174 protein-coding genes, 1 tRNA gene, 1 other RNA gene and 2 pseudogenes are annotated in these 200,597 nt (G+C 32.6%); 110 read left to right on the forward strand and 68 right to left on the reverse strand.

The window, feature by feature from the left end:
• Positions 1-656 (reverse strand): annotated as a pseudogene (locus Q4512_RS12690) (hypothetical protein); the annotation flags it as partial.
• A gap of 175 nt (positions 657-831) precedes the next feature.
• Here Q4512_RS12690 and Q4512_RS12695 point away from each other — a divergent pair.
• Positions 832-904, forward strand: a tRNA-Gly gene (locus tag Q4512_RS12695).
• Between the two features lie 32 nt (positions 905-936).
• Here the strand turns inward: Q4512_RS12695 and pepE are convergent.
• Positions 937-1,644 (reverse strand): dipeptidase PepE, encoded by a 708-nt coding sequence (gene pepE, locus Q4512_RS12700; RefSeq protein WP_303425297.1) that lies wholly within the window; start codon positions 1,642-1,644, stop codon positions 937-939.
• Positions 1,645-1,783: 139 nt separating this feature from the next.
• Here pepE and Q4512_RS12705 point away from each other — a divergent pair, with 139 nt between their 5' ends.
• The 6 genes from Q4512_RS12705 to Q4512_RS12730 all read left to right on the forward strand — a co-directional run bounded on the left by Q4512_RS12705 (position 1,784) and on the right by Q4512_RS12730 (position 8,457).
• A complete protein-coding gene (locus Q4512_RS12705) occupies positions 1,784-2,584 on the forward strand; it encodes a carboxypeptidase-like regulatory domain-containing protein (protein ID WP_303425301.1) in 801 nt (266 codons plus the stop codon).
• On the forward strand, positions 2,571-3,353 hold the full coding sequence (locus Q4512_RS12710; protein WP_303425303.1) for a hypothetical protein: 783 nt from the start codon (positions 2,571-2,573) through the stop codon (positions 3,351-3,353). Before Q4512_RS12705 ends, Q4512_RS12710 begins: the two co-directional genes overlap by 14 nt.
• A 94-nt stretch (positions 3,354-3,447) precedes the next feature.
• Positions 3,448-3,951, forward strand: a complete 504-nt coding sequence (locus tag Q4512_RS12715) for a DUF6702 family protein (RefSeq protein WP_303425305.1) — start codon at positions 3,448-3,450, stop codon at positions 3,949-3,951.
• 64 nt (positions 3,952-4,015) lie between these two features.
• Positions 4,016-6,322 carry a M1 family metallopeptidase gene (locus tag Q4512_RS12720; RefSeq protein ID WP_303425306.1) on the forward strand — a complete coding sequence of 769 codons (2,307 nt, stop codon included), beginning with the start codon at positions 4,016-4,018 and terminating at the stop codon, positions 6,320-6,322.
• Between the two features lie 80 nt (positions 6,323-6,402).
• Entirely contained in the window at positions 6,403-6,690 is a 288-nt protein-coding gene (locus Q4512_RS12725) for a twin-arginine translocase TatA/TatE family subunit (RefSeq protein ID WP_303425308.1), read from the forward strand.
• Positions 6,691-6,942: 252 nt separating this feature from the next.
• Entirely contained in the window at positions 6,943-8,457 is a 1,515-nt protein-coding gene (locus Q4512_RS12730) for a S8 family serine peptidase (RefSeq protein WP_303425311.1), read from the forward strand.
• A 224-nt stretch (positions 8,458-8,681) separates the two neighbouring features.
• Here Q4512_RS12730 and Q4512_RS12735 read toward each other — a convergent pair whose 3' ends face one another.
• The 11 genes from Q4512_RS12735 to Q4512_RS12785 form a co-directional block, all read right to left on the reverse strand.
• Positions 8,682-9,251: a hypothetical protein gene (locus tag Q4512_RS12735; RefSeq protein ID WP_303425313.1), complete on the reverse strand. Its 570-nt coding sequence runs from the start codon at positions 9,249-9,251 to the stop codon at positions 8,682-8,684.
• Positions 9,252-9,308: 57 nt separating this feature from the next.
• Positions 9,309-9,950, reverse strand: coding sequence for an O-methyltransferase (locus tag Q4512_RS12740; protein ID WP_303425315.1), 642 nt, complete (start codon positions 9,948-9,950; stop codon positions 9,309-9,311).
• A gap of 78 nt (positions 9,951-10,028) precedes the next feature.
• Positions 10,029-11,111, reverse strand: a complete 1,083-nt coding sequence (locus tag Q4512_RS12745; protein ID WP_303425318.1) for an amidohydrolase family protein — start codon at positions 11,109-11,111, stop codon at positions 10,029-10,031.
• A gap of 42 nt (positions 11,112-11,153) precedes the next feature.
• Positions 11,154-11,690 carry a 3-hydroxyanthranilate 3,4-dioxygenase gene (locus Q4512_RS12750; RefSeq protein WP_303425321.1) on the reverse strand — a complete coding sequence of 179 codons (537 nt, stop codon included), beginning with the start codon at positions 11,688-11,690 and terminating at the stop codon, positions 11,154-11,156.
• A 177-nt stretch (positions 11,691-11,867) separates the two neighbouring features.
• Positions 11,868-12,650, reverse strand: a complete 783-nt coding sequence (locus Q4512_RS12755; RefSeq protein WP_303425324.1) for an SDR family oxidoreductase — start codon at positions 12,648-12,650, stop codon at positions 11,868-11,870.
• Positions 12,651-12,729: 79 nt separating this feature from the next.
• Positions 12,730-14,169 carry an aldehyde dehydrogenase gene (locus Q4512_RS12760; protein ID WP_303425327.1) on the reverse strand — a complete coding sequence of 480 codons (1,440 nt, stop codon included), beginning with the start codon at positions 14,167-14,169 and terminating at the stop codon, positions 12,730-12,732.
• Positions 14,170-14,205: 36 nt separating this feature from the next.
• Positions 14,206-16,521 (reverse strand): beta-glucosidase BglX, encoded by a 2,316-nt coding sequence (gene bglX / locus Q4512_RS12765; protein WP_303425330.1) that lies wholly within the window; start codon positions 16,519-16,521, stop codon positions 14,206-14,208.
• 18 nt (positions 16,522-16,539) lie between these two features.
• Positions 16,540-16,974: a RidA family protein gene (locus Q4512_RS12770; RefSeq protein WP_303425333.1), complete on the reverse strand. Its 435-nt coding sequence runs from the start codon at positions 16,972-16,974 to the stop codon at positions 16,540-16,542.
• 295 nt (positions 16,975-17,269) lie between these two features.
• Complete coding sequence (locus tag Q4512_RS12775; RefSeq protein ID WP_303425336.1) at positions 17,270-18,667, reverse strand: NAD(P)/FAD-dependent oxidoreductase; 1,398 nt, start codon at positions 18,665-18,667, stop codon at positions 17,270-17,272.
• Positions 18,660-19,931 (reverse strand): kynureninase, encoded by a 1,272-nt coding sequence (kynU, locus tag Q4512_RS12780; protein ID WP_303425339.1) that lies wholly within the window; start codon positions 19,929-19,931, stop codon positions 18,660-18,662. Before kynU ends, Q4512_RS12775 begins: the two co-directional genes overlap by 8 nt.
• Before the next feature lie 198 nt (positions 19,932-20,129).
• A complete protein-coding gene (locus tag Q4512_RS12785) occupies positions 20,130-20,789 on the reverse strand; it encodes a hypothetical protein (RefSeq protein WP_303425342.1) in 660 nt (219 codons plus the stop codon).
• A gap of 74 nt (positions 20,790-20,863) precedes the next feature.
• Between Q4512_RS12785 and Q4512_RS12790 the strand changes: the two genes are divergently transcribed.
• Positions 20,864-21,664: a bifunctional 2-polyprenyl-6-hydroxyphenol methylase/3-demethylubiquinol 3-O-methyltransferase UbiG gene (locus tag Q4512_RS12790; protein ID WP_303425344.1), complete on the forward strand. Its 801-nt coding sequence runs from the start codon at positions 20,864-20,866 to the stop codon at positions 21,662-21,664.
• A 40-nt stretch (positions 21,665-21,704) separates the two neighbouring features.
• Here the strand turns inward: Q4512_RS12790 and msrA are convergent, their stop codons facing one another.
• From msrA to Q4512_RS12805, 3 genes are all read right to left on the reverse strand, one after another.
• The gene (gene msrA, locus Q4512_RS12795) at positions 21,705-22,370 is read right to left on the reverse strand and encodes a peptide-methionine (S)-S-oxide reductase MsrA (protein WP_303425347.1); all 666 of its coding nucleotides are present in this window, start codon (positions 22,368-22,370) and stop codon (positions 21,705-21,707) included.
• A 108-nt stretch (positions 22,371-22,478) separates the two neighbouring features.
• Positions 22,479-23,258, reverse strand: coding sequence for a zinc ribbon domain-containing protein (locus Q4512_RS12800; protein WP_303425349.1), 780 nt, complete (start codon positions 23,256-23,258; stop codon positions 22,479-22,481).
• A gap of 3 nt (positions 23,259-23,261) precedes the next feature.
• Positions 23,262-24,356 carry a Nif3-like dinuclear metal center hexameric protein gene (locus Q4512_RS12805; protein WP_303425352.1) on the reverse strand — a complete coding sequence of 365 codons (1,095 nt, stop codon included), beginning with the start codon at positions 24,354-24,356 and terminating at the stop codon, positions 23,262-23,264.
• Between the two features lie 139 nt (positions 24,357-24,495).
• On the opposite strand from Q4512_RS12805, the gene lpxK reads away from it, so the two are divergent.
• Positions 24,496-25,500: a tetraacyldisaccharide 4'-kinase gene (gene lpxK / locus Q4512_RS12810; protein ID WP_303425355.1), complete on the forward strand. Its 1,005-nt coding sequence runs from the start codon at positions 24,496-24,498 to the stop codon at positions 25,498-25,500.
• Here lpxK and Q4512_RS12815 read toward each other — a convergent pair.
• From Q4512_RS12815 to Q4512_RS12865, 11 genes are all read right to left on the reverse strand, one after another.
• On the reverse strand, positions 25,493-27,727 hold the full coding sequence (locus tag Q4512_RS12815; protein ID WP_303425357.1) for an ATP-binding protein: 2,235 nt from the start codon (positions 27,725-27,727) through the stop codon (positions 25,493-25,495). The two genes, lpxK and Q4512_RS12815, sit on opposite strands and share 8 nt — an antisense overlap.
• 47 nt (positions 27,728-27,774) lie before the next feature.
• The gene (gap, locus tag Q4512_RS12820) at positions 27,775-28,773 is read right to left on the reverse strand and encodes a type I glyceraldehyde-3-phosphate dehydrogenase (protein WP_303425359.1); all 999 of its coding nucleotides are present in this window, start codon (positions 28,771-28,773) and stop codon (positions 27,775-27,777) included.
• Complete coding sequence (gene lipA, locus Q4512_RS12825) at positions 28,773-29,651, reverse strand: lipoyl synthase (RefSeq protein ID WP_303425361.1); 879 nt, start codon at positions 29,649-29,651, stop codon at positions 28,773-28,775. Before lipA ends, gap begins: the two co-directional genes overlap by 1 nt.
• A gap of 66 nt (positions 29,652-29,717) precedes the next feature.
• Complete coding sequence (locus tag Q4512_RS12830; protein WP_303425364.1) at positions 29,718-30,932, reverse strand: Nramp family divalent metal transporter; 1,215 nt, start codon at positions 30,930-30,932, stop codon at positions 29,718-29,720.
• Complete coding sequence (locus Q4512_RS12835; protein ID WP_303425367.1) at positions 30,932-31,480, reverse strand: RNA polymerase sigma factor; 549 nt, start codon at positions 31,478-31,480, stop codon at positions 30,932-30,934. Before Q4512_RS12835 ends, Q4512_RS12830 begins: the two co-directional genes overlap by 1 nt.
• Complete coding sequence (locus Q4512_RS12840) at positions 31,471-32,583, reverse strand: glycosyltransferase (protein ID WP_303425369.1); 1,113 nt, start codon at positions 32,581-32,583, stop codon at positions 31,471-31,473. Before Q4512_RS12840 ends, Q4512_RS12835 begins: the two co-directional genes overlap by 10 nt.
• Before the next feature lie 6 nt (positions 32,584-32,589).
• Entirely contained in the window at positions 32,590-32,793 is a 204-nt protein-coding gene (locus tag Q4512_RS12845) for a membrane or secreted protein (RefSeq protein WP_303425371.1), read from the reverse strand.
• Between the two features lie 113 nt (positions 32,794-32,906).
• Positions 32,907-33,698: an anti-sigma factor gene (locus Q4512_RS12850; RefSeq protein ID WP_303425374.1), complete on the reverse strand. Its 792-nt coding sequence runs from the start codon at positions 33,696-33,698 to the stop codon at positions 32,907-32,909.
• Positions 33,691-34,239, reverse strand: a complete 549-nt coding sequence (locus Q4512_RS12855; protein WP_303425376.1) for an RNA polymerase sigma factor — start codon at positions 34,237-34,239, stop codon at positions 33,691-33,693. The genes Q4512_RS12850 and Q4512_RS12855 overlap by 8 nt, the downstream gene beginning before the upstream one ends.
• A gap of 63 nt (positions 34,240-34,302) precedes the next feature.
• A complete protein-coding gene (gene murB, locus Q4512_RS12860) occupies positions 34,303-35,316 on the reverse strand; it encodes a UDP-N-acetylmuramate dehydrogenase (protein ID WP_303425378.1) in 1,014 nt (337 codons plus the stop codon).
• Positions 35,316-36,506, reverse strand: coding sequence for a pyridoxal phosphate-dependent aminotransferase (locus tag Q4512_RS12865; protein ID WP_303425381.1), 1,191 nt, complete (start codon positions 36,504-36,506; stop codon positions 35,316-35,318). The genes murB and Q4512_RS12865 overlap by 1 nt, the downstream gene beginning before the upstream one ends.
• Before the next feature lie 121 nt (positions 36,507-36,627).
• On the opposite strand from Q4512_RS12865, the gene Q4512_RS12870 reads away from it, so the two are divergent.
• Positions 36,628-37,968: a retropepsin-like aspartic protease gene (locus Q4512_RS12870; protein ID WP_303425383.1), complete on the forward strand. Its 1,341-nt coding sequence runs from the start codon at positions 36,628-36,630 to the stop codon at positions 37,966-37,968.
• 63 nt (positions 37,969-38,031) lie between these two features.
• Here the strand turns inward: Q4512_RS12870 and Q4512_RS12875 are convergent, their stop codons facing one another.
• Entirely contained in the window at positions 38,032-38,457 is a 426-nt protein-coding gene (locus Q4512_RS12875; RefSeq protein ID WP_303425386.1) for a DUF1573 domain-containing protein, read from the reverse strand.
• 250 nt (positions 38,458-38,707) lie between these two features.
• Between Q4512_RS12875 and Q4512_RS12880 the strand changes: the two genes are divergently transcribed.
• Both Q4512_RS12880 and Q4512_RS12885 read left to right on the forward strand, forming a co-directional pair.
• Complete coding sequence (locus Q4512_RS12880; protein ID WP_303425389.1) at positions 38,708-41,344, forward strand: valine--tRNA ligase; 2,637 nt, start codon at positions 38,708-38,710, stop codon at positions 41,342-41,344.
• 30 nt (positions 41,345-41,374) lie between these two features.
• On the forward strand, positions 41,375-42,178 hold the full coding sequence (locus Q4512_RS12885; RefSeq protein ID WP_303425392.1) for a DNA/RNA non-specific endonuclease: 804 nt from the start codon (positions 41,375-41,377) through the stop codon (positions 42,176-42,178).
• A gap of 27 nt (positions 42,179-42,205) precedes the next feature.
• Here Q4512_RS12885 and Q4512_RS12890 read toward each other — a convergent pair whose 3' ends face one another.
• The 4 genes from Q4512_RS12890 to gcvP form a co-directional block, all read right to left on the reverse strand.
• Complete coding sequence (locus Q4512_RS12890) at positions 42,206-43,054, reverse strand: glycosyltransferase family 2 protein (protein ID WP_303425395.1); 849 nt, start codon at positions 43,052-43,054, stop codon at positions 42,206-42,208.
• An 82-nt stretch (positions 43,055-43,136) separates the two neighbouring features.
• On the reverse strand, positions 43,137-43,658 hold the full coding sequence (locus Q4512_RS12895) for a methyltransferase (protein WP_303425397.1): 522 nt from the start codon (positions 43,656-43,658) through the stop codon (positions 43,137-43,139).
• Positions 43,659-44,152: 494 nt separating this feature from the next.
• Positions 44,153-45,211 carry a 3-oxoacyl-ACP synthase III family protein gene (locus Q4512_RS12900; protein ID WP_303425399.1) on the reverse strand — a complete coding sequence of 353 codons (1,059 nt, stop codon included), beginning with the start codon at positions 45,209-45,211 and terminating at the stop codon, positions 44,153-44,155.
• A 104-nt stretch (positions 45,212-45,315) separates the two neighbouring features.
• Positions 45,316-48,159, reverse strand: a complete 2,844-nt coding sequence (gene gcvP / locus Q4512_RS12905; protein WP_303425401.1) for an aminomethyl-transferring glycine dehydrogenase — start codon at positions 48,157-48,159, stop codon at positions 45,316-45,318.
• A gap of 119 nt (positions 48,160-48,278) precedes the next feature.
• On the opposite strand from gcvP, the gene Q4512_RS12910 reads away from it, so the two are divergent.
• Complete coding sequence (locus Q4512_RS12910) at positions 48,279-49,118, forward strand: hypothetical protein (RefSeq protein WP_303425403.1); 840 nt, start codon at positions 48,279-48,281, stop codon at positions 49,116-49,118.
• Here Q4512_RS12910 and Q4512_RS12915 read toward each other — a convergent pair.
• The 8 genes from Q4512_RS12915 to Q4512_RS12950 all read right to left on the reverse strand — a co-directional run bounded on the left by Q4512_RS12915 (position 49,086) and on the right by Q4512_RS12950 (position 55,792).
• The gene (locus Q4512_RS12915; RefSeq protein WP_303425404.1) at positions 49,086-49,349 is read right to left on the reverse strand and encodes a glycine dehydrogenase; all 264 of its coding nucleotides are present in this window, start codon (positions 49,347-49,349) and stop codon (positions 49,086-49,088) included. The two genes, Q4512_RS12910 and Q4512_RS12915, sit on opposite strands and share 33 nt — an antisense overlap.
• A gap of 1 nt (position 49,350) precedes the next feature.
• On the reverse strand, positions 49,351-49,905 hold the full coding sequence (locus Q4512_RS12920) for a sigma-70 family RNA polymerase sigma factor (RefSeq protein ID WP_303425406.1): 555 nt from the start codon (positions 49,903-49,905) through the stop codon (positions 49,351-49,353).
• Between the two features lie 46 nt (positions 49,906-49,951).
• A complete protein-coding gene (locus tag Q4512_RS12925) occupies positions 49,952-50,854 on the reverse strand; it encodes a TIGR01777 family oxidoreductase (protein WP_303425408.1) in 903 nt (300 codons plus the stop codon).
• A gap of 3 nt (positions 50,855-50,857) precedes the next feature.
• A complete protein-coding gene (locus Q4512_RS12930) occupies positions 50,858-51,289 on the reverse strand; it encodes a hypothetical protein (protein ID WP_303425409.1) in 432 nt (143 codons plus the stop codon).
• A gap of 3 nt (positions 51,290-51,292) precedes the next feature.
• On the reverse strand, positions 51,293-51,718 hold the full coding sequence (locus Q4512_RS12935; protein WP_303425419.1) for a hypothetical protein: 426 nt from the start codon (positions 51,716-51,718) through the stop codon (positions 51,293-51,295).
• Between the two features lie 7 nt (positions 51,719-51,725).
• On the reverse strand, positions 51,726-53,765 hold the full coding sequence (locus Q4512_RS12940) for a M3 family metallopeptidase (protein ID WP_303425420.1): 2,040 nt from the start codon (positions 53,763-53,765) through the stop codon (positions 51,726-51,728).
• A 349-nt stretch (positions 53,766-54,114) separates the two neighbouring features.
• Positions 54,115-54,594, reverse strand: a complete 480-nt coding sequence (purE, locus tag Q4512_RS12945; RefSeq protein WP_303425629.1) for a 5-(carboxyamino)imidazole ribonucleotide mutase — start codon at positions 54,592-54,594, stop codon at positions 54,115-54,117.
• A 43-nt stretch (positions 54,595-54,637) separates the two neighbouring features.
• The gene (locus Q4512_RS12950; protein WP_303425422.1) at positions 54,638-55,792 is read right to left on the reverse strand and encodes a 5-(carboxyamino)imidazole ribonucleotide synthase; all 1,155 of its coding nucleotides are present in this window, start codon (positions 55,790-55,792) and stop codon (positions 54,638-54,640) included.
• A 166-nt stretch (positions 55,793-55,958) separates the two neighbouring features.
• On the opposite strand from Q4512_RS12950, the gene Q4512_RS12955 reads away from it, so the two are divergent.
• From Q4512_RS12955 to Q4512_RS12970, 4 genes are all read left to right on the forward strand, one after another.
• Positions 55,959-57,068, forward strand: a complete 1,110-nt coding sequence (locus Q4512_RS12955) for an adenylate kinase (protein ID WP_303425424.1) — start codon at positions 55,959-55,961, stop codon at positions 57,066-57,068.
• A gap of 73 nt (positions 57,069-57,141) precedes the next feature.
• Positions 57,142-58,140 carry a GTPase ObgE gene (gene obgE, locus Q4512_RS12960; RefSeq protein ID WP_303425426.1) on the forward strand — a complete coding sequence of 333 codons (999 nt, stop codon included), beginning with the start codon at positions 57,142-57,144 and terminating at the stop codon, positions 58,138-58,140.
• An 8-nt stretch (positions 58,141-58,148) separates the two neighbouring features.
• The gene (locus tag Q4512_RS12965) at positions 58,149-58,859 is read left to right on the forward strand and encodes an ion transporter (RefSeq protein WP_303425428.1); all 711 of its coding nucleotides are present in this window, start codon (positions 58,149-58,151) and stop codon (positions 58,857-58,859) included.
• Positions 58,860-58,882: 23 nt separating this feature from the next.
• Positions 58,883-59,407: a DUF4136 domain-containing protein gene (locus Q4512_RS12970; protein ID WP_303425429.1), complete on the forward strand. Its 525-nt coding sequence runs from the start codon at positions 58,883-58,885 to the stop codon at positions 59,405-59,407.
• A gap of 15 nt (positions 59,408-59,422) precedes the next feature.
• Here Q4512_RS12970 and Q4512_RS12975 read toward each other — a convergent pair whose 3' ends face one another.
• Genes Q4512_RS12975 through Q4512_RS12985 form a run of 3 tightly spaced genes read right to left on the reverse strand, consistent with a single transcriptional unit; the run spans position 59,423 to position 67,404 of the window.
• Entirely contained in the window at positions 59,423-60,808 is a 1,386-nt protein-coding gene (locus Q4512_RS12975; RefSeq protein ID WP_303425431.1) for a M64 family metallopeptidase, read from the reverse strand.
• Positions 60,809-60,810: 2 nt separating this feature from the next.
• Positions 60,811-61,308: a hypothetical protein gene (locus Q4512_RS12980; protein WP_303425442.1), complete on the reverse strand. Its 498-nt coding sequence runs from the start codon at positions 61,306-61,308 to the stop codon at positions 60,811-60,813.
• A gap of 3 nt (positions 61,309-61,311) precedes the next feature.
• Positions 61,312-67,404, reverse strand: coding sequence for an alpha-2-macroglobulin (locus tag Q4512_RS12985; RefSeq protein WP_303425443.1), 6,093 nt, complete (start codon positions 67,402-67,404; stop codon positions 61,312-61,314).
• A gap of 250 nt (positions 67,405-67,654) precedes the next feature.
• Between Q4512_RS12985 and Q4512_RS12990 the strand changes: the two genes are divergently transcribed.
• From Q4512_RS12990 to murC, 6 genes are all read left to right on the forward strand, one after another.
• Entirely contained in the window at positions 67,655-68,608 is a 954-nt protein-coding gene (locus Q4512_RS12990; protein ID WP_303425444.1) for a lipopolysaccharide assembly protein LapB, read from the forward strand.
• Between the two features lie 105 nt (positions 68,609-68,713).
• Positions 68,714-69,385, forward strand: a complete 672-nt coding sequence (locus tag Q4512_RS12995; protein WP_303425445.1) for a TetR/AcrR family transcriptional regulator — start codon at positions 68,714-68,716, stop codon at positions 69,383-69,385.
• Between the two features lie 4 nt (positions 69,386-69,389).
• Complete coding sequence (locus tag Q4512_RS13000) at positions 69,390-71,045, forward strand: peptidase domain-containing ABC transporter (RefSeq protein ID WP_303425446.1); 1,656 nt, start codon at positions 69,390-69,392, stop codon at positions 71,043-71,045.
• An 11-nt stretch (positions 71,046-71,056) separates the two neighbouring features.
• Positions 71,057-72,406 carry an HlyD family secretion protein gene (locus Q4512_RS13005; RefSeq protein ID WP_303425448.1) on the forward strand — a complete coding sequence of 450 codons (1,350 nt, stop codon included), beginning with the start codon at positions 71,057-71,059 and terminating at the stop codon, positions 72,404-72,406.
• Positions 72,407-72,409: 3 nt separating this feature from the next.
• Positions 72,410-73,801: a TolC family protein gene (locus Q4512_RS13010; RefSeq protein WP_303425450.1), complete on the forward strand. Its 1,392-nt coding sequence runs from the start codon at positions 72,410-72,412 to the stop codon at positions 73,799-73,801.
• Between the two features lie 80 nt (positions 73,802-73,881).
• Entirely contained in the window at positions 73,882-75,237 is a 1,356-nt protein-coding gene (gene murC, locus Q4512_RS13015; RefSeq protein ID WP_303425451.1) for a UDP-N-acetylmuramate--L-alanine ligase, read from the forward strand.
• Positions 75,238-75,287: 50 nt separating this feature from the next.
• Here the strand turns inward: murC and Q4512_RS13020 are convergent, their stop codons facing one another.
• Complete coding sequence (locus Q4512_RS13020) at positions 75,288-75,827, reverse strand: hypothetical protein (RefSeq protein ID WP_303425454.1); 540 nt, start codon at positions 75,825-75,827, stop codon at positions 75,288-75,290.
• Positions 75,828-75,963: 136 nt separating this feature from the next.
• Positions 75,964-76,371: a nuclear transport factor 2 family protein gene (locus Q4512_RS13025; protein WP_303425456.1), complete on the reverse strand. Its 408-nt coding sequence runs from the start codon at positions 76,369-76,371 to the stop codon at positions 75,964-75,966.
• A 218-nt stretch (positions 76,372-76,589) separates the two neighbouring features.
• Here Q4512_RS13025 and Q4512_RS13030 point away from each other — a divergent pair, with 218 nt between their 5' ends.
• Positions 76,590-77,237, forward strand: coding sequence for a hypothetical protein (locus tag Q4512_RS13030; protein WP_303425458.1), 648 nt, complete (start codon positions 76,590-76,592; stop codon positions 77,235-77,237).
• Here the strand turns inward: Q4512_RS13030 and Q4512_RS13035 are convergent.
• Positions 77,230-77,829: an FMN-binding negative transcriptional regulator gene (locus Q4512_RS13035; protein WP_303425460.1), complete on the reverse strand. Its 600-nt coding sequence runs from the start codon at positions 77,827-77,829 to the stop codon at positions 77,230-77,232. The genes Q4512_RS13030 and Q4512_RS13035 overlap by 8 nt on opposite strands.
• Before the next feature lie 82 nt (positions 77,830-77,911).
• On the opposite strand from Q4512_RS13035, the gene radC reads away from it, so the two are divergent.
• From radC to Q4512_RS13065, 6 genes are all read left to right on the forward strand, one after another.
• Positions 77,912-78,610 carry a DNA repair protein RadC gene (radC, locus tag Q4512_RS13040; protein ID WP_303425463.1) on the forward strand — a complete coding sequence of 233 codons (699 nt, stop codon included), beginning with the start codon at positions 77,912-77,914 and terminating at the stop codon, positions 78,608-78,610.
• Between the two features lie 119 nt (positions 78,611-78,729).
• Positions 78,730-80,031 (forward strand): polysaccharide deacetylase family protein, encoded by a 1,302-nt coding sequence (locus Q4512_RS13045; RefSeq protein ID WP_303425466.1) that lies wholly within the window; start codon positions 78,730-78,732, stop codon positions 80,029-80,031.
• Entirely contained in the window at positions 80,024-80,710 is a 687-nt protein-coding gene (locus tag Q4512_RS13050; protein ID WP_303425468.1) for a YjjG family noncanonical pyrimidine nucleotidase, read from the forward strand. Before Q4512_RS13045 ends, Q4512_RS13050 begins: the two co-directional genes overlap by 8 nt.
• Before the next feature lie 49 nt (positions 80,711-80,759).
• A complete protein-coding gene (locus Q4512_RS13055) occupies positions 80,760-81,335 on the forward strand; it encodes a hypothetical protein (RefSeq protein ID WP_303425471.1) in 576 nt (191 codons plus the stop codon).
• Positions 81,332-82,750, forward strand: a complete 1,419-nt coding sequence (locus Q4512_RS13060; protein WP_303425474.1) for a DUF5723 family protein — start codon at positions 81,332-81,334, stop codon at positions 82,748-82,750. Before Q4512_RS13055 ends, Q4512_RS13060 begins: the two co-directional genes overlap by 4 nt.
• Entirely contained in the window at positions 82,740-83,633 is an 894-nt protein-coding gene (locus Q4512_RS13065) for a hypothetical protein (RefSeq protein ID WP_303425477.1), read from the forward strand. Before Q4512_RS13060 ends, Q4512_RS13065 begins: the two co-directional genes overlap by 11 nt.
• A gap of 12 nt (positions 83,634-83,645) precedes the next feature.
• Here the strand turns inward: Q4512_RS13065 and Q4512_RS13070 are convergent, their stop codons facing one another.
• On the reverse strand, positions 83,646-84,923 hold the full coding sequence (locus Q4512_RS13070; protein WP_303425480.1) for a replication-associated recombination protein A: 1,278 nt from the start codon (positions 84,921-84,923) through the stop codon (positions 83,646-83,648).
• Between the two features lie 119 nt (positions 84,924-85,042).
• Here Q4512_RS13070 and Q4512_RS13075 point away from each other — a divergent pair, with 119 nt between their 5' ends.
• A complete protein-coding gene (locus Q4512_RS13075; protein ID WP_303425483.1) occupies positions 85,043-85,798 on the forward strand; it encodes a rhomboid family intramembrane serine protease in 756 nt (251 codons plus the stop codon).
• Positions 85,799-85,808: 10 nt separating this feature from the next.
• Here the strand turns inward: Q4512_RS13075 and rlmB are convergent, their stop codons facing one another.
• The 6 genes from rlmB to Q4512_RS13105 all read right to left on the reverse strand — a co-directional run bounded on the left by rlmB (position 85,809) and on the right by Q4512_RS13105 (position 94,964).
• Complete coding sequence (gene rlmB, locus Q4512_RS13080) at positions 85,809-86,543, reverse strand: 23S rRNA (guanosine(2251)-2'-O)-methyltransferase RlmB (protein ID WP_303425631.1); 735 nt, start codon at positions 86,541-86,543, stop codon at positions 85,809-85,811.
• Positions 86,544-86,814: 271 nt separating this feature from the next.
• Positions 86,815-87,684 (reverse strand): hypothetical protein, encoded by an 870-nt coding sequence (locus Q4512_RS13085; RefSeq protein WP_303425485.1) that lies wholly within the window; start codon positions 87,682-87,684, stop codon positions 86,815-86,817.
• A 19-nt stretch (positions 87,685-87,703) separates the two neighbouring features.
• On the reverse strand, positions 87,704-88,570 hold the full coding sequence (locus Q4512_RS13090; RefSeq protein ID WP_303425487.1) for a hypothetical protein: 867 nt from the start codon (positions 88,568-88,570) through the stop codon (positions 87,704-87,706).
• Positions 88,571-88,587: 17 nt separating this feature from the next.
• The gene (locus tag Q4512_RS13095) at positions 88,588-90,000 is read right to left on the reverse strand and encodes a SusD/RagB family nutrient-binding outer membrane lipoprotein (protein WP_303425489.1); all 1,413 of its coding nucleotides are present in this window, start codon (positions 89,998-90,000) and stop codon (positions 88,588-88,590) included.
• 11 nt (positions 90,001-90,011) lie between these two features.
• Entirely contained in the window at positions 90,012-93,149 is a 3,138-nt protein-coding gene (locus Q4512_RS13100; RefSeq protein ID WP_303425491.1) for a SusC/RagA family TonB-linked outer membrane protein, read from the reverse strand.
• 120 nt (positions 93,150-93,269) lie between these two features.
• Positions 93,270-94,964 (reverse strand): POTRA domain-containing protein, encoded by a 1,695-nt coding sequence (locus tag Q4512_RS13105; protein ID WP_303425493.1) that lies wholly within the window; start codon positions 94,962-94,964, stop codon positions 93,270-93,272.
• A 181-nt stretch (positions 94,965-95,145) separates the two neighbouring features.
• Between Q4512_RS13105 and rpsL the strand changes: the two genes are divergently transcribed.
• The 39 genes from rpsL to ctlX all read left to right on the forward strand — a co-directional run bounded on the left by rpsL (position 95,146) and on the right by ctlX (position 121,889).
• Positions 95,146-95,520 carry a 30S ribosomal protein S12 gene (gene rpsL, locus Q4512_RS13110; protein WP_008269190.1) on the forward strand — a complete coding sequence of 125 codons (375 nt, stop codon included), beginning with the start codon at positions 95,146-95,148 and terminating at the stop codon, positions 95,518-95,520.
• A 21-nt stretch (positions 95,521-95,541) separates the two neighbouring features.
• Positions 95,542-96,018, forward strand: coding sequence for a 30S ribosomal protein S7 (gene rpsG / locus Q4512_RS13115; RefSeq protein WP_303425496.1), 477 nt, complete (start codon positions 95,542-95,544; stop codon positions 96,016-96,018).
• 6 nt (positions 96,019-96,024) lie between these two features.
• Positions 96,025-98,151: an elongation factor G gene (fusA, locus tag Q4512_RS13120; protein WP_303425499.1), complete on the forward strand. Its 2,127-nt coding sequence runs from the start codon at positions 96,025-96,027 to the stop codon at positions 98,149-98,151.
• A gap of 12 nt (positions 98,152-98,163) precedes the next feature.
• Positions 98,164-98,469, forward strand: coding sequence for a 30S ribosomal protein S10 (gene rpsJ, locus Q4512_RS13125; protein WP_010181931.1), 306 nt, complete (start codon positions 98,164-98,166; stop codon positions 98,467-98,469).
• 119 nt (positions 98,470-98,588) lie between these two features.
• On the forward strand, positions 98,589-99,206 hold the full coding sequence (rplC, locus tag Q4512_RS13130) for a 50S ribosomal protein L3 (protein ID WP_303425502.1): 618 nt from the start codon (positions 98,589-98,591) through the stop codon (positions 99,204-99,206).
• Positions 99,206-99,835, forward strand: a complete 630-nt coding sequence (gene rplD, locus Q4512_RS13135) for a 50S ribosomal protein L4 (protein WP_303425504.1) — start codon at positions 99,206-99,208, stop codon at positions 99,833-99,835. The genes rplC and rplD overlap by 1 nt, the downstream gene beginning before the upstream one ends.
• A gap of 7 nt (positions 99,836-99,842) precedes the next feature.
• Positions 99,843-100,133 (forward strand): 50S ribosomal protein L23, encoded by a 291-nt coding sequence (gene rplW, locus Q4512_RS13140; RefSeq protein WP_055442882.1) that lies wholly within the window; start codon positions 99,843-99,845, stop codon positions 100,131-100,133.
• Between the two features lie 10 nt (positions 100,134-100,143).
• Positions 100,144-100,968, forward strand: coding sequence for a 50S ribosomal protein L2 (gene rplB / locus Q4512_RS13145; RefSeq protein WP_303425508.1), 825 nt, complete (start codon positions 100,144-100,146; stop codon positions 100,966-100,968).
• Positions 100,969-100,971: 3 nt separating this feature from the next.
• The gene (gene rpsS / locus Q4512_RS13150) at positions 100,972-101,250 is read left to right on the forward strand and encodes a 30S ribosomal protein S19 (RefSeq protein ID WP_072349809.1); all 279 of its coding nucleotides are present in this window, start codon (positions 100,972-100,974) and stop codon (positions 101,248-101,250) included.
• Between the two features lie 4 nt (positions 101,251-101,254).
• The gene (rplV, locus tag Q4512_RS13155; protein WP_303425513.1) at positions 101,255-101,662 is read left to right on the forward strand and encodes a 50S ribosomal protein L22; all 408 of its coding nucleotides are present in this window, start codon (positions 101,255-101,257) and stop codon (positions 101,660-101,662) included.
• 7 nt (positions 101,663-101,669) lie between these two features.
• Positions 101,670-102,392, forward strand: a complete 723-nt coding sequence (rpsC, locus tag Q4512_RS13160; RefSeq protein ID WP_215966971.1) for a 30S ribosomal protein S3 — start codon at positions 101,670-101,672, stop codon at positions 102,390-102,392.
• A 20-nt stretch (positions 102,393-102,412) separates the two neighbouring features.
• Positions 102,413-102,832 (forward strand): 50S ribosomal protein L16, encoded by a 420-nt coding sequence (gene rplP, locus Q4512_RS13165; RefSeq protein WP_055442878.1) that lies wholly within the window; start codon positions 102,413-102,415, stop codon positions 102,830-102,832.
• Positions 102,833-102,844: 12 nt separating this feature from the next.
• Positions 102,845-103,036, forward strand: a complete 192-nt coding sequence (rpmC, locus tag Q4512_RS13170; protein WP_215967034.1) for a 50S ribosomal protein L29 — start codon at positions 102,845-102,847, stop codon at positions 103,034-103,036.
• A 13-nt stretch (positions 103,037-103,049) separates the two neighbouring features.
• Positions 103,050-103,307: a 30S ribosomal protein S17 gene (gene rpsQ / locus Q4512_RS13175; RefSeq protein WP_013869035.1), complete on the forward strand. Its 258-nt coding sequence runs from the start codon at positions 103,050-103,052 to the stop codon at positions 103,305-103,307.
• A gap of 2 nt (positions 103,308-103,309) precedes the next feature.
• Complete coding sequence (gene rplN / locus Q4512_RS13180; RefSeq protein WP_183486600.1) at positions 103,310-103,678, forward strand: 50S ribosomal protein L14; 369 nt, start codon at positions 103,310-103,312, stop codon at positions 103,676-103,678.
• A 13-nt stretch (positions 103,679-103,691) separates the two neighbouring features.
• Positions 103,692-104,003 (forward strand): 50S ribosomal protein L24, encoded by a 312-nt coding sequence (gene rplX, locus Q4512_RS13185; RefSeq protein WP_303425524.1) that lies wholly within the window; start codon positions 103,692-103,694, stop codon positions 104,001-104,003.
• Positions 104,004-104,005: 2 nt separating this feature from the next.
• A complete protein-coding gene (gene rplE, locus Q4512_RS13190; protein ID WP_303425527.1) occupies positions 104,006-104,557 on the forward strand; it encodes a 50S ribosomal protein L5 in 552 nt (183 codons plus the stop codon).
• Between the two features lie 3 nt (positions 104,558-104,560).
• Positions 104,561-104,830: a 30S ribosomal protein S14 gene (gene rpsN, locus Q4512_RS13195; RefSeq protein WP_034043320.1), complete on the forward strand. Its 270-nt coding sequence runs from the start codon at positions 104,561-104,563 to the stop codon at positions 104,828-104,830.
• Between the two features lie 68 nt (positions 104,831-104,898).
• A complete protein-coding gene (gene rpsH, locus Q4512_RS13200; protein ID WP_303425531.1) occupies positions 104,899-105,297 on the forward strand; it encodes a 30S ribosomal protein S8 in 399 nt (132 codons plus the stop codon).
• 17 nt (positions 105,298-105,314) lie between these two features.
• A complete protein-coding gene (rplF, locus tag Q4512_RS13205; protein WP_303425533.1) occupies positions 105,315-105,857 on the forward strand; it encodes a 50S ribosomal protein L6 in 543 nt (180 codons plus the stop codon).
• 10 nt (positions 105,858-105,867) lie between these two features.
• Positions 105,868-106,224 carry a 50S ribosomal protein L18 gene (rplR, locus tag Q4512_RS13210; RefSeq protein WP_303425534.1) on the forward strand — a complete coding sequence of 119 codons (357 nt, stop codon included), beginning with the start codon at positions 105,868-105,870 and terminating at the stop codon, positions 106,222-106,224.
• A gap of 6 nt (positions 106,225-106,230) precedes the next feature.
• Positions 106,231-106,755 carry a 30S ribosomal protein S5 gene (gene rpsE / locus Q4512_RS13215; RefSeq protein ID WP_303425535.1) on the forward strand — a complete coding sequence of 175 codons (525 nt, stop codon included), beginning with the start codon at positions 106,231-106,233 and terminating at the stop codon, positions 106,753-106,755.
• A gap of 12 nt (positions 106,756-106,767) precedes the next feature.
• The gene (gene rpmD, locus Q4512_RS13220; protein WP_215966978.1) at positions 106,768-106,950 is read left to right on the forward strand and encodes a 50S ribosomal protein L30; all 183 of its coding nucleotides are present in this window, start codon (positions 106,768-106,770) and stop codon (positions 106,948-106,950) included.
• A gap of 14 nt (positions 106,951-106,964) precedes the next feature.
• Entirely contained in the window at positions 106,965-107,417 is a 453-nt protein-coding gene (gene rplO / locus Q4512_RS13225; RefSeq protein ID WP_303425537.1) for a 50S ribosomal protein L15, read from the forward strand.
• Positions 107,418-107,430: 13 nt separating this feature from the next.
• Positions 107,431-108,777 carry a preprotein translocase subunit SecY gene (secY, locus tag Q4512_RS13230; protein WP_303425538.1) on the forward strand — a complete coding sequence of 449 codons (1,347 nt, stop codon included), beginning with the start codon at positions 107,431-107,433 and terminating at the stop codon, positions 108,775-108,777.
• 10 nt (positions 108,778-108,787) lie between these two features.
• Complete coding sequence (gene infA / locus Q4512_RS13235; protein ID WP_007094967.1) at positions 108,788-109,003, forward strand: translation initiation factor IF-1; 216 nt, start codon at positions 108,788-108,790, stop codon at positions 109,001-109,003.
• 10 nt (positions 109,004-109,013) lie between these two features.
• Positions 109,014-109,130: a type B 50S ribosomal protein L36 gene (ykgO, locus tag Q4512_RS13240; RefSeq protein WP_013305171.1), complete on the forward strand. Its 117-nt coding sequence runs from the start codon at positions 109,014-109,016 to the stop codon at positions 109,128-109,130.
• A gap of 2 nt (positions 109,131-109,132) precedes the next feature.
• Positions 109,133-109,507: a 30S ribosomal protein S13 gene (gene rpsM / locus Q4512_RS13245; RefSeq protein ID WP_303425539.1), complete on the forward strand. Its 375-nt coding sequence runs from the start codon at positions 109,133-109,135 to the stop codon at positions 109,505-109,507.
• Between the two features lie 101 nt (positions 109,508-109,608).
• The gene (rpsK, locus tag Q4512_RS13250) at positions 109,609-109,992 is read left to right on the forward strand and encodes a 30S ribosomal protein S11 (RefSeq protein ID WP_303425541.1); all 384 of its coding nucleotides are present in this window, start codon (positions 109,609-109,611) and stop codon (positions 109,990-109,992) included.
• Positions 109,993-110,161: 169 nt separating this feature from the next.
• Entirely contained in the window at positions 110,162-110,767 is a 606-nt protein-coding gene (rpsD, locus tag Q4512_RS13255; protein ID WP_303425543.1) for a 30S ribosomal protein S4, read from the forward strand.
• Positions 110,768-110,861: 94 nt separating this feature from the next.
• A complete protein-coding gene (locus tag Q4512_RS13260; RefSeq protein ID WP_303425544.1) occupies positions 110,862-111,854 on the forward strand; it encodes a DNA-directed RNA polymerase subunit alpha in 993 nt (330 codons plus the stop codon).
• A gap of 61 nt (positions 111,855-111,915) precedes the next feature.
• Positions 111,916-112,386 carry a 50S ribosomal protein L17 gene (gene rplQ / locus Q4512_RS13265; protein ID WP_303425546.1) on the forward strand — a complete coding sequence of 157 codons (471 nt, stop codon included), beginning with the start codon at positions 111,916-111,918 and terminating at the stop codon, positions 112,384-112,386.
• A 98-nt stretch (positions 112,387-112,484) separates the two neighbouring features.
• Positions 112,485-113,192: a hypothetical protein gene (locus Q4512_RS13270; protein WP_303425547.1), complete on the forward strand. Its 708-nt coding sequence runs from the start codon at positions 112,485-112,487 to the stop codon at positions 113,190-113,192.
• 102 nt (positions 113,193-113,294) lie between these two features.
• On the forward strand, positions 113,295-114,401 hold the full coding sequence (gene carA, locus Q4512_RS13275) for a glutamine-hydrolyzing carbamoyl-phosphate synthase small subunit (protein WP_303425548.1): 1,107 nt from the start codon (positions 113,295-113,297) through the stop codon (positions 114,399-114,401).
• A 142-nt stretch (positions 114,402-114,543) separates the two neighbouring features.
• Positions 114,544-115,836, forward strand: coding sequence for a phosphopyruvate hydratase (gene eno, locus Q4512_RS13280; RefSeq protein WP_303425549.1), 1,293 nt, complete (start codon positions 114,544-114,546; stop codon positions 115,834-115,836).
• Positions 115,837-115,974: 138 nt separating this feature from the next.
• Positions 115,975-118,488: a PQQ-dependent sugar dehydrogenase gene (locus tag Q4512_RS13285; protein ID WP_303425550.1), complete on the forward strand. Its 2,514-nt coding sequence runs from the start codon at positions 115,975-115,977 to the stop codon at positions 118,486-118,488.
• A gap of 173 nt (positions 118,489-118,661) precedes the next feature.
• Positions 118,662-119,948 carry a citrate synthase gene (locus Q4512_RS13290; RefSeq protein ID WP_303425552.1) on the forward strand — a complete coding sequence of 429 codons (1,287 nt, stop codon included), beginning with the start codon at positions 118,662-118,664 and terminating at the stop codon, positions 119,946-119,948.
• Positions 119,949-120,014: 66 nt separating this feature from the next.
• Complete coding sequence (locus Q4512_RS13295) at positions 120,015-120,929, forward strand: dimethylarginine dimethylaminohydrolase family protein (protein ID WP_303425553.1); 915 nt, start codon at positions 120,015-120,017, stop codon at positions 120,927-120,929.
• 24 nt (positions 120,930-120,953) lie between these two features.
• A complete protein-coding gene (gene ctlX, locus Q4512_RS13300) occupies positions 120,954-121,889 on the forward strand; it encodes a citrulline utilization hydrolase CtlX (RefSeq protein WP_303425555.1) in 936 nt (311 codons plus the stop codon).
• Here the strand turns inward: ctlX and Q4512_RS13305 are convergent.
• Complete coding sequence (locus Q4512_RS13305) at positions 121,886-123,976, reverse strand: tetratricopeptide repeat-containing sensor histidine kinase (protein ID WP_303425556.1); 2,091 nt, start codon at positions 123,974-123,976, stop codon at positions 121,886-121,888. The two genes, ctlX and Q4512_RS13305, sit on opposite strands and share 4 nt — an antisense overlap.
• A gap of 387 nt (positions 123,977-124,363) precedes the next feature.
• On the opposite strand from Q4512_RS13305, the gene argS reads away from it, so the two are divergent.
• Positions 124,364-126,148: an arginine--tRNA ligase gene (argS, locus tag Q4512_RS13310; protein ID WP_303425558.1), complete on the forward strand. Its 1,785-nt coding sequence runs from the start codon at positions 124,364-124,366 to the stop codon at positions 126,146-126,148.
• Positions 126,149-126,247: 99 nt separating this feature from the next.
• Here the strand turns inward: argS and Q4512_RS13315 are convergent, their stop codons facing one another.
• The 9 genes from Q4512_RS13315 to Q4512_RS13355 all read right to left on the reverse strand — a co-directional run bounded on the left by Q4512_RS13315 (position 126,248) and on the right by Q4512_RS13355 (position 133,812).
• On the reverse strand, positions 126,248-126,700 hold the full coding sequence (locus tag Q4512_RS13315; protein ID WP_303425559.1) for a tRNA (cytidine(34)-2'-O)-methyltransferase: 453 nt from the start codon (positions 126,698-126,700) through the stop codon (positions 126,248-126,250).
• A complete protein-coding gene (locus Q4512_RS13320; RefSeq protein ID WP_303425560.1) occupies positions 126,690-126,914 on the reverse strand; it encodes a hypothetical protein in 225 nt (74 codons plus the stop codon). Before Q4512_RS13320 ends, Q4512_RS13315 begins: the two co-directional genes overlap by 11 nt.
• Before the next feature lie 3 nt (positions 126,915-126,917).
• Complete coding sequence (trpA, locus tag Q4512_RS13325; RefSeq protein WP_303425562.1) at positions 126,918-127,682, reverse strand: tryptophan synthase subunit alpha; 765 nt, start codon at positions 127,680-127,682, stop codon at positions 126,918-126,920.
• A gap of 170 nt (positions 127,683-127,852) precedes the next feature.
• The gene (trpB, locus tag Q4512_RS13330; protein ID WP_303425564.1) at positions 127,853-129,034 is read right to left on the reverse strand and encodes a tryptophan synthase subunit beta; all 1,182 of its coding nucleotides are present in this window, start codon (positions 129,032-129,034) and stop codon (positions 127,853-127,855) included.
• 19 nt (positions 129,035-129,053) lie between these two features.
• Positions 129,054-129,689, reverse strand: a complete 636-nt coding sequence (locus Q4512_RS13335) for a phosphoribosylanthranilate isomerase (protein WP_303425565.1) — start codon at positions 129,687-129,689, stop codon at positions 129,054-129,056.
• A 94-nt stretch (positions 129,690-129,783) separates the two neighbouring features.
• Positions 129,784-130,569, reverse strand: a complete 786-nt coding sequence (gene trpC / locus Q4512_RS13340; protein WP_303425567.1) for an indole-3-glycerol phosphate synthase TrpC — start codon at positions 130,567-130,569, stop codon at positions 129,784-129,786.
• A gap of 77 nt (positions 130,570-130,646) precedes the next feature.
• Positions 130,647-131,639, reverse strand: coding sequence for an anthranilate phosphoribosyltransferase (gene trpD / locus Q4512_RS13345; RefSeq protein WP_303425568.1), 993 nt, complete (start codon positions 131,637-131,639; stop codon positions 130,647-130,649).
• A gap of 197 nt (positions 131,640-131,836) precedes the next feature.
• A complete protein-coding gene (locus Q4512_RS13350; protein WP_303425570.1) occupies positions 131,837-132,406 on the reverse strand; it encodes an aminodeoxychorismate/anthranilate synthase component II in 570 nt (189 codons plus the stop codon).
• Entirely contained in the window at positions 132,403-133,812 is a 1,410-nt protein-coding gene (locus Q4512_RS13355) for an anthranilate synthase component I family protein (RefSeq protein ID WP_303425572.1), read from the reverse strand. The genes Q4512_RS13350 and Q4512_RS13355 overlap by 4 nt, the downstream gene beginning before the upstream one ends.
• Before the next feature lie 416 nt (positions 133,813-134,228).
• Here Q4512_RS13355 and Q4512_RS13360 point away from each other — a divergent pair, with 416 nt between their 5' ends.
• From Q4512_RS13360 to Q4512_RS13375, 4 genes are all read left to right on the forward strand, one after another.
• Complete coding sequence (locus Q4512_RS13360; protein WP_303425573.1) at positions 134,229-134,762, forward strand: TlpA disulfide reductase family protein; 534 nt, start codon at positions 134,229-134,231, stop codon at positions 134,760-134,762.
• Positions 134,763-134,772: 10 nt separating this feature from the next.
• Positions 134,773-135,393 (forward strand): thioredoxin family protein, encoded by a 621-nt coding sequence (locus tag Q4512_RS13365; protein WP_303425574.1) that lies wholly within the window; start codon positions 134,773-134,775, stop codon positions 135,391-135,393.
• Positions 135,394-135,494: 101 nt separating this feature from the next.
• The gene (locus Q4512_RS13370; protein WP_303425575.1) at positions 135,495-135,806 is read left to right on the forward strand and encodes a rhodanese-like domain-containing protein; all 312 of its coding nucleotides are present in this window, start codon (positions 135,495-135,497) and stop codon (positions 135,804-135,806) included.
• An 11-nt stretch (positions 135,807-135,817) separates the two neighbouring features.
• Entirely contained in the window at positions 135,818-136,207 is a 390-nt protein-coding gene (locus Q4512_RS13375) for a rhodanese-like domain-containing protein (protein WP_303425576.1), read from the forward strand.
• Between the two features lie 63 nt (positions 136,208-136,270).
• Here Q4512_RS13375 and fbp read toward each other — a convergent pair whose 3' ends face one another.
• The 4 genes from fbp to rhaD form a co-directional block, all read right to left on the reverse strand.
• Positions 136,271-137,269 carry a class 1 fructose-bisphosphatase gene (gene fbp / locus Q4512_RS13380; protein WP_407941821.1) on the reverse strand — a complete coding sequence of 333 codons (999 nt, stop codon included), beginning with the start codon at positions 137,267-137,269 and terminating at the stop codon, positions 136,271-136,273.
• 17 nt (positions 137,270-137,286) lie between these two features.
• Positions 137,287-138,606 carry an FGGY family carbohydrate kinase gene (locus Q4512_RS13385; protein ID WP_303425578.1) on the reverse strand — a complete coding sequence of 440 codons (1,320 nt, stop codon included), beginning with the start codon at positions 138,604-138,606 and terminating at the stop codon, positions 137,287-137,289.
• Positions 138,607-138,840: 234 nt separating this feature from the next.
• Entirely contained in the window at positions 138,841-140,628 is a 1,788-nt protein-coding gene (locus Q4512_RS13390; protein WP_303425580.1) for an L-fucose isomerase, read from the reverse strand.
• Between the two features lie 41 nt (positions 140,629-140,669).
• Positions 140,670-141,464, reverse strand: a complete 795-nt coding sequence (gene rhaD / locus Q4512_RS13395; RefSeq protein WP_303425581.1) for a rhamnulose-1-phosphate aldolase — start codon at positions 141,462-141,464, stop codon at positions 140,670-140,672.
• Between the two features lie 105 nt (positions 141,465-141,569).
• Here rhaD and Q4512_RS13400 point away from each other — a divergent pair, with 105 nt between their 5' ends.
• From Q4512_RS13400 to Q4512_RS13560, 33 genes are all read left to right on the forward strand, one after another.
• On the forward strand, positions 141,570-142,475 hold the full coding sequence (locus Q4512_RS13400; protein WP_303425583.1) for an AraC family transcriptional regulator: 906 nt from the start codon (positions 141,570-141,572) through the stop codon (positions 142,473-142,475).
• Positions 142,476-142,691: 216 nt separating this feature from the next.
• Complete coding sequence (aldA, locus tag Q4512_RS13405) at positions 142,692-144,131, forward strand: aldehyde dehydrogenase (protein WP_303425585.1); 1,440 nt, start codon at positions 142,692-142,694, stop codon at positions 144,129-144,131.
• A gap of 120 nt (positions 144,132-144,251) precedes the next feature.
• Positions 144,252-145,553 (forward strand): L-fucose:H+ symporter permease, encoded by a 1,302-nt coding sequence (fucP, locus tag Q4512_RS13410; protein ID WP_303425586.1) that lies wholly within the window; start codon positions 144,252-144,254, stop codon positions 145,551-145,553.
• A gap of 25 nt (positions 145,554-145,578) precedes the next feature.
• A complete protein-coding gene (locus Q4512_RS13415; protein WP_303425588.1) occupies positions 145,579-145,746 on the forward strand; it encodes a hypothetical protein in 168 nt (55 codons plus the stop codon).
• Between the two features lie 37 nt (positions 145,747-145,783).
• Positions 145,784-146,950: an alpha-hydroxy acid oxidase gene (locus Q4512_RS13420; RefSeq protein ID WP_303425590.1), complete on the forward strand. Its 1,167-nt coding sequence runs from the start codon at positions 145,784-145,786 to the stop codon at positions 146,948-146,950.
• A 285-nt stretch (positions 146,951-147,235) separates the two neighbouring features.
• Positions 147,236-151,345, forward strand: a complete 4,110-nt coding sequence (locus Q4512_RS13425) for a hybrid sensor histidine kinase/response regulator transcription factor (RefSeq protein WP_303425591.1) — start codon at positions 147,236-147,238, stop codon at positions 151,343-151,345.
• Between the two features lie 160 nt (positions 151,346-151,505).
• A complete protein-coding gene (locus Q4512_RS13430) occupies positions 151,506-152,987 on the forward strand; it encodes an arylsulfatase (protein ID WP_303425592.1) in 1,482 nt (493 codons plus the stop codon).
• Between the two features lie 136 nt (positions 152,988-153,123).
• The gene (locus Q4512_RS13435) at positions 153,124-154,755 is read left to right on the forward strand and encodes an alpha-L-fucosidase (protein WP_303425633.1); all 1,632 of its coding nucleotides are present in this window, start codon (positions 153,124-153,126) and stop codon (positions 154,753-154,755) included.
• Positions 154,756-154,796: 41 nt separating this feature from the next.
• A complete protein-coding gene (locus Q4512_RS13440) occupies positions 154,797-156,638 on the forward strand; it encodes an alpha-L-fucosidase (protein WP_303425594.1) in 1,842 nt (613 codons plus the stop codon).
• Between the two features lie 16 nt (positions 156,639-156,654).
• Positions 156,655-159,024, forward strand: coding sequence for a PDZ domain-containing protein (locus tag Q4512_RS13445; RefSeq protein ID WP_303425596.1), 2,370 nt, complete (start codon positions 156,655-156,657; stop codon positions 159,022-159,024).
• A complete protein-coding gene (locus Q4512_RS13450; protein ID WP_303425598.1) occupies positions 159,021-160,661 on the forward strand; it encodes a family 43 glycosylhydrolase in 1,641 nt (546 codons plus the stop codon). Before Q4512_RS13445 ends, Q4512_RS13450 begins: the two co-directional genes overlap by 4 nt.
• A gap of 12 nt (positions 160,662-160,673) precedes the next feature.
• Positions 160,674-161,849 carry a putative glycoside hydrolase gene (locus tag Q4512_RS13455; protein WP_303425599.1) on the forward strand — a complete coding sequence of 392 codons (1,176 nt, stop codon included), beginning with the start codon at positions 160,674-160,676 and terminating at the stop codon, positions 161,847-161,849.
• Between the two features lie 224 nt (positions 161,850-162,073).
• Positions 162,074-164,026 (forward strand): right-handed parallel beta-helix repeat-containing protein, encoded by a 1,953-nt coding sequence (locus tag Q4512_RS13460; RefSeq protein WP_303425601.1) that lies wholly within the window; start codon positions 162,074-162,076, stop codon positions 164,024-164,026.
• Positions 164,027-164,544: 518 nt separating this feature from the next.
• Complete coding sequence (locus Q4512_RS13465) at positions 164,545-166,338, forward strand: alpha-L-fucosidase (RefSeq protein ID WP_303425603.1); 1,794 nt, start codon at positions 164,545-164,547, stop codon at positions 166,336-166,338.
• A 44-nt stretch (positions 166,339-166,382) separates the two neighbouring features.
• Positions 166,383-168,188 carry an arylsulfatase gene (locus Q4512_RS13470; RefSeq protein ID WP_303425604.1) on the forward strand — a complete coding sequence of 602 codons (1,806 nt, stop codon included), beginning with the start codon at positions 166,383-166,385 and terminating at the stop codon, positions 168,186-168,188.
• 13 nt (positions 168,189-168,201) lie between these two features.
• Complete coding sequence (locus Q4512_RS13475) at positions 168,202-168,552, forward strand: hypothetical protein (protein ID WP_303425605.1); 351 nt, start codon at positions 168,202-168,204, stop codon at positions 168,550-168,552.
• A gap of 46 nt (positions 168,553-168,598) precedes the next feature.
• A complete protein-coding gene (locus Q4512_RS13480; RefSeq protein WP_303425607.1) occupies positions 168,599-169,729 on the forward strand; it encodes an alpha/beta hydrolase fold domain-containing protein in 1,131 nt (376 codons plus the stop codon).
• 32 nt (positions 169,730-169,761) lie between these two features.
• Positions 169,762-170,703: a T9SS type A sorting domain-containing protein gene (locus tag Q4512_RS13485; RefSeq protein WP_303425608.1), complete on the forward strand. Its 942-nt coding sequence runs from the start codon at positions 169,762-169,764 to the stop codon at positions 170,701-170,703.
• Between the two features lie 57 nt (positions 170,704-170,760).
• Complete coding sequence (locus Q4512_RS13490; protein ID WP_303425609.1) at positions 170,761-173,199, forward strand: T9SS type A sorting domain-containing protein; 2,439 nt, start codon at positions 170,761-170,763, stop codon at positions 173,197-173,199.
• 12 nt (positions 173,200-173,211) lie between these two features.
• Positions 173,212-174,645, forward strand: coding sequence for a sulfatase (locus Q4512_RS13495; protein WP_303425610.1), 1,434 nt, complete (start codon positions 173,212-173,214; stop codon positions 174,643-174,645).
• A gap of 56 nt (positions 174,646-174,701) precedes the next feature.
• Positions 174,702-176,183, forward strand: a complete 1,482-nt coding sequence (locus tag Q4512_RS13500; protein ID WP_303425612.1) for an alpha-L-fucosidase — start codon at positions 174,702-174,704, stop codon at positions 176,181-176,183.
• Between the two features lie 4 nt (positions 176,184-176,187).
• Entirely contained in the window at positions 176,188-177,057 is an 870-nt protein-coding gene (locus Q4512_RS13505; RefSeq protein ID WP_303425613.1) for an SGNH/GDSL hydrolase family protein, read from the forward strand.
• Complete coding sequence (locus Q4512_RS13510) at positions 177,041-178,567, forward strand: sulfatase (RefSeq protein WP_303425614.1); 1,527 nt, start codon at positions 177,041-177,043, stop codon at positions 178,565-178,567. The genes Q4512_RS13505 and Q4512_RS13510 overlap by 17 nt, the downstream gene beginning before the upstream one ends.
• Positions 178,568-178,592: 25 nt before the next feature.
• Positions 178,593-181,781, forward strand: coding sequence for a TonB-dependent receptor (locus Q4512_RS13515; RefSeq protein ID WP_303425616.1), 3,189 nt, complete (start codon positions 178,593-178,595; stop codon positions 181,779-181,781).
• 23 nt (positions 181,782-181,804) lie between these two features.
• A complete protein-coding gene (locus Q4512_RS13520) occupies positions 181,805-183,466 on the forward strand; it encodes a RagB/SusD family nutrient uptake outer membrane protein (protein ID WP_303425617.1) in 1,662 nt (553 codons plus the stop codon).
• 117 nt (positions 183,467-183,583) lie between these two features.
• Positions 183,584-185,119, forward strand: coding sequence for an alpha-L-fucosidase (locus Q4512_RS13525; protein WP_303425619.1), 1,536 nt, complete (start codon positions 183,584-183,586; stop codon positions 185,117-185,119).
• A gap of 11 nt (positions 185,120-185,130) precedes the next feature.
• The gene (locus Q4512_RS13530) at positions 185,131-186,741 is read left to right on the forward strand and encodes an arylsulfatase (RefSeq protein ID WP_303425621.1); all 1,611 of its coding nucleotides are present in this window, start codon (positions 185,131-185,133) and stop codon (positions 186,739-186,741) included.
• A 30-nt stretch (positions 186,742-186,771) separates the two neighbouring features.
• Entirely contained in the window at positions 186,772-188,181 is a 1,410-nt protein-coding gene (locus Q4512_RS13535) for a family 43 glycosylhydrolase (RefSeq protein WP_303425623.1), read from the forward strand.
• A gap of 76 nt (positions 188,182-188,257) precedes the next feature.
• Positions 188,258-190,435: a right-handed parallel beta-helix repeat-containing protein gene (locus Q4512_RS13540; protein ID WP_303425624.1), complete on the forward strand. Its 2,178-nt coding sequence runs from the start codon at positions 188,258-188,260 to the stop codon at positions 190,433-190,435.
• A 213-nt stretch (positions 190,436-190,648) separates the two neighbouring features.
• Positions 190,649-191,767: a formylglycine-generating enzyme family protein gene (locus tag Q4512_RS13545; RefSeq protein WP_303425625.1), complete on the forward strand. Its 1,119-nt coding sequence runs from the start codon at positions 190,649-190,651 to the stop codon at positions 191,765-191,767.
• 23 nt (positions 191,768-191,790) lie between these two features.
• On the forward strand, positions 191,791-192,858 hold the full coding sequence (locus Q4512_RS13550) for a sulfatase-like hydrolase/transferase (RefSeq protein ID WP_303425634.1): 1,068 nt from the start codon (positions 191,791-191,793) through the stop codon (positions 192,856-192,858).
• 133 nt (positions 192,859-192,991) lie between these two features.
• On the forward strand, positions 192,992-195,307 hold the full coding sequence (locus Q4512_RS13555) for an alpha/beta hydrolase fold domain-containing protein (protein WP_303425626.1): 2,316 nt from the start codon (positions 192,992-192,994) through the stop codon (positions 195,305-195,307).
• 128 nt (positions 195,308-195,435) lie between these two features.
• The gene (locus Q4512_RS13560) at positions 195,436-196,641 is read left to right on the forward strand and encodes a DUF6786 family protein (RefSeq protein WP_303425627.1); all 1,206 of its coding nucleotides are present in this window, start codon (positions 195,436-195,438) and stop codon (positions 196,639-196,641) included.
• Between the two features lie 147 nt (positions 196,642-196,788).
• Here the strand turns inward: Q4512_RS13560 and ssrA are convergent.
• Positions 196,789-197,182: a transfer-messenger RNA gene (ssrA, locus tag Q4512_RS13565) on the reverse strand.
• Between the two features lie 227 nt (positions 197,183-197,409).
• Between ssrA and Q4512_RS13570 the strand changes: the two genes are divergently transcribed.
• Both Q4512_RS13570 and Q4512_RS13575 read left to right on the forward strand, forming a co-directional pair.
• Positions 197,410-198,615, forward strand: a complete 1,206-nt coding sequence (locus Q4512_RS13570; protein ID WP_303425628.1) for an NAD(P)-dependent oxidoreductase — start codon at positions 197,410-197,412, stop codon at positions 198,613-198,615.
• Between the two features lie 42 nt (positions 198,616-198,657).
• Positions 198,658-200,597 (forward strand): annotated as a pseudogene (locus tag Q4512_RS13575) (hypothetical protein); the annotation flags it as partial.

Here is a 200,597-nt window from a genome sequence, read left to right on the forward strand (position 1 = left end):
GTAGTTAGTGCTTCTAAGTTTGCAACAATAGCTGCAAAGTTTAGGTTGGTAATAACACCATCTTCATCGGTATAGTCGATACTTGCTTCATCTGCGTTAAGTGCGATAGTTGTTATAGTTTCAGCACTATTTGTATTTATAGTTGTAGTAGTACCATCTTCAGATGTGTAAGTAAAAGTGCCATCAGTATTATCTAAAAGTGTTGTTACGGTTTCTAAAGCTGAAACATCTATAGTTATAGGAGATCCATTTCCACTATCAAAAGTAAATGTTCCATCACCATTATCTATAAGAGCAGATTTAATAATAGTTGTGACAGTGCCTGTTTCGTTTGTATAACTAAAAGTACCATCATTATTATCTATTAAAGTCGTAACCGTTTCATTTGCCATGACATCAACACATAAACTAGACCATGCATTGCTGTTAAATTGAAACAAACAATCCTCATCCGTATTATAGATAATAGCTCCATTAAGAGGAGTTAAAGCATTCATTTCAGAATTTGATATCCTGGTAACTACTAAAACCTTTTCCGAGCTTTCTAATTCTAAAATAGAAGAACCATCTATTGTACTAGGGTTATTTCCAATTTTTACCTGAGAAAATAAACTTGAAGAAATTAGGAATACAAATACTATTAGGGCGTTTTTCATTTTTTTACTTTTAAATCGAGATACAAAAGTATTTGATAGGCACTTGTTTACAGTGTTTTACATATTGCATTAAGTGTTTATCGATGAAACGTTCAAAAAAACAGTTGAAATGCTTAATATTTTTAAAGAAAAAGCTTTGATTTATAATAATAATAATTATTTTTGCCATCCGAATGCGAGAGTAGCTCAGTTGGTAGAGCGTCAGCCTTCCAAGCTGAATGTCGCCAGTTCGAACCTGGTCTCTCGCTCAAAAGCCTTATCTTAATAGATGAGGCTTTTTTTATTTTAACTTACTAAGTTCTGTAAGTACCTTTACCTCATAAGGAGTTTGGTTGTGCTCAAAAATTCTTGCTTGGAGCTTCCCTTTAAGTGTTATAGTGCTATTATGAACTATTAACCAACTTCCTTCTCTTAAACCAATAACTGGTTGAGAATTATATGCATGAAATTCTTTAATTCTAGTTTGGCGTGTTTCTCCTTTATGTGTAGAATTTGGGTCTGGATCTAAGTAATGCGGATTTATATTAAAAGGTACCAAGCCTAAAGTTTTAAAACTTGGAGGTTTTACTATAGGCATATCGTTGGTAGTATGCATCGTTAGACCACAAATATTACTTCCTGCACTTGTTCCTAAGTATGGTTTTCCGTTTTCTACTTCTTCTTTAATTACTGTAAGTAGTTTGTTTTTGTATAATTGATTAACTAAAACAAATGTATTTCCACCACCAACAAAAATTGCTTCTGCTTTTTTAATAGCTTCCGTAGGGTTTTTAAATGTATGAATACCAGTAACCTGTTTGTTTATTTTTAAGAAAGCTATCTTTGTTTTTTTTGTGTAATCTTCATGCGAAATTCCGCCAGGTCTTGCATAAGGAATAAATAAGATAGTAGATGCGTTTTTAAAAAAAACGGACAATTCAGGTAAAAGATATTCTAAATAATCGCTTCCATGTATGGTAGAAGTACTAGCTATAATTATGTTTTTCATATTTGTTTTCTGTAAAAAGGATAACAGGTTAATTAAACTTTAGTAAAAATAAAGAATTGTTTTTAACAAAAGTTTATATAGTCTTTTCATTTTCTTTAAGATTTGAAATACGTTCTTTAAGCTATTAAAAACTAACAACTTGAAAACTACATATTTTTTATCGCTAATGATAAGTTTAATTTGTGTCCAAATATCTTGGTCACAAAACATTGAAATTCAGGGTAAAATAGTTTCGGAAGCTTCTGATATAGAAAATATTACCATTTATAATAGTAACTCTAAAAAAGGGACAATTACAAATATAAACGGAGCATTTACTATAGAAGTGAAATTAAAGGATGTCTTAGAAATTTCTGCGCTTACTTTAAAAAAAGTAACCGTAATTATTAACGAAGAAATAATTAAAAGTAGAGCTCTTACCATATTAGTAAATGAAGAAGTAAATACTTTAGATGAAGTTGTAATACTTACACATGATTTAACTGGCGAATTATTGGTAGATGTGGATAATGCAGAATATTTTAAACCAATTCCTATAGATGTCGGAACTATGGATAATTTGGAATTTGATGATATTAGAATGGATAAAGTAGATAATGTTATAATTAAAAAGGGAGAACTTTATAATGGCTTTAATCCTGTAGAAATGTTGAAATTATTTGGAGTCAAGTTTAAAAAGAAAAAGAAACTTAATTATCTGGAGCTTAAAGAAAGAGATGAAGAAACAAAACAAGTTTTGGATTTATCCGATATATATTCTCCAGGATTTATTCTTGAAAACTTTTATATACCTATAAGTGAAACCGAAGCTTTTTATGCTTTTGTTGAAGCAAGTCCATTAGATTATACATTGCTTAAAAAAGAGAATGAAGTAGTATTGTTAGAGTTTTTGCTTAAACAAAGTAAATTGTTTTTAAAAAGTAAAAATGGACAACATTAAGTTTATAATTACATTAATGGTTTGCTCGGTTTGTTTTCAAATGTCATGGTCGCAAACTATAGATTTACAAGGCAAGGTTACAAGTGTCGATGACATAGAAAATATACATATCATAAATAAAACCTCTCGTAAATTTACTATTACTAACAAAAAAGGAGAGTTTGTAATTCCTGCAAAACTAAACGATACTTTAATTGTTTCTTCAATTCAAAATAAATTAGAAACCATTCTTATAACTATGGATCATGTTTTGTCTAAAAAAATAGCAATATCCTTAGAGGAACATATCAATGAATTAGATGAAGTGATAGTAGGTAAATACCTGTCAGGAGATTTATTAAAGGATATGGCTTCCGTTGAAGGTAAACCAATAACTTCCTTAAGTCTTGGTATACCTAGTTATCAAGGGCCTTTAAAAACCCAAAATGAAAGAATACTATATGATGCAGATCATGGTGTTATGTATACTGGACTTTCTCTTAATGTTAATAAACTACTTAACACCATTTCTGGTAGAACAAAAAAGTTAAAAACCATAGTGAAGTTAGAAAAAAAGGAAGTGCTTATGTACAAAGTAAAAACTACTTTCTCTAAGGATTTATTTGAAGAAAACCCATTGCCACAAGATAATGTTATGGATTATTTTTATTTTGTTAGTGATGCTCAAAATTTTACCGAGTTTTGCAATACCAAAAGCGATTTAGAAATATTAGTTTTTTTAAAAGAAAAATTAAAGAAATATAAAACAATAATGCATATTAAAGAATAAATAGTTGCTTTGGAATGCTTTTTGAAACCAAACTCACGAAAATATAATTACTTTTACATTTAATAAAAAAGTTCTGTTTTTAAGGAAAATATATATGAAGAATCTAAAAATCGCATTACTCCTTATTGTTATACCAATGCTAGCATTTTCAGCAATACATAAATACTATGTTAGTGTTACAAAAATTGAATACGTAAAAGAAAAAGAAGCAATACAAATAATATCTAGAGTTTTTATTGACGATTTTGAAAGGCTACTTCGCGAACGTTATGATGAAAATATTACACTAGATGTAGAAGACGAATTATCTACAATAAATATGTATATCGAAAGATATCTAAATGAAAAAATTCAGATACATATCAATCAGAAGCCTACAGCTTTTAATTTTTTAGGAAAAGAATACGAAGATGAAATTTTAATTTTTTATCTAGAAATCGAAGGTATTAAAGAGATACAAAGTTTTCAAATTACCAATACCGTATTGATGGATTTGTTTGAGGAACAAGAAAATATCATTCGCACCAATATTAATGGTAAAAATAAAAGTATTCTATTAAGAAACGGAAATGCTAAAGGGGTGTTAAACTTTAATTAAAAAAAGGTTAATATTTTTAAAATTTCAGTAATTTGGTCATGATTTTCTAACAAAATTTTATCCAATGAATAAATTAAAGTACGTATTCCTTTCCGCTTTATTCCTTTCGGTTGGTGCATTCGCCCAAGATGAAGAAGCAACAGAAAGAGAGCAAGGTCACACAAACAATAACAAATTTAAGCAACTCTACGATGAGTTCTCTACACCAAATATGTATAGAACCGCGTCTGGAGCTCCTGGATCTGCGTATTACCAGCAGCAGGCAGATTACAAAATGGATCTAGTATTAGACGATGTTAATGCTAAATTATCGGGTTATGAAACCATAACATACACCAACAATTCTCCAGACGTATTAAAATATCTTTGGGTACAGTTAGATCAAAACATGAGAGCTAAAGACTCTAAAACTCCTTTAATTAGTGATGATGCTTCACAACCAGCAGAAACACTAGGTGGTTTTGCAAATAAATATTTAACAGATCCTTTTGATGGTGGTTTTAATATTCAAGAAGTAAAAGATGCAAATGGTCGTGCTTTACAACACATGATTAATCGCACCATGATGCGTGTAGAATTACCAACACCATTAGCAACAGGGCAAAAATTTTCCTTCTCTATAAAATGGTGGTATAATATTAATGACCACGTAAATGGAAGAGGAAGATCTGGATACGAATATTTTCCAGACAGCGATAATAGAAACTATGTAATTGCACAATTTTACCCAAGAATGGCAGTATATAGCGATGTCGAAGGATGGCAAAATTCACAATTTTGGGGAAGAGACGAATTTGCACTTCCTTTCGGGAACTTTGAAGTAAATATTACTGTTCCTGCAGATCATATTCTAGATGGTACAGGAAAGTTAACCAATAGAAAAGAAGTTTTTTCTAAAGAAATGATGAAACGTTATGAGCAAGCAAAAAAGTCTTACGACGAGCCTGTTTTAATTGTAACTCAAGCGGAAGCAGAAGCTGCCGAAAAAATAAAATCTACCAAAACAAAAACATGGAAACTATACGCAGAAAACGTGCGTGACTTTGGTTTTGCAACTTCAAGAAAGTACATTTGGGATATGATGGCTGTTAAAATTGGGAACAAAGATGTAATGGCTGTTTCTCTATATCCAAAAGAAGGAAACCCACTTTGGGAAGATTGGTCTACTAAAGCAGTTGCAAGTACTTTAAAGTCGTATTCTCGTATGACTTTCGATTATCCGTACCATAAAGCAATATCTGTTCATGCTAAACAACAAGGTATGGAATACCCTATGATTTGCTGGAACTATGGTCGCCCAGATGCAGAAGGAAACTATAGCGATAGAACAAAATTTGGTATGATGTCTGTAATTATTCATGAAGTTGGTCATAACTTCTTTCCAATGATTGTAAATAGTGATGAAAGACAATGGACATGGATGGACGAAGGTTTAAATACTTTCGTACAATACGTAGCAGAACAAGATTTTGGTAAATGGTATCCAGCAGCACTTTCAGAAGGGCAAACAGCATACCCTTCACGTCGTGGTCCAGCCGCTAAAATTGTAAACTATATGGGAGGAGATCAAGATTTTATTGCTCCAATCATGACTAAAGGATTAAATACATATCAATTTGGTAATAATGCTTATGGTAAGCCAGGAACCGCTCTTAATATTCTAAGAGAAACAGTAATGGGGCCAGAATTATTTGATTACGCATTTAGAGAATATTCAAGACGTTGGATGTTTAAACACCCAACACCAGAAGATTTCTTTAGAACTATGGAAGATGCATCAGCATTCGATTTAGATTGGTACTGGAGAGGATGGTTCTACACAACAGATTACGTAGATATAGGAGTTAAAGATGTGAAAAAATACTACGTATCTAACGAACCAAATGCCGAAATTAAGAAAATCGCAGAGCAAAGAGGAATGAAGTTAAGTGATTTACCTCCTTTAGTATTCTTTGTAGAAGAAGGAAGTGAAGATTTTAATGAAAACTTAAAAGGAAAATCTGCTCTAGAAAATTCTCCAACGTTAAATGAGTATGTAATGGATAATTTTACTCCTGCAGAAAGAGCAAATATTAAAGAACCAAAATTCTTTTATAAAGTAACCTTCGAAAAACCAGGAGGATTGGTAATGCCTATAATTGCAGAGTATACATATGCCGATGGTACTACAAAAACAATTACATATCCAGCGCAAATTTGGAGATTAAATGATAAAGAAGTTAGCAAAGCTATCGCTTCAGAAAAAGAAATTGTATCTATAAAAGTAGATCCAAATTTAGAAACTGCAGATGTAGATACTTCTAATAATGCTTGGCCAAAAGAAATTAGTCAAAGTAAATTCGACAAATTTAAAAACAAGGTAAAAAACTAGTTTTAAAATATTTTTAAAAAAGCCGACTTTTAACAGTCGGCTTTTTTTATTTCTAATAAACAACTCACTATATTTGTACTGTGATACTAAAAACAACATCTTTATTTATAAGTAGCCCAGAAATAGTACTAATTCTATTTGTGGTGATTATGGTATTTGGAGCAGACAAAATACCAGAAATAGCTCGTGGCTTAGGTAAAGGTATGCGTACTCTTAAAGATGCAACTAACGACATTAAGCACGAAATAACAAAAAGTGCAGAAAGTCATGGTATAGATTCCAGTATCACTAAAGATGTAGACGAAGAACTAAAAAAAGTAAAAGACGAACTAGAAGATTTTACAGGTTCTGTTAAAAGAAAAATGTAAATACTTTATTAGGGCGTTACCACAAGGGTCGCGTTATCCATTATATCTTTTTTTGCCATATATGGCAGCAAAAAAAGGATGTCATTTCTACCGCTAACGCAATACAATTATAACCACAAAAATTTTACTACAATAGAGCTGCAATGTTAATTCAGTATTAATAAAGTGTTTTGTTTGTCAATTTGTTATTTTTAGAGATACTTTTTTAAGAAAAATTTATATATTTAGGTGCTAACCATAAAATATATAAAAATGAAAAAACCATTACTTAAGCTATCCATCCTATTGGTAGCTTTTACTTTTTTTAATGCTTGTCAAAACGAAGATTATCTTAAAGAACAACAAGAAAATACAGTTGTAGAGGAACAACAGGAACTCTTAACAGTTTCAGAAATAAACGCTCTAATAGACGAAAGTTTAACAGCAACAGGTACTTTCGATTGGAAAGACGTAGATGCGCATACACTCTGGAGTGCAGTAGTTAGAGGAAATAATGTTTTAACCATTGGCTACGGACAAGAAGGGGAAAGTTTTGCAGAGATAAAAACAGATCGTTTAAAATCTACTTTAGCTAATATAATTCAAATTGTAGAAGCTAACGAAGGATATTCTAAAAGCAAAGAAACTCTTGTCGAACATGATATTATTAATGTAATCGATGTAAAGGTAGAAAATTTGGAAACCATAAAGGATTTACTAGCAAGTGAAGGAGTTCGATATTTAGAACCAAATGGATATAACCAATACGAAACCATAAATACTTCACGTTCCAGTTCTGGGTGCGATAAAGATGGAGCTTCAATTAATGCGGCACATTATTCTACAATAAGCCCTAATAATGCACAAGTTTCTTGGCACTTCGATCAACATAATATTCAACAAGCATGGAATTACAGTACAGGATCTGGAATTACCATTGGTTTGATTGATACTGGTGTTTCCGCTTCACAACCACTATTAAATTCCTCTGGTATTAACGATGGGTATTCTAACGGGCGTTTTGTACAAAAATATGGTACTTTTATAGATTCTAATTGGTGGTGGTCAAGTAATTATGATGGGCCACATGATAAATGTGGACACGGTACTGCAATGGCTTCTACCATGGCAGCACCTCGTAATGATAACGGAATGCCAGTTGGTGTAGCTTACAATGCAAATTTAGTCGCTTACAGAGCTACAGAAGATGTATTGTTAAACGATTATCATGAACGTAAAGGTGTATCTGCCGCACTAACACAACTAGGAAATAGAAATGATGTGAAAATAATATCTATGTCTATTGGTTATTTGTGGTCAATAGGTAATATTAAAGATGCAGTTAAATATGCAAATAGTAAAGGAAAATTAATTTTTGCAGCTGGAGGTACATCTACTAGTTTTACAAATGGATATGGTGTTATTTTTCCAGCTACTATGAGTGAAACTGTTGCCGTAACTGGTGTAGATGACGGTCCAAATTATGACAGATGTGAAGTTTGTCATAGTGGTAGTAAAATTGATTTTACTATTATCATGGAAGGTAATAATAATACAAGTAAAGCTCCTCCAGTTTTAGGGTTTTACAATGGAGATAGACGTTACACTGGTGGATCATCTGTTGCAACAGCAACTACAGCAGGTATAGCAGCTTTGGTTTGGGCAAAACACCAAACATGGTCTAAAACACAAGTGTTAAACAAGTTAAAACAATCTGCAGAGTTTTATCCTAATAAGAACAGTAGTTTCGGGTATGGCAATATAGATGCTTTGCAAGCAGTACAATAAATTTAACTATTTTAAATTATAAAAAAGTCCTCTTGTTTTAGAGGACTTTTTTTATGTTATCTATTAGTCATGGATCTCAATAATGCTGTGTAAATTACTAAAATTGAACGATTTATGTCGTGTAAAATTTTGTCATTAACTGCATTTTATTGTATTTGAAGATCCAAACCACCAAAAAATTGCCGAGAGTGTTTTGCAGTAATTTTATTGTGTTTGTATGTCGTTTAATAAATTGCTTTAGTTTTATACATTTCTATTGCTTGTAAAAATTTTATTCCTCCAGATTCTGTTTGGTCATATATAAAACCGTTTAGTTCTGGATGATTTTTATCAATCCAAGTTAAAAGGCGGTTTTTATTCCTTCCCCAAGTTGCTTCGTTAAAATTTACATATTCTGTCTCTACACGAATTATTTTAGTGTTGTTTATTTCAATAATTTCATTTGTAATAAATGGTTCTTCATGAAGAAAAGAGATTCTTTTATCCATCTTTGAAATCTTTGCTTTTACAAGACCGTTTTTTTGCTCAATTGCAAGTATTTTATAACTAGGTTCAAAAACAGAATCCCATTTTAAAAACTCTATATAATCGCTTTTTGAATATGCTTTTTTATGTTTCCCTTCAATGGTGGTTAAACTATCTGGAAACCAATTAGATACATTAGAGTAGTGTGAATCATCAAGCACTTTAAAATATTGTTTTGCAATTTCAATATTGTCAATTTGCTTTTTCGAGTTTTTACAGGATACAAATCCGATTATTAAAAACAATAATAGTATTATAGTTTTGTTCATGGATTTTTAATGGTTTTTATTTTTTATTCCTGGTTTTAAAATGATTTAATTTCAATATTATCGTTTTCTACTAATGGTTAATCCATCGCGAATAGGTAGTAATACCGTTTCAATTCTCTCGTCATTTTTTAAAAGCGTATTAAATTCTAAAACTGCTTTAGTAGAAATGTCTTTGTCATTTAAAGGTTCAATAACCTTTCCATGCCAAAGCACATTATCAGAAAGTATAATGCCACCAGGATTTAGCTTGTTAATAATTAAATGAAAGTAATTAACGTAGTTAGGCTTGTCTGCATCAATAAAAACCAAGTCGTAGGTTTTGTTTAAGGTAGGAAGAATATCGATAGCACTTCCTAAATGTTGATGTATTTGTTTTCCGTAACCAGATTTATTAAAATATTTACGCTGAAAATCTTCTAACTCTTCATTAATATCAATAGTGTCAATTTCACCTTCTTGATGTAACCCTTCGGCTAAACAAAGTGTTGCATAACCAGTAAAAGTCCCAAGTTCTAAAATAGATTTTGGCCTAATTAACTTAGAAATCATACTTAGTACACGACCTTGGTAAGGACCAGAAAGCATAATAGGTTGTAGTATTTTTTGATAGGTTTCTCTAGTAAGTTGTTGCAATAATTTAGGCTCATCTTGGCTATGTGCCACAACGTAGTCATCTAGTTTTTCAGGTAAAAAGTACATTAGTTTTTCTGGTCGAGCGCAGTCGAGACCTTTTTTATAATAATAAACCTCTCGACTGCGCTCGAGGAGACCTTGTTGTTATCCTAATATTCGTTTTATTAGCTTGTCTTTAGCAGTTTGGTCATTTCCACATAACCATTGGATTACGTTGTCTTCCCAAATAGCATCACGCTCTGTTTCTGTAATAATCTTTCTGTCTATAGCTAAGTCTAAAATTTTTCCAGGATAAGAGCTTTGCTTTTCACTTTCCATTTCCCCTAGTGGGTAAGGATCATCTAGCCCCATTAAAACCTGTTTAGAACCTTGGTTCTTTAATAATAAATCCAAACCACCAGTGTCATGAACTAAAGTGTCGAAAAAGATATTTTTATGTCCAACCGCTTTTCTTGGATGACTTTTACCTTCAAATAAGTCGGGTCTACCATCAAAACCTTGAATTCGTCTTCCTAAGTTTATTTGTGCTAATTGTCCACCATGCGCAAAACAAGTTCGCATATTAGGATACTTGTCTTGGTAGCCATTCAAGGTTAAAAAGTGGTAAGCATCAGCACACTGTGCAAGCATCCAAATTAAATGAAAGCGCCAAGAAGTATTTTCTAATTTTATAAATTTTTCACCATCATAAGGATGAATTTCTACAGCTAAATTATATTTATTAGCCAACTCAAAAATAGGCTCGTTTTCTTCGTCAAAAATACAACGCCATGTGCCAATAGTGTCCATGTAATGCGTTGGTAAACAAAGTAATTGTAATCCTAGTTCTTCTACACAACGTTCAATTTCCCAGCAAGCACCACGAACAAATCCGGGATGTACGACAAAGCCACATGTAAATTTACTAGGGTTTTCGCGTTGTACTTTGGCATTAAAATCGTTTTGAAATTTTAAGGCTTGCTTCATTTCTTCTACTCGCAAACCATTACCGTACAATTGCGATAAGTTTAAAACTACGGCATGATCAATTTTAAAACGTTCCATCCAAGCAAGTTTCTCATCTAAAAAGAAACTGGAGTCTGTAATAGGTCTGTTCCAATCTTTTTGAAGCATGAATTTTCGATCTTTATCTACCCAAAAAATTTCTTTGTCTTGCATAAACTGAGGGATTTCTTCAGGGTATGGAAGTAAATGGGAGTGACCGTTAATTCTAAGTTTACGTTTCATAATTAGGTCCTGAGAGGTCAGGAATCTTTAAAAGGTTGGTTTTTATTTGTCTAATTTTACTTTTGCTGGCGGTTGCATGATTTCCCCACAATTAGGGCAAGTGCGTTTATTTGTATCTCCATAATATTTATCAAATATTTTTGGCATATCTGTTTCAATATTTTTCACGGTAAAATCCTCTTCGTATAATTTGGTAGTACAGTTTTCGCAAAACCAAAGTAAGGCATCTTGTACACCTTTATCTCTTGGGTATTCAATTACTAAACCAACCGTATTTGCACCACGTTGTGGCGAATGCGGGACTTTTGGAGGTAGTAAAAATATTTCACCTTCTTTAATATGTATATCTTTAGGTGTGCCTTTATCGATAACTTTTAAAATAATATCGCCTTCAATTTGATGAAAAAACTCCGGAGTTTCATTATAGTGATAATCCTTTCTGTTATTTGGTCCACCAACAACCATTACGATAAAATCGCCATCTTTCCACACCACTTTATTACCAACAGGTGGTTTTAAAAGGTGTCTGTTTTCTTCAATCCAAGCTTTAAAATTTATAGGAGGAAATAATTTACTCATGGTTTTTTGTTTTGGGCGTTACTTTTGCGCATAGCTGCCAGGTTTTTAAAACCTTGCAGGATCACAAAAGTCAGGCTTTACGGCAGTCGCTCTCTGCGAGGAGCTTCAACAATGCCTCAATCCTTAACGCAGATTCATCAATGCAATAAAATTAGCAATAAAAAATGAAATAAAGAATTATAAAGACTTCGTTCTTCCTCCATCTACAGGAAGGTTAATTCCGTTAATATAACTAGCGCATTCACTAGCTAAAAAAGTAATTGCAGCTGCTAATTCTTCTGGTTTTGCAAAACGTTTTGCAGGTACGGCACTTTTCATAGCATTAGCAGATTCTTCTTCCGTGTTTCCTGTTTTAACCGATTTGTTTTTAATAATCTCTGCCAATCGATCGGTTCCTGTAGCTCCAGGTAATACGTTATTTACTGTAATACCAAATTGACCAAGCTCGTTAGCTAAGGTTTTACTCCAATTAGCAACCGCACCACGAATAGTGTTGCTAACACCTAAACCATCAAGAGGTTGTTTAACTGAAGTGGAAATTACATTTATAATTCTTCCAAACCCTTCACTTTTCATAAACGGAACAACTGCTTGCGCTAATACATGGTTACATTTTAAATGCTGTGTAAATGCACTTTCAAATTCTTCAATTTCTGCAGAAAAAACTGGTCCTCCTTTTGGTCCTCCAGTATTATTTACTAATACGTGAAAACCATGATTTTGATTTATGTAGACTGCTACTTTTTCTTTTAATTCCTTCGGGTTCGAAAAATCGGCAACAATATAATCGTGATTTCTATGCTGTGGTAATTGGGCTAATGTTGCTTTTAACTTGTCTTCATTTCTAGCAATAAGCGTTACTTGCACACCTTCTTCTGCTAAAGCAATTGCTGTAGCTTTTCCTATTCCTGCTGTGCTTCCGCAAACTAATGCGTATTTGTTGTTAAGTTGTAAATTCATATTTATCATTCCTGTGAATGCAGGAATCTTTTTAAAGTTAATCTTGTTTCAATTTATAAGATTCCCACTTTTATGGGAATTAGTATTTTATACAAACATTCTTTGCTTCCGTAAAAAAACGTAAAGCTTCAAATCCGCCTTCGCGTCCAACTCCAGAGGCTTTCATACCTCCAAAGGGTGTGCGTAAATCGCGTAACATCCAAGTGTTTATCCACACTATTCCAGTTTGTAATTGGTTACTCATTCGCATGGTTCGTTTTAAATTATTGGTCCATAAAGTAGCAGACAAACCATACTTTACTTTATTTGCCATTTGAAGGACTTCATCTTCTGTAAGAAAAGGCATAATAGTAACTACAGGTCCAAATATTTCTTCCTGATTCACTCTGCATTCATTTGTTGGTACTTCTATGACTGTTGGTTCTAAATAGTAACCGTTTTCAAAATCTTTAATGGTTACTTCATTTCCGCCACAAAGAATTGTTCCGTTTTCGGTTTTTGCTATTTCAATGAATTCTTTTACTTTTTTTAAATGAGATTTAGAGACCAATGCACCAATATTTGTGGATGCTTCCGCGGGATGACCAACTTTTAAAGCTTTAATTCTTTCGACAAAGTCGACTTTAAATTTCTCATAAATAGAAGCTTCTACAAAAATACGACTTCCACATAAACAAATTTGCCCTTGATTAGCAAAGGATGAACGAACTGTAGTGTCTAGCATATCTTCATAATCGCAATCTGCAAAAATAATATTGGGGTTTTTTCCGCCTAATTCTAACGATAGTTTTTTAAACATTGGTGCAGCCACTTTTGCTATATGTGCACCTGTTGCTGTTCCACCTGTAAAGCTAATGGCTTTTATATCTTCATGTTCAATTATTGCTTGTCCTGTGGTCGTACCTAAGCCATGAACAATATTTAAAACACCTTTTGGTAGTCCAGCTTCATTACAAATTTCACCTAATAAATAGGCCGTCATTGGTGTTACTTCACTTGGTTTGGCAACCACGCAGTTTCCTGCGGCAATTGCTGGAGCTATTTTCCATGTAAAAAGATAGAGGGGAAGATTCCAAGGAGAAATACAACCAACCACACCAATTGGTTGACGTAATGTATAGTTTACAGCTTGTAGACCTACGCTTTCGTGGCTTTCACTAGCGAATTGGGTTATCGCATTGCCAAAAAAACGAAAATTACTTGCAGCTCTTGGTATATCGACTGCTTTTGCTAGACTTATTGGTTTTCCATTGTCTTTGCTTTCTGCTGCTGCAAAACGATCTAAATTGGCTTCTAGTAGTTCCGAAATTTTAATTAATATTCTACTGCGCTCTTCTATACTTATTTGTGACCAGCTAGGAAAAGCAGATTTTGCAGCGATATAAGCGTTTTCTACATCTTCATTGGATGAGTTAGGTATTTGACCATAAACCTCTCCATTAGATGGGTTATAATTATCTAGCCAGTTCTCTTGAATTGGATTGTGGAAATTTCCGTTTATGTAGTTTTTAATGGTCATTGTTTTTAAGGATTTAAAAATTCTAATACACCGTTATTAATTAATTAGCTCTATTTCTTTTTCCATTGTATCTATAGTGCTTCCCCCAATAAAAACTTTGAAATTACCCGGCTCTGTGATAAATTCTCCATGATTATTATAAAACCCTAATAATTCTTTATTTAAAAGAAAATGTACTGTTTTTGTTTCTCCTTTTTTAATTTCAATTAATTCAAAACCTTTTAATTCTTTTACTGGTCTTGTAATGCTTCCAACTAAATCTCTTATGTATAGTTGAACAACTTCTTTTCCATCGTATTCCCCAGTATTTGTTATTTCTACAGATATTTTTATGGTGTCATTCATTTTAAATGTAGTGCCATTTATCTTGAAGTTACTATATTTAAAATTGGTATAACTTAATCCATATCCAAAAGGAAATAATGGGGTGTTTTTAGAATCACTATAATGTGACCAAAAGACATTCCCTTCTCCATTTAAGGGTCTGCCAGTGTTTTTGTAATTGTAATAAATAGGAACTTGACCAACATTTCGTGGAAAACTCATCGTTAGTTTTCCGCTAGGGTTATAATCTCCATACAATACCTGCGCTATTGCATTTCCAGATTGTGACCCTAATTGCCATGCTTCTACAATAGAAGGGATGTTTTTTGCAGCCCATTCTATAGCTAAAGGTCTTCCGTTATTTAGTACCAAAACAATGTTTTTATTTACTTTAAAAACTTCTTCTAATAAATCTTGTTGTAATCCAGGTAAGCCCAATTCTGTTCGACTTCTTCCTTCACCACTTTGAAAACCATGTTCCCCTAAAACCATTATAACAACATCCGATTTTTTAGCTAGGTTTAAAGCACTTGGGAATTCTGATTTATCTGAATAATTAATTGTTACTTCGTTAACAAAGTTTGTTTCTCCTATGCTTACATCTACTCCTTTTTGGTAAGTAAGTGAGTTTCCTGTGTATTTTTGTAGACCTTCTAAAACAGATACCGCAGTATGGTCATCTGAAGAAGTACGCCAACTTCCTAACGGGCTATTTTTATCGGAAGCTAAGGCTCCAATAAGTGCAATTTTTTGTCCTTCTTTTTTTAGAGGAAGTAGCTTGTTTTCATTTTTTAAAAGAACAATTGATTTTTTTGCAATATCTAAAACAGCTTCTTGATGTTTTGGATGATACAATGTGTTTTTTTCATTTTTAATGTCGCAATATCTGTATGGATCGTCAAATAGTCCAAGTTCAAATTTCACTCTTAAAATACGTCTAACAGCTTGGTTTACTATAGTCTCTTTAACCTCTCCGTTTTTTACTAGTTTTGCTAGTTCATTGACATAAACATATCCCTCCATATCCATATCAGAGCCCGCATTTGCAGCTATTTTAGCAGCTTGTTTGTCGTCTTTAGCGTGTCCCCAATTAATAAGTTCTTTAATAGAAGCCCAATCGGAAACTACAAATCCTTGAAAATCCCATTTGTTTTTTAAAACATCTCTTTGTAAATAAGAGTTGGCAGTTACAGGAACGCCATTAAGTTCATTAAATCCATTCATAAATGTTTTTACGTCGGCATCTACGGCAGCTTTAAAAGGAGGTAAAATGATGTTGTGTAGTGTTGATGTACCAATATCTACTGTGTTATATTCTTTACCAGCTTCAATAAATCCATAGGCTGCAAAATGTTTAGCACAAGCAGCAATAGTGTTTGGTGCTTTTAAATCCTCACCTTGAAAGCCTTTAACTCTTGCAGTTGCAATTTTACTAGCTAAAAAAGGGTCTTCTCCAGCGCCTTCCATAACTCGTCCCCATCTGGAGTCTCTTGTTATATCTACCATTGGAGCAAAAGTCCAGTTTATACCAGCAGAGGAAGCTTCTGTTGCAGCGACTCTTGCGGCTTTTTGAATAGCTACTAAATCCCAACTGGATGCTTCTGCAAGTGGAATTGGACTAAGTGTTTTGTAACCATGAATTACATCAAAACCAAATAACAAAGGGATTCCTAAACGAGTATCTTCTACAGCTATTTTTTGAAGGGCTTTAATTTGCTCGGCACCTTTTACATTCAGCATTGCTCCAATTAATCCTTGTTTTAAATGGTCGTATTTGTTTTCTGGAGTTCCATTTTTTGGTGCAGGACCAGTAGCATCCCAAAACCCATTATATTGATTCATTTGACCTACTTTTTCTTCAATAGTCATAATGTTTAATAATGAATCTATTTTATTTTCAATTGTCAATTTATTAGCTGTTAATGTGGTTGTTGAAATTTTATTATGTGAAGTAACTTTCTTTTTACAACTCCCTATAACAGTTAGAAGTAAAGTCAAAATAAAAATATTTTTAAATGAAAGTTTCATGTGTAATTATTTTAAAATCTATTTCGTTTTATAAGCCATAACTTTAATTTCTACTACCAAATCTGGATGGGGTAATTGGTGTACAGCAACTGTAGTTCTTGTTGGTCCTGTTTCTTTGTTAAAAAACTCTGCGTAGGCTTTGTTGTAATCTGCAAAGTCATTCATGTTTACTAAAAACGAAGTGACATCTACTACGTCTTTTAAACTTGCTCCAACTTTTTTTAAGTTAGTATCTATGTTTTTTAAAACTTCTTGTGTTTGTGAATAGGCATTTAATTTTTTTGTTCCCATCTCGTCTATAATGTCAACTCCAGCAATACTATTGTCTGCTCTACGAGAACTGGTTCCGGAAACGAAAATGAAATCGCCTACTTGTTTTACATGAGGATACGCTCCTCTTGGTGTTACTTTTGTTCCTACGGAAGCAGGAATCTCATTTTTTTTATTACTCATTTTTTCTTTTTTTACTTATGTTCATTTTGCCTTGATGCAAAACGAACCAAAAAATCACGATCAAGCCAAGGGATTTTCAGTTTTGCAAACAGAAACCGATTTGAAAACTCCGCGTCGTACAGCCTAAAAAGTCTGCACTCCTGTTTCGGAGCTTTTCTTCATCTATTCTTAGTCTTGATGTTTCAATTCTTACGAATTGATTTGGGGCTTTCACTTTTAATATAATCTTGTTTGTTCCAAGTTGTTTTCATTTTTGCTCACTGCTCACTGCTCACTGCTCACTGCTCACTGCTCACTATTTTAATCCAGCAATTTTATCGTCTTCCAAAATAGCTTCTGTTTCTTCTTGTACTTTTTTAAAGATACTATTTAAATCTTCGTTTGTTTTGATTTTTTTATCTGCTATTAGATTTAATATTGCTTTGTCTTGTGCTCTTCCTTTGGTCATTGCTTCATGATATGGAATGTCTTCGTTAAAAGTCACCATAGAATATTTTGAAAAATAATTGTTAGGAAACTCCTTTTCTAAAGCCATTTCAATAGCGCGTTTTTCTTTGAATATTGGATTTGCAACGTGATCTCGCATTTCGTAATAATTATCGATAGCTAAATCTGCAATGGCATCCGTATCTGCTTTTCTAGTTTTTTCGTAGACTTTAAAAATGGTTTCCCAATCTCCTTCATGTTTGTCTATAATAGCATCAAATACGGTTATATCTTCAAAAGATGCATTCATTCCTTGTCCGTAAAAAGGTACAATAGCATGTGCGGCATCTCCAAGAATTATATTCTTGTTTTTGTAATGCCAAGGGGAACATTTTACGGTTCCTAAGGCTCCTGTTGGATTGTTAAAAAACTCATCTGCAATATTTGGTATTAATGCTAAAGCATCAGGAAATTGTGTTGCAAAGAATTCTTTTATTGCTTTTTCAGTAGTTAGATTGTTGAAGTTGAATTTACCTTCTTCATAACTTAAAAAGAGGGTTACTGTAAAGCTACCGTCTAAATTTGGAAGCGCAATTAGCATGTAGTCTCCTCTTGGCCAAATGTGTAAATAATCTTTACTAATAAGATGCTTTCCATCCGCGGAAGCGGGAATTTCTAATTCTTTATAACCATGTGTTAAATAGTTTTGTGAATAGCTGAAAAGAAATTTACGCTCTAAATAATAACTTTTTCTAAGTGAGGAACCGGCTCCATCTGTGCCAAAAACGACATCTCCTTTAGCGGTGAATTCTTCTTTAGTTTGGTAATCGTAAAAAGTAGCAGTATTATTTTCAATGTCTACTCCAGTACATTTTTTGTTGAAATGTATGGTTAGGTTATCGTATAAATCGGCTTCGGTTAAAAGCAAACCGTTTAAATCTCCTCTAGAAATAGAGTTGATATATTCGTTATCTCTTCCAGAATAATTAGACGGAAAGGTGTTTTCTTCAGTATCATGAACCAATCTTCCATACATTGGAATGCAAAGCGGTTTTACTTTGTCTTCCACTCCAGCAAGACGCATGGCTTTTATACCTCTATCGGATAATGCTAAATTTATAGAACGACCAGCAGAAATATCTGTGGTGCGTAAATCTGGTCTGCTTTCGTAAACGTTTACAGTGTAACCGCGTTGTGCCAAACGTAAGGCTAGAAGTGAGCCACAAAGTCCTGCTCCTATGATTAGTATGTTGTCTTTTTTACTCATTTAAAATATCTTTTAACTTTTCCACCATTCTATATACATCTTTAAAGGTATTATATAATGGTACTGGAGCACAACGTATAACATCTGGTTCTCTCCAATCTGTAATAATGTGTGCTTCGGTTAATTTTTTATGTAAGCTTTTATCTGCTTTTTTTACTTGAATAGATAATTGACAACCACGTTCTTTAGGGTTCGATGGTGTGATTATTTTTATTTTGTCGTTTTTTAATTCGTTAATTAAAAACTCGAAATACCCTGTTAGTTTTTCCGATTTTTCTCGAAGCGCATCCATACCAACTTCATTAAACATATCTAAAGAAGCTTTAATGGCAGCCATAGATAATATCGGTGGGTTACTAAGTTGCCAACCTTCTGCTCCTGGAATTACATCTAGTGGTTGACGCATATTAAATCGAGTGGATTTATTGTGGCTCCACCAACCTGCAAAGCGTTTTAAATCTTTATTGTGTGCATGCTTTTCGTGTACAAAAAGGCCGCCTAAACTTCCTGGTCCAGCATTTAAATATTTGTAAGTACACCAAGCAGCAAAGTCTACTCCAGAATTATGCAAATCTGGTTTAATGTTTCCTACACCATGCGCTAAATCGATACCAACCATGCAGTTTTTCGCATGGCCTAAATCGGCTATTTTTTTTAAATCTAAATATTGCCCTGTGTAATAATTTACACCTCCAATGAGTAATAATGCAATTTCGTCTCCATGTTCTTCAAGAATGGTTTCAAGATCTTCAATGTTTAGAAGCTCTTCACCATCTCTTGGTTTCCATTCTATTACACCTTCTTTCGCATCAAAACCATGAAACTCTAATTGTGTTTGCACGGCATACCTGTCACTAGGAAAGGCATCACTTTCGATTACAATCTTGTACTTGGTTTTTGTTGGTTGATAAAAGCTCACCATTAACAAGTGTAAGTTGGTTGTTAAGGTGTTCATTATAACAACTTCAATTGGTTTTGCACCAACAATTTTTGCCATAGATTCGGTTAAAAACTCATGATATGGCATCCAGGGATTTTTGGCTTCAAAATGTCCTTCTACTCCAAAATTCGCCCAATCTTTTAACTCTTGATTAATATAGTCTTTTGTAGCTTTTGGTTGCAATCCTAGAGAGTTTCCTGTAAAGTATAACCAATCGTTTCCATCTTTGTCTTTTGGAATATGAAATTGCTCTCTGTATTTCGAAATTGTATCGTTTTGGTCTTGTTGTCTTGCGTAATCTAGACCTTGTTTGTAGTTGGACAATGTGAGTAGTTTTTCGGTTTCCAACAAAAATAAGAATTATTAATTTAGAAAAGAAGTTAGAAATAAAGAACAAAAAAAACGCCTTGCACAATTTGTTACAAGGCGTTTTTCAATTTATATAGACGCAATAAATATTGCGGAGGGTATATTATATACGTGCGAAAAGTTTGTTTTAGATGTTTTAGGGTAAAATTAATTTCATTCTATTTCAATATTAGTGAAATTAAGATTCCATTTGCCTTCTTTTTTTAAATGCTCTGTAGCTATTTTTAAGCCGTTAAAATCTTTAGTATTTTGAAAAGAAGTAATTAGAGAAGGAGCTTTACTGTTTCCTTTTCTGAAAATCCATTCTTGAATAATAAAAGCATCATCATAAAATATATCGTAAGCATCTCCAGGTGTATAGCCACCTTCGTTAGAATATGTAAGTGTAATTTTATTTAAAAGTGTTTCGCTAATTGGTGCTTTTTCTTTTGTAGCTTCTGAAAAAGTTGTACCGCTATCCCAAACTAATTGAAAAGGAATAAGTAGCCAAAATTTATCATTAATAAAACTTTGGTCTGCTTTAAGTGATATGCTATCTAGCGTTTTTCTGTTGTAATTAATTGTATCTTGATTACTAATTAAAGTAATAGCATTGGTTTTAGGTTTCCAAGTCCAAGATCTTTCAAAGTGGGAACTGTCTTTATCTACATTAAAAGTGAAAGCTATTTTTGAAACTTTATTCCAATTTTCAAATCCGTGTGCATTAGCAATTTTTTCAGCTATAGAGAATTCTTTTTCTATAGTTTTTTTTTCTTCCTTGTTACATGAAGTGAAGATGGTTAGTGTTAATAACCATAGAATTGTGTTTTTCATATTTTCTAATTTTGATCAAAGATATATAAGATTTATATAGAAGTTATATATTAGACTATTCAAAAAATAGAATTATGGATACGAATCAGGATTATTTTACAGCAAATAAGGCGACATGGAATGATAAGGTGCAAGTACATGCGAAAAGTGATATGTATGCTTTAGAAGCTTTTAAAAATGGAAAAAACTCATTAATGCCTTATGAGTTAGAAGCGCTTGGTGATGTTTCTGGTAAGTCACTTTTACATTTACAATGTCATTTTGGGCAAGATACTTTAAGTTGGAGTAGGTTAGGAGCAAAATGTGTTGGTGTAGATTTAAGTGATGCAGGAATTGCTTTGGCACAAAGTTTAAATGCGGAGTTAAAGTTAGATGCTGCATTTGTTTGTTGTAATGTTTTAGAGACTTCAGTACACGTAAAAGAAACTTTTGATATTGTTTTTACAAGTTATGGCGTGATTGGTTGGTTACCAGATTTAAAGCCTTGGGGGAAAATGATTGCCGAAAAATTAAAACCAGGAGGAACTTTTTTTATGGCAGAATTTCATCCAATTGTTTGGATGTTTGATTACTTAGAAGAGCAACCTATTATGAAGTATGGGTATATGCAAGACGAAGTAATTTATGAAGAATATGAAGGTACTTATGCTGATCAAGATTCTAAAATGATTACTAAAGAGTATGGTTGGAATCACGGTTTAAGTGAAGTAATAAATGCTTTAACCGAAGCTGGATTGCATATTGAATACTTAAAAGAATACGATGAAGCGCCTTATAATGTGTTGCCAAATTTAGAAGTAACAAAATCTGGCATGTTTGTTACAAAAGATAAATTATACCCATTGATATTTACCTTAAAAGCGACAAAAAAATAGAAGACCTGTCTTCTTTTTAATTTTAACAGGTCTCCTATAATTAATGTTTTTCTTTTAATACTTCTGGCATTTTTGCTTGAAACTTTCTCAATCTTGGTATAGAAACATTTTGTATATAACCATGATCTGGGTGTAATCTCTCAAAATTTTGATGATAATCTTCAGCAATCCAAAATTTTTGAAAGGGATAAACTTCTGCAGCAATAGGCTTTCCTAATTTTTTTGCTAGAGCTTCTTTTTTATTTAATATAACTTGTTTTTGAGCTTCGTTTTGATAAAAAATAATAGAGCGATATTGTGAGCCTTTATCTGGTCCTTGACCATTTATTTGTGTAGGATTTTGTGAAGCAAAATATACATCTACTAGCGTGTCAAAACTAACAGTTTCTGGATTGTAAATAATTTCTACTGCTTCGGCATGTCCTGTTCTGCCAGTGTTACTCGCTTCGTAGGTTGGGTTTTTAGTATGTCCGCCAGCATAACCTGATATGGATTCTTTAACACCCTTCACGCTTTCATAAACTGCTTCAACACACCAAAAGCAACCACTTGCAAAGTATGCTTTTGCGTTTCCGTTTTGCAAAGCAACTTCAATCGGTTCTGCGTTTATTATGGCTTGCTGTTGTTCTTTAACTTGCGCTATGTTTTTGCAACTAAATAAAGTAATTAGTATGAAGGATAATAAAAAATGTTTGTATAATTTCATAAAGCGTAAATTTTAGTATTAAGTCGTAAGCAAGTTCTATTCCTTAAAAAAAAGAATAAAAAAAGCCTTTACAAAAGTAAAGGCTTTAAAATATAATTTGAAAATGGATTATAGTTTTGCAAACATTTTTTCCATTTTTTCTTTTTGTTCTTCTGCTAAAGCAGCATCGACTAAGATACGACCAGAGTGTTCATCGGTAATAATTTTTTTGCGACTAGCAATTTCTACTTGTACTTGAGGTGGAATGGTAAAGTAAGAACCTCCAGCAGCACCTCTTTCAATTGGTACAACAGCCAAACCGTTTTTAACATTTACTCTAATTCTAGAGTACGCAGCAACTAAACGATCTTCAATAGATTCTTTATAGTCATCCGATTTTTTAATAAGTGCTTTTTCTTCTTTTTCTGTTTCCGCTAAAATGGCATTTAATTCACCTTGTTTGTGTTTTAAATGTGTTTGACGAGCTTTTAAACGGTCTTTCGTTTCAGAAATAACAACTTTCTTTTGATCAATTTGTGCTTTAAACTCTTTAATGTGTTTATCAGCTAATTGTATCTCTAATTCTTGAAATTCAACTTCTTTTGTTAAGGAGTTAAATTCTCTGTTATTTCTAACATTTTTTTGTTGCTCAGCATATTTTTTAATTAAAGATTTTGCTTCTTCAATTAAATTCTTTTTAGAGCCAATGTCATTATTGATAGATTCTAAGCTTAATTCAAGCTTTTCTAACCTTGTCTTTAAACCAGTAACCTCATCTTCTAAATCGCGAACTTCTAACGGAAGTTCTCCACGTACATTTCTAATTTCGTCAATACGAGAATCTATAAGTTGTAAATCATACAACGCTCTTAAACGATCTTCTACAGTTACTTCTTTCTTTTTTGCCATACTTTAAAAATATTGAACAGGATTGGTGTTTGTCTTTGATAAAACGACTGCAAAATTAGTAATTTTTTTTGTAAGATGTGCTACTAAACCGTTTTTTGTGTACTGTTCGCTTTCATAATGTCCAATATCGGCTAAAACAATACGGTTTTCGGCAGCAAAAAAGTCATGATATTTTAAATCGGAAGTCACTAAAACATCTGCACCTGAGTCTTTTGCGGCTGAAATGGCGAAACTTCCAGAGCCACCTAAAACAGCTACTTTTTTTATGGGTTTATCAATTAAATTAGAATGTCTAATACAGGAAGCTTGCATTTTTGTTTTTAAATACTTTAAAAAATCGGCTTCAGACATCGCATTTTCTAGTTCGCCAAGCATTCCCATTCCAATATGTTGGTTATTATTTTCAAGTATTACAATTTCATAAGCTACTTCTTCATATGGATGTGTTTTAAAAAGAGCATTTAAAACTTGTGCTTGTATGTGTTTTGCAAAAGTTACAGAAATTTGAATTTCTGCTTCTTGATGTATTTCTCCTTTTTTGCCAATTGTAGGGTTTGCATCTTCATTCCCTTTGTAAGTGCCAATACCTTCTGTGTTAAAGCTGCAATTACTGTAGTTGCCAATATTTCCTGCACCAGCTTTAAATAAAGCTTGACGCACATTTTCGGCTTGTTCTTTAGGCACAAAGGTGGTTAGTTTGTTTATGGTTTTTTTTTGCGGGATTAAAACACTTCTGTTGTTTAGTTGCAATTGATTGCAAATCATGTCATTAACGCCTTTCTGGGCATTGTCTAAGGCTGTATGCATAGAGAAAATAGCGATGTCATTTTTTATTGCTTTAATAACTACACGTTCTACATAGGATTTGCCTGTAATTTTTTTTAGACCTTTAAAAATTATTGGATGAAAGCTTACTATTAAATTACAGTTGTTTTGTATTGCCTCGTCTACAACTTCCTCTAAAGTATCTAGTGTTACTAAAATTCCGGTTAGTTTTTCGTTTTTGTTGCCAACGAGTAGACCTACATTATCAAAATCTTCAGCGTAAGCTAAAGGAGAAAACTCTTCTAAATGATGTATAACATCCTGTATAGTCATAAAAATAATCTTTAAGTTCAAATATAAATAATTACTTTCATGTGATAGATTATATTTTTTGTTAATTGTAACAAGTAACCACAATAAAAAAAAACCTTACTTTGTATTTTAATACTAAATATATTGCGGTTTTGCTATAATGAAGTTTTTACGATACATTTTATTTCCTATTATGCCAATCTACTATCTAGTAACTTGGTTGCGTAACGCGTTTTATGATATTGGTGTTTTTAAATCGAAATCGTATAATTTTCCTGTATTAGCTGTTGGGAATTTAACTGTTGGTGGTACAGGAAAAACGCCAATGATAGAGTATTTAATAGCTTTACTTAAAGATGAGAAACGGGTTGCTACATTGAGTAGAGGTTATAAACGTAGTAGTGAAGGTTTTTATTTGGCTGATGAAAAAGCAAATGCAAAAAATCTAGGTGATGAGCCATTTCAGTTTTACCGAAAATTTAATAATGCTATTCAAGTAGCAGTAGATGCAGATAGGCAAAATGGAATTGCAAATTTAATACAACAGCAAATTGCTCCAGAGGTTATTTTATTAGATGATGCATTTCAGCATAGAAAAGTAAAAGCTGGATTTTATATTTTATTAACTACGTATTATAATTTATATACTAATGATTGGGTTTTACCTACAGGAGATTTGCGAGAGCCTAGAGCAGGAGCTAAGCGAGCAAACTGTATTGTAGTTACTAAATGTCCTGATAATTTAAGTGCAATTGAGAAAGAAAAAATAATAAGCCAGATACAACCACAAGTAAATCAAAGTGTTTTTTTTAGTACTATTAACTATGCAGACGAAGTTTTATCTGAAGAAAAGAAAATACCTTTGAATGAGTTAAAAGATTTCACTCTGGTAACAGGAATAGCAAATGCAGCGCCTTTAGTACATTATTTGAAAACGGAAGGTCTACATTTTGAGCATTTAGATTATAAAGATCATCATGATTTTACGAAGCAGGATATGGAATTGTTTAAAAGTAAGTCTCTTATTGTTACTACGGAAAAAGATTATATGCGATTATTACAATTTGATGCGTTAAAAGAGAATGTGTTTTATTTGCCTATTGAAGTACAAATAGATAAGCATGAGGAATTTGATGCTAGAGTTTTAGATTTTATTACTATTTAAGTATTGCAATATCGTCTTGAATTAAAGCTTGGTATAGTTTCTTTTCGAAGTCTTCTTGTTTAAAAGGTTTAGAAATAATATCATCAAAACCAGCTTCTTCAAACTCATGCATTTTATCTTCTAGAGTTACTGCGGTTAGAGCGAAAATAGTAAGGTCTTTTTTAAACCCTCTAATTATTTTAGTTGCTTCTAGTCCGCTAATTCCTGGCATATGTATATCCATTAGAACCACATCATACTTTGTTTTTCTAACTTGCTCTACAGCGTCTTCACCATTATCAACAATATCACAATTAAGATTCATTTTATTAAGAATCTTTTTGGTAATCATTTGGTTGATTTTATTGTCTTCTACTACTAATATTTTTATTGTACTCAATTCTATTTCGCTTATGTTTTTAAAATAATTCTTTTGAGATTCTTCTTCTTCTATCACTTGGTCAGTGTGTTTTAATGGAATTTCAAAAATAAAGTTAGACCCTTTTCCTAATTCACTTTTTAGGTAAATTTTTCCTTTTAAAATATCTATTAGCCCTTTTACAATAGATAGTCCTAAACCGGTACCTCCATATTTTCTATTGATTTGTATGGATCCTTGTGAAAAGCTTTCAAACATATGTTCTTGCTTTTCTTTACTAATACCTATTCCGTTATCTTCTATTTCAAATCTTAAAGAATAAATTTCACCTGTTTTATTCAATTTGTATACTCTAACCCAAATATCTCCATCTTTTGTAAATTTAATAGAATTACCAATAAGGTTAATTAATATTTGAGATATTTTAAGTTGATCTGCATTATAATTTTCTGGTAAGTCTTTGTCGTATTCAAAATGTATTTTAATATTATTGTCTACGGCCGAATTGTTTAGTGCAGCAATAACATTTGCTACTTTCTTTTTTAGATTAAAGATTTCAGGTTCTACTTCTACTTTATTTGCTTCTATTTTATTTATTTGAAGAATATCGTTAATAAAAGTAAGAAGGTAATCTCCAGAAAATTTTAAAGATTTTAAATGCTGTACTTGTTCTGGTTTTGGGTTTTCGTCTAAAAGCATATTGCTTAAACCTGTAACGGCATATAAAGGTGTTCTTAATTCATGTGTTACAGTAGATAAAAAGTTGGCTTTTGTTTTAGATGCTAATTCTGCTTTTTCTTTAGCTAGAATAAGTTCGCCATTCTTTTTATGCAACATGTTGTTTGTTTTTAACCTTATTCTATTGTTTTTGTATAAGGATAAAGTTAATAAGGATAAAATAGTAATTAATGCTACACTTAAGATTGCTGTTAATTTACTGAGGTTTTTAGAGTCTTGTAGTTCTTCAAGATCTGCAGCTTGTTTTTTTTGATATTCGGTCTGGTTTTTTAATAAAAGTTCGAATCGTTTTTCTGGAGATAAGTTTTGTCTTTTAATATTTAAAAGCGAATCGGATAATTTAATATGCTTTTTTAAGTACGCATTAGCAAGTTTGAAGTTTTTATTTTCTTGATTCAAGTCACTTAAAACTAAATAGCCTTCGCTTAAAACAGTATCAAAATTATTGTTGATTGCCTCGGTTACACCAGTATTGGTGATTTCTATAGCTTCATTAATCTTATTCAGATTTGCATATACAATGCCTAGGTTTATTTGGGCGCTACTATGTATTTTTTTTAAATCATATCTATTGGCTAATGCAATCGCATTTTCAAATAGTAATTTAGCTTTTTGGTAATCTTTTAAGGCTAAGTAAGTTTGTCCTTTATTGAGGTCTACTTCGGCAACAAAATCATTTAAGCCTTCTTGTTCAAAAAGGTTTTTAGAAGATTTGTAATAGTCTAAAGCTGTGTTAAACTCCTTTTTTGCATAGTATACATTACCGAATATTTTATAAGATTCTGCTTGATTAATTTTGTCATTCGAGATGCGTTGTGTAGCAACAGCTTTTGTTAAATGCTTAATTGCTTCATCTGGTTCTTCAAAAATATATTCAATTTTTCCTAGTTTAGAGTGTATTAACCCAATGCTTTTTTGGTCTTTAATAGTTTTGGCAGAAAGAAGAGCGTTTTCAAGCGTTTTTTGCGCTTCAAAATAATTAGAGTTTTCCAGGTTTCTTTGCGCTAACCTTATTAGATTGTTTACATTTTGTTGTATAGTATCTCTCTCTTGAGTAGTGATTTCTTGTGAAAATACACTGCAACTCAACACCATGATAATAGCACATATATAGTAGTTGATTCGGAACATTTTTATAAATATGATAATAGCAAATATAAATATTTATTCGATAAAAGTCATCTTTTTATCGATAAATTGCTAATTAAGTCAATTAATCTACTAGAATAACCGGTTTCATTATCATACCAACCAATGATTTTTACCATGTTTCCAATGGTTGATGTCATTTGTGCATCAAAAATACAAGAATGAGTGTTGCCTACTATATCTATGGATACAATTGGGTCTTCTGTGTATTCTAAAATGCCTTTGTATGCTTCTAGAGAGGCTTTTTTAAATGCAGCATTAATTTGTTCGATAGTTACATTTTTTTCCACATTAAAAGTAATATCAGTTAATGAGCCATTAGCTACAGGAACTCTTATGCCACATCCACCAATTACATTCGCTAAATTAGGGAAAATCTTTGTAAGCGCTTTTGCGGCTCCTGTAGTTGTTGGTACAATAGATTGACCAGCAGCTCTTGCTCGACGTAAATCTCGATGTGGTTGGTCGTGTAAACTTTGATCTGTAGTATACGAATGAACAGTGGTAATATATGCCTGTTTAATGCCGCAAAGGTCTTGCATAACAGCAATCATTGGAGCAGCATTGTTTGTGGTGCAAGATGCATTTGAAATTATTTTTTCACTTCCATCCAGTGCATTATCATTAACACCTAAAACGACTGTTTTAATATTGTCTTCTAAAGGTGGAACACTTAAAATTACACGTTTTGCTCCATTTTTAATATGAATGTTAAGCGATTCTTTAGTTTTATATTTTCCAGTAGCTTCAATAACAAAATCTATATTAAAAGGGTGCCAATTAATATCTTCCAGTTTTTGTTTGTTTAGTAAAGGGATGTTTTTGTTGTTAACTATAATGTGTTCATCATTATAAGAAATTGTTTCTGGAAAAATACCATGGATACTATCATACTTTAGTAAGTGGCTAAGTGTTTTTGCATTTGCTAAATCATTTATGGCAACCACTTGAATGTTAGGATTGTTTTGAAGTAATCTAAAAACACGTCTTCCAATTCTTCCAAATCCATTTATTGCAACTAGAACCATTAGTTAATGTGTTTTTGAGCTTTGTAAGAAGATCGCACTAAGGCGCTACTTTCTACATGTCGAAAACCTAGACTTAAGCCAATTTCTTTATATTCTGCAAATTGATCTGGCGTGATAAACATTTTAACTGGTAAGTGTTTTTTGCTTGGTTGTAAATATTGGCCAATGGTAACTACATCTACGTCGTTAGCTCTTAAGTCGTGTAAAGTTTCTATTACTTCCTCTCTAGTTTCCCCTAGACCAAGCATGATACCCGATTTTGTACGTCTTTGTCCTTGTTGTTTTAGGTATTTTAAAACTCCTAAACTTCTGTCGTACTTTGCTTGAATACGTACTTCTCGTGTTAAACGTCTAACTGTTTCTATATTGTGCGAAACTACTTCTGGAGCTACATCAATAATTCTGTCTATGTGTTGTTCTAAGCCTTGAAAGTCTGGAATAAGTGTTTCTAGAGTCGTTTCTGGGTTCATTCTACGAACAGCTTTTACGGTTTCGCTCCACATGATACTTCCCATATCTTTTAAATCGTCACGATCTACACTAGTTAAAACGGCGTGTTTAATGTTCATTATTTTAATAGAACGTGCTACTTTTTCAGGTTCATCCCAATCTACGGTTTCTGGTCTTCCTGTTTTTACACCACAAAATCCACAAGAACGTGTGCAAACATTACCTAGAATCATGAAGGTAGCAGTACCTTCTCCCCAACATTCTCCCATATTTGGACAACTACCCGAAGCACAAATGGTATTTAGTTTGTATTTATCTACTAAACCACGAAGTTCTGTGTATTTTTTACCTGTAGGTAATTTAACACGAAGCCATTTAGGTTTTGCTACTCTTTCTGGTATTATATTTGAAGCGGTATCTGTATTCATTTAGTTTACAATTTCTAGTACAAAGATACAAAGTATTCTATTAAACTATCTGGCTTAAAAATACTTTTATAGAATGGTGAGATACCAAATACTAAAGCTCACTAAAAACAAAATTCCAAATACGCTTAATACGTGTAGAGCTTTTGAAGGGTGCCATTCTTTAGGGGTGTGCTTCCCGCTAATAAGCATGTAATTTATTATAGCGTAAAAAGGAGCTGTTAGAAAAGATAATATGGTAGCTATTTTTATGAGTAAAGCCATTTCTGAAGCAAAATAAAAAAAGATTAAAATACTCCCGCTTACTAATAAAATAATCCAAAATAAATAGCCTTTTTTGAAGCTTCTATTTGTGAGAAGCTCTGTTGTTTTATGCATTGCTCTTGGTGATGCATCTAAAGTGGTTAAAGAAGTGCTAAACATTGTGGTGAAAGCTGCAATGCTAATTAAAACATAAGACCAACTACCCAGGTTTTGTGTGTACATTTTAATTAGTTGGTTAGAGAAAACTGCAGCAGAAACACTAAATGTTTCGCCACTATTGTGCATTACTAAATAACCTAGTAATAGAAAGCTGATGCCTAAAAATATAGTGACAATATAGCCAATATTGAAATCTAACAAAGCAGATTTTGGTACATAACCTTTTTCGTCTTTTCTTTTTTCAATAGTCCATAAAGATTGCCAAACAGAAATATCTAAAGGAGCAGGCATCCAACCCATAAAAGCAATAAGAAAAGCTATTTCTATACTGTTTTTTGGAAGTATTTGTGTAAAGGATAAGCTGCTTTCTTGTTTCGAAAAAGCAAAAACAACAGCAATAAGTGTACTAATAGTAAGTGTAATAATAATGATTTTCATTAATCTATCTAGAAGCTTATATCTGCCAAGAAATAAAATGATTAAACAAAAGCATAAAATGATAACAGTCCACGTTTTTATGTTTATAAAGTCGCCAAAAAGTGTAGATGCCAAACCAGCAGTAACAATAGTTACTGCAGTTTGAATAGTAAACATTGTTGTAAACGTAAGGACGAAATATGTTATTAATACACCTTTGCCAAGTTTTTTGTAACCTTCTAAAAGGCTTTCTCCTGTTGCTGCAGCGTATCGAGGTCCAAATTGAAAAAATGGATATTTAAATAGATTAACTACCAATAAAGCCCAAAGTAAACCCAATCCAAAATTTGCTCCTGCTCTTGTAGATTGTACTAAATGTGAAACACCAATTGCAGCTCCAGCAAATAATAATCCAGGACCAAATTTTTTTAATATTTGTATCATTACTTTTTTTGAATAATCTCTGCTAATAACTTTTTAGCTCTTAATAGTTTCACCTTAACATTATTTATAGGTTCGTCTAATTGGGTAGATATTTCTTTGTAGCTTAATTCTTGAAAGTAGCGAAAATTAATAACCTCTTGATAATGTGGTTTGAGTTTTTTTATATCCCGAAGCAGTTTTGCTAAATTTTGTTCTGTAATAAGTTTGTCTTCTATAGAAGGAGTTTCGTCTAAAATTTGAAGTAGAGAATTTTCATCATCTGTAGATATTTGTGTTGAAATGGAGCGTTTTTCTTTTCTTAAAAGATCTATATGAATGTTTTTAGAAATGGTAATTAGCCACGTTTTAAATTTATAGTCAGTATTGTATGTTTCTATTTTGTCAAAAGCTCTAGAAAAGGTTTGAATGGTAACATCCTCGGCATCGTTTTCATTTTGAATTCGTTTTAATTGAAATCCATATACATCATCCCAAAAGGTATTTAGTAAAAAATTAAATGCTTTTTGCTCGTTTTTTTTTGCTTGTTGGATTGCTTCTTCTATTTCCAATATTTAGGTTTTGCTATAAAGTTGATTATAAATATAACTAATTGCATGCCAATTAAAAAAATCTCTAGAAAAGGAAGAAAAATAATAAGGTCTTTTTCTTCTAATTTTTTCGAAGTTTTACCAAATACGATATAAAAAACAATTAATCTTAATATAAATATAGGTAAAACAATTTGCCATGCGTAGGTTGTAATAAAAAGCGTAATTGCTAAAGTATAAAATAGAAATTGAGAGATGTAAAAAAGGGCAAGTAGTATTTTGTGTCCAGCCTTGTAATAATTTGCTGTAGAAACGTGCCTTCTTTTTTGTAAAATCCAATCTTTAAAAGTTGTTTTAGGGTTAGAGATAGTAAAACTCTCTTTTGTAAAACAAATACTAGTATTTTTAGTGTTGGCAACTTGGTTTATAAATAAATCATCGTCTCCAGATCGAATTTGCATGTGGTTTATAAAACCATTTGCATTAAAAAAAACTTCTTTTTTGTAGGCTAAATTTCTACCAACTCCCATAAACGGTATTCCAGATTTAGCATAAGAAAAATATTGTAAAGCAGTTAAAAGTGTTTCAAACCGAATTAATTTATTTAAAAAAGAATTTTTAATTTTTGCATAGGCGCCATAACCTAAAACAATACTTTTTGTATTGCTAAAATTTGTGCTTATTTCTTTTAGCCAATGATTAGAATTAGGTTTGCAATCTGCATCTGTAAATACTAGATATTCATTTTTTGCAGCTTTAATACCAAGTGTTAGTGCGTATTTTTTGTTTCCGTAAAAAGTTTCGGTAGGTATTACATTAACAATTTTAATATTACGATGCTTTGCAGCGAAGTCTTCCATGATATCTAATGTTTTATCATGGGAATTGTCGTTAATTAAAATAATTTCAAAATCTGGATATTCCTGATTTAATATGTGTGGAAGATAATTTTTTAAATTTTTGGCTTCATTTTTAGCACAAATAAGAATAGAAAGCGCTATGTTTTTTTGTGTTTTATGTTTCGGATTTAAAAAAGCAAATTTTGAAAATAAGAAAAGATAATATATAAGTTGAATACTTACTACAATTATAAATGTGTAGTAGGCAATATTCAGTAATACCATGAACTATTAAGAGTGTTGAGGTTCGCTACAATCTTTGTATTGTTCTGGTGTTTTTCCGCAAAAGCCGCAAGATTCTCCTTCTTGGTTTAACATAGGGTTTTGGCTGGCACAAGTGCCTGCAAATTTACCGTCTTTTTTTGCCCAAATTTTTATTGCTATTCCAGCTATTGCTAAACCTAAAAGTACTAATGTTATTGCTAGTAGTTTCATGTGTGTATTCGTCTTAAATTATTTTACAAAGATACTATTTTTTAGGAAATTGGTATACTAAAAAAGCCTCGCTTTTTAAAACGAGGCTTTTGGTTTTTATATTGAAAGTTGATTTACTTTTTCAAGCTGATTTCTGCAACAGATTTTTCAACAGAAGCATTTTCATTACCTCCTTTGGGTTCTATTGTAATACTTAATCCTAAGGCGTTTTCTGTATATGGCAACGGTATGAGTTGACTTTCAGATTCGTTTAAAATGCCAAGACTAACCATTTTATCTTGTACTTCTGCCCAAATTTGATAGCATTGTTCTTCTGGTAATTGGGGTAAAGAAACTACATCGATCATCGATGTTTTTTCAACAGGATTTATGTATGCAACCGTTTTTAAGTTTTTTGCTCTTTCGTTTCCCTTAATAATATATTTTTGTGTTTCGGGATTGTTAAGCTGTTTAAATTGCTGCATAATGTCGCTTAACATTTTATTATTTTGGTCTATATCGCTACGTAGATCAAAAATTTCTTCTGCAATAATTTCATTTTCGCGTAAAAGATCTTGATTGTTTAAGTAAAACATAAAGGTAGAACCTGCAAAAATTAAAGCAGTAATACTAGCAGCTATTCCAAACATGTACCAAGTTTTTTGTTTCGGAGCAGTTTGTAGTGCAATAACTGGTTTTTCGTCAATTGCAGAAAGTATATCGTTTAAAATATGTTCTGGTGCTTCAATGGCGTTACTTTTAGCTACAATCTCAAGATTTTGCTGTAAAGTATTATACGCATTCTTAACTTCAGGATATTTAGATATGTAGGTTTCTACCAATACAGTTTCTTCTGCATTGGTTATGCCTACTAGATATTTATCTACTAGATCTGAATTTAAAAATGTATTTATTTTATCATTCATGACTTTTTAATTCTGGATCGTAAATCTTTTTTAATTCACGCAATCCTATTTTTAATCTCGATTTAATGGTGCCAAGTGGTATGTTCAATTCGTCACTCGCTTCTTGTTGTGTCATACCTTCAAAAAAGAGCGCATTTATTACTGTTTGATATTTTACATCTATGGTTTTTAGATGGGTTTTAATATCAATCACATCTTGATTCAAACTATTACTTGTTAGTTTATATACGTTAGAACTTTCCATTTGGACTTCTTTACTCTGTTTATTTGATACAGATCGTATTTTGTCTATCGCTGTATTATAGGCAATTCTGTAAAGCCAAGTAAAAAGTTTAGCCTTCTTAGCATCGTAAGTTTGTGCTTTTTTCCAGACTTTAATAAATGTTTCTTGCAATGCGTCCTGTGCTAGGTCGGAATCTGTAATAACTTTTGATATTACACCAAGTAGTGTGTCGGAATAGTTTTGATACAACAATGTAATAGCTTTTTTGTCGCCTTGTTTTAGTAAACTAACTATTTGTTGTTCAATTGGTGTGCTCAAAAGATATTTTGTTTAGTGTTTTGCTAAGTTATAGAATATCAAAGTTATAGATTTATTTTAAATTTAAATAATATTTACTTCAGCTTCTATAGATATATTAAATATACGCATTATAGTTTCTTGAATTACTTGAGATAAATTTAAAATTTCTGACCCATTTGCATTATTATAATTTACAAGTACTAAAGCTTGTTTTTTATGCACACCATAATCCCCAAATCGTTTTCCTTTAAAACCTGCTTTTTCTATAAGCCAACCTGCTGGTATTTTTACAGATGTATTCGAAATTGGATAGCTTGGGATTTCAGGGAAATTTTGTTTTAAGTTTTCGAAATCTGTTATAGAAATAATTGGATTTTTAAAAAAACTTCCGCTATTTCCAATTTCTTTAGGGTTTGGAAGTTTGCTTTCACGAATTGCTATAACTGCTTTGGAAATATCTTGAATGGTAGGTTTTTCTATATGCATTATCTCTAGTTGCGAAGTAATTGCTCCATAGTTTTTGTGAAGGATATGGTTTTTTTTTGTGAGTTTAAAAATAACACTAGTAATAATATACTTGCCTTTTAAATGTTGTTTAAAAACAGAGTTTCTATAGTCGAAATTGCAATCTGAATTAGTGAAAGTCTTTGTTTTTTGATTTGCTATCTCAATAGCATCACAAGAAACAAATGTGTCTTTTAATTCTATGCCATAAGCACCAATATTTTGAATAGGAGCAGTACCAACATTACCTGGGATTAAGGATAAGTTTTCTAATCCACCAAAATCATTTTGTAAACACCAAAGTACAAAATCATGCCAATTCTCTCCTGCTTCAGCTTTTACAAAAACAAAAGAGTCGTCTTGCGAAACAATTGTAATTCCTTTTAAGTTTATATGCACTACTAATGCTTCCACATCTTTAGTAAGTAGCATGTTGCTTCCTCCGCCAAGAATTAATCTTTCAGGATATTCTGGTAGTCGAAGCACATCTAATAATTTTTGTTTCGAATTTATGGATACAAAATGTTTAGCTTTTGCATCAATACCAAAAGTATTGTGCTTTTTTAAAGATATGTTGTGTTGTATTTGCACTAGTCTTTATATACTTTAAGAGCTTCTTTAAGAATGTTTACTGCTTTAATAAGGCTCTCCTTTTTTAATACATATGCAATACGTATTTGATTCAAACCAACTCCAGGAGTAGAGTAAAAACCTCCAGCTGGAGCTACCATAACTGTTTCGCCATCTACATCAAAATCTTCTAAAAGCCATTGTGCAAAAGCGTCGCTGTTTTTTACTGGCAATTGTGCAATACAGTAAAATGCACCTTTTGGATTTGCTACTTGTACACCTTCTATTTTTTGTAGTTCGGTTATTAAGATGTTTCGTCTTTCCACATATTCTTCAATAACATCATCAAAATAACTTTGTGGAGTTTCTAAAGCTGCTTCGCTAGCAATCTGTGCGAATGTAGGTGGACTTAGTCTTGCTTGAGCAAATTTTAAAACTGTTTGTACTACTTCTTTGTTTTTTGAAACTAAACAGCCAATTCTGGCACCACACATGCTGTATCTTTTAGATACAGAATCAATCATTATCGCATTTTGCTCTAAACCTTCTTCTTGCATGATGGAGTAATGTGTGTTTCCATCATATGCAAACTCTCTATATACTTCGTCAGCAATTAAAAACAAATCATGTTTTTTTACTATTGCTGCAAGTTTTTTTATTTCTTCTTTAGAGTATAAGTAACCTGTAGGATTTCCTGGGTTACAAATAAGAATTGCTTTGGTTTTTGGAGTAATAAGTTTTTCAAACTCTTCTATAGGAGGTAAGGCAAAATTATTTTCAATTTTAGAAATAACTGGAACTACTTTTACTCCTGAAGCAGTAGAAAATCCATTGTAGTTTGCATAAAACGGTTCTGGAATAATAATTTCGTCATCTGTATCCATAATACTACCAAAAGCAAAGAGTAAAGCTTCGCTTCCTCCAGTGGTAACAATTATATCATCATGGTTTACATGTATGTCTTGTTTAAAATAGTAGCTGGCTATTTTTGTTCTGTAAGTTTCAGAACCTTCTGATCTAGAATATGCTAAAACTTCTAGGGCGTTATTTTTTACAGCGTCTAAAGCTATTTTAGGAGTCTTTATATCTGGCTGTCCAATGTTTAAATAATATATGGATTTTCCATTTTTTGCTGCTTTTTCAGCAAATGGAACCAATTTTCTAATAGGCGATTGTGGCATTAATTGCCCTTTTTTTGAAATTACTGGCATTTTATATGTGTTTGAGATACAAAGTTGCGAAAATTATATTAAAGTTTTTTTAAAAAGTAACACTAAATAAAGATTTAAGAAGAAAGATTTGTAAATTGATAGAGAAGTGTTTTTTGGGCTTATGAAAAATATAGTTTTTTCTTTTTTATTACTATTCAGTTTTTCCTTTTTTGGATTCTCTCAAGGCACTTTCGTAATTCAAAATAAAAGAAAAAGTGATAAAATACAGTTTAAATTAATTAATAATCTAATTATAATTCCAGTAAAAATTAACGGTGTTGAACTTTCTTTCATTTTAGATACAGGAGTAAGTAAGCCAATTTTGTTTAATATTTTTAATATCAATGAAACTTTAAAAATTAATAACGCCGAAAAAATTGTAATAAGAGGATTAGGAGAAGGGGAGGCAGTAGAAGCATTACGATCTAGAAATAATGCGATAGAAATTGGCGAAGCTTTAAACATTAACCAAGATTTGTTTGTGGTTTATAATTCGAAACTAAATTTTGCTCCAAGATTAGGGGTTCCTATTCATGGTATTATAGGTTATGATTTTTTTAAAGATTTAGTTGTAGAAATAAATTATTCTTCAAAAATTATTAAAATTCATGAAAATGAAACTTATACTTATAAAAAATGTAAAAATTGTGAGGCTTTACCTTTGTATTTTTATAATAAAAAGCCCTATATAAATGCCCATGTTACAATAGATAAAGAAGAAATTCCAGTTAAATTATTAATAGATTCTGGTGGAAGTGATTCTATTTGGTTATTTGAAGATATCTCTTTAGGTATACATACAAATGATAAATATTTTGAAGATTTTTTAGGGCATGGTTTAAGTGGAAGTGTTTATGGAAAGCGTTCTAAAGTAGATGCGTTTAGTATTAATGATTTTACCTTAAAAAATCCAAATGTTGCTTTTCCAGATGCTACTTCCATATCGTTTGCTAAAAATCATAAAGATAGAAATGGAAGTCTAGCTGGTAATATTTTAAAAAGATTTCGGGTTGTTTTTAATTATAAAAAATCTTTGATACAACTTAAAAAAAGTAAATATTTTAAGGATCCTTTTAGTTATAATAAAAGTGGAATTGAACTGGAACAAAACGGAATTAGGTTAGTGAGAGAGAAAGAAAATAAGATTAGAAGTTCTGGCATAGCAGAAGCTAGTAATAAAGATAATGGCGGTGTAAAAAGAATTGTTTTTGATGCCAATTACAAGCTTTCTGTAAAACCTGCTTTTACTATAATTGAATTACGGAAAGATTCTCCTGCTGAAAAAGCAGGGTTGCAATTTGGAGATATAATATTAAAAATAAATGGAAAAGAAACTTACGATCTCTCTTTACAGCAAATAACTCAATTTTTTTATGAAAAAAACGGTAAAAATATTAGGTTAAAAATTGATCGATCAGGACAAGTTTTGGATTTTCAGTTCGTGTTAGAAAGTTTATTCTAACAAAAAAAGGATTGTTTACTTATTTGTACACAATCCTTTCAATTTATATTTATAAAATGGAAATTAGTTTTCCATTACACTTTTTTCTCTTTTTTCAAGAACACTTGTTTTACTAGGATCAATAACTTCTCCTTTAATTTTTAGTGCTACCGTTGGTGTTTCAGCATTAGAAAGAACAGTTATTGTTTTTCTAATAGGCATCACACGTTTTGTATCATACTTTACTTGTATTTCTCCAGTTGCTCCAGGCATAATTGGTCCATCCGGTTTTTTTGGTACAGTACAACCACAACTAGAAGATACTTTCGATATTATAAGCGGAGCATCTCCAGTATTAGTAAACTCGAAAGTTCTAACACCATCTGCACCTTTTTCTATAGTACCATAATCTACTGTAGTTTCTTTAAAATCAATTTTTGCCATTTTTTCTTGAGCAGTCATTGAAAAACTAAATATTCCGATAAATAAAATTGTTAGTAATTGTTTCATCATTTTTTAATTTAAATTATTTTTTATTCTTAAAACACATTGTGTTGTATTTCAGTCGTTTGTGTTATTTGTGTTTTTAATTCTATTGTAAATTTACTTACTTTTCATTCATTCTACAAAAATAATGGATGTATAACATAAATCTTAACATAAACTTTATGCTTAAAGGTACATTAAACAGCATTAATATTTTTCAAAATGTAAATTATAAGTACTTTTGCATGATATTATTCAAAAACTATTCCAAAGTATGAACATTCCATCAAAATATGATGCAAATAGTGTAGAAAGTAAGTGGTACAGCTACTGGACAGAACATAATTATTTTCATTCTAAACCAGACGAAAGAGAAGCTTATACCATTGTAATCCCTCCGCCAAATGTAACAGGAGTCTTACATATGGGGCACATGCTTAATAACACGATACAAGATGTTTTAATACGTAGAGCACGTTTATTAGGTAAAAATGCTTGCTGGGTTCCTGGAACAGATCACGCATCTATTGCTACAGAAGCTAAAGTTGTTGCAAAATTAAAAGAACAAGGAATTGACAAAAACGACCTGACACGTGATGAGTTTTTGGCACACGCTTGGGAGTGGACAGAAGAATATGGAGGAGTTATTTTAGAGCAACTTAAAAAATTAGGATGTTCTTGTGATTGGGATAGAACGAAATTTACAATGGATGACGATATGTCTGAAGCTGTAATTAAAGTATTTGTTGATTTGCATGAAAAAGGACTGATATATAGAGGTTATCGAATGGTAAACTGGGATCCGGAAGCGAAAACGACGTTGTCTGATGAAGAAGTAATACACGAAGAACGCCAAGGAAGCTTATACTATATCAATTATAAAATAGAAGGAAGCGACGATACTTTAACAATTGCTACGACACGTCCCGAAACTATTTTTGGAGATACCGCAATTTGTATCAATCCAGAAGATGAACGTTTTGCACACTTACGTGGAAAAAAAGCCATTGTGCCAATTTGTAATCGCGTAATACCTATTATTGAAGACGACTATGTAGATGTGGAATTTGGTACTGGTTGTTTAAAAGTAACTCCAGCACATGATGAAAATGATAAGAACCTTGGCGATAAACATAAATTAGAAGTTATAGATATCTTTCATGAAGATGCGACTTTAAATAGCTTTGGATTGCAGTTTGAAGGGCAAGATCGTTTTGTAGCAAGAAAGAATGTAGCAAAAGAATTAGAAACAATAGGTGTTTTAATAAAAACCGAAACACATTTAAATAAAGTTGGAACGTCAGAACGTACTAAAGCTGTTATCGAACCAAGATTAAGTGACCAATGGTTCTTGAAAATGGAAGAGTTGGTTAAACCAGCTATTGAAGCTGTTTTAGGTGAAGATGCAGAAATTAAACTATTTCCAAAGAAATTCGAAAATACATATCGTCATTGGATGGAGAATATTCGCGATTGGAATATTTCTCGCCAGTTACTTTGGGGGCAACAAATTCCTGCTTATTTCTATGGAGAAGGAAAAGAAGATTTTGTAGTTGCCGAAACTATTGAATTGGCAGTAGAAAAAGCACAAAAAGTAACAGGTAAACCAGATTTAAAAGCAGAAGATTTAAAACAAGATACAGACGCTTTAGATACTTGGTTTAGTTCTTGGTTATGGCCAATGAGTGTTTTTGACGGTATTCGTAATCCAGAAAACGAAGAGATAAAATACTACTATCCAACAAACGATTTAGTTACTGGACCAGATATCTTATTCTTTTGGGTAGCACGAATGATTATTGCTGGATATGAGTATAAAGATGAAAAACCTTTTCAAAATGTATACTTAACCGGTCTTGTTCGCGATAAACAACGTCGTAAAATGAGTAAATCTTTAGGGAATTCACCAGACGCTTTAAAACTAATTGAGGAATATAGTGCAGATGGTGTGCGTGTTGGTTTGCTTTTAAGTAGTGCGGCAGGAAATGATTTAATGTTTGATGAAGCACTTTGTCAACAAGGAAAAGGTTTTGGAAATAAAATTTGGAATGCCTTTAATCTTACCAATATTTGGGAAGTTAACGATACGATTGCGCAACCAAACTCTAGTAAAATAGCATTAGATTGGTACGAAGCAAAGTTTCAAACGGCTTTAGTTGAAATTGAAGATCACTTTAGTAAATACAGATTAAGTGATGCTTTAATGGCTATTTATAAGTTGATTTATGACGATTTTTGTGGGTGGTTATTAGAAATAGTAAAACCAGCATACCAACAGCCAATTGATGCAAAAACATACAACAAAGTGATGTCTATTTTTGAAGATAATTTAAAAATATTACATCCTTTTATGCCGTTTTTAACCGAAGATATCTGGCAGTATATTACAGAACGTACTCCAGAACAAGCATTAATAATCGCAAAATGGCCAGAAGCAAAACCAATTAATAAGGAGCTTATATCTCAGTTTGAATTTGCATCAGAAGTGATTTCGGGAATACGAACAATTAGAAAAGAAAAGAATATTGCATTTAAAGACGCAATAGGTTTTTCAGTGATTAATAATGAAAATTCGAATACTACATTCGATGAAGTTATTGCAAAATTAGGAAATCTGGAAGCTATAGAATATGTTTTAGAGCCAGTTGATGGCGCTTTAACCTTTAGAGTAAAATCTAACGAGTATTTTATTCCAATGGATGGCGCGATAGATGTAGAAGCTGAAATTAAAAAGCTAACCGAAGAATTAAACTACACCGAAGGTTTTCTTAAGTCTGTGCAGAAAAAACTATCAAACGAACGTTTTGTTGCAGGAGCTCCAGAACAGGTTGTGGCTAGTGAGAAAAAGAAAGAGGCAGATGCTTTGGCAAAGATTGAAACTTTAAAAGCGAGTTTGGCTAGTTTGCAGTAAAACATAATCGATACGTTTTTTATATACTAAATGAAAAGAAAACTATACACTTTCCTTGCTATTGCAATTCTTGTGACGATTTATGGTTATGATGCCTATTTTGATAAACAAGTTGAAGTAGGAATAATAGACCAAGGTGCAACTGTAAAAACAAGTACCAACGAATATTTTTTACCAACAAGTACTACAGGGCAAATTGTACATCATGAAGGGTATAGTTTAAGTTATAGCGAAACGCATGAGCAAGCAGAATGGGTTGCTTACGAGTTAAAGAAATCGCATTTAAGTACTGCTAATTTTAAACGTCCTTATTTTGAAATAGACAAAGCCGTGAAAACCAAAGCAGCACATTGGCGTAATTATAAAAAATCTGGTTACGATCGCGGGCATCTTTGTCCTGCAGGAGATAGGAAATATAGCAAATCTGCACATGACGAGACCTTTTTAACGAGTAATATTTCTCCACAAGAACATGCTTTTAATGCAGGAATTTGGAATAGATTAGAACAGAAAACACGTTATTGGGCAAGTAAATATGATGGTGTTTTTGTGGTGTCTGGCGGGGTTTTGAAAGGAAACATGAAAACTATAGGAGAAGAAAAAGTTGCTGTGCCAAACCAGTTTTATAAAGTATTAATAGATAATAATTCTGGTAAAACAAAAGTGATAGCTTTTTTAATGCCTCATAAAGATTCAAACGAACCGTTATATAAGTTTGTAACTTCGGTAGATACCATTGAAAGTCTAACAGGTATCGATTTTTTTAGCGAATTGGAAGATGCTAAAGAAAACAAATTAGAAGCGTCTAGCGATTATAAAGGTTGGAGTTTTTGATGCTTCAAACATTATCCAATTAGAAGTTTATTTTAAGCTATTTAACATTCCTTTCCATCGAAGATTTCTAATAAAAGTACCTTGATCTTCTGTAACTAAATATTCTATATTATTCTTTTTTGCTTTAAAATAACCAAACATATAGTCTTTAAGTAGAGCTGTGCTTCGTTTTTTATACGCCATTTTTAATGCAGAAATGAGTGTAATTATAAACCCGTAACGCATTTTGTACATTGCTTCACCTTGCATGTATTTTGATGCTTTATTGTAGCTTATTCCAGTTGGTTTTAAATGTTTTACTAATAGGGTTTTATCTGTTGCAGTTTTCCAACCATAAAAACTTGCAAGAAGTGTGTCTACGGTATCCCATCCAATAGAATGTTTGAGTCCTTTAATATCCATAAAACATTGTTTTTTATATGCTTTAAATGGCCCTCTTACATGTGTTTTTTTTGCTATATTTTCATAAACCCAAGAATTATTTACTTTTATATATGCTAATCCTCCAGCTATTCCAATTTTTGAATCGCTTAAAAACAGGTTGTTAATTTTTTCTAGATAATTATTTGGTAAGATAATGTCTGCATCAAATTTACAGATTACATCATAATTTTTATCTACAGTTTCATAACCTTTGTAAAAAGCATTTATAACCTTACTTCCTGGTAAATGTTTCTCTGAACTTTTAATGTTTACTAATGAAATCCAATTATAATTTGTTGTATAATGCGAAGCAATTTTTTCTGTATTATCTGTAGAATTATCGTTTACAATTACAACTTGTTTTGGTTTAAGCGTTTGGTTTACCAAAGAGTTTAAAGTTTTTTCAATAAACTTTTCTTCGTTATGTGCAGGAATGATAATGGAGATATTCATAAAAACAAATAACAATATTTAAATGCCAAATTCCAAAACCAATCGACGAAGTTTTTGAGATTTATTTTTAGTTTTTTTTACTTTATACACGTACTGCATAAACGATGTAATATCTTGGAGTGAACCAACGAAAAATGGGTCTGATTCCAATTTTTTTTGTTGGATTAGTCCATTTTTGTCTGTCTATGATTTTCCATCCGGTTTTTTCTAAAAGCCAATCTAATTGCCAATCTTCAAACTCATGGTAATGCCTGTCCCATTTATCTGTTTTACTTCTGTAGGCCGAAGAAAACCACAAACGTAATGGTACGCTAATAACCAATTTATCTGCATGTATGCTTTGTAAAACAGTAAAAGGGGAGAGTAGGTGTTCGAAAATCTCGAAAGCAGTGACTACTGTTGCATTTGATTTTTTTATGGTTGAAGTATCTAAATCTAAATCTTCACCTTTTGTGTTTTCCACAAAAAAATGGCTATCCTTCATTCTTTGGGTAAACGGATTTTCTACACCTAAATCTAAAATAGTTTCAGTTTTAGAGATGTGTTTTTCTAAAAATTGTAAAGTGAGTCTATATCTTTTATGTGGAAATTTACCTTCGTACATTTTAATTTCTGAACCAGTTTTAACAAAAGTAATGACATTTATTTTAGTAAGAGTAGATTATTTTTTTTTATTTCATGTAAATCTTTTAGTCAAGATTTCTCGAAGGGTCTATATCTTTTTATTCCATTTTAATGGAGTTATTAATAATTCTAGTATTAATTACTAATGATGGAAATAATTTTTAAGCTATGTTTTGAGGGAATTGATTTCAAACCTCAAATTTTGCAACTCAATTTGATGGAGTAAGCGATTATTTCAATTCCATAAATATTTCAGAATTTAAACCTAATTTGCCAGTGTCATTTTCATTTTGGATTAAATATGAAGGTGAAGATTTGAAAAGTACTCAACTTCTTTTTTAGGAATACAAAAATATATTTTTTAAAAATTCTCAAATGTCTTCTGGTAATTATGCAGTCAAATATGAAGGTGTTTTATATAGATTTGTGCGTCTTGAACAGGAAGATTTTAAGTGAAAAATTTAGCTGTTAATTTTAATGTTTATAAACTATTGCATTAATATTCATGCCTGCGCCAACGCTAGCAAATATGATAAGATCCCCCTTATTAATTTCTTGGTTTTCGAGTTTTTTATTTAAAATTAAATCGTATAAAGTTGGTACTGTTGCTACACTGGAGTTGCCAAGTGTATTGATGCTCATTGGCATGATGCCTTCTGGCATTTCCATATTATGAAGCTTATAAAAACGATTTACAATGGCTTCATCCATTTTTTCATTAGCTTGGTGAATCAATATTTTTTTTACATCATTTATTGTGTATCCGCTTTTTTCTAAACAAGATTTTAATGCTAAAGGAACATTTGTTAAAGCAAATTCATAAATCTTTCTGCCATACATTTTAATATATCTACGTTTACTAGATATTTCTGAATTATTGGTTTCTCCAAAATATATAAAATGAGCTTCGTCTAATGCGAAAGTTGCAGATTCATGACTTATAATACCTCCTTCTTCCGAAGATTCTTCGACAATAACAGCTCCTGCGCCATCACTATAAATCATAGAATCTCTATCGTGTTTGTCTATAACTCTAGATAGCGTTTCTGTACCGATAACCAAACAGCGTTTTGCTAAACCAGATTTAATAAAAGCATTTGCTTGAATAACGCCTTCAATCCATCCAGGACAACCAAATAACAGATCGTAGCCCACACATCTTGGGTTTTTAATTTGTAATAAGTGTTTTACACGAGATGCAATACTTGGCACAGTATCACTTTGCTCTGAATTGTATTTTACATCTCCATAATTGTGAGCAACAATAATATAGTCTATTGTTTCTTTATCAATATTTGCGTCATTAATGGCCTTTTCTGCTGCATAAAAAGCAATATCTGAATTTAATAATTCTGGTTTTATATAACGTCTTTCTTGAATTCCTGTAATGGCTTTGAATTTTTTTACAATAACCTCATTGGTACTGTTAATTGAGGAGCCATCAGCATTTAAGAACTCGTGATTATAAAAATCTTCATTCTTTTCAATGCCTTTTGGAATGTAACTTCCAGTTCCAGTTATTTTAATATTCATGTAAATTATATTGCCTTTAGTTAGTTACTTTGCTAATATAAGCAGTAAAAACTAAAGGCAATTTTTATTAAATGATTTTTTACGATGTTCAGTTGTGTTAATATTTACATATATTCTTCAATAGGAGCACATGTACATATTAAATTTCTGTCACCGTAAGCATCATCAACTCGTCTTACACTTGGCCAGAATTTATTGTCATGTACATATTCTAAAGGATATGCAGCTGCTTCTCTTGTGTATGGAAAATGCCAGTCGTTTGCAGTTACCATAGCCAAAGTATGTGGTGCGTTTTTTAGCACATTATTGGCATCTTCTTTATTTGCATTATCAATTTCTTTTCGAATTGATATCATGGCATCACAAAAACGATCTATCTCTTGCTTGCTTTCACTTTCGGTAGGTTCAATCATTAATGTTCCAGCCACAGGAAAGGAAACTGTTGGCGCATGAAAACCATAATCCATTAAACGTTTTGCAATGTCTGTAACTTCAATGCCATTTGCTTTAAATGCACGACAATCTACAATCATTTCGTGTGCTGCACGACCACGTTCCCCAGAATATAAAGTATCAAATTGACCTTCTAATCTCGTTTTAATGTAGTTTGCATTTAATATTGCAATCTTGGTAGATTGTGTTAAGCCTTTTGCTCCTAACATTTTTATGTAACCATAAGAAATTAAACAAGCTAAAGCTGAACCAAAAGGAGCGGAAGAGATAGCAGTAATTGCATCTTTTCCTCCTGTTTTTACTATTGGATTTCCTGGTAAAAAAGGAGCCAGTTGTTTTGCAACGCAAATAGGTCCAACACCAGGACCTCCACCACCATGGGGAATTGCAAAGGTTTTATGTAAGTTTAAATGACAAACATCTGCACCAATATTTCCAGGATTAGTTAATCCTACTTGTGCATTCATATTTGCTCCATCCATATATACTTGTCCTCCATTATCATGAATAATTTTGGTGATTTCTTTTATGGAAGCTTCATATACACCATGTGTAGAAGGATAGGTTACCATTAAACAGGATAAATTATCTTTGTGTAAGATTGCTTTTTCGCGTAAGTCTTCTACATCTATATTTCCTTCGTCTGTAGATTTAGTAACAACTACTTTCATTCCTGCCATTACTGCACTTGCAGGATTTGTACCATGTGCAGAACTTGGAATTAAACAAATGTTTCTATGATGATCCTTACGAGATTCATGGTATGCTTTAATAACCATCAAGCCTGCAAATTCACCTTGAGCACCAGAGTTGGGTTGTAAGGAAGTAGCAGCAAAACCAGTGATTTCTGTTAGTTGATCTTCTAACTCTTTTAAAACCTGCGCATATCCTCTAGCTTGTTTTAGTGGCGCAAAAGGGTGAATGTTTCCCCATTTAAACCAGCTTAAAGGGAGCATTTCTGCTGCTGCATTTAATTTCATGGTACAAGAACCAAGTGAAATCATGGAGTGATTTAGCGATAAATCTTTACGTTCTAGTTTTTTAATATAACGCATTAACTCGGTTTCCGAATGGTGCGAATTAAAAACATCTAGTGTTAAAAAATCTGTTGTTCTTTGAAGTTGTTGGTCGATATTATTAGCTTCCGAAAACGAAGAAATAGTAAACGCTTTTTTATCTGCTACTTTAGCAAAAATGGAAAGGATATAATTTATATCTCTAATCGAAGTGGTTTCATTTAAAGCAATAATAACCGTTTCTTCGTCAGGATAGTAGAAGTTTACTTTCTTGTCTTTTGCTATTTTTTTTACTTTTTTAGCTTTGGTTTTAATCTGTAAGGTATCAAAAAAGGAAGTATTGGTTTGATTGAATCCTAATTTTTCAAGTGATTTTGCTAAAACTGAAGCTGCATTATGTACTTGGTTTGCTATAAATTGTAATCCTTTAGGACCATGATAAACGGCATACATTCCAGCCATAACAGCTAGTAATACTTGTGCTGTGCAAATATTAGATGTTGCTCTATCACGTTTTATATGTTGCTCTCTAGTTTGTAAAGCCATTCGTAAGGCTCTATTTCCATCAGAGTCTTTAGTAACACCAATAATACGACCAGGAATATCACGTTTATACACTTCTTTCGTAGCAAAATATGCAGCATGTGGTCCTCCATATCCCATTGGAATGCCAAAACGTTGCGTAGTACCAACCACTACATCTGCACCAAATTTACCAGGAGCCTCTAGTTTTACTAAGCTTAAAATATCTGCTGCAACTGCAACTTTTATTCGTGCTTCGTTTGCTTTAGCTATAAACGATTTGATGTCTGTGACTTGTCCGTTTTTTCCTGGGTATTGAAGAATAGTTCCAAAAAAATCTGAAGAAAAGTCGAAAGTGTTTTCATCTCCAATAACTAATTCTACTCCAATAGGGTTCGCTCTGGTTTGTAAAAGAGAAAGTGTTTGCGGTAAAATGTTTTCAGAAACAAAAAACTTATTTATACCAGCTTTTTTTTGGTCACGTTCTCTAACAGCAAATAGTAGACTCATGGCTTCTGCAGCTGCTGTACTTTCATCTAAAAGCGAGGCATTTGCAAGTTCCATTCCTGTTAGGTCTGTAACCATAGTTTGGTAGTTTAAAAGTGCTTCTAAACGACCTTGTGCTATTTCTGCTTGGTATGGAGTATAAGCTGTGTACCAACCTGGGTTTTCTAAAATGTTACGTTGTATTACTGCAGGTAAAATGGTTGGATGGTATCCTAAGCCTATGTATGTTTTGTAAACTTTATTTTTTTTGGCAACCTCATTTAGGTACACTAAATATTCTTGCTCACTCATGGCTTCTTCAAGATCTAAATCTTTTTTTAACCTAATATCATCTGGGATAGTTTCGTAGATAAGTTGGTCTAAACTATCTACGCCTATAGTTTTTAGCATTTGTTCTTGGTCTGTTTCTCTAGGACCAATATGGCGAAGTGCAAAAGCGTTTGTATTCATCTTTAAAAAGTTGTGTTTTGTGGCGCAAAAATACGGAATTATTAAAGTTTTTTTGTTTTGAAATATGAAAGTTTTTAACCAAATGAAACTGTTATTAACAGTTTGCTTATTTTTGTTTTATGCGAATAATAAAGCAATTTTTTGATTTTTATATAAATGCTAGTATTCATGTAGCTTTAAGTGTTTTTTCTTTAACTTGGATTACACTTTTAGAGTTTGGGATTTCTTACAATGAAACCGTTTTATTTTTTAATTTTTTTGCAACGATTACTGGTTACAATTTTGTGAAGTATTTTGGCTTAGCAAAGTTTCATCATAGAGGATTGGCTTATAAGTTGAAAGTAATTCAGATTTTTTCATTTCTCTGTTTTATAGCATTATGTTATTATGCATTTATGTTAGAGGTTAAAACGTGGTTGTATATTTTGTTGCTTGGGGGAATTACTTTTTTTTATGCTATCCCTTTTTTACCAAGAAATGTGTTTGTAGATAGTAACCAGAATTTACGAGAAATAAGCGGGTTAAAGATTTATGTAATTGGTTTGGTATGGTCTGCAGTAACTGTATTTTTGCCTGTTATAAATAATGAAATGAATATTTCAACCGATGTGATTTTAACTGTTTTACAGCGTTTTGTTTTTGTATTGGCACTTATGATCCCTTTTGAGATAAGAGATTTACAATATGATAGTTTAAAATTATCTACAATACCACAAAGAATAGGAGTAGGTAAAACAAAAATGATAGGATTTGTTTTATTAACGTTTTTTTTCTTTTTAGAATTTTTTAAAGATCAAACTAGTACTGAAAATGTTTTTGTTTTATTAACGATAACCCTAATAACCTTAGGTTTTGTGTTGTTTTCTATAAAAAATCAAACCAAGTATTATAGTTCTTTTTTTGTGGAAGGATTGCCAATTTTATGGCTAATTTTGTTGCTCTTTTATAGCTTTCTTTAAATTTTCTTTTAAAGCTTTCTTTTCTTCTCTATGCATACATTCTACATTTGCATCGTGCATTTTTTTGGTAAGCTTTTGGTTATTACTTGAATATTTTCTGCAAGCCTTACAAAAGATTAAGTGTATGTTAAGCTTGATTTTTTCTAAAAAAGTAGCCTCTTTGTATTGTGATTTATCACAAACATGATTTGCTTTTTCACAAGCTTTATTTATTTTTATTTGTGTATTCATATTAAAACCAGTTTTTCTCCATGCAAGAAGCCATTGCTGTTCTTGCTCTATGAATGATAACCCATAGGTTAGACGCTGTAATTTTTAATTCATTACAAATAGTTTCTGTGTCTATTCCTTCAATGGTTTTCATTTTAAAAATAGTTGCTTGCTTTTCAGGGAGTTTGCCTAAGCAACTGTATATAGCTTCTCCAAGTTCTTCATTTTCTATAGTATCTTCTGCTGTTTTATCGAAAGGATCTGCAACGCGTTCTTCTAGCCAATCTCCTTCAGTTTCAGAATCGCTATTGTAGCTCATTCGTACTTCTGCTTTCCCTTTATTAGAATTGATTTTACGATAATAATCAATAATTTTTCTTTTTAAAATTGAAATTAACCAAGTACGTTCACTTGCTTCTCCTTTAAAGTTTTTCATCGATTTTAAACCAGCAAAAAAAGTGTCTTGAACCAAATCTTTAGCCAAATCTCTATCATTAACACGAGAAATGGTGTAGTTGAATAGATAATCGGAATAGGAATCAATCCATTTGTTTGGATCTATTTGATGGTTTGGCATATTTTTTCAGCTAATTTTTATCAAAAGTAAGCAAAAGTATTTATATCTAATCGATTAAATTTTTTACAGCGGAAGTAATTGTTGAAAACTGAAAGATAAACCCACTTTCTAATAGCTTTTTAGGAATCACATTTCTGCTATTAAGAATAAGTTCTGGTTCTGTTTGCATAAACAGAGCTCCAATTTGTAGCATAAATTTTGGACTAGGAATTCCAATAGTAACATGCATTGCTTTTCTAAAATCTTGCATCATGGTTGCGTTGTCTGTTGGTTTTGGTACACAAAGGTTAAAAGGTCCAACAGCTTCTTTGTTTTGTATTAAAAAATCTACAGCTCTAGCAAAATCGGTTTCATGAATCCAGCTAACCATTTGTTTTCCGTTGCCTTGTTTGCCTCCTAAACCAAATTGAGTAAGTTTTTTTAATGGAACAAAAGCGCCATCAGAATTACCAAAAACAATAGAAGTTCGTAGTATAATTTTTCTTGTTTTAGGATTTACGGTTTTGTAAAATGCTTTTTCCCAAACGGTTGCTACCTCTGCTTCAAAATCGTTACCAAATGTTGTGCTATCTTCTGTTCGTTCTTCTGTAAAAGCTTCTTTATAAATGGAAGTGGTTGAAGAGTTCATCCAGAGTTTTGGTGGGTTTTGACATGTGTCAATTGCTTGACCTAAAAGTTCTGTAGCAATTATTCTAGATTCTTTAATGGCTTTTTTATTAGCGTCTGTAAATCTGCAATTAATAGTTTTTCCAGTAAGATTGATAAGTACATCTAGGTTTTCTAAGTGAGAAATCCAAGAGTTTTCTATGGTCTTTGCGTTCCAAAGAATTTCATTTTCTCGTTTAGGGTTTCTACTTAATATTTTAACAGTATACCCTTTTTTAGAAAAAAAATCTTCTAAAGTTTGACCAATAAACCCTGTTCCTCCAGCTATTAGTATTGTTTTCATTTTTTAGTGGTTTGTTAGATTTACAATTAATAAAAGGGAATAAACTATAGCAAAAAATACAAATAATGCATTCATGAAAAAACTACCTATTTTAAAATTTTTTTTCTGAGGGATATCATACATAGGATAATATGCAATTTGTGTAATCACTTTTCCAACCCAATAAGCAGCTATTAAACCGGTTATTGCAATTGCTAGATTTGTATGGTTTTTTAAATCGGAAGGCATTAAAATGGCTATCAGCCCAAAGGAAAAATTTAATCCTTGAATATATCTACCATAGGTTTTTGCAATTTCTTGATTTAATGGTTTTAGTTGTTTTACATCGTTATACCAATCAAAAACTTTATGTCTTATATAGGGGTAAATTAATGCAGTGAAAATTTGACCAATTCCACCAAGAATAATAATCCAATTTGGTATTTCTAGCTTCATCTTTTAATTTCTATCTATACTAACATTTATATTAATATCTTCTTTTTCTATATTCTCATCAAACTTTAAAATGAAGCGTTCAACTTTATCTGGATTTAATTTGCAGTTTTCTATGACTTTATTAGATAGCAATCTTCTTACTAGCATTTTACGTGTAAAAATAATAGACTTAGAAGTAAGAGAAAGTTTTTGGTCTAAGAAAGTTATTTTCATATAATTTTCACCACGTTTGGTGTCCAAATATTTCATGAAAATTATTTCTTCACCATTGGTATCGTAAAAAGAGATGTTTATTGGGTCTCCATCTGTAGATAAGCATGCAGTGCCATCAACAGAAATGATCCCTTTTTTTATTTTAATTTTTTGCGCTTGCATGATGCTTATGGAAAGCATTAAAAACAATATTGTAAGAGCGTGTTTTAATTTCATTATAAATTTATTTTTTAATTAAACCGGCCCTTTTTAATAAAGCTTCTGGTTTAGGTTCTTGTCCTCTAAAGCGTTTGTAGAGCGTCATCGGGTTTTCGGTTCCGCCTTGACTTAGTACGTTGTCTTTAAATTTAGTTGCTACCGTTTTATTGAATATGCCTTCTTCTTTAAAATATTCGAATGCGTCTGCATCTAAAACTTCGGCCCACTTGTAGCTGTAATATCCTGAAGAATATCCGCCTTGAAAGATATGTGAAAAAGCAGTGCTCATACAATTTTTAGCTACATCTGGATATAATTGTGTATCTCCAAATGCTTGTTTTTCATGTGCTTTTACGTTTTCAATTCCCGAGGGATCTACAGCGTGCCAAGACATGTCTAATAATCCAAAACTGATTTGACGCAGTGTTTGCATGCCTTCATGAAAAGTTGCAGATTCTTTTATTTTCTCCACCAAATCCATAGGGATTACTTCTCCTGTTTCATAATGTTTTGCAAAAATTTCAAGAGCTTCTTTTTCGTAACACCAGTTTTCTAAAACTTGGCTAGGTAATTCTACAAAATCCCAAAAAACGTTTGTTCCCGATAAACTAGGGTAGGTAGTGTTTGCTAACATGCCATGTAAAGCATGGCCAAACTCATGAAAAAGAGTAGTTACTTCATTAAAAGTTAAAAGTGAAGGTTTACTTTTTGTAGGTTTTGTGAAATTACAAACTATAGATACATGTGGTCTATCGTTAATACCATTTTTAATACTTTGCGATTTGTAGCTTGTCATCCAAGCGCCATTTCTTTTTCCTTTTCTTGGGAAGAAATCGGCATAGAAAATAGAAACCAATTCTCCATTTTCATCTTTTACTTTATACGTTAAAACATCTTCATGATATTTGTCAATAGTATCCATTTCTTCAAATTGTAAACCGAATAATTTGTTAGCAATGATAAAAGAACCTTCAATTACATTTTCTAGTTTGAAGTATGGTTTTAATTGTTCATCATCTAAATTGAAAAGCTTTTGTTTTAGTTTTTCAGAATAGTATCCAGAATCCCATTTTTGTAAAGTGTCTATGCCATCTAGATCTTTAGCAAAATTTTCTAGATTGGTATATTCTATTTTGGCCGCAGGTTTCGCTTTTTCTAATAACTCGTTTAAAAAGTTTTTTACTTTTTCTGGTGTTTTTGCCATACGTTCTTCTAGAACAAAATGCGCATGTGTTTTATAGCCTAAAAGGTTTGCTCTTTTATAGCGAAGCGTTGCAATTTTTAGTACAATATCTTGATTATCTAAAGCATCGTTTTTAAAAGCTTTACTTCCTGCTGCTAAGGATAATTCTTTTCGTAATTCTCTATTGTCAGCATAGGTCATAAAAGGAATGTAGCTAGGGTAGTCTAACGTGATTAGCCATCCTTTTTTTTGTTTAGATTCAGCTAATTGTTTTGCTGCTTCTTTTGCGCCATCTGGTAAACCTGCTAAGTCTTCTTCTTTTGTAATTAATAATTCGAATTTATTTGTTTCGGCTAAAACATTTTCACCAAATTGTAATTTTAATTTACTTAGTTGCTTGTCTATTTCTCTTAGTTCTTGTTTTTTGTCCTTAGGAAGATTAGCGCCATTTCGTGAGAAACTTTTATATTTTTTATCTAAAAGGGTTTCTTGTTCTGTAGTTAATTGTAGTTCTGCTTTATTATCGTAAACCGTTTTTACACGTTGAAACAGTTCTTGGTTAAGCGTAATGTCGTTACCAAATTCGGAAAGCATTGGAGATACCTCTTGTGCTATTTTTTGAATTTCTTCATTTGTTTCTGCAGCATTAAGATTAAAAAATATGCTGGATATTCTATCTAATTGTTCGCCTGAAAAATCTAAAGCTTCAATAGTGTTTTCAAAAGTAGGAGCTTTTGTATTATTAACAATAGTATCTATTTCAGCTTTTGCATTTTCTATTCCTAATTTAAATGCCGGAAGGAAATCGGAAGTAGCTATTTTAGAAAAAGGAGCAGTTTGAAATTCTGTTGTGAATTTATTTGTAAGTATATTCTGTGACATTTTGTAATTTTATGTTAAAAGCAGACTTTAATAATTGTGTATAGTAAATAGTTTATATCTTTGTAAAGATTTTTTCATATAGAGCTGGTTACTCGTTGATAAAATTATTGATTAATAGCTAAAAACCTTGATGTAAATCAAGGTTTTTTTTTTTGGTAAAAAACAAAAAAAACACTTAAACGGATTTATGTGCTTTTAATCGAAAAAAATAAATACACTCCTTTTTTTATTAAGAATAATGTGAAATAGTTGAACATTTGCATAAGTTTTTTCATGTGAGATATCATCTCATGTTTAAGAAATTGATTAATAGCGTTATAACCTCAAGAGCAATCTTGAGGTTATTTAGTTATAGACTTTTCGCTGATTCAATTACTTTAATTTTTAAACCTTCTTTGTAAGCAATTACTTTATCTAGTACGCTTTTATTAGAAGTAGCAATAATTTGTGCAGCAAGTATTCCTGCGTTTTTAGCTCCATTTAAAGCGACAGTTGCCACAGGAACTCCTCCAGGCATTTGAAGAATAGACAAGACAGAGTCCCACCCATCTATAGAATTACTGCTTTTTACAGGAACTCCAATAACGGGAAGAGGAGATAAAGAAGCAATCATTCCTGGTAAATGTGCAGCGCCACCAGCTCCAGCAATAATAACGGCAATGCCATTATTGTGTGCGTTTTTACCATAGTCGAACATTTTTTCTGGTGTTCGGTGTGCAGAAACAATATCCACTTCTACTTCTAAATCAAAGCCCTTTAAAATATCTATGGCTTCTTGCATTACTGGAAGGTCACTTTTACTTCCCATGATTACTCCTACTTTCATAATATGTATTAATGTTTTATATCAAAAATCTTAAATTAAAATGGATTTAATTACTTATCACTTTAATCGTATTCTTCACTTTTTCAGCAACTTTACGTGCTTCATTTATATCTGGATGAACAATAGTAACATGTCCCATTTTACGAAAAGGGCGTGTTTCTTTTTTACCATATATATGAGGTGTTACGCCTTCCATACTCATAATCTCTTCTATGTTTTGGTAAACGACATTACCTGTGTAGCCTTCTGCTCCAACAAGGTTTACTATAATTCCGCCAGCTTTATTTGCTGTACTTCCTAATGGGAGATTTAAAATTGCTCTTATATGTTGTTCAAATTGCGAAGTGTAATTAGCTTCAATAGTTTGATGTCCAGAATTGTGCGGTCTTGGAGCAACTTCGTTGATTAGAATTTTATTGTCTTGTGTTAAAAACATTTCGACTGCTAATACACCAACATGATTAAATGCTTCTGATGTTTTTAAAGCAACTTCTTCTGCCTTTTTTGCAATTTCCGGATCTATTCTAGCCGGACAAATTACATATTCTACTTGGTTTGCTTCAGGATGAAATTCCATTTCTACCACTGGAAAAGTTTTTACTTCACCTTTAGCATTTCTAGAAACTATGATTGCTAATTCGTTTTTAAACGGAATTAATTCTTCTGCAATACATTCTCCTTTTGGTAAATCTTTTAAGTCTTCCAGACTTCTCACCACTTTTACACCATTACCATCATAGCCAAATTGAGCCGCTTTCCATACAAAAGGAAAATGTAATCCTCCATTATCTACTGCGTCTTCAATTTCGGAAATGTAAGCGAAACGAGAAAAAGGAGCTGTTGGTAAATTATGATCTATATAAAACAATTTTTGTTTTGCTTTATTTTGGATAACTCGAAGCGTTTTAGATGCAGGATATACGGTAATTCCTTCTTTTTCTAATTTTTCAAGTGCATCTATATTTACGTTTTCAATTTCAATAGTTAGTACATCTACCTGTTTGCCAAAGCTGTAAACCGTGTCAAAATCCATTAGGCTTCCTAGATGAAATTCATTGCTTCCTATTTTGCAAGGAGCTTCTGTACTACCATCTAAAATACAAGTGTAAATATCTAATTTTCTAGTTTCGGTGAGTAGCATTTTTCCAAGCTGCCCTCCGCCAAGAATACCAAGTTTAAAATTTGAAGAAAAATAATTCATTTTATTGCCACGAAAGTGGTAAACTTTAAGTTATAAAAATCGTACTATTTTACAAAAATACACTTAAAATTAGAATGAGTTTTAAAAACTTCCAGTTTCTAGCTTCAGACTTCAAACTAAAAGAATTATCTTTGCTTAGAATTAATTAAAAACAAGTTAGTCTTACATGATTAAGCTAGACGATTTATATTTTAAACCATTTATTTCCGCAGAAAAAATTGATGCTGCTGTACAAAAAATGGCAGACGATATTGCTGCAGACCTAGGAGACGAAGTGCCCGTATTTGTTGGTATTTTAAATGGCTCTTTTATGTTGGTCAGTGATTTTGTGAAAAAATACCCGAAACCTTGCGAAGTTACTTTTATAAAATTAGCTTCTTATGAAGGTATAAAATCTTCAGACGACATACAAAGACTGATTGGCTTAACGCAAGATTTAACAGGACGTACTGTTGTGATTTTAGAAGATATTATAGATTCTGGAAAAACGCTAGCTGAGGTACATCGCATATTTAAAAATGAAAATGCGAAATCTTTGTTAATAGCTACTTTGTTTTTTAAGCCAGAAGCATATAAAAAAGACTTTAAACTACATTATGTAGGTATTGAAATTCCAGATAAATTTATAGTTGGTTATGGATTAGACTATAATAATTTAGGAAGAGATTTACCTGAAATATATCAATTAAAAACCACACAACACATGACAAACTTAGTGCTATTTGGACCTCCAGGAGCAGGAAAAGGAACGCAAGCTAATTTTTTAAAGGAAAAGTATAATTTAGTACACATCTCTACTGGAGATGTATTTCGTTTTAATATAAAAAATAAAACAGCTTTGGGTATGTTAGCGAAATCTTTTATGGATAAAGGAGAGTTGGTTCCAGACCAAGTGACTATAGACATGTTAGAAGCTGAAGTAGAAAAAAATGCTGACGCTAAAGGTTTTATTTTTGATGGTTTTCCTCGAACTAATGCACAAGCCGAAGCTTTAGATAATTTGATGAAATGTAAAGATTCGCAAATTAATGCAATGGTTGCACTAGAGGTCGATGATGAGGTCTTAGTACAACGTTTATTAGAACGTGGTAAAACTAGTGGAAGAGCAGATGATGCAGACGAGAATATAATTAGAAATAGAATTAAAGAATACTACAATAAAACAGCTATTCTTAAAAATTTCTATACAGCACAAGATAAATATTTTGGTGTGGATGGTGTTGGTAGTATCGAAGATATTACAAAGCGATTAAATAAAGTAATAGATAAACTATAAAACACATTTGTTTTAGTTAATAAGTAAGAGTGAAAACTTTTTAACTTTTAACTTTTTAACTTTTAACGGTATTATGACTGAGGGAAATTTTGTTGACTACGTGAAAATGCATGTTTCTTCTGGAAAAGGAGGACAAGGATCTACGCATTTACATCGTGAGAAATATTTAGAGAAAGGTGGCCCAGATGGAGGCGATGGTGGTCGTGGTGGTCATATCATTCTTAGAGGAAACTCTAATCTTTGGACACTTTTGCACTTAAAATTTAAAAGGCACATACGCGCTACTCATGGAGGTAACGGAAGTAGTGGAAGAAGTTCTGGGGCAGATGGAGAAGACCAGTATGTAGATGTGCCATTAGGAACGGTAGTTAGAGATACAGAAACCAACGAAGTATTATTTGAAATTACCGAAGAAGGAGAAGAAAGAATTGTAGCCGAGGGAGGAAAAGGTGGCCGTGGTAACTGGCACTTTAAAAGTTCTACCAATCAAACGCCTCGTTATGCACAACCTGGAATTCCGTTAGAAGAAAAAGACATTACATTAGAACTTAAATTACTCGCAGATGTTGGCTTAGTTGGTTTTCCAAATGCAGGAAAATCGACATTGCTTTCTGTAGTTACATCTGCAAAACCTAAAATTGCAGATTATGAATTTACAACGCTTAAACCAAATTTAGGTATTGTAAAACATAGAGAATTTCAAACTTTTGTAATGGCAGATATTCCTGGTATTATTGAAGGAGCTGCAGAAGGAAAAGGGCTCGGTTATTACTTTTTACGTCATATTGAACGTAATTCTATACTTTTGTTTTTAATTCCTGCAGATGCAGAAGATATTAAAAAACAATACGATATCCTTTTAGATGAACTAAGACGTTACAATCCAGAAATGTTAGACAAAGAACGTATGATTGCGATCTCTAAATGTGATATGTTAGACGATGAATTAAAGGCAGAATTAAAAGAAGAATTAGATAATAACTTACCAATTGATTATATGTTTATCTCCTCTGTTGCACAGCAAGGCTTAACAGAGCTTAATGATAAACTCTGGAAAATGTTAAATGACTAAGTAATACCATGAAAGCCTATATTAAAAGTATAGTTGAAATAAATGACAATAAATTAAGCAGGTATTTTGCTTTGTTTATACAAGCGTTAATTTTAGTTTCTATTGTTACTTTTTCTGTTGAAACCATTCCAGATCTTAAACCGCAAACGAGAAAGACTCTTCAGTATATTGAACTGTTTAGTGTACTTATTTTTTCTGTAGAATACTTTTTAAGAATTTATGTTGCCGATAATAAGACTAAATTTATATTTAGCTTTTATGGAATAATAGATCTTCTTGCTATTCTTCCTTTTTACTTGTCTTTTGGTTTAGACTTACGATCCTTAAGAGCTTTACGTTTTTTACGTTTATTTAGAGTGTTAAAATTAGTGCGTTATAATAGGGCAATGAACCACTTTACTAGAGCAATAAAATCTGCAAAAGAAGAAATATTACTCTTTATTCTTATAACACTTATTTTAATATATTTTTCTGCAGTAGGGATTTATTACTTTGAAAGCCAGGCGCAACCGGAACATTTTTCTTCTATTTTTGATAGCTTATGGTGGGCAATTATAACCTTAACCACAGTTGGTTATGGAGATGTTTACCCAATTACTGTAGGAGGTAAAGTGTTTACATTTATTATTTTAATGATTGGTTTAGGTATTGTAGCTATTCCAACAGGTATTATTTCCTCAGCTTTAACGAAATCTATAGATAAAAAGGATAAATTTTGATTAATTTTAAGGAAAAGAATTCCATGAAATGTATTAAAATAGTATTTTTTATTTTCTTAATTACTGCTTGTGCTCCAATTTATGTAGTAAGTGATTTTGAAAAAGATACCGACTTTTCTAAATATAAAACCTATAATTATTATTCCGATATAGATACTGGTTTAAGTGAGCTTGATTTTAAACGATTGTTAAATGTATTAGATAATCAATTACAAATTAAAGGGTTTAGACTTTCTGAAAACCCAGATTTCTATATAGATATTAATAGTAAAGAATACCCACAAGAACAGCGAAGTACAGTTGGAGTAGGAGTTGGTGGAACAAACAGAAATGTAGGAGGAGGCGTTTCTATTGGGATCCCTGTTGGGCAAACAAAAATTACAAGGCAAATTGTATTCGACTTTGTAGACGAAAAAGGAATTGGACTTTTTTGGCAAGCAGAAACCGAAAGTGCTTTCAATCCTAATGCAATACCAGAAAAGCGAGAATCTGTGCTTCAGGCTGTTGTAGAAAAAATGTTGGCGAAATATCCTCCCGAAACTAAATAAGGAAATTTACAATTTTTAATTCTTTACTAACTTTTTGCTAGCTATTAAAGTATTATTTTGATAAAAGTTAGTAATGTATAATCCTCGACTTAATGCGCTAATATCCATTTGTGATGTTTCCGAATTAGATAAATTAAGAGCCTTTATTTTTTTGCCATCTATGCTAATGATTTCTACTAAAACATCTTTTCCTAAAGTGTTTTCTATGTTGAAATTTACAAACGTATTGGATGGATTTGGATACATAGAAATATTAAAATCGTTAGCAATCACACCTTGAATACCTAAAGTATTATCTATAGTCCATGAAATTGTTGCTACGTGAATAGATTCGTGATTGTCTATATTTAATTGTGTCGTTGCATCGTGAACTACTACTGTTAAGTTGTTTGTTCCTGTGTCTAAATCGCTTTCAAGTACATTCACGGTTTCTACATTAGTTGCATAAGTACTACTGTTTAGTGTCCATGTGTTTTCTAGTGTAGTACTAGGTATTGTTTGAATGGTATTTATTAGAAATGGTATAGGGAAAGTTGGATTACTTATAGTAGCTTCAGTTGGAGAATAGGAATCTACAGGAGAAACTAAATCGTGAATTTTTTCAATAATACCTTCCTTACAAACAGCGCAAAAAGGAAATCCTAAATAGCGCATTTTGCATGTTTGATGTGGTCTATTCCAATCTGCAGCATTTCCGGAAGTTGCATAAGCGTATACACCAACATTGTCTACACCAATCCAGTTTTTCCAACGTACTAAAGTAGGATCTGTTTCTTGTGTCATATTAATAGCTTCAGCTGCAAGTGCATCTCCAGGATAATATTCATCTTTTAAATCCACAAAAGAATGCCCTAATTCATGAATAGCAATCTCTCCAGAATCCAGTCCTGTAGAAGCAATAGGAAATGGTCCACCACTTCCTCCGTAATATGGCGAATTCACCAGAATAAGTGCTTGGTCATAAGCAGGGAAATTTGTTGCTAAAACGGTAGAGATGCTTCCTTGGTTTTCTGTATAAAGTAATCTGTGTATATCATAACTATCATACATGGTACCAAAGTAATTATTTACTGTTTGTGTTGGTACACTATAGCTTGCTTCGTCTGAAGCAGTTCCTGGATGTGATGCACCACTTTCCATAGATATTACTTTTATAATATGTACATTAAAGTAATTTTCATAGCTAGCAAAAGGTTCTTCTGCAAATAAATCGTTCATAAAACTAGTTGCATCTGTTTCAAATTGGCTAAGCTCACTTGATGTATAACCATCCCCTAAAATAACTAGATTAATACGTTTGTTATCTGCACCAGAATCTTTAATTTTTACTACATCAAAAGTTTGCGAAAAGGCAACTTGTAAATTAAAAGCCAGAAGTATTAAAAGTAATAGTCTTTTCATGCTTATTCTATTTTAGTAGTAATATGTTGTATTGGTTTGGTATTTGTAAATTCTGATATAGCAATATGTTTTGCTTTGGCAGGTAATTGCAATCGTATATGAAATTGCACAGTATCTAAATCTAAAACTTTTTTTTCAAAATTACCAAAATCGTTAATAAACTCCACTGTTTTTTTTAATGGATTTTTTAAAACATGTTTTTCTAGTATATTTAATTCTGCGTCTAGAATGGCATATTCTAAATCGCCATATGTTGTGTTTTCGATCTCTACAGACTTTCCTTTTAACTTTCCCTTTGTATTAATTTGATTGATTAGTGTAATGCTTTTTTTCTCTTTTTCATTTTTTACTATTTGATAGTTTAAAAATAGAATTTTGTTTTGTACACTAGTGATAGTCTCTTTATTTATGGAATCAGTTTCAGGCATTATTTGTTTTTTTGAAGCACAAGAAAACACAACAATACTAGTAATTAAAAATAGGTATACTTTTTTTTTCATTTGTTATTCTACAGTGATTTTAACGCCTTCACTATGACTGCTAAATTCTGGTGCATACATACTTTGAATGGTTGTAATACCATTACTCATGTATCCTGAATTATTTACACGTAAATCATATTCGAAAACAAATACACCTTTTGGTAAATAGTCAAAAAAGAAATTTGTAGCGGCATCTTTTGTGCTTTCGTAATACCCCAATCCATCTTGCCATTTGTATTGACTAAGCACATTTATTGGTTCTAAACCTGCAGCTCGCATATCTTTCATATGTACAAACTCCATAGCACGATCACTTCGTAATTCTATTCGAACTCTTACCAAATCACCAACTTGTAATTTAGTATCTATAGAAACTTCTTGAAGTTCTTCTCCTGAGTCAGTATTCTTTTTTAGGAAGAGTTTTTTCTTCAATTGCAAAGGGGTTTCTGCCGAAGTAATTTTATCTAAATCCTCAAAATACTGCCAATACAAGCTTCCCCAAGCAATACCTTTTCCTTTTTTAGAAATCTGTACTTCTGCCATCTCAGGTTTAATTTCTGCACCTTTCCATGCCGTTTTAAAATATCCAGTTCCAGCTTCTATTTTTACGTCTTTCAGTTTTTTAGGATCTAACTCTTGATTACCAATTACAATATCTACCATATCTGTAATACTTAACCAATCGCTTCCTTGCAGTAATAAAGCATAAACGGCTTCGGTAGTTGCTTTGGTGGTTTTCCATCGATTTGTTTGTTTGTTTTTAAGCAGCCAGATTTTAAGATTGTCAATGGTTTCTATATCGTTTTCAATTTCAGAAAACGCTTCAATAAGCAAAGCTTGTGTTTCTATTGGAGCTTGATACCAATACCACGAATTGGTGTTTTCTTTCCAATACATTCCTAAAGCATCACTAGTAATGCTGTTTTCTTTTAAAGATTTAATAATCGCTTTTGCAGTTTTATTATCGTCTAATCTTTCTGCAATTAAAGCCATCATTCCTTTTGCATACAAGCTTCTAGATAACCAATATTTTTCTATTTGTGTTTTGTAGTACCTGGTAATGTCTTGTACTTCTTTGCTCTTTTTTATTTCAGGAAAAAAGCTACGCATGTATAAATAATGTAATTGCGTGTAGCTTAAATGATCTTTAGACATATCGACATCTTTGTTGAATTTTTGAATGTCTTTGTATTCTTGAATAAATGCAGCATCTAAATAACGTATAGCATTTTCAATCATTTTTGATGCTTCGGAAGCTTCTACTTTTAAATGTTTAAGATGTCCAAAACCAGTAATAATATGTTGCGTGATATAACGGTTTTCTCTTCCGCCAGCAAACCAAGACCAAGCACCATTTTGCATTTGGTTTTGTTCTAGTTTACGTTTTGCAGACTGTACCTCGTTATTCATTTTGTTTAAATCGAATAATAAGGCAATACGTTTTTTTTGTTCGGTTTCACTTTGTGCATCTCGTAACCAAGGAGTTTCTTGAATTAAAAGAGCTTTTAATTCTTGATTTTTTTCTAAGTTTGAAAGTAATGCGTCTGTGTTTTTCCACTGGTTAAAAACCTCCTGAATTCTAGGGTTACTATTTGCAATATGACTTGCCAATGCGTTTGCATAATATCTACTGAAGGTTTGTTCATTACAATCGTAAGGATATTCCATTAAATACGGTAGCGCTTGCACAGCATACCAAGCAGGATTGCTGGTCATTTCTAACGCTAGATTATGATTTTTAAGCGTTGTGGAATGGTTGTTTTTTAGTTTGTCTAAAGTGAAGGTTTTTGTCTCGTTGCTTTTAATCCACATAGGAAGCGTTTCGGTAACCAGCATTTTATTGGTTAACACCGGAAGCACGTTTTGTTCGCCATCGCTATAATCATTAGAATGTGCAATAATTTTATATTGCACAGCAGATATATCTTCTGGAATGTAAAGTAGCCAAGAGACTTGTGTGTTTCCTTTTGCATCTACCGTAAATTGTCTTGTTCCAAATGCGCCAGAATAATTCCCAGTATAATTAGGGCTTGATATTTCGGCTACTGTGAATAGTTTTTTATCAATACGTTCGCCAGTTGTAGCATCAAAAAGTTGTAAAACCGCTTCGCCAGAAATTTGCTTTTCGGTAAGATTTGCAATTTTAGAGCGGATAACAATTTCATCTCCTTCACGTAAAAAACGTGGTGCATTAGGAATTACCATCAACTCTTTTTGTGTAACAGTTTCTAAACGATTTACAGTACTTTCTAGTTTTTTGGTATGTGCTAATAGTTGGAGGTTCCATTTGGTTAATGCTTCTGGAGTAGTAAAACTAAAGCTAATATTTCCGTCTGAATCTGTTTGTAATTGCGGAAAGAAAAAAGCGGTTTCTTGTAGGTTTTTTCTAATGGAAACACCTTCGAAGTTGGATTCCTCTTTTGTTTCTGCTTCATTTACTTTAATTCCAGATATTTTTCCTCCTAATGTATCTTGAACTGAAATTTCTTCACTAACAGATATATCTGCCATATCCATTTCAGCAACAGGAGCTCCAGCAACTTGTGTTTTTTGTGAAGCACTTCGTTTTACTAGCATCCTGTTTTCTGTTTTATACATTAGTCTTCTGTATCCAAAATGCAAACCAAACCAATTAATCTGGTCATAATTTTGTTGCGAATATGATGCTGTGTAATTGTTTTGGTTGTGTATTCTAAAACCAATAGCGCCAAAACTTTGTCTTGCATTTGTTCTATTTCGAGTATAGTAATTTTGTTGTTTTATTGGATTAAAATTCCATGTATGCGGTTTAAATGGATCTAAAGAAGCATCATACATACTTGCTAGTAATTCGGCACTTACTTTTTCACCTTGCTGTCCTTTAATTTTAAAACTCCAAGTTTCGTCTGTTCCTGGTTGTAGTTTGTCTCTAAAGGTTTTGGTTTCTATTTCTAATTCTGTTTTAGGATACGGAACAACAATGTTTACACTAGAACCTTGATAACTGTTATAGGCTGAGAAACTATAATGCACCACAAAGCCACCAACATCTTCTTTGTTAACGGGAATGCTAATCGTTTTTTTGTTGTTATTTAAAGTAATGATTTCTTGTTGAATGATTTCCTGATTTTTTTCTACAGCTACGGTTACGTATACCTCTTTTGCTGCAGAAGCAAAGGTGACTTTTGCATTTTCACCTATTTTATAAGCGTCTTTGTTTGTAGTAACATTAAAAAGTTGATGGTCTGCTATGGTTTCATCGTTATTGCTAAACAGCGTTGTTCTTATTTCGTCTTTTACTTCTTGACCAAATGAATCTTTGCTTTCTAGTAGAATGACATAAGCGCCAGATTCCCATTTTTTTAGATTGCCTAAGGCTAATTCTTTCTTTTTTGAAGTATCGAATTTTTCATTAAGAACTAGCTTGCCTTTTTGCCAAGTTGTACTGTTGTGTTCTTCTTTAAACGCTTCATTTGGGAATTTGCTTTTAAATTCACTTTCCGATATGTCTTGATAATCTGGAGCATTCCAAACTCTTGGTCGTAATACCTGTTTTGGAGCTATTAGTTTATAGATTTTAATGCTTCCTTTTGCAGGAGCAAATTCGCCATTTAGGTTTTTAGTGTCTATTTTTAATATGTGCTCTTTATTGCCTTTGTCTAATTTGTCTGCAATAGAAAGGGTGGCCAGTAAAGCATGATAGCCAACATTTACAGTTGTGGTTGCAGTTCTGGTTTCGCCATTAAGATCTGTGATATCTGCAGTTACTACATAATGAAAAACAGGAAGGTTTTTTTGTTCTACACTTTGATCTGGAAGTGCATTGAATTTTATTTCGAATTCGCCACTATGATTCGTTTTACTTTCTCCATTTGTAATTTCTTGAGGTTCGCTAGAAAAAAAAGGACGATACCAATAATACCATCTAGGATATTGTACTTTTCGGTGTACACGATAGACGACTTTAGCGTCTGTAATGTTACTTCCAGCATAAGCGAGTGCATTTCCTTTTATGGTAATTTCATCATTTACTTTATAGGTTTCTGTTACAGGAAGAAATGTAGCTTCAAACTTTGGGCGTTTATATTCTTCGACTGAAATATTGGTGTTTCCGTTTATTTTTTCTTTTTCAGAAGAAATACTAATATTGAAATTACCTGTTAATCCTGTACTTGGTAGAATGAATTCGCCTTGAAAAGAACCAAATGTATTCGTTACAAATTCTAAAGTTTTCACTTCTTGGTAATTAGCGTCTTTTAGTGTTACTGTTATTTTTGTGTCTGGAAATACTTCCGAGACATCGGTATTGGTTTTAATAGCAATTCCTTTAAAGAAAACCGTTTGTCCTGGTCTGTAAATGCTTCTGTCTGTAAATAAAAAACCTTTATACGTTTCTTTATTTTCTATGTTGTTATTATAGTTTTTGTATATATAATAATCGCCAAAATATGCTTTTTCATCTTGATGTATTACTTCCATTTTTACACTACTATATCTTTCGGTGTTTTTATGAAGTACTGCTTCCCCTTTGGTGTTAGCTACTATTTTTTCTATAGTTCGCGTACGATTGTTGTTTTTTAAATAGCTAATTTTAAGTTTCGCATTAGGAATAGGTTTTCCGTTATTTCTGTTAATAACTTGAAAGGTTGTTTTGTCTTGTTTGGCCTTTTCTACAACCGCCAAATTAGTAACTTGAATATTGGCAAAGCCAAAAGTATTTGTATCCTTATTAGGCCTTGCAAAAACAATGTACCTTCCGTTGTTTAGTTTAGGTAAAATAACTTCTGTAGTATGTGTTTGGTAATCTTTTTCATTACGCAATGTGTTTTTCCAACGTGTAACGCTTTCTAGTTTGTTAATAAAAGCTAACTGTTCTTCCTTTCTGTAGGTTTTATTTAATTGTTCTAATTGGCTCTCTGAAATGGTATACACGATAAAAGATACATCGTTCAAGTTTTTATACCGAATTAAGAATCTAGCTTCTTTTTGGATTGGTATATGTGCTTCTGAAGTAATTTGAAGACTTTGTTGTTCGATTTGTTGTTTTAAAACTAGACATTTTTGAGCAGCAATACTTTTAGAGAATTGAGTAATTACGGTATTGCAAAGCGCAAGTGCTTCTTTGTTTTTCCAACGGTTTTCTTCTTTAGTTTCTGGTTGGTATTCTGCACCTTGTTGAAAATATGAGGTAGCTATTTCAAAATCGTATACACCAGAAACCGTATGGTTTTTAAATCGTTTACTTTCTGCTTGTAATGCTTCTAGGTAAATTGCATCTTTATTCGAAAAGGTCGCGTGCTGTCTTACAAATTTTAGTCTTTTAATATTTACATCTGCTAATGCTTCAGGCGATTTGTCTTTACTATGAAACTGAATTAGGTCTTGGTAAATTTTTAAAGCATGTAGCTGTAACGATGTACTATCATTTGATTTTATATTTAATGAAGAAAAAGCAGAAGCTTCACTTAAATAATCTGCTTTGTCTATTTCAAATTTATATGCAGGTTTTGTGATGCTGTTTTCGTCGGTTTCATAAAAACTTAGTGCATTATGATTTAGTAAATCAAAAAGCGTAGGTCTAAAGGTTTTAGAGTTTTTTTGTTCTTGTAAAAGTGCACTATAGTTTTCTAAATTCGTTTGCTGCAACAATAAGCCATTTTCTAAGGAGCTTTGGTAATAAGTATTAATTTCTTTGTATAGGGTTTGTAAATCCCAAGTTCTAAAATCTGTAGCATCAACTTTTTCTTCGGTTTTTGTTCTGTTATAAAACTTATATCTATTGTCTTGAAAATATTGCCAATATAAGTTCGCTAGTAAATTCTCTAATAGGTTTTTTGTGGGAGAAATACTTTGGCTTATTTCTTTCTTAAAATCATTTACAATTTTTAGTTGTGCATCTTCTTCTAAGGTAATTGCATATTTACTTTTGTATAAAAGCGTTTTTACAATTTGTGGTGTGTTTTTATCTGTTTTGGCTTTATTACTAATTGTTTCTACAGCTTTTAGTGCAGATTGTGTTAATCCCTTTTGTTCTAATTGTTCAATTTCTTTCCAAAGATTGCTGTAATCTTGGTTTTGTGCTTGCGTAAAATTTGCAAAAAGGACGATCATAAATATAGTGATGCTATTTTTCATGTGTTTATATCTATAGTTTTTCAAAGGTCACATGTAGTATTCATTTTAAACTGTATTCTTGTATATCAATTTTTTTATGAATGTTTCATATTCCAAGTTTTGTGTAAAACTAACTTCAAAATGTGTTCCAAAAAATAAATAATTAGTCAATACTGCTTTTGGATGAGTGAAGTTAACTTTTTTTTAAAGAATTGTAACTTTTTAGTATTCCTTTTTGAAAGTTTATATTTGTGCTATCGACTTAAAATATATGCGAAATTTTTTAGTTTTTTTGTTATTCCCTTTATTAAGCTTTAGTCAGCAAAGTCTGGATAAAGCTGAAGTATTACTTCAACAAAAAGAATATGAAAAAGCAGAACATTTATTGTCTGTTTATGTTTCAGAAAACCAAGAGGATAATAAAGCAATTGAATTATTTGGGGATGCTTATGGCTACCAAGAAAAATGGGAGGAGGCGATAATAGAATACCAAAAATTGGTGGATGCAAAACCATTAAATGCTAACTACCATTATAAGTATGGAGGCGCTTTAGGTATGAAAGCATTACAAGTAAATAAAATTCTTGCTTTAACTCTTATTGGTGATGTTAAAGAAGCCTTTTTAACCGCTGCTAAATTAGATGCGAAACACATAAATACACGTTGGGCTTTAGTAGAATTATATATGCAATTACCAGCAATTGTAGGAGGAAGTAAAAGTACCTCTATGCAATATGCAAATGAATTAGAAGCTTTATCTAAAGTAGATGGGTATTTAGCAAAAGGCTATATTTATGAATATGATGACGAACCAGAATTAGCCGAGAAATATTATAAACTTGCAATAACTGAAGGAGGATCATTAACTTGTTATGAAAAACTTTCTAGTTTTTATGAAAATACAAATACACCAGAAAAAGCAATAGCAACAATTGAAGCTTCACACGCTAAACACAAACGAAACGCATTACATTATCAAATAGGCAAAGTAGCAGCAGAATATAACATTCAACTTGTAAAAGGGGAGCAGTGTTTGTTAAGGTATATTGAAGGTTATTCCGCTGAAGATGGAGTACCAATTGCTTGGGCTAATTATAGATTAGCGCAAATTTATAAGCATCTTAACAACAAAGAAAAAGCCTTGAAATATATTGAATTGGCTATTGTATTACTTCCAGAAATAAAAGTTTTTAAAGAGGAAAAAATATTCATTAATAAATTATAATTTAATTCATTGTAACTTTTATAAGACTGCAAAAAGCAGTTTTTTTTATTTTTATTTTTTATTTTAATAGTAATACTATTATATTTGCAATCAAAATATATGTATATGATTAGTTTACTGTCAAATTTAAAGATTAACGTACCAGAAAAAATTTTTCTTAAAGATCCAGAATCTTCAAAATTAGGAAAGCGTATTATAGAACATGGTATTCTTTTAATAGAGGAAATAGGCTTTGATAGTTTTACATTTAAAAAGTTAGGTGTAAAAATTGGATCTAATGAAAGTTCGATTTATCGTTATTTTGAAAGTAAGCATAAACTACTATTGTATTTAACTTCTTGGTATTGGGCTTGGATAGAGTACCAACTTGTTTTTGCTACACATAATATTTCTGATGAAAAATTACAGTTAACAAAAGCGATCGAAATTGTTACAAGAGCAATACAAGAAGATAGTACGTTCTCACATATTAATGAGGTTGTTTTAAATAGAATTATTATTAACGAATATTCTAAATCCTATTTAACCAAAGAAGTCGATGCAGAAAATAAAGAAGGATACTTTATCATTTACAAGCGATTAGTAATTAGAATACGAGACATGATAATTAATATAAATCCTAATTATAAATATGCCTCAAGCCTTGCAAGTACTATAATTGAAGGTGCTTTGCATCAACATTTTTTAAAGGAACATTTTAAGTCGATAACAGATTGTGATGAGAAAACTTCGCCAACACAATTCTTTACAGACCTTACATTTAATGCTTTAAAATAAATATATGAAAAATACTACAATGTCCCCTTGGCAAAGGCTTTTTGGTTTACTTAAATTAGAAAAGCGTGCCGTTTTACAAGTGTTTTATTATGCCATTTTTGCTGGATTAGTTTCGTTGTCCTTGCCTTTAGGTATACAAGCAATTATTAATTTATTACAAGGAGCACAAATAACTACCTCTTGGATTGTTTTAGTCGTTTTAGTAACCCTTGGTGTTGCTTTTGTTGGCGTTTTACAATTGATGCAAATGCGAATTATAGAAACACTTCAACAGCGTGTTTTTACACGTGCTTCTTTTGAGTTTATCTATCGTTTTCCAAAAATCACTATGGAAGAGTTGCGTAATTACTATCCACCAGAATTAGCAAATCGTTTTTTCGACACCTTAAATGTGCAAAAGGGGTTGGCTAAAATATTAGTAGATATTCCAGCTGCCGTTTTACAAATTGTATTTGCACTAATATTGCTTTCATTTTACCATCCTTTCTTTATTGCTTTTGGCGTTATACTTTTAATATTAGTATATGTGGTTTTTAAATTTACTGCTAAAAAAGGAATGGAAACTAGCCTGCAAGAATCTAAAAACAAATACAAAGTGGCACATTGGATTCAGGAAGTAGCAAGAACGATAATAAGTTTTAAACTGTCTGGAAAAACCAAATTAGCATTAACAAAAAACGATGCTTTTGTAGATAAATATTTAAATGCTAGAGAATCACATTTTAGAATTTTAGTACTACAGTTTATACAAATGATTGGTTTTAAAGTAATCGTTACAGCAGGTTTGTTAACCATTGGAGGCGCATTAGTTTTAAATCAAGAAATGAATATAGGACAGTTTGTGGCTGCAGAAATAATAATACTATTAGTAATTAGTTCTGTGGAAAAGCTAATTCTTGGTTTAGAAGCTTTTTACGACATTTTAACTTCTTTAGAAAAAATTGGTCAGGTTGTAGATAAAGAATTAGAAAGTCAAATAGGAGAAGATCCAATTTTTAGTGAAAATTTTAAAATTGAGTTAGAAAATGTAACCTATAATGTACCAAATAGAGATAAAAATATTTTAGAAAATATAACAATGCAAGTAAATGCAAACACTAGTACCTTAATTCGTGGCGAAAGTGGAGCAGGTAAATCTAGTTTGTTACGTTTGTTTGCAGGATTAATAAAACCAACAAAAGGAACAATATTTTTAGATAATTTTTCTTTAAATAACATTCATTTAAATAAATATAGAGGGCAAATAGGGATGTCTTTATCTGAAGAAACTCCTTTTGAAGCTACACTTCGTGAAAATATAACCTTTGGAGATGATAGTCTTACCGATGAAGAAGTTTTCTGGGCAATTGAAAAAGTTGGACTTCAAACATTTATTAAAGAACATCCTAAAGGACTTAACACTGTTATTAATCCAGAAGGAAAACAAATTGCATATACAGATGCTAAAAAGATAATACTAGCACGAGCAATTGTTAGAAAACCAAGACTACTAATCCTTGAAGATCCTTTAGATCAGTTTGAATATAAAGAATGGGAAAAGGTTATGAATTTCTTATTAGATCAGTCAAATAATTGGGCAGTTATAGTAGTAAGTGGAAATAAAAGATGGCAAGAAAAATGCCAAAACACAATTACATTACAAAAAGGAAAAATGATTTAATTTATCATGCTATGTTAAATATATCCAATAATACATTACATAAAGAGTTCGATTTTAATCAATACAAATCCGGACAGAAAACATTTAACAAAAAATACTATAAGTACTTTAATCGGTTTCTTCTAGGCTTTGCCGTTTTTTGTTTTGTTATACTGTTTTTTCCTTGGACACAAAATATAAGTGGACAAGGACAAGTAACCACATTAAAACCAGATCAAAGACCACAAACGATACAGTCTCCAATTCCAGGGAAAATAGAAAAGTGGTTTGTACAAGAAGGAGATCAGGTAAAAAAAGGAGATACTATTCTAGAAATTTCTGAAGTTAAAAGCGATTATTTCGATCCGAACTTGGTTACAAGAACAGGAAATCAAATAAACGCAAAAAATGCATCTGTAACTTCTTATTCTGAAAAAGTAAAAGCTTTAGATAGGCAAATAACTGCACTAAATACAGCAAGAAGTTTAAAACTAGAACAAGCAAAAAATAAATTAATGCAATCGCATTTAAAAGTTAAAAGTGATAGTATAGAATTGGAAGCAGCAAATACCAATTTAAAAATTGCTAAAAAACAATATGATCGTACCGTAACTTTACAAGAGGAAGGGTTAAAAGCATTAAAAGATGTAGAAGAAAAAAGACTAAAACTTCAGGAAACACAAGCGAAACGTATTTCGCAAGAAAATAAGTTTCTAGCTAGTAAGAATAATGTTATTAATGCCCAAGTAGAAATAGCGAGTGTTAATGCTTCGTATAACGATAAAGTATCTAAAGCACAAAGTGATAAGTTTACAGCACAATCTAGTCAGTTTGATACAGAAGCTCAAGTAAGTAAGTTAGAAACCAGTTATTCTAATTATGAAATGCGTAATACGTTACGTTATGTTACTGCGCCACAAAACGGATTTATTAATAAAGCCATTAGAGGTGGTTTAGGTGAAACTTTTAAAGAAGGGGAAAGTTTGGTAAATATTATGCCATCACAATACGATTTAGCTGTAGAAACTTACGTAAAGCCTTTAGATTTACCATTACTCCATGTTGGTGAAAAAGTACGTGTTCAGTTTGATGGATGGCCAGCAATTGTTTTTAGTGGATGGCCAAACGTATCTTATGGAACCTATGGAGCAAAGGTAGTTGCCATAGAAAACTTTATTAGTTCTAATGGAAAGTTTAGAGTATTACTAGCTCCAGATACTTCCGAAAATATTTGGCCTGAAGCGATTCGTGTTGGTTCAGGAGCAAAAACTATGGCCTTGTTAGAAGATGTACCTATATGGTTTGAATTATGGAGAAAATTAAATGGTTTTCCTCCAAATTATTACCAACCAGAATCAAGTAAAACAGATAAAAAAAAGTAAAAAATGAAAAGACTGATAACAATTTTTTTATTTAGTTTCTCTAGTATGCTTTGTGCACAAGAAGAACGCTCTGTTTTACGTTTTGATGAGTATTTAGCTTTTGTAAAAAAATATCATCCTATTGCAAAACAAGCACAGTTGGTAATTAGTGAAAGCGAAGCAAAATTATTAAAAGCAAGAGGTGCTTTCGACCCTAAATTAACATTAGATTACGATAGAAAGAAGTTTAAAGGAACAACGTATTATGATAAATTAAATACTTCTTTTAAAATTCCTACATGGTATGGTATTGCGCTTAAAGCAAATTTTGAAGAAACAGATGGTGTATATCTAAATCCAGAAAAAACACTTCCTCAAGATGGTTTGTATAGTGCAGGAATATCTTTTTCTGTAGCGCAAGGGCTTATTATTAATAAAAGAATGGCTTCCTTAAAACAAGCAAAATTTTTTAAACAACAAGCACAGGCAGATCGCGATATTCTGGTAAATAATATTATTTATCAGGCTTCTTTAGTTTATTTTAATTGGTTAAAAACATATAATGAAGTGAATCTTTATAAGGAGTTTTTAAGTAATGCGCAATTAAGGTTTAATGGTATTAAGCAAAATGTAGAAGTAGGTGAAAATGCAGCTATAGATTTAGTGGAAGCTAGAATAGTAGTAAACGAAAGAGCGTTATTGCAAGAAAAAGCAAAAGTGAAATTCATGAAAGCAACGCTAGAATTATCTAATTATTTGTGGTTAGAAAATAACATTCCTATAGAGTTGCAGGAAAATGTAATACCTAATGTTAATAGCGAAGAAAGTATTGATGATAGTTTAAATATTTCAGAATTAGCAATTTATGATTTTAACATAGAAACACATCCAAAAGTGAAATCCTTAAGTTATAAATACGAAAGTTTAAAAATAGAAAAACGTTTAAAAGCCAATATGTTATTACCAAAAATTGACTTGCAATATAATTTTTTATCACAAACACCAGAAGTAACAAATAGTTTTAATACTGCGAACTATAAAAGTGCTGTGACGATGCGTTTTCCTTTGTTTTTAAGAAAAGAACGAGGGGATTTAAAACTTGCTAAACTAAAAATGCAAAACACAACTTTAGATATTACGGTGTCTAAACTACGTATAAAAAATAAAGTAGATGCCATAAAAAACGAGTTACAATCCTATACTATTCAAAACGATTTAACCGATAAAATGATACAAGACTATGAACAATTGGTTGCTGCAGAAGAACGCAAATTTACTTTAGGTGAAAGCTCTTTGTTTCTAGTAAATTCTAGAGAACGAAAACTTATGGACGCGCGTTTAAAAGCAATTATATTAGAAAACAATTATTTTGAAACCAAAGCCAATCTCTTCAATAATTTAGCTGTAAGTATTTAAAAAGGTACAACAACAGATTCATGAAAATTAGTGAAATTCAGGTCAAAAAACTATCTTTGAAACATCTTCAAAAATAAAACATGAACGTACATTTTATAGCTATAGGTGGATCTGCAATGCACAATCTAGCCTTAGCATTACATAACAAAGGGTATCAAGTAACAGGAAGTGATGATACTATTTTTGAGCCTTCAAAATCTAGATTAGCAGCTAAGCAGCTTTTACCAGAAAGCTTTGGTTGGTTTCCAGAAAAAATAACAACAGATTTAGATGCTATTGTTTTAGGAATGCATGCCAAAGCCGATAACCCAGAATTATTGAAAGCACAAGAATCAGGCTTGAAAATTTATAGCTATCCTGAGTTTTTGTACGAGCAATCTAAACAAAAAACCAGAGTTGTAATAGGAGGGAGTCATGGTAAAACAACCATTACCTCTATGATTTTACATGTTATGCATTATCATGATCGTGATGTGGATTATATGGTTGGTGCGCAATTAGAAGGTTTTGATGTCATGGTAAAACTTACCGAAGACAATGATTTTATTGTTTTAGAAGGGGATGAGTATTTAAGTTCACCAATTGATAGAAGACCAAAATTTCATTTATACAAACCTAATATTGCTTTGTTAAGCGGAATTGCTTGGGATCATATTAATGTGTTTCCAACCTATGAAAACTACGTAACCCAGTTCGATATTTTTGTAAATAGTATTGTAAGAGGCGGAAGCATATCTTATAATGAAGAAGATGCTGAGGTAAAAAGAGTAGTAGAAGCTAGTGAAAATACCATTAGAAAACTACCATATCACACTCCAGAATACACAGTAGAAAATGGACAAACACTTTTAGAAACTTCAGAAGGGCCTTTGCCAATAGAAGTTTTTGGAAAACATAATCTTAATAATCTTGCAGGAGCAAAATGGATTTGCCAACACATGGGAATTGACGAAGACGATTTTTATGAAGCTATTTCTACTTTTAAAGGAGCAAGTAAGCGATTAGAAAAAATTGCAGAAAGTAAAAATGCTGTTGCCTTTAAAGATTTTGCACATTCGCCAAGTAAAGTCGAAGCAACAACAAAGGCTGTAAAAGAGCAATATGAAAATAGAACATTAGTTGCTTGTTTAGAATTGCATACCTACTCTAGCTTAAATGCCGAATTTTTAAAAGAATACAAAGGCGCTTTAGATGCAGCAGATGTTGCAGTAGTTTTTTATTCGCCACATGCTGTAGAAATTAAAAAACTAGAAGAAGTTACACAAGCGCAAATTGCCAATGCTTTTCAGCGTGAGGATTTAATTATTTATACCAATCCTGAAGCATTTAAAGACTTCTTGTTTGAACAGAATTTTGATAATACAGCCTTGTTATTAATGAGTTCTGGTAATTATGGAGGTTTAGATTTTGAGGAGGTTAAAAATTTAATAGAATAGCTTTTGCAACATAGCTCATGTTATTTCTATGCTAATAGTATACCGATTATTTAGTCTTCAGCTATTACACGTTTATAAACTCTTTTATTACCTCGAGACTCCAAATTATCATTATCTACAATAGTTAACTCAAAAGTATTTTTATCTATAGCATGTATAATGGATCTAGCTTCATAGTATTTTGCCTTTCTGTTATATTTACTTTCTACATAGGTTACTTGTGTAGTCTTTTCATAAATCAAGCCATCATTATAATACCAGCTAGATTTTGATTGTTTGATAAACATATATTTTTGGCGTAATTGGTATGGTATGGTAGAATGCCTTATAAATTCATAAGTTGTTGTACCGTCTTTTTTTAAATGCCATAAAATTGTAACTTCTATTCCTTCTTCGATTTCATTGGCTTCCCATGTACCATAAAGAAAATTTTTAGGAGGTGGATTTTCTATTTTAGCATACATGTTATAGGTTTTCTCAATGGCATAGGTTCCAAAAGAAAGTACACCAATTACAGTGCCTATTACTGAAATTTTGGTTGGAAGTGTCCACTTTTTCCATTGGGATTTGGTGGGTATAAGTTTTATCATTCAGATTTTGTGTGTATATGGTTGAAAAATAGCTAAGTAACTAAGTTAAGAAATATAAAGGAAATACTTATAATTACTTATTTAGCATACATAGGTTACCATCTGATTGCGTAAAAAAAACAGCAAAATCTTGTATTTATGCTCCAGCATCTGCCAACTTCTTAGTATCTACATATTGCTGAAATCGTGTTATTTTACCATCGTTATTAAGTGTCCAAAAATGCGCCACTTGTGCATTATAGCTTTTACCTGTTTTCTTTACTTTGGCATCATAACGTAAGGTTGCAAAAACTTTATTGTCATGCATGTTATGAAGTTGCACATCTTTCAAATGGAAATATTCATGAACACTACCAAGACGGGCAAATACACCATTTAAAATTGCATCTGGACCAATATATGGATTGCCGCTTGCAAGCGAATTACTTTCGGCTTCATTCCATGTAATATATCCATCCATTAACTCAAGAACCGCAGGCATATCTCCTGTTGCAAAAGCTTTGTAAAGATTGTCTATAACTTGCATGTTTTTTTCGTTTTCCATGATTTTTATGTTTTAACAGGTTGATAGTTAAAAGATTGTGTTGCTAAATTACATTTTTATTCCATAAAGAGAATCCGTATAATCCCGTGTTTTTATACTAATATACTAAAGAGTAAATAGTTGCGTTATGGTCTTGTAAACCAACTAAACCAGAAGCTTATATAGCAGTATTACGTTTTAATTTAATCAATACAAATCCAAACCAAAACCAATTAATTATGAAACGTATTCTATTAACTGTATGCTTTTTTGCCCTTTTCTTTTCGTGTAATTCTGATGATGATAATGCTGGTAGTTCACAAGTAGAAGCTAACTTTTTTGCTTTAACTGTGGGTAATTCTTGGGAATATCGATACTATGATTTTAATACTTCTAATAACAGTTTTGAAGCTAGTACTATTGTAGATAATGTTTCTATTGTTTCCACAGAAGAAATTGAAGGCGAAACTTATTTTAAATTTCGATATTTCACAACAGGAAACGATCTTAATTCCCCATATTATCCAGCAAATGGAGAATCCTTTAGATATTTTAGAGTGGATGCTGAAAATTTAGTCGACGATAGTAATATCATTATTTTTCTTAGAGAAGATCATGAAGAAAGATTAATTGGAAACTTGAACGATCCTATTTTTCAGTATTTAAGATTGGCTGAAGATATGCAAGATCTTACTACAAATGCTGGAGTATTTGATGCATTAGATATGGAATTATATGCAAGAGATGAAGATGGTAATTTATATCCTGGTATTTCCCATTATTACTATGCAGAAGGTATCGGGTTGGTTTTAAATACTGCGACATTTCTTTCTTCTACACAGCATTTTCAGGAAAGACGTTTAGAGTCATATCATATTATTAACTAAAAACGCTCTCCAAAAACATTTGAATACTCTCTTGATTAGCGCGAATCAATTCCGCTTTAGCGTTAGCAGTATCTATCGTTTTTTTGTCTTGTGAGAGTTTAAATTTACCTTCAAAAGTATCTATACTAATTTCAAACATTTTAATATAATCTAGAGCAGCTTCCATTCTAGGGTTGTCTGCTTTAAGTTTGTATTTATGCTTTGGAGCTTCAAGAAATTCTGTCATATGGATTAAAGAATTTTTTAAAGCTTCTTTACTTTCAATAGCTTTAACAGTTCCTTTAATGTGTACTTTTATGTAATTATACGTTGGTAATTGTGTTGTAGTATAAATACTTGGCGAAATATAACAATCTGGCCCTGAAAAAATAATAGTAACCTCGTTATTCGCTTTTAGTAATTTGGTTTGCGGATTGTAAATATCAATATGTCCAATCAATTTACCATCAGATTCCCTGTAAATTAAAGGCAAATGTGTAATGTAAGGTTGGTTGTCTCTTATAGAAATAACAGTAGCCAGAGGATAGGTTTTTATTACTTCTATAATACGAAGTTTGTTATTTTCTTGATGGTGTTTTGGTGGATATTTCAATGAAATGGTAAGTTGTTAACAAGTGGTTATCGAAAATATTCTCTATATTTAATATCTATAAAAATAACAATTAGCAAGCAATATGTCTAATAAATCCACTTCCTTTTCCATAAAAAACTGGAGTCAAGACGATCAGCCAAGAGAAAAACTTCGAGATAAAGGTAAAGCAATATTAAGTGATGCCGAATTAGTTGCGATTATAATTGGTTCTGGCAATAGAGAAGAAAGTGCCGTTGCTTTATGCAAACGTATTTTGGCTAGTGTAGATAACAATTTAAGTGAACTAGGTAAATTATCGCTTCAACAATTGCAGCAATTTAAAGGAATAGGAGAAGCAAAAGCCATAAGTATTACAGCAGCTTTAGAGATAGGAAGAAGGAGAAGAGGAGGTGAAGCTTTGCATAAAATGAAAATTAATTCTAGTATTTCGGTTTTCGAGTTGATGCAACCTGTTATTGGCGAATTACCTCACGAAGAATTTTGGATTGTATATTTAAACAATTCGAATAAGGTCATTCAGAAAAATCAATTAAGTAAAGGCGGAATCACTGGAACTTTAGTCGACGTGCGATTAGCATTAAAAGCAGCTTTAGAAGTTGGTGCAACGGGAATTATCTTAGCTCATAATCATCCTTCAGGAACTTTAAAACCTAGTAATGCCGATATACAACTTACCAATAAACTAAAAACAGCAGCTCAAAGTTTAGATATTAAAGTACTAGACCATCTTATTATAACCGAAAAAGCATATTTTAGCTTTGCAGATGAAAGCATGTTATAACATGTGAAATTCTAAAAGTAAAAAGTTAGATTCCAAAAAATTAAACAGAAACATTTCTTGGTTTATACCAATTGCAGTTGGAATTTGTTATTTTTATTTTTTGGAATTTTCGAGAGCCTATGTTATTAGTATATACACATAAAATTACACCAAGAGTAAAGTATGTTTTTAAACATATTTGTACTAGAATTTTGGGGCTTCCTGTTACATTTACAACTACAATCGAAGAGTTTATTGCACATGATAGTTTAAAAATATCGTACACAAAACAGCCATTAAGTCACGAGATATTTATACGAAGTAATGAGTTGTTGTTTGAACAAGGTTTAAACGATGTAGATATTAATATACAAGATTGGGAAAACACAAAAGGTTTTTTTTCTACAGGAGAAAAAAGTGTCTTGCCCTACGATATTTTTGCAGCATCCTTTTACTTACTTTCTAGATACGAAGAGTATTTACCACATGTAAAAGATGCCTATGGTCGTTTTACTCCAGAAGAGAGTATCGCATATAAACATGGCTTTTTAAAACAACCAATTGTAGATGTTTGGGCATATAAGTTTAAAAGTATACTCCAAGAAAATTATCCAGATTTTGAATTTGAAACCAAAAAATATCAAGTAAAACCTGTTATTGATATTCCGGAAGCATTTAGATTTAAACAAAAAGGTTTAATGCGAAGCATTGGAGGAACACTTAATGAATTAGTGACTTTTAAATTTAAGAGCTTATATGTTAGATTTTCGGTTTTATTTGGGTTAAAGAGAGATCCGTTTGATACTTTTAAATATATTTTAAACAAACAGAAACAATCGGATTTTAAATTTGTTTTTTTCTTTTTAATTGGAGACTATTCTACTTACGATAAGAATATCAATGTAAATAAAACAAAGTTTGTTTCGCTCATTAAACAAGTTTCCGATTATAGTATTGTTGGCTTAAAGGCATCCTTTTTTGCTATATCAAATTTTAAAATACTAAAAAAAGAAAAGGATAAAATGGAAGCAGTAATAAATACATCGTTATTAGCTTCACGAAATTCATTTTCAAAATTAAACCTTCCAGAATCCTATAGAAATTTAGTAGAACTTGAAGTGCCAGAAGATTATACCATGGGATTTGTAAACCATATTGGGTTTAGAGCTGGAACATGTACTCCTTTTTTCTTTTACGATTTAGATTACGAAGTACAAACACCATTAAAAGTGTACCCGTATAATTTATTAGATTATGCTTTGCTAAAAAACAATTCTCTTTTAGATAAAAAGAGAGTGTTAAACCAAATTATTAAAGAAATTAAGCAAGTAAACGGTTGTTTTGTGCCTATTTTTCATAATTATACTTTTAGTGATATGGATAGATGGAAAGGGTTTAAAGAACTTTTTAATATTATTATAGAATCGCCAAACGATGCATAAAAAAATTACAGATATCTTTTTCGATTTAGATCATACCCTTTGGGATTTTGATAAAAACTCTGGTTTAACTTTTTATAAAATCTTCAAAATAAATAAAGTCGATGTAAATGTTTCTCATTTTTTAAAACTCTATGAACCAATAAATTTAAACTATTGGAAACTTTATAGAGACGAAAAAATAGATAAAGAATCTTTACGATTTGCTAGACTTAACGATACTTTTCAAGCGCTTAATATTTCTGTAAATCAAGAATTAATTCATCAGTTATCGAAAGATTACATCACCCATCTCTCTAGTTTTAATCACTTGTTTGAAGGCACTATAGATCTTCTAGAATATCTAAAACCAAAATATAACTTGCATATTATTACTAATGGTTTTCATGAAGTACAACAGCTTAAATTAGAAAAAGCAAAAATTGATAGTTACTTTAAAACGGTAACAAACAGTGAAATGGTTGGTGTGAAAAAACCAAATCCTAAAATATTTAAGCATGCATTGCAATTAGCTAATACAACCAAGCAACAAAGTATTATGATTGGCGATAATTATGAAGCAGATATTCTTGGCGCTTTACATTATGGTATAGACGCTATTTGTTTTAATTATCATAAGGTTTCTTTAGATTCAAAAATAAAAAAAGTGGATAGCTTAACAGAATTAAAAAGCTATTTCTAAATAAAATATCTTAAATTTAGTATCGTTCTTGTTTAAAAGAAATTAATAGATGCTAAAAATTAGAGTAAAAACCCTTTGTTTTTTTTGTGTAGTTGGAGTCTTTCTTTCCAATTGTGTAAGCGATGTTGATTTTACACAAGCTGAAGACTTCGCAATTTCACCAACTTTAGATACTAGTATAATTTACTTTGAAGAACCTGCAAGTTCTTTTATAGACGAAAATGGAGTAGAGCAAACCATTGTTCGTGATTCTGTTACTATCGAGGTCTTTAACGATCCATTTACTGTAGATAATTTAATAAAAGCGACATTTTTATTTGAAGTAACTAATAGCATTAATAGAGCTTATCAAGCACAAATAGCATTTTTAGACGATGTAGATGTAGTACAACATAGTTTTACTATTTCGGTAGATACTTCGCCAACAAACCAAGAAATACTTGTTGAGCATCTTGAAGTTTTTGAAAATGAATCCTTACAAGCCTTAAAACAAACTACAAAACTATTAATTACACTAACTTTATTACCAAGTGCAGATGGCTCCGTTTTAGATGAAAATACATTAGGAATGCTTAAATTTAAATCTAAAGCTACCTTTTATCTACTTATTGATCCCTCTACATGAAAAAAATAAGTTTGCTTTTATTTTTATCGATGTGTTTTGTCGGTTTTGCACAAAACAAACAGCTACTTTATGGCTTTTCTGAAATTCCGCAAAGTCTTCAATTAAATCCTGGAGGACAAATAACTAATGATTGGTATATTGGTATCCCTTTCTTGTCACATATACATGCAAATTTTGGTATGACAGGACTAAGTATTTACGATGTTTTTGCAGATGATGGTACCGATTTTAATACAAAATTAAAAAGCACTATTTACGCAATGAAAGAAACAGATTATTTTGCCTTAAACGAGCAATATGATTTGTTTTCAGGTGGTTTTGCGTTTGGTAATGGATTTATAAAAAATAAGTACCTTTCTTTTGGAATGTATCAAGAAACAAATGCATTTATATATTTCCCTAAAGATTATGCTATTTTAGCTTATGAAGGAAACCATGATAATATTAATAGAATTTTCGATTTAAGCGATTTAAATGTAAGTGCAGAGTTACTTACTGTCTTTCATTTAGGATATAATAAAAAAGTAAATAATAAGTTTACTTATGGTGTTCGAGGAAAAATTTATTCTAGCATATTAGATGTTAAATCCATTAATAATAAAGGCACTTTTGTAACTACAGAAGGAGAAAGTAACTTTTTAAATCACGATTTTATTTTAGATTTAGAATTACAAACTGCAGGTTTGAAGAGTTTTTTAGATGACGAAAATTCAGATATTAGTCAGGATATGAAAACACTTATAAGTAGAGCCTTTTTTGGAGGTAATTTAGGAGTAGGAGTTGATATTGGTTTTACTTATAAACTAACAGAACAATGGACTTTAGAAGCAAGCATACAAGACATTGGTTTTATAAGTTATAAAAAAGATGTTGAGAATTTTAATTTAGATGGAAACTTAACTTACGAAGGTATAAATCCGTTATTTCAAGAATCGGAAGAAGGACAAACAGCCGAAGAATATTGGGATGCAGTAGCAACAGATTTCGAAGACTTATTTCAAGTAGATACTACTTATACGAAATACAAAACAGCAAGACCCATAAAGTTTAATGCTGCCTTACAATATGCATTTGGTAAAAAAAACAATCAAGAATGTAACTGTTTACAAGTAGAAGAAGATTACCAAAATAGAGTAGGAGCCCATTTATTTTTAATGCAAAGACCTAAAAAACCACAAACAGCATTAACAGCATTCTATTACAGAAACCTCTTTTCTAACTTTGGAGTTAAAGCTAGTTATACTCTTGATTCCTATTCTTATACTAATTTAGGATTAGCACTTTCTGCAAATATTAGCGGATTACATTTTTACGTTGCTGCAGATAATTTATTAAAATATCAAAACCTAGCAAAAGCACAAAGTGTATCTTTGCAATTGGGATTTAATTATATATTTAAAAACAATGAAAAATAAAATCATCTTATTATTAATAATTTCAGTATTTACATTTAATAATGTAAAAGCGCAAACTAATATTAACAATTACAAATATGTGATTGTTCCAAATACATTCGATTTTTTAAAAGAACCAGACCAATACCGTTTAAATACACTTACTAAGCTTCTATTTCAAAAGTATGGTTTTACAAGTATGATGGAAGAAGATATATTACCAGATGATGCGATTTCAAATAACTGTCTTGCATTACATGCTAATGTATTAAGAGAACCTGGCGTTTTTAATTCTAAATTAAAAATACAACTTAAAGACTGTAAGAATAATATTGTTTTTACTAGTAATATTGGTAAGTCTAAAGAGAAAAGTTACGATGTTGCTTACAATTTAGCTTTGCGAGAGGCATTTAAATCTTTTGATACTTTTAAGTATCAATACGAAGAAAGTGAAACTATTTTGGCGTATGCTAAAAAGGATAAAGAACAAAATCAATCTGAAATTGAAAAATTAAAAGAAGAAATTAAAACTTTAAAAGAAGAAAAAGTAGCTGTAATAGAAGCGCCTAAAGAAATAGAAGAAGTAAAAGAAGTAAAAGAAGTAAAAAAAGTAAAAGAAGTTGTTCAAGCGAAATCCGAAGAAAAAGAAAGCATAGCATTAGTTAAATCTGTAGAACAAGAAAAGGAAAATTCAACTATTTTATATGCCCAAAAAATTGCGACTGGTTTTCAATTAGTAGATAGTACTCCAAATGTAGTTTATAAAATTAGAAAAACAGGAATGCCTAATGTTTACGTTGTGGAAGGTAAAGAGACTATACTCTATGTATTAGATAACAATTGGGTTATAGAGTATTATGAAAACAATACGCTTAAAACAAAAAAACTAAATATTAAGTTTTAGATATACTAACAACTAATAACCATATTTATCTTTCCATCGTTGTTTTAAAAACTCTCTATGTGCATTTTCTCTAGCGTTATTACTAGGATCATATAGTTTTGTGTTTTTAATTTCGTCAGGTAAGAACTCTTGTTTCGTGAAATTATTCTCGTAGTTATGTGCATATTTATAATTGTCTCCATAACCTAATTCTTTCATTAATTTGGTTGGTGCATTTCTTATTTCTAAAGGCACAGACAAATCACCAGTTTCTCTAACTAATTGTTGTGCTTTACCAATAGCTTGATATGCAGCATTACTTTTAGGAGAGCAAGCTAAATACGTTGCGCATTGGCTTAAAATAATTCTAGATTCTGGATAGCCAATAGTAGTAACAGCCTGAAATGTATTATTAGCTATAACTAATGCTGTCGGATTTGCATTTCCAATATCTTCACTGGCAGCAATTAATAATCGTCTAGCAATAAATTTTACATCTTCACCACCTTCAATCATTCTCGCTAACCAATAAACAGCCCCATTAGGATCACTACCTCGAATAGATTTAATAAATGCCGAAATAATATCATAGTGTTGTTCTCCTGTTTTATCGTAACGTACGGTATTGTTTTGTACTTTTTCTAAAACACTGTCGTTAGTAATTATAATTTTGTCGCTTTCTTCTGCATTTACAAGTAATTCGAAAATATTCAATAGTTTTCTTGCATCACCTCCTGATAGCTTCAATAGCGCATCTGTTTCCTTAAGTGTTATGTTTTTTTTAGAAATGTATTCATCTTTATCTATTGCACGCTTTAAAAGTGTTTCTAAATCGTTTTTATCAAATGCTTTTAAAATATAAACTTGACAGCGTGACAAAAGCGCAGATATAACTTCAAAACTAGGATTTTCTGTGGTTGCTCCAATTAATGTTATCCATCCTTTTTCTACAGCTTGTAATAAGGAATCTTGTTGCGATTTGCTAAACCTATGGATTTCGTCAATAAATAAAATGGGGTTTTTTGTAGTGAATAATCCACCACTTTGTTTCGCTTTTTCAATAACTTCTCGTACCTCTTTAACACCAGAGTTTATTGCGCTCAAGGTATAAAAAGGTCTTCCAGATTCATTAGCAATAATGTTAGCAAGAGTTGTTTTTCCAATTCCTGGTGGTCCCCAAAGAATTAATGAAGGTATCAAGCCAAGCTTTATTTGTTTGGTTAACGTACCATTTTCTCCAATTAAATGGGATTGACTAATATAGTCTTCTAAAGATTTTGGCCTTAAACGTTCTGCTAATGGTTCATTCATAATTGTAAAATTAATACATTCTTGTCAAGTCTTTAATTATATTCTATTTAAATTTTAATAGCAATATGACAATTTATCATTCTATAACAAAATGGATAGTAAATTGCTATCTTTAAAATATGCAAGATCAATTTAAATTTACAACCGGAGTTTTGGGGTATCCAATCGCATTTGTTTTATTGCTTTGGATTGTCTTTTGGTTTGAAATACGTTTCCATGTAAATTTAAATAGTCATGGTATTTACCCTAAAAGATTCTCTGGATTGCAAGGCGTGTTATTTAGCCCATTTATTCATTCCGGAATAAAACATTTGTATTCTAATACCATTCCGTTATTTATATTATCTACAGCACTGTTTTATTTCTATAGACCAATTGCTTGGAAAGTTTTGATTTATGGTATTTTAATTTCGGGGTTCTTAACTTGGTGTATTGGAAGACCTTCTTATCATATTGGTGCTAGCGGACTCATTTATGTTTTAGTTAGTTTTACTTTTTTTAAAGGAATCTTAGCCAAACATTTTAGATTAATTGCACTTTCATTATTGGTTATCTTTCTTTACGGAAGCATGGTTTGGTATACTATGCCAATAGAAGAAGGCATCTCTTGGGAAGGACATTTGTCTGGTTTAGTAACCGGTTTCGTTTTTGCTGTTGCTTTTAGGAAAGAAATAGCAAAACCTAAAAAATATGCTTGGGAGCAAAAAGATTTTAAGGAAGAAGAAGATGCTTTTTTAAAGCATTTTGATGAAAATGGAAACTTTGTAGCATCCATAGAAAATGAAATAGAAGCAGAAGGGCAATCTAATACCGATGTATCTAATACGGAAACAACACTACAGATTAATTATACCTTTAAAGAAAACAAAGAGTAGTTTTCCTAATTTATAAACGTTGTCTAATAGCTTCATATAAAAAAGCGCCACAAGCAACCGAAACATTTAAAGATTCAATTTCACCAAGTAATGGAAGTTTTGCTTTAGCATCTGCTAATTTTAAAACGGAAGGATTAATACCACGACCTTCGCTTCCCATTATTATAGCGCAAGGTTCTTTAAAAGAAACATCGAATATAGTATTCTCGGTTTTTTCTGTAGCTGCAATTACTTTTATGCCCGAAGCTTGTAAATAAAACATAGCATCTTTAATATGATCTACTTTACAAATAGGAATCTTAAATACTGCTCCAGCACTAGTTTTAATGGTATCTCCATTTACAGGAGCACTTCCACTTTTTTGAATAATTATCCCATCAACTCCAGTACATTCTGCGGTTCTTATTATAGCTCCAAAATTACGTACATCACTTAATTGATCTAAAAGTAAAAATAGTGGTGTTTTTCCAGATTCTATCACGTTTAGAACAAGATTTTCAATGTCATAAAATGCAATTGGTGAAATTTGAGCAACAACACCTTGATGGTTGTTTTTAGTAAATCGGTTTAATTTTTCAACGGGTACATAAGAAGTATTTATTCCTTGTTTTCTAATTAAAGTTTCTAATTCATGCGATAACTCTCCTTTAAGTCCCTTTTGAATAAAAACTTTATCAATAGCTTTTTCTGCATTTATTGCTTCAATAACTGCTCTTATACCAAATATTTGTGTGCTGTTTTCCATTGGTGTAAAGGTATAAAAAATCCACATCAACAGAAGATGTTTTTTTTAAGATATATTTTTAGTTTTTATGATGAAGTAATCGATTAATTTATACCATATAACACTTCTAATTTTACAATAATTATTGTATTAATTTTGTAACCCTTTACAATTAATTAGTAATAGGTAAACTAGTCTTACAGAAATTGTTTTATATAGTATGCTTTCTCTATTTAAATAAAAAAACCACCTCTATGAGGTGGTTTTAAGTTATAAATAAATCTACTTTATATTATAAAGAAGATAATGTATAGTTGTAACCATTAGAAACTTCCATGATTGCCATTGCAGTTAAGAATGAAAAATCTGTTGCTCCAGCTAAATTTAATGTGTGCTCACTATTTGTAAGTGTACCACTACCAAAAAATTCTTGAGAGTAATCTAAAGTTAAAGGAATAGTATCCGTAAATCCTAATCCACTTAGAGGATTCTCATATAAATCAGCTAATAGGAAATAAGATCCATCTGCTAAACCAGAAACACTTCCACTTTCTGGACAGTCAGCAGTTCCAGCAATATAACCAAGAAGGTTACCAACACCATCTGCTAAAAGTAAATCGTAATCTACATCGCAAATAGAACTTAGAGCTAAATCTCCACTTTCAAATTCACCATCCCAAGATAAAGTTAAATCTAACACGTCGTTAATGAAATCATTCTCTATATCAACATTTAATTCATAAGAAGATACAGATACGTTAGGGCCATTTTCACCAGTTAAAACTAATGTTTCATTACCTTCAGCATCACCAGTTTTGTTAATTTCAATATCTACAGTTGCAGATGTTTGTAACGCAGGAATAATTAATTCATCCATTGTAAAATCATCAGCATCAGCTGTACTTGAACTTGCTATTTTAATTGGCACTCTTACTGAAATATTAACTGGCTCTGCAATGGTTGCAGTTAAAGTAACTACAGGTAATGCATCAGGATCTATAAGTGACTCATCGATTACAGTATTATTCATTGTACTAGATAAAGTAACTTGAGTAGTAGAAAACTCTAAGATAGAGTCTCCTGTATTATCATCACTATCACAAGCAGTAAAAATAACACCTGTACATAAAAGTAATGTAATGTTTTTAAGTATTTTATTCATTTTATTCATTTTGTTTATTTTACTGTTTAACATATGTAGAAGTGTACTCATTATTACCAGCATCAAAAGTAACTGTGTAAATAGCAACAATATCTCCATTAGCTTGAACCATACCATCAGCATGACTAAATACATCATTACCATAGAATCCTTGAGCTAATTTTTGCTCAGGAACAGTAATAGTATTACAAGTATCTTGGAAATTATAACCTTGTGTCGCTGCAGGAGCTACACCTAAACCACCTAAAACCCAAGTTCCAGTAGTTGCAGCATAATAATATCCAGGAGATACTTCTACTATTTGCTCAATTCCTTGTGGTCTAATAAAACCAGAAGTATTGTTTAAAGTAGTAACATCGTATGTACCAGATAAATCAGAAGCACAGTTAACAATAACAGAGAAGGTACCTAATGCATCATTGAAATAAGCAATAGATCCATCTGTTTTAAATAATTTTACTCTAAAAGTAAATTCATCACCAATACGAATGCTTTCTGAAGCTAAAGTTAAGCCAGAAGTATAATCAGCAATACTAGAATAAATTAGATTGAAAGGTAAAGTTGTTGTTTCTGCTGCAATAACCTCGTCGCTAACCGCATCCCCAGAAGTATGCGTCTTTACTATTTGAATTTTTTCTACTCCTTCAAGAGTTCCGAATTCTAATTTTAAATCGAAATCTAAGTCTGTAACAGTAAAATCAATACTAGCATCACTTAAGTCTGCTCCAGATTCAGGAATACCTAAAATTACTCCCGAAGAATCGTTGTTGTCTACTAAAAATCCAGCTGTACTTGAAGCTGTAATAGATTCAGAATCATCCGAATCACAACTAAACACTAAAAGTGTAATAGTTAATATTTTAAATATGTTTTTTAAATTTTTCATTTTTTCTTTTTTTTAGATTATTGCCAGAATAATGTAGAAGTTAATTCATCACCATTATTTAATGTAGCAGTAGCTGCTTCATAACTTGATTGGTTTAATGAAACTTCAGTAGTAGGATAATATAAACGTGTTGGAATTGTTGGGATATCACCTTCAACAGCTGGTGTTAAAGCAGGTACACCTGTTCTTCTCCATTCTGTCCATGATTCAAATCCTTGACCAAATAGAGAAATCCATACTTGTGTAGCGATTTTTTGTCTAGCATCTGCTTGACCAGTTAAACTAATTCCAGCTGCATAGGTTGCACCATCTCCAAGTCCGTTAAATTCGAAACTAGCAATGATACCTTCGTCCATATACATTTTAGCAGCAGTTAATCCACCACCAATTTTACCTTCATTAGCAGCTTCAGCCATTAACAATTTTAATTGAGAATGAGAAAGCATTACACCAGGTAAAGTAGGATCTAAATAAAAATCACCTAAAGGACTAATGTTTCCATAAGTATATCCTAAAGCATCGTTAGGTAAATCACTGTAACCTGCTGGTTTTCCAACAATGTTACCATCTGCATTTTCACCTGCATAAACTGCTAGTCTAGAATCGCTTAATCCAGAAAGGATATCTACAACTGGAGAACAAATCTTGTATTCAGATCTGTTACCATCTACAATAGTTTCATAAATTGGATTAGCATCCGGTGCTATAGCATTATAAATTATTTGAGCACTGTCGGCATTTGAAGTAAACATTTTACCTTCAGTCACTAGAGCTTGTAATTCTGCAGCAGAACCATTAGAACGCATTAAAACTTTAAACTTTAAAGAGTTTCCAAATTTTTCCCATTTAGTTACATCTCCTGCATATAATAAATCAGAAGAGGCAGTAACATCACCAGAGCCAAATAAAGCATCTGCTTGGTTTAACATTGCAATAATACCTGCATATACTTCTTGAGAAGTACTATAAGCTGGTTGTTCAATTGCACTATCTAAAGCTTCAGCAAATGGTACAGGACCATATAAGTCTGTTAATAATTGAAATGCATTAGCTTGTAAAATTAATGAAATTGCTTGTAAGTTAGAATTACCTTCAGCTTCTGCTAATTCATACATTGATTTAGCATCACTCAATACATCTGCATATAGAGAATTCCATAAAGCATCTATATTACCACGTCTAGGAGAATAACGAGCTTCGTCGTTATACTGAACTTTAGACCAGTGTTGTGCCCAACATTCACCCATATCTCCTCCAATTTGAGCATTATAAATGATGTTTTGGTTCACTCTAATTATATTTCCTAATAATAAATGTGCAGGAATCTCTGTCGCATTATCAGGATCTGTATTTACTTCTTCAAAGTCTTTATCACAGCTAGCAATAACTAAGGATAAAAATAGAAGAAAAATTATTTTTGTATTTTTCATGTTTTATTTTTTTAAAATGATAAGTTTACATTAAAGCCTATTGAACGAGCAGATGGGATTTGACCAAATTCTTGTCCTTGCTCTCCGTTAGCACTACTGAAACCAGTTTCAGGATCTATATGAGGAACATTAGAATATAATAAAGCTAAGTTTCTACCTACAACTGCAAATCTAGCATTTGTAATAAAAGTGTTCTTCAATAAATTAGCAGGTAATGAATACCCTAAAGAAACAGATCTTAATTTAACGTAAGAAGCATCGAAAATTGAACTTTCTTCTACACCGTTACCAAAAGCTCTTTGGTTAAAAGCTTTAGCAGGAGCAACAACATTATTTGTTACATATCCTCCGTTACCGTCAGACATAACTCCGTTACCAATGATTCCAGTTTCTCTTCCTACAAGAGTTTCTTCTAATACACCTGCGTATCTACCCCAAGCGTAAGACATACTATGTAAATCTCCACCAATTTTAGCATCAATTAAAGTACTTAATGTAATACCTTTGTACTCCATATTTAAGCTGAAACCACCTGTCCAATCTGGAGCGATATCACCTAATACTTTATATTCTTGATCTATAACAGGTAAACCGTTTTCATAAATTACTTGTCCATCGTCATTTCTTTCAAAATCTCTTCCTACAAGAACACCATAAGCTTCTCCAGTTCTAGCTTCTAATCTAGCACCCCATTGACCACCTAGGATATAAGAATCAAGTCCTCCTAAAGAGATAACTTCGTTCTTGTTTTTAGCCCAGTTTAAATCAACTCCTAACTTAAAGTTATCATTGTCAATAATAGAAGCTCCTAAAGATAATTCGATTCCTTTATTAGACATTTCACCAGCATTTTTCCAAGCACTTGTTTGCCCTGTAGAAGCTGATAATTGAATAGGTAAGATTAAGTCTTCACTTAACTGATCGTAATATGTTGCACTAAATTTAATTTTACTTTTAAACATTCTTAAGTCTAAACCAGCTTCAAAACCAGTTACAGATTCAGGAGTTAAATCATCATTAAACCTTGTGTTAGGTGTAGATGCTAAATTTCCAAAAGCATTATTTGTTAAAGAATAAGTTTGGTTTAAGCTGTATGGTGTTAATGCACCAGTACTACCTACTTTAGACCAACCACCTCTTAATTTTAGGTAATCTATTTTAGCACCTTCTAAATCTACCATATCAGATACAATAGCAGATAAAGAAACAGAAGGGTAGAAGAATGAGTTGTTATCAGAAGGTAAAACTGAAGCCCAGTCATTTCTTCCAGAGAATTCTACAAATAAATAATCTTTATATCCAATAGAACCAAAACCATATACACTATTAATACGTCTGTTACTAGTTGTATTAAAATAAGTTGGAGTTGCACCAGTTTGAATATTAGATAAGTTATATAATCCAGGTAACTCTAATTGAGCAGCTTCACCAATTAAAGAAGAATAATTTCTTTTCATTCCGTTGGTACCTGCGTTTAGAGAAAAGCTAAAGTTTTCTGATAAATCTGTGTTATAAGATAATAATAACTCAATATTAGTTTCGTCATAATCTCTTTTGAATTCAGCATAATAACCATCAGGATTTTCGTTAGATCCTTGCGCTTTTATTCTTTTTTCAGATTGAGAATATTGATCTCTACTATATTTTGTTGTAACAGAAAATTTATCGTTAAAATCATAAGTAAAGAAAATATTACCAACAAAACGATTTTTATCAAAAGTGTTTCTGTTGTTTTCTAATACCCAGTAAGGATTGTTTTGGAAATTTGCATTCCAGCTTAAAGGTGTTCCTTCTGCTGCTGTACCTGCTGCTGCTAATGGTAAATTTCTCCAATCTTTTAAATCTGAAAAATTAACTTGTCTTGCAGACCAAATAAATTGTTGCATTGGGTTTTCATTAGTATAACCACCAATTGGTAAATTATCACTTACTGTATTAATATAACTTACAGACATTCCAGCATGGAATTTTTTTCCTAAATCCATTTTACCATTAAAACCTAGATTTAATCTGTTTAATTCTGTAAAAGGAACCATACCATCTTGTTCCGATTTACCTAAAGAAAATCTCATAGACCCTTTTTGACCACCTGATGTTACAGTAATACTGTTGCTTAAAGCTACACCTGTATCAAAAAAGTCTTTAACGTTATCTGGATGCGATACCCATGGTAAAGCTTGACCTCCATTTAACTGAGAATCCCATTGGATAAATTCTAATCCTGCATCTAAAGCTGGACCCCAACTTTCATCAACACCATCATTAACACCACCATTAGCACCATCAACAAATTCGAAATAGTAAGGATCTGCTCCTTGACCATATGAATTTTGGTAATCTGGTAATCTTAAAGGATTAGAGAAAGTTGCATTTGAATTTATATTAACAGAAAAAGAACCATCTTTATTGCTTCCTGATTTTGTTGTAATAACAATAACTCCATTTGCACCACGAACACCATATAATGCAGCTGCATTTGGTCCCTTTAATACAGAAATAGATTCAATGTCATCTGCGTTAATATCAGAAGCTCCATTTGGTAAATCAGCTCCACCTGAAGAACCCGCACCACTATAAGATGAGTTATCTAATGGCACACCATCAACAACAAATAAAGGTTGGTTGTTACCTGTAATCGTAGAGTTACCTCTAAGTACAATTCTAGAAGAAGCACCTACACTACCTGAACTATTTGTAACTTGGATACCTGCAGCTTTACCAGAAAGTGCATTTACTAAGTTACCTTCTCTAGCTTCAGTAAGACCTTCACCGTCTACTTTTTGAACAGAGTAACCAATTGCTTTCTCTTCCTTCTTAATACCAAGAGCTGTTACAACAACTTCGTCTAAAGTATTGTCAGGTTGTAAAGAAACATCCACTTTACTGGAAGCTCCTACAGATTGAGTTTGGTTTGCGTAACCAACATAACTAAAAATTAAAACATCTCCTTGTTTTGCTGTAATTGAATAATTACCATCAAAATCGGTTGATGTCCCAGTAGTAGTTCCTTGAATAATTACTGTTGCCGTTGGAAGAGGCAACCCGTTTTCATCAGAAACTGTTCCTGAAATTGTTTTTTCTTGTGCAAACGTAAATTGCACAACAAACGCCAGTAATAGCGTTAAAATTCCACTAAACTTTGTTTTCATTTTATATTTTATTTGAATTAGTCTATGCCAAAAATCATAATAAAAAGTTAATAAAACAATAATAATTGGTTAAAATTTTGATTTTTTTTTCAAAACCCTGCTTCAAACCCTAATAATATGCTAAAAAATAGCCGTTAAGCTTAAGTGAATTTTAGAATTAGAAAACTGGAATTTTTGATTTTCGCTTTTGCCATTTGCATAATTAAATTTTAGCAAACCAGCTTTAGTTAATAACCCAAAACCAAATCCAAATCCATATAATTTTTCCCTTTGATTTGTTAGGTCATTTTCTAAATAGGAGAAGTCTATAATAGAATGAATATATAGGGAGCTGCTTAATTGGTATCTGTATTCTGTGTTTGCTAGTGCGTAAAGTGAAGCAGTGAGGCTGTTTTCTTCAAAACCTCTAATAGAGTTAATGCCACCAAACCGAAATAATTCATTTTCTAAATAATTGTTAGAAAACAAGCCGGAACTATTAATTCTTATATAAGCACTATTTTTATTGTTTAGATTGAAAATTTTAAACGCATCAATAAAAAATTGCGTTTGGTTTTCAGATGTATTTAAGTAGCTCCTCTTACCATTGCCTAACTCTAAAGCTAGTAAGAGGTTTCTGTTAAAAAGCACATTGTTTTGAAGTTTGCTAAATGTAAATTTCACATTATACATGTTGGAGTTGTAATCTTGTATCTCTGGTTGTGCATTTTCTTCGTCTAATAAATTGTTAGAATTTGTACTGTTTAAACCAAAATGAATACTTGCTTGTGGATTTATTTGGTAAAATAATTTAGCAATTTGGTTTACCGTTGTAAAGGAGGAGTCTTTCTTAAATATTTGCAATCCTACTTCTGCCCCAATAGGAGAATTAAATAAATATGGTAGATTTAGATTTGCGTTAAATGTTTTCTGTTCATTTTCATCGCTTTTATATATTAGTTGAAAAGACTCACCCGAGTTTAGGTTGTTATTTAAATTTAAATTAAGATATCCATTAAAATCAATCTTGTTAGTAGTCTCATTCGTTCCAAAGCCTAAAAAACCATCAAAGTTATTACTTTTCGATTTTTCTACATATAAATATAGTATAGTGGAATCTTTTGTGAAAAGTGCTTCAGGATCTTTAATTTGATTGGCAAATTTTAATTCTTTTAAAGCTTCGTTTTTATTTTTTATTTCTGAAAGATTAAAAAGGATGCCTTTTTTTAATTTTAAATAATGCTTCAAATAGGACTTGGGGAACTTTTCATATCCTTTTACTATAATTTTGTCTACACTTCTTTTTTGTATGATTTCTTTTAAAACTAAAGAAGCCTCTAATGAAGTTTTGTTTTTTATTGTAATGTTTTCAAGTTTCAGTTCACTAAACGGAAAACCTAGATCGCTAATTTTTGAGTTTATGTAATAAAGAGAAGTTTCTATGTTGTTAAAAGGTAAAACAAAATAATCCTCGTTTACACTATTAGAGATTTGTTTAAGAATAGATTTGTTGATTATTTCCTCCTTATAATATATATCTATTTCTTTGTATAAGTTTTTTAAATGAAAAAGCCCTAAGTAAGTTGAGTCATTTTCTTTCTTTAGATCTTTTAATTTATTTTCAATGTAGCCTGTTTGATAAAGTTTTTTTTGAATGGAATCCAGTTCGTCTGTTATTCCATTTAAATCTATATGGCTTTTTTTGTAAGAAATAGAGTCTAATACCGAAGTTTCCAAATCCGTTTCGCCAATAATATTTAAATATAAGTTTTGGCTAATTGCTTCCGAATAGAATAAAGTAGTTATTGTAAGTAGAAAGAATAATGATTTATACACGGTAATAATTGCAATTTTTTTATTGTGTAAATCTAACGGAAAAACAACAGTAATAATATAGTTTGAAACCTAATTTTTAATTTTAGTGAAAAATTAATGTACTGGTGTTTGATTTTTTCAAATTAATTCCTACATTTGCAGCCCTCTAAGAAGAGGATTTAAAAAATTATATATAATATATATGCCAACAATTTCACAATTAGTACGAAAAGGAAGAGCCAAAATAACCAAGAAGAGTAAATCGGCTGCTTTAGATTCGTGTCCACAAAGACGTGGTGTGTGTACTCGTGTTTATACGACGACACCTAAGAAACCAAACTCAGCAATGCGTAAGGTAGCAAGGGTTCGTTTAACAAACGGTAACGAGGTTAATGCATACATTGGCGGTGAAGGTCACAATTTACAAGAGCACTCGATAGTATTGGTTAGAGGTGGAAGGGTAAAAGATTTACCAGGAGTTAGATATCACATTGTTCGTGGTGCCTTAGACACAGCAGGTGTTGCAGGTAGAACGCAACGTAGATCTAAGTATGGTGCAAAACGCCCTAAGAAGTAATTTAAACTTTAAGAAGAAGACATGAGAAAAAGAGCAGCGAAAAAAAGACCGCTTTTACCAGATCCTAAATTTAACGACCAGTTAGTAACTCGTTTCGTTAATATGATGATGTGGGATGGTAAGAAGTCTATAGCTTTTAAAGTATTTTATGACGCAATAGCGATTGTAGAAGAAAAGAAAACAGACGAAGAAAAAACAGGTTTAGAGATTTGGAAAGACGCTTTATCTAACGTTATGCCTCACGTAGAAGTACGTAGTCGTAGAGTAGGTGGTGCTACATTTCAAATACCAATGCAGATCCGTCCAGACAGAAAAGTATCAACAGCAATGAAGTGGCTAATTAGTTATGCTCGTAAAAGAAACGAGAAATCTATGGCGCAACGTTTAGCATCTGAAGTTTTAGCGGCAGCTAAAGAGGAAGGAGCGGCTGTAAAAAAACGTACAGATACGCATAAAATGGCGGAAGCAAATAAAGCATTCTCTCACTTTAGATTTTAATAAGAAATGGCAAGAGATTTAAGATATACAAGAAATATAGGTATTGCGGCTCATATTGATGCTGGTAAAACAACAACAACTGAACGTGTGCTTTATTATACAGGAGTTTCACATAAAATTGGTGAGGTGCATGATGGTGCTGCAACAATGGACTGGATGGAGCAAGAGCAAGAAAGAGGTATTACAATTACTTCTGCTGCAACTACTTGTACATGGAAATTCCCGATAGAAAACGGAGAACCAACACCGGAGACAAAAGGATATCATTTTAATATTATTGATACTCCTGGTCACGTAGATTTTACTGTAGAGGTAAATAGATCATTACGTGTATTAGATGGTTTAGTTTTCTTGTTTAGTGCAGTAGATGGTGTAGAGCCACAATCTGAAACTAACTGGAGATTAGCAGATAACTATAAAGTACCAAGAATTGGTTTCGTTAATAAAATGGACCGTCAAGGGTCAGACTTTTTAGGGGTTTGTCAACAAGTAAAAGATATGTTGAAATCTAATGCGGTGCCAATCGTTTTAAATATTGGTGACGAAGAAGATTTTAAAGGTATTATAGATTTAGTAAAGAACCGTGCTATTGTATGGCATGATGCTACTCAAGGAGCTACTTTCGATGTTATCGAGATTCCTGAGGATATGAAAGAAGAAGCTCGTAAATATCGTGCACTTTTAATTGAAGAAGTTGCAAGTTATGATGAAAATCTTTTAGAAAAATTCATGGAAGATGAAGATTCTATTACAGAAGAAGAAGTGCATGCTGCACTTAGAGCTGCTGTAATGGATATGGCAATCATTCCTATGATTTGTGGTTCAGCATTCAAAAATAAAGGAGTGCAGTTCTTGTTAGATGCTGTTTGCCGTTATTTACCTTCTCCAACAGATAAAGAAGGTATCGTAGGTGTAAACCCAGATACAGGAAAAGAAGAATTACGTAAGCCAGATGTAAAGGAGCCTTTCGCTGCTTTAGCTTTTAAAATCGCTACAGATCCTTTTGTAGGACGTTTAGCGTTCTTTAGAGCATATTCAGGTCGTTTAGATGCAGGTTCTTATGTGTTAAATAACCGTTCAGGTAAAAAGGAGCGTATTTCACGTATTTATCAAATGCATGCAAATAAGCAAAATGCAATTGATTTTATTGAAGCTGGAGATATTGGAGCTGCTGTTGGATTTAAATCTATCAAAACAGGAGATACACTTTCAGATCAAGAGCATCCAATTGTATTAGAATCTATGGATTTTCCTGATCCAGTAATTGGTATTGCTGTAGAGCCTAAGACTAAAGCGGATGTAGATAAACTTGGAATGGGACTAGCTAAATTAGCTGAAGAAGATCCAACATTTACAGTTCGTTCTGACGAAGCTTCAGGGCAGACAATTATTTCAGGAATGGGGGAACTTCACTTAGATGTAATTGTAGATCGTTTAAAACGAGAGTTTAAAGTAGAAGTTAATCAAGGGCAACCTCAGGTTGAATATAAAGAAGCAATTACTGCTTCTGCTGATCATAGAGAAGTTTATAAAAAACAATCTGGTGGTCGTGGAAAATTTGCTGATATCGTATTTACTATTGAACCAGCAGATGAAGGTCAAGTTGGACTACAGTTTGAATCTGTAATTAAAGGTGGTAATGTTCCTAAAGAATTTATCCCTTCTATTGAAAAAGGATTTAAACAAGCAATGGTAAACGGACCATTAGCAGGTTTTGAAGTTGATGCTATGAAAATTACTTTAAAAGATGGTTCATATCATGATGTCGATTCAGATCAATTATCTTTTGAATTAGCAGCTAAATTAGGTTTTAAAAACGTAGCAAAAGCAGCTAAAGCTGTAATTATGGAACCTATCATGAAACTAGAAGTTATCACTCCAGAAGAAAATATGGGTGATATTGTAGGAGATTTAAATAGAAGAAGAGGACAAGTAAGTGATATGGGGGATAGAAATGGTGCAAAAACTGTAAAAGCTACTGTACCATTATCGGAGATGTTTGGATATGTAACTACATTAAGAACATTATCTTCAGGTCGTGCAACATCAACAATGGAATTTTCACACTATGCTGAAACTCCTAAGAATATATCTGAGGAAGTAATCGCTGCTGCTAAAGGAGAACAATCTTAAAAAGTTAAGAAAATGAGTCAAAAAATTAGAATAAAATTAAAGTCTTACGATCATAACTTAGTAGATAAGTCTGCTGAAAAGATTGTAAAAACAGTAAAAAGTACTGGTGCTGTAGTAACTGGACCAATTCCATTACCAACACATAAGAAAATTTTCACTGTATTACGTTCACCACACGTAAACAAGAAGTCTAGAGAACAATTTCAATTAAGCTCTTATAAGCGTTTATTAGATATTTACTCTTCATCTTCTAAAACAATTGACGCCCTAATGAAATTAGAGTTGCCAAGTGGTGTTGAAGTAGAGATCAAAGTTTAAGTTTAAACTTACATGTCCTTAACGATGGTTAAGGAAAAACGGTAAAAATACAATTCAAGGCTGAAACGTATTTTCAGCCTTGTTTTTTAATAAATAGTAACAAATAAATAAATAATAATATGTCTGGGTTAATTGGAAAGAAAATCGGTATGACCAGCATCTTTGATGAAAATGGAAAGAACATTCCATGTACAGTAATCGAAGCTGGACCATGTATCGTTACCCAAGTCAGAACTGAAGAAGTGGATGGTTATGAAGCCATTCAACTTGGTTTCGATGACGCGACAGAAAAAAGCGCTACAAAAGCTGACTTAGGTCATGCTAAAAAAGCGGGTACTTCTGTTAAGCGTAAAATCGTTGAATTTCAAGGTTTTGATGCGGAGTACAAATTAGGAGATGCTATAACAGTAGATCACTTTACAGAAGGTGAGTTTGTGGATATAGCTGGAACTTCAAAAGGTAAAGGATTTCAAGGGGTTGTAAAACGTCATGGATTTGGTGGAGTTGGTCAAGCAACGCATGGTCAACATAACCGTTTAAGAGCTCCTGGTTCTATTGGTGCTGCTTCATATCCTGCGAGAGTATTCAAAGGAATGAAAATGGCAGGTAGAATGGGTGGAGACACAGTAAAAGTTCAAAATTTAAGAGTTTTAAAAGTAGTTACTGATAAGAATCTACTTGTGGTTAAAGGATGTGTTCCTGGTCATAAAAACGCTTATGTAATTATTAGAAAATAATGAAAGTAGCAGTTGTAGATATTAACGGAAAAGACACAGGTAGAAAGGTAGACCTTTCTAAAGATGTGTTTGCTATTGAACCTAATAATCATGCTGTATATTTGGATGTTAAGCAATACTTAGCAAACCAAAGACAAGGTACTCACAAAGCTAAAGAAAGAGCGGAGATTACTGGAAGTACACGTAAGATTAAAAAGCAAAAAGGAACAGGTACAGCAAGAGCTGGATCTATTAAGTCTGGAGTTTTTAGAGGAGGAGGTCGTATGTTCGGTCCAAGACCAAGAAACTATAGCTTTAAATTAAATAAAAACCTGAAGCGTTTAGCACGTAAATCAGCTTTAAGTATAAAGGCTAGTGAGAAGTCAATAGTAGTAATCGAAGATTTAAATTTCGATACTCCTAAGACTAAAAATTTCACTGCAGTTTTAAAAGCTTTAGGGTTAGAAAACAAAAAATCACTGTTTGTGTTGGGTGCATCAAATAATAATGTATATTTGTCGTCACGCAATTTAAAAGGCTCTGAAGTGATAATTAACTCAGAATTAAGCACTTACAAGATTTTAAATGCAAATCAAGTAGTTCTTTTAGAGAGTTCTTTAGAAGGAATTGAAACGAATTTAAGTAAATAAGAAACAAATGAATATCTTAATTAAACCGATAATCACAGAAAAAGCGACAGCAAATAGCGAGTTAAACAACTGCTATACTTTTCAAGTGAATACAAAGGCGAACAAGGTAGAAATTAAAAAAGCGGTGGAAGCTGCTTATGGAGTTTCTGTTGAAAAAGTTCGTACTATAAATGTCCGTCCAGATAGAAGTACTAAGTTTACAAAAACTGGTATTCAACATGGTAAAACAAATGCAGTTAAAAAAGCAATTGTACAACTGGCGGAAGGTGAGATAATTGATTTATACACTAACATGTAATTAAAGACAAATGTCAGTAAGAAAATTAAAACCAATCACACCAGGACAGCGATTTAGAGTAGTTAATGGATTTGACGCCATTACTACTGATAAGCCGGAGAAAAGTTTATTAGCTCCGAATAAAAGGTCTGGTGGTAGAAACAGTCAAGGAAGAATGACCATGCGCTATATAGGTGGAGGTCATAAAAGAAAGTATCGTATTATCGATTTTAAACGTGATAAAGCAGGAGTTCCTGGTGAAGTTATGTCTATTCAATACGATCCAAATAGAACTGCATTCATCGCTTTATTGAATTATCAAGATGGCGAGAAGAGATACATTATTGCTCAAAATGGCTTACAAGTAGGTCAAACAGTAGTGTCAGGTGACACAGCAGGTCCGGAAATAGGAAATGCTATGCCACTAAGTAATATACCGCTAGGTACTATTATTTCTTGTTTAGAGTTGCGTCCAGGTCAAGGAGCTGTTATGGCTCGAAGTGCTGGTGCCTTTGCTCAATTAATGGCAAGAGATGGTAGATTTGCAACTGTAAAATTACCATCAGGTGAAACACGTTTAGTGTTAGTAACATGTATGGCTACAATAGGAGTTGTTTCTAACTCCGATCATCAATTGTTAGTTTCTGGTAAAGCAGGTAGAACAAGATGGTTAGGTAGACGTCCGCGTACTAGACCAGTAGTAATGAATCCTGTTGATCATCCAATGGGTGGTGGAGAAGGAAAATCTTCTGGTGGTCATCCTCGTTCTAGAAATGGTATACCTGCTAAAGGTTATAGAACCCGTTCTAAAACAAAAGCGAGTAATAAATATATTGTAGAACGTAGAAAGAAATAAGACATGTCAAGATCATTAAAAAAAGGACCTTACGTTCATTATAAATTAGAAAAGAAAGTTGCAGCTAACGTAGAAGCAAACAAAAAGACAGTAATCAAAACTTGGTCAAGAGCAAGTATGATTACTCCAGACTTTGTTGGACAAACAATAGCTGTACATAACGGTCGTCAATTTGTGCCAGTTTACGTAACTGAAAACATGGTAGGACATAAGTTAGGAGAATTTTCACCAACAAGATCATTTAGAGGTCACGCTGGTGCTAAAAATAAAGGTAAAAAGTAGAGCTATGGGAAGTCGTAAAAAACAAATGGCAGACGCTATTAAGGAAGCAAAAAAGGAAATCGCTTTTGCAAAACTTAATAATTGTCCTACATCACCAAGAAAAATGCGTTTAGTAGCCGATTTAGTAAGAGGTGAACGCGTAGAAAAAGCACTTAACATTTTAAAGTTTAGTCAAAAAGAAGCTTCAAATCGTTTAGAGAAATTGTTATTGTCTGCAATTGCAAACTGGCAAGCTAAAAACGAAGATGCTAGCATTGAAGAGGCTGAACTATTTGTTAAAGAAATTAGAGTAGATGGAGGAGCAATGTTAAAAAGATTGCGTCCAGCACCTCAAGGTCGTGCACACAGAATAAGAAAACGTTCAAACCACGTAACATTAGTGGTAGGGGCTAACAATAATACACAAAGCTAAGATAGATATGGGACAAAAAACAAATCCAATCGGAAATCGCTTAGGAATTATCAGAGGATGGGAATCTAACTGGTACGGAGGAAACGATTATGGTGATAAGCTTGCCGAAGACGATAAGATCAGAAAATACGTTCATGCACGTTTATCTAAAGCTAGTGTTTCAAGAGTAATCATTGAAAGAACTTTAAAACTTGTAACCGTTACTATCACTACAGCTAGACCTGGTATTATTATCGGAAAAGGTGGACAAGAGGTAGACAAGTTAAAAGAAGAGCTTAAAAAGATTACAGGTAAAGAGGTTCAAATAAATATATTTGAAATCAAAAGACCAGAACTTGACGCATTTTTAGTAGGATCTAGTATTGCTCGTCAAATTGAAAATAGAATTTCATATAGACGTGCTATCAAAATGGCAATTGCTGCTACAATGCGAATGAATGCTGAAGGAATTAAAATCCAAATTAGTGGTCGTTTAAATGGTGCTGAAATGGCACGTAGTGAACACTACAAAGAAGGACGTATTCCTTTATCAACCTTTAGAGCTGATATTGACTATGCTTTAGTTGAGGCACATACTACTTATGGTAGATTAGGTGTGAAAGTATGGATCATGAAAGGCGAAGTATATGGTAAAAGAGAACTTTCTCCGCTTGTTGGATTATCTAAGAAGCAAGGAAAAGGTGGAAGAGGCGGAAGAGATAATAAGAATCAATCTCGTCGTAGAAAGTAATTTTTTAAAGAAAAGACAAAATGTTACAGCCTAAAAGAACAAAATTTAGAAAAATGCAAAAGGGACGTATGAAGGGGAACTCTGGTAGAGGTCACCAATTATCATACGGTACTTTTGGAATAAAATCATTAGATTCAAACTTTTTAACTTCACGTCAAATTGAAGCTGCACGTATTGCTGCTACTCGTTACATGAAAAGAGAAGGATCATTGTGGATTAAAATCTTTCCAGATAAACCAATCACAAAGAAACCTCTTGAAGTACGTATGGGTAAAGGTAAAGGTGCTGTAGAATATTGGGCAGCAGTAGTTAAACCAGGAAGAATCTTATTCGAAATCGGTGGAGTGCCATTAGAAGTAGCGCAAGAAGCTTTACGTTTAGCAGCACAAAAACTACCAGTAAAAACTAAGTTTGTAATTGCTAGAGATTATCAAGCATAATAATTTAAGATGATGAAACAATCAGAAATTAAAGAATTATCTACTGCTGAGTTACAAGAGAAACTTAGTGAGACTAGAAGAAGTTATTCAGACCTTAAAATGGCTCATGTAGTATCTCCTTTAGAGAATCCAATACAGTTACGTTCTGTAAGAAGAGCTGTAGCTAGAATTGCGACTGAATTAACTAAAAGAGAATTACAATAATTCAGCTGAAAAGATGGAAAAAAGAAACTTAAGAAAAGAACGTATAGGTGTAGTTACTAGTAACAAAATGATGAAATCAATCGTTGTTGCCGAAGTAAAAAAAGTAAAACACCCTATGTATGGTAAGTTCGTGTTAAAAACAAAGAAATATGTTGCACACGACGAAACAAACGACTGTAACATTGGAGATACAGTAAAGATCATGGAAACAAGACCTTTATCTAAATCTAAATGTTGGAGATTAGTTGAAATAATAGAAAGAGCTAAATAATTATGGTACAAACAGAATCAAGATTAAAGGTAGCTGATAACACTGGAGCAAAAGAGGTTTTAACCATTCGTGTTCTAGGTGGTACAAAAAGAAGATACGCATCTGTAGGTGACAAAATAGTTGTTACAGTAAAAGACGCAACTCCTAATGGAAACATTAAAAAAGGAGCTGTTTCTACTGCAGTTGTAGTACGTACTAAAAAAGAAGTAAGACGTCCAGACGGATCTTATATAAGATTTGACGACAATGCTTGTGTGCTTTTAAACCCAACGGGTGAAATGAGAGGAACACGTGTATTTGGACCTGTTGCTAGAGAACTTCGTGATAAACAATTCATGAAAATTGTATCATTAGCACCAGAAGTGCTTTAATACATTTATAAAGATGACAAAGCTTAAAATAAAATCAGGAGATACAGTAAAAGTAATTGCTGGAGATCATAAAGGATCAGAAGGAAAAGTACTTAAAGTATTAATCGATAAGAACAAAGCGATCGTTGAAGGTATAAACATGGTTAAGAAACATACTAAACCAAGTGCACAAAGCCCTCAAGGTGGAATCGTAGAAAAAGAAGCTGCTATTCAAATATCTAACTTATCGTTGTTAACTTCTAAAGGAGAAACAACAAGAGTAGGTTATAGAATGGAAGGCGATAAGAAAGTAAGATTTTCAAAAAAATCTAATGAAGTAATATAGTTATGGCATATTCACCTAGACTTAAAGAAGAGTATAATAGCAAAATAGTTGCTGCTCTTACAGAAGAATTTAGTTATAAAAATGTAATGCAAGTACCAAAACTTAAAAAGATAGTTTTATCTAAAGGAGTTGGTGCAGCAGTAGCAGATAAAAAGTTAATCGACTACGCGTTAGAAGAATTGACAACTATAACTGGACAAAAAGCGATAGCAACAATATCTAAAAAGGATGTTGCTACTTTTAAATTACGTAAAGGAATGCCAATTGGCGCTAAAGTAACTTTACGTGGAGAAAGAATGTATGAGTTTTTAGACCGTTTAATAACAATTGCCTTACCACGTGTAAGAGATTTTAACGGAATTAAAGCTACAGGATTTGACGGAAGAGGTAACTACAACTTAGGAGTTGTTGAACAAATTATCTTCCCAGAGATTAATATCGATAAGGTAAATAAAATCTCAGGAATGGATATCACATTTGTAACTTCTGCCGAAACTGACAAAGAAGCAAAATCATTATTAACAGAACTAGGATTACCTTTTAAAAAGAACTAAGTTATGGCTAAAGAATCAATGAAAGCCCGCGAGGTTAAAAGAGCAAAAACAGTAGCAAAATATGCTGAAAAACGTAAAGCTTTAAAAGAAGCTGGAGATTATGAAGCATTACAAAAGTTACCTAAAAATGCTTCGCCAGTGCGTATGCACAATAGATGTAAATTAACAGGAAGACCAAAAGGTTACATGCGTACATTTGGTATCTCTCGTGTTACATTTAGAGAAATGGCAAATCAAGGCTTAATCCCAGGTGTTAGAAAAGCAAGTTGGTAAAATTAAATATAATCAGATTTTAGGTTCAACACCAACGTTGAAAACCAAGATCACAAAATCAATTAGTTATGTATACAGATCCAATAGCGGATTATTTAACTAGAGTTCGAAATGCGGTAAGAGCAAACCACAGAGTGGTGGAAATACCTGCTTCTAACTTGAAAAAAGAAATTACTAAAATATTATTCGATCAAGGATATATTTTAAGTTACAAGTTTGATGATTCTTCTGTACAAGGAACAATTAAAATTGCCCTTAAGTACAATAAAGAAACAAAAGAACCAGTAATTAAGAAAATTCAAAGAATCAGTAAACCAGGTTTACGTAAGTATGCAAGTTCAAAAGAATTGCCTAGAATCTTAAACGGTCTTGGTATTGCCATAGTTTCTACTTCTCATGGAGTAATGACAGGTAAGCAAGCACAAAGAGATAATGTAGGTGGTGAAGTACTTTGTTACGTTTACTAATTTAAAGCCCAAAAGAAATGTCAAGAATAGGAAATAATCCAGTAGCCATTCCAGAAGGCGTAACAGTAGACATTAAAGATAATGTTGTTACTGTAAAAGGTAAATTAGGAGAATTAACACAAAACTTTGATACTATAGAAATCAAAGTAGAAGATGGTAACGTTATGGTTACTCGTTCTTCAGACTCTAAAGATCAAAAAGCAAAACATGGTTTATATAGATCATTGATGCATAATATGATTGAAGGTGTATCTAAAGGATGGACTAAACAGTTAGAGTTAGTAGGTGTAGGTTATAGAGCATCAAACCAAGGGCAAAAGTTAGATTTAGCTTTAGGTTTTTCGCATAACATAGTATTGGATATAGCTCCTGAAGTTAAAATTGAAACAGTTTCAGATAAAGGAAAAAATCCAATAATAAAATTAACATCTCACGACAAACAACTTGTTGGACAGGTAGCTGCAAAAATACGTGGCTTCCGTAGACCAGAACCTTACAAAGGTAAAGGAGTTAAGTTTGTAGGAGAAGTATTAAGAAGAAAAGCAGGTAAATCAGCTTAATAAATAAGTTATGGCACTATCAAAATTCGAAAGAAGAATAAGAATAAAAAACAGAATTCGTAAGACTGTATCTGGTACAGAAACAAGACCAAGATTATCTGTTTTTAGAAGTAATAAAGAAATTTATGCTCAAATAGTTGATGATGTAACTGGTAAAACTATCAGTGCTGCATCTTCAAGAGATAAAGACATTAGTTCTGCTAAAGGTAATAAAACAGAAGTAGCTACATTAGTAGGTAAATCTGTGGCCGAAAAAGCAATAAAAGCTGGTATTAATACAATCTCTTTTGACAGAGGTGGTTATTTATATCATGGTAGAGTAAAATCATTAGCTGAAGGAGCTAGAGAAGCAGGACTTAAATTCTAAGAAATTATGTATCAAAAATACAAAAGCGCAGAGCTAGTAAAACCAAGTGGATTAGATCTTAAAGATCGTTTAGTTGGAGTACAAAGAGTTACTAAAGTAACTAAAGGTGGTAGAGCATTTGGTTTTTCAGCAATCGTAGTGGTTGGTGATGAAGCGGGTGTAGTAGGACACGGTTTAGGAAAATCTAAAGACGTTGCTAGTGCAATTGCAAAAGCAGTAGAAGACGCAAAGAAAAACCTAGTACGTATTCCTTTAATAAAAAGTACTTTACCACACGGACAAAAAGGAAAATTTGGTGGAGCAAGAGTAAACATCATTCCTGCAGCTCCTGGTACAGGAGTAATTGCTGGAGGAGCTGTAAGAACAGTTCTTGAGGCAGTTGGAGTACATGATGTATTATCAAAATCTCAAGGTTCATCAAACCCTCATAACGTAGTAAAAGCAACATTTGATGCTTTATTACAATTAAGAGATGCAAGAACAATTGCTCGTGATAGAGGAGTTTCTCTTGAAAAAGTTTTTAAAGGATAATAAAGGAAAACGATGGCAAAGATAAAAGTAAAAAAAGTAAAGAGTGCAATCAATCGTACGCAAAGACAAAAGAGAACTTTAGAAGCTCTTGGTCTTAAAAAGATTGGTCAAGTAGTAGAGCACGATGCCACACCAAATATCCTTGGTATGGTTGCTAAAGTTTCACATTTAGTTTCTGTTGAAGAAGCAAAATAATATAACACTTACAAATGGATTTAAGTAATTTAAAACCTGCAGAGGGTTCAGTAAAAAATCAAGGTAAACGAATAGGTCGTGGTCAAGGTACTGGAAAAGGTGGTACTGCAACACGTGGTCACAAAGGTGCTAAATCTCGTTCTGGTTACTCGAAAAAAGTTGGTTTTGAAGGAGGTCAAATGCCTATCCAACGTCGTGTACCTAAATTTGGTTTTACTAATATTAACCGTAAAGAATATCAAGGTATAAACTTAGATAAACTACAACAGTTAATTGACGACAAAGTAATTAAAGATACTCTTGATTTAGATACAATGATAGCATTACGTTTAGCTGGCAAAAATGAGTTAGTAAAAATATTAGGACGTGGTGAATTAAAATCTAAATTAACAGTAACAGCTCATAAATTTACAGCAACTGCAAAAGCAGCTATAGAAGCAGCTGGAGGAGAAGCAGTAACTTTATAATTAATTAAGAAGCATGAAATTTATAGAGACATTAAAGAATGTTTGGAAAATTGAAGAACTAAGAAACCGTATAATCTTAACATTAGGTTTACTCTTGGTATATCGTTTTGGAGCACAGGTAGTACTTCCAGGTATTGATGCTTCACAATTAGAAGGTATACAAGGTAATACTGAAGATGGTTTATTAGGTTTGTTAAATGCATTTACAGGAGGAGCATTTGCTAATGCTTCTGTTTTTGCTCTTGGTATCATGCCTTACATTTCTGCTTCGATTGTAGTACAATTAATGGGAATAGCTATTCCTTATTTACAAAAACTACAAAAAGAAGGAGCAAGTGGACAAAAGAAAATCACGCAAATAACACGTTGGTTAACTATTGCAATATGTTTGGTACAAGCTCCTGGATATCTAGCTAGCTTACCAGCTTTAGGAATTCCTCAATCAGCCTTTTTATTAGGCCAAGGAGGTTTATTTTATTTTTCTTCTGTTATTATTTTAGTAACAGGATGTATTTTTGCAATGTGGTTAGGTGAGAAGATTACAGATAAAGGTATTGGTAATGGTATTTCCTTATTAATTATGGTTGGTATAATAGCAACCTTGCCTAAAAACTTCTTATTAAACGCTTCTTCTAGATTAGAAGGTAATAATGTAATGTTAATTCTTTTTGAACTAGTAATTTGGTTAGCAATTATTGCAGCATGTATCATGTTAGTAATGGCTGTTAGAAAAATAGCAGTACAATATGCAAGAAGAACTGCATCTGGAGGATACGAGAAAAACGTATTTGGTGGTGCAAGACAGTTTATTCCATTAAAGCTTAATGCCTCAGGAGTAATGCCAATTATATTTGCACAAGCAATTATGTTTGTGCCAGGTTTAATAGGTAGTTCTTCGTTCTTAAAAGATACTTCGGCTGGACAATGGATGCAAACTAATTTTTCAGATATGTTTGGCTTTTGGTATAACTTAATATTTGCTTTATTAATTATTATATTTACATATTTTTATACTGCAATTACAGTACCAACAAATAAGATGGCAGATGATCTAAAACGTAGTGGAGGATTTATTCCTGGCATACGCCCTGGATCTGAAACATCAGAATATTTAGATAAAATCATGTCGCAAATCACATTACCTGGTTCTATATTTTTAGCACTTATTGCTGTGTTCCCAGCATTTATAGTTAAGCTAATGAATGTACAATCTGGTTGGGCTTTATTTTTTGGTGGAACATCACTATTAATTATGGTTGGAGTTGCAATTGATACTATGCAGCAAGTAAATTCTTACTTGTTAAATAGACACTATGACGGCTTGATGAAAACTGGTAAAAATAGAAAAGCAGTAGCTTAATTTATATACTATGGCAAAACAAGCAGCAATAGAACAAGACGGAACAATTATTGAAGCATTATCAAATGCTATGTTTCGTGTTGAATTAGAAAATGGTCACATTGTGACTGCACACATTTCCGGTAAAATGCGTATGCATTATATTAAATTATTACCAGGAGATAAAGTAAAATTAGAAATGAGTCCTTACGATTTAACGAAGGCTCGTATAACTTATAGATACTAATACCAATACGATGAAAGTAAGAGCATCAGTTAAAAAAAGAAGCGCAGATTGCAAAATAGTGCGTAGAAAAGGTAGACTTTACGTGATTAACAAAAAGAATCCTAGATTCAAACAAAGACAAGGGTAATTATGGCAAGAATTGCAGGTGTAGACATACCAAAACAGAAAAGAGGAGTAATCTCTCTAACTTATATCTACGGAGTAGGTAGAAGCAGATCAAAAGAAATTTTAGCTTCAGCTAAAGTTGATGAAAGTATTAAAGTTCAAGATTGGAACGATGACCAAATAGCAGCCATTCGTGATGCTGTAGGTTCGTATACAATTGAAGGTGAATTACGTTCTGAAACACAATTAAACATTAAGCGATTAATGGATATTGGATGTTACAGAGGTATTCGTCATAGATCTGGTCTTCCATTAAGAGGACAACGTACTAAAAACAACTCTAGAACTAGAAAAGGTAGAAGAAAAACTGTTGCTAACAAGAAAAAAGCAACTAAATAATAACATAGTCTTTAGTCTTTAGACGTTGGAAAGAATCTGTTTGAAATTTAACGGTTTAGGATTCTAGCGACTATTAACTATTACTAAAAGCTAAATATAATATGGCAAAGTCAAGTACTAAAAAACGTAAAGTTATAGTTGATGCAGTTGGAGAAGTACACATTACAGCTTCTTTTAACAACATCATTATTTCACTTACTAACAAAAAAGGAGACGTTATTTCATGGTCTTCTGCTGGTAAAATGGGATTCAGAGGTTCTAAAAAGAACACTCCTTATGCTGCACAATTAGCTGCAGAAGATGCTGCTGCTGTAGCACAAGAAGCTGGGTTAAAGAAAGTGAAAGCTTACGTTAAAGGACCTGGAAATGGTAGAGAATCTGCTATTCGTTCTATTCATAATGCAGGAATTGAAGTAACAGAAATTATTGATGTTACTCCATTACCACATAATGGATGTCGTCCTCCTAAAAGAAGAAGAGTATAATTTATATATTTAATTAATTTAATAGCAACTGTTTTTATAGTTGCTATTAAATTTTTTATATGTAAATTTGCAAACTGAAAAATATAAACAAGTATCAACAAGAGATCGACGTTTGTCGAAGGATAAGATTAAGACCTTAATTCACAAACACTCTTAAAAACAATTTAAAATGGCAAGATATACTGGTCCTAAAACTAAAATAGCTCGTAAATTTGGTGAAGCTATATTTGGAGAAGATAAATCTTTTGAAAAAAGAAATTACCCTCCAGGACAACACGGAAACGCTAGACGTCGTGGAAAAAAATCTGAATACGCAATCCAGTTAATGGAAAAACAAAAAGCTAAATATACTTATGGTATTTTAGAGCGTCAATTTAGAGGTTTATTCAAAAAAGCAACTGCTGCACAAGGTATTACAGGTGAAGTTTTATTACAACTTTGCGAATCTAGATTAGACAATGTAGTATTTAGAATGGGAATATCTCCTTCTAGAAGTGGCGCTAGACAATTAGTATCTCACAGACACATAACCGTAAATGGTGAGTTAGTAAATATTCCTTCTTATTCTTTAAAAGCAGGAGATGTTGTAGCTGTAAGAGAAAAATCAAAATCACTTGAAACTATTGATAGATCTTTATCAAACTCAAGTAACGTATACGAGTGGATTACTTGGAATAATGATACAAAGCAAGGAACTTATGTTTCTGTTCCTGCTAGAATTCAAATTCCAGAAAACATTAATGAGCAATTCATCGTAGAATTATATTCTAAATAATAAATAACCCACATTGGTATTTAGCCAAAGGATTTATTAGTCTTCTTCATACTTATAAATCGCGCAACTAAATAACAATTAAAACGAAGAAAATATGGCAGTATTTAATTTTCAAAAACCAGATAAAGTAATCATGATCGATTCTACTGACTTCGAAGGTAAATTCGAATTCAGACCATTAGAACCTGGTTATGGATTAACAGTTGGAAACGCTTTAAGAAGAGTTTTACTTTCTTCTTTAGAAGGATTTGCAATTACATCAGTAAGAATGGAAGGAGTAGATCACGAATTTTCTACTATCGCAGGTGTTGTTGAAGATGTTACAGAAATGATATTAAACTTAAAACAAATGCGTTTTAAGCGTCAAATAGAAGATGTAGATAACGAATCTGTTTCTATCTCTATTTCTGGCCAAGAACAAATTACAGCTGGAGATTTTCAAAAGTTTATTTCAGGATTTCAAGTATTAAATTCAGAATTAGTAATCTGTAATTTAGATCCTAAAGTAAACATTAACATGGAAATTACAATTGAAAAAGGAAGAGGTTATGTACCTGCAGAAGAAAACAAAAAATCCTCTGCACCAATTGGCACAATCTTTACAGATTCTATTTATACACCTATAAAAAATGTTAAATATAGTATTGAGAATTTTCGTGTAGAACAAAAAACAGATTACGAAAAATTAGTTTTCGAAATTGTAACAGATGGTTCTATCACACCTCAAGATGCTTTAACAGAAGGAGCAAAAACGCTTATTCACCACTTTATGTTATTCTCAGATGAGCGTATCACATTAGAAGCGGATGAAATTGCACAAACTGAAACTTATGATGAAGAATCTCTTCACATGAGACAATTGCTTAAAACAAAATTAGTAGATATGGATTTATCTGTACGTGCACTTAATTGTTTAAAAGCTGCAGAAGTAGATACTTTAGGTGACTTAGTATCTTTCAATAAAAATGACTTAATGAAATTCCGTAACTTCGGTAAAAAGTCATTAACAGAGCTTGAAGAGCTTGTAAATGTTAAAGGTTTGAACTTTGGTATGGACCTTTCAAAATATAAATTAGATAAAGATTAATTACTTCATAGTTTGCTCCTCTAAAGAGAGTAGAGCTAGATGAAGCTAAAACAAAAATGTCATGAGACACGGAAAAAAAGTAAATCACTTAGGTAGACAAACAGCGCACAGAAAAGCAATGTTAGCAAATATGGCTTGTTCTTTAATAGAACACAAACGTATTAATACAACTGTAGCTAAAGCTAAAGCGTTAAAAGGTTTTGTTGAACCAATGATCACAAAGTCTAAAGAAGATACTACACATAACAGACGTATTGTTATGTCTAGATTAAGACAGAAAGATGCAGTAACAGAATTATTTAGAGAAGTTGCTACTAAAGTTGGTGATCGTCCAGGTGGTTATACTCGTATAATTAAGCTAGGAAATCGTTTAGGGGATAATGCAGATATGGCAATGATCGAACTTGTAGATTATAATGAAATCTACAATGCAGACAAAAAAGCTAAGAAAACTACTCGTAGAAGTAGAAGAGGTGGAAATAAAGAAGTTGCACCAGTTGCAGAGACTAAAGCTACTAACGAAGAAGAATAAAAAAATAACATTTTTTTAACTTTTAATCAAAAGACAAACTTAATTAAGTTTGTCTTTTTTTTTATATTTACATCTAGAATAAACACTAAAATCTTATTATGAAAAAACTAATTTTTATTGCACTCTTTATGAGTGTCACAATTTCTTTTGCACAAAGTAGTACTACAATTTTACCCGATGGAGGAGGAAATAATGGTAGTGATATACAGAATATTAATGGAAGAAGCGGATTTTGGATAAATTCTACAATATCAAGTGATTTAGAAGGTACTTTTTATTTATATAACAATTGGATAAATAGAGCAGAAGTTCATGATGTAAGTGGTAAAGGATATAATATACCAAATTGTAACTTTAATGTGAAATTTAACCGTATTGAAGCTCTTTTAGATAATGATAAAACCGGTAAGGTTTTTGCTTTTAATAATAGAGATTTAACCAAAGTAAAGATTGGTAGAAAATCTTTTGTTAAAAAAAGTATCGATAAAGGACAAAGTTATTTATTAGAAGTAGTACATGAAGGTAAAGAAATAGCATTATTTAAAGCATATAGCCCAACAATAACAACTACTAGAATTAACCCTATGACTCAACAAAAAATGGGTAAAGATAAAATAGATATTACTTCTAGTTATTATGTAGAGAAAAATGGTGAAATTGAAGCTATTAAAATTAAAAAGTCAAGCGTTTTAAAGTTAATGGCTAATAAAAAAGAAGCGGTTAAAAGCTTTATTAAAGAAAATAAACTTTCTGTCTCAGAAGATGCTGATCTTTTTAAAATATTTCAATATTATGATACATTATAGTAATTGTTAATAAGGATATAAAAATATAAAGGATAAACTATTTTAGTTTATCCTTTTTTTTATGCAATTTTGTAAACCAAACAACACTACAAAACACACACAATGAAATACCAATCTCTTAGAAAAGCAATCATTCTATTAGCAGATGGAACCATTTTTCATGGTAAAGCAGTCGCTAATAAAGAAGGAACTTCTTTTGGAGAAGTTTGTTTTAATACTGGAATGACAGGTTATCAAGAAATTTTCACAGACCCTTCTTACTTTGGCCAACTAATGGTAACAACCAATGCACATATTGGTAATTATGGTACAAATACCGAAGAAATAGAATCGGATGCTATAAAAATTGCAGGATTAATCTGTAAGAATTTTAGTTACGAGTATTCTCGAGATGCAGCAGATGCTTCATTAGAAGAATTTTTAGACAAAAACAACCTTTTAGCTATTTCAGATATAGATACAAGAGCTCTTGTAAGTTATATTAGAGATAATGGGGCTATGAATGCAGTAATTTCTACAGATGTTGAAAATATTGATGGACTAAAAAAAGAACTTGCTCAAATACCAAAAATGCAAGGTTTAGAACTAGCTTCAAAAGTTTCAACTAAAGAAGCCTATTATTTTGGAAATGAAAATGCTTCTTTAAAAATTGCAGCTCTAGATATAGGAATTAAAAAGAACATACTTCGAAACTTAGCAAAAAGAGACGCGTACATTAAAGTGTTTCCATACAACGCTAAATTTGAAGAATTAGAAGCATGGAATCCAGATGGATATTTCTTGTCTAATGGACCAGGAGATCCTGAACCTTTAATAGAAGCTCAACAAGTAGCAAAAGAGATTATTAAAAAAGACTTACCATTGTTTGGTATCTGTTTAGGGCATCAAGTTATTGCTTTAGCCAACGGAATCTCTACTTATAAAATGCATAATGGACATAGAGGTATTAACCATCCAGTAAAGAATTTAATAACAGGTAAAGGAGAAATTACTTCGCAAAATCATGGGTTTGCAATTAATAGAGAAGAAACAGAAGCACATCCAGACCTAGAAATAACACACCTACACCTTAATGATGATACCGTTGCAGGAATTAAAATGAAAAGCAAAAACTGTTTTTCGGTACAATATCATCCAGAAGCTAGTCCTGGACCACATGATTCATCTTATTTATTTGATGAGTTTATTAAAAACATTAGAGCTAATTAATACAAAAAAGACAACAAAAATAGAACTTTGTTGTCTTTTCTGTTTTACTAAAACGTTATCGAAACAATTATAAATAATTCTTTAATTAACTTACTAAATAAAAGATAATTAAAAGTAAATTTGAACAACAAAAACATATTTTATGAGCATTATAATTAATATTCACGCAAGACAAATTTTAGATTCAAGAGGAAATCCAACAGTAGAAGTAGATGTTATTACAGAAAATGGATTTTTAGGAAGAGCAGCTGTACCATCAGGTGCTTCAACAGGAGAACACGAAGCTGTAGAGTTACGTGATGGTGGAAAAGCATTCATGGGAAAAGGTGTAACCAAAGCTGTAACTAATGTGAATACAATTATTGCAGAGGAATTATTAGGTGTTTCTGTTTTTGATCAAAATGATATTGATCAAATCATGATAGATTTAGATGGTACCCCAAACAAATCTAAATTAGGAGCAAATGCAATTTTAGGAGTTTCCTTAGCCGTTGCAAAAGCAGCAGCAAATGAATTAGCTTTACCATTATATCGTTATGTAGGAGGTGTTTCAGCTAACACATTACCAGTTCCAATGATGAATATCATTAATGGAGGCTCACATAGTGATGCACCAATAGCTTTTCAAGAATTTATGGTAATGCCTGTAAAAGCTAAAAACTTTACACATGCAATGCAAATGGGAACGGAAATTTTCCATAACTTAAAAAAAGTATTGCACGATAGAGGATTAAGCACAGCTGTTGGAGATGAAGGTGGTTTTGCACCAAACCTAGAAGGAGGAACAGAAGATGCTTTAGAAACTATTGCAAAAGCAGTAGATAATGCAGGATACAAATTAGGAGACGATGTTATGATTGCTTTAGATTGTGCTTCTGCAGAATTTTATGTAGACGGAAAATACGATTACACTAAATTTGAAGGAGACAAAGGAAAAGTAAGAACAAGTAAAGAACAAGCAGATTACTTAGCCGAATTAGCAGCTAAATACCCAATAATATCTATTGAAGATGGAATGGATGAAAACGATTGGGACGGTTGGAAATATTTAACAGAGAAAATTGGCGATAAAGTGCAATTAGTTGGAGATGATTTATTTGTAACTAACGTAGAACGTTTATTAAGAGGTATAGAAAGTAATACCGCAAATTCTATTTTAATAAAAGTTAATCAAATTGGTACATTAACAGAAACTATTGCAGCTGTAAATATGGCTCACAACGCTGGTTACACTTCTGTAATGTCTCATAGATCTGGTGAAACAGAAGATAATACTATTGCCGATTTAGCAGTTGCTTTAAATTGTGGGCAAATAAAAACAGGTTCTGCATCTCGTAGTGATAGAATGGCAAAATACAACCAATTACTTCGTATAGAAGAAGAATTAGGACAAGTAGCTTACTACCCGCAAGAGAAAGCTTTTAAAATAAAGTAGATTTTTTAGTTTAAAAGAAGAGTTCTATTCTTCAACTTTTAAAGTTCGATTAATCTCTACAAGAAATAAATTTGCTAACTTTGCAAAAAAAAACAAATAAATGCATTTTGCATTTATTTGTTTTATTATTAAATGATTATGAAAAAAAATTACCTTTTTACATTACTATTTTCGTTACTATTTAGTCTAACTTTTTCTCAAGTATTACCTGAAGGTTTTGCCTTGGTTGAAGTTACCGACAAAGTTGAAAATGCAAGTTGTTTTGCTTTTATAGATGAAAACAATATCCTAATAGCAAAGCAAAATGGAGAAATATACTTGCATGAAAATGGAGTTACTTCTGCAGAACCAATAGTTTATATACCAACAATAAATTCCACAATAAGTGGAGATAGAGGGTTAGCTTCTATTGCTGTAGATCCAGATTATCCAAGTTCTCCATACGTCTATATTACATATACAGTAGAAGAATCAACAAATAATGTAGTTTCTAGATTTAACTATTCTAATGGTGTTTTCGATTTATCTTCAGAGCTAGTGCTTTTAGAATTAAGTCCCATTTTATATAGATGGCATGTTGGGGGGGCTATCGTTTTTGATGATGCTGGTCATTTATTTACTACAACTGGTGATAATAGTATCCCAAATAATGCACAAGACATCAATACTACCCATGGAAAAGTATTACGTATTAATAAAGATGGTACTATTCCAACAGACAACCCATATTATGGTAGTGGAGGAGTTAGTGATTTGTTTTGGGGAATTGGATTGAGAAACCCATATACAATGGCTATTCATAAAGCAACTAATACAATTTATATAAATGATGTAGGGCAAGTAGCTTGGGAAGAAATTAATAACGCTACTGTAGCAAATAGAAATTTTGGATGGCCAAATGAAGAAGGACCAAATAGTACTGCAACTTCTATTTACGATGAACCTTCTTATGCTTATGCGCATCCAGGTGTTGTAAATGATATAACAGGTTATGCTATTACAGGAGGAGCTTTCTATGATCCATTAGTGCCAAAATATCCTAACGAATATGTAAATAAATATTTCTTTTTAGAATTTTCTAATCAATGGATTAATATAGTAGACCCTTATGATGATCTTACAGATGGTCATACTCATATTCACGATTTAACAAGTACAAGAGAAACTTTTGCTACAGGGATTCCTAGAGGTGGAATTTACCTTACAACAAGTCCAGATGGTTATTTATACTTTTTTAGTAGAATAGATAATATCTTATATAAGATTGAGTATACAGATACAGATATACCTGTTATAATTCAACAAGAAGAAGATACTGTAACTATGGACGGAGAGAGAACTACTTTTAATGTTGTTGCTGCTGGTGCTCCAGATTTAACTTACCAATGGTATAAGAATGGAACTATTATCTCTAATGCACCAAACGCTGCTATTTATAGAATATGGACTACCACAATGGCTAGTGCAGGTACATATCAGGCTAGAGTATTTAATTCTTATGGAGAAGTTTGGAGTGAAACTTTTGAATTAACAGTAATTCCCTTTAATGAATCAGCAACAGTTACTGTAACAGCTACCTCTCCCGTAAATGGAAGTATGTACCAAGCAGGAGAAACTATCAATTTTTCAGCTACTGCTACCGATCCAGAAATGGGCGTAATACCTGCATCAAATTATACTTGGTTTGTTGAGTTTCATCATAACGATCATTTACATGATGGGCCAGCATTTGCAACTGGAGTAGATAGCGGAACTTTTGTTATTCCAGATGTAGGCGAAATAGCTTCTGATGTGTGGTATAAAATTATAGCTAAAGTTACAGATGATATTGATCAAGAATCTGAAGGATTTGCTGAAGTTTTTCCTTTAAAAACCGATATTACTTTTGCAACACAACCTGCAGGACTTGAAGTGAGTATTGATGGCCCTGGAATAGTTACACCATTTACAGAAACATTTGTAGAACACTTAAGGTTGCCTATAGGAGCTCCTTCACAAACAGTTAATGGTACCGATGGTGTATATAGATTAAACTATTGGTCTGAGACAGTTACTAATGATTTATATTTAATTCCAGAAGAAGAAACAACATTAACAGCAGTTTTTGAACTTTGTACAAACCCAGATAATATTCCTACGTTAACCTATACGGAAAGCATTGATGGAATTGAATTTAATTGGAACACAACGAGTACTGCTTGTAATCAAGGGTTTACTTTAGAAAATATGGATTCACTTGAAACCTATACCATTTTTGCTAATAATGTAGATAGTGATTATAGTCAACTAGTTAATAATTTAGTTACAGGTACTCAATATAATTTTAGAGTTCAAGCATATAATGAATATGGAGTTTCCGACTATACTTATATTACTTTTACACTGGGAGTAGACAACTTTAGTGCCTTTAATGGTATTCGTGTATATCCTAATCCTGTAAACAATTATTTCAATATTGAAGGTTTAAATGAAAATGAAGAATACACCTTAAATTTATACTCCCTTTTAGGGCAGTCTGTAGAAAATTTTAAAACCAATAGCATAGAAGGTACACATCTAGAATATGATATGTCTAAGCTAGAAAGTGGTATTTACTTTTTAAAAGTATCTGTTAATGGAAAAAATAAAACGTTTAAAATTATAAAAGAATAAACCAATATTATTTGACTTAAAAAAAAACGCTTATTGACAAAATAAGCGTTTTTTTTGTGCCATAAATTTTAATAATAATCCTATTAAAAAAACCTTTGTCACTTCGCTTTAATAATCGTGTGATTTTTCGTAATTTAGCATTCCGCAAAACAAAATAATACTCAAATATAAATATGTCAAAAACAGCTACATTAGAGATTGATGGAAAAAAGTATGAATTTCCTTTAATTGTAGGTACAGAAAACGAAGTTGCTATAGATATTAAAACCTTAAGAGGAGCAACAAGTGGAATAACAACTATAGATCCAGGTTATAAAAATACAGGAGCATGCGAAAGTGCTATCACATTTTTAAATGGAGAAGAAGGTATTTTAAGATATAGAGGTTATTCTATTGAAGAATTAGCAGAAAAAGCAGATTTCCTTGAAGTAGCATTCTTGCTTATTTTTGGTGAATTACCAACTAAAGTAGAATTAGAAAAATTTCATTCAGACATAAAAGCCCAGTCGGTTGTAGATGATGACATAAAAAAAATATTAGATGCATTCCCTAAATCTGCACATCCAATGGGAGTACTATCTTCTTTAACAAGTGCATTAACAGCATTTAATCCTTCTTCTGTAAATGTAGATTCAGAAGAGGATATGTACAAAAGTGTAGTTAGAATTCTAGGTAAATTTCCTGTGTTAGTAGCATGGACAATGCGTAAAAAACAAGGCCTGCCATTAAATTATGGAGACAACTCGTTAGGTTATGTAGAAAACATCTTAAAAATGATGTTTGAAAAACCAAACGAAGAATATAAACAAAGTTCCATTTTAGTTAATGCCTTAGATAAGCTATTAATTTTACATGCAGATCACGAGCAAAACTGTTCTACTTCTACAGTGCGTATAGTAGGTTCTGCACACACTGGTTTATTTGCTTCTATTTCTTCGGGTATTTCTGCACTTTGGGGACCATTACACGGTGGCGCAAATCAAGCAGTTTTAGAAATGTTAAGTGGTATTGAAGAGGATGATGGAGATACAAAAAAATATATGGCTAAAGCTAAGGACAAGAGTGATCCTTTCCGTTTAATGGGCTTTGGACATAGAGTATATAAAAATTTCGACCCAAGAGCAAAAATTATAAAAGTAGCTGCAGACGAGGTTCTAGGAGATCTTGGTGTAGAAGATCCAATTTTAGATATAGCAAAAGGACTAGAAAAAGAAGCACTAGAAGATAAATATTTTGTGGATAGAAAATTATATCCAAATGTAGATTTCTATTCTGGTATTATTTATAGAGCTATGGGGATTCCTACAGATATGTTTACTGTAATGTTTGCATTAGGTAGATTGCCAGGTTGGATTGCGCAATGGCGTGAAATGCGTTTACGTAAAGAACCAATTGGTAGACCAAGACAAATATATATTGGAGAAAATAGTAGAGCTTTTAAAGACATTAAAAACAGATAAGATTAATAACTTAATCTGTAAAAAAGCTTCATAAGAAATTATGGAGCTTTTTTATATATTTACATCATGTTAAAACTAAACGTAAAAAACGAAACATCAAGATTAAGAGCAGTTGTTTTAGGTATTGCAAAAAGTAATGGGCCAACACCAAGTTTGGAAGAAGCTTACGATCCTAAATCAGCCTATCATATTAAACAAGGAACTTACCCAATAGAAGAAGATATGGTAAAAGAAATGGAAGCTGTTGCATCCGTTTTTAAAAAATATGATGTTACTATATATAGGCCAGAATTAATAAAAGATTGTAATCAAATATTCGCAAGAGATATAGCTTTTGTAATTGATGATGTTTTTGTAAAAGCCAATATTTTACCAGATAGAGAAAACGAATTAGACGCTATAAAATACGTGGTAGATCAAATTGATCCAGATAAAGTAATTCGACCACCAGAAGAAGTTCATATTGAAGGAGGAGATGTAATGCCTTGGAATGATTATATTTTTGTTGGTACCTATAGAGAAGCGGATTATGCAGATTATATTGTTGCTAGAACCAACATAGAAGGTGTGGCATTCATAGAAAACACATTTCCTAATAAAATAGTAAAGTCTTTTAATTTAAGAAAATCGCAAACAAACCCAAGGGATAATGCCTTACATTTAGATTGCTGTTTTCAGCCATTAGGAACCAATAAAGCAATCCTACATAAGGAAGGGTTTCTTGAAGAAGAAGAATATGAATGGTTGTTAAATTTCTTCGGTAAAGAAAATTGTTTCCTAATAACAAAAGAAGAAATGTATAACATGAATAGTAATGTGTTTTCCATTTCTGAAGATGTAGTGATTTCAGAAAAAAACTTCACACGTTTAAACACTTGGCTTCGAGAAAACGGATTTACTGTTGAAGAAGTTCCCTACGCCGAAATATCCAAACAAGAAGGATTACTTCGCTGTAGTACCATGCCATTAATTAGAGACTAAATTCTTTATAGACCCAAAAAAAACATGCAACAAACCACAAATACAATATTAATGATTCGTCCTATTAATTTTAGGAGGAATGAGCAAACTGCAGTAAATAATTATTATCAAAAAGAAGCAGATGGTATATTGCCAGAAACAGAAAATGTAAAAGCCCAGAAAGAGTTTGATACTTTTGTAGAAAAACTACGAGATAAAGGGGTTCATGTTGTTGTTATAAGTGATACGGAAGAATTTGATACTCCAGACTCTATTTTTCCTAATAATTGGATTTCTTTTCATGAAAACGGAACCGTTGGTATTTATCCAATGTTTGCAGAAAATAGAAGAAATGAAAGAAGAGAAGATGTTTTGTTAGCATTAGAAAAAGAAGGCTTTGTTATTGAAAATATTGTAGACTATACAAGCGCAGAGGAAGAAGGCGTTTTTTTAGAAGCAACAGGAAGTATTCTTTTAGATCGGAAAAATAGTATTGCTTATTGTGCATTATCTGCACGTGCAGATGAAGAATTATTTATAGAATTTTGTGAAGATTTTGAATATAATCCAATAATATTTACAGCTAATCAAACTGTAAATGGCAAACGAGAAGCTATATACCATACTAATGTAATGATGTGTCTTGCAGAAACTTTTGCTGTAATTTGTTTAGATGCTATAGACGATAAAAAAGAACGTAAAAACGTAGTTAAACATTTACAAGAAAGCGGTAAAGAAGTTATACGTATAACCGAAGAACAAGTAAGTAGTTTTGCTGGTAATATGCTACAAGTAAGAGGGAAAGAGGATAAGCGTTTTTTAGTTATGAGTCAAGCAGCTCATGATAGTTTAACTCCTGCTCAAATTAAAATGATTACTAAACATAGCGAAATTGTTAGTAGTAGTTTAGATACAATTGAATCTTGTGGTGGTGGTAGTGCACGTTGTATGATGGCAGAAGTGTTTTTGCCTAAAAATTAAACACCTCCTGAAGGATTTGTTTTTGGTAATTCTACATAAAAAGTACTACCAATATCTTCGGTGCTTTCTACCCAAATTTTACCATGATTGAGTTCTACTAGTTCTTTACAAATAGTTAAACCTAATCCCGTACCTTTTTCGTTTTTAGTACCAATGGTTGTAAAAGAATTATTTTTAAATAATTGGTCTTGGTTTTCTTTAGAAATACCAACTCCTGTATCTCCTATACTAATTAAAGTGTTTCCGTTGCTGATGTTGTTTTTTATCGTTATGGTATCTCCAGATTTACAAAACTTAACGGCATTAGTAAGTAGATTTTGAATAATAATTTCTACCATACTTTTGTCTGCATAAACAAAATCGCGTAAAGAGTTATCTTCTATCTTAATGTTTTTATTTTCTGTTTTTTGTTCGATAAGTTTTAATTTATCTAAAAACACTTCTTGTACATCAAACAGGCTAGGTTTAGATTCTAAGGACTGCATTTGTGATTTCGACCAATTTAAAAGATTAAATAAAAGTAAAGATGCATTATTTGCGTTTTCGCTTAATTCTGGTAATAAATGGTTGAATTCTGCTTTACTTAGGGATCCATCTTTAAGTAAATCTATAAACCCTTTAATAGAAGTAAGGGAGTCTTTTAAGTCATGAGATACAATTGAAAACAGTTTGTCTTTTACTGTATTAATATCTTCAAGGTTTTTAGTTTGATTTAAAATGGCTTCGTTTTGTATATTAATTTGCTTGTTTTTGTCTTCTAATTCTTTAGTATATTTTATACTGTTGTTCCTTTTTAAGTAGATTAAAATTAAAAAAGTAGACACCACGAGTAAAGCGAGAAGTAAAGAGTAAAAAATAAGTTTTAATCTACTTATCTCTTCTTGATTAGCTTTCTTTTCTTCTTCGTGTTTACTTATTAATTCTTGATTTACTACATTATTATTAATGTTTAAATCTTGCTTTTCTAAAGGAACTACAATAGGTTCTTTTATTAAGGAAGCATGAGAAGCTTCTTGTTGTTGTTGGTTTTTAACTTTTTCTTTAAGCTCGAAGTACCTTTTTTGCCAAATATAAGCTAGTTTAAAATTACTTTCTACAGAATCTAGTTTTGCTCGTAAACCGTAGTTTTTTATTAGCTCATTGTCGTCCTTTAACTTTCTTGCTATTGTCGTTGCTTCATAAAGCAAGCGCTCTGCAACTATTGGTTTTTTTTCTCTTAAATATAATTCTCCAGCTGTATTAAGACCTATTAAAACACCTTTGTCATTATTAATTCTTCTGTTTAATCTTAGTCCTTGTGTTACATATTCTTTAGCTTGATCTAGATTGTTAAGGGCAAGATAAGAGCGTCCTATATTAGTTAACACATCCCCTCTTAGCTCAGAGTCATCTTCGTCAATACTAGTAAGTACATTATTATAATGATAAATTGCTTTTTGGTAGTCTTGCTTGTGATAAAATAAATCCCCTAGGTTTTTACTGGTAACTATAATTTCTTCCTGGTAACCAAGGCTTTCTTGTAAATCAAGAGTTTTTTTATAAAATATTATAGCTTGATCATAAACCTTCATTTTGTAGTATGCAGTAGCTAAATTTCTGTAAGCATCACAAAGTTCATTCTTTAAATCACGTTTTTCAAGGATGTCTATAGAAGAAAGCGAAAACTGTAATCCTTTGTCATAGTTTCCTCTTGCAATCTCAATCAAACCAATGCTATTATTAATTTTTGCAATACCTAGTGTGTCAGCTAAAGAAATGTAAAGTTCTTTTGACTTTGTGTAGTTTTCAATTGCATTAATATAATCTTCTTTTTTTGCAAAAATTAAAGCTTTGTAATAGGTGATTTCAGCAATACCTGCCTTGTAATTTAAGTCATTAGATAGTTTTTCACTTTCTCTAATAAATTGTAGCGCTTTACTGTAATCTTTAGTGTGGTATAATAACTTAATTATTTGTAAAGAGGTATTAACCTTTGTAGTGTCAGGTTTCTGAAAAGCTAGTTGAATAGTGAGATTGTCAAGATCCTCGTCTTGCGAGAAGCCTAAAAGCACACTAAAACAAAAAATAAGAGTAATCAGTTTCCTCATTTAATACATTTACAACAGTAAGGTATCAACTAAGAGTCTTTTTTGAGGGAATCAAAAACACTTTGTTAAATTATAATTAGTTAAAAGTTATTAAAGAATTATCCAGTTTTTTAGGGATAGGATTTAATTCTATTAAGGCAAAACTCAATAAAACAGATTTAATAAACTAATTAATGCGATTTAATGCATAAAAATTAGATAAAGTGAGCTTTTATTTTGGCATGCTATATTTTAAAAGGCAAAACACTAATAATAAGGACAAATGGTATCCATTTTCACTCCTTAAAAAAGCCAAAATTTATAGTTATTTGTATTTTAGTTTCTATTTATAAGCAAATTTTTTCGGCAATAATATACTATATTTGCATCCTTAAAATGAAAAGTAAAATGAGCCTTCAAGACACTTTAACAAATCATATAAAACAAGCAATTAATTCTATTTATAAAGTTGCATTAGAAACTGTAGAATTTCAAGCAACTAGAAAAGAGTTTGCTGGAGATATTACTGTTGTAGTTTTTCCTATGTTACGCGTAATAAAAGGAAACCCTATGCAGATTGGTGAAGCTATAGGTAATTATTTGGTTGAAAATGTTGCAAATGTTAAAGCATTTAATGTGGTTAAAGGCTTTTTAAATGTGGAAATTGAAGATGGATATTATAGAGAATTTTTTAATAGCATTAAAACGAATACTACTTTTGGTTTTGTAGCACCTTCTGTAAATGAAAAAGCTGTTATGGTAGAATATTCTTCGCCTAACACAAATAAACCGTTGCATTTAGGTCATGTTCGAAATAACTTATTAGGATATAGTGTTGCCGAAATAATAAAAGCTGCTGGTAAAAAAGTGTACAAAACACAGATTATTAATGACAGAGGTATTCATATTTGTAAAAGTATGTTGGCTTGGCAACGTTTTGGTAATAATGAAACTCCAGAAAGTACTGGCTTAAAAGGGGATAAGTTAGTTGGTAATTATTATGTGAAATTTGATCAAGAATATAAAAAAGAAATTAAAGACTTAATTGCTAAAGGGCAAACCGAAGACGAAGCCAAAAAGAATGCACCAATTTTATTAGAAGCGCAAGAAATGCTCATAAAATGGGAGGCAGGAGATGAAGAAGTGGTTGCGCTTTGGACCAAAATGAATACTTGGGTTTATGACGGTTTTAATATTACTTATAAAAATTTAGGAGTAGATTTTGATACACTTTACTATGAAAGTGAAACCTATTTATTAGGAAAAGAATTTGTTGCCGAAGGTTTGAAAACAGGAGTTTTCTTTAGTAAAGAAGATGGTTCTGTTTGGTGTGACTTAACAGACGATGGTTTAGACGAAAAAATTGTATTGCGTAGTGATGGGACTGCCGTTTATATGACGCAAGATATTGGTACTGCTATACAACGTGTTAAAGACTACCCAGATGTTGGAGGAATGGTTTATACGGTAGGTAACGAGCAAGATTATCACTTTCAAGTGTTGTTTTTAATTCTGAAAAAACTTGGGTTCGATTGGGCTAAAAACCTTTTTCATTTAAGTTATGGAATGGTAGATTTACCTTCTGGAAAAATGAAAAGTAGAGAAGGAACTGTTGTGGATGCCGATGATTTAATCGTAGAAATGGCCACTACTGCAGGAGAAATATCTCAAGAGTTAGGAAAACTGGAAAACTATTCGGAAGCTGAAAAACAAGAGCTTTATAAAACTATCGGTCTTGGTGCATTAAAATATTATATCTTAAAAGTAGATCCTAAAAAACGAATTTTATTCGATCCAAAAAGTTCTATCGATTTTCAAGGTAACACAGGTCCTTTTATTCAATATACATACGCTAGAATACAATCTATTTTGCGTAAGGCAAACTTAGACGATGTTGTTTTATCGAGTACAGTAGAGGTCGCTCTGCACGATAAAGAAAAAGAGCTAGTAAAGCAATTACAATTGTTTCCAGAAGTTATACAAAATGCAGCAGACAATCATAGTCCGGCTTTAATTGCAAATTACACTTATGACTTAGTAAAAGAGTTTAACTCTTTTTACCAAAATGTATCTATTCTAGGAGCTAATACTCAAAATGAAAAAGTGTTTCGAGTACAACTAGCTTACGTAGTAGCAAATACGATTAAGAATGCATTTGGACTATTAGGTGTTCAGGTTCCTGAAAGAATGTAATAAATTGGCGAGAAAGCAAGAACCTAATGTTTTTAGAGTTTTTGTTTTATTGCTGATAAAGGCGTTTTAATATTTTTGTTAGAAAGTTAATATTCCAAATTACTGCAAACCGCGTAAGCCTTCGTAAATAACAATACTTACCGCATTTGCTAAGTTTAAGCTTCTAACATGTTCGCTATATAACGGGATTTTAAAAAGCTTATCTTCATTCTTTTCTGTAAGTGCTTTTGGTAAGCCAGCAGATTCTTTTCCAAAGATCAAAAACATATTGTCTTTAAAGGTAATATCCCAATGCTTCTTTGTACCATGACTAGATAAAAAGACCATATTGGCATCTTTGTTTTTAGAGAGAAAATCGTCAATGTTCTCGTAATAATGAAGATTTAAATGTTGCCAATAATCTAATCCTGCACGTTTTAAACGAGTGTCTGTAATTTCGAAACCAAAAGGTTTTACTAAATGTAAATTAGATCCAGAAGCTAAGGCTAGTCGGCCAATATTTCCGGTATTATTTGGTATTTCGGGTTCTATGAGTACAATGTTAAGTGGCATTTTTTGAAACTAGTTTTAATATAATTAATCGTAAAAGTAATATAAAAGGAAATCCATGTAAAACAAGATCAAACCAGTCCATTGGTTGCATACTACTAGCGCCACCCAATAGCCATTTTATTTTACCAAAAAAATGCGGCTCTGGAAGAAATGGAGCTAAACCTAAAGTAAGGCATAGCATAATAATTATTTTCCAGTCGTTTAGTAGTTTCATGATTTAATTAAGAATATTTTTTACAAAACTGTCTATTTGTGAAACTCCTTTATTGGTTAGATGTTTTATAAATGCGGAACCAATAATTGCTCCTTTTGCATGTGCAGTTGCTTGTATAAATGTTTCATTATTTGAAATACCAAAACCAATAACTTGCGGGTTGTTAAGTTGCATATCTGCAATGCGTTTAAAGTAGTTGGTTTGTTCTTCTCCAAAGCCAGAACTACTACCTGTTACGCTAGCGCTACTTACCATATATATAAAACCATTAGATATAGAATCTATAAAATGAATACGTTCCATACTAGTTTGCGGAGTAATTAGAAATACATTGATTATTCCGTATTTTTCAAAAATAGCTTTGTACTGTTCGTGGTATACATCAACCGGTAAATCCGGAATTATTAATCCGTCAATTCCAATCTCTTGGCATTTTTTACAGAAATCTTCTACACCATATTGCAGCATTGGGTTAAAATACCCCATGATTATTAACGGAATTGAAACTGTTTTACGAATATCTTTTAACTGATCGAAAAGCACTTCGGTAGTCATTCCGTTTTTTAGAGCTTGAGTTGAACTTGCTTGAATGGTTGGTCCATCTGCTAATGGATCACTAAAAGGCAAGCCAATTTCTATCATGTCTACACCACTTTTTTCTAGATTTTGAATAATGGTTGTAGTGTCGTCTAGACTTGGGTAACCAGCTGTGAAATATATAGAAAGTAACTTCTTGTCTTCTTTAAGTTTTGTTGGAATGCGATTCATAATATTTTTTTATTTGTCATTTTGTAAAACAAGGTGACTTGGTGTTCTTTTCGTTTGGGTTTTTATAATAAATGAGGTTGTTGCGTTAAGGATGGAAAGGTTTGTTTGAGCTCATCTTTGATAGCGAGCCTAGACAGCCTGACCCTTGTGGTAACGCCATAATTATTATTTTAAAATTTAAAATAGTCTATATAATTCTGTAAATCTTTATCGCCACGACCCGAAAGACTTAGTACTACTACATCTTCTGGTTGAAACTTTTTTTGCTCGAAAACAGCTAAAGCATGTGAACTCTCAATGGCTGGGATAATCCCTTCTAACTTACATAATTCTAATCCTGCGTTCATGGCTTGGTCATCTGTAATGGCAATAAATTCTGCACGGCCTGTTTTGTATAAATGGGCATGCATTGGGCCAACGCCTGGATAATCTAAGCCTGCAGAAATAGAGTAAGGCTCTGTAATTTGTCCGTCATTAGTTTGCATCAATAAGGTTTTACTACCATGAATAATACCTTCTTTTCCTAATACGGAAGTTGCGGCACTTTCGCCAGAATCTACTCCTAAACCAGCAGCTTCAATAGCAATAAGTTTTACATCTGTATTTTCTAAAAAATGATAATATGCTCCAGCAGCATTACTGCCTCCTCCAACACAAGCGACTACATAATCTGGATTGGTTTTACCTTCGTGTTCTTGTAGTTGCCATTGTATTTCTTCGGAAACGACTGCTTGAAAACGGGCAACCATGTCTGGATAGGGGTGTGGTCCTACGACACTTCCAATAATATAATGCGTGTCTACGGGGTTGTTAATCCAATCTCTTATCGCTTCGTTTGTTGCGTCTTTAAGTGTGCGGCTTCCGGATAATGCAGGAACTACAGTTGCGCCCAACATTTTCATTCTTGCAACATTAGGTGCTTGTCTGGCAATATCGATTTCACCCATATAAACAATACACTCTAGACCCATTAAAGCACAAACGGTTGCTGTGGCAACACCATGTTGTCCTGCACCAGTTTCGGCAATAATTCTATGTTTTCCTAAGCGTTTTGCCATTAAAATCTGACCAATAGTATTGTTGATTTTATGCGCTCCTGTATGATTTAAATCTTCACGTTTTAAATATACTTTCGTATTGTATTTTTTAGAAAGACGTTTGGCAAAATAGAGTGGAGAAGGTCTACCAACATAATCTTTTAAAAGTTGATTAAACTCTTTTTGAAATTCTGGTTCTGCCATCACCTTTAAATAGTTTTGACGTAACTCTTCTACATTTGGATACAACATTTCTGGAATGTATGCACCTCCAAATTCGCCGTAGTATCCTTTTTCGTTGATGTTATAATTCATGTTTTAAAATATTGTATCTCTAACGGATATAGTTGTTAATAGCCAATTGGTGTTTGAATTCTTTTAGTTTACGAAGGTCTTTTATTCCCGGTGAATTTTCAAATTTGCTATTTAAATCGAGTGTACAACATAAATCAGATTCTGGACGCTTTAGAAATAGTAGTAATGCATCTATTTCGTCTGGACCAATTCCTCCGCTTAAAAAATATGGTTTTTTGGAAGGGTATTTTTTAAATACATTCCAATTAAAAGGATATCCATTTCCTCCAGGTTCTTTTCCTTTAGTATCAAAAAGAAAATATTTGCAAACATCTTCATAGGCTTCTAAGACACTAAAATCGAATTGATTTTTTACAGAAAAGACTTTGATAACTATTACGTCATATTCCTTTAACTGTTCGCAAAATTCTGGAGATTCATTTCCGTGTAATTGCACGCCTTGTAAATTATAAGTTTCTATTTTATCTACAATATAATTAAGTGAAGCATTTACAAAAACGCCTATTTTTTCAATGCTTTCCGGTATTTCTGGGATTTCTGTATTTAAGAATCTTGGTGATTTTTCATAAAATATAAAACCAAGATAGTCTGGTTGTATTTCTGCAACATCTAAAATGTTGTTTTCGGATTTCATTCCGCATATTTTTAGTTTCATTGAAAATCTTATTTTCATTTCCGTGAAAACGGAAATCTTATTCATACTTAGTTTTATATAGAATGGATTCCGCATCAAGTACGGAATGACAAACTTATTTGTTTAAATTATTTATAAATGTCTTAGCACTTTTACCTGCGTTTTCTGTTTTCATAAAGTTCTCACCTATTAAAAAACCTTTGTAGCCATAAGGTTGTAATTGTTTAATAGCATCTACAGAGCTAATACCACTTTCTGATACTTTTACAAAGTCGTTAGGAATTTGTTCACTTAGCAATTTACTGGTTTCAAGGTTGACTTCAAATGTTTTTAAATTTCTATTATTTACACCTAACATGTCTAAGCTTGGCATGATCGATTTTTGTAATTCTTCTACATTATGTACTTCTAAAAGGACATCTAAAGATAAGCTTTTTGCAAATTCTGAAAATTGCTTAATTTCTTTTTTTGAAAGAATGGCAGCTATTAATAAAATAACATCTGCTCCATAAGCTTTGGCTTCTAAAATTTGATACATATCGATGATAAATTCTTTACGAAGTAACGGTAAATTACAACTTGCTCTTGCTGTAAGTAAATCGTCTAAGCTTCCTCCAAAATATTTGCCATCTGTTAAAACAGACATGCCACAAACTCCTGCGTTTTCATATCCTTTTGCTACATCAAAAACGTTTAAATCATGGTTTATTACTTGTTTGGAGGGCGAACGGCGTTTGTGTTCTGCAATGATTCCTGTGGTACTATTTTTTAATTTGCTTGCTAAGGAAATGGTTTGCCTTTTAAACAAAATAGATTGTTCTAATTGTTTGGTTGGTACGAGTTGCTTTCGAAGGTTTACTTCGATGCGTTTGTCGTTTGTTATTTTTGTTAATATGTCCATTTATTAGTATTCAGTATTTGTTTTTCAGTGTTCCGTATAAGTAGGAATAGGGAACACAGACTGCGAGCAGTGAAAAGTTATTTGCTTAATTCTATTAATGCATCTAAACTCTTTTTTGCTTTTCCGCTTAATAACGATTCTTTAGCTTGTTCAAATCCTGTTTTATGATCTATTTGTTTTGCAGTAGCAATTGCTAAACCTGCATTTGCACAAACCACATTGTTTTGAGCTTCAGTTCCTTTTCCTTTTATAACATTTAAAAATATTTTAGCGGAAGATTTAACTGTTTTTCCTCCAAAAATATCGCTTTGATTTATTTGTTCGACGTTTAAATCTTTTGGTCTTAACATGGTTTCTGAAGCATTTGAAATAATTTTAGTATTTCCCGTTAAAGAAATTTCATCATAACCATCTAATGCATGTACAATACTATAGTTTTTGTCTGTTTCTTGGTATAAATAGCCATAAAGACGCTGTAATTCTAAATTAAAAACACCTACTAATTGGTTTTTAGGAAACGATGGATTTACCATTGGTCCTAACATGTTAAAGAAGGTTTTAACACCAAGTTCTTTACGAATTGGAGCAACGTTTTTCATTGCAGGATGAAATAAAGGAGCATGTAAAACACAAATTCCTGCTTCTTCAATAGACTGTTTTAAGAAGTTTTCTTTATTTGAAAATCTTATCCCTATAGCTTCCATTACATTAGAAGACCCAGAAGCAGATGACACACCGTAATTACCATGTTTCGCAACGTGAACTCCAGCTCCAGCTGTTACAAAGGATGCTAAGGTTGAAATGTTGAAAGTGTTTTTTCCGTCTCCACCAGTACCACATAAATCGATAGCATTATAGTTTGATAAGTTTATAGGAATACATAACTCTAATAATGCATCTCTAAAACCTTTTAATTCTTCAAGAGTAATGCTTCGCATCATATAAACGGTTAAAAAAGATGCGATTTGACTTTGGTTATAATCGCCTTTAGAGATGTTAACTAAAACCTGTTTCGCCTCTTCTGTAGAGATGTTTTCATGGTTTATTAGTCTGTTTAGTATTTGTTTCATTGATAAATTTTTATTTATCATTTCCGCGAAGGCGGAAATCTTTTAAATTGAATTTGTGTTACTTTATTTTCGTCAGTTCGAGTGAAATTGAATTTGCTACAATTTTATATCTAGAACTTTGGATTTCTTCTCGATACTATTTTTTATTTCAAAATTCATAGGAGTAAGTACTACTTACTACATCCGAAAATCGCTTACTAATTATTCACCCAATTCTCTAATATTTTTTTTCCGTTTGGTGTTAAAACAGATTCTGGATGGTATTGCACACCACGTACATCATATATTTTGTGACGAAGCGACATGATTTGTCCGTTTTCATCAAAGGAAGTAGCTTCTAATGTTTCAGGTAAATTTGTATCTACAACCCAAGAATGATATCTGCCAACGTGGAATACCTTTTCTAATCCTTTAAATAGGGATTCATCATTTACGGTTATTTTTACTTCCGTAGCAACTCCGTGAAAAACATTATCAAGGTTAATTAAAGAACCTCCAAAGACCTCACCAATGGCTTGTTGGCCTAAGCAGACACCTAGAATGCTTTTTGTAGGCGCATAGGTTTTAATGATGTCTTTTAATAAACCGGCTTCTTCTGGAATTCCAGGCCCAGGAGAAAGTACAATTTTGTTATATGCATCCACTTCTTCTATCGTAAGTTTGTCGTTTCGTTTTACCGTTACTTCACAATTTAAATCTTCTAAATAGTGTACTAAATTGTAGGTAAAGCTATCGTAGTTATCTATTACTAATACTTTTATTTTCATCTGTCAATTCTTTCTGCTAATTCTATAGCTTTAGTTAATGCGCCTAGTTTATTATATACTTCTTGTAATTCGTTTTCTGCACTGGATTTAGAAACTATTCCAGCGCCTGCTTGCCAATGTAATTCGTGGTCTTTACTTAAGAAAGTTCGAATCATAATTGCATGGTTAAAATTACCTTCAAAATCCATAAAGCCTATGGCTCCACCGTAGAAAGCTCGACTAGTTTTTTCATATTTTTCAATAAGTTGCATGGCTTTGTGTTTTGGAGCACCACTTAATGTTCCTGCAGGAAAAGTATCTGCAACCACTTGCATGGTAGAAACATGGTCGTGTTTTTTACCAATTACTTTACTTACTAAATGAATAACGTGAGAAAAAAATTGTACTTCTCTGTAGGTTTCTACTTTTACTTGGCTTCCGTTTCTACTTAAATCATTTCTAGCTAAATCGACTAGCATCACATGTTCTGCGTTTTCTTTATCATCTATAGCTAGTTTTTTTGCTAGTTCTGCATCTTTTTCATCGTTTCCAGTACGTTTAAAAGTTCCAGCAATTGGGTGTATTTCAGCTTTACCATTAGAAACGATTAATTGTGCTTCTGGCGAGCTTCCAAAAATTTTAAAGTCGCCATAATCAAAATAAAACAAGTAAGGGGAAGGGTTAACGTTTCGTAAAGCGCGATATACATTAAATTCATCACCTTTATATTTTTGTGAGAATTTTTTAGATAGTACCAATTGAAAAACATCTCCTCTTGCACAATGCTTTTTAGCTAATTCTACATGCGATTTATATTCTTCGTCGCTAAGGTTTGATGTGATTTCTCCATTTTTTGAAAACTTATAAGAAGCAAAATTCTTTGCCTTTATAAGTTGAAGAATTTCATTTATGTTATTTTGATTGTTATCAAAACAGTGCGCAAAAATATAAGCTTCGTTTTTATGATGATTGATAGCTATTATGTTTTGATAAACGGCATAATAGATCTCTGGAATTTCAATGGAGTTTTCTTTTTTTGAAATCTCTACATCTTCAAAATACTTTACAGCATCATAAGCTGTATAGCCAAAAATACCATTGTTTATAAATTTGAAATTTTCTTCAGAATTTACTTTAAAACGCTGTGTGAATTTGTGTATTTCTTCGGTTAAAGAAATGTTTTTTGTGTAGTTTTTTTTGAAACTTCCGTCTGGGAAATATTGTTCTATTTCGTTATTTTCTACTTTAATAGAAGCAATTGGGTTGAAACATATATAAGAGAAACTATTATCGTTGGCATGATAATCACTACTCTCTAATAAAATACTGTTAGGATATTTATCTCTTATTTTTAAGTAAATGCTAACAGGAGTAATTGTATCTGCTAATATTTTTTTATAATGTGTATAAAGACTGAATGTTTTCATTGCTGTTATAAATTAAAAAAAGGCTTGTCGTGAATGACAAGCCTTTTTTGATATTTTTAGTTAAATATACGGAATAGGATTAGTTCACGAATGTTGCGTTTCGAGAATTCCACCACCAAGTATTATTTAAAATTGTGTTCAATTGTTCTTAATTTATTTCAAAGATATAAATCTAAATATAAACTGGCAATCTTTTATAAAAAAAAACTACCATTTTCATGGTAGTTTGTGTTGTTACTAGTTTGTAAAGAGAAAATTGTTAGCTATTAATCGAATCTTAACTAGTAATATTAGTGTTTATGTCTAAGTTAAATAAAATTTTTTGATTTTTAATGGTTTTAAAGAAGTATAAAAATCAAATTAAAGTTTTGTTAAACAAGTCTTACACTTATTATATAATGTATAATTTTATAGTTATGGATTTAAGAATTTTATTTATTGTATTTTTTGTGGTGGTTAGTTGTAAGCAAGAAAGCAAAGTTCAAGAGGTTTCTTCCAATCTAGTGCATGAAAATGCTTTAAAGGAAAAGCCTAATGTGGATGTGTATAATTTTGATGCATTTGAAAAGTTTTTAAATAGTACAGACGATAAAGTTTATGTTATTAATTTCTGGGCAACTTGGTGTGCACCTTGCATTAAAGAATTGCCACATTTTGAAGAAATAAATAAAACCTATAAGGATAAAAATGTAGAGGTACTGTTGGTTAGTTTAGATTTTCCGAAACAGTATGAGAAAAAACTAATACCTTTTATAGAAAAGCATCAATTGCAATCTAAAGTTGTTGCATTAAATGATCCAGATTCTAATACATGGATTCCAAAAGTGAGTGAAGCATGGTCTGGTGCTTTGCCAGCAACTATTATTTACAATAAAGACAAACGTGAATTTTACGAAAAATCTTTCAGTTACGAAGAACTGAAAATGGAAGTTAATAAATTTATTAAATAAAAAAACGATTATGAAAAAGTCAATTAAAATAGTTTCTGCATTAGCAATTGTATTGCTTGTAAGTGCATTTACTCTAAACAAAAAAAATGTAAATTCTGGATATCAAGTTGGAGATATTGCAACAGATTTTTCTTTAAAAAACATAGATGGCAAGATGGTATCTTTAGCAGATTTTAAAGAAGCAAAAGGTTTTATTGTTGTTTTTACTTGTAATACTTGTCCTTATGCTGTTGCATATGAAGATCGCGTAGAAGCATTAAATAAAAAATATGCAGGAAAAGGGTATCCTGTAATAGCAATTATGCCCAATAATACTGATGTGAAGCCAGGAGATAATTTAGAAGCTATGCAAGCTAGAGCAAAAGCAAAAGGATTTACATTTCCTTATTTAAAGGATGAAGGGCAAAAAATATATCCAGAATATGGAGCAACAAAAACGCCACATGTTTATCTTTTACAGAAAACCAAAAAAGGAAATCAAGTAAAGTATATTGGAGCAATAGACGATAATTACCAAGACGAAGCTGCAGTAACTAAAAAGTACGTTGAAAATGCAGTAGATGCTTTATTAGCTGGTAAAGAAATTCAAGAGAAAGAAACAAGAGCAATAGGATGTTCTATTAAAGTGTAAATTGCATATAAAGTTTATAAAAAAAAACCGAAGTAGTAATACTTCGGTTTTTTTTTCGTCTACTAACTAAAGAAATCCTAATTTTGTAAAAAAAAATAAGAATGGCAGATTTAACACAACAACAATGGCAAGAAGAATTATTGCAAGATGAAAATGCAGTAATATTAGATGTTAGAACAGAAGATGAAGCAGCAGAAGGTATTATACCTAATGCAACTGTAATAGATATTTATAAGCCGCAAGAATTTATGAGTACCGTAGAAGCGTTAGACAAAACCAAAACCTTTTATGTATATTGTAGATCTGGAGGGCGTAGTGCTCAAGCTTGTGCAATTATGAATCAACTAGGATTTGAAAACACAAAAAATCTATTAGGTGGATTTAGCGAGTGGACTGGAGAAGTAGCTAACTAATTTAAAGAACCATGAAACATTTATCGATAGTATTATTTGCAGTATTAACACTAATTATTGTTAGCTGTAAGGAAGAAAATTCAGGCGTAATACAAGTAGTTTCTACTCAAGAAATGCAAACGCTTTTAAAAATGGATCAAGTACAATTGGTAGATGTAAGAACTCCAAAAGAGTTTAAAACTGGTTATATTGAAACAGCTCAAAATATAGACTTTTACTCGCCAACTTTTGATGCAGATATATTAAAATTAGATAAAAGAAAGCCTGTTTTGCTGTATTGTAAATCAGGAGGTAGAAGTGCTAAATGCGCAAAAAAACTTGAAGAAGCTGGTTTTACAAAAATATATGACTTAGAGGGTGGAATTTCTAGGTGGAAACATGAAGGGTTAGCTATTCAATAAAAAAAACCTCTCCAATTGGAGAGGCTTTTTTTAAAACTAATATCAATATTTTCTCACGCAGAATTATTGGGAATAAAAAGATTCGAGTTTTTCTACCATTTTTGTACTTCCACAAAAGAAAGGAATGCGTTGGTGTATTTCAGATGGTACAATATCCATAATACGGTTATATCCATCACTTGCTTTTCCGTTAGCTTGTTCTGTTAAAAAAGCAATTGGATTAGCTTCATAAAGTAGTCTTAGTTTGCCTTTCTTGTTTTTTGTATCATTAGGATACATATAGATACCGCCCTTTAGCATATTTCGATGAAAATCGGATACCATAGAACCAATATATCTTAAACTATATGGACGACTCCCTTCTTCTTGTTGACAGTATTTTACATAATTTTTTACACCTTTTGGAAAATGTACATAATTTCCTAAGTTAACAGAGTAAATACTTCCAGATTCAGGTATTTTTATGTTTGGGTGCGATAAATAATAAGACCCAAGAGCAGGATTTATAGTAAAACCGTTTACTCCATTTCCTGTGGTATAGACTAACATGGTTGAGGTTCCGTAAACAATATAACCAGCAGCCACTTGAGCTGAACCTGGTTGTAAAAAATCTTTAAGTTCTACTGGTGTGCCTATTGGTGTTATCCTTCTGAAAATAGAAAAAATAGTACCAACAGATACGTTTACATCTATATTTGAAGAACCATCTAAAGGATCCATTAAAACAACATATTTTCCATTATTAGAGCTGTCACTACCATGTATAGTAATAAATTCTTCTACTTCTTCAGATACTATTCCACAGGCAATATCTCTGTTTTTTATGGCTTGAATAAATTTGTCATTCGCAAAAACATCTAATTTTTGTTGGCTTTCTCCTTGTACATTGACTTCGCCAGCACCACCAATAATATCAACTAATCCTGCTTTGTTGACTTCGTGATTCACCATTTTTCCAGCTAATCGTAAGCCGTTTAATAATTTAGATAGTTCGCCAGTTGCATAAGGAAAAGAAGATTCATTTTCAATAATAAATTCACCTAGAGTTATAAGTTTTTTCATAATTTCTATAGTGTTTTTTATATGTTCAAATAACCTTTCATTAATAATGCTGCACCTAAAGCACTTGCATTTTGTCCTTTTGGAAATTGAATTTTTTGCCCTGGCATCATTTGATGTAGATATTCTACAAATATGTCATTTCTATTAAATCCACCAGAAATATAAACATCTTTAAGGTTATTGTTAGCATCTAATATACGGTTAATTCCTTCATGCACACGTTGTGAAATTTCGAAAATAAGTTGATAATAGGCGTGTTCGTAGCTTTCAAAGTTTTTAAGTTGTGTTAAATCGCCTTTAAAATCTTTGGCAATTTCTTTAGGGAAAAATAAATGTTTGTTTTTATGTAAAATTCTAGTGCACAATGGTTTATTGAGTGATAATTCTAAATAATGATTTTTTTCTGCACCAAAGAATTCACTAAGTGCAATAGCATTAACTTCATGCACACGACCTAAAAACTGCATGGATGATTTTATTTGCTTTTTATCTGGAGTCATAAAACAAAGGCAATCGTTTTTTAATTGATTGGTTGTAAGTGTTTCTTTACTAAATGGATTCATACAAATAATCCAGGTGCCAGTAGATAGTAATATAAATTCGTTATCTGAATTTTCGTTTTCTTCTAACAAAGGAATAATAGATGAGGAGCTATCATGAAGTCCTTTTCCTATAGCTATTTCTTGTCCATTTACAGAAGCTAATGCAGCATTTTTTCCAGGTTTTGGTTCTGGTAATGTGATGCCTTCTTTTGCCAACCAATCGTGGTATTGCATAGTATCGAAATCCCAAATAGCAGTATGTGCACCAACAGAAGTAAAGTCGGCAGTAATTTTATTAGAAAACAAATAACTAAGATATTGTGGGTAGTGTAAAATGGTTTTTACTTTATTCCAATACTGTGGTTTACTTTGTTTTAGCCAATACATTTGTAACCCCGAATTTAGCATGCCATAAGCAGGTGATGCTGTTTTTCTTGAAAATTCTGCAACACCACTATTCTTTTTATATAAAGGTTCAAAATCAATTTCTAAAGGTTTTAAATAATTGTAAAGTGGTGTAATTCTTTGTCCTGCTTCATCTAAATATACCAAGGTAGCACCATGTGTAGAAAAGTTAATGGCCTTAATGTTAAACTCCTTTTTTTCTTGAATGGTTTTAATTTCAGATTGTATCCATTTTTCAATCGCATCAATGTCATCACACGGGTAATTATCATCATCCATACATTCTTCAAAACGAACAGAATTTTTATAAACAACATTAAAATCTTTGTCAAATAAAAAGAGTTTTTTATTTGTTTTACCCATATCAAAAACGGCTATGACTTTTTTCATAAGTTTAGTGTTTTATATTCGGATTGCTTTAACTCGGTTATAACAAGTTTTGGCATCCATGTAATCCTTGTTTGATTATATATTTTGGTTGCAGATAGTATTGTAATTATTTGAATTCAAAAGAAAAAGTGTTCCCTTTAATTATATCTATAAGGAAAGGGAAAACTAAATCTTACTACTAATAAGAAGTTAATAGTAATATAAGGACTAACTCAAATAATCTATTCATTTAATTTAGGACTTAAAACCATAAAGCGGTCCATAAGTTTCACAAGCTTTATAATCTGCAGATTCTAAATTTTCGCCAAAAGCAGACCATGCGCTTGGGCGAAAAACATCATCATCAGAAACATTATGCATGTTTACTGGAATTCTTAATAAAGCAGCCAATGAAATTAAATCGGCACCAATATGTCCTACAGAAATAGCGCCGTGATTTGCACCCCATTTAGCCATTACAGTGTAAGCATCTTTAAAGAAACCTTCTCCTGTTACTCTAGGTACAAACCAAGTTGTTGGCCATGTTGGATTTGTTCTTTCGTCTAAAACCGTATGTATATCTTCTGGTAGCTCAACGCTCCAGCCTTCAACTATTTGTAATACTGGCCCAATGCCTTTTACCAAGTTTATTCTGCACATAGTTAATGGCATAGTACCCTTGGTTTTAAATTGTGATGAGAATCCACCGCCTCTAAAATACTCAGCGATAGCTGCTGGCCATTTTGTATTGTCTAAACATTTTTGCGCTTCCTCTTCTGTAATATCCCAAAATGGCTTCATTGTTGGGTTGCCATCCGCATCTGTTTGTTGTGCGGTTGCATCTAAAGTTGTAGAGCCAGAGTTGATTAAGTGAATTATACCATCTTTAGCAATACCCGTTAGTTTTTTTCCTGTAACACGTTCTACAGATTCTGGACTCCAATAGGTTCTTACATCTGAGAATATTTGAGCAGTATTGGTTAATAAATGCCCGAATAACATAGAAACCGCATTTAAACAGTCATTTTCTGTAGCGAAAACATATGCTTGACGAATACCATTCCAATCGAAAGAAGAGTTTAAAATAGATTCTGTAAAATCGGCATTTGGTTGGTAATCTGTCCATTGACGTTGCCCTTGGAAACCTCCCATGATAGCATTACGTCCTTTAGATTCTTCACCAAAACCAAGTTCTTTTAATTTAGGGTTTCCAATCATTAAATCACGACAAATAAGCGTCATTTTAACGACTTTTTCCCATTCTTTTTCTTTTATTTCGGCAGATTTTTGCGCTTCAGGACTGTTCCAATCTTTACCTTCTTCACAGTTTTCTTTAGTCCAAGCTAACGCTTTTTTAAATTCCTCTTTATCGTAAATACCTTCATCCATTCTACGTAATAATTCCACAGATTCTACGAATTCAGCACGAACACCGAAATAATCTTGTAAGAAATTAACATCGACCATAGATCCAGCAATTCCCATAGAACTGTAACCAATAGATAGATACGATTTGCCTTTCATTTGTGCTACAGCTAATGCTGCTCTAGAAAAACGCAATAATTTTTCTTCAACATCTTTTGGAATGCTTGTATCTCCTGTGTCTTGTACTTCTCTTCCGTAAATTCCGAAAGCAGGCAATCCTTTTTGAGAATATCCTGCTAAAGCCGCAGCTAAATAAACAGCTCCTGGTCTTTCGGTTCCATTAAATCCCCAAACTGCCTTTGGCATTAAAGGATCTGTATCCATAACTTCTGTGCCATAACACCAACATGGAGTTACTGTTAAAGAGACTTCAACACCTTCTCTTTTAAATTTGTCAGCACAAGCAGCAGCATCTGCAACACCACCAATAGTGGTGTCTGCAATAACGCATTCTACTTGTTCTCCACTAGGGAAACGCAAGTTGCTTTCTATTAGTTTTGCAGCAGCTTTTGCCATATCCATACATTGAACCTCTAAAGATTCTCTTACACCAAGCTCACGTCCGTCAATTACAGGACGAATTCCTATTTTTGGTAATCTACCTATTAATCTATTCATTATAATATGTCTTTAATTTTATTGTAAATGGTTAAGCTATTTTATGTGAATTGTTCTAATTCAACTAATTGCTCATTAGAAAGCCCTGCTGGTTTAAATCCTGCTGCCCAACACATCATTAACATTTTAGCGCCTTTATTTGCTACATCTAAAAAGTCCCAAGCTTGCATAACATCAGGTGCAGTTGCTGTTGCGCCATGTTTTTCCCATAGGGATACATTTCTTGTTTTAAAAGCTTCCATGGTAACTTCAGCCAAAGCAGCTGTACTTGATAAGGCATAAGGTGTACAGTGAATTCCTTTTGGAACAAATACTTTCACCTCCGGACACATCATCCAAATTTGTCTGTTTAATTCCTCTTCATTATCAAATAATTCATGATGACTCATGCAAATTAATTCTAAGGGGTGTGTATGAACGACTGCTAAATTTTCTGGATTATGAATACTATTAAATAAGTGAATACTAGAATGGGAAATCAACTCGCAAGTTGGACCAAAATTCTCTCTTTTACCTCCCCATACAATAGAGTAACCTGTCGCATCATCATTAATTAAAAGAATACAAGAAACATTTTCGATACTATCTACTAAATCTCTTAGATAACAACCAGTACCAGTTATAAAAAGTACAAAGCCTGCGGCTCCTTTTGGAAATTCAAAAGGTCTTTCTTCTCCTATTCCTTTTAAATCTTCTTTATTAAAGAAAGAGGTTAAGTTCATAGAAATATTTCCGGCATTTCTTTCCGCCCATTCACGTTGCCATAAATAGCCAGCAACTGTTGAGATTTTTTTTAATTCTTTTTGTACTTCAACAGGAAGTTTTATATCGCTCATAAAAGATTTTTTTTAATTATTCTTGAAGTGTAAAGTTAGGATGCATATAGAAAAAATAAATATTTAAAATCTGTATATTTGTGTATAATTTAAACATAGGTGCTCATGACGAAGTTTATAAATAATATTGAATTAGGAGATCCTTCAACAAAAAATCAAAATTTTATAGATGTTAATTTAAAACTTTTATGCTGTAGATATTGGTATTTAGGTTTGTGGGATTGCCATGATATGGTATATCCATTTTGGCGCATTTATTGGAATAAAAATGAAGGTGGAGAATTGACACTTCAGGAAAATGTTTATACTATGCAACCTGATTACTTATATATAATCTCCCCTTTTACATCCTTTTCTACAAGGTATTTACAAAATCATAAATATGATTCGGGTATCCACGTTTCGGGAAAAAATTTATCAGAAAGTCATAATGAAACCTATTATGAAAAGAAATATCTTTTACATTTTTTTACTCATTTTAATTTAGGAGCTCCATTCGATAATGTGTATCCTGGAATTTATAAAGTAGAATTGACAAATCATCTAAAAGAGCGATTAATATATTTAACCGAAAGATTAAAGATTGAAAATCACGATTTTAAGTTAACATTTAATTTGAAGTTGCAAGCTTTTATAAAAGAAGCAATATCGAATATAGGTCCAGAGTTGTGGAAGACTATTAATATAGATGACCGTGTGTTAAAGGCGCATCGTTTTATAGAAGCTAACATTGAAGAGAAATTGAGTAACTCCGAATTAGCTTCCATTGTAAGTATGGCGCCAAATTCTTTTGCAAGGCTATTTAAGGAAGAAATGAATATTACTTTACATAAGTTTATACAAAATCGAAAAATAGCTAAGGCTTGCGAAATTTTTGAATATACAAACGAAACCATAGAAAGTATTTCTTTTAAACTTGGTTTTTCAGATAGATACCATTTTTCCAGGGTTTTTAAGTCTATTACAGGTATTTCTCCTGCGCTTTATAAATCGGGAAGGTATACCTCATAAATTTATCTCTAGACAGTTTCTAATTATTTATGTGTGATTTGTTAATGTTTAAATTATACATAAAGTAGCATATTATAGATAAATATTTTTTCTTTAGTATTTGGCAACTTTGTATGTGAACGGTTTTCCTTTGTTCAGAAACAATAATTATATTTTAAAAAAGCAATGCCTTTTTTAATACTATTAAGCTAAAAATAAAATCTAAAAACACTAATTATGAAACATTTTGATCAATACATCAACGGTAAATTTGTGAAATCAACTTCCACAGAAACTACAGAAGTTTTAAACCCATGTACTGAAGAAGTTTTATCACTAATACCTAAAGGGTCTGTGGCTGATGCTAATCAAGCCTTAGAAGCTGCGCAAGGAGCGCAACATGCTTGGAAATCACTTACAGCTATTGAAAGAGCAGGGTATTTACATAAAATGGCTACTGTGATTCGTGAAAATAGAGTGTTTTTAGCCGAAACATTGGCAAGTGAACAAGCTAAGGTTATTGGATTAGCTCAGGTTGAGATTGATGTTACAGCAGATTATTTCGATTATAATGCTGGATGGGCAAGAAGAATTGAAGGAGAAATTATTCAGAGTGATCGTAAAAAAGAGCATATATATTTGCACAAAGCTCCTATTGGAGTAGCTGTTGGTATTTGTCCATGGAACTTTCCGTTTTTTGTTGCAGCTCGCAAAATAGCACCATCTTTAGTTACAGGTAATACATGTGTTTTAAAGCCAAGTTGTATTGCGCCAAATACGATATTAGAATTCATTAAATTAATTGAAAAAATAGATCTTCCAGCTGGAGTTTTAAATGTAGTTTGTGGAACAGGACCAGTGGTTGGAAATGCGCTTACTTCAAGTTCTATTACTGGAATAATAAGTTTAACAGGAAGTGTGTTTGCAGGACAACAGGTAATGGCTGCAGCATCTAAAAACTTAACTAAAGTATCTTTAGAATTAGGAGGAAAAGCACCAGCAATTGTATGTGCAGATGCTAATTTAGATCTTGCTGTAAATGCAGTAGTTTCTTCTAGAGTTATTTATAGTGGTCAAGTTTGTAACTGTGCAGAACGTGTTTATGTAGAAGATTCTATATATGATGAATTTTTAGATAAAGTGACTAAAAAAATGGGAGAGCTAAAGGTGGAAGACGCTTTTTCAGATAATAATCCAGATATGAGTAGTATGGTGTCTAAGGCACAATATGATAAAGTTGCAGAAATGGTCGAGTATGCAAAAAAAGAAGGAGCAGAAGTTGTATTAGGTGGCGGTCGTTCTACGAATTTTGATAAAGGTTATTTCTACCAACCAACTTTATTAACTAACGTGACTCAAAATATGCAAATCATACAAGAAGAAGTTTTTGGACCTGTATTGCCTGTAATGAAATTTGCGACTTTAGATGAAGCTATTGCTTTAGCGAATGATAGCGAATATGGTTTAACTTCGTCTATTTTTTCAGAAAACATTAATAAAGTAATGCATGCCTGCGATCAATTAGAATACGGAGAAACGTATGTAAATAGAGAGCATTTTGAAGCAATTCAAGGATTCCATGCAGGGTGGAAAAAATCTGGATTAGGTGGTGCAGATGGAAAACATGGAATGGAAGAGTATTTACAAACCAAAGTCATTTATACACAATACCAATAGTAGATTGTAACTATTAAAAAGTTGATTAGTAGTGAAGCATGCTATTGTAAATGAAATTCATTTAAAAAATAGTATGCTTTTTTTTTCTAAAAGAACCTATTTAAACACTAAAGCTAAAACATGAAAAGTATAGAAAAAGTACCAGTAGTATCCAAAGAAGTTTTGATTCCTTTTATATTAATAACATCTTTATTTGCGCTTTGGGGGTTTGCAAATGATATTACTAACCCCATGGTTGCAGCATTTGGTACGGTAATGGAAATTTCTACGGCTAAAGCTGCTCTAGTGCAATTTGCGTTTTATGGCGGTTATGCTACCATGGCGATTCCAGCAGCTCTTTTTGTTAGAAAATATAGTTACAAAAAAGGTATTCTATTAGGTCTTTCATTATATGCTTTTGGAGCACTATTGTTTTATCCTGCTGCAGAATTTGAAATTTTCGGATTCTTTTTAGGCTCCCTTTATATTTTGACCTTCGGTTTGGCTTTTTTAGAAACAACTGCAAATCCATATATTCTATCTATGGGAGATGAACGTACTGCTACACAACGTTTAAATTTGGCTCAGGCTTTCAATCCAATAGGTTCCCTTTTTGGAATGTTTGTGGCTTCAAAATTTATTCTTACTGCTTTAGATTCTGATAAAAGAAATGAAATGGGAGAATTGATTTTTTCTACCTTAGGTGAAGCAAAAAAAGCTGTCATTAGAACACACGATCTAGCTATTATTAGAAACCCTTATGTTATTCTTGGTGCTGTTGTAATTATCATGTTGATTATAATTGCAGTGGCTAAAATGCCTAAACGTGCAATAAACGAAGAGCAAGGTTCTGCCAAAGATTCTTTTAAAAGATTGTTTCGCAATGGTAAGTACCGCGAAGGTGTTTTAGCGCAATTATTTTATGTAGCTGCACAAATTATGTGTTGGACATTTATCATTCAATACGCAGATAATTTAGGTATTGCAAAAGCAACAGCGCAAAACTATAATATTGTTGCAATGGGTATTTTTTTAACCAGTAGGTTTATTACCACTTTTTTAATGAAATATGTAAATGCTAAAAAGTTACTTATGATTTTTGCTCTATGTGCTATGGCTACAATGCTTGGAGTTATTTTTATTGAAGGTATGATGGGGCTTTATTTACTAGTAGCAACTTCTGCATTTATGTCCTTAATGTTTCCAACAATTTACGGTATTGCACTTAATGGTTTAAGTGAAGAGGATTCTACACTTGGTGCTGCAGGTCTAGTGATGGCAATTGTAGGAGGTGCTTTAATGCCAATCTTACAAGGTTCAATTATCGATATGGGTACTGTTGGTTCTTTTGCAGCGGTTAATGCCTCTTTTATATTGCCTTTTATATGCTTTTGCTTTATTGCATTTTATGGGTATAGAACACTAAAGGTTCATAAAGACTAAATCTTTTTTAAAAATTAAAACGATTATGGAAGTGAATGGAAAAATTATAGAAGAATTTGGATTTAAGGCTTCAAAAATGGGTTTTTTTCAAGAATGGCAATCTTTAGTAGATGTGCTTAAAAAGGAAAAAGATATATCTGTAAATGAAGCTTCCGAAATAGCTTTTCAAAGGTTATTAAACCAATCCAATTAAAAAAAAATAGATTATTATAAAAAAAACGATTCTCAAAATGGCTGACCAAAAAAAAGAAATCAAAATTAACTCGAAATATCCTTCGGTTACAGATTTAAGAAATAGAGCTAAGAAAAAAATGCCAAAGTTTGCTTTTGAGTATTTAGATGGTGGATGTAACGAAGATATTAATCTAGATAAAAATCGATCTGATATTCAGAAAGTAGAACTCATGCCTCAATATTTATCAAAATTTGATAAATCGGATTTGAGAACGGAATTGTTTGGCCATACCTATGATGCGCCTTTTGGTATTGCACCTGTTGGTTTGCAAGGTTTAATGTGGCCTAATTCTCCAGAAATATTAGCAAAAGCTGCAGCAGAACACAATATACCCTTTATTTTAAGTACGGTAACAACCTCAAGTATTGAACGTATTGCAGAAATTACAGAAGGGAAGTCTTGGTTTCAATTATACCATCCAGCTGAAGAAAAAGTAAAAAGAGATTTGTTAGATAGGTCTGCTGCAGCTGGAACAGATGTATTAGTTATTTTGGCTGATGTTCCAACTTTTGGATATAGACCTCGCGATGTTCGTAATGGGTTGGCAATGCCACCATCTATGAGTGTAAAAAATATTATTGAAGTTTTTAAGAAACCAGATTGGGCTATTCAAACCTTAATACACGGTCAGCCTGCTTTTAAAACCTTAGAACCGTATATGCCTAAAGGATTGAACTTAAAAAAACTTGGGGAATTTATGGATGCTACATTTTCTGGAAGATTAAATGAAGAAAGAATAGCCTCCATTAGAGAACAATGGAAAGGAAAATTAGTGATTAAAGGTGTTGTAAGTGAGGAAGATACTGAAAAAGCAATTAGTCTAGGTGTTGATGGTTTAATTGTATCTAATCATGGTGGGCGCCAATTAGATGCAGGACAATCTACTATTGTACCTATGACGCACTTAGCTAAAAAATATAAGGATAAAATAAAAATCATGGTAGACTCTGGTTTACGTGGTGGGCCAGATATTGCAAGAGCAATGGCTAGTGGTGCAGAGTTTACATTTATGGGACGCAGTTTTATGTATGGTGTTGGTGCTTTAGGAAAAGAAGGTGGTGATCATACTATTTCTTTAATGAAACGTGAGTTTCAACAAGTAATGGAACAGGTTTGTTGTGAAAAAGTAGGCGATTTACCTAATCACATTATAAATAAGTAGCCTTAGAATTATTGGTGTTTTGTATAAGGTAATAAAAATGTATTGTTAAGTGTTGATTTTTAGTAAATAAAGCCTAAAGTTGCATATTAAATTCTTTTTTCAATAGAGTATACTAATAACATTGTTTATCTTTTGAGAGAGAATTTGTATAAGAGTGATACATGAGAATAAGTTAATTGTTCTTTTCTTTTTTGGTTTTAAAAACCAATATCATTTGTAAATATAATTAGCAAACAATTATTTTTTAATGCACAATATTATATGAAAATAAAACTAATCTATCTCTTGACATTTTTATCAGTGAGTTTTAGTTATGCTCAAATTAAAAATGTTCAACCCAGTAACCAAAGAATAGAATCTTTTAATAGTGAACAAGGTTTTAATCAAAATACGGTTAGTGCTATTATTTCCGATTCTAAAGGGTATCTATGGGTAGCTACGCCAAATGGATTAGTGCGTTATGATGGTTATTCTTTTGAATACTATTATCATGATCATGAAAATAAACAGTCTTTAATTAATAATTATGTATCCCATCTTTTAAGCGATTCTAAAGGCAGAATCTGGATTGCAACAAGAGAAGGAATAAATATATATTTAACAGATAAGGAGCAATTTCTGCCAATAAAAAACTCAACAAATAAGGCTGTTTGTATAAAAGAAGATGGTAGAAATCGTGTTTTTGTAGGTGATAGTAAAAAGATTGAAGTTTATTATTCAGGAGGTGAAGACTTAGAAGAAATAAATAAAATCACCGAAATTAATTTAGAAAAAGTATTAGGCGATAATACCATTACAGATATAGAGTTTTATTCCGATTCCGAATTGTTAGTAGCTACCAATACTAAAATTTATAAAATAGATTTTAATGAAAAAGCAAATTATACAATTGGAGTTTTAGAACTTCAGTTGGATAAAAAGATAAATGCTATAAAAAAAATAATAAAGGTAGATAATTCTTTGTGGATAGGAACTAGTACTGGTCTTTATCAAACATTTCATGAAAATAGTCGATTAATTACAGTAGGTACTCATTTTACATCTAGTAACGAAAATATTGATACTCAATATGATATTCTATCTCTATATTTAGATACAGAAAAGAAATTATGGATTGGTACAAGAAAAAATGGTATTGTTTGTTACGATGCTAATACCTCTAATTTTAGATCCTTTAAATTTGATTCAAAATATAATAACGGTTTAACCAGTAACCGAATTAATTGTTTTTTTGAAGATGCTTTTGGGGTTTTATGGATAGGAACTGCCCAAGGAGGATTGAATAAATTTGATAAAAATCAAAAACCTTTTCAAAATTATTCGCATAATCCGTATGATGATAAATCCTTATCAGGAAACTTGATTACAGATATAACGGAAGCTTCTGATGGTACAATTTGGATGTCTTTTTTTGAAAGTTCTATATGTAGAACCGATGAAAAGTTAAACATTAAAACGGTAAATCAAATTCATTTTAATCGACTTGAAAAACAATTGAGTATGTTAAAGGAGCAATGGGTTTTACGTTTGTACCAAGATGATAATGGGTATTGGTGGATTAGCACCAGCGAAGGGATTTACTTGTATGATGAAAAAAAGGATAATCTACATAAAATACAAATACTAGTAGAAGGGCAACTAATCAATCCCATTTTTTATCGCCTCATCGAACAAATGAATGCAGATCAAATTATTTTAGGAGGTTCTAAAATTTTGATGCTTAATAATCCTTGGGAATCAATTTTAAATGACAAACCTATTGAAACGGTACAGGTTTTATTTGATATAGGTGCTAATAATCAAATTAATGAATACTTAAAAGATGATTTTGGTAACTATTGGTTTGCAACAATTAATGGGATTTATAGAGTAATTAAAAATAATGAAGAATGGTTGATAAAAAACCACATATCCACAAACTCTGATGATGGTTTAAAGCTTAGTAATAACCGTGTATTTTCAATGCATAAAGACCTTAATAAAAATATTTGGTTAGGAACATTTGGAGGCGGTTTAATGAAAATTAAATTAAATGTTTTAGGGGAACCTTTAGAAATTAAAGGTTATCATAAAAAAGAAGGACTTCGTGATGAAGCGATTTATGGAATTTTAGAAGATGATAAAGAACAACTGTGGTTAAGTACAGATATGGGAATTGGTCATTTTGATCCTATAAATGAAACATTTGATTTTTATGATGTAAATAATGGGATTTTAAGTAATAATTTTCGACAATCTGCGTATCTAAAAACCAAAAACGGTACTATGTTAATGGGGGGCGTTGGTGGTTTAACAATCTTTGATCCGAATGATATCAATAAAAATGAAATTTCGCCAAAAATTTTAATCTCGCGATTAAAAATAAATAATCAGCCAATCGTAGTTGGTAAGAAAATTAATAATAAGGTTGTTCTGGAGCGTTCCATTTCAGAAACCAAACAACTTGTAGTTGGTAATAATAGTAGAAATATTTCATTAGATATTATAGTGCAACATAGTGCTACTCCAAATAAAAATAAATTAGCGTATAAGTTAGAAGGTGTAAATAACGACTGGATAGAAATTGATGGAGGAAAAACGACAGCTACATATACTAATCTAAGTCCTGGGAATTATATTTTTTTATATAAAGGCGCCAATGGCGATGGAATTTGGACAACTAAAACGGAAAGTTTTTCTATAGAAGTATTAGCACCTTGGTATTCGAGAAATTGGAGCATAGCGTTATGGGTGTTATTAGTAAGCTTAATAACTTATGGTGTTTTTAAGTACTTAGTTAAAGTCGAGAAATTAAACCAAAAACTAAAGTTTGAACAATTAGACAAAGAAAGAGTTAGAGATATGAATCAAGCAAAATTGCGCTTCTTTACTAACATATCACACGATTTTAAAACACCGCTGTCATTAATTATTGGCCCATTAGAAAAAATAGCAGAGCAAAATAAAGATATAGGAAATCAAAAATATTTTTCTATCATTCAAAATAATATTTCAAGACTTCAACGATTAATCGATCAGCTAATTTCTTATAGAAAAGCCGAAACGGGGCATCTGGAACTAAACTATTCAAAAATTACTTTAGGTAATTTTATTTATCCTTTAATGGAAGCTTTTGAAGAATATTCTCAAAAAACACTTCTTAATTTTTATTATAAAGTAGACGAGCCTAATAAACTTATCTCTTTAGATTTAAATAAAACAGAACGTGTTCTTTTAAACTTGTTTTCTAATGCGGTTAAATATTCTAATTTAAATAGAGAAGTAAATATTGAAGCAGGATTTGTTACAAATAAGGAAAAGGAATGTTTGTTTATTCAAGTAACAAATACTAGTGAAGGTATACCTTCTGATAAAATTGACAGAGTCTTCGATCGTTATTATCGTGGAGTAGATGAAAAAAATGATTGGAGCGGTACAGGTATTGGTTTAGCACTATGTAAATCATTAATAGAATTAATGAAAGGTTCTATTGAGGTGACTAGTGAAATAGATAAGAAAACAACATTTAGAATAGAGCTTCCCGTTGTAGATAAAGGAAATTATTTAGAAGAAGGGGAATTTAATAAATATCAAAAGCTAGTAACAGATTGGTTACCTGCAGAATTAGATAATCCGCAAGATGAAACCTTAGACATTCTTCGGCCTACTATTTTAGTAATTGATGATGAGCAAGACGTACGTTCTTTTCTTTATGAATCTTTTAAAAGTAAGTATAATGTTTTAGTAGCAGCAGATGGTGAAGAAGGATTAATGAAAATACAAGAAAATCCACCACAACTAGTCATTAGCGATGTAATGATGCCAAAATTAAACGGTTATGACCTTTGTGAAAAAATCAAGTCTAGTATAGAGTTTTGTCATATTCCAGTGATCCTATTAACAGCAATGGGTGATGATCTAAAGGAAATTAAGGGTTTAGAATTAGGTGCAGATGATTATATTGTTAAACCATTTTCTATTAAATATTTAGAAGTTAGGGTGAAAACACTCATAGAAAATAAACAACGCATATTTACTCATTTTTCTAGAAATAGTTCCATCCCTAAAGATTCATTAATGACTTCTAGTAGGGATAAACAATTTTTGGAAAAAATCAATATATCAATAGAGAGAAATATGTCCAATTCGGCATTTGGCGTCGAAGAGTTAGCAACAGATATAGGTATGAGTACTTCTCATTTTTATAGAAAACTAAAAGAACTTACTGGTCAAGCCCCTAATGTTTATCTTAGGAACTTTCGTTTACAAAAAGCAGCACAATTATTAACGGCAAATAAAAATTTAACTGCCGCGGATATTATGTTTGAAATTGGTATAGAGTCAAAGTCTTATTTTTCTTCCGCTTTTAAAAAAATACATGGAGTTTCTCCATCAGAATTTGTTAAGAAATTATAATAAGTATTATTTCAATATCTCATTATATCTTTTTTTGTAATATATAGGTTTTTTCTTACAATAATGATTGAACTCAGTAATATTATGAAGGATATGAGTAAGCCTCTTTTAGTCTGATAATTGCATATTTGTGATAATACTTAGGTGAAAATTAAGATTAATGAAAAATAAACTACGCTTTTTTGCAATAATATTGTTTGTGTCAATGGGTAACGTGTCGGCCCAAAATAAATTTCTTAAAAATACCAAACCAAACATTATTCTAGTAATGACCGATGATCAGGGTATGGGAGATTTATCCTGTATGGGAAATCAAGTTTTAAAAACACCAAATATTGATGCCTTCTATAAAAAATCGACGCGATTTACCGATTTTCAAGTCAGTCCAACATGTGCACCTACAAGAGCTGCTTTAATGAGTGGAAATCGCCCGTTTGAAGTTGGTGTAACACACACCATTTTACAACGAGAACGTCTGGATTTAGATGTTTTTACTATGCCACAAGCCTTACAATCTGCAGGATATGAAACAGCGCTTTTTGGAAAATGGCATTTAGGAGACGATGAAGATTATTTACCTATTAATCGAGGGTTTAATGAAGTCTTAATGCATGGAGCAGGAGGTATTGGACAAACTAGGTATGGCGATTTTCCACCGAATGAAGAAAACTTATATTTCAATAATGTTTTACTGCATAATAATACCATTGTAAAAACAGAAGGTTTCTGTACCGATGTGTTTTTCGATGCAGCAATGGCTTGGATTAAAGAAAAAAATAGCACCAATAAACCGTACTTCGCTTATGTCGCTTTAAATGCACCACATGCACCATTGGTAGCACCAGAAAATTACAAAAAACGTTTTTTAGACTTAGGTTACGATAAAGGTACAGCTGGGCGTTACGGCATGATTGAAAACATCGATGATAATTTTGGTAAAATGATGCAAAAATTAGAGTCTTGGAATGCCTTAGAAAATACGCTTGTTATTTTCATGACAGATAATGGAGCAACACATTTAAAAGGATCACTTAACGGAGAAAAAATCACACATTTTAATGCCAATTTAAGAGGTGGAAAGAATTCGCCTTTTGAAGGAGGAACACATGTACCTGCCTTTTGGTATTGGAAAGGAAAATTAGGAACAGGAGTGGATATTGATAAACTTGTTTCTCATATCGATTTATACCAAACTTTTTGTGAAATAGCAGGAGTTACACTGCCCGAAAAAATGCAAGACTTAAGTGGTCGCTCTTTGCTTCCACTTTTAGAGAACCCCAATGAAGAATGGGAAGATAGAGAATTGTTTATTCACTGTGGTCGTTGGGCCGAAGGTAAACGCGAAGAATTTAAATACCAAAAAGCAGCGGTAAGAACACAACAATGGCGATTGGATAATAATACCCAATTGTATAATATACCAAATGATCCTTCAGAAGAAAATGACGTATCTGCGCAACATCCCGAAGTTATTGCCCAGCTTCGAGAAGCATATAACCAATGGTGGGAAAATACCAAACCTTTAATGGTAAATGAAGGCTTACCAAAAGTAAAACCAGAAGATCAGCCACTTGCAAAGCGCTATTACAAGCAATTAAAAGAGTCTGGAATTCCTAATTGGGCACCAGAAAACAATAATTAATAAATTAAATAAAATGATTAAAAGAAATCTTTTTATACTATCCTTTCTTTTGTTTTTAATTGGTGTTTTATCGGCCCAAGAGCCAATATCTAAAGTCGACAGCACGGTAGGTTGGTATAAGGATACAAAATTTGGCATGTTTGTTCATTTTGATGTGCGAGGTGATAAGAGTAAATTTAATCCTAATAATCTGGATACAGATGAATGGGTGCGCATTGCTAAAGAGGCTGGAATGAAATATATCGTTCCAACAACACATCAGTCCTCACACATTATTATGTGGGACTCTAAGGTCTCAACCATGGACGTCACGGATGTAACACCATTTAGACAGCCTTACTTGAAAGAGTTGTCCGAATCCTGTAAAGCTGAAGGTCTTAAAATGGGTGCGTATTTTGCCATTGCAGATCCAGGAAATCCTCTTTATAACGAACCAGATGTTGGAGGTGAGATAAGACCTTATGTAGATTATTTGCATGCTGTGATTAAGGAACTTTGTGAAATGCATGAACCAATCCTATTGTGGTTTGATGCTTCACGTAGGTTCAGAGCAGCAGAGGCCAAACCGCTGCTGCGTCAACAAGATATGATAGATATGCTTCATACTTACGGAACCATTTCTAATAGTAGATTAGGAGACGATGATGCACAGCAGTATGTGGATTATTTAACTATGAATGATAACATGGCTCCAGATTTTAATTTAGGTATGCTTTGGGAATCTGCAGTAACAATTACTAAGGATGGATCTTGGCATTTTAAGTCTAAAGATGCCGCGTTGAGGTCTACTAAAGATCTTTTACATAGATTGATTAATGCCGCAGGAAACGGTGGAAATTTATTATTAAATGTTGGGCCCGACCAAAATGGTGTCATTCCAAAGAATATGCAAGATAGATTGAAAGAAGTGGGAGATTGGCTTGCTATAAATGGGGAAGCAATTTATGGTACTCAAGCTGGTCCTTATCCGCATCAAATTAGTTGGGGTTCTATTTCACAAAGAAAGGATAAAGAAAATACAATTCTTTATTTAAATGTTGTGGACTGGCCACAATCGGGGAAATTTACGTTATACGGATTGCATAATAAGGTGCTCAAAGCTTCTCTTTTGGCAACAGACCAAGAAATAAGCTTTAAATCTATTCAGGAAAACAATATTATTACATTCGATATCCCAAAAAAACAACCCGGAAAGTTTGTTTCAGTAATTAAAGTAGTTATAGAAAACGAACCAATTATGGATCAAGACTTTGTTCAGCTTACCGATGGCAAGGTTTTAATGGAAGCTTATAATGCGCAAATTCATGATTTGGAGCTCATACAAAACAAACCAAGCAAAGCTATAGACATGAAAATGGTAACTGTTCCTCAAAAAGGCGAAGGTATTATGCCGGGAAGAGGTATGACGGTTATAGGTTTTGATAAAAAAGGACAGGCTTTAAGTTGGGATTTAAAAGTATATCAACCAGGAGATTATGATGTAATGGTTGTTAGTCATGTCACTAAAGGGGAAGCATGGAAAGTGGATGGTAAACTAAAAGCAACTATTGCAGGCCAATCTGTAGAGAGTCAATTGTCCGATTTTAAACGGTTGGAAACCATTACCATGCCACATTATTTAGAATTATACTCGAAAATTGGAAAGGTAAAATTAGAGAATGCTGGAGCTTATACCTTAAACCTGGAGGTAGCCTCTGATTTTTTAAGTGAAAAGCCAAAAATTAAAGGTGTTGTTTTAATTCCGACAAAAGATAGAGGCAAGCAATAATTAAGGCCATAAGTTTCACTTCTAATAAAAAAATATAGAAAATGAAAAATAAATGTTGTTTTATTTTACTATCAGTTTTGATGCTATCAACAAGCATGTTGTCTGCTCAAAACATAGGAACAGCGAATACATCTAATGAAGATTTAATGGGCTGGTTTAGAGACGCACGATTTGGGATGTTCATTCATTTTGGAGCATCCACTTCTGAAGATTTTTTAGAAGAAGGTCTTAACAAAACAGAACGTTACGAAAAGTCCGTTAAAAACTTTAATCCTGTTGATTTTGATGCTAAAGAATGGGTACGCATTGCTAAAGATGCTGGTATGAAATATATCGTTTTTACCACCAAGCACCATGATGGATTTTGTAAATGGGATTCTAAATTAACCGATTGGGATGTAATGGATGCAACACCATTTAAAAGAGACATCGTTGGCGAATTGGCAGAGGCTTGCAAGGAAGCAGGTATTGAGCTGGGCTTTTATTATTCTATTGCAGACTGGCATCACCCAGAATATGATGCGACTTATAGTAACCGTAGAGGTTTCCATTTTAACCCAAATCCAGATGCAGATATTACAAAGTACATGGAGTTTATGTATGGTCAAATAAAGGAACTTTGCGAAAATTATCAGCCTAAATTATTTTGGTTCGATGGTTCAGCAGGTTTCAGAAATCCAAATAAAAAACGATTGTTAGGACAACAAGAAATGGTCGATTTACTAAATTCTTACGGAGCAATCTCAAATAGCCGTTTGGGTGATGATGATAGTTTAGAATATGTCAATTATCTTTCTATGGGTGATAATATGACACCTTCAGGAAACATTGGTGTAGATTTCGAATCTGCGCAAACCATGAACGATAATTGGCATTTTAAAAAAGGTGATGATAATTGGAAATCGGCAAAAACCATGCTTGGAAAGTTAATTGATATTGCAGGTAATGGAGGGAATTATTTACTCAATGTTGGCCCAAATAGTAAAGGAGTTATTCCTGAAGCATCACAATTGCGACTTAAAATTATGGGGGAATGGCTTCAAAAAAATGGAAAAGCAATTTACGGAACAATTGCAGGTCCTTATCCTTATGAGTTAAATTGGGGAGCTATCACACAACGCATAGAAGCTGGAGTCACAACCTTATATCTAAATGTGGTCGATTGGCCAAAAGATGGCAATTTTGAATTGTACGGACTCAACAATAGTATAGAAAAAGCATCACTTTTAGCAAATGGAAATGTACTTTCTCATAATTCTGAATTTAATCTAGCTGCAGGAACCAACATCCTTTCCATTAAAGTGCCTAAAACAGCACCAGATCCGTATGTTTCTGTGATTGCTTTACAATTAAAAGGACATCCAATAATGGATCAAGCGTTTTTGCAACAACAAGATGGAACAGTCATTTTAGACGCATTTCGTTCTACAATTCATGATGAAGAATTTGTAGCAAACAAACCACAACGTCCACTAGATCAAAGAATATTTACTGTATTAAAAAAAGAAAAAGGCATTATGCCAACAAGAGGAATGACGGTTGGTCTTGATAAAAAAGGTCAAGCGTTACGTTGGGATTTTAGAATACTATCACCAGGAAAATATAAAGTCGCTATAATAAGTAGTGTTAAAGAGGAGTATTCATGGAAAACAGATGGAAGTATGCGTGTTACTGTAGCTGAAGAATCGGTTGAAAATAAATTAACAGAAAAGGAACGTTATAATAATGAAAGAATGGCAACAGAAATGAAGTGTTCTGTAGCTGTTTTAGGAACTATTAACATGAAGACGGTAGGTATGAAAACACTTATACTTGAGGTTACTTCAGATTTTACAAATACTACACCTAATATTATAAGTGTACAACTTTTACCAGTAGATTAGTAAATACTAGTTATCCATGAAGCAGTTTTCATTTCTTTTTCTTTATTTTTTATTCGGAACCATGCTAGTTTCTGGACAATCTGTAGAAATTTATGTTAGTTCCGAAGGTTCAGATTCTAATATTGGATCTATAAATCAACCATTAGCAACATTTGCTGCTGCACAATTTAAAGCACGAACTTATGTCGGTAAAGAGGCTGTCACTATTTATTTTGCTGACGGTATCTATTATTTAGATGAAAGTCTAGTTTTTAAACCTGAAGATTCGGGTACCAAGAAGTTTCCTGTTGTGTATCGTGCTCAAAACGAAGGTAGCGCAGTATTAAGTGGTGGGAGGAAACTAAACTTAAAATGGAAATCGTTTCGTGATGGTATATTTCAAGCGAAAACACCTGAAGGTATCAAAATTGACCAAATTTTTGTAAACGGATTAAATCAACACATGGCTAGATATCCTAATTACAATGTTAGTAAGAAAACAGATGCTTATCAGGGTTATGCTGCAGATGCGTTTTCTAAAGAAAGAACTACCACATGGAATAATCCAAAAGGAGGTTATATACATGCTATGCATTCTAAAGAATGGGGAGGATATCATTATATCATTACTGGTAAAAATGAAGAAGGAGAAATAACTTATGAAGGAGGCTGGCAAAACAACAGACAAATGGGTATGCATCTAGAATACCGCATGGTCGAGAATATATTTGAAGAATTAGATGCTGTTGGAGAGTGGTTTCATGATGAAAAGACATACACGTTGTATTACAAGCCAGAAGAAACCACAGATCTAAACAAAGCAACAATTGAAGTTGTTCGATTAAAACAATTAATAGATTTTCAAGGTTCCATAGAAAAACCAGTAAAACATATAGCTTTACAAGGTTTTGTAGTAAAACACGCAGCAAGAACGTTTATGCAAACCAAAGAACCTATGGTGCGTTCCGATTGGACGATTTTTAGAGGTGGTGCTTTTATGTTAACGGGAACAGAAGATATTCAGATTTTAGATTGTGAGTTCGATCAAGTTGGTGGAAATGCTATTTTTGTAAACAACTATAATAGGAATACCTTAATCAAAGGAAATTACATTCATCATACAGGAGCTAGTGGAGTTTGTTTTGTAGGTGATCCAAATGCGTTACGTGATCCGTTGTTTGAATATGGCGAGAAAAATGATATGCTAACCGTAGATAAAACACCTGGCCCAAAAACTGAGAATTATCCTGCATTGGGAGCCGTTGAAGATTGTTTAATTCATAATATTGGAACCGTAGAACGTCAACCTGCTGGAATACAAATTACCATGGCAATGGATATTATAGTTAGAGATTGTTCTATTTACAATTGTACACGTTCAGGAATTAATATCGGTGATGGTGCTTTTGGAGGTCATTTAATTGAACGTTGCGATGTTTTTAGTACCGTATTGGAAACACATGATCATGGGTCTTTTAATTCTTGGGGAAGAGACCGCTATTGGCGACTTAAAAACTCAGATTTAAGTAAATATCCAGAATTACCATTTGCTGATGCCATAAAAACAACGACCATTCGTAACAGCCGTTGGCGTTGTGATCATGGTTGGGATATCGACTTAGACGATGGTTCTACCAACTATGATATTTATAATAATCTAATGTTGTCAGGTGGTTTAAAACTTCGCGAAGGGTTTAGAAGACGTGCTTGGAATAATATTACCATAAATAATACCTTTCATCCACATGTGTGGTATGAAAACAGTGGAGATGAGGTGTTTTCAAATATTTTCATGTTTGTATATCAAGGTGTAAAAGTACCAACGGAAAAGAATTCTGGCAAACTAGTCGACAGAAATCTTATTTATGATTCAGAACTAACACAAGAGTTTGGATGGGACCAAAACTCCATTATAGCCGATCCACAATTTATTAATCCTGCTAACGGAGATTTTAGAGTAAAAGAAGGGTCGCCAGCTTTTGATATTGGATTTAAGAACTTCCCTATGGATCAGTTTGGTGTTAAAAAGCCAGCTTTAAAAGCCATTGCAAAAACACCAATAATACCTGATTTAGGTGTTTCAGAAAATCTTAAGAATAAACGAGCAGCAAAAAAAGGTTCAAAACCAACTTGGTTAGGGGCAACTGTTAGTGGTTTATCAGGAATGGAATTTTCGGCTTACGGTGTTTCCAAAGAGGATGGAGGTATTGCTTTAATAAAAGTGCCTAAAAATTCTAAAGCAGCGAAAGCAGAATTATTAGAAGGGGACTTAATTTTAGCAGTAAACGGGCAAAAAACAGTTAATTTGAAACAGTTTTTCCGATACATGAAAAAAATAAGAGTTTCAGAAGTCACTTTAAAAATTGTAAGAGAACAGAAAGAAATGGAATTAAAAACTACATTATGAAGATAAAGAATAGTATTTTATATATAGTATTTTTGTTTTTTGGAGTATTTCAAATACATGCACAGAACAGACGTTCCAATCCTTTTGTAAGCCACATGTTTACGGCAGATCCTTCAGCACATGTATGGGAAGATGGTCGATTATACGTCTATCCTTCAACAGACAACACACCACCAAGAGGTTATAAAACCATGGATGGTTATCACGTATTTTCTACCGACGATATGATTACTTGGAAAGATCATGGAGAGATACTTCATTCAAGTCAAGTAGAATGGGGACGGGAAGAAGGCGGTTTTATGTGGGCACCTGATTGCGTCTATAAAGATGGCACCTATTACTACTATTTTCCGCATCCAACAGGCACGGATTTTCGAAAGACATGGAAAATTGGCGTAGCAACCAGCACAAAACCTGATTCAGATTTTAAAGAACAAGGTTACATTAAAGGATTGGAAGCGTACATCGATCCTTGTGTGTTTATTGACGATGATGGTCAGGCGTATCTCTACATAGCTGGACATAACCAATGCTACGGAGTTAAGCTAAAGGAAAACATGATGGAACTTGATGGCGAACTTATTTTACAAACAGGTCTCGATGGTCTTCGTGAAGGCCCTTTTGTGTTCAAACGAAATGACATTTATTATATGATTTACCCAGATGATTTTCCTAAATTCAACAAAATGCGTTATGCCATGAGTAAAAGTCCATTAGGACCTTGGGAAAACAATGAAGTCTTTTTAAGCAGTACAGATGTCATTACAACGCATGGTTCGGTAGTAGAATATAAAGATCAATGGTACATCTTTTATCACAACGGAAATTTATCAGGAGGTATAGGGCCAAATCGTTCAATTTGTTTTGATCCTATTTATTTTAATAAAGACGGCACTATTCAAATGGTAAAACAAACCTTAGGTGTTACGTTACCAACCTTTCATAAGAACGTTAATTTTAATGGTATGATGGGCACATTGTCCGTTGGAAATTATAATCAAGATGAATTGGAAAAACTAGGCATTCAGCCAAATAGTATATCATCTATTGAAATTCCGAAAGGCTATAGAGTTGAAGGTTTTGAAAAGGATAATTTCAAAGGGGAATCTTGGACGTTTGAAGAAAATAGAATCAATATCAATGAACTCGGTTGTAATAATGATTTCAAGTCATTGAAAATTTCAAAATTCACAAATGAAAACCTCGTTAAAAACCCATCTTTTGAATTGGCAACCCAAGAACAGATAAAACATTGGCGAAGTCGTCGTTCTTCACAATTATATAAAAGGGCTTTAGATAATCCGGCAGCGGGTTATTATGCAATGCAATACAAAGGAAACGGAAAGGCGCAACCAATTACGCAAATTGTAGATTTGATTCCAAATACTAACTATAAACTTAGTGTGAAATTAAAAGTCAATACTGGTACCAAAGGCAAAGTGATTTTTGATACCAACGGTAGTTTTGACAACACTTGTAAATTTGAACTTGATGCGGATAAAAAGACGGATGAATGGGTGGAAATTAAAAATGAATTTAATAGTGGGAGTTTATTAAAAGTAGAGTTACGTTGTTTAGTTTCTGAAGATTTCCAAGGAACTGCAAATTGGGATAATGTCGTGTTAAAAGTGAAATAGAAAAATAGTATTATGAAAAAAACACTTCTATATATATTACTTATTACTGTAAGCGTATTGCAGGCACAAGACAAAGAAAGTGAAAATCAATCTTTAATGATTAGTGACGGAAGCAATTTTACATCTAAGGATTTCTTTCCTAAATTTAGTTGGGATACCACACCTATGTATTATATGTTTCAGCACAAGAAACGCTTGTTAAAGCCAGAAGAAGTGGGGTTTATAGCAGCACGAACAGGTTTTTTATGTATTGAAAAGTCACACGGAAAAGCAGAACTCGGCGCTGCAGAATTGGGAGCAAAGCATGAGTCTGCAGCATTTAAAGAAGCGAAGTCAGATGCAAAAGTCTTGTTCTATTTCAATTCGGCATACGCTTGGCCTTATACGTCATATAGCGAGAATTTCACAAAAGAGCGTATTGAAGATTACCCTGAATTGAAAAAATTTCTATTAACCAACCCAAAAACTGGAAAACTTTACGAGCATTATGGTGCGTTTTGCTTTGATATTTTAAATCCTGATTTCCGTGCATGGTGGGTAGAAACTGTTGTTAAAGGTGTAAAAGAATCGGGTTGCGATGGAGTATTTATTGACCAAATGCATGGTAATAATAGATTTATTAAGGATAAAAAGGAAGAGATTGCGGTAGCAATGGGAGAGATGATGGGCGCACTTAAAGAAAAAATGGGTGCAGACAAAATTCTATTGGGAAATAATGCTAATAATAAGGATGCAAAATATGTATATCCTGTTTGTGATGCTGTGATGTTTGAGAATTATGCTACGGTTAGATCGAAAAAAGAGAACTTATTAAGCGAATGGCAGGATATGCTGAAAAATGCTAAAAATGGAAAGATATCTGTATTTCGCTTGGGTGTTGAAGGAGCAGGTCGTGGCAATTTAAAACCTAAAGGTGAGATGCCAAATTTTTCTCAAAAGCAGTTAGAGTTTGCGCTCGCTTGCTACTTAATTGGTGCGCAACCTTATTCCTATTTTATGTATAGTTGGGGATGGACTTTAGCTACGGGATCTTTGGTAAACTATCCAGAATTGCAAAAACCATTAGGAGCACCAAAAGGAGCTTATAAAAGAACAACACCAGAAGGTTGGGAGTTCACTCGCGAGTTTGAACATGCTAGCGTTTGGGTAGACACAGAAAACAGAAAGGCTAAGATTACTTGGCATTAAAAAAGAATTTAACTAAGACTATGAAACGACAATTTATTTTAACGCTATCGCTAATCATTAGCTATGCATGCAGTAGTTCGGATATTATCGGACAAAGCAAAGCTGATTTTTATGTATCAACTCAGGGATCGGACAATTGGTCTGGAACATTAGAGCAACCAAATCCAGAAAGAACAGATGGTCCATTTGCTACGTTAGAACGTGCACGTGATGCCGTGCGAAAATTGAAAAAGAATAAATCTGAAGATATTGTCGTGCTTATTAGAGAAGGCGTATATCAACTCAGAGAGACTGTGGTATTTGGATTGAGGGATTCAGGGGAAGGCAACGCTACCATTACCTATGAAGCCTATCCAGGCGAAACACCAATATTCAGTTCTGGGCAAGAGATTAAGGGTTGGCAAAAAGTGACCGAGGAAATTCCAGGTCTGCCCAAAGAAGCTGTCGGAAATATTATGGTCGCCAATGTTTCCAATAAATTTCTGACTCTATACGATGAAGAAGGCATGTTGCCGCGTGCACAGTCGGTAAAGTTTATGCCTTTAGAGGGAAGCAAAAAGAATAAACTCAATTTTCCTGAAGGAACATTAAAAAACTGGTCTAACATTAAAGATGTTGAAATATTAGTGCGTCCAACACGTGAATGGATAGTGAATATGCTGCCATTGGAATCCGTTGATGAGAAAAAGGGAGTTGCGCATACAGCAATTGACGCTACTTATGCTATGACCAAAAAAGGATTTTGGGTAGAGAACGTTATCGAAGCGCTTGATGAGCAAGGTGAATGGGTGTTAAATACAAAAGAAGGAAAAGTATACCTATGGCCAAGGAACCAATCGCAAGTGGTTGTACCAACTTTGATTGAATTTATAAAAGTAGAAGGAAAAATTGATATACAAGGGCCAACGGATGTTCCTGTAAAAAATCTTCATTTTCGTGGTTTGACTTTTAAACATGGAGAACGCTATACTTTAACAAAAGACGATGCTGGTTTACAACACGATTGGGACATGCTTGATAAAAATAATGCCCTAATACGTTTTCGTGGTGTAGAAAATAGTAGTATTGAAAACTGTCATTTTTTATATAGTGGAAGTGGTGCTATTCGAGTAGATTTATACGGAATAAATAACACCATTTCTAGTAATCATATTGAACACTTAGGAGGAGGTGGAATTCTACTTTGCGGTTATGGTCCTGGTACCAAAGATGTTAATAAAAACAATACCGTTTATAATAATAAGGTGCATCACGTAGGTGAAATTTATTGGCAATCACCAGGTGTTTTTCTATGGAATAGTGGAGATAACCGAGTAGCGAATAATCTAATTCACGATACAAATTATTGCGGTTTAATAGTTTCAGGTTGTGTGATTCGTTTTTTTAATCATTCTAATAGACGCGAACAATCTAGAGCCATCCGTTGGGATGAAATAGGAGAGTTGCCTGATGTAAAAGAATTAACGCCAGATGATGTCCGTCCATATTGGCACAGTCGTAATAATATTATAGAATATAATGAGATTCATAATGTTATGAATAAGTTAGGAGATGGTAATGGTATTTACATTCGTGCTGCAGGTGCTGGAAATATAATTCGTCGAAATTATGTACATCATTTAGAAGCAAAAACAGGAAAACAAAGTGCAATTAGAACCGATGGTGGACAAATGGATGTTTTAATCTCAGAAAACCTAATTTATAAATGTAGATCACAGGGCATGACTTTAAAGCTAAACAATCGCTTTGAAAATAATATTATTGCAGATATTATTCCTCCAGGTGGCACTTATTTAAAACTCGTTGAAGGTCCATCCAATGGAGCGACCAATAAAAAAAATATCTTTTATTCTACAACAGAATCTGTGACGTTCTTAACTGAACCAAAAGCAGGAAAAGGGTTGGTAGGTGAAGATAGTAGAGGTAGAGTACCTGCACGAATAAAAGATGTAGACTCCGACTATAATATTTATTTCTGTAAAGCAGATAATAGTATAGCAGAAGAACGACTTAAAAAATCACAGACTAATGGTGTTGATTATAATAGTAAAGCGGTAGACCCAATGTTTGTAGATCCAGAAAATGGAGATTTTAGATTTAAACCTAATTCTCCTGCAATTAAAATGAATATTCTTCCAATAGATTTGTCTAAGATTGGTTTGCGTAATCAAGATTAAAAAGTCTGAAATCGTATAAAATTTAACTTATAAGACACTTTAAAATAACGTATTATTCATATACGAAATTCCTAAATTCAATCCGTGATTTGTAAGAATTAGTAAATATTTAAAGTTTTATTTTCTGTTTGTTTCAAAAAAAACGCTTAAAATTTTAGAATTTATTATAAAAATCATGATTGATTAGAGTAATCATCACTCTTGAATCCCTTTAAAAATAAGAGAAACATGTTGTTCAAATCAACTTGATTGAATTCAGCAATAAAAAAGCATGACACGAGCAAGTCTATTAGTGTCTTCTCATCGCATATTTGTATATCATCACGAATATCGAATTTCGCATTATTGAAAGTGTTTTGTTGTTTAATTCATATTAATTGAATTGAAATTTTATTTAATTGATATTTTAAGGGTTTGTAATTTATTTTATGTCAATTTAAAAAACAGCAAATAGTAGTGTAAATATTATGTAAATCTGAAAACGCATAATGTGCCATATATTTTTAAAGATAACCTATATGTTAAGAAAAAGAAATCAAGTTTTATCGATAATAGCAATAGTGCTATGTGTACTAAATAGTTTCTCGCAAGAACCTAAAAAGAGTCAAGAAGGTATGGATAAGATGTGGGGAGAGGCTTCTACATCCGGAGGTGATATTAGAGGAGGTAAAGGTAAGTTTTTCGATCAAAGTAACTTCGGGATGTTTATTCATTGGGGTTTGTATTCTGACTTAGCAGGAAAGTGGAATGGTAAAACTTATTATGGTATTGGTGAGTGGTTGATGAATCCTAAAGTAGCAAATATTAGACCTAAAGATTACATGGGGGTTGCAAAAGACTTTAATCCAACAGAATTTGATGCTAAAGCTATAGCAAGATTAGCCAAGGATGCAGGTATGAAATATATTGTCATTACTAGTAAGCATCATGAAGGCTTCGCTATGTTTGATACTAAAGTAAGCGAATTTAATATTGTAGATGCTACACCATTTGGTCGAGATCCAATGAAAGAGTTATCTGCTGCATGTCATGAATTAGGATTAGGATTTGGATTTTATTATTCTCACTATCAAGATTGGACAACTCCTGGTGCTGCAAACGGACCAACAACCAATGCAGATGGAAGTAAAGCATCATTTACAGATTATTTCTATAATAAATGTAAACCGCAAGTAGAGGAAATCTGTACAAATTATGGAGATATTGATTTTGTATGGTTTGATACACCTGGAGGAATGCCAAAAGAATTAGTTATAGAGTTGGCAAATACAGTTAGAAAATTGCAGCCAAATGCGATGATGAGCAGTAGAATAGGACACGGTATGGGGGATTATGTAACACATGGGGACATGGAGGTTCCTCCCGTAAACTTAGATGTTTTATGGGAAAGTGTTGATACCAATAATGATTCATGGTCTTTTGCTTGGTATGACAATAACTTTAAAAGTCCAAAAGAAATTTTACACAGATTAATCTCAACTGTTGGTAGGGGTGGTACGTACATGTTTAATGTTGGCCCTAATGGAGATGGTGTAGTTCCTGAAATCGGAACTAAGTTTTTAGAACAAACAGGTAAATGGATAAAGAAATATCCACAAGTTATCTATAATGCAGGCAGTTCTCCTTGGGGACATGCTCTTCCATGGGGAGATGTTACAACTCAAGGCAATTCATTATTTCTTTCGGTCTTCGATTGGCCTCAAGATGGGAAACTATATTTGCCTGGTTTAAAAAGTGAAATAACTTCTGCTAGTATTATTGGAAACAATAAGCAGATGAAATTGAATTATAAAAAAGAGAACGATTGGATCCTTTTTGAAGTTCCTTATAAAAAACCAGATGCTCCAGTTGCTGTAATTGAGGTTAAATTGAGCAAGGAGCCTGTGGCAAATCAAACACATGGTATTTACCCTAATATAGCAACTACAATATTAACCGATTTTGCTAAAGTTTCTAATGCTGAAAAAAAATCTATTCGTTGGATGGAGAAGTTTGGAGAATGGAAAAAAACAACACAAGTATCTAAATGGGAAAAAGATGGAATAGCAGAATGGGAAGTGAATGTGTTAGTACCTGGTTATTATTATTTAGACTTAAATTATAAAGGGGAAGGTCGTTTGGTTTGGAAAACCATAACAGATGAAGGCGTCATGGTGCAAAATGAACAAGCAGCTACAAAAAAATACAATGCTTACCCAATGGGAATTATAGAGTTTAAAACAGCTGGTAAACATACGGTATCGGTTTCGTTAGTTAGCGGGGATTTAGAAACTTCTAGTTTAAAATCAATTGTCATTAAACCAATTCAATAAAAAAATTAACATTACTAAAAGTAAGACCTACAAGAATGAAAAAAATGAATAAATACATAGGAATAATAGCACTGTTTTCTGTTTTCATTTCTTGCAAATCAAAAATGCAAGAAAAAGAAACACCAAAACAACCTAATGTTATTATTGTAATTACAGACGATCAAGGGTATGGTGATGTAGGTCATAATGGAAATACCATTATTAAAACACCTGCTATCGATAATTTTGCAACACAAGGGGTGCGTTTAACAAATTATCATGTGGGAACAACATGTGCGCCTACAAGAGCAGGTTTATTAACTGGTAGAAATTGTAATAGAAATGGGGTGTGGCATACTATTATGGGGGCATCGATGTTAAATAGAGAAGAGGTTACTTTGGCAGACGTTTTTAAAAATAATGGATACAAAACAGGAATGTTTGGTAAATGGCATTTAGGCGATAATCATCCTTTTACTCCAAATGATAGAGGTTTTGAAGAAGCATTTTACCATGGTGGTGGAGGTATAGGTCAAACCCCAGATTATTGGAATAACGATTATTTTGATGGTACTTACTTAAGAAATGGTAATCCTGAAAAAACGGAAGGATATTGTACTGATGTTTGGTTTGATGAGGCTATTAAATTTGTTGAGAATAAAAAAGATAGTCCGTTTTTGTGTTATTTAAGTTTAAATGCTCCGCATTCACCATTCAATGTGCCGCAAGAATATTACGACATGTATAAAGATGAAGAAAGTTTATTAGAAACTCAAAAGCGTTTTTACGGAATGATTACTAATATAGATGACAATTTTTCTAAACTACTAAAAAAATTAGACGAACTAGAAATAGCAGACAATACTATTGTCATTTTTACTACAGATAATGGAACCTCAAATGGTTATAAAATAGATAAAGAAACAGGAGTTATTCATGGATATAATGCAAGTATGCGTGGTACAAAAGCAAGTGAATATGAAGGAGGACATCGTGTGCCTTTTATTATTAGATGGCCAAATGGAAAATTAAATACAGGAAAATCATTATCAGATTTAACTGCACATGTAGATCTACTGCCTACATTAAGCACTTTAGCAAACATACCATATACTTCAGATAAAGTTATGGATGGTACAGATATTAGTGCCTATTTAACAGATAGTACACCTATAAAAGATAGATACTTAGTTACAGATACACAACGAATTTCTTGGCCGGAGAAAGGAAAAAATAGTTCTGTAATGGATGGAGATTGGAGATTGATAAATGGGGCTGAATTGTACAATACGGCTAACGACCCTGGGCAAACTAATAATGTAGCAGAACAACACCCAGAAAGAGTATCAAATATGAATGCTTTTTATGAAACTTGGTGGGAAAGTGTTATTAAAGAAGTTAAATATTCCACAATTGATTTAGGAGTAGATGAGGAAGAAGTGATTACTTGTCATGATGCAAGAACGGTAGATTATTACCCTCCATGGAATCAAACAATGATTAGAACGGGAAAACCAATGAAACCAGCCTCCTTCTTTGTCAATTTTGTGAAACCTGGAAAGTATACATTCCAACTAAGACGTTGGCCATTAGAAAGTGGTATGTCTTTAGGTGCTGAAATTTTAGATGAAATTCCAGCAACAGCTACAACAGATGCTAGAATTAGAGGAAAGGCAATGAAATTTGTAAAGGCTTTTGTGAAAATTGGAGATAAAGAAATTATAACTGTAGATGTCGATAATGCATCGCAATCTGCAGACTTAAGTGTCGCTGTTGAACAAGGGAAAACGGAACTATTGGCTTGGTTTGAAATGGAAAATGGCGAATTAACAAATGCTTTTTATATCAATGTAAAAAAGAATATTAATTAAAAAAAACAATAAAATGAAGAAAATTATAACACTAGTTGCCATTATGTTAATAACGTTTTCGGCAACGTCACAAAACAAAAAAGCAAAGGGAAACAACAACGATTGTTATATAGAAACTGCCGTAACCACTTTTAAATTATCCGAAGAAAATAAAACAAAATTAAGTGATCTATTAACTGAGCGATTAGAACAACGTGCTGCTGTTAGAAGAAAGATTAAAAGATCTGAGGTTTCTAAAGAAGAGGGTAAATCAAAAACCAAAACAATTAATCAAACCTATTTTAAAAGTTTTGCTGATTTAACGGGAAAGCCTAAAAAAGAGATCATGAGTTTTGAAAAAGAAACCAAAAAGAAGTGTAATTAACAACGGTTAACTGATTTCAATTTATTGAACATTATTTCAAAAAAAAATGAAGACTAAATTTTTTCATATTAAAAATCGTCGCACATATGTAATGATTTTCTCTAGCTTTTTATTACTAGGAAAACTCTCGGCACAAGTAGAACCAACCCGTTCTAAAGTAAATGCCAAGTGTGAATTTTCTAAATTAGATAGGAATAAAAATGGACTGCTTGAAGTAGCTGAGATAAACCAAATATGGAAACTTATTAGGAAGCATGATACCGACAATAATAAGAAACTTACACTAGAAGAATATTCGGATTTTGAAATTCCTTACCTAAAAACGAAAGGCGATATTCAACTAAACATAAAGTATAAAACAACAAAAGAAGAAGATTTATACTTAGATATTTATTATCCAAGCGAAAAAATAAAAGGTGAAAAATATCCAATTATGCTATATACGCATGGAGGAGGTTGGTTTAACGGGAGTAAAGAAAATATTGTTAAATCGCCTATGGAAGATCCTTTCTTAGAATTCGTAGAACAAGGATTTGCAGTGGTTTCCATCAATTACCGTCTTACCAGACATAAAACTGTTTTAATGAGAGACTGTGTTATAGATGCTATGGATGCACTGCGTTATTTATCAAAAAATAGCGATGCCCTACAAGTGGATGCGAACCAGGTGTATGTTATGGGAGATTCTGCTGGTGGACATATCGCCCAAATGATCACCCTTGCAGATCCAGAGAAATTTAAAGGAGATAAAAAACTTGCAGGAAATACTTATAAAGTCATTGCAGGAGTTTCTTGGTATGGACCATCCGATTTTACCATAAAAGAATTATTTGAAACAGACGATCCAACAAAAGATGCCGATCGCTTTAGTACGCGAATAACAAAAAAAGAAAAGAATCCTTCTAAAATGGCATCGATGTATAAAGAGATGAGTCCGATTTTTTATCTAACCAAAAACAGTCCCCCATTATTTATGATGGCTGCTAACAACGATACTACAATACCGGTTGCACATGCATATCACATGAAAAAAAAGGCAGATAGTATTGGAGCAAATGTAGATATGTTTATTGTGAAAAATGCAGGGCATAATTGGCGAAAAGCTGGAGGAGATATTGACCCAAGTTTAGACGTAATAACCAAAACAACAGTCGACTTCATATTAAAGTACAAATAACAAATGTTTATTAATTAAAAACCATAATTATTATGAAAACAAATTACACAATTAAAGGAATTAGAAATGCATTAGCAATATCAGCTTTTGTTTTTGGATCTTCATTTGTCTCTGCACAAGTCGCAACAGAATACACTACAAATGTAAGATCAGATGCTACAATTACAGAATATCCAGATGGAGCAGCTATCATGGTTTCAGATGAGCTTACTCATGAAGGTACAACCTTTAAAATTCAGATGACAGTGACTCCGGGGGGAAGTGGTACTTTTGTTGGTGCTACAGGAGCTAATAGAAGATGGGGTATTGGTAACAGTAATGATGATGACAGCTCTAACAACTCTTCGCTATTTGAAGGTGATGAGGGGGAGTCTGCAATAATAGACGGTATTAGTATTGTAGATTTTGATGCTAATGGAACTGGTTACGATGTTGGTGCTATTTCAAATTTACATTTTGACGCACTTACTATTAGAGGAGCTCAAGGTAATGCTGATAATCCAAGTATAACTGTTGATGTTGCACCAGTTGGCCCTTTTGAATTAGGAACATTAAGTACTACAACTACTACTTTTGAGTTTGGCGTTGAGTTCAGTAATCTTGGTGGAGATCTTTTTACTATTGGTGATACCGATAATGTTAATTCTATTGCTTTGACTGCACCTTCAAATTTTCAAAATACTTGGCAAATTATAGGAACTAACATATCCTACACATTTACAACAAACCCTTTATCTATAGAAGATAATGAATTAGATAATGCTTTTGCTATTTATCCAACAGTAGTAGAAAATACGTTTTCAGTAAATAAAGAGTTTAAAACATTACAGCTTTTTGATATTACAGGTAAAATAGTAAAAACGTTCCATGCATCTGATGCTTTAAATATATCAGGAATGCATTCTGGATTATATATTGCTAGAATTCAGTCTGAAACTGGTGGTGTAGCTACTAGTAAATTAATCATTAAGTAATCATTTAATTTCCTAACTCCATATCTACCATAAATACCTATTGTCATTATCATAATTATGAAAAAAATACCATACAAACATATTAAAAAGAGAGATACTACTTTGTGGTTCGTTATAGTATGCTTTTTACTTTCTATTTTTAATTTAAAAGCACAGGTTCCAGATCCAGAACAAGGGTTAAGAGCAGAGTGGATGAAAGGTGCTGTTGGTATGTTATGGTTGCCTGAACGTAACTATAACGGTAATATTGAAGGGATTTCTATAGACGATTTTATTGCTCAAATTAACGACCTTAGAGCGATTGATTACGTACAACTTCCTTTAACTAGTCCAAATATTTTTTCTCCCGTACATGTTGGTCCTCATCCAATAATTGAAAGTTTATGGCAAGGGGATACAGATACAAACGGAGACCCAATTAATTTGGTAGTACCTCGTGCATCAGAAGATGACCCTCTTTTAAGCTGGCTTCTAGCATTAAGGGCAGCAGGTTTGAAAACCGAGATATATGTAAATTCTTATAATTTACTGGCAAGAAATCCTGAAGATGTTCAAGAAGACTACCCGGACGTGTCCGATCGTTGGATGGAATGGTGCGATACCAATACCGAAGCACAAACCTTTATTAATAGTCAATCGTACCATAATGGAGATGGTAGACGTCAGTATATGTTTTGCTATGCAGAGTTTATTCTTAAAGAATATGCAATGCGTTATGGCGATTTAATCGATGCTTGGTGCTTTGATTCGGCAGATAATATTATGGAAGATGAATGTGGAGATGATCCTGCTTCAAGCGTTTTAAACGATCAGAGAATCTACCAGGCTTTCGCCGATGCTTGTCATGCGGGAAATCCGAATGCAGCAATTTCATTTAATAATAGCGTTGGAGATAGAAATGGAAACCCATTTACTACAGCAACTTATTTTGATGATTATACTTTTGGTCATCCATTTGGTGGGGCAGGTAATATGGTGGTTCCTGAAGCTCTTTATACATATAATCATGATCTAGTCGAATTTATGAGTAATAACAATGGATTTGCTTTTAGAGATGATACAAGAACTTGGAACGACAATGTGGTTGCGCATTTCTTCCCTAAACAAAGTGCTACATCTTGGAATGCTGGTAATACACCCTGTTTAACCGATGCGCAATTTGTAGAATGGACTAGTACCGGAATCGTTAATGGAGGAGCCATTACTTGGGGAACACCTTTAGTTAGAACAAATTTAGAGAATAATCCTGTTCTTACCCTGCAACCTTATGCACTAACACAGTTTGAACTTACTGATGCCTATCTAAAAGAATTTCAATACCCTGGAGAGCCAAATTGGTCCAGGCAATATACGATTTTACCTAATGCTTATGTAGGAATACCTTATTCGCATACATTAACGGAAGGCTTTGATTTTTGGGATCCAGAAGGTAATGCAATCACTTCCTTGATAGCGCTAGATAGTTTTCCTTCTTGGTTAACGATTACGGAAACAACTACAGGTGTTTGGACATTAAGTGGTACACCTACAGAAACAATAAATACTGATTATGAATTTACTTTACAAGTGGTAAATGACGCGTCTATAGCAACCAATAGAGAAGTAGAATTAAGTGTTCTTGAAGATTTTGTTGCTGTGCCAAGTACAATAGATGTACAAATACAAGCCACAGAAAACACAACGTATTCTTCTGGAGCAGTGACCATGACAGGTATTGGTACTGTTCCTGGGTATGATACTACTTTTGAAATTAATATCACTGTTACTCCAAATGGAGATTTTACAACCTATCCAAATGCAGTAATAGTTTCTGGTTTAAGTGATGCAAACGGTAATTCTTCTTTAAAAAGTTGGGGGATTAGTGATGACGGTACAAATAATGAATCTGGAGACAGAGTCATACAAGGGGATCAAGGATTTTCTGCAACAATAAGTGATGCTCGTGTTGGTGCTATTAACGGTACTAGTGGTCTAACAACGGAGAATATTATTATAGATACTTTCAAATCCATTACTATCGTAAATGCGCATAGTGTTGGTGACCGATTTGTATTCTCTGCCGATGGGTCAGCAGATTTTGAACTTGGAAGATTTAATAATGAGCCAACTAAGGTGGTTGACTTAGTTTTAGAGGCAGCAGATACGCAAATAGAAAGTTTTACAATTAAAAATGGATTAATAGCTTCTAACGATAAATGGTCTGTGGAAGGAATAACGGTTACCGTAGTTTTAGATGAAAGCAGTTTGTCAATAGCGAATCCAGAAGTAAATAATATAGAGCCTTTTCAATTATTTCCTAACCCTGCAAAGCACAAAATTTCATTAAATAGAAAACCAGCAATAACCCAAATTTTTGATATAACTGGTAAATCGATACGAGTAGATATAGAAGGGAAAAAAGAGCAAGATATTTCCACTTTAAATTCGGGATTATATATATTAAAAATCCAATCTATGGAAGGTAATGTTTTTTATAAAAAATTTATAAAAAAATAAAGAGTATACATTATGAAAATAAAATTAAGCGCATTTATATACATCCTGTTAACTGTAAGTTGCATTTCAACAAAAGCACAGCAAAAAATGGAAAAACCAAATATCATCTTCATTTTTGCTGATGATTGGGGGTATGGTGATATTAGTGCACATGGTAGTACTTGGATTGAGACACCAAATATTGATAAAATGATTAGTGAAGGTATGGACTTTGCAGACTTTACAGTAAATAGTCCTGTGTGTTCTCCTAGTAGAGTTGCTGTAATGACAGGACAATTCCCAGCTAGACAAAGTATTCATCAACATTTTCAAGGCTGGAAAGCACATGAAAAAAGAGGCATGCCAGATTGGATGGATCCTAATGGGATGTCTTTTCCTAAAGAGTTTCAAAAAGCAGGTTATGTAACTGGACATTTTGGGAAATGGCATTTAGGATGGAGAGCAAAAGATGCGCCAATTGAATCGGATTATGGTTACGATGCGTATGCTACTTTTAATGGGTCTAAAACTATTGATATTCCAAAAGGAGGATCTGTAGGTGTAGATTACGCTGAAGATTTTATTAAAAAACATAAAGAGAAACCTTTCTTTATTAATTTATGGCTACATGAAGCACATACAGCACATTACCCTCAAGAACGATTTATGGATCAGTTTGGTAATCTAGACGAGCAAAAACAAGTATATGCCTCTATAATTGCAGAAGGAGATGAGGCCGTTGGAAGAATAATGAAATTATTAAAAGAATTAAACTTAGACGAAAATACATTAGTAGTTTTTTCTACAGATAATGGACCAGAATGGGAAGGTTCAGAAAAAGAAAAACTGCATAAAGGGGATGTGGAAAACGGAGTAGAAGGTCTTGGGAAGTACTATTCTGTTGGAGAAACAGGAGGTTTAAAAGGTCAGAAAAGATCATTATTTTCAGGAGGAATTAGAGTGCCTTTTGTAGCGAAATGGCCAAAAGTTATACCAGCAGGTGTAGAGGACAAAACATCGGCTGTAACTGCAGTTGATTTATTACCTACGTTTTTTGAAGCAGCAAATATTGAAATGCCTAAAGATTATGAGCCAGATGGTGAAAGCATGATGTCAGCTTTTAAAGGGAAAGGTTTAGAACGAACCAAGCCAATTTTTTGGGAATGGAGAGGAGGAACAAGTAAAGATTATACTTGGCCAACGTTGGGAGTTCAGGATGGAGATTATAAATTGGTTGTTGATGTAACAGGTGATAAATATGAATTGTTCAACATTAAAGACGATTGGAAAGAAGAGAACAATTTAGCTGAGAATAATCCTGAAAAAGCTAATGAATTATTAAAGATGGTTCATGATTGGAAAGCATCTTTACCTAAAGAACCAAACCCATCTAGTTTGTCAGTGGTAAGAAATAAAGCCGCTAAATCAAAGAATAAGAAAAAAGGCAAGAAAAAGAATAAAGACTAAACTATTTAAACTAGATTTTTAGAGCTTCCGACTATTAGATAATAAAGAAAAGTTTCATGATAAAAAATATTAAAATAACGCTACTTGTATTCATTTTTGCCTTGGTAAGTTGTAAGCAAAAAGAAACCAAAGTTGTAGAGGAAACGGCTTCGCTTACTTATGACCAAATGACGGAATCAAAAGAAGCTTCAAAAGAAGCTTTTAATGATGCTAAATATGGAATGTTCATCCATTGGGGGTTGTATTCCATTCCCGGAGGTATCTGGAAAGGAAAAAAAATGGAAGAGCTAAGAGGTCCTAAAGTTGCTGAGTGGATTCAATTTGGAGCTCAAATTCCAAGAGAGGAATATGCAGAGTTAGCACCTCAATTTAACCCAACTAGTTTTGATGCAGATGCCATTGCAAAATTAGCCAAAGATGCAGGTATGAAATATTTAGTAATTACCTCAAAGCATCATGATGGTTTTGCTATGTACGATTCTAAAGTAAGTGAGTATGACATAGTAGATGCAAGTCCGTATCCTAAAGATATTGTTCAAGAACTGTATGATGCTTGTCAAAAATATGATATCGATTTTGGTTTGTATTATTCGCATAATATCGATTGGATGGATGGTAATGATTGTGGACTTTCAGAGTATTTAGCATCTGGAGGAGAAGAGCATGCAAGAGTTAAACGTAAAGCAGGAATTAATACTTGGGACCCAAGTCCAAATACGTTTACGGAATACTTAGAAAATAAAGCCTATCCGCAGGTAGAGGAAATATTAACAAAATTTCCAAATATGACTACTTTATGGTATGATTTTGCTCACTACGTAACACCAGAAGAAAGTGCTAAATTTTACAAATTAGCATACGATTTACAACCTAAAATGTTGGTGAATTCAAGAGTAGGAAATGGATTGGGGGATTTCGATATTCCTGGAGATAATAAAATCCCTAAAGATCATCTGTCTATTACTAAACCTTGGCAAACGGTTGGTACTACAAATAACTCTTGGGGTTACAAGTCTTATGATAACGACTGGAAATCTCCAAAGGAACTTTTGTTTTGGCTTACTGAAATAGTAAGTAAAGGAGGGAACTATATGTTGAATATTGGGCCAAAAGCTTCGGGCGAAGTACCTCAAGAATCTATAGTTAATTTATTAACTGTAGGGAAGTGGTTGCGTGTAAATGGGGAAGCTATTTATAACACGCGTAAGTGGAATGTAACACACGAAGGGCCAACCAAATTAAACATGGATGGAACAGGAGATAGAGAAAAACATGGATTCGTTGCAGCGTTTACACCTCAAGATTTTTGGTTTACACAAAAAGGAAATAGCATTTATGCGATTGCTTTTCAATATCCAGAAAACCAAGTAATAATTAAAAGTTTAAGTAGCAAAAATACTACTAAAATAGAAGATGTCGAGTTGCTAGGTACAACTTCAAAAATTTCATGGAAACAAACTAATGAAGGATTAGAGGTAGATTTAAAAGGAGAGCAAGTAGATAAAAGTGGGTATGCCCTTAAAATAATTTTAAAGTAAAAGCATGAAAACAATTAGTAGAAGACAATCCATTAAAATGATTTCGACTTTTGGCTTAGCATCTTTGTTTCCAACAAAAATATTAAGTCAGGTGTTTACTTCGAATTGTACTATTTGTAAAAATGCTTGGGAAAGCCTAGGTCGATTTACTAAAACAAGATATCAGTTTAGATATATAACACCAATTGCAACTTTGCCAAAGGTTTTTATTTATGGCGATTCTATCTCAATTGGTTATACTGAATATGTTAGAGAATCACTAAAAGATAAAGCTTGCGTATATCGTTTGCATATTAACGGTCAATCTAGCAATGCGTTTATAGAACGTATGGAGAAAATGAGACAAACCATGTTTCAACCTTACTTAAAAGGCGGCTGGGATTTTCAATGGGATGTGATTCATTTCAATGTGGGCTTACACGATCTAAAATATTTACAAGGCAAGGAACTAAATAAAAAGAATGGAATTCAAGTGTCCTCCTTAAAAGTGTACGAAAAAAACCTTAGAGATATTATTTCATATTTAAAAAACACCTATCCAAAAGCAAAATTAATTTTTGCTACAACAACTCCAGTTCCAGAAGGAGAACCAGGAAGAGTTGCAGGGGATGCCATTAAATACAATGCAGTTGCAATAAAGGTTATGAAAGATTATCCTGAAGTGATAGTGAATGATTTATATACATTCTCTGTTCCAATATTAAAAGAATATGCCAAGAAACCAGGAGATGTGCATTATAAAGCAGAAGGTTCTAGATTACAAGGGATTCAAGTAGCAGAAAAGATTGCTAATGCTATAGCAATAACAGCAACAAAATGTCCTTCAGTAGAAGTGATTTCAGCTAAATTTAAAGAATATGAATCTAAGAGATAATAAAAATATGATGTATAAATATGTTTTAGGCTTGTTATTAATAGTTGGCTTTTTAAGCTTGCAATCTTGCAAAGCTCAAAAAGAAAAAATAGAAGCGAAAAAACCAAATATTATTTTCTTTTTTACAGATGATCAATCTTATGATTCTCATAAAAGTTATGGAAACAATGTAGTGAAAACTCCAAATATTGATGGCTTAGCAGCGAATGGTGTTTTGTTTAACCGTCATTATAATACCACAGCAATTTGTATGGCTAGTAGAGCTAATGTAATGACTGGTTTGTACGAATATAAAACAGGATGTAATTTCGATCATGGTTCCTTAGGAACAAAACAATGGTCAACCTCATATCCTGTATTACTTAAAGAAGCTGGTTATAAAGTTGGGTTTGCTGGTAAATTTGGTTTTTCTGTTTCCGATACCAATGAAGGTTGGAAAAAAGAAGGGGAAGTTGCTAAAAAGGACTTCGATTTCTGGGCTGGAAGTCCACATCAAACATCTTATAAAACCATTGAAAATAAATCGATGGCTAAATATGCAGAACAATATCCACATAGTACACGAGCTTATGGAGCTGCAACAATCGATTTTATAAACGAATCAGTATCCAATAAGGAGCCATTTTGTATGAGTGTATATTTTAAAGCACCGCACAGACCTGTAGAACCAGACCCAATGTTTGATGAGGTGTATAAAAATACGGTATTTAATAAACTACCTAATTATGGTCGTGAAGCGGGAAAGCATTTGGCAGAACAATCTAGAATGGGAAGACAATACCCGAGATTTGAAGAATGGGGTTATGATAAAGAAGATAGCTATCAAGAAGCCTTACGCAAATATCACCAACTTATTTATGGTGTTGACTATTCTATCGGAATGGTATTGGAAGAGCTTAAAAGATTAAAAATAGAAGATAACACTATTATTGTTTTCTCTTCTGATAATGGATATTTTAATGGTTCTCATGGCTTAGGCTCTAAGGTGTTACCATATGAGGAAGGGGCTAGAACACCACTCATTATTGTTGATCCTCGTAACGATAAAATTAAAATAGGAAGTAAAACGGCTTCCTTATCTGGTAATGTAGATATTACTGCAACCATTCTCGATTTTGCCGGAGTAGAAATTCCTTCTAATTATGATGGTAAAAGTTTACGTCCTATTATAGAAAACCCAAATACTCAAGTGAGAGAATCACTTCCTATAGTACAAGTTTGGGGTCCAAAAGCTACGCACTGTTTAACCGTTATGGATGACCAGTATAAATATGTTTACTGGTATTATAAAGATGATAAACTTGGAATTAAACCTACCGAAGAATTATTTGATATCCTTAACGATCCTTATGAACTGGTAAACATTGCCACTCAAAAGGAATATAAACCTCAACTAGATAAATTAAGAAAATTATACGATGAACAATTAGTTCATTGGAAAAACGAAGCTGTAAAATACAATGGGTATATAGAATACACTTCTATTTTTAAAAGAGAACAGACCAATTAAACTAATTATATTAAAACCAACAATTATGAAACAAATTTTAACAGTATTCATTATCATGATATCGATATCGGCCTTTTCTCAGGAAAGAACGATTACTGGTACGGTATCCGATGAATCCGGAATTCCTTTATTAGGAGCTACCATATTTATTAAAGCTAAAAATAGTGGTACAGTAACCGATTTTGATGGAAACTTCACAATCAAAGCGGCAACAGGTGATGTTATTTCTTTTTCCTATTTAGGTACAGAAAGTAAAGATGTTGCAGTAACCCAATCGAATACCTTAAATGTCGCATTAAAAAATACAGATGAAGTATTAGACGAGGTTGTAGTAGTTGGGTATGGAACAGTTAAAAAAAGCGACTTAACAGGTTCAATATCTTCCATTAAAGCAAAAGAATTAACAAAAACAGGAACCATAGCAATCGATCAAGCTTTAGCTGGTAGGTCATCTGGTGTTATTGTAACTCAAAATTCGGGAACACCTGGTGCAGGTGTATCTATTAATATTAGAGGTATTAGTACTATTTCTAGTAGCCAGCCTTTATACGTGATTGATGGTATTCCTATGGAAAATGAAAGTGAAGCAGATTTAAATTCAGATTCAACAGGAGGTTCTTATTTAAGCCCGCTGTCTTTAATTAATCCTTCTGATATTGAGTCTATAGAAATACTAAAAGATGCTTCTGCAACAGCAATATATGGGTCTAGAGCTTCAAACGGAGTAGTGTTAATTACGACTAAACAAGGAGAAGTTGGTAAAGGTGTTATTAGTGTTACACAGGATTATTCTATGGGGTCGGTTCCAAATACTATTGATGTAATGGACGCCAACCAATATTGGATTAGTAGAAATGAAGCACGTATTAATGGAGGAGAAACGCCTATAGATCCAGAAATATTAGCTGCAGCAGAAGCAGGAGCGATTCCAACACAAGATTGGTTAAGTATTTTATTAAGACCTGCGACAACTTCTAATACAAACGTTAGTTTTAGTGGAGGGAATAAAGACTTACGTTATTTACTATCTACTAATTTATTAAACAATACTGGTGTTATTGAAAAAACTAATTTTAAACGTATTCAAACAAGACTTAATTTGGATGCAAATATTAATAAAAGTTTAAAAGTAGGTACTAGAATAACATATTCTTATGTAGATACAGATACACAAGCAACTACAACTTCCAATTTTACAACACGTGGTACTTCTAGTGTAATACGAAGAGCGTTACTTTCAAATCCTTCAGTGATTTATATTCAAAATGATGATGACGATATTGAAGGGGAAGAAGATATTGATCAAATTACACCACTATCCTTTTTAAATAATAATGATTGGAACACAAAACAGTATCAAATATTAGGAAGTTTATATGCTAGTTTAAAATTAAGTGAAGCATTTTCTTTTAAATCTACTTTTACATATCAAAACAGAATCTCTAATCAGCGTTTTTATCAAAATGACTTAGAAAATATTATAGATAACCCAGCAAATAATAGACATGGTTGGGCAAGAACTAGTGATGCTAAATTTAATAGTGGTACCATTACAAACCAATTAAATTACAACCAAAAATTTGGAAATCATAAATTGAATGCAGTATTAGGTCAGTCTGCTGAATGGCGTGATAGTGAGTCTGTTAGAACCTCAAATTATGGTTTTGCTAACGATTTACTTGGTTGGTATAATATTGGATTAGCAGAAACTTCAGAACCAGATATTGTTAATTTTACAGATTCTAAATTACTATCGTATTTTGGAAGAATCAATTACTCCTTTAAAAACAAATTCTTATTTACCTTAACAGGTCGTTATGATGGTTCTTCAAAGTTTGCTGAAAATAATAAGTATGCATTTTTTCCAGCAGCGGCGATAGCTTATAAGATTTCTAAAGAAAAATTTATTAGAGATATAAGAGCTATTTCTGAAGCTAAAATACGTTTAAGTTATGGTTTAACGGGTAACCAGGCAATTAGAGAATATCAGTCTTTAGCAGTTTTAAGCCCAGATCAATATGTAACTAGTGACGGTTCAGGAGGAGAAGCTGTTAATTCTATTTACTATTCTACTCAAATTCCAAACTTAAATTTAAAATGGGAAACCACGCGTCAATTTGATGCCGGTTTAGATTTAGGTTTCTTTAAAAATAAGTACACATTAACTTTAGACTATTATAAGAAGAAAACAACAGATCTTTTATTTGCAAATAATGAAATCCCTTCTCAATCTGGTCAAAGTACATACACGCAAAACTACGGTGAAATTGACTCCCAAGGATTTGAAGTGTCTTTAGGAGCCAAAATTATTAGTACATCAAAAGTTAATTGGGACTTAAATGCTACTTTTTCTACAGGGAAATCTAAAATTGGAGGTTTAGTTACAGATTATATTAATGCCGGTAGCCAAGTTAATGGACGTGTGTCTGGCGGAACACAGCGTTTAATTAATGGAGAGGCGATTGGTACATTCTATGGATGGCAAACAGCAGGAGTTACACAGTTTGATGATTTTCAGGAGTTTCAAGGCTTATCTAACGAGCAACAAGTAGCACTATATAATTCTGATAGATTGGCTACGTTTACATATATCCCACGAGCAGATGGATCTATCCCTCAAAATGAATCGTTACATAGACCAGGAGAGCAACTATATGCAAATTTAAATGGTGATGGTATTATTGATAATGATGATAGAAAGACAATTGGAAGCGCACAACCAGATTTTATGGTTGGTTTAAACAATACATTTCGTTTTGGAAATGTTGACTTTAGCTTCTTTTTCGATGGACAATTTGGTCAAGAAGTTGCAAATATTCTTAATATTAACCTCTTAACCTTCGCCGATGGTCAACAATTAGAATTAGTCGAAGGAGCTTGGACTCCAGAAAATCAAAGTTCTAGTTTACCAAAAGTAAGAAGTGCAGGTGGTGGAGATTTCTTATTTAGCGATCGCTATGTAGAAGATGCTTCATTTGTTAGATTACAGAATGTTACCATAGGGTTTACTTTACCAGACGATGTAACTAAAAAGCTAGGACTAGCTTCCTTAAGAGTATATGCTTCTGGTAGTAATCTTTACACTTTTACAGATTACTCAGGGTTTAATCCAGATGTAAGTTCATTTGGTAGAAATAATTTATCCATAGGTCATGATACTGGAGTGTATCCAGCGGTAAGAACGTTAAGTATGGGACTAAATTTAAGATTTTAAAAAATTAATAAAAACAACAAATTATGAAAAAATCACTTATAATAGGATTGTTCTTCATTGCAATATTCTCTGTGTCTTGTGAGGATTATTTAGTAGAAGAACCTAGAACGTTAGTCTCAATATCCAATTTTTATCAAACAGAATCGGATGCACGTACAGCTGCAGATGCGATGTATCATGCACTTCACGATGGAACAGCAACATCTATTTATGGTCGTTATTGGCCTCAAATCGATTTAGCTACAGATGACGCCATCAATAGAAGGTTTTATCCAAATTGGGCAACGCACCAAGTAACATCTATTGATGAATGGTTAGAGAATAATAAACAATATCAAGGTTTATGGGTAGGTGTCGCTAGAGCTAATGATGTTTTAAAATATGTTCCGCAAGTGGACATGGATGAAGATGGAAAAAATGCTATTCTAGCCGAAGCACATGCTTTAAGAGCTTTCTGTTATTTTCAGTTAGCAAGAGTTTGGGGAGATTTGCCATTAGTGGTTAACTCTGTAACAACAGAAACAGATTATAATTTACCACGCTCTAGTGTAGATGAGGTGTATAACCAAATTATTATTCCAGATTTACAGTTTGCTGAAGAATTTGGAGCAGATGAATTACAAGCAGGACGCTTAACAAAATGGTCAGCGAAAGTTATTCTTGCAGATGTGTATTTAACACGAGCAGGATGGAGCAGGACTTCACAAGGTGATAAGGTGCAAGGAGATGCTTCCAATTGGGCTTTAGCAAGTGCAAAAGCTAAAGAAGTATTAGACAGTTCACCACATTCCTTAATAACTGTAGATTTTGTAGATGGAGAACATACTACACCAGCTTGTGGTGTGCCATGGTTAGAGGATTACCCATTTTCAGTAGAGTCTATGTTTGAATTAGCATCTACAAACCTTGGTGGTTTAGGTTCGTATTTGTCTAGAGAATGTGTTAATAGAGTAAATGGAAGGTTTTATTGGGGAGCAGGTAATAATAACACGCCTTTAATAGATGAAGGGATTGAGTTAACCATTGTAGAAATGGGATGGACCGGAGGAACAACAAATGGTGGGACCCTTTTAGTGTCTCCCGATTTATATTCTGCATTTGACGAACCAGGAGATAAAAGAAGAGATTGGGGAATTGTTACTAGATATAACGCGCCAGATGGAAGAGTGTTTTTATCGCAACCTCAATTTAGAAAGTACATGGATATGGGCTTTTTTACAGATGATGGAAATGGAGATGTCGCTTTTCAACGTACCAATAATAACTTCATATTATATAGATATGCCGATGCATTGTTAATTTTTGCGGAAGCAGAAAATGAAGCAAATGGGCCAACAATACAAGCACATGATGCATTAAATGAAATTAGAAACAGAGCTGGTTTACCAAGTTTAACTGGTTTGTCTCAGAGTGAGTTTAGAACAGCAGTGCTAAAAGAACGTCGTCTAGAATTACATGCAGAAGCAAAAAGACGTTTCGATTTAATTAGAACTGATGGTTTTACAGAAATGGAAACCGATTTAATTACTGTTTGGGGAATAGATCAAGGATCTCAAACTGATATTATTCTTAATTCTAATTATGGTTCTGCTCCATGGCCAGATCGCGAATGGTTATTACCAATTCCTGAATCTGAAATGAATTTAAATAGTGTAAATGGTTGGGAGCAAAATGAAGGGTATTAGCATAGAATAGTGATTTCTATATAAATTTAGTATGCATCAGTAAAAATCTGTGGGAAGTAATTTTTTTCTAAAGAATTCTTTTCTACAGATTTTAATCCATAAAATTACGCATAGCTCATGAAATATATTCAGTATACTTTAGTGTTTGTAATTGTCTTGTTTCAACTTCAAATGAACGGGCAGGAAGTAGTAACAGAAAAGGTCAAAAAATCCGCACAGCTAGATGGGGAGATTGCACCAAATTGGGAATCCATGTCTAAAAATTATCATGTACCTAAATGGTTAGAAGATGGTAAATTAGGAGTTTGGTTTCATTGGGGAATTCCTTCTGCAGTAGATGAAGATCGTCCGCTGGATGGGTCATGGTATGGTAGAAACATGTATGGTGGTGGAAAAAAAATGGCACAAGTATTATCGGAGTGGCATACACAACGTTATGGGTCAATTGAAGAGTTCGGCTACGAAAAACTGATTCCTTTATTTAAAGGTGAAAATTGGAATCCAGAAGCTTTAGTTGCTTTTGTAAAAGATAATGGAGCACGTTTTATTATGCCAGTTGCAACGCATCACGATAATTTTGATATGTATGATTCGTCTTTAAATCCATGGAACGCCGTAGATATGGGACCAAAACGGGATGTTCTTGGCGAATGGAAAGCAGCTGCAAAAAAGTATGATGTAAAATTTGGTATTTCAACGCATCTGTATTGGTCACCAGGCTGGTGGCGACCTGCTCGTAAATACCAAAAAGAAGGTACGCTAGAGTGGAAACTTTTTAATATGGACTACGATACCAAAGATTTTGCCAGTCAAGATAGTTGGAACGAACATTGGTATGCGCGTTGTTGGGAGATTATAGAAAAATATGACCCAGATATGTTTAATAATGATGCGCCTTTTCCAAAAATAGGACCAGGCAAAGGACTTGGTGTTAAATTATTCTCTGATTATTTAAATCGAGATTTAAAGGAGAACAATGGAAAACAAACTGTTGTACTTTCTTTAAAAGATAAAACTGTAGATCGAACTGCTTTTACTTATAACTTAGAACGAGGTGGTGCAGGAGAAATTAAGCATGAGGCTTGGTTATGGGCAACCGATCTTTCAGGAGATTGGTTTTATAATAAAAATTCCATTAACAAGATGAGTATTCCAGTAATGGTGAGTAATGCTGTTGATGCTATTAGTAAAAACGGTATTGTGATGCTAAACGTGGCGCTTAAAGGAGATGGGACTATCCCAGAAAAACAGATTGGTTACCTCACTGCTTTTGGTGATTTCCTAAAAATTAATGGAGGCGGGATTTATAGTTCTCGTCCTTGGAAAACTTTTGGTGAAGGTCCTCTAGAAGTTAAAGATGGTCGTCAAGGAGAAAATCATAGTGATTATTCGCAGGAAGATATACGTTTTACAACTAAAGATAATATGCTCTATGCTTTTGTATTGGCTGTGCCTACTAAAGATATTGTTATAAAAACTTTAGCTGAAGGAGGATTACTGACTCAGAAAATTGAAAGTATTGAGTTAATGGGAAGCACTGAAAAAATAAAATGGATACGTAATAAGGAAGGACTTACTATTGAACTTCCAAAAAGCTTACCAGGAGAAATAGTAAATGGATTTAGAATAGTGATTTCAAATATTAATAATTAATCGTTGAAATTATGTTTACTAATAGCACATTAAACTGTAGGTTTTACAAAAAAAATAGCATCACTTTTTTATTGTTAATTATTGGTGTGTTAAATGGGTTTTCACAATCGAATACTTCTAAAAGTAAACCTCCAAATATAATCTACATTTTAGCAGATGATTTAGGGATTGGTGATTTGAGTATTTACAATGAAAACAGTAAAATAAACACGCCTAATTTAGATCAAATGGGTAAAGAAGGTATGCAGTTTACCGATGCACATACATCTTCTTCCGTTTGTACACCTACTAGATATGGTATTTTAACGGGACGTTATAACTGGCGAACACCATTAAAACAATTTGTGCTTTGGGGAAATTCTCCGATGTTAATAAAAGACAACAGATTGACAGTTGCACAATTGTTGAAAAACAAAGGATATCAAACAGCAAATATTGGAAAATGGCATTTAGGATTAAATTGGGCAATGAAAGATAGCGCTCAAGAAATGGAATTTTTTTCAAGTATTAAGGATAGATATGATGCAGACAGTATGGACTATTCAGCACCATTAAAAAAAGGTGTTTTAGATGTAGGTTTTGATTATTCGTACGCCATTTCAGCATCCTTAAATATGCCTCCGTATGTCTATCTTGAAAATGACAAAGTCGTACAATTACCTAATAATATTTCTGTTCAGAAAAGAAAAACTAATCCTTACAGTCATTGGATAAAAGGTGCTATTTCTAATGATTTTAAACACGAGCAAGTGTTGCCAGTTATCGTTAACAAAGCAAACAGTTACATTCAAGAAAAAGCAAAGGAGGACAAACCATTCTTCCTTTATATGCCTTTACCAGCACCTCATAACCCTATTGTTCCTATCGAACCTTGGAAAGGAAAAAGTAACATTAATCCGTATGCAGATTTTGTAATTATGATTGATGATTTAATGGGAGAACTTTTTAAAACGATTAAAGAAAGCGGTATAGAAGAGAATACGCTAATCATTTTTACCAGCGATAATGGTTGTGCATCCAATGCAAATTTTTCGGTATTAAAAGAAAAAGGACATAACCCAAGTTATGTGTATAGTGGGGAAAAAGGAAGTTATTTAGAAGGAGGTCATCGGGTACCTTTTCTAGTAAAATGGCCTACAAAAATTAAAGCCAATACCGTTTCAGATGCCACAATTTGTACGACAGATTTTATGGCGACTTGTGCGGATATTGTAGAATACAATTTAAAAGATACCGAAGCAGAAGATAGTTATTCCATGCTGCCTTTACTGTTGCAAGAAAAGGGTTTTCAGCGTGAAGCAACCATTCATCACAGCAAAACTGGAATTTTTGCCATTAGAAAAGGGGATTGGAAACTAATTGTGTCGCCCAATTCGGGGCTAAACGCGAATGGAAAACCAGAAAAATTAGAGAAGGAACTCCCTGAAAATATTCTGTATAATCTAAAATTAGATATCGAAGAGCACGTAAATGTCGCAGAGAAATATCCAGATAAAGTTACAGAATTGAAAAAATTATTGATAAAGCTAATTAATGAAGGTAGAAGTACTCCTGGTGCAGTACAAAAGAATGATGTTGTTAGCTCTCCATGGGTTCAAACAGATTTTTTAACAGAAGAATAATGATGCTTCATAATACACACGCTAAATAGTATGACGCAAATTAAAACTTTAATATGCACTGTTTTTTTAATTGTTGGACCATTAGGCTTTTCGCAAAACCCTATTCTTAGAGAATCTGATGCTGATTTTCTATATGTATGCGATCCTGCAGCTGAAGTTTTTGAAGGGAAAGTTTACGTCTATTGTTCACACGATCAACCAGATGCAGTTAATTATGAATCGATGAAGGATTATGTAATTCTGGAATCATCAGATATGAAAACATGGATTAATCATGGCGTTGCACTGGATCCTCAATTAAATAAAGGATTCGAATATGCACAATCCAACATGAATGCTCCTGATGCAGCGTATAAAAATGGTTGGTACTATTGGTATTTTCCAAGTGATATCACCTATGTTGGTGTCGCAAAAAGTCGCACTCCAATTGGTCCATGGGAATCTGCGGTAACCAATGAGTTTACTGCAATTTTCGATCCAACCGTATTCGTAGATGATGACGGGCAAGCTTATATTTATGGCAATGATCATTGGGTGGATTTGGGCGAGCAAGGTTCACATATTATGGGAGCCAAATTAAAAGATAATATGGTAGAATTAGATGGTCCATGGATTCGTTTAAGTAAAGAAATTGTAAATGAAGCTGTACATGTTTTTAAACGTGATGGCATTTACTATTTCAGTGCAAGAGTTGGTGGTGTCACTAAGTATTGGATGGCAGATTCACCTTTGCCAGAGTATGCGGATTTCAAAGGTGAATTAGCACCGAATTCTCCTGAATCACCAAACCACACATCAGCAATAGAATTTAATAATCAATGGTACCTTTTTTATCATCGTGGAGATGTTAATCATGGTAGTCGTTATAAACGTTCGGTTTGCTTCGATAAAATGAATTTTCGTGAAGATGGAACCATAGAACCCATTGTTTACACCCTTGATGACGATGTGGAAATAACCAAACCCAATTATCCTCCTCGTAAAAGAAAAAAAACAGTTGCGAAGGACATGGTGCCTAATGAAGATGGAAGCATTCGGCATCAAGCTCAAGACTTTTTAGAACAGTCAGGAATTACAATAGAAGACCAGAAAGATGGTGAAAAAAGTCAAGGTCTTAGAGGGATTTCTAACGGAGATTGGACAAGCTATGCTAATATCGATTTTGGTAATAGTGCGGATCCATTTCCTTTTCGAGTAAGCGTGTCAACTCCAGAAGATGGCGGGAGAATTGTTTTGCGTTTAAATGATCCTAAAGGCACCATTGTTGGTTCAATACCTATAACTTCAACTGGTGGATGGGATAACTATAAAACTATTTCAACAACAATAAACGGAATCCGAGGAACCCATAAACTTTATCTATGTTACGTAGGTGAAGCTGAAAATCTATTTAATCTCAATTGGTTTGAATGGATACCAACAATAAGGAAGAAGAAGTAACACTAAATTTATAAATGAAAATTTTTATTTAGAATTATTCAAAAAACTAATGAATTGATTAAAAAAACAATAACATATGAAAACAAAATTAATAATATTCCTATCCTTAATAATTGGATGTACAAGTTGTAAGGCACAAAATACAACAGAGTATCATGCAAATTTTTATGTATCTATAAATGGTTCAGATACATGGTCTGGTACATTAGATAGCCCGAATGCAGAAGGAACAGATGGTCCTTTTGCAACATTAGTACAGGCTAGAAATGCGGTTCGTGAATTAAATAAAAGCCAATCCAAAGATATTGTGGTGCTAATTCGTGAAGGATTTTACCAATTAGATAAAACAGTTATATTTGGTTTAGAGGATTCTGGTAAAGGGTTACAAACAATCACTTATGCTGCTTATCCAAATGAGAAACCTGTATTTAGTTCAGGGAAACAGATTAATGGTTGGAAAAAAGTAACTGTCGATATTCCAGGATTGCCTAATAACGCTAAAGGGAATATTATGGAGGCCGATGTTTCAGATAAGTTTCTAACACTTTATGATGCGGAAGGGATGCTACCAAGAGCACAGTCAGAAGGATTTATTACAGAAGAAAAAACAAATGGTAGAAATAGACTCCATTTTCCAGATAATACATTCCATGATTATACCAATATGGAAGATGCTGAAATAAAAGTAAGACCGCATCATGCTTGGATAACCAATATGCTTCCGGTTAAGTCATTCAACACAAAAAAACAAACAGTTAACACAACCATTGATGCTACTTATGCAATGAATGTCCTTCATTTTCTAAAAGACACAGAGAATGCTTGGGTAGAAAATGTTATTGAAGCTCTAGATGAACCTGGAGAATGGGTACTAAATACGAAAGAAGGAAAAGTGTATTTATGGCCTAGAAATGAGTCTACAGTCTATGCACCGAAACTTATAGAGTTTATTCGAGTAGAAGGAGAAATAAATGAAAAGAAAGCGAAGGATATTCCGGTTCGTAATCTTCATTTTAAGGGGCTTACATTTAAGCATGGAGAACGTTATACTTTAACTCCAGATGATGCAGGTTTGCAACACGACTGGGATATGTTTGATAAAAGTAATGCGCTTATTCGTTTTAGAGGAACCGAAAATTGTGTTATAGAACAAAATCATTTTTTGCATAGTGGTAGTGGCGCTATTCGTGTCGATTTACACGGTATGAATAATACTATTTCAAACAATCATATAGAACATTTGGGAGGCGGAGGCATTCTGCTTGCTGGATATGGACCAGGAACAAAAGATGTAAATAAAAAGAATACCGTATATAACAACAATATTCATCATGTAGGTGAAATTTATTGGCATTCGCCAGGCATTTTTGTTTGGCAAAGTGGTGAAAATCGAATCGCAAACAATCTTATCCATCACTTAGATTATACAGCAATTATTCTTTCGGGTTGTATGACAGATTTCTTTGCTAAAAAAGGAAATGGACGAGAACTTGTAAGAACGTTGCGTCGTTATGAAATGCCAGAATTTGAAAAAGGTTTAAGTCTAGATGAGGTGTTACCTTATTTACACACAAAAGATAATGTTGTTGAGCTCAACGAAATCCATCATGGAATGCAGCGCTTAGGAGATGGTAATGCCATTTATATTCGTGGTGCAGGTAAAGGTAACATCATTCGTCGTAACTACATACATGATATGGTAGCAGATATGATTATGCAAGCCGCAATTAGAACAGATGGTGGGCAAACAGGAACACTTATTTCTGAAAATCTTATTTATAATGCCACTTCGCAAGGTATTCTTACTAAACTTGACAATAAAGTGGAAAATAATGTGGTTGTTAATATTATTGCTCCTCCAAGAGGTTATTATTTATCGGTGAGAGAAGGGCCTTTAACGGGTGCATCTATTAAAAGAAATATTTTTTATGCTTTAAGTAATGAAGCACGATTTATTGATGAATTACCACCTGGAAAAGCAGGTAGTTCTGAAGATCGTAGAGGAAGAGCATTGGCTCGTGCTATGGATGCAGATACTGATTATAATATTTATTTTAACAAAGTCAATTCAGAAATGGGTAAAGCCTTAATTGAGAAAAATCAGAAAAATGGTATTGATTTGAATAGTAGTGCTGAAGATCCGCTTTTTGTTGATCCAGAAAATGGAGATTTCAGATTAAAACCAGATTCACCAGCATTAGAGATGGGCATTGTTCCTCTCGATTTATCTAAAGTAGGACTGCGTAAGAGTTAATCTGTAAAATAATCTTGTTTATAGCAGGATATTTATAATACCAATAGAAATTTCTAGCTTTTATTAAACGAAAAAAAAGCAGGAATGCTACGTTAAATGTTTTCGAAAAGTAATATTCTAGAAGAATATAATTTTAGAAGTATTTTGAATAAATATTTTAGTAAATTACAACATATTATATCCGTTTTTTCACTTCGAAACAATGTCATTTAAATGAATTCAAGAGTAATTTTTTTTCAAACCATAGTCGTCCTTTTATTTAATGTTTCTTGTAAGAAAGAAGCTCAGGTAAAAAATACAGATATTACCAATAAAGTAAATGAGATCGTAAGTGCTCAAGTACCAGAAAAAATTCCAGATTCCATCCCAGAAGGTATGGTTTGGATTCCAGGTGGTACATTTAATCAAGGAGCTGTTGCGCAAGATAATATGGCTATGCAACATGAAAAACCTAGTCATCCAGTTAAATTAGATGGGTTTTTTATGGATATCACAGAAGTAACCAATGCGCAGTTTGCAGCATTTGTAAAAGCTACAGGCTATGTTACAACGGCTGAAAAAGATGTGGATTGGGAAGAGATGAAAAAACAAGTACCAGCAGGTACACTAAAACCGCATGATTCTATATTACAATCTGGTTCTATGACCTTTAAAAAAACAAAATCATCGGTACCAAATTTATATGACTTTTCCCAATGGTGGCATTGGTCTATTGGTGCTAATTGGAAACAGCCTAATGGTAAAGGAAGTAGTATAGAGGGGAAAGATAATTATCCTGTAGTGCAAGTGTCTTATGAAGATGCGATAGCTTATTGTAAATGGGCAAATAGACGTTTGCCTACCGAGGCAGAGTGGGAATATGCTGCACAAGGAGGAAGAGAAAATACCATCTATTTTTGGGGAGACGACAGATCGCAACTTTCTAAAATGGCAAATAGTTGGGAAGGAGAATTTCCATTTAATAACACGAAAGAAGATGGCTACGAGTTTCGTGCACCAGTAAAATCGTACCCCGAAAACGGTTATGGTTTGTTTGATATGGCAGGAAACGTATGGGAATGGACAGGGGATTGGTATAATACTAGCTATTATAAAGAATTAGCATCTTCTAAACAACCTGTTTTAAATCCTAAAGGAGCTACTAAAGCTTTTAACCCAAATAATCCGTATGTAGAGGAAAAAATAACAAAAGGAGGTTCTTTCTTGTGTAGCGATTCGTATTGTGCAAGTTATAGAATATCTTCAAGAATGGGTACAAGTAGAGATTCTTCCTTAGAACATCTAGGATTTAGAACTGTTGCAATACCAGAAATGTTGCGAGATTCCTTGTAATAATTCCTGTTTTAGTATAATTAATAACCAATGGACCAAACAGTCATGGATTCGATTATACCTTCGGTTTTTGCGGCTCGTTAGATATGGCACCTTATGTTTACATTGAAAATAACCAGCCAACCATGGTGCCGACCAAAACAACGATTTCTGTTGATGAAAAGAGTGTCTGGAGAGAAGGCCTTACTTCAGACGATTTTAACCATGCCACGGTATTACAAGATTTAACAGATAAGGCCATTCATTATATCGATGAAAATGCAAATGGGGAATCGCCATTCTTTATGTATTTCCCGTTGCCAGCACCACATACACCTATTTTACCAACCACAGAATTTTTGGGCAAGAGTAACACCAATATGTATGGGGATTTTGTAATGCAGGTAGATGATGTGGTTCGTCAAATTAGAACAGCACTAAAAGAAAAAGGAATTTCTGAAAACACCATGTTGGTTTTTACCAGTGATAATGGCTGTTCGCCAAGAGCAAATTTTAAAGAATTGGAAAAAGTAAACCACGATCCAAGTTATACGTTTAGAGGAACCAAGTCAGATATCTATGAAGGCGGACTTCGTGTGCCATTTATTGTAGAATGGCCAGCGAAAGCAATTAAAAATTCAAGTACAGATAAAATGATTAGTACTGCCGATTTCTTTGCGACAAGTGCAGACATAGCAGGTTATCAAATTAAAGATTCTGAAGGGGAAGATAGCTTTAGTATGCTTCCATTAATTACAGGTGAAAAGGAAAGTGCTATTAGAGCATATACAGTACTTCATTCTGTAGATGGTTCTTTCGGAATTAGAAAAGGCGATTGGAAATTAAATGCTTGCGAAGGTTCTGGAGGATGGAGCTATCCAAATCCTAGGGATGTTAGAAATGAAAATCTACAGTTGTCAGCCATGCAATTATACAATTTGAAAGACGATATAGGTGAAACCAAAAACCTAATCGACGAACATCCAAAGATAGCTGCGGAATTGAAAGCCGCGCTTAAAAAAATTATTTTGGATGGTAGAAGTACCCCTGGAACCATTCAGCAAAATGAAGGTATGGAAGGGTGGGCCCAAATTGAAGCGATAATAAATTAGTAAGCGTCATAATTGTCAATTTGAATGTGTATAATTGGTATTGTAATTAATCATAAAAAATTAAAAATGTTAAAATTCCTTATTTAGAGAAGTAAACACAACTTAATTAAGGATGAACATATAATTAACAAACATGAAATTATTACTTACAACATTAGTTCTATTGGTTTCAACCATGATAACTCATGCAGAATCCCTTGTGGTTAAAAATACAATTACCCCAGATACTTCTGTGGTTTACAAAACTGTAGGTAATACAGCATTGTCGCTTCATATTTTCAATCCGAAAGGACATCAAAAAAAAGACCAAGTTCCTGTTATTGTATTTTTCTATGGTGGTGGTTGGTCAGGTGGTACACCCAGACAATTTTATGAGCAATCACGCTATTTTGCTCAAAAAGGAATGGTGGCCATTGCAGCAGAATATAGAGTAAACAAAATACATGGTACCACACCTTTTGATGCGGTAACAGATGCGAAATCGGTTATTAGATGGGTTCGTGAGCAAGCTAAAACATTAGGTGTTAATCCTAATAAAATAGTTGCTTCAGGGGCTTCTGCAGGAGGGCATCTAGCCTTGTGTATAGATGTTATTGAAGGCTATGAAGACGTTAGAGAAGAAGTATCAGTCAGTTCTAAACCTAATGCTTTGATTTTGTATAATCCTGTTCTAGATACTACCGAAAAAGGCTATGGAATGGATAAAGTAGGTGAGAAAAAAAAAACGGATATTTCGCCCAATCATCATATTAAGAAAGGAGTTGTTCCTACTTTAATTTTTCACGGAAAAGCAGATAAAATAGTTCCTTATGAAAATGCCGAACGTTTCTATGAATTAATGAAAGAATCTGGAAATGATTGCCAGTTAGAATCTTATGAAGGAAAAGGGCATGGTTTTTTTAACGGGTCTTTTTTTAGAGGTAAAAATGCAGATAAAACCATTTACACAGATGTGATGGAAAAAAGCTACGCATTTATAAAAGCAAGGTTTAGTAATACCGATGTAAACCTAGCTAATCTTTTTAGTGATCATATGGTGCTACAACGTGGAATGAAAGTGCCCATTTGGGGAAGTGCTGAAGCTGGTCAAAAAGTTAGTGTAGCGTTTGCAGGACAACTAAAAACCACAATAACAGATGCATTTGGTAAATGGAAAATTCAATTAGATACTTTAAAAACTTCAAAAACAGGAAGCGATTTAATTGTAAGCGGAAAAAAAGAAATTGTTATTTCTGATGTTTTGGTGGGCGAAGTTTGGATTTGTTCCGGACAATCAAATATGCAAGTGAATGTTAAGGCGGTTCCAGATATTCAGGCTCTAGTAGATAAAGCAAAAAGCATAAGAAGTTTCGAGGCGACTAAAACCGTTTCCTTACAGGAAGAAGATGAGGTTAAAGGTACTTGGTCAAAAGAAACACCGGTAAGCGCTGTTGCTTTTGCCTTTGCCTATTATTTGGAAGATCTGGGTAATGTGCCCATTGGCATTATTCATTCGTCTTGGGGAAGCTCTTCTATTGAGGCATGGATGCCTCGAGATATGACTAAAGAGTTCGATTATTTTAAAACCATTATGCGTGATTTTGACGCAGATACAGTGACTCAAAACCGTATTAAATCGATAATAAAAAAACAAGATAAGCGAACAAGGGCAGAAGATGTTTTTATAAGAAGACAACCTAATATTTTGTTTAATGCCATGATGAAACCTTTGATGCCTTATGCCGTAAGAGGATTGGTCTGGTATCAAGGTGAACGCAATACCAGGTATCTATCAGGTGTGCCTACAGTTACAGAAGCCAATTGGTTTCATAGAGTAGCTGGCATGAAAGAATACGGCGAGATTCTGAAAGTGTGGGTAAAAAACTATAGAAAAAAGTGGCATAAAGACGACATGCATTTTATGGTGGTTATGCTGCCAGGTTATGGTAAAGGAGCCGGCAAGGAAATAGATCCAGAAGATCCTACTGAAGCATCTTGGGCTTGGATGCGTGAATCTCAACTTAAAGTCTTGAAACTTCCACATACAAGTGTTATTAATACTATTGATTTGGGGGATTTAAATGATATTCATCCCAAAGATAAACGACCTATTGGAGAACGCTTGGCGCTTGAAGCTGCAAAAGAAACCTTAGGCAAACATATAGTTGCAGAAGGCCCGATAATGAAAAATGTTGAAGTGAAAAATCGGAAATTAGTTGTAAGTTACCTTAATGCTGATGGATTAAAAACAACAGATGGTAAATCACCGACAGGATTTTGGATTGCAGACAATACCAAGCAATGGAAACCTGCCAAAACAAAAATTAAAGGGCAAACTGTAATTTTAAGTTCCAATCAAATAAAAAATCCGCTATACATACGTTACGCTTTTTCAGGAAAACCAAAAGTGAATTTAGTAAATGGTGCAACTTTACCAGCTTATCCTTTTAGAACGGATTCTGAAAATTAATTAAATATAATATTAAGAGAAAATAATACAACCTCAAACAAAAACAATCACTAGTATTTGATAGAATTATAATTATTGGATGCTTTGTTTTATTAACTATATTCTGTAATTCAAAATATAAGCGAGAAATGGAAAAAAATAATAGCGCAACCGATTCACTTCATACAACTGCTGGAAATAAAAGCACAACAACTTATGGCGATGACGTCATTTTTCTAAAGAATTATATAGACGTCATTGAACTTACAGAAGAATCTAACAACGCAAAAGTAGCTATTACTGCAGCTTTACAAGGCCGAGTGATGACCAGTAGTGCTTTTGGCGCTAAAGGAAGAAGTTACGGTTGGATTAATAAAGAATTATTTCAATCTAAAGAAACCTTAGAGCATATAAATGTCTTTGGTGGCGAAGAGCGTTTTTGGTTAGGACCAGAAGGAGGACAATATTCCATTTTCTTCAAAAAAGGGACCGAGTTCACCTTAGACAATTGGTATACGCCAAAACTTATCGACTTGGAGCCTTTTGAAGTAAAAAGTAAGACTTCCAATAAAGTGGTATTTATAAAAGAAGCAGCGTTAACCAATTATTTAGGTTTCACATTTGAAATGGGGATTCAGCGTGAAGTCGCTATTCTATCTAAACAAGAAATTCAAAAAACATTGGGATTAGATTCTCTTCCCGAGACGATTAAAACTGTTGCTTATAAAACCACAAATACCATGACCAATTTTGGGGACTCCGATTGGAAAAAAGAGAACGGGTTACTTTCTATATGGATGCTGGGTATGTACAAGCATTCGCCACACACCACGATTATAATTCCTTATATTACCGGTAAAGAATCAGACCTAGGTGAGGTGGTTAATGATGCTTATTTTGGTAAAGTGCCTTCCAATCGTTTGGTGGTCAAAGATAATATGATATATTTTAGTGGCGACGGTCAATATCGTAGTAAAATAGGTTTATCTCCAAAAAGAGCTAAAAATATTGCAGGTTCTTACGATGTTGCGAATGGTGTATTAACTCTAGTAAAATACAACAAGCCTGACAAAACAAAGGATTATGTTAATTCCATGTGGGAAATACAAGATAAACCTTTTGAAGGCGATGTAATTAATGCTTATAACGATGGAGCATCTAGTCCAGGAGCGAAACCATTAGGTCCTTTTTATGAATTGGAAACTTCATCGCCAGCTTTAGCTTTAAAATCTGGTGAATGTGCAACTCATGTACAATTAACCTGTCATATGGAAGCAGATGAGGTGAATATAAATCCTATTATTAAAGCATTGTTTGGTGTCTCTATTGAAGATATTAAAACAGCATTTCTATAGATAATAATGAACAGTAAATAAAGGAGGGTTTTTTATTTATTTTATGCAAATCTACCTTTTCTGTTCAAACGTTCTAAAACAACAAAGCCCAGTCAAGTAAACTTGCTGCGCTTTTTATGTTTCAAATCGTAACAAAGTTACTTTTGTTAGTGGAGTCGGAGAGAATCGAACTCTCGTCCAAACAAGTAATCAAATAGCTTTCTACACGTGTATTCTTTTCTTGGGTTTTCGATTGCAAGCTGGTTAAAGACAACCCACTTACAACTTATCTTTTTTATCTCGAAAGTGCATCAAAGCGCTACACCATCATAGTCAATTTTTACGATGCCTCAAAAAGAACGCCATTAACTAAGGCTTTCAGGAGACATTTAGCTCTCCTACCTAGTAGGACGAGGCTTAATCTTACTATAATTCAGATTATGCAGCTAAAGCGTAGTTATTCTCGCCGTTTAAAAAGTTGAAATAAGGATTTACGAGTATAATCTCATTACTCGACGTGCTTACCATTTCATTAATCTCGCTGTCAAAACCAGTCGACCCCGTTTTAAAATGATAATTTGGGCGTTACCCATTTTTGCTTTTAAGGGCAAAAATAGGTCAGGCTTTCCGTTATATCTTTTGCAAAATAGCAAAAGGATGTCACTATAATCCTTAACGCAAGCAAACCTAAACAAAAGCATTGGTTTACAAATGCAAAGTTATTAAAAAGTTTGTATAACCTCACAAATCCTATTACTTTAGTGCAAATTTTATTCCAATTAGAAGTTTATGAAATTCGCCATCATCAAAGAACGTAAAAACCCACCCGACAGACGCGTGGTATTTTCACCAGAAAAATTAGCCGAAGCTAGGGAGCAATTCCCACAAGCTCAGTTTGTTGTAGAGTCTAGTGCCATTCGCGTATTTCCAGATGCAGCTTATAAAGCATTAGGTTTTGAGGTAACAGACGATGTGTCTGATGCAGATGTCATGATTGGCGTAAAAGAAGTGCCTATCGAAAATTTAATTCCAAATAAAAAATATTTCTATTTTTCGCACACCATAAAAAAGCAACCATACAACCGTAAGTTACTTTTAGCAATGCTAGAAAAAAACATTGAAATGTATGATCATGAAACCATTGTAAAACAAAGTGGCGCACGATTAATAGGCTTTGGCCGTTATGCCGGATTGGTAGGAGCATATAACGGGTTTAGAGCATTAGGATTACGAGATGGTTTATTTAACTTACCAAAAGTGGAAACACTAGCCGATTTAGATGCTGTAAAGGCAGAACTAGATAAAATTACCATACCAAATATTAAAATACTTCTTACAGGAACAGGAAAAGTTGCACTAGGAGCAAAAGAAATTCTAGATTACTTAAAAATTAAAGAAGTAAGCGATGCCTTGTACTTAACTTCCAAATTTTCAGAACCTGTTTATGTAATGGCAGACGTTATGGAATATGCAAAACGCGAAGATGGTAAAGTAGGAGATAGATGGGCTTTTTATAAAGACCCAACAGGTTATATTAGTAATTTTATGCCTTATGCAAAAGAAACCGATTATTTTATAGCAGGACATTTTTATGGCAATAATGCTCCCTATTTATTTACTAGAGAAGATGCAAAATCAGCAGATTTTAAAATTAATCTAGTGGCAGATATTTCTTGTGATGTAGATGGCCCTGTTGCATCTACTTTAAGAGCATCTACTATTGCAGATCCTTTTTATGGCTACGACGCTAAAACGGAAACCGAAGTAGCATTTAATACGCCAAATGCAATAACCGTTATGGCTGTAGATAATTTACCTTGCGAGTTGCCAAAAGATGCAAGCGAAGGTTTTGGCGATATGTTTTTAGAGCATGTTATTCCTTCCTTTTTTAATGAAGACCAAAAAGGTATTTTAAAACGCGCTAAAATAACCGAAAACAAAAAACTTACCGAAAGGTTTTCCTATTTACAGGATTACGTATTAGGATTAAAATAAATTAATTTCAAACCCCATTTCTATAATAACTAAATAATCCCCATGAGTATATTTAAAAATTATTTTTTATTCGTTCTATGTCTATTTTTATTTTCTTGTAATGATGAACCAGTAGATTTTTCTGCAAGTTCTTTAACTTCAGAGATTACACCTCAAGAGTTTTTAGAAAACTTCGGTAGCACTATGGAAGCCCGATTTATGGGAAAAATATTAGATGAAGCAAAAGAACCTCTTTCTGGAGTGTTAGTGCAAATTGGAAACACTACAGCAATAACAAACGAACAAGGTGTTTTTTCAATAGAAAATGCAACTGTACAAGAAAAGTTTGCTTTTATAAAAGCAAACAAAACAGGTTATATAGAAGGTTCAAGAGCATTAACTCCAAAAACAGGAGTAAATTTAGTAGAAATTGTTCTATTAGAAATGGAACCAGAAGCAGTAATTAATTCTGGAGAAGAAGGCGTGGTAAGTCTTTCTAATGGTACAAAAATTGTATTTAGTGGCGATTTTATTAATCCACAAGGAGCAGCATACTCTGGCCAAGTACGTGTTGTTTTAAAACACCTAAAACCTACAGATGCAGAAATAGTAAATAAAATGCCAGGAATGTTAGTAGGACAAGATGCTGAAGGTTCTTTAAAAGTATTAGAAACCTATGGTATGTTAGCAGTAGCATTAATAGGAACATCGGATGAAGAATTACAACTAGCAAATGGTACTACAGCGCAAATAACGTTGCCAGTTGTAAACAATTTAAGTAATGCACCTCAAGTAATGCCTTTATGGTCTTTTAACGAAGATTACGGGTTTTGGAAACAAGAAGGAGAAGCAACATTACAAGGAGATAAGTATGTTGGCGAAGTGTCTCATTTCTCCTTTTGGAATTGGGATTACCCATATCCATCGGTTTATGTATGTATAGATTTAGTCGATACCAATGGTAATCCGCTATCTTATACACCAATTAACTTATATTCTCCTGCACTAAATTCAATTGGTACTTATGGTTATACCAATGCGTCTGGAACAGAATGTGGTTTAGTGCCTAGAAGTGATCAAATGGTATTAGTCGTGCCAGATTATAATTGCTCTGGAAATAATTTTTCAACATTAATTGGACCTTTTGAGAATGATCAAAATATTACAGTAACTGTCGCAAGTCCGGATATTGTAGACTCTAGTTTTATAGGTGTATTTAATAATTGTGATGGAGAGCCTGTTACAAATGGTTATTTAGAAATAGACTTAGCATTTAATGGGGAAACCTATGTTTTTCCTATTACAGATGGCACCATGTCATTATATGTTAATTATTGTGGTTTAAATACAGCGTATACTCTACAAGCTGTAGATTTAGACGCGAATCAAATCACTCAAGAAATTTCAGGGAATTTTACAAACCCAATTACCGATATAGGAACTTTATTTACTTGCCAAGACACTCCTAATGAAATTATTGCACAGAATGATGGTATGGATGGAATTGAAGTTTCTAACTCTTTAGGAGCAACAGGAGTTGTAAATGTTTTAGATAACGATACTATTGATGGAGTAGCAGTAAATGCAACTGAAGTAACTATAACTTCCTCTACCAATTTTCCAAATAACATTTTTCTAAATGCAGATGGAACTATTGATGTAAATGAAAATACGCCAACAGGAACTTACGATGTATTCTATACTATTTGCGAAAATGTAAACACAAACAATTGCGCTTCTGCAACAGTAACTTTATTTGTTACCAATACAGATGATACTACTGCAACAATAAATGCAGTAGATGATGGTATGGACGGGATTGAAGTTTCTAACTCTTTAGGAGCAACAGGAGTTGTAAATGTTTTAGATAACGATACTATTGATGGGGTTGAAGTAAATGCAAATGAAGTTACCATAACTTCCTCAACCAATTTCCCAAATAACATTTTTCTAAATGCAGATGGAACTATTGATGTAAATGAAAATACGCCAACAGGAACTTA

Source organism: Oceanihabitans sp. 2_MG-2023 (assembly GCF_030547245.1).
Classification (GTDB): domain Bacteria; phylum Bacteroidota; class Bacteroidia; order Flavobacteriales; family Flavobacteriaceae; genus Oceanihabitans.

What these genes read in the sequence shown, in the direction of transcription:
- Q4512_RS12970 (WP_303425429.1), top strand. Translation starts at nt 58,883, where the DNA reads ATGAAATGTATTAAAATAGTATTTTTTATTTTCTTAATTACTGCTTGT.
- Q4512_RS13420 (WP_303425590.1), top strand. Translation starts at nt 145,784, where the DNA reads ATGGCTGACCAAAAAAAAGAAATCAAAATTAACTCGAAATATCCTTCG.
- rpsE (WP_303425535.1), top strand. Translation starts at nt 106,231, where the DNA reads ATGTATCAAAAATACAAAAGCGCAGAGCTAGTAAAACCAAGTGGATTA.
- Q4512_RS13305 (WP_303425556.1), bottom strand. Translation starts at nt 123,976, where the DNA reads ATGAGGAAACTGATTACTCTTATTTTTTGTTTTAGTGTGCTTTTAGGC.
- ctlX (WP_303425555.1), top strand. Translation starts at nt 120,954, where the DNA reads ATGCAACAAACCACAAATACAATATTAATGATTCGTCCTATTAATTTT.
- Q4512_RS12940 (WP_303425420.1), bottom strand. Translation starts at nt 53,765, where the DNA reads ATGTCACAGAATATACTTACAAATAAATTCACAACAGAATTTCAAACT.
- Q4512_RS12915 (WP_303425404.1), bottom strand. Translation starts at nt 49,349, where the DNA reads ATGAATACACAAATAAAAATAAATAAAGCTTGTGAAAAAGCAAATCAT.
- trpA (WP_303425562.1), bottom strand. Translation starts at nt 127,682, where the DNA reads ATGAATCGCATTCCAACAAAACTTAAAGAAGACAAGAAGTTACTTTCT.
- Q4512_RS13005 (WP_303425448.1), top strand. Translation starts at nt 71,057, where the DNA reads ATGTTAAATATATCCAATAATACATTACATAAAGAGTTCGATTTTAAT.
- Q4512_RS13370 (WP_303425575.1), top strand. Translation starts at nt 135,495, where the DNA reads ATGGCAGATTTAACACAACAACAATGGCAAGAAGAATTATTGCAAGAT.
- Q4512_RS12930 (WP_303425409.1), bottom strand. Translation starts at nt 51,289, where the DNA reads ATGAAGCTAGAAATACCAAATTGGATTATTATTCTTGGTGGAATTGGT.
- rpsG (WP_303425496.1), top strand. Translation starts at nt 95,542, where the DNA reads ATGAGAAAAAGAGCAGCGAAAAAAAGACCGCTTTTACCAGATCCTAAA.
- Q4512_RS12895 (WP_303425397.1), bottom strand. Translation starts at nt 43,658, where the DNA reads ATGTACGAAGGTAAATTTCCACATAAAAGATATAGACTCACTTTACAA.
- Q4512_RS12880 (WP_303425389.1), top strand. Translation starts at nt 38,708, where the DNA reads ATGAACATTCCATCAAAATATGATGCAAATAGTGTAGAAAGTAAGTGG.
- Q4512_RS13335 (WP_303425565.1), bottom strand. Translation starts at nt 129,689, where the DNA reads ATGAAACTAAAAATATGCGGAATGAAATCCGAAAACAACATTTTAGAT.
- rplW (WP_055442882.1), top strand. Translation starts at nt 99,843, where the DNA reads ATGAATATCTTAATTAAACCGATAATCACAGAAAAAGCGACAGCAAAT.
- rplC (WP_303425502.1), top strand. Translation starts at nt 98,589, where the DNA reads ATGTCTGGGTTAATTGGAAAGAAAATCGGTATGACCAGCATCTTTGAT.
- Q4512_RS13100 (WP_303425491.1), bottom strand. Translation starts at nt 93,149, where the DNA reads ATGAAAACAAAGTTTAGTGGAATTTTAACGCTATTACTGGCGTTTGTT.
- Q4512_RS13095 (WP_303425489.1), bottom strand. Translation starts at nt 90,000, where the DNA reads ATGAAAAATACAAAAATAATTTTTCTTCTATTTTTATCCTTAGTTATT.
- Q4512_RS13435 (WP_303425633.1), top strand. Translation starts at nt 153,124, where the DNA reads ATGTTTGTTCATTTTGATGTGCGAGGTGATAAGAGTAAATTTAATCCT.
- Q4512_RS13555 (WP_303425626.1), top strand. Translation starts at nt 192,992, where the DNA reads ATGAAATTATTACTTACAACATTAGTTCTATTGGTTTCAACCATGATA.
- Q4512_RS13415 (WP_303425588.1), top strand. Translation starts at nt 145,579, where the DNA reads ATGGAAGTGAATGGAAAAATTATAGAAGAATTTGGATTTAAGGCTTCA.
- Q4512_RS13400 (WP_303425583.1), top strand. Translation starts at nt 141,570, where the DNA reads ATGACGAAGTTTATAAATAATATTGAATTAGGAGATCCTTCAACAAAA.
- Q4512_RS13050 (WP_303425468.1), top strand. Translation starts at nt 80,024, where the DNA reads ATGCATAAAAAAATTACAGATATCTTTTTCGATTTAGATCATACCCTT.
- Q4512_RS13475 (WP_303425605.1), top strand. Translation starts at nt 168,202, where the DNA reads ATGAAGAAAATTATAACACTAGTTGCCATTATGTTAATAACGTTTTCG.
- Q4512_RS12865 (WP_303425381.1), bottom strand. Translation starts at nt 36,506, where the DNA reads ATGCCAGTAATTTCAAAAAAAGGGCAATTAATGCCACAATCGCCTATT.
- Q4512_RS13500 (WP_303425612.1), top strand. Translation starts at nt 174,702, where the DNA reads ATGATAAAAAATATTAAAATAACGCTACTTGTATTCATTTTTGCCTTG.
- Q4512_RS12790 (WP_303425344.1), top strand. Translation starts at nt 20,864, where the DNA reads ATGGATACGAATCAGGATTATTTTACAGCAAATAAGGCGACATGGAAT.
- rpsD (WP_303425543.1), top strand. Translation starts at nt 110,162, where the DNA reads ATGGCAAGATATACTGGTCCTAAAACTAAAATAGCTCGTAAATTTGGT.
- Q4512_RS13355 (WP_303425572.1), bottom strand. Translation starts at nt 133,812, where the DNA reads ATGAAAACATTCAGTCTTTATACACATTATAAAAAAATATTAGCAGAT.
- rlmB (WP_303425631.1), bottom strand. Translation starts at nt 86,543, where the DNA reads ATGGAAAACAGCACACAAATATTTGGTATAAGAGCAGTTATTGAAGCA.
- Q4512_RS12770 (WP_303425333.1), bottom strand. Translation starts at nt 16,974, where the DNA reads ATGAGTAATAAAAAAAATGAGATTCCTGCTTCCGTAGGAACAAAAGTA.
- Q4512_RS12750 (WP_303425321.1), bottom strand. Translation starts at nt 11,690, where the DNA reads ATGAGTAAATTATTTCCTCCTATAAATTTTAAAGCTTGGATTGAAGAA.
- Q4512_RS13365 (WP_303425574.1), top strand. Translation starts at nt 134,773, where the DNA reads ATGAAAAAGTCAATTAAAATAGTTTCTGCATTAGCAATTGTATTGCTT.
- Q4512_RS12965 (WP_303425428.1), top strand. Translation starts at nt 58,149, where the DNA reads ATGAAAGCCTATATTAAAAGTATAGTTGAAATAAATGACAATAAATTA.
- gcvP (WP_303425401.1), bottom strand. Translation starts at nt 48,159, where the DNA reads ATGAATACAAACGCTTTTGCACTTCGCCATATTGGTCCTAGAGAAACA.
- rpsC (WP_215966971.1), top strand. Translation starts at nt 101,670, where the DNA reads ATGGGACAAAAAACAAATCCAATCGGAAATCGCTTAGGAATTATCAGA.
- rpsK (WP_303425541.1), top strand. Translation starts at nt 109,609, where the DNA reads ATGGCAAAGTCAAGTACTAAAAAACGTAAAGTTATAGTTGATGCAGTT.
- Q4512_RS13085 (WP_303425485.1), bottom strand. Translation starts at nt 87,684, where the DNA reads ATGAATAAAATACTTAAAAACATTACATTACTTTTATGTACAGGTGTT.
- Q4512_RS13055 (WP_303425471.1), top strand. Translation starts at nt 80,760, where the DNA reads ATGCTAAAAATTAGAGTAAAAACCCTTTGTTTTTTTTGTGTAGTTGGA.
- trpD (WP_303425568.1), bottom strand. Translation starts at nt 131,639, where the DNA reads ATGAAACAAATACTAAACAGACTAATAAACCATGAAAACATCTCTACA.
- Q4512_RS13320 (WP_303425560.1), bottom strand. Translation starts at nt 126,914, where the DNA reads ATGAAACTACTAAACGACTGGAAAATAATTATTATGCTATGCCTTACT.
- Q4512_RS12720 (WP_303425306.1), top strand. Translation starts at nt 4,016, where the DNA reads ATGAATAAATTAAAGTACGTATTCCTTTCCGCTTTATTCCTTTCGGTT.
- Q4512_RS13530 (WP_303425621.1), top strand. Translation starts at nt 185,131, where the DNA reads ATGTTTACTAATAGCACATTAAACTGTAGGTTTTACAAAAAAAATAGC.
- Q4512_RS13430 (WP_303425592.1), top strand. Translation starts at nt 151,506, where the DNA reads ATGAAAAATAAACTACGCTTTTTTGCAATAATATTGTTTGTGTCAATG.
- radC (WP_303425463.1), top strand. Translation starts at nt 77,912, where the DNA reads ATGTCTAATAAATCCACTTCCTTTTCCATAAAAAACTGGAGTCAAGAC.
- Q4512_RS12845 (WP_303425371.1), bottom strand. Translation starts at nt 32,793, where the DNA reads ATGAAACTACTAGCAATAACATTAGTACTTTTAGGTTTAGCAATAGCT.
- Q4512_RS13295 (WP_303425553.1), top strand. Translation starts at nt 120,015, where the DNA reads ATGTTAAAACTAAACGTAAAAAACGAAACATCAAGATTAAGAGCAGTT.
- rpsN (WP_034043320.1), top strand. Translation starts at nt 104,561, where the DNA reads ATGGCTAAAGAATCAATGAAAGCCCGCGAGGTTAAAAGAGCAAAAACA.
- Q4512_RS13385 (WP_303425578.1), bottom strand. Translation starts at nt 138,606, where the DNA reads ATGAAAAAAGTCATAGCCGTTTTTGATATGGGTAAAACAAATAAAAAA.
- rplO (WP_303425537.1), top strand. Translation starts at nt 106,965, where the DNA reads ATGGATTTAAGTAATTTAAAACCTGCAGAGGGTTCAGTAAAAAATCAA.
- rplN (WP_183486600.1), top strand. Translation starts at nt 103,310, where the DNA reads ATGGTACAAACAGAATCAAGATTAAAGGTAGCTGATAACACTGGAGCA.
- Q4512_RS12755 (WP_303425324.1), bottom strand. Translation starts at nt 12,650, where the DNA reads ATGAATTTACAACTTAACAACAAATACGCATTAGTTTGCGGAAGCACA.
- obgE (WP_303425426.1), top strand. Translation starts at nt 57,142, where the DNA reads ATGACTGAGGGAAATTTTGTTGACTACGTGAAAATGCATGTTTCTTCT.
- rpsH (WP_303425531.1), top strand. Translation starts at nt 104,899, where the DNA reads ATGTATACAGATCCAATAGCGGATTATTTAACTAGAGTTCGAAATGCG.
- Q4512_RS13440 (WP_303425594.1), top strand. Translation starts at nt 154,797, where the DNA reads ATGAAAAATAAATGTTGTTTTATTTTACTATCAGTTTTGATGCTATCA.
- gap (WP_303425359.1), bottom strand. Translation starts at nt 28,773, where the DNA reads ATGGTTCTAGTTGCAATAAATGGATTTGGAAGAATTGGAAGACGTGTT.
- msrA (WP_303425347.1), bottom strand. Translation starts at nt 22,370, where the DNA reads ATGAAATTATACAAACATTTTTTATTATCCTTCATACTAATTACTTTA.
- Q4512_RS12920 (WP_303425406.1), bottom strand. Translation starts at nt 49,905, where the DNA reads ATGCCAAACCATCAAATAGATCCAAACAAATGGATTGATTCCTATTCC.
- Q4512_RS13505 (WP_303425613.1), top strand. Translation starts at nt 176,188, where the DNA reads ATGAAAACAATTAGTAGAAGACAATCCATTAAAATGATTTCGACTTTT.
- Q4512_RS12730 (WP_303425311.1), top strand. Translation starts at nt 6,943, where the DNA reads ATGAAAAAACCATTACTTAAGCTATCCATCCTATTGGTAGCTTTTACT.
- Q4512_RS12935 (WP_303425419.1), bottom strand. Translation starts at nt 51,718, where the DNA reads ATGAAATTAAAACACGCTCTTACAATATTGTTTTTAATGCTTTCCATA.
- Q4512_RS13560 (WP_303425627.1), top strand. Translation starts at nt 195,436, where the DNA reads ATGGAAAAAAATAATAGCGCAACCGATTCACTTCATACAACTGCTGGA.
- Q4512_RS13540 (WP_303425624.1), top strand. Translation starts at nt 188,258, where the DNA reads ATGAAAACAAAATTAATAATATTCCTATCCTTAATAATTGGATGTACA.
- Q4512_RS13520 (WP_303425617.1), top strand. Translation starts at nt 181,805, where the DNA reads ATGAAAAAATCACTTATAATAGGATTGTTCTTCATTGCAATATTCTCT.
- Q4512_RS12990 (WP_303425444.1), top strand. Translation starts at nt 67,655, where the DNA reads ATGCGAAATTTTTTAGTTTTTTTGTTATTCCCTTTATTAAGCTTTAGT.
- Q4512_RS12740 (WP_303425315.1), bottom strand. Translation starts at nt 9,950, where the DNA reads ATGTACTTTTTACCTGAAAAACTAGATGACTACGTTGTGGCACATAGC.
- rplE (WP_303425527.1), top strand. Translation starts at nt 104,006, where the DNA reads ATGGCATATTCACCTAGACTTAAAGAAGAGTATAATAGCAAAATAGTT.
- lpxK (WP_303425355.1), top strand. Translation starts at nt 24,496, where the DNA reads ATGAAGTTTTTACGATACATTTTATTTCCTATTATGCCAATCTACTAT.
- Q4512_RS13025 (WP_303425456.1), bottom strand. Translation starts at nt 76,371, where the DNA reads ATGGAAAACGAAAAAAACATGCAAGTTATAGACAATCTTTACAAAGCT.
- Q4512_RS13350 (WP_303425570.1), bottom strand. Translation starts at nt 132,406, where the DNA reads ATGAAAATAAAAGTATTAGTAATAGATAACTACGATAGCTTTACCTAC.
- Q4512_RS13485 (WP_303425608.1), top strand. Translation starts at nt 169,762, where the DNA reads ATGAAAACAAATTACACAATTAAAGGAATTAGAAATGCATTAGCAATA.
- rplP (WP_055442878.1), top strand. Translation starts at nt 102,413, where the DNA reads ATGTTACAGCCTAAAAGAACAAAATTTAGAAAAATGCAAAAGGGACGT.
- Q4512_RS12775 (WP_303425336.1), bottom strand. Translation starts at nt 18,667, where the DNA reads ATGAGTAAAAAAGACAACATACTAATCATAGGAGCAGGACTTTGTGGC.
- Q4512_RS13445 (WP_303425596.1), top strand. Translation starts at nt 156,655, where the DNA reads ATGAAGCAGTTTTCATTTCTTTTTCTTTATTTTTTATTCGGAACCATG.
- Q4512_RS12745 (WP_303425318.1), bottom strand. Translation starts at nt 11,111, where the DNA reads ATGAAACGTAAACTTAGAATTAACGGTCACTCCCATTTACTTCCATAC.
- Q4512_RS12900 (WP_303425399.1), bottom strand. Translation starts at nt 45,211, where the DNA reads ATGAATATTAAAATAACTGGAACTGGAAGTTACATTCCAAAAGGCATT.
- Q4512_RS12980 (WP_303425442.1), bottom strand. Translation starts at nt 61,308, where the DNA reads ATGAAAAAAAAAGTATACCTATTTTTAATTACTAGTATTGTTGTGTTT.
- Q4512_RS13020 (WP_303425454.1), bottom strand. Translation starts at nt 75,827, where the DNA reads ATGATAAAACTTATACCCACCAAATCCCAATGGAAAAAGTGGACACTT.
- Q4512_RS12800 (WP_303425349.1), bottom strand. Translation starts at nt 23,258, where the DNA reads ATGGCAAAAAAGAAAGAAGTAACTGTAGAAGATCGTTTAAGAGCGTTG.
- Q4512_RS13285 (WP_303425550.1), top strand. Translation starts at nt 115,975, where the DNA reads ATGAAAAAAAATTACCTTTTTACATTACTATTTTCGTTACTATTTAGT.
- Q4512_RS12925 (WP_303425408.1), bottom strand. Translation starts at nt 50,854, where the DNA reads ATGAAAACAATACTAATAGCTGGAGGAACAGGGTTTATTGGTCAAACT.
- Q4512_RS13315 (WP_303425559.1), bottom strand. Translation starts at nt 126,700, where the DNA reads ATGCCACTTAACATTGTACTCATAGAACCCGAAATACCAAATAATACC.
- carA (WP_303425548.1), top strand. Translation starts at nt 113,295, where the DNA reads ATGAAATACCAATCTCTTAGAAAAGCAATCATTCTATTAGCAGATGGA.
- rpsL (WP_008269190.1), top strand. Translation starts at nt 95,146, where the DNA reads ATGCCAACAATTTCACAATTAGTACGAAAAGGAAGAGCCAAAATAACC.
- Q4512_RS13290 (WP_303425552.1), top strand. Translation starts at nt 118,662, where the DNA reads ATGTCAAAAACAGCTACATTAGAGATTGATGGAAAAAAGTATGAATTT.
- rplQ (WP_303425546.1), top strand. Translation starts at nt 111,916, where the DNA reads ATGAGACACGGAAAAAAAGTAAATCACTTAGGTAGACAAACAGCGCAC.
- rpsM (WP_303425539.1), top strand. Translation starts at nt 109,133, where the DNA reads ATGGCAAGAATTGCAGGTGTAGACATACCAAAACAGAAAAGAGGAGTA.
- Q4512_RS13045 (WP_303425466.1), top strand. Translation starts at nt 78,730, where the DNA reads ATGTTATTAGTATATACACATAAAATTACACCAAGAGTAAAGTATGTT.
- Q4512_RS12870 (WP_303425383.1), top strand. Translation starts at nt 36,628, where the DNA reads ATGAAAAATATAGTTTTTTCTTTTTTATTACTATTCAGTTTTTCCTTT.
- Q4512_RS13375 (WP_303425576.1), top strand. Translation starts at nt 135,818, where the DNA reads ATGAAACATTTATCGATAGTATTATTTGCAGTATTAACACTAATTATT.
- Q4512_RS13570 (WP_303425628.1), top strand. Translation starts at nt 197,410, where the DNA reads ATGAAATTCGCCATCATCAAAGAACGTAAAAACCCACCCGACAGACGC.
- Q4512_RS12840 (WP_303425369.1), bottom strand. Translation starts at nt 32,583, where the DNA reads ATGGTATTACTGAATATTGCCTACTACACATTTATAATTGTAGTAAGT.
- fucP (WP_303425586.1), top strand. Translation starts at nt 144,252, where the DNA reads ATGAAAAGTATAGAAAAAGTACCAGTAGTATCCAAAGAAGTTTTGATT.
- Q4512_RS12890 (WP_303425395.1), bottom strand. Translation starts at nt 43,054, where the DNA reads ATGAATATCTCCATTATCATTCCTGCACATAACGAAGAAAAGTTTATT.
- infA (WP_007094967.1), top strand. Translation starts at nt 108,788, where the DNA reads ATGGCAAAACAAGCAGCAATAGAACAAGACGGAACAATTATTGAAGCA.
- rpmD (WP_215966978.1), top strand. Translation starts at nt 106,768, where the DNA reads ATGGCAAAGATAAAAGTAAAAAAAGTAAAGAGTGCAATCAATCGTACG.
- Q4512_RS12975 (WP_303425431.1), bottom strand. Translation starts at nt 60,808, where the DNA reads ATGAAAAGACTATTACTTTTAATACTTCTGGCTTTTAATTTACAAGTT.
- Q4512_RS13390 (WP_303425580.1), bottom strand. Translation starts at nt 140,628, where the DNA reads ATGAATAGATTAATAGGTAGATTACCAAAAATAGGAATTCGTCCTGTA.
- Q4512_RS13510 (WP_303425614.1), top strand. Translation starts at nt 177,041, where the DNA reads ATGAATCTAAGAGATAATAAAAATATGATGTATAAATATGTTTTAGGC.
- argS (WP_303425558.1), top strand. Translation starts at nt 124,364, where the DNA reads ATGAGCCTTCAAGACACTTTAACAAATCATATAAAACAAGCAATTAAT.
- Q4512_RS13270 (WP_303425547.1), top strand. Translation starts at nt 112,485, where the DNA reads ATGAAAAAACTAATTTTTATTGCACTCTTTATGAGTGTCACAATTTCT.
- Q4512_RS12785 (WP_303425342.1), bottom strand. Translation starts at nt 20,789, where the DNA reads ATGAAAAACACAATTCTATGGTTATTAACACTAACCATCTTCACTTCA.
- Q4512_RS12735 (WP_303425313.1), bottom strand. Translation starts at nt 9,251, where the DNA reads ATGAACAAAACTATAATACTATTATTGTTTTTAATAATCGGATTTGTA.
- Q4512_RS13060 (WP_303425474.1), top strand. Translation starts at nt 81,332, where the DNA reads ATGAAAAAAATAAGTTTGCTTTTATTTTTATCGATGTGTTTTGTCGGT.
- Q4512_RS12760 (WP_303425327.1), bottom strand. Translation starts at nt 14,169, where the DNA reads ATGACCATTAAAAACTACATAAACGGAAATTTCCACAATCCAATTCAA.
- Q4512_RS13450 (WP_303425598.1), top strand. Translation starts at nt 159,021, where the DNA reads ATGAAGATAAAGAATAGTATTTTATATATAGTATTTTTGTTTTTTGGA.
- Q4512_RS13090 (WP_303425487.1), bottom strand. Translation starts at nt 88,570, where the DNA reads ATGAAAAATTTAAAAAACATATTTAAAATATTAACTATTACACTTTTA.
- Q4512_RS12815 (WP_303425357.1), bottom strand. Translation starts at nt 27,727, where the DNA reads ATGTTCCGAATCAACTACTATATATGTGCTATTATCATGGTGTTGAGT.
- Q4512_RS13065 (WP_303425477.1), top strand. Translation starts at nt 82,740, where the DNA reads ATGAAAAATAAAATCATCTTATTATTAATAATTTCAGTATTTACATTT.
- bglX (WP_303425330.1), bottom strand. Translation starts at nt 16,521, where the DNA reads ATGAAACTTTCATTTAAAAATATTTTTATTTTGACTTTACTTCTAACT.
- Q4512_RS13545 (WP_303425625.1), top strand. Translation starts at nt 190,649, where the DNA reads ATGAATTCAAGAGTAATTTTTTTTCAAACCATAGTCGTCCTTTTATTT.
- Q4512_RS12910 (WP_303425403.1), top strand. Translation starts at nt 48,279, where the DNA reads ATGCGAATAATAAAGCAATTTTTTGATTTTTATATAAATGCTAGTATT.
- lipA (WP_303425361.1), bottom strand. Translation starts at nt 29,651, where the DNA reads ATGAATACAGATACCGCTTCAAATATAATACCAGAAAGAGTAGCAAAA.
- rpsQ (WP_013869035.1), top strand. Translation starts at nt 103,050, where the DNA reads ATGGAAAAAAGAAACTTAAGAAAAGAACGTATAGGTGTAGTTACTAGT.
- Q4512_RS13490 (WP_303425609.1), top strand. Translation starts at nt 170,761, where the DNA reads ATGAAAAAAATACCATACAAACATATTAAAAAGAGAGATACTACTTTG.
- rpsJ (WP_010181931.1), top strand. Translation starts at nt 98,164, where the DNA reads ATGAGTCAAAAAATTAGAATAAAATTAAAGTCTTACGATCATAACTTA.
- Q4512_RS13075 (WP_303425483.1), top strand. Translation starts at nt 85,043, where the DNA reads ATGCAAGATCAATTTAAATTTACAACCGGAGTTTTGGGGTATCCAATC.
- trpC (WP_303425567.1), bottom strand. Translation starts at nt 130,569, where the DNA reads ATGGACATATTAACAAAAATAACAAACGACAAACGCATCGAAGTAAAC.
- rplD (WP_303425504.1), top strand. Translation starts at nt 99,206, where the DNA reads ATGAAAGTAGCAGTTGTAGATATTAACGGAAAAGACACAGGTAGAAAG.
- Q4512_RS12885 (WP_303425392.1), top strand. Translation starts at nt 41,375, where the DNA reads ATGAAAAGAAAACTATACACTTTCCTTGCTATTGCAATTCTTGTGACG.
- Q4512_RS13465 (WP_303425603.1), top strand. Translation starts at nt 164,545, where the DNA reads ATGTTAAGAAAAAGAAATCAAGTTTTATCGATAATAGCAATAGTGCTA.
- Q4512_RS13360 (WP_303425573.1), top strand. Translation starts at nt 134,229, where the DNA reads ATGGATTTAAGAATTTTATTTATTGTATTTTTTGTGGTGGTTAGTTGT.
- Q4512_RS12830 (WP_303425364.1), bottom strand. Translation starts at nt 30,932, where the DNA reads ATGATACAAATATTAAAAAAATTTGGTCCTGGATTATTATTTGCTGGA.
- Q4512_RS12950 (WP_303425422.1), bottom strand. Translation starts at nt 55,792, where the DNA reads ATGAATTATTTTTCTTCAAATTTTAAACTTGGTATTCTTGGCGGAGGG.
- Q4512_RS13525 (WP_303425619.1), top strand. Translation starts at nt 183,584, where the DNA reads ATGAAATATATTCAGTATACTTTAGTGTTTGTAATTGTCTTGTTTCAA.
- rpmC (WP_215967034.1), top strand. Translation starts at nt 102,845, where the DNA reads ATGAAACAATCAGAAATTAAAGAATTATCTACTGCTGAGTTACAAGAG.
- Q4512_RS12875 (WP_303425386.1), bottom strand. Translation starts at nt 38,457, where the DNA reads ATGAAACAATTACTAACAATTTTATTTATCGGAATATTTAGTTTTTCA.
- Q4512_RS12955 (WP_303425424.1), top strand. Translation starts at nt 55,959, where the DNA reads ATGATTAAGCTAGACGATTTATATTTTAAACCATTTATTTCCGCAGAA.
- pepE (WP_303425297.1), bottom strand. Translation starts at nt 1,644, where the DNA reads ATGAAAAACATAATTATAGCTAGTACTTCTACCATACATGGAAGCGAT.
- rplX (WP_303425524.1), top strand. Translation starts at nt 103,692, where the DNA reads ATGACAAAGCTTAAAATAAAATCAGGAGATACAGTAAAAGTAATTGCT.
- rplV (WP_303425513.1), top strand. Translation starts at nt 101,255, where the DNA reads ATGGGAAGTCGTAAAAAACAAATGGCAGACGCTATTAAGGAAGCAAAA.
- Q4512_RS13455 (WP_303425599.1), top strand. Translation starts at nt 160,674, where the DNA reads ATGAAAAAAACACTTCTATATATATTACTTATTACTGTAAGCGTATTG.
- Q4512_RS13480 (WP_303425607.1), top strand. Translation starts at nt 168,599, where the DNA reads ATGAAGACTAAATTTTTTCATATTAAAAATCGTCGCACATATGTAATG.
- Q4512_RS13070 (WP_303425480.1), bottom strand. Translation starts at nt 84,923, where the DNA reads ATGAATGAACCATTAGCAGAACGTTTAAGGCCAAAATCTTTAGAAGAC.
- trpB (WP_303425564.1), bottom strand. Translation starts at nt 129,034, where the DNA reads ATGAATTATAACATCAACGAAAAAGGATACTACGGCGAATTTGGAGGT.
- Q4512_RS12850 (WP_303425374.1), bottom strand. Translation starts at nt 33,698, where the DNA reads ATGAATGATAAAATAAATACATTTTTAAATTCAGATCTAGTAGATAAA.
- Q4512_RS12805 (WP_303425352.1), bottom strand. Translation starts at nt 24,356, where the DNA reads ATGACTATACAGGATGTTATACATCATTTAGAAGAGTTTTCTCCTTTA.
- secY (WP_303425538.1), top strand. Translation starts at nt 107,431, where the DNA reads ATGAAATTTATAGAGACATTAAAGAATGTTTGGAAAATTGAAGAACTA.
- eno (WP_303425549.1), top strand. Translation starts at nt 114,544, where the DNA reads ATGAGCATTATAATTAATATTCACGCAAGACAAATTTTAGATTCAAGA.
- rhaD (WP_303425581.1), bottom strand. Translation starts at nt 141,464, where the DNA reads ATGAGCGATATAAAACTTCCTGTTGAAGTACAAAAAGAATTAAAAAAA.
- ykgO (WP_013305171.1), top strand. Translation starts at nt 109,014, where the DNA reads ATGAAAGTAAGAGCATCAGTTAAAAAAAGAAGCGCAGATTGCAAAATA.
- Q4512_RS13470 (WP_303425604.1), top strand. Translation starts at nt 166,383, where the DNA reads ATGAATAAATACATAGGAATAATAGCACTGTTTTCTGTTTTCATTTCT.
- rpsS (WP_072349809.1), top strand. Translation starts at nt 100,972, where the DNA reads ATGTCAAGATCATTAAAAAAAGGACCTTACGTTCATTATAAATTAGAA.
- Q4512_RS13495 (WP_303425610.1), top strand. Translation starts at nt 173,212, where the DNA reads ATGAAAATAAAATTAAGCGCATTTATATACATCCTGTTAACTGTAAGT.
- rplF (WP_303425533.1), top strand. Translation starts at nt 105,315, where the DNA reads ATGTCAAGAATAGGAAATAATCCAGTAGCCATTCCAGAAGGCGTAACA.
- aldA (WP_303425585.1), top strand. Translation starts at nt 142,692, where the DNA reads ATGAAACATTTTGATCAATACATCAACGGTAAATTTGTGAAATCAACT.
- Q4512_RS13000 (WP_303425446.1), top strand. Translation starts at nt 69,390, where the DNA reads ATGAAAAATACTACAATGTCCCCTTGGCAAAGGCTTTTTGGTTTACTT.
- fusA (WP_303425499.1), top strand. Translation starts at nt 96,025, where the DNA reads ATGGCAAGAGATTTAAGATATACAAGAAATATAGGTATTGCGGCTCAT.
- Q4512_RS12995 (WP_303425445.1), top strand. Translation starts at nt 68,714, where the DNA reads ATGATTAGTTTACTGTCAAATTTAAAGATTAACGTACCAGAAAAAATT.
- rplB (WP_303425508.1), top strand. Translation starts at nt 100,144, where the DNA reads ATGTCAGTAAGAAAATTAAAACCAATCACACCAGGACAGCGATTTAGA.
- rplR (WP_303425534.1), top strand. Translation starts at nt 105,868, where the DNA reads ATGGCACTATCAAAATTCGAAAGAAGAATAAGAATAAAAAACAGAATT.
- Q4512_RS13030 (WP_303425458.1), top strand. Translation starts at nt 76,590, where the DNA reads ATGAAACGTATTCTATTAACTGTATGCTTTTTTGCCCTTTTCTTTTCG.
- Q4512_RS12710 (WP_303425303.1), top strand. Translation starts at nt 2,571, where the DNA reads ATGGACAACATTAAGTTTATAATTACATTAATGGTTTGCTCGGTTTGT.
- fbp (WP_407941821.1), bottom strand. Translation starts at nt 137,269, where the DNA reads ATGAAAAAACTTATAACTCTAGGTGAATTTATTATTGAAAATGAATCT.
- Q4512_RS12715 (WP_303425305.1), top strand. Translation starts at nt 3,448, where the DNA reads ATGAAGAATCTAAAAATCGCATTACTCCTTATTGTTATACCAATGCTA.
- Q4512_RS13260 (WP_303425544.1), top strand. Translation starts at nt 110,862, where the DNA reads ATGGCAGTATTTAATTTTCAAAAACCAGATAAAGTAATCATGATCGAT.
- Q4512_RS12985 (WP_303425443.1), bottom strand. Translation starts at nt 67,404, where the DNA reads ATGAAAAATAGCATCACTATATTTATGATCGTCCTTTTTGCAAATTTT.
- Q4512_RS13010 (WP_303425450.1), top strand. Translation starts at nt 72,410, where the DNA reads ATGAAAAGACTGATAACAATTTTTTTATTTAGTTTCTCTAGTATGCTT.
- Q4512_RS13515 (WP_303425616.1), top strand. Translation starts at nt 178,593, where the DNA reads ATGAAACAAATTTTAACAGTATTCATTATCATGATATCGATATCGGCC.
- Q4512_RS13535 (WP_303425623.1), top strand. Translation starts at nt 186,772, where the DNA reads ATGACGCAAATTAAAACTTTAATATGCACTGTTTTTTTAATTGTTGGA.
- murC (WP_303425451.1), top strand. Translation starts at nt 73,882, where the DNA reads ATGAACGTACATTTTATAGCTATAGGTGGATCTGCAATGCACAATCTA.